Raw genomic sequence first — 230686 nt, 5'->3', positions numbered from 1 at the left:
AGTTTCGGCGCCTTCGGTCATCGATGTCAATTTTAGGGGAAAGAAGACAAGAGCTGGCATCAAGCTCTGGAAAGTAGGTGTTTCGGGCCTCAAATCAGAACTTTATGGAAGACTAAACCTTGAAAAACCTACTGAAAAACAGCTTGAAGTAAAAGGTTATCCAAAATCATGGATCGCATTCCCTCAAACCGATGAAGAGTATTTCAAACAACTCACAGCCGAAACTTGCATCATAGAAAAGCTCTCCTCTGGTCATGCAAAGTATAGGTGGAAGAAGACTTATGCTGAGAACCATACCTTGGACTGCTATATATATGCTATGGCTGCTTATTATGTTATTGGTGCTAACAAGTGGAAACCCGAAAAATGGGAAGAACTTGAAAACTACTACGCAGAAGCAAGTTCAGATAAAATCCTAACTTCCTAGCGTCGTTTAACCGGCTCAACGTTGAGCTGGTTGGATTCACCTTCAAAAATTACCACTTCCCTATAGCCTATATTCCAAGCTCATTGTCCAACGCTGCGCCAAAAACGGTGCGAAGCTTCGTCTTCACAGAGAAATTGATAGCTCCTATCCTCGCCTCATAGAAAATTGAGGCTTAATGGAGCAAGTTTTGAAAAATAGCAAGAGCATCGAAGTCGTAAACAAAGCAATTTCAGTGGATGGCCAAGACCTTTTTATCGACTTAGTGAAGATGGGAAAGGACGAAGGTTTACTAGTCAATCAGGCCGCAGATCTTTTTGGAGTTGATCAGTCCTCTATCTGGTTTCACCTTAAAAAGAGGGAGTTAGGTTACTTGGTATTACCAAGGAAGCTCCTAATAGAGCTTAAAAATCATGGTGTTGTGAATCGCTACACACCAAAGGCCTGTTTCCTACCTAAAGAAACTCTCCGCGCTTTGGTGAAACTCATCAACTCCAATGTGGCGTGGGATATCTTCAATAGCCTATGGGAAGTCACTGACAAAGCCTACGAATTCCACACAAAGTCCGACACGATATCAGAGATCGATGCCATGATGCGATCGCTGAGTATTTTGAAGGAGCAGCAACAGAAGATTGACCGATTAGAAACCGAAACTCCAAAGCTAATCGACCACAAGATCGAAACGGCGCTAGAGAATAAACAAGCATTCCCACCAGATTGCATGAGAATTAGCGAAATCCTCTCTAACTATTTTCCTGGTATTGCTGAGAAAAAGGTTGTCGCCTTTCTAAAGAACTCGTGTCATCCAAGGGGAAACCACATCCATATCGACGAAAACGGGATTAAGACCGTATCCCATCCATTTAAGGCTGAGGGCCTTCAGGAGCTATCAAAGGCCTTCTTTGAAGAGAGAAAGCTGATCAGAGAGACTGCTAAATGCCGGTTTTACTTCCACCCTATGGCGGGGAATATGCGGGAGTATATATAATCAGGGGATGACAGCAGAGGGGATCAAAATGAAGTCATGGAAGAAGCTCTTGGGTAAGAAGGTCACCATCGATCACAGGACCATGCTTGAGATCGCTCGGAAGATTGATCGGGGTTTGGTTCTTGATGATATTGATGACAAAGAAATAAATTCGAAGAAGAAGAGAGTTGATGAGACTGAGTCGATAGATTGACCGTACCCGTTCCCGTTCAATATGGGATGAGGACTACATTACAGAGGTTTTTAAAACCCTTCGTAAAAGCCTCAAGCACGCCGCTGCGGCGACAATACCTATTCACACGCTTAGATAGTCGTTGATGAATTTAACCACTAAACAAAATCAGACGGAAAACAAAATGAGCCAGCTAATTGAAATTGATTTCGCCAACCCAAAACCTATTGACCTTGACGATGATATAAACCTGAAAGATGTATTCAATGCGCTCGTAGCAAAGGGAGCAGTCTCGGATTCAGTCCGGTATTTCCATTGGTCTAATAAGAAGCTCGAATACTATACCGAGAATATTGATTATTTTACGCGTGTTTTAAAAAACACCCGTAAATATTCTCGGGGAGCCCATCCTGAAAACCACAGACATTGAGGGAAGCTGAGGTTCCTGTGGTATCAAGGAACTCCTCCTTGAAGAAAAAAAGAGCAGCGGAAGAGCTGCTCTTTCAAATACTCTTGTGACAAGAGTTTTTCCTACAATTTCTGAGTCGCAGAAATATAGAATTCTCGACCTTTTGAACTATGCAAACGATCTTCAATACCAAAATTTCTTCCATCGGTTTCATCTTTGGGTGGAATTGTATTCAACAAATTATTCACACCAAAAGCAACAGATCCATTAAAAAATGCGTTGTAAGCGTATTGCATGTCCCACATTGAAGAGCTACCAACCCGTCCGCTTTCAGCTACAGACTTGTCATATCCAGAAATCTGACGATTCGTTAGCCCAAGACCATGAACATCATAGCTATAGAAAAGTGTGTTCGACATTCTCCATCGCGGCCTTTTGTCGCCAGTAGTATTTTTCTCGATAAGCTCCTCAAAACCTTGTCCAGCGATTTGTTCTTGCTTATATGAAAGAACATAGGTGTAGTCCGTTGTAAGGTTGAGTTGTCCCCAGGTATACTTTTCAGACTTTGCTTTCAGGTTTAGGTCCAACCCACTTGTCTTCAATGCAGCAGTGTTAACGTAGGGGTTGAAGATACTTGTAACTCGACCAGTGGTCTCGTCTCTAGTAATCACAACACCGTCAGGTAAAGATCCATCTCCATCTCTAAATGCCTTGTCAACAAGTGCAGTCGCATCAGCCTGTTTGATCTGATTTTCGATTTCAATATTGTAATAATCAAACGCAAAGTTGAACTGGTTCGATGGTTCGAAAACGAAGCCAAAGCCGAAGTTTTGAGATGTTTCTTCTTCTAAATCTTCGTTGCCTTTGCTGACGATCTCAACTCCATAACCTTCGCACTCATCTTCTTCTCCTGTTTGGCAAAGAGCCAAATCTCTGTCAATTGTGCCAAATAGTTTACCCTCAGCTTTGTAAAGGTCTGTCAGATCTGGAGCTTTGAACCCTTGGCCAAAGGAAGTGCGAAGCAACAGTGAATCTATTGGGGAATACTTGATTGAAGCCATTGGATTGAATGCTGTTCCAAAGTCGCTATAATTATCAACTCGTCCAGCTAGAGTCACCTCCATACGATCTATCGTTGGAATGCTCAATTCTGCAAACAAAGCTGAACGATCTCTTGAGCCTGATGCATTGTTTCCACCTGTTCCGAATAGGTCACCATTCTTTAGATAAGGGTCTAGAAGGTCCTGAAATTTTTCTTTATGAAAACTTGCACCTATAGCAGCGTAAACATAGCCTGTAGGCAATTCAAATAGCTCTCCTGTTAAGGATAGCTCAGCCCCCTCGATGGTACTATAAGTGACGTCTTTAGTAGAGACCGAAAACCCTGAATCATCTTGAGCTTCGTTGCTGAAAACATCGTAGCTGCCATTTCTAATGGCTTCAGTCATAGCACTTTCAATATAAGCACCCTGATCCTGATCATTCCGTCTCCAAGTAGAGGTCTTCGAGATATTGAAGTCCCAATCCCAGGTTGCATCGAGCATGCTGCCTTTCAGACCAGCCGACAACCCAAGGTTATCTGTATTTGCTGTGTAAGCACGATTCTTGTCAAAAAGATAAGAGATAGTGAGGTCTTCGACATCACCACCCTCATTGACAACTAAACTTTCATCCAGTATTCCTTGATCAATTTTTTGCTGAGCGACATCAGCTCCAACCTTAATTCCAGCTGAAGAGCTTATGAAGTTGGGGCCCATTACAGCACGGGTATTTTTACGACTTGCTACAATCTGTCCATACACGCTTAAATCATCAGTCAGGCCATATTCAAAAAGTTGGAATAGAGACAACTTACTCGACTCCGACGTATAGTCACTGCCTTCGCCGCCACTAAAGTAGTCACCTGTACAACGATCGGGACGACCGTCTTGGGAGTTAATCTGTCCCTCTGGGCAATTCGTTGGAGCGTGGAGAGCTCCATCATTACCAACATAGTTAGCGGGCCTACCGATAGTCGTGGCGGGATCAGAGTCAAACCACTCACGGGAATCTTGTCGAACTCGCTCTGTTTTTTTATAGTTTATTGCTGTCAGTGTTTGGATTCTATTACCCACATAGCCGTAAGCTGCGTGTGCTTCTGTGGTTTCTCCGCCTTCTTCAGTGGTAAGGGTTTGTTTGACACCAACCTCACCACCATCACCATCAGACCTTGTGATTATATTGACAACACCTGCCATAGCATCCGAACCATAGACAGCAGAAGCTCCACCCTTCGCTATTTCAACTCTCTCAATTGCAGATAATGGAATAGTTGAAAGGTCAACGATTTGGTAGCGGCCATCCTTTGGCAAGCGTCTGCCGTTTATGAGCACGAGTGTTTTATCCGCACCCAAGCCACGAAGGTCAACTGACTGGAAGTCGGCATCTCCAAAACCTGCAGACAAATATTGAGCACCAAAGCTAGACGAGCTTAAGTTATTCAACAAACCATTGAGAGAAGTTGCACCAGACTTTGAGATTTCTTCCCGGTCAATTACCTTCACAGAAATGGGGCCTTCCGAATCAACCCTTTTTATCCTTGATCCAGTAACTGTGAACTTCTCTACTTTTTTCTGATCTGAGCTTTCTTGAGCTAAACCAACGACTGGTAATAGCCCGACGCAGATAAGAGTAGCCAGCGGGAGATAGGTAGGCTTGTGGAAGTGTATATTCATCTTAAACTCCTGAGTTTGTTTATTAAGGTTCTGTAGATGGGCAAGACCTCATTGATGAAGCCAATGACTTCTATAGATTGACTAGCCAGCCAAGCAATCTACACATAAATACCAATTAATGCAAATAGGTAATAATTGTTTTAAACATTATATTGTAACCACCTAGAAACTATGGATTTTTTGAGGTAATAAGTTCGCTGCCGAGCTGATTTTGAACTTTCCGTGAAACTGCGGCCTGTAAGGGAAGAAGCAATATGGGGCTTACACGCTTGGAGATATTGGCCAACTTTGCCCATCAGTTCAAGAGGGGAATCAAATTATTGTGAACTAGCTGAATACTTACCTGAATCTTTGTTAACGCTAAGGCAGATAGCTATACCCTAAACAATCGACACCCCGTTTTTATCGACAGTCTCCATTAGCAAGTCGAACCAGTTGTAAAAATCGAGACAGAAACAATCATAGTCACGGAATACCTTGCGTGTAAGCCCGAATCTACGGAAGAAGAGTGTGGTGACACCATTGAAGCAATCAACAAGATGCAGACCAAATATAACCAGCTACTACTCGACAAGGCCACTATCGAAAATAGGCTTGCCGAGTCTGATGCTAGTCTTCGGTCGGCAAAGTCTGAAGTGGAGCAGAAAAGAGCAGAACTTCGCGCTCTCGGGGAAAAGCTTAGCAATCCAGACGAGGCTAAGAACCAGCTTAAAACTGCTATCAACGAAAACGTTCGCGGTGAATTTCAAAACCTTCGAGCTATTGATCAAACGATTAAGGATGGCAACTTCTCTTTCAAGGTGACCGAGAAAGATGAGCAGATCAGAGATCTTCAAAAGCAGCTTGATGCAGCCTCAGCAGCGGAGGCTAAGGATGAAAAGCTAATATTCGATCTTGCAGGGAAGGTCATCGTGGCAAAAGAAGAGAAACAGACCCTTCAGATGCAACTTGCAGGTTTGCAAGCAGGTCGCTTTGCATCAATCAAAAAAGTCGAAGATGATTTAAGTAGACTTCTTGCCTTTGAAGTTTCATTTCCTGGCTTTCGAGTCGGTAACGAGATCGCCGCTGGTGATCGAACTGCCATTGAGAGTATTCTTCAAAATATTGATTTTCTTAATCCAAATCAATGACCATAAAGATAATAGCCTACGATTAATATTATAATAAAGGTCAAATCAATGAAACATACTGTTTTCTTTTTCATGATATTTGTCACCGGGTGCAAGCTGTTTGACTATAGCCCCAGTATTACCCGAGAGCCTCAGAAGATTCTCAACGAGCCCAATTCTGAGGAAGATCATCTAAGTGAAGATGTTGAAAAAATTGAATCCATTGATGCAAACATTGAAAAGCCAAGTGAAGAAGCTATTGAACAAGAACTTCAAACTGTTAGCAAGTTAATTGAAGAAGTAAAGGTGCCCTCCAAATCGCTAGACTGTAACCCAGTGACCCTTGAGTGCCTTGGTTACCCCGTGCAGTTCCAGCAGAAAATCGGCCCCACTTTCTTCTCTGACATGACAAACTACGGAACTCAAATCAATCAAAGTGAACAAAAATGTAACTTTGCGAGGCGAGCACTCATTTATTCCTTTCCTGATGGAATCGTCTACTCATCGGTTTCAGAGGATAAGTATAATGCCTACTCAAAAGACGTTGTATATCGATACGGATGTGAAATCCCAGGAACTAAGAATCCCTACGAAGAAGAATTAAAGCTGAGCTATGAAGGTGACAACAAAACAACTTTAGCTAGCTTAGGCTATAATGTCGCTCAAGGTTCCTATGCAAAACTGGAAAGCTTTGCAGACGACATGAAAAAGGCTAAAAAGATAACGCAAATCGAGCACGACTGTAACTGGGCGGTAAGACCCCTCATCTATATATTCCCAGATGCCGTTGTTTATACGCTTCCAAAATTGGATTCATTTAATGTTTTCGACAGGAACACAGTTCTTCGGAACGGTTGTAAGTTCTAATCCAGGAAGGCAATACTAATTCAGGAGTAAAGGTGCGTTCTTCGCAACTTTACTCAAAATCTTTTTTGAGATAGCACTGATTTTCGATGTGCAAGCCAGAGGTATAACTGCTCACGTGCGATAAGTGATATCGTAGTAGATTTTACTTCTGCAAGAGACTCCTTCGAAACCCTCTAACATGCAGCCTTTCTTGATAAAGCGCCCCATCACATGCTTGCAATCGATTGCACACCATGCCAGTCAATACTGACGTATATATTAGACTGAAAACGTGATCCCTCAAGCCATTGATGGAGACAGAGCTAGAACTACTATCCCAGATCAAGAGAAAATCCTTATGGAACTTCATATCAAGCTCAATTCAATGATGCTCCCACGGCTACTAATACCAGGAGGAGAAAGACTCTACCTCAATGCAGTTAAGACCAGCCAGAATAAAGCCCTTGGTTCAGCAAGAGCCATCAGTGCTGATATAGCAGAAGAAAGATATGGGCTCCCTAGAACTAGCTACCGAGGGGCGGGACCGACAAACCCCTATGCAAAACCAAGCATAAAATCAGTTATTTCGAAAAGCCCGGTCCGCGATATCTCAGGCATTCAGCAAGGCATATCTTCGAAGCTATTTGCAAATAAGAAGAGGATGTCGACGATCAGGTTCATGACGTCGCCTAGGACACCTATCAAACAAAAGGGGATTCCTCGGGCTGAACGAAAGCAGCGGGTAGTCGTTACTCTCAGTAAACGTCAGTTCATTTCGAAGAAGAAGTTTGTCCAGCGAGGAAGTAACCGAAGGCTGAGCGTCTTTAGATCTGTCGAAACCACTCGCAAATGGCTCATGCTCAGAAACACAGTTGCTCCCATAGCGTCCGTGATCAGAAAAGAAAAACCACAAGTCAGAATGAAGGAGGCTGCTGAAAGAGAATTTAGAAGTGAGTTTCAGAAACAGTTCGAGAAGAACTTAATGTAGACATGACCACTAGGAGAAAAGAAGTGTCTAAGGTTATCAATCTAAGCAATGATTTGGTTTATGTTCGTGATGAAGAGCCAATTACAACCTCCCTCAAAGTTGCGGAGGTGTTTGGAAAAAATCATTGTGATGTTATTCGAGCAATTAGAAAAAAGTCTCGCAACTATACGAAATCATTTACTGAACGCAATTTTGCGTTTAGTGAATACCTCGATGAGACAGGTAAATCCAACCCAATGTATGAGCTTACACGGAATGGGTTTGCCGTACTGGCGTTGGGATTCACCGGGAAGTTGGCTTCTGAGTTTCAAGAGAAGTTCATGGAAGAATTTGACCGGCGAGGCCGAATCATCAACGAGCTAAACTTCGCGCTCCCTAAATCTCGGCGAAAGAACAGGCACAAGTTTGGCTACTACCAAGTTGATGTCACGCCAGACGGGAAGACGGAAACGACTTGGGTAACAGGTGCCAAAACGATCGAAGAGATGAACGAACTGGAAAACCACTCCAGACTCCAGTCGAAAAGATTGAAGACGGCCTTAGGTCACTTTAAGGCTTTTCTCGAAAACCTCTCCGATCGAGAGCGGTATCAGGAAAAGTATATCGACATGATGGACGATCTTGGAGAACTCGTGGGTAAGTTCAAATTCGAACAAAAAGGACCGGCGATGTTCAGTCATCCATTTTTAATGATGAGCTAGAGCCTGCTTAGGTTGTCTCAAACTTTAGGCCTTGGAGCCCTTTCGGGCTCTGGGCGATTTACAGCGGTGTATCTAAGGAGAAAAGTGAAGAAAGTAAAATTTGGGGATGTTTGGAAACTAGGAGACCATCGGCTGATGTGTGGCGATAGCTCAGCGAAAGTGATGGTCGATAGATTCCTGGGTGATGTAGAGCCAAGACTTATGGTCACCGATCCCCCATACGGTGTGAAATACCAAGTCAGAGATAGAAAGCAGGCATCGAGTAAACTCAAAGACCATGAAGAACTTGAAGACATTAGAATTCGAAACGACCACAGAACCAACTGGTCGGCATCATTCGCGCACAGTCGGGCTCAGATTGCCTATGTGTGGTACCCCTCTACGGCCCCAGATGTTTCGATAGCTGCCCTCCGTGATGGGATGTTTGAGCCAAGACAGACGATTGTTTGGCTTAAGAACAGGGCTACTCTTTCAAGGTCAGCATATCATTGGAAGCACGAGAGCTGTTTGTACGGCGTTAGAGTTGGCTATACCGCAAACTGGAAAGGTGATCGCAAGCAGACAACGGTTTGGCAGGTGAAGGGAGTTGAGCCTAAAGATCGGATTCATCCTACACAGAAGCCTCTGGAACTCTATACAAAGCCGATCGTGTTTCACACTGGCCCGAAGGAAATCGTTTACGATCCATTTGCAGGATCTGGAGTCATTTTTTCAGCTTGTCAGGAAACGGGAAGGATCGGCTATGGGGTCGACCTAGAGCCTCACTACTGCCAAAGAATTATCGAGCGATTCGAACTTGAGTCTGGGGTCCAGGCTGAGTTTGAACGGAATATTTTTGAATCTAAGGAGAGTGTATGAAACAGGGAATCAATGAAACGAAGGATATCTTGGGGTTTATCACCGCTCTAGGAGTACTGATCGGGAAAGAAGTATCGGGGGATGGTTTGCAATTGACCGATCTCTTGAAACTCTTTGATGATCAGGACTTTCGGTCCAAGGTGTCAGACGCCTATCAGGGTGTGATGTTGGTGCCAGCGGAGCTAAGAGACCTTTCAGTTAGCGAAGGCTTTGATCTTAGCCTTGCTGCGATCGAGTCATTTAGGAAGGTCTTGGAGTCGTTTGAAATGGCCGATGTAGCATAGCCAAGGGTGCGAACAGATCTTTCTCTGAGAGCTTGCTTTCTGGTTGGGTCTGTTGCACCCTCAAATATGTTTACAAATGTTTACCATGTAAACGTATTGATTTTACTTAGATTACATGTTTACAAACTAGGAGCGACCGTGAGCAAACCAATGTCAATCAGGCCCGCAAATGAGAATAGCCAAGCACGCTTTAATGGCCTTGCTGGTGATAAAAAGGCTGGTGAGTTTCTAGAGGAACTCATGAACCACTTCGAGGCTACCACCGCCGGCGGAGTCGCTCAAGTTAGCGATGAGTTTACTCAGGTCCAGTCAGCAATGAATAGAATCCTTGAGATCTTCAGTGGAAGCAAGGCTAATTCGGAACTTGAACTGCAGAATCTTAGGTCTCATTTTGGCGAGCGTATCGAATCTCTAGAAGAAGAGAAAGCTAAAGCACTAGCTGCTGCACGGGAATCGTTGGAAAAGGAAAAAGAGGCAGAGCAGAAACTGCAAGCCGCCGAAGGCATGGCTACGGCTTACCAATCCATCAAAGAGCAACTTGACGAGAAGAAAGCTGAGAACGAAACGCTGAAAACTCAAAATGGTGATCTTACTGCCAAGCTTAAGGATTTGCCTAGCAAGGATGAAGAGATAAACGATTTAAGAATTACCGTTGCTCGGCTTGAAACTGAGAATGAACAGCTTAAGGAGCGATTGGAGGATTATCGAACGTTTCGCGGTGTAGGTAAGGTTGATGATGGGGAGATTGGGGTTAATTGAGAAAGCCTGCCCCAATCGGACAGGCTTTATATACTCTTGGCGTCTATTTCTTTTCTAGAATCAAAATCGTTTCATCGACCGTCATGATATCGCTGTTGAGTTTTTTAACTCTAAGTAACTTGTCAGTAAGCTGGCCAGATTCATCTTTTAACGGTAAATCAACTGTTTCTTGACCTGGTATAGATAGGCGTAGTTTCGTACGAAGATAATCATCTTCAGGGACATGAATTCGGCTTTCAACATGGCGACTAAAGCCACCGCCTCCAACCGTGTTGGCAGAGTAACCAGCAGTTGAAACCAGTAGTAGACCAAGTACAATTCTGTGAAACATGTCTAGTTCTCCTTGCCTTCGAAAAAATCACCCACAACTGAAACAGAAACACCTATTTGCTCGATAGACTTGTCTTCCTGACCAACTTCTAAAGCTTCGTTTAGAAGTTCAACGTATTCTTGCTGCTTTTGCTTTAGCAAAGCAAAGTATTTTTTAGGAATCGCACCATGAAAATGGTGATAGTACGACCCTTTATCAATATGGCTTGGATCAAAGTTATGAACACCGTTCACGATATTGTCTTTGATATCCTCAGGGTCGCTAAGCAGAACATTTCTGGCATACACCCTATCGTCGTGTCGCTCCAATAGATTTGCTTCATACAGAACTTCAACTCTTTCTAACCCTTTCTGGCCTATGTCATTGCTAAGATGGTCTAGGGTGTAGCCTTCGGACCTTGATGCCAAAGCTAAGATTTGCTGGTCGACTGGGGTATACCGAAATGAACTTTGAGTATCATAGCTTACGAATGGCTGAATGAAGCTGGAAAACTCTAACCTACACTTCCTTAAAATGCTGTAGATCTCTTTATTGTCCATAAAGACGCTGAGTATTGGTAGAATTGTAGTTTCCACGCTTGGGGAAGTCGTTTCTCTCTGCATGAGGCGACGAATAGTCGCGTAACTCACTCCACTGCGTCTCGCTAAGGTTCGCATATTTCTGCTACTATGACCATCGAGATATCTTTCGATACTATCGATGATTGGGCCCAAGTCCATAGTTCTAAACCCTCATCTTATCAAAACTCGAAGAAAAATCTGAAAATAGCTTTTGCATAACCAACTCGTCCGATCAAAATTCTAATAAAAATGAAAAGAAAGAGCATCTACATAGACTTTTTGTCTTAGTCCTCTTCTAAAACAAACCATTGAAAGAGGTCAAATTAACGCTACTGAGGGGCGTTAAAATCACAGGATCAGTCTTTAGTACTCATCGTGGATAATTTTTGCAAGGTCTATTGGTCGCGATAATGGGGGATCGCCTAGCTGCTGGTATATACTACAACTCTCAATCAAAATAAGTCATCATGAGTAACAATTCATCCTCAAAAGTGCTCACCTGAAACCGTTTAGGGCAATCTCTTATTAATCCGCTTGTAATAGCAATCGAGAATATCGTAACTGGAGGCATCGTGAATAGCTCATCGTGAGCAATCACTCAATTCAGGAGGTCGCAATTAAAAAACTTGCTCATCGGACGGCTTATACTAACAAGTCGAAATTGTTGTGGAGTAGTTCGATATACCGTGTTCATGCAAATGCATGAAATGTTTAGGTGTGCCGTTTGTAAATTTATACAAGAGTTACCGAAATGCTAAATAGAGGAAACTTTTACATTAAATTGGAGGATTAAGGTTTGAAAGCTCTCAATTCTATTTTTGGACTGGTTCTATTGAATTCATTGGCGCCCCAAATCGCCTTTAGCAACGATTGCTTTGACATATTTATGCCTGCTGAGTGTAGATCAACAAAAGGATGTGAATACGATACACAGAAGGATGAATGTGTCGAGAGAAAGGGTTGCTCAAAAGGATATTCGGAAAGAGACGGTGAATGTTATCCGGTCTCCTGTGGCAGACATTTGGGAAAAGAACGCGTATATTTGGATAGGTGGTCTACTGAAATTGGTGATAAATGCTACGAAGGCGAGACCACTATTCACTACACATGCGATGCTGAGGGAAAAGTAGTGGAACGACATCGCAAGAATTGGCTTCCCGAGAGATGTTTTGGTGACAGAGAACCACTTCCTAGATGAAAACACTTTATTCAGTTTGGAGCGATTCAGTAATGCTAATAAAACTTCTTCTTCTTCTTTTTGCTACGAATGCATTTGCTTTAGGTATTAAAGATAAATACGTTGATGAAACTAAGAATTCAAAGTGGGAATCCTCTTCAAAGAGTTTCAAAAGCTCAACGAAAAAATCGTACTTTGGAGCTAGATTTAAAGACAACTACATAGCTAGTTTTCCAACCCGCAGAGACGATGTATGGGGAAACTACGGGACCATTTCTAACAATCTTGTAAGCTATTTGAAAAATCAGTCGTTTTACTTTAGAGCAGAGGTTGACTTCTCTGCTAAATGCAAAGCATATCTTGTAAATGTGAAAGTCTATCAAGGGTCGGTCTACAGCCGACTTGCTGAGGTGATCCATGACCAGACTTTTACTCTGCGGAATCCAGGTAAATGGAAGACAATTACAAGTGATTCCATTTACTCGCGAGACCACAAAGTTTCTTACAGAGTTACTTTTGCTCCCAAGGGTTGCTCGTCCTCAAAGCCTGAGGATAGAGAATTTAAAATGACTTTCTTTGATATGTCCTCCAAAGTAGAGTCGTTAGGCTCCTCCGATGACGCTTTTGGTAGTATGAAAATGGCGAAGAAGGCTGAAGAAGTCGCGCTTTGTCTATCAACAAAGAAAGATGATGAGGGACTTATAGATGCTACCTGCCTATATCTAGATAATGGCAAGTTCTTTATCAAAGCCACTTCCAAAGAGAATTTATTTGATACTTTACCAGGAGGTATTAATCCCGTCATTCTATCTAGATTGAAATCCTATACAGAAGTTGGCAACCAGAAGGATTTATTCATAAAGGACCAAATTGTACTTATACCTTCTATAAAAGATGTAACAAAAATCGCAAAATTGATGGATGAGTATCCTCTTTGGTATTTGAGGGATTTAGAGAGATGTCTTGGATACTTTGATAGATGTGAGAGTAGAGGTGGGAAATTTACGGAGCTCCTGAGCTGGTGGGAATGGATGGTCAATGAAAGCCTATATGATACATGCTTGGAAGGAAAATATAGTTGCCTTAGAGAGGCAAAGGATCGACTGGAATCTCAAAAGAAGATGAAGTCTAAACTTAAGCAGTACAGCAACGGCTCTGGAGGTGGCTCTGGAGGTGGTGATCGCCCTGGTGGGGGCGGAGGTGGAACTGGAGGCGGAGTCGGTCCAGACCCTGAAATACGTTTTTGCACTACCACAGTGACGACGTGCTCAACAGTTGGGTCTTCAACCGTTTGTGAATCTAAACCTTGGGTAAGACCTTGTAAGTGACCGACATCAGACTTCTAATGTGCGAGGTGATTGAAGATCACCTCCATGTCAACTCAGGAGAAAGCGCTTTGAAAAGACTCTTTTTATTGGCATTAAGCTTCGTAGGGTTCTTACTCTTAGCCCATGAACATATGAAAAAACCAAGGGAAGACAGGCCCACTACAAATGTAGATGGTAACCCACAGATTTCTTCCGAATCGCCAAAAATTATCAAGCAAATACAGTCAATCGAAGAAACAGTAGCTGTTGAGCCAGAGCAATTGGCGGGAGTTAATGTGAAGCCTAGCCCCTTTAAAACTAAGGAAGATGCTATTGCAGCAATAAAAGGAAAACTCGATGAGTCCTTTGATGGAGATACTGACCTTACAGACGAGGTATTATCTATGCTTTTAGAAAATAACAGTTCAGAAATCACCGAAAGGATATCACGAAAAACTAGCACAAATGAATTCAATGCTCACAGACTATTGATGGATGCAATATTTAGCTTAATGCCCTTACCAAGCCCAGATGAATGGAAAAGCTGTATCTATAAGGAAATTCAAAAACTCAAAATTGATAACGAACAAAAGGATTGCATCTATAATGGAACTGATATCTACACAGAAGCAATAATTGAAAAGTTTGGCGGCCTTTCATATTACGCCGCTACTTCTGACTACAGTAGTGATCTTATAGATAAGCATATAGTTTCATGTGGTGGCATTGGTTTTTTAGAATATAGTAGAATATCTGATTGCCACCTACGGGACACCGAACAATAGACTGTAAAGAATTGTGCTGTGTTTAGTTCTACCAAGTTTGAAAAAAATTATAGCAAATAAAGGTAAAACCAATCATGAGCATTCAATTGCGCCCCTCATAGAGTTGGATAGGTTTTGCTGCCTGTCAAAATCAAAAGGGAACTCAAGGACCACTATCAGAGATGTCCTAGGACTGTAAATGTTGAGTATAGCCTCGCAATCGCATTAAAATTTGATCGATGCTTTGGCAGACAAGCGCATGTTATGAACTTTGCAAGGGCTCATGCAAATGTCGATAATGAGCAGGATACCATCAAATAGTACTTCGTAGGGCTGATACGCCCTTGGTGTTGAATTACTAGCCACCCCAATTTAATTCCCTCTCTGAAACGAGCTTTCATATAACAATCGAAGAATAATGAAACGACGCAGGATGGGTTGCATAAAGACCCTCTCGACGGAGGATCTCCCCTACAGCACCTCTTTTCCCATGAGTTTGTTCCAGTTCTGTAAGGATCTTCTTTTTGTACTCGGGGCTGAACTGCCTTCTTTTCGGCTTATCCTCCACCTGATGTGTGTCTCTACTTTTGGTAAGATTTTCTTGATTCTTTGTCATTTTGAGACCTTTCACTACCGCGCAAACATTATACTAATCTATCGGCAGATTTGTCTCATACTCCCCTGGCACATAGCGTAGTGGCCTTGCTGGTGATAAAAAGGCTGGAGAGTTTCTAGAGGAACTCATGAACCACTTTGAGGCTACCACCGCCGGCGGAGTCGCTCAAGTTAGCGATGAGTTTACTCAGGTCCAGTCAGCAATGAATAGAATCCTTGAGATCTTTAGTGGAAGCAAGGCCAATTCGGAACTTGAGCTGCAGAATCTTAGGTCTCATTTTGGCGAGCGTATCGAATCTCTAGAAGAAGAGAAAGCTAAAGCGCTGGCTGCTGCAAGGGAATCGTTGGAAAAGGAAAAAGAGGCAGAGCAGAAACTGCAAGCCGCCGAAGGCATGGCTACGGCTTACCAATCCATCAAAGGGCAACTTGACGAGAAGAAAGCTGAGAACGAAACGCTGAAAACTCAAAATGGTGATCTTACTGCCAAGCTTAAGGATTTGCCTAGCAAGGATGAAGAGATAAACGATTTAAGAATTACCGTTGCTCGGCTTGAAACTGAGAATGAGCAGCTTAAGGAGCGTTTGGAGGACTATCGAACGTTTCGCGGTGTGGGAAAGATTGATGGTGGGGAGATTGGGGTTAATTGAGAAACGATTAGCTCACGAGCCTTCCCATACTTCTAAGAGTGCAAGCCAACACCTTCACAAAGCAGGGTTCGCGTTACTTAGAGTCAAAAGTTTCGAACTACTTTAGAAGCTTTCTTCAGAACAGAATAAGAGTAGCGCTACATTGGCTTAATAAAAAACAGGAAGACCTTCCTGAATTTCATCAAAAGTCAAAACCGAATTCAACCCGTTTCTAGATACTTAGACGAGCATTTCGAAAATGGCCTGAATCTTGTCTCATAAAAGTAAATAACGAGGAAAGGTTAAAGCAATAAGAGTATTTTTTAATCTTGCGGAAGAAAAATCACTATGGTTAAAGAAGGTGATCATGATGGTTTTACTTTATGGAGCTCGGATTAATATGCGTAGAGACATTATTGCAATTGGATGTGTTGGATTAAGTGCAGCTTTTGCTCAGGAGCACGCTTCGGCCCAGGAAAGAATTGTCAGCCGAAGTGAAATTTTGGCAAACAATGATTTATCAAAAGTTGATAGCAAAAGATTCTATATAGACCCATCTGATGGTATTGAGGGCGACTGCTCCACTTTATTACAGTCTCTTAACCCCCTATGTGTGATTAAGAATTTGAATGTCGTCGCTTCAACTGGAAATGCTGAAGGAACACCTCCTGATTAACAGACAGAAGCTCGTTTGAAATTAGTTTTTTTTAGTTGATAGGTTTGCCATGAGATTGATCTTTATTGCCACCCTTGGATTCTTTGTGATGTCTTCTATTTCAGCTAAGACAGAACCCGAAAGTGAGCTGACATTTTTTAATACCCGCGCCAGTGATGGCAAAGGGTTGCAGATCAGCTTTGATCCAGCTCTTTCTGATGTTTCAACGAATCAAACAGTGTTGGTTCAGGTCATCGGAACTTTAGCAAGAGTCGACATGACAAGCAAACTAACTCCTTACATCGCAGAATCTTGGAAAATTTCCGAAGACGGAAGACAGTGGAAATTCAAGATCAGGGAAAACCTCAAGTGTGAAGATGGTACACCTATTACGGCACGAGGTTATGTGAAAGGTCTTAACTCAGTAGCAAAAATATATGCTCAGAAAAAGGATCAGCTAGTAGTTTTCAACAAACTCCAGGGCTGGCCAGGACTAAAGAACTTTCGAAATAAGCCTCATGACTTAGAAGGTGTCATAGCTTCAGAAGATGTGGTTACTTTCAATTTTGTTGAAAAACCTATCGGATTTTTTCCATATTTGGCTATGCCATACTTCGGGTACTATTGTCCTAAGAACTTTGATACGAACGGAAACTGGTTAGATCCACAAAAAGCTGTATCATCTGATGCTTACCGAATCGAGGCGTTCAAAGGAAATGTTGTCACTCTCAAAGCGCGAAAAGACTGGTTCAGCCGTAAAGTGGGGAGCGCAGATAGGGTAAAAGTCAAATACTCGAAGCTGTCGGATGCAATAGCTAGTAAGGCGAAATATAAAGCAATAATTTCACAAAAGGTAAAGGAAGACAAGAGACCTTCTGATCTAGTCATGATCGAGAGTTTCCCATCTATGTTATCAGCTATAAATATTACAATTGCTCGTGATAACGTATTCCAAATAAAATCTGTTCGGCACGCCTTTCGAGACTATCTAAGAATAAATATGGCAAAATTATATGTCAAAGGTTCACTTTTCGATAGAACTGATCAAGTGTTTCACGCGGCAAACCCCATATCAAGTCTACCTCGCCCCCCAAAGGTACCAAGCATTCCCAGCCGACTTAAAGAGAAAGAGGTCATTTGGCTTTATCCTTCTTCTAAGGGTAGTGAATGGAGAGAGTTTTTGAGACACTCTATTGTTAGAACCTTCGAAAACCTGGGATTGAAGTACAAGCTGGTAGACGACTATCACTTACCAGATTGGTCTGATCGAGCAAAAAGAGGAAAGTACTACGATATTAGGGTTACTTTTGTTGAAACCGGAGGCACTGCCCAGAACTGGGTTGCACATATGATGTGGTGTAGCAAGATGGGAGTGGGATTCCCTGACCCTTCCGGAAAAGTATGCGAATTAATCAAAGCGCGTGGAAAGAAGTACAACGATGAATTTGTAGATGCTCGTTACCTTGAAAAGCTTAAGGAATATGTCGACGAAGACGCCACGGTTGTTCCAATGGTCTACTCTAATCACCTCTTCTTTTTTACTAAAAATATCGATCTTGAGAAGTACAATGTGCTCAATGATCATATCTACTTCAAAGATTTGGTGTTAAAGTGATAAGCAATCAACTAATTGCAGAAATTATTCCAGATCTAATTCGAGTCGAGGAGTCACCTATCCTCAACGAAAAAGAAAATATAGGCTGGCACTCTAGCTGCATCTGTAGAGGTGGCGTCGTTGGCAATGGAACAGGGAGTAGCAGGTCCTTGGCTCGCTCAATTGCACTCGCTGAAGCAATCGAACGCTCGATTTTCTATAGGCTTTCATCTGAAAACCCAAAAAGATTTCTGTTTGATGAATATCCAACAACATGTGGCCTTGCTGTTGGTTATGACCGAGAAAAAACTAGGTCCCGTTCTATATCTGAGGCAGTTGAACGATGGGCGTGGAGTCAATGGATTGATAAACAGAAATTCGTTGAACCAGTGGACATCTCGGTAAAGTCTAAGACAGCTATATTTTTTACTAGTGAATTTGATGAGCTTAAATTTTATAGAAAGGTAATAAAAAGCAGCCTTTTTTCCGGAGGTGAGGCTGAGTGGATTGTGGCTTTGGGACTAAAGAATGGTGGAGTATATGCTGGATCAAATCTGGGTTATGGCGAGAACGTAGTAGACCACTCAATCGAAGAGGCTTGGAGGTGCGTAAGGTTCACCGAACAAAATCCTTTACTGCGTCGTACACACATCATTAATGAGCGAATTATTTTTTTTGCTAATAACGCTGATATTGCCTTTAAGCAAATCCCAGGCGTCCGTCGGCAAGGCAATTGGACTACACCAAAACTAATATTCGATGAAACTGTGTATGAGCACAACAATAGAGTTTTCTGTCACCGTGCTCTATGTGATGATTTTATTCCTTGGAATCAAGGCCCTGTCCACCGCTTTGTGTACTGAAAGCTATTGTTATCAAGCTGTAAAATCTAAGAAAAGTCAGAAAAAAGTAGAACAGCAAAATTCAATCGAAAATCTACTACTCATCAAATTATCGTATCGTAAAGGCGAATCGTATGAAGTCTCATGTTCTGACTCTTTTTGCTTCAATTTGTCTTTCAATGCTACTAGTTCAAGCTCTCTTTTTCTTCCTGCAGAAAAATGCTGCGATAGAGAAGTCAAGAATGATCGAAGCACTCTTGGAAGAAGAGACGTTATCACATAGAATGCGTGAAATTTCTAGTCGTTTGTATGACCTCCACACTCTAAACTTCATAGACTGCATTGAAATAACGAGAAGACAGCCTATCAAAACTAAGTTCCTTGATCTAAGATACAAAGGCCATTGCAATACTAAGCCTTTTCTTCTCCTAGACGGACTCCAACAGAATATAGTTAAAGTTGCCAACGATTCATCTAGTTGGGAAGTTAAATTTATCAGCAGAAATGGTAGGAGCTTTTATGTTGCTCTTTGGATTCTGCGCTTATCCTTGGTGCTCGCGGTAACAAGTTTCTATCTCTTCCACCGAAATCGAATCATCGCTCAACAAACTATTACTCGGCTCAAAGATGATCAAGAGTATAAACGTCAGTTAGCTATTGCCCAAACGACTCAGATGCTAGCCCATGACGTAAGAAAACCATTCACTCTAGTGTCAGCCCTCGTTGAGATGGTTACTCAAGCCAAAAACAGCGAGCAAATAACTAAAATTCTGGAACAAAGCATCCCCGATATCTCTTCCTCTCTTTCAAACGTCAACGGGATGATTCAAGATGTGATGGAGGTTGGTAAAACCGATACTTCATTGCTAACCGAATCAGAATCCATTCAAGAAATCACTAACGAGGTTCTTCTTGGCATCTTTAGATTCAATAGGCAGGCAAATATTAAAGTCTCCTCCAAGTTTAATCACACTAAGAAAGTTGAGATCAACCGTCAAAAAGTGTCTCGCGTCTTCTCAAATATCATTGGCAACGCGATAGAGCACATGAATGGTCAAGGACAGTTATGGTTCCACTCAGAAGAAAAGCAAGAGATGCTCGAAGTTTGCATCGGCAACTCAAATACTTACATACCCCCTGAAGATATCGACCAGCTGTTTGACGCATTCTTCACTAAAGACAAAAAAGGCGGTACAGGCCTCGGTCTGGCCATTGCCAAAAAAGTCATTGAAGCCCATGGCGGCAAGATTTGGTGCAAATCATCACAAGCTAAAGGAACAGAGTTTTTCTTTACCTTACCCCTCTCCGAGCAGATCGATCAATCTGATACAAAGCTATTAAGCTCTAGCCATGCCTACTTCGAAAAGGGTTCCATCCAAATCGATCTAGAGGAATCTGATAGCCATCCTCTTGAGGAGGCCAAGACTAGTGAGCAGGAGAAGGCTCTAGACCGGGCTCTTACGGAAAAGCTTGATTCCCCGCTGCACATTGCAATAATAGATGACGAAGCCTTATACAGAAGCCATCTTCAGTTCCACCTAGAGTCCAATAGTGCCCTTCATAGCAAGCTACGGATCAAAGAGTACTCCAGTGCGGAAGATTGCCTGGTGGACCAAGTAAGCGAAACCTTCGATGTCGTCATTGTCGACGTCGATCTCGGCAAAGGCAAAATGGACGGCTTTGAAGCCGTATCGGTAATCCGGCAAATGGCAAGCAATGCCAAGATATGCGTCCATTCCAACAGGGGTGTACTAGAATACCAGCCTCAAGCCCTTAAAGCCGGTGCTGATCTATTCTTACCAAAGCCTATGACCAGGCTTCACTTACTCAAGATACTAGCTTCCAGTGCTGCTCTTAGCGAAGAGCAGAATCAAGCCGACCGATTTTCTGGAAAGATTGTCTTGGTTGAAGACAGCGTAGTAATAGTGCAGTCTTGGAAGCTAAATTTTTCTGAAGGAGAAGATTTAGAAGTCTTCATGACTTTTGATGACTTCTTGGTGAAATCTGGGAAGCAAGGCTTTTTCGACGACGTTCAAGCAGTTGTAACTGACTATTATCTCAACGATTCCTTTACAGGTACAGATGTTGCTAATCGTTTAGATAGTTTAGGAGTTCAGGTGTCCTTATACCTGAGCACCAACAAAGACTCGGTGGAGGACAGCGAGAAAATTCTTTTCAAAGCACTTCTCCCCAAGAACCCAAAACAAGCAGTTACGAAACTGAGACACCATGAGCTAGGTGTCCAAGAGCAACAGGAAACACAGACCATGGGACTAGCCAAGTTCAAGGAGACACTTCGTCAGAAAAGCCTTTTAATTGTCGAAGATGAAGTTATTCAGCGAGAGATGTATTACGAAGAGGGGTGTAGTTTGATGAATTGTGACAGTGTAGAATCCTTCGAAGATGCCATCTCGCTCTTGAAGTCTAGGAAATATGACTACCTGCTGTCAGACGTCCACCTCACAAAATCCTACGACGACCCATCAGATGGGCTTAAAGTGATGGACTTTGCCAAAGAGATAAATCCTGATATGTCAGTTGTTGCGATGTCCACCGATGATTCGGTTCCGAGAATTGAGTCGATGGATCACTTTGTTTCGAAACCTCTTTTAGACTCTGATCAAATTGCGGCGGCGCTGCTCAAAGCTGATGAGGTGCGGGCATGAGCCGAGACAAGTGCATATCAGCCTATCGTCACCATCTTGCAAATTTGATCATCGAATATCAGATCATGATTGCGCGTAGCAAGCAGGACAAGATAACGGATAGCGAGTTCATTGAAAAAATCGAATTGATTGGCTCTAAGATTCAACAAGAAACTCAAAAACTAAAAGAGCACTTAGTAAGTTTAGGGTAAGGTAGTGATGAAACGAATTCTTATAGTAGAAGATGCCAAAGAACAGCTTCAATGGTTCCAAAGTTTAGTTGAATGAACATTCCAATATTACCTCTCATCGACTCTTGAAGATGCCAAGCTCTTACTCGATTCTGAAACCATAGATGTGCTGTTGACTGATATCCATCTAACACAGGATTCCACTCTCTCTAGCTTTGAAGGCTTTGAGATCATTCAGTATGCCAAGGAAAACCACCCTGAGGTCATCGTCATCGCGATGTCTGCAGATCCCAAGATCTCAACGTATCGCCGTGCCCACGAGCTAGGAGCGGATCATTGGCTAAAAAAGCCAGTCATTGAGCTTCAAGAGCTACAGATTGCAATCGACGCCGCGAAAAGCAACCAGTATCTCAAACGCCTCAAACGAAGCAACAGCTTGAAACCGGACGCCGACTATGATCACATCTGCGAGGATGGCCTTGTCATCAGTGACGAAGTCAGACGCTATGTTAGAGGAGTCGCTAAGTCGCGAACGATTCCTTGCGTGATCTATGGGGAAACTGGAACAGGTAAGGAAGAGGTAGCAAAGCTTATTCATAAAAGGCGAACAGAAGGTGAAGGCAGCCTACCGTTCATGGCTGTGAACTGCGCTAATCTCAATAGCAATATGGCAGCTTCAATATTATTCGGCCATCGAAAAGGTGCCTTTACTGGCGCTGAGAAAACCACTAATGGCATGATTGGCGAGGCTGATGGTGGCATTCTATTTCTTGATGAGATTCATAGGCTAAATGAAGAGTGTCAATCAAGGCTGCTACGAGTCTTAAACGATGGCACCTATCAACGACTCGGAGATACCAAAACCTTGCATTCGTCTTTTCAAGTGATTACTGCATCGAGCAAAGATCTTGATGATGCCGTTATCGACGGCGAATTTCTCATGGACTTAAGATCTCGCCTCACAGGTGTCGACATTCATCTGCTTCCCTTACGGGATCGCCCTGATGACTTTGATCCATTGATAAAGCTTTTCTTTGCCCGCGAGAATATCAAGGTTTCGGAGCCCGAAATAGACCGAATTATTAGTCGCTGCAAGAGCTACTACTGGCAAGGTAATATTCGGCAGCTATTTAATGTACTCAAGTCGTTTTCTACCATGTGTACCCTGAACGAAGATCCTCTGGAAGCAGATAAACTCCCCGAATACAAAACGATGCTAGCGCCGGGTCAAGATGCTCTGCGAGCTTCTAGGCAGGCTTGGCAACGCCCCATGAAAGAAAGCCTTGAAGAGCTTGAAAAGCAGATTTTGATGAAAGCGCTTGAATCATATAGATCTAAAACTGTAGCCTGCCAAATTCTTAAGATGAATCGCTCTACGTTTGATTCTAGAGTTTCGAAGTATGGCCTTCAGTAACAAGTAAGAACCTCCAAAATATCGGAGGTTCTTATGGAAGTTGTCCGCATTTCGCTAATGAAAATCCAACCTTGCTTTAAGAAACTCATATTTTTCTTCTGCAAATGTCTGGGCCTTGGCATCACCAGCCATTATACAAGCTAGTGCTTGATTCTTACTAAAGGCACCACTACTCATATCATCGTTATAGGTGGACAAACACTCTGCGAATCTGTAAGCACCATCACTTCGGAGAACTCCACCTGTTCGAACATCCAAAGGTCGCCAGACTAAACCTCCTGCTTGATCTCTTTCATGGGGAATATGTGCAGAAGCTAGTATTGCTAGCCTAATATCCGCGGAGCTTAATTTAGGGAAATCCTGAGCGATTCTGGATGCAATGCCAGCAACCCGCGGTGACGCAAAGGACGTTCCTTTAGAGCTAGTGGGATCGTGAGTTCCTTTAGCAGCTATATCAGCATAGTCTTTCCCATAAGCCGTATAGTTGGTTAGTCTTGGGTTGTCACCATCTGCACCGTTTGCTGCAGCTACAACAATCTTATTGGGGTGTGGAGCTGATTGAGGGCAGTTACCAGGGTTCTCCATCTGAAAGTTTCCAGCAGCCGTAACGAATAAAACTTTACCAATCTTACTAGCAAGTGGCCCTGTATTTAATGCGCAAGCTTGCTTACCAGTATAGGTTCCATAAGAGGCATTGATAACCTTGACTCTGAGGTCTTGAGCTGGGCCAGAAAATATTCCTAACTCTATCATAGAACTTAACTGGCTATGGTCATCATGGAAGCATTCACCACCAATCAAAAATTTCACATTCGGATTTTCTTCCACGATAAGGCTAGCAACTTTGCTGGCATGATCGTATGGCCGATGAAAATCAATGGGGACATCATTGCTAGGAGCATAACCACCAAACGCATTCGACCAATCTCCCTCGGTATTTCGTGACCAACCATACAATGAACCTGACAAATGCGAACCATTATAATTATCTATTCGATAAGGCCCTCCCACTATCAAGTCAGAGTACTGAAAGGAAAAGGGGTCCGCTAGCTCACATAATAGAAGTCCTGAGCCAGTATCTATTGAGTCGAGATCTAAAAAGGATTGACTCTTATCACGCATTTCCCAAGCTTGCTTAGCGGTGAATGTATGACTTACTAAATCCTTGAATGTACGATCGTAGGCACGAACGCTCAAACGAAGCTCGTTCTCGCCTTTCCAATTCAAACTGAAGTAGATATTTGGCAATCGACTTGGCGCTAAATAGGCTCCCCCTAAGGTTCTCCCTTTTCGGTCTAGCACCCAATGGGTTCTTCGCTTTACAGAGCCACGGCTGTATATTTTTTCTTCGATAAATATATAGTTACCCCGATAGACTGGCTTTGAAAATCCCTGGAAGCCACCTAAAACTCCCTTTCCATTGATAAATAACGCACTATCTATGCTTGTGGATGGATTCGAGTACTGCTCGATGGTGAAGTCACGCAATGCCGCCAAAGCGGGACTTATTTGACTAGGCTTCGTGAAAAGCGTCGATAGCTCTTGACTGCTATACTTTTCACTTCCCAATACCTTGTCGATCTGCCCTACTTCAGGTTCATAATACTCGATATATGACGTACCACCAAATCCAGACACTGGGTCCGGGCCTACAGTCAAAGGGTTTAATACTCGGGATAAAATATTTGAAGGATTACTATTCCAACGCTCGGGCACTCTTCCTACTCGGAGCACGAGCTCGCTATCGTACTCTGAACTCCATAGCTTAGCATTAAAGCCTCTATAGCCCTTACCGAAACGAGAGTTAGCCCAATTTGTGAGTTTATATGCTTCATCGTCACTGATCTCTGGATAAATGGAAAAATAGGTCCCACTAAAAACATCACTAGGATTTGATGCTATGTATAGAAAGTTATCGAGGCATGCACTAACTCCATCGATTCCGGACTCAGAGAAGGTATCAATAAAACTCGTTCCTTCAGTACAAGCTGCGAGGGGGTTATCAAAGGTAGCAGAAAAGCTCAGACACTTTTTTTGCTCTGCATCGAAGATTCCGTTATTGGAGCAGTTACACTCTTGCAAGGCACGGTCATAAGTTGCACCAGATTGCTGACAGACGCTTTGTAGTAATCCGATATCTACTAGGGATGGTCCGTAAAATCGCGACAGTTCTGGATGACACGCGTCAGAGTCATCTTCACAAGCAGCCCTCGGTTTTGAGCAGCCATCTTCACTCATACACTTTGAAATAGGATCGAGCTTAATCCCACAGTCAATAATACAATCTTCAACTTGTTCAGAATTCGAGTCTTTTTTATCGCAATGCGCTGTTATAGCACCCAACCCGATAAGCATCGCCCACTGGAATAATCTCATCCCACTCTCCTTGATAGACCACTATAATTGCTCTAAATAATGTCTAATAAGCTTCACATTTTGATAACTACCTCTCGCCATATGAGAGCGAATCATTTCTACACCAACTGGAGAAGATCTAGCAATCAAATGTAAAATTTCAACTTTCTCGCCCGCTAGCGACTGTTTGATGTGAGTAGGTTGCGAGCTAACAATATTGTCATAGAACAATAGATCAACTAAATCACTCAAAAGTTGCTTTCGAGCACTACCTTCAACCTCTCCAACTGCCTTTTCAAAGTAGTCGATCATCATCATACGGTGCTGCTCTGGTTCCTTATAGCTATCGTCTATTGGAAGATTTTTTTCGAATTCTTTCAAGTAACGCTTCCATGCACTACGATCAGTTAGTAAGCTTTTCAGCTCTGCTTGCTCACCTGTTCTCAGTAGCACCTTCTTTTCAGAAAGATCCTTGAACTTTTTGATAAACGGATCCTTTTTGAATATCTTCACTTCCAAAACTCTAGGGTGGTATGCTAGGAGGTATGCCTCTTCCTCAGGGCTTAGGTCAACTTTCGGATCAATCGAGTGAACTTCTGATTCCTCAGATTCCCCTTTTAGTGTCTTTTTCTCAATAGGTAGAGACTTCGAACTTTGTAGATCCAGTTCTGAATTGGTAGAATTCACCGCGGGGCTAGCTGTAGCTTCCGCCGGCTGAAGTGTGTCACTATTGTCTTGTTTAATGTATTGGAATACTGCTAGAACTAGAAATGAAAGTGCTACAACAGCAGTGAGTAGATGTCTATTTTTCATGAAAGATTCCAAGAACTCGTTTTCGATACAATCAAGTTTATAATTCAGAGAGATAAGTAGAAATCTCTTCACTACTCACTCTCAACTAAAAAATTCAGAATTTACTTCGATTAGTTTAGGTGTAGCCTATTCTTAAGGAAGTTATACTTTTTACGTGCATACGTTGAGTTTCCTGCATCACTTCTCTCTATGCAAGTTAGTATTTGAGCTTTGTCGAACGCGCCTTCTACATCTTCTTTATTCTCAAATAGGCACTCAGCGAATCTGTACGCACCATCACTTCGGAGAACTCCTCCCGTTCGAACGTCGAGGGGTTTCCAACTCTTCAAATCTCCCCAAAAGTTTTTGTCATGGGGAATATGTGCAGAAGCTAGTATTGCTAGCCTAATATCCGCGGAGCTTAATTTAGGGAAATCCTGAGCGATTCTGGATGCAATGCCAGCAACCCGCGGTGACGCAAAGGACGTTCCTTTAGAGCTAGTGGGATCGTGAGTTCCTTTAGCAGCTATATCAGCATAGTCTTTCCCATAAGCCGTATAGTTGGTTAGTCTTGGGTTGTCACCATCTGCACCGTTTGCTGCAGCTACAACAATCTTATTGGGGTGTGGAGCTGATTGAGGGCAGTTACCAGGGTTCTCCATCTGAAAGTTTCCAGCAGCCGTAACGAATAAAACTTTACCAATCTTACTAGCAAGTGGCCCTGTATTTAATGCGCAAGCTTGCTTACCAGTATAGGTTCCATAAGAGGCATTGATAACCTTGACTCTGAGGTCTTGAGCTGGGCCAGAAAATATTCCTAACTCTATCATAGAACTTAACTGGCTATGGTCATCATGGAAGCATTCACCACCAATCAAAAATTTCACATTCGGATTTTCTTCCACGATAAGGCTAGCAACTTTGCTGGCATGATCGTATGGCCGATGAAAATCAATGGGGACATCATTGCTAGGAGCATAACCACCAAACGCATTCGACCAATCTCCCTCGGTATTTCGTGACCAACCATACAATGAACCTGACAAATGCGAACCATTATAATTATCTATTCGATAAGGCCCTCCCACTATCAAGTCAGAGTACTGAAAGGAAAAGGGGTCCGCTAGCTCACATAATAGAAGTCCTGAGCCAGTATCTATTGAGTCGAGATCTAAAAAGGATTGACTCTTATCACGCATTTCCCAAGCTTGCTTAGCGGTGAATGTATGACTTACTAAATCCTTGAATGTACGATCGTAGGCACGAACGCTCAAACGAAGCTCGTTCTCGCCTTTCCAATTCAAACTGAAGTAGATATTTGGCAATCGACTTGGCGCTAAATAGGCTCCCCCTAAGGTTCTCCCTTTTCGGTCTAGCACCCAATGGGTTCTTCGCTTTACAGAGCCACGGCTGTATATTTTTTCTTCGATAAATATATAGTTACCCCGATAGACTGGCTTTGAAAATCCCTGGAAGCCACCTAAAACTCCCTTTCCATTGATAAATAACGCACTATCTATGCTTGTGGATGGATTCGAGTACTGCTCGATGGTGAAGTCACGCAATGCCGCCAAAGCGGGACTTATTTGACTAGGCTTCGTGAAAAGCGTCGATAGCTCTTGACTGCTATACTTTTCACTTCCCAATACCTTGTCGATCTGCCCTACTTCAGGTTCATAATACTCGATATATGACGTACCACCAAATCCAGACACTGGGTCCGGGCCTACAGTCAAAGGGTTTAATACTCGGGATAAAATATTTGAAGGATTACTATTCCAACGCTCGGGCACTCTTCCTACTCGGAGCACGAGCTCGCTATCGTACTCTGAACTCCATAGCTTAGCATTAAAGCCTCTATAGCTCTTACCGAAACGAGAGTTAGCCCAATTTGTGAGTTTATATGCTTCATCGTCACTGATCTCTGGATAAATGGAAAAATAGGTCCCACTAAAAACATCACTAGGATTTGATGCTATGTATAGAAAATTATCGAGGCATGCACTAACTCCATCGATTCCTGACTCGAAGAATGTATCAATAAAGCTCGTCCCTTCAGTACAAGCTGCGAGGGGGTTATCAAAGGTAGCAGAAAAACTCAGACACTTTTTTTGTTCCGCATCGAAAATTCCGTTATCGGAGCAGTTACACTCTTGCAAGGCACGGTCATAAGTTGCACCAGACTGTTGGCACGCGCTCTGCAATTTTCCAATCTGTACAGATGCTGGCCCCGACAGGTTTTTGCCATAAGCGCTAGCGAAAGAAATGGCAATTAAAAAGAGGGAGGTACACAAGCCTTTTAACATATTTTTCATCCCTTAAATGAGTACCCACCCAACTAAGGGTGGGAGTTCGAATACTACGGCAGAAGATTGGGGTCAATTTGTGTTCTTACTAATTCTCGATCAAGATAACTCTTGTAAGAAGATTGATAGCGGGCCGATCCATTTAAGAAACCCTGTGCCACTACTATGTTTCCAAGAAGTGATTCCTGTTTCGGTTCGTAGTTATACACCTGGCCATAAAACTCTTTAGAATCAATCGCTGTAATGCTGACTTTTAATCCATCTTCAGTTACTAATTGATCACCAATGTCAAAGGTTTTAGCTTCACGAATATATCCCTTACCATCAACTAAAGGATGATTGTCAGTCACTTCGATCTCGCCGCCGTCTTCAGTTACTAATGTCACAATATCGTGTAACGAGTCATCACCCGATATAACATATTTCCCTATATCCGAGAATTCAAGATCAACAGATTCTAAAGTTGAACCTAGTTTTACAGTAGCAATAGTAGGATAAAGAGAATCTAAGGCATCTTGAATTTCCATGTATCCGTTGTCGGTTAGTATTTGTTGGTATGGTGTATAACAACTAGCACGACATGAACCTATCCAAGTATTTGGTGCTGGGACTACATCAGGCATACCATGTGCCTCTGGCTTCCAGTAGCCGCCCACAACTTTTTTTGCTGCTGCATCCCACTTTCCAAATGTTGGATAGTAAGGGAGGGGATCGAGAGTAACCTTTGACTCTAGGGTATCCTCGTCGATCACGACCGTGTAGTACCACTTATTAAACGTTCTCAAAGGGATAATTTTTGAGTTCTTTGCCCATAGTAGTCGAACCCGCGCTGTGGCTGTGTTCAAACTATCATTTTCACATCTGAGATCGTAAATTGAATTTACAGCCGGTTTCTTGAACTGGGACGCCATCGATACTGTGCTTGACATCAATGCAGCACCAACAACTAAGGAAACATTTAAGTCTTTCAATTGCATATTAAACTCCTTGATTTAACAAACAACGAAGTAAAAGCAAGAGTCATACCAATCAACTGAATACATATATGATAGAGATCTACTTGATTCGCACTGTTTCTAGGACTGGTAGTTTCATAAAAATCATGAAAAATTTCCTGATTTTTGGGAAAATATTCTTATAGACTTTCCTTAAGCTCACTCGGATTTCATGCAAGAATTCTTCTGTTACAGCCCGAAGCATATATATGTCTTGCGAATGGCGTTATGAACTCTCAATCAGACATAGAATTGTGATATATGGCATGAGCTTTGCTTTCGTATTGTTGAATCTATTTGAGGTTGGAAATGCATAAAAATTTACTCTTATTGATCAGCACGATAATATTCTTCTCATGTAGTGACGACACTGCAGTATTGAAAATAGTTGGTGAATTGCCAATAGACTCATCCGACGTTGCATTTCGTTCCACGGTCCCTATCTACTATAAAGGGAAGTTCACTTGTACGGGAGTTGCCGTTGCTGACAATCTCATTCTCACAGCGGCTCACTGTTTACATGGAAGGCAAGATCTTTCTCGAATTACTGTAGGCATGAAATCGAACTATAGTATCAAGTCGATTGATGCTAACTACTTTAAGAACAATGAGAGCCCAGAAGGACTTTGGCCAATTGGAGATATTGGATGGATCAAGTTGGAAGAACCTCTTCCTGAAGCAATAACACCAATAAGAATAGCAAAACCAAGGTTGGATGACGATAAAGAAAAAGTTTCCGTACAGTTATACGGCTATGGATCTACTGGTTTTAGCAAGCGAGATGGCGAAGTCCTAAGGTACACCGAGAGTGAGATATCTAAAATTTATTGGGGTGGGCCATTTAAGGGCACCATCGTAGTAGATTCACCAATCGATAGTGGGCCATGTCGGGGAGACTCTGGTGGACCTTTGATTTATCAACAAAGCAATTCAAGGCAAGTCCTCCTTGGCTTGGTAAGCGGCGCGGATTCTTGGCTTACTCCTGATGTCTCAAAAGTCGAGGACCCATGCAAATCCGGTCAAGCGTCGTATACAATGGTGTATAACTATCTTGATTGGATTGAAGACAGTTCTGGGGTTGCACTCGACGAAGTCCTATTAGATGATAAATTGCCTACTCAAACCATAGTTGAACCTGATGACCAATTTTCGGATTGGTGTCATCATTCAGAAATTACGATAGAACAAGCGAGAACTGTCAAAGCAGTGATGGAGTCATTGGATGCAGAGTCTTGTATGGCGATCGAGGATGCTATCATTAGAAAGAATGGTCTACTCAACCTAGCAGAGTACTCTATTCAAGATATTACTCCCCTTCAAAATCTACGTGGAATTGTCGAATTAGACCTTTCAAACAACAGAATTGCACACATTCCTAATCTATCTGGAAGTGATATTAGATCACTAGAAATTGATAGTAATGGATTAACAGTTGTTAACTTCAATTTTCTACCAGAAAACATGAAGCGTCTAGACTTGTCCGATAATAATATTGAAACGATTAAGCCTAACGATAGTGATTCCGAGTTAGAGTGGCTTAATATGAGTGTAAATCGACTTCAGACCACCATTGGTCTAGCGCGTTTGAGTTCTCTATCAACTCTATCCCTCAGTCATAACTTCATCGATGATCTATCTGGAATTGAAGATCTCAGCCTTCTAAAGATACTCAACCTTAGCTCAAATCAGATTGAAGAGTATTCCAACTTAACCGATTTGAGGGAAATTCAAATCCTCAATATCTATAATAACCCCATTATTAACTTTTCCTGTCCATACCCTGAAGACGAAGAGGGTGATGTTTGTCATTATTAACGTGTTTGGAGAAATTTTCTATGTTAAGCCTAAGTAAACACCGCGGAACTATTTTAAAAGCATCCGCACTCGCCTCAATGCTAACGGCATGTAATGGCCAGCTTCCAGAACAAAGTAGAGCGAAGAATTCGATTCCTCCCACTGCTGGATCAGCACTTCTAGAAACGGGATACGATACTCATACAGAGGAGTTTAGGGGGTCATGCGTGGCCGCCAATGGTCCATTAAAGTATGCTGGTAGTCAACGTTCAGAAATTCGCTTTGATCGAAGTATGACACTTGATGAATTAAAGACCGCCTTGGAAGTACAAATCTCTGGAAAGCTAAAAATTCCGTCCTTTGATGTCTCTGGAGCCGCTAAATTTATCAGTGACGCTTCCTCCACTGATCTTTCAGATAGTATGATTTTCTCATATCAGGTGAAGGGAAAAAGCGTCATAATGCAGAGGGTACGCTTGTCCCAAGAAGGCCTAGCTGTGAAAGGTAGATCTGAGGCAGATGTTAGAAAGACTTGTGGTGACGAGTACGTTTCTGAAGTTCAATTAGGTGCTCAGCTTTTTGTACTAGTAAACTTCGAGTTTGCCAATCGCGAGGCGAAGAGTTCATTTGAAGCGCAAATCGATGTCAACTTGGTAGATCTATTCTCACTGAGTGGCGCGGCCAGTACGTCACTAGACAAGTTTAAAGACTCAATTTCGATCTCGATGAGTGCTCTACAGATCGGTGGAAACCCATCACGACTAGCGACTATTCTACAATCGAATGGCAGTAGTGGAATTCCGATAGTTAATTGTTCTATCACAAACAAGGAACAGTGCCTGGCAGCCATGCAGAAAATTGTAAAATATGCATCTGGTGAAGGTCGTGGGGATTTTATTGATCAGATTCAGAACCTTAGCTATAATCCTACTGACCCCAATGGCGCAGCTTTCATTGGCTACAAGTCCAAAAGCTACTATGAGAGTGCTCTTTATGACCTCTACCCTGTAGAAGGGGCTGTAATTCAAAGAGCTGTAGCAGACAATCGTGCTTCTCTCGTCACTATGTACGAGGACCAAGCAAAGGCGAATAAGCGAGCAAACGCACTTCTAAGGATGCGACTATCTCAACAAGAACGTAATGATATTCGGAATATTGCATCACTTACCAAGGCTAATCTTCGTGGTATTACAGATACAGCAAAAATTTGCTATGAAAAACCAGGTAACTGCGTAGGTGCATTTAATAAGCTAGTTGTTAAAGACTTTGATCAAAGAAAACTGCAGAAGAAATTCACTTTCTTCGACTATTGTGATCTTCCCAATCAAAGTAGCTCCGTGTCAGATACTATCGAGGCAATTCGGGTTGCCTATGATGCAAGAAATGCGAGCTGTGGTGACCTTGAGTCTGATCTTTTAAATAGCCTAGAGTTGGATCTAAGTGATAGTGATCCAGCAGTGCGATCCTTGAAACCTCTTCAGGGGCTTGAACATCTGCAATATCTAGATATCTCAAAGAACCAAGTACGTAACATTAGCCTTTTATCCCAATTTAAAAGTCTACGATTCTTGAATGCACGAGAAAACTCTATTAGCAATATCATACCTGTTTCAAATCTAAACAAGTTAACCTATTTAGATTTGGCCTACAATAGAGTGATTGACGCTGAACCGCTAAGGAACAACCGTACCCTCAAGACTCTCCTGATTCACGGCAATGACCTATTCAGCGAGAGCCCTCTTCTAGACTTACAAGGTGTTGACACACTTATCATTTCAGAAGAGAGAACCTGTGAAGAAGAAAGGAAGTACGCGTTATCTAAAGGCTGGGTATCTCAATCCGACTACGAGTTGTTTAAAACAATGGATTTCGCTCCTAATTACTACAATCCAGGGGACCGGAGTAGTGGCCTAGACGGGTGGCTTCTATGCCCAATCGTTTTTTCATCTTTCGATCCAGGTGCATAAGTAGAAGAGCTGTGCCCCCGTTGAGGGGGTATTTTTTTGGGGAGGATCTCTCGTGCCGAGATTAAGAATCAATTTGATACTATCTATACTTATTTTTCTAGGATTAGATGTTCGGGCATCTACCATACCCAATATTGCTAAGCAGCAGAAAATAGGGGCAGGTTTTGACATCAATAACCAATCGTTTAGAAGCCCCTGTCTTGAAGGTGATGTTGAGTACACTGGAACACAGTCATCTACCTTAAACCTAGACTACACGGTTGACGAGGAAACTGTCGAAAGTCAACTACGCTCGAGTATCAGTGGCAAGGTAAATCTATTTGTCGCCTCCGCCAAGGCCTCGCTAGAAATCTCAAAATTTCTCACGAAAAGTGACTACTCTCAAAACTTAATATACTCACATAGAATAGTTGGAAAGACTGCTTCAATAAGGAATATCAGATTAACCGGAGACGGCTTGAAAGCTTCTGAGTCTAATGATGAAAATTATAAGAGGCTTAAATGTGGTCAAGAATTCATAAATCAAATCAATCTTGGTGCTTCTCTGTACATAGCTGTACGTCTAAATTTCGAAAGTAAGGAGATGAAAGAGAGATGGAAAGCAAAGGTAAAATTTAAGGTTCTTGGGTTCAAAAAAACAAAATCATTCCGAGGATCATCTGGCTACGAAAACTCCTCAACTTCGGTTAGCTTTCATGCTGTGCAAATTGGTGGTGATCCATCTAGGCTTAACAAAGTTCTCGCATCGATCAACAGGACTAACTGTACTCTTAAAGAAATAGAGCAATGCCACGACGCTGTAGATAAGCTTCTTGATTATGCAACGTCAGAAGACGGATTTAGGTCTCAGTTAAATCAGCTCGAGTACAGCCATACAGATTACTATCCGGCTATTTCCTATGAAACTATTCCATATAATCAAACAGAGTTCAAAAACCTGAGTACTGCGGCTTTCAGTCCATTTAGTGTTCACGTTCGCAATGTGCAAGAAAATATTTCTAATGACTATTCTGATATGTCGGAACTTTACCAGCGTTCCGTTTACCTCTTGAACAGCAACCGATTACTACCTGAAGAACGATCCTTATTCAAGAAGATACGGAGTGACACCCGCGAAAATATAACTAGACTTCTCAGAGTTCGTGATACCTGCCTAAAGAAATCGGAACAAATTTGCCTTGCAGAAAACTTTAACCTTAATCTTATTACCATTGACCGTGATAAACTCTTCATTCCGGAAAGACTGCTCGATCGATGTGAACGAGCTGCCCTTGATGATCCTAGTGACAGTGATGCTATTATCATCAAACATATCTATGACAACTACCCTATCGATAGCTGTATCGAACTTGAAAGAAAGCGCGATTTGATAACTAGAGTCAAGATTGTAGATAGCAACTTAATTAGCATAAGTATCCTTAAGTTTCTTCCGAACATTGAAAGTCTTTCCTTGCAAAATAACATGATCGGTATCATTGGACCGATCAGGTATCTAACGCGTCTAAGATTCCTTAATATTTCAAGTAACTCTGTAAACGACCTAAACTCCCTTCGGTTTCGCACTAAATTAAAGCGACTCAATATATCTAGCAACTCAATAGATACTTTGCGGCCAATCAGGGATCTACCTCTCGATAGACTCTATACTTATGGAAATCCCATAACCGACTATTCGGTAATAGAGAGGAATAGAACTAGATACACCCATCTCATCCTTACGAGTGAACAAGCCTGTAATGATGAACTAAGACAGTCGGTTGCATTGGGTTTGATAAGTAACGGTGACCGTGACTTCTATGTAAGTATGGGCTTCGGTCCGACCTATGTGGACCCATCCGATAGAAGGCTAGGAATTGAGGGGTTCTTTTATTGTGACATTGCATCGACGACTTACAGATATATGTGGGATCTATGAAAAATTTAATTATTCTAATTTTAGCTTGTCAACCACCATTCCTAGCTTTTTCCAACGAGGCTCCTGGCGACGTCGGTGAGCTACTACTAGGTGTAGGGTTCGATTCTTTTACAGAAGAATATAAAAGTGAGTGTATCGTAGGAAACAACTCCTTCGATGGCTTTATCACTACGAAGGATTTCCTAAATCTTCCGATGAACAATTATGATCTTAAGGAACAGCTCAATCTACAAGACGAACATCCAAAGTTTGATCCATATGGAGTATATGAAAAACTTCTGAACCATGACTCAGAGTCAAACTTGAGCTTGGTTCTCAACTATGGTGTCATTGTTGAGAATATAAGGTCCTATCAACAATCTTCTCAACTGCTAGATATTGGATTTCGTGCCAACTCGCAAGGAAACTTTCGAAAGGTCTGTGGGGATATGTACATTGACGAGATTCAATGGGGTGGTCTAGTCGTTATGTCAGTGATGTTCTCTTTCCGGTCGCCGAGGTTTAAAAATATATTTTCTAAATCCGCTCTTTTAGATCTCGCTGGAATAGAAGACTTACCAGATAAAATCGAATTTGCTCTAACCGAGTTCGATGATGAAGTGGCAGTTAGCTTACAGACTCTACAAATTGGGGGTGATGTTCATAAGTTCACAACTAGTATCGGAAACAATAGGTTGGTTTGCTCCGGGAGAAATACTAATGAGTGCAGATCTTCCATTATAGCTTTCAGAGAATATATTTCAAAGAGTGGGGGCTTCAGAGATCAGTTCCCATTTGGAGGCGTTACTAAAATACCAGCCGAGCTAGTTCCCGTATCTTTTAAACTAAAATCTTATGAAGCTGAGACATTGAACATTTCCATCTCTAATGTTAGCGAAGTCGATAAAAGTGCTAAGAGCTTGTTGATCAATGAGAGAGATTCGAATAGAAATACGATTTCTCATCTTAGTAGCGTCAAGAAAGTTGTTAGATCTTTACAAGAGTTGAGAAGACTTAATTCATTAGTTGCAGATCTGAAATTCAACATGCAACTAGTAAATAATGCTATTACTAGGTGTAGGAATAAAATATCAACATGTCATAGAGAGTACAATCTATACCAAAATCAGAAAAAAGAAATTTTAGAGTCTCAAATGGCTCCTCGCCTTGACTTTCTTGATCACTGCCTCATTGGAGGCTACACTGAAGAAGATAGGCTCACGCTAGACGCTATATTTCATCGAATTGAATTAAATCAATGTTCCGATTTATATGACGATATCACTTCGAGATCGGTTTTGAATCTCAATGGTAAGAACATTTTGTCTATTTCTCCATTGAGAGGCCTCACTAATTTGATTGCACTCGATCTAAGTAAAAACAGGGTAAGTGACATCTCTGCAATATCAACTCTTTCCAACCTACGATTCCTAGATCTCAGTTTCAATAACGTTTCGGTAATTGAGCCTCTATTAGTTTTGAATCCATTCCAAGTACTAGCCATAAGAGATAATTTCCTTACAAACCCCGATATACTACTCTCGAGGGCAGATACTTTTATTAAGGATGACAAAGGGGCGTGCGAATTAGCTATTAAAGAATCAATTAGTAAAGGACTGGTTGATACCGAACTAGCTGAGTCCTTCGAAGAAATTGGTTTTGCACCTCTGTTTTCTAGCAACTCTCCTCTAGCTGTCAACGCTTGGCTAAAGTGCGAAATAGTAAATGGTGAAATCAGAGTATTAAAACTCTATGGCTTCTAAAGCGATATCTAGATAAAATTTAATGAATCAAGGAAAAATAATGAAATTAACTCTTATCACCTTTTTCACGGTTTCTTTTCTGGCCGGGTGCGGAAACTACCAAGCAGATAAATCCTCGACAAAGTTCGGTGTTTTTTCTAATGCTTCCGAGTACTCACTTCTTCCTATGATCGAGAAATCCGGGAAGATAGATTTTTGTGTAAGTTTTCAAGGGGAAGACCCAAGTCTCGAGCTTAAAGAAAAAGTTCGAATTGCAGCCGAAAACGCGGTTTTTCAGTGGAATGGTCAGCTTGTCGGAATGAGGAATCCCATCTGGCCGCATATTCAGATCGAATCAAAAGTAATCTTTAAGGTTGATGATTGTGATCAGTTCGAAAATAGATCAGTCGTTAAAATTAACCTCTGGAAAAGTGAAGAAGTATGGATTAGCACCTTTAGTGATACCAAGCGCAGTCACGCTAGACTTAGAGAAGGCACCATAAATCTACATCCCAGATACTGGACTGAAAATCAATTCAAATTAGAATACGTAGTGTTGCATGAATATGCTCACCTTCTTGGTATAGGAGATACTTATCATATAGCTGGTCGAAATACCCCCGATTATCAACCTGCATCTGCTATGAGAACTTCAGGAAACCCCATTACAAGCGATGATAGAGGAGCAATACGTGCCCTATGGAAATATCTGAGGACTGGCCAATTTAGTTGCGGTGATGAGTTCATAGCTGTTAATTCAAAATACAATCTATGGCAACAAAACTTCTGTTCTGAAAAGACATTCGTATGCGAGGAAAGTCGTAGGGCTCATCTTGATGCAGGTCATATCGATAAAGAAGAGTATGAGGAATTTAGAATGCTAAACTTTGCTCCACTGCTTGAAGCTCCAGGTGACCCCAATAGCACAATTAATGGATGGCTTCTGTGTGAAATAGTTGTCGATCAGCTCATATAGAACTCAATAGTTGATAAAGAACCTTCAACTCTCAGGTTTTCTTCAAGGAAAACCTGTTTGTAGGAAAAACTGAAAGTAGGGTCACCTTGTCCTAAGATCTGATTAGCCCCCTCCATAGTTGTACAGGGTAAACCAAGTATCTATCAGTAAGCTTTGCAAGTAGTTTGGACTGCCCGTTCAAGCTTGGTGATCTTTCAGCAAGCCAGCTCAACTTACTCCCTAGCAATATGATTCAAGCCTCAGTAACAAGCACGGAGACAGACATTGAATCCCAAACTTTCCCAACTTAAAGAAGCTTTCAAAGCATGGCGAGAAAGCCGGAAATAAGTCAGAGCAAGAACACCGGATCCTCAAGGTTTTGCTTCCCGACGGGAAAAATCGGGCATCCCAACCCCTGGCTCACTTTCATCATCACCAGGTAGCAGAAAGTTTTAGCATAAAACCTCCAAATTAAGTGGCATTTTCAATGGTTAATATTGTAGCTGCTGAGCTTGGGTCAGGGAAGGGCGCGGTAGTTAAATCGCGATTCAAGATCAATTAACCCCGTTTCCCTCCGATGCCCGTCACACCCCACGCGCCGTTTTCCGGCATGAGGCGTTACCCAGAGATTTCGCTCTTAAGGTTTATGTAACTGTTGCTCCTTGAATACGCTGCCTAGGTTTCACTTGGTAACCGGTAAAAAGTTTCCACCTACCATAGATTTCCTCTTGGCTCCACTTAGTCCAGGAGCGACCTCCACGTTTTACTGGCTGTTGACGCGATGCAAACTTTCTGACCATTAGATCCACCCGCCAGCGAACGAATGAGAGATCTTTACCAGAGTTGCCCCACCTGAAGTAGTTAACCCAGCCGCGGACGCGAGGGTTTACTATTTCTCGCACCACTTGATCTACTGGCATTTGCCGATTCCTTCTCATGGTCGCTTTGAGGCTTCTGAGAAACTCTGTTCTTTTCTCTCGCTTCGGACGGCTTAGGATTATTAAGTCTGTGCTTCTAGGGCCAGTCGAAATCAGTCTAAACTGATGCCCCAGGTAGTCAAAGTAATGTCCCTTATAGAGTTTCATTATCTTGCTCTTCTTGTGATTTATTTCTAAATCAATTTGTTCAAAAGCAGCGTCAAGCTTCTTTGCTATCTCGTTGGACAGACCTTTCTTGCCAAAGTTAACTTGGACAAGAAGATCATCGGCAAAGCGGACATAGTCTAGCCCATGATAGTTTCCATCGAAGTTTACTCGTTTTTCCCGCTCCAGCAGTTCGTCTATTTCTGTTAGAAATATATTTGAGAATACGGGCCCAAGAAGTGAACCCTGCGGTATTCCCTTTTTCCCCGCCGTCTTAAGGATCGACTTGCAAAGCTTCAAGATTTTGTTGTCACAGACTCTCTTAGCTATCTTGTTCAAGAGTAAGTGGTGTCTGACATTGTCGAAGAACCCCTTTATGTCAAGGTCCACTATGTGATAGTAGCCTCGACTAAGATTTCGACGCACTCTGTCAAGAGCCTGATGGGCTGACCTTTGCGGTCGATACCCGTAAGATCCATCTTTGAAATCCATCTCAAAGATGGGCTCGATTACTAGTTTCAAGGCACCCTGTACCACTCTATCTTTAATAGTAGCTAGCTTTAACGTACGAAACTCTCCCTTCTTGTCCTTCGGAATCTTTACAATTCTTACCGGAGATGGTTGGTACTTCATACTTTTTAGATCCGTTGACACTTCATCTAGGAATTTATCCACACCATACTTTTCGATGTCCGCAAAGGTTTTGCCATCGATTCCTGGAGCACCATTGTTTCTCTTGGACAGTCGATAAGCCTCTTTGAGGATATCCGTTTTCCAGGTGTGGCAATGAAGCCCCCAGAACCTATGCGTGGGATCGGCCTTCGCCTTAATCGCTATTCGTCTTCTCAATTCTTGCACACCATTGGAGGTTTTTATCATGGCCTCCGTGCCTCCTATATTAAACACGAAATATCTCTCAGTCTGGCCCCTTCGCTCCCCACTTGTTAGGTGGTTCACCACTACTATGGACCAGGCGGAATCCCTCTACTCTTCAGCTATGTTGCCATGGCTTACTTTCTCCAAGGTATTTCTTCTTGGGAATAGGAGGGCCTCCCCAGTTCCGACACAATCCTTCGATACATGCCACCGCCACCACCCCGTCAAGACCAAGATAAGGTATCAGCCAGACTTCCAACTCTTGGTACTGCCTTCGCCAGTTAACAAGTGGCTCGGCTCTTGGAATAGACTTTCGAGGCTAATATGCGTTCGTTACCTGCGGCCTGCATCTTTGCTCCCAGGGCAGATCCCTGGTTTGTCAAAGGGCTTAGTATACTATGTTTCCATTAGCACACTCCTTTCAGCTACGTTGATTTGGCTTTTACAACGATGGGACTCTCACCCACTGGATCGCGCCAGCTTCGCTGGGCGCTCTGTTAACGGTCACTGAAAAGCGGCAGTAAATGACTATGGCTGCCGCTTTTCAGTGACCTTTAACAAAGACGAAATGAACTATATTTTGGCTATAGAAGCTGGCCAGTACAAACATGGAAATGAGAGAGCCGCAGCATGGGTTCGATCTAAAAAAGGAACAGAATAGTTGATTCTAATCAGCCCTCAATCGATCGACACAGCTGACTCTGTGATGAATTGAAGCGCCAGCTATCACTAATTGGAGTATTTATGAGGCAAAGGTACCATTTTTCGTAACTCTGAACGCGGGCTGCTTGCATGGGATGTGTTGAAGTTAGTGGAAGAGGCAAAGACTTTACCTACCGAATCTATTCCTTTGACTCAAATCGAAGAGCTTGCTGAAGAATACTAGTTTGGACATACAAAACCAACTGTTAAGTTAGTAGCTGACCATGCTCAACTTATCAACCAAGCTGATCTTAGGGATCCAATTATCCTATGTAGCCAAGGAAGAGTTATGGATGGTATGCACCGAGTTGCTAGAGCTTACTTAGAGGGTTTAAAATCCATAAATGCTGTGCGATTTACGAAATATATTGAGCCTCATTTTGTAGGAGTGGAGCCACACGATCTACCGTATTAGAGGCACCAGTTTTTTGGGTCCTTCCACCCAATAGATCTTGAACGGGAGGGGGCCCTTCACTCTTTTCCTAGACGCCAACCCGCCATGGTCCACCAATTGAGGTCACTCAGAGTCCCTCATAACAGCACAATTCTATTGATATTTGATTCTAAGTTAAATTTATTACTTGCCAATCCATGACAAGAGTAGTTAAAAGCTTCTACCCGCCGAACCGTCATAGGGAAGACCATGGATAGCATCAGGGCATTTGCCAAAAAATACAGTCTTAGCAAACGAGAATCAGAGATTCTAAAACTATTGATCACTGGCACAGACGTGAGTGGTGAGTATATCTCTTCTGAGTTTGGAATCTCGCCCAACACAGCTCGGATTCACATCAAGAATATGAACATCAAGTTCGGAACACGCAGTAAGGGACAAATGCTTCAGAAATTCATACGTGAGATGGTCGTTGGATAGAATGATGCATTAGTGAGAAATCATAGTCTTTAAGCAAGGCACCCTAAGTTCTCCTTGCAGATTGATAATCGAGTGGATACCAGCAGACTTCTGTACATCGTACTTTAGAATACAAGTCCTGCCTCTTCGATCCAGGACAACATCTGCCTTTCGAAATACCAACCCTCTTGACTCTAAGTATTGCTCTTCTTTCATCGACCACTTCATTCCCTCATCGTCAAGAGATTCTACAAGTGGTGCCCGGCCGACTCCTAATATGGTCATGCTTGAATTAGCCCGATCAATATATAGCTGGGTAAGAGTATTTCCCTCTTCAGCAAGGTAAATTACTTCAGCATCCTTGCGTCGCTCCAGCTTGATATCAACAGTTTGCCAAACCGTTAATTCATTGACAGCAGTCGCACTAACCGCTGGCAAGTACATTTCAAGCTGGTTCTTGGAAGTAGCTCCATAACTGTTTTGAACAAAGCTAATGCCCAAGATTAGGCTCAATATCAAAAAGGAAGCAATATAGTCTCGTCGCCTAGTCATTGTATTTCCCACCTAGATTAAGAAATAAATCCGTCTTTTTTGGATTTAATCAAGACCACCTCGATGGGAGTTTATTGCGCCAATTGCGCTTATTTCCGGTTTGTTCAGGAAAAAGGCGCCTCCGGAAATAGAAAGGCCAGCTCCTATTCCACCAATCAAATTTGTAAGCATCTATAATTACGTACCTTTTACTCCCCCATAATTGGAATCGCTCGAAACCAAAGAATTGCAATCCATTCCTCACGCCCAACGCCCGGTCCCAATTAGGATGTTTCCTGCATGAAAGGAGACCGTATGGAGATCAACGTAGCGCAGCCTGAAGAAGTTTTAGGCATCACATTCAAACCCTCAGGAAACGACAGAGTTCCCTACCCCCTATTCGTAAGAGCGGAAGAGGTGATTACTACGGCATGAGGCAAGCTCTAAAGCTAGTGCACCACGAAAAATCATCCCAGATCAACCTTGAAACAGAACGAGCAAAGTTTGCAGCAGCCCAGACTTGGAACCTAAAACTAGCATACAAACAGCGAAAAGGGGAGCTTGTAAACGTAGTTCTTGATAAGTCAAAAATGGTGCGAAGCTTCGTCTTCACATGCTTTCAAGTTGTCCCTACTCTAGCACTGTCTGCCCAACCTTTACGGTGAAGCAGGTGTTCAAACACTTATGTGAGACTAATATGGTAGAGAATTGTCAAACCATTCTAAGCCAGTTGTTTATCCGGGCTACAAAAATCGATCATTTGAGAAACGAATTGTTTGGGTTTCATATTTCTCAACACCAATACTTTGGATCAGAATCTTTTTTCTCATTACCTAGCTTGCAAACAGAGAATATTTGAGGTTTATACTATGGAATCTGCTTTCAATGCGGACAAAAGGCTCTTTGACAATCTAGTATCTAAGGAAGAAATTGCGCTCGAACTAGGAGTAACAACTAAGACTATCTCCAACTGGATGTCAGCTGGAAAGATTCCTTCTATTAAGATTGGAAGGAAAAACTTCGCACTGCGTTCCGTGTTAAGAGTTTGGTTGGATAGTCAGAGAAAAAAGGCGAATAGAAAATGAGCGTAGAAACAAGATACAAACTTAAGATTCCAACCTATAAACGAAGGACGTTTAGTATTTCAAAATCTGAGGATAGAGGAAAGTCTTGGAAGGTAATTAAGACAGAAGAAGTTGAAAATCTTAATAGTAAGTACTTAGGTGGAGCTCTAAGTTTTAGTCAATGTGAATTGCAATTCAAGGAACTGCTTAAGAGCTTATATGAATCACGTGATCAAGAGTCAAAAAAGGTTTCAAGTAGGAATCAGAGTATCATGGAGGAATACTTTGCCATTAAGTATCTGAGGGATGTTAGAAAGCGCAGACTGGCGAAGCGAACTCCAGAAAGCTCGTATTACGACTTGAAGAGGGCTATCTTAGCTCTTGGAGAACTGGACCTGCGATTGGCTCCGATAGATCAGATTCAAGAGCGTATTGATAAATACTACGAGGGTTACCAGTCACAAACACCGCATGAGAAGACTGTGATGAGGCTGAATGCTCTTCTTAAATTTGTAGGGCGTGGGAATGATAGGTTAGAAAATTTTCGTGCTAACCACATCGAAGAGGTCAAAAACCTATCCAACGAAGAGTATGCAGCTGTTATCGAGCGCTTGCAAGGCTACGATAGAGTACTAGCTGAAATAGCATACTGCTCCGGCTTGAGGTTGGGGGAGATCTTTGGGCTTGAAAGATCCAATGTGAAAAAGCTGAACTTCGGATTTGCTTATCTTGTAAATAAGCAGATGTTGCGTGACGGCTCTATGACACTACCTAAGCGGGGTAAAGCACGAAGGGCATTTGTCTATGAACAATGCGGGGAATCGCTTAATGAGTGGCTTCAAGCTTCGAATGATGTTCGATTAAAACTAAGGAAGAGGAGCTTTAGCAAGTTTATTGCGAGTGCCTGTGAGTCGATAGGCTCCAATCACGTACTGAGTTTCAAGGATCTCAGACATTGTTACGCAATCAACCTGTTGAACGATGGGGCGACTTTGAGCCAGGTGGCAAGTAACCTCGGCAACTCAGAAAAAGTATGTCGAAAACACTATGTTGGCTATGTCATGACTAATGATGGAATTGATAATTTAGCTAGAACAATCAGTGAAAACTCTTTAACTACAAGTTTGTAGGCTAGGCCGGCTAAGATACTAAATTTACGAATAATAAATTAATATTAATAGAGTTGACTGCGATAGGTGTGAGTTAAGTGAAGTTGAAGGTAACCACTGGAACCATTCGATGGAACCACTACTTTTGTCGTATCTGCTTAATATATTGTAATCAATGGAGAAAGTGGCGAAGGCAGCAGGACTTGAACCTGCGACCGCCAGATTAGAAATCTGGTGCTCTATCCAGCTGAGCTATGCCTCCGTGGATACGCTTCCAAAGAACTTGGAAGGTGTAACTTAATACTCGCATCTGTAGGCTTTCGTCAAGGCTAAATTTTATTGAGCTTTTTCCAGTAGCTGAGAGTTGCGGGGTCTTGGCGAGCAAGCATGGTCCCCTTTGTCATAAGATCTTGCCCGCCAATTTTTTTCATGGCTTCCAGTATACGAAACTGCACCCAGAGGGGTTTTCTGTTCCGATGGTTCTCTGGGTTCAGGTACGCGGCGACGAGAAGGTCTGCTGCCTTTTTGTAGCCCGTCCCTTCGAAACGAGTTCCAATGGTGGTCGCTGCTTCCGCTCGCACCACCACCGCGGGATCTTGCAACGACCTTTCAAGGATTTCACCGCAGTAGAGCCTCTCGCTACGACCGCAAACCCTTACCCAAGCCAAGCGCCATTCCCACGCCCAATCGCCGAGGGTTTTGCCCCTATTTTTGTGATACTTCCAGAATGCCTCCCGATCTTCGATGGCTAGCTTCATAAATAGTTGCCATTCTGAAGGCTTAGGACTCTGATCTATGGGTAAAAGCTCTAGTTTATCGGCCTTGTCACGAGCCTGCAATCTTACTTCTGAAAGAGCTGCCACTAGTAAAAATAAGCAGCTACTCAGCAAAACTCGAAAATTCATGCAGAATACTCCCCTAATATTTGATGTGTTAACACCCAGTATTTATAAGCGAAAAAAAATAAAGTTTAAGAATCGCCTAAAGTATTGTGGCAAGATGGCCGATTTTACCTATGGGTTGTGGCAATTAATCAGCTAAGTAAATTCTTTCCGCTGACTTAGCCATATTTTGTTGACTTGAATAGCCGACGCGGAGCTTTTCGCAATGAGTGAACAGGTTTGGTACCTCTATCAAAACGGACAGCAGATCGGGCCTTTTGACACGCAGCAGGTGCATCAGCTTATGACTAATAAAATGATCTCCCAAGAGGGGTTCATTTTCAAGGTCGGCTGGAAAGACTGGAGGCCGTTAGAGGATGGCCTAGAAGAACTAGGAGTTGCCGCGGATAGTGGGGCAGAGGCTCCACCAGATCCAGAAGCTATGGAGCGGCGCCGTGCTAATTCTCCCCGGGCTAGCGTCAAAGGTCGGGTGGCTGTTCACAACAACGGTCAGCTCACAGTTGGATCGGGAGTAAATATTTCAGAAACAGGGATCTTTGTGGAAACCAGGGAAGAACTCTTTACAGTTGGAGAGCAGTTGAAGCTCTCGGTCAGATGCAACGGTCTCGATAAGGCATTCAATGCTGAGGCCGTGGTTGTTCGCTACAACAGTGATTCTCGCTACCCTGTGGGCTACGGTCTTCAGTTTGTCGAGATTCCAGACAAGGCTCGAGAAGATATACATCGATTAGTAGAGGAACTTAATCGGGCTGGTTAATGCGATGACTAAGGGCGCATGCCCTTGAAAGGGAGATATACATGGAAACAATGGGCGAAGTTACAAGCTCCTGGAAGACAGCAAAGAATCTTGATGAAGCCAAGAATCTGGTGGATATGGGGGTTCTTCTGTCGTGGAAAGATACAAGGCCTTTAAAAAAGGTCCTTGATAACGATGGCATGCAGGAGCTAGTGCGATACATCGCAGTACGCCTGGCGGAGCGAGTGGAATCTCGCCTTCCTGAAGAAATTCTTATCGAGAGCCTTCTTGTTCTTCTTGCCAATAGCCAGGAAGAGGTCGTGCTGAACGCGTTTTTGGAAGAACTCGTCCAGCAGCCGAATCCCATGGAAGCATGCGAGACCTTGGTTGAGTTAGCGATCACAGCCGAGATCTCAGATTCCGAGCACTACGAAGATATTTTTTCAATCGCAGTGGCGTTGATCTGCGAGCTTGGCAATCTGATTCAATCTATCCAGCAAGAGTACGCAGACGACGAGACCCTGAATACTAACAAGGTCCTTGATCATATCTCGACTTACCTTCTATCTGTGTCAAACAGCAATAATAATTGTATCCGATTAAGTCTAGTTCATTACTTCGGATCTTTGGAAAAGGGTAAATCACACAAGCCCGGTTTTAACCGGATCATGGGGCGTTTCGGGCACACTGTTCTGGAGCACCTTTTTACCTTGCTTTTCAACAAGAAAACGGAGGCCGTTGCCCTTCAGTTTCTACTCGAAAACACACCCTATATATTGGAAGCAGATAATCACTGCCAAAAGATTCTTCATGAGACATGGAAGTACTACATGCTGAAGAAGCCAGAGCGTTTTGCGCTATTCATCCAAACGCTTACGGGCCATCTGGTATCGCAGCCTCAGAACGAGCAGGTCCTGGCACGGCGAGTTTTTCTGCAACATCTCGGTGTTCTCTTGAAGATCGTCTCAGAAGTGAATCATAAAGATCTCGGTCGCGAGATTATGTGTGCCATTGGAGCGTTTGCTGAGGACCCTTTCCGAAACGAGCTGATCAAGATATTAAGCAATGACAAAGGTATTCGGGAGAACTTCCGGAACCTCGTTGGCAAGCTGCTTGATGCACAGAATGCGGAGCAGGTGATCGACGAGGCTGATGGCTTCCGCTCCTCGAAACGAGGGCGAAAGCCAAGCTTTGCCAAGGCAGACAAAACCAAACCTATCTATCAGGCCACGTTCCTTGGCCATCAAACAGTGGCTCGCGCCTCTTAAGGAGCGGTCGATGGCTTGATCTCGGCCCCTTGCTGGGTCGGGAAGTCGATTGTTGTATTTTTTCCTAAAACATCACGAATCGCCCACGCGCCTTTGTATTTGACGACGGCAACGGTGTTTTCTGTTGTAATTTGGGCGGCTTCTGCAGGCGCTTGGTCCGGATTGTTCCCCAGGTCTCGGTAAGTTAACACAAAAGTGATTTCAGTTTCTCTGGGAGTCCGGTCGCGGCGCTCAACCACGGAATAAGCTTCCAAATGATAACGTTTGTCGATGAAGGCCTTGCTGACGGTTTCGTCCGAAGCCTTTTCAATAGCTGCATGCAATGAGCCGGTTGTAAGATTGAGTAACTGGACCCTTTGCCCCAAATCAGTCATGTTCAAGGAGATATCAAGATAGGCTTGTACCACCTCTTCGGGAGTAAGGTCCTTGCGCCCCTTGCCGCACATGCTTGTACAACCCGCCAAAATTAGAAACGAGACGATCAGCTTAAGGTAAAGCTTTGCGGTAGTCATTGAGTATCCTCCGGATATGATTGATCCATGACATCGTCATGATGATGCGACGAGGGTTCTTTGCTTTCTTCTAACGCTTCGTTTTCAAGTATTTGTTGGTCTTGGAGCTTTTTCTCTTGATCTAAGATCTTCTGTTTTTGGCGTTTCTGATAAACTGTATCTTTCGGCAGGCGAGTTGGGACGTTGTCAGGCTTTGCAGCTGGTCGGTATCGATCGTAGTTATAGCCACGATCAGGGTTGACCCTATAGGGTTTGGGGTATCGTTGGCTCACAGCCTTATGTCGTCGTGGTCGTCCTACTTGAGGTAGAGGTGTCGAGCGAAGGCTACGTTGGTTCTTGAAGGCTGCGATCAAAGCCTTTAGAAACTCATTCATGGGAGCAGGTGCGACTTGGCTTAAGGTCGATCCCATTTCAGGCCTAAGAACGTCGAGGTCTCGCGTCACTGTATAGAGCTGATTGTCTACCAGAAGAACCGTAGGAGCTTTAATCGGCAAGCTTAGAGGGCGATGAGATACAGAAATACCTTGCTGATTCAGGAATCGCACCCGCGAAAGGTAGCGATTAGCTTTTCGTTTGCCGAGTAAGACATTTACATTCACCTTACGGTACTTGGCTAGGTATAGCGCTGAGGAAATATCTCCATCTGTTAGAAAGTCTGAAACCAAAATCACCCGTTTTTGGGCGGAGCCAATAAGGTTTAAGAGTCGAGCCCGTAGGCTCTTGAAGTCGCTAAAGCTCTCCTGCGCTGGGCCTGGGGTTTTTTGGGGCACCTGAGGGGCCCGAGGTGAGGAGGTGGCTGCCATCGAGTGTCGACTAGAAGCGCCTAGACTAAGCAATAGTAGACCGACGGCCGTGATGCTTTTGAAATACCCTGGTGGGCCCCCAGTTTTTGAGGCGAATGTCTCGGCAAGTGCCGTTTTAACCAATTTAAAAACTGGGGCAGTCACAAGCAAAAAGCTCCTATATCTTTTTACGAAGCTTGATGATGAATGCTCCAAAGCCGTCCATATCATCCTGGTTCCCAGCATAAACTGCCAAATAGTTCTGGCGGGTGACATACTTCTTAAAGTAGTCAGGAAGCCTGGATACAGGAGATATGATTTCGATCTTGTCGCCATACTCATCAACGATGCGGTTTAAATGATCCTCTGTTTCAGCTCGCTCGAATGAGCAGACTGAATAGATCAATTCTCCGCCAACTTTCAACCTCGTCAAACCGTGTTTGATCATAGCATATTGGGTGTCAATCACCCCGTCTAAATCATCCGGGCTCTTATGCCACTTACCTTCAGGGTGGCGTCGCAGCACACCAAGGCCAGTACAAGGAGCGTCTAGTAGGAGTTTATCGGCCTTCTTCCGGGCCTTCCACTCTAAAAAGTCGGTTTGCACCCATTCCAATTGATCATGACCCATGCGCTCCATGTTTTCCTGGGCTCGTCGTAGCTGCTCATCATCCTTTTCGATAGCAATAAGTGTGATCTTTTCGGCGCCTAGCTCATAGATGTGCGATAATTTGCCTCCAGGGCCAGCGCAAGCATCGACAACAGTTTCCCCTTCTTGAGGATCCACTAGAAAGCCGATCAACTGGGATGACTCATCTTGAACCGTATAATATCCCTGAGAAAATAAACTCGGAGCGGCAAACTTTGGAGCCTCTTTCAGACGCAAAGCACTTCTCAGGAAGCGCTTGTCTGAGTGGGTTTTCTCTTCTCTAAGAAGGCGCTCTTGGAATGTCCGTGTTTCCTCAAGGTCAATCTTGAGCGAGTTGATTCGGATACTCATGGGTGGTGGCTGATTGTTGGCGGCCAGCATCACCTCAAGCTTTTCGAACTTGAAATGCTTCATCCAGCGTTGGACCAACCACTTCGGGTGGGAAAACTGGAGAGCAAGATAATCAGCCGCCTGTGTTTTCTTATCAGGCTTTGCAAAGTACTCCGCACGTCGCGAAATTTGCCTGAGGATGCCATTTACAAAAGAGCAGGCACTGGCCTGACCTTTTTTCCGAATGTACTCAACGCTCTCGTTCACAGCCGCGCGGTCAGGAACCCGATCCATGTAGTAAATCTGATAGGTGCCGGCTACAAGCGCTGCGCGAATCTCGGGGCTGGCCTTGTTCAAGTCTCGTTTCGAAGTGTTTTGTAAAATCCAGAAGAGTTTGGCATTCCAGCGGAGGCTGCCGTATAAGATCTCTTTGATGAAATTACGATCTAATCGCTTTAGTTTCTTGTCGTGTATCTTGTAATATTCTCCAAGTACATCCTCGGGTTTCTTCTTCTTTTCCATGACCGCGACGAATGAGTCGTATGCGATCTCCCTTGCCAAAGATAGGCCCAACTGAGTCTCCTTAAATTGGGTAATATTAATGAAGGAATGTGCGGAGCGGTGGTTCGACTCCCAGCTTTGAAAGGCTTTCGAGTCTTGCAGTCAGCTTGTTGGTTTTCCTTCCTTAATGGAATGATTTTCTCATATTTTGCATGTCAATGCATCTAGCCTCCGGGAAAGCAATGGGAAACTGCCACCCAGTTATCGTAAGCCTTGCGTTATATCGAATAGAATAGAACGTCAAGCCGAGAATCTAAACAGCCGGCTCCTGGTCCTTGGGAGTTTCAGCGATGACTGGCTCAAGGCTAGCCTTGGTCTCTGTTTCTTTACGAAGTTGTTCCAGCTGTTTCACACTTCTGCGAAGGGAAATATATTTGCGCAAGGCATCGTAACCAAAAAAGAAAGCGGCAAAAATCGCCCCACTTAAGAAAGATACCAAAAATACAATGGCGCTGGCGATACTAAAGATGCCGATATATGGAATCTCAATGCGAATGCTAACTTGGTTAAAATAACAAAAAAGCCCTACATACCAAAGAGTCACTAGCATAAAGAGGAAAATGGGAAGTTTTCGAAAATATCCCATGGAAGTCTCCTAAATAGAAAAAGGGCCGGTTAAAATTCTAACCGGGCCCTTGATCTTAATGCTAGTACTAAGTCTTATTCGCCGTCTTTTTCTTCGGCAGCAGCTTTAGCTTTTGCGAATGCATCAGCTAGACCAGTCTTAGGCTCTGCAACTTGGTTGATGTAGTTGTTAAGCTCTTCACCTTCTAGCTGCTTGATTAGAGCTTTGCGAGAAAGTGAGAAGCGGCGCTCTTCGCTGTCAGTAGCAAGAACTACGAAGTCGATCTCGTCGCCTTCTTTAACTGCATCTTCAACGCGCTCGACGTTATCTTCAGAAAGCTCGCTGATGTGAATCATGCCTTCGATGCCTTCAGAGATTTCTACGAATGCGCCGAAGTCAGTAACTTTAGTTACGCGACCAGTTCCTTTGGTTCCAGCAGGCATATCAACAGCCGCTTTCGCCCAAGGATCTTCAGATAGTTGCTTGATACCAAGAGAGAATCTTTCGTTTTCGGCATCGATTTGAAGGATCTTAGCTTCTACTTCGTCACCCTTCTTGAACTTGTCAGCAGGGTGGTTGATGCGGTCTGTCCAGCTGATGTCAGAGATGTGGATCAGGCCGTCGATACCGTCTTCGATACCAACGAAGATACCAAAGTCTGTGATGTTGCGGATCTTACCAGCGATGATATCGCCTTCTTGGTACTTCTCTTTAACAACTTCCCAGGGGTTAGGCTCGATTTGCTTCATGCCAAGGCTGATACGACGGTTTTCGATGTCCATCGCAAGGATGACAACTTCAACTTCGTCGCCAACTTGAACAACTTTGGAAGGGTGCTTGATGCGCTTAGACCAAGACATTTCGCTGATGTGGATCAAGCCTTCAACGCCTTGCTCCATCTCAACGAATGCACCGTAATCGGTCAAGCTAACAACAGTACCTTTGGCGCGAGAGTCAACGTTGTAACGCTCTGCAACAGTCAACCATGGATCAGTTTGAAGCTGCTTGTAACCAAGGGAAACACGCTGGCGACCTTCGTCGTAGCTAAGAACCTTAACTTCGATTTCTTGACCAACTTCGAACATCTGTGATGGGTGGTTAATACGTCCCCAAGACATGTCTGTGATATGTAGAAGGCCGTCGATGCCACCGAGATCGATGAACGCACCGTAATCAGTGATATTTTTAACGATACCCTTAAGTTCCGCACCTTCTTTGAGGTTGGAAAGAGTTTCGCTGCGAAGCTTCTCGCGATCTTGCTCAAGGAGGACACGGCGACTTAGAACGATGTTGCCACGTTTCTTGTTGAACTTGATGATTTTGAAGCTCAGTTGAGTGCCGATTAGCTTGTCTAGGTTGCGAACAGGACGAAGATCAACCTGAGACCCAGGAAGGAAAGCCTTCACGCCGATATCAACGGATAGGCCACCTTTAACACGAGCAACAACGGTACCTTCAACGATCTCGTTGTTTTCGTAAGCGTCGGAGATACGATCCCAAGCGCGAAGCATTTCAGCACGCTCACGGCTAAGAACCATTTCACCATCGTTATCTTCAAAAGAATCAAGGTAAACTTCTACAGTATCGCCTTCTTTGACAGAAAGCTCGCCATCAGCTGCCTTGAACTCCCCTTTGGGGATTTCACCTTCAGATTTGTGACCGATATCAACGATGACTGTGTCTTCGGTGAAGCGAACAACTGTACCGTTTACAATTGATCCTTCTTTGATTGTATTGGTCGCTTCTTCTTGGTCTAGAAGGTTGGCAAACTCTTGGCTAAGGTCGGATTCGTTCTCGAAACCAGTGTCTTCGTCTTCCCACTGAATCGTACCGATACCGGCCAGTTTTGATTCTTGTAGTTCCATAAATTTAGTTAACTCCTAAAGTTGTCCGCCCATCGGACATATTAATACACTATAGAGCTAAGTTCGTTATCATGGGGGTCTATAAAAGTCAATGAAAGCAGGTTAAGATAGGATCCATTAACCACATAAAAAATGTTAATAGCTACAAGTTGAGGGTGAATATGTTCATAACAAGCTGTATTAATAGCAGATTTGTGGCAATACTAGCAATCGGTATTATGAGTCAAAAAGGTATATCGAATACCAAACAGGACAACTTCGAACAGGAGGTTATTTGCCCAGGAAAAGTTGCAGAGGCGCCTCAATGGTCGCGTTCTAAGACTTATCAAGGGGTGCCATATGGGTATGGGGAGGAGGCTCGTTACGAGTTGAAGTATGGCTCCGTTCGAGTCCACGTAGGTTACGGCTTCATGCGAGTTGGCAAGCCGCTGAAATACAAAATTCCCGTGGCGAAGAAGAATGGTCAGCTCGTTTATGAAAAGCGTTGGCATCGGGTCTTTAGCGTCGAAGCCTATACCGGGGATTGGTACAAGGCCATATTCCAGGCTCATGACAAGCTTCAGGCATTTTCCCGGCCTTGGGATGGTGGGATCAGCAAGTTCTATATTAGCGAGGATCATGACAAGCCATTCGAAGTTAGGAGCCGGCGGGAAAAGTGGCTCGAATTCGATCACGTCAATTGTAGTGTGAAAACTGTTGAGGAAGTGAAGCACAAGAACAAGCGTAAAGAGGGCAACTATGATGTTTTCCCAGGGGCTGTTGACGCGTTGGGGGCAGCCTACAAGCTTCGGTCTCTAGATTTTAAAGTCGGCGAGAAGCAGAAGTTTGTGGTTTACACTTCAGAAAAAAACTGGTGGCTTGAAGCCATGCCCCTTGCGGAAGAGAAGGTCCAGGTAAAGGCTGGGACATTTGATGCTGTGAAGGTCAACCTGATCACATCCGCAGGCCAGCAGTTCGAGCAGAAGGGCACTGTAACCATGTGGCTAGCGACGAATCATCCAAACAAGCCTCTAATCAAAATTGAGGGCGAGGCTAAGTTCGGTAGCTTTTACCTAGAGCTCGATCAATTCACACCCGGTAAAAACTAGGGACGCGTGCTCTGTGGCCTACTAGAGGCCACACTCTTGCAATGAGGCAATCGCATTTTTTTGCTCATCAGAAAGGTCTTTGGGAATCTCAACCTCGACGATTCCAAATAGGTCTCCATGCTGTTGGCCTGATTTGAATCCAAGCCCTTTAAGGCGGATCTTAGTGCCAGGTTTTACTCCGGCTGGGACTTTGATCTTCTTTTCACCCATGGGAGTTTCGATGGACTTGGAGCACCCTAGGAAGGCTTCTGAAACCTTCATTGGAATTGGAGTTTCGATATCAAGCCCGTCTCGGGTAAAGCGTGGGTGCGGTGAAACCTCAATAACTACGAACAGGTCGCCTGGCTGACCGCCAACTGGGGACGGAGCGCCGCGGCCGCTAACGCGGAGCTTTGCTCCGGTCTGGACCCCTTGTGGAATTCTGACGGTTAAATCTCGCCTCGTACCGTCACTCAAAGAGAATTGTACTCGACGTTCTGTGCCGTTGTAGGCGTCCATAAATCCAATTTTAACCGGGTATTCAACGTCCTGCCCTTTTTGGGGGCCTCGTTGGAACCCGCCGCGACCTTGGAATCCAGCGCCACCTGCTCCACCAAAGATGTTGCTGAAGAAGCTATTGCCCATTCCAAACTCTTCGAAAATCGATCCGAAGTCGGTACCTCGAAATATGTCTTCAGCTGAATACTGTTGGTGGAACTTTTGCTCGCCGAACATATCGTATTGCTGACGTTTTTGCTTATCTGAAAGCACGGCATAGGCTTCGTTAACTTGCTTGAACTTTTCTTCAGCCTGGGGGTTGCCTTGGTTTCGATCCGGGTGATACTGCATAGCCAACTTGCGGTATGCCTTTTTTATGTCGGCATCGGAAGCTGATTTTTCTACACCAAGGATATCGTAATAATTTGACACCGTTACACTCCTGATAAGGCGATCCATCTACTCCGAAATAAGATATGGCCTTTTAGAAGAAAGTCAAGGGACCAGGCTTATGATAGAATGAATAGGATAGGCTTCTAGAATTATTAGAAAGTTTTTGTCGCCAGTATGAATGGTCACACCATAAGATATCTTATTATCTTTAGTTTGCTAGCTGTCTTGGGTGGGTTTCTCGGCCGAGCCATGTATGTGACTGTAACAGTTCGGGGCCTGCGTGCCGAGGCGCGACTCATGCTTTCCTATCTCCACACGCTCCAAAAGGCTCAAAGAATGGAATCGGATCGCTATATGAGCTTTGATCAGTTTTATGGTGCTCCCCTTAAGGGTCAGGATAATTGCCAACAGCCGGAAGGGGCTGCACGTTTAGGGTTTCTTTTAAAGTGGTGTCACTCGGAATCAGCCAGTCCTTTGCGCTATGCCTATCGGGTCCGAGAAACCACGGATGGCTTCATTGGCGAAGCCCATGCGGGAAGTGCTTCGGATGGAGGGAGTTTTGTGTGTTTCGGCTTCCATGAAGAAGACATTTGGCAAATTGACAAAAAGCGATCCTTAAGTCATATCAATTCATGTCGTTCTAAGTTTTAAAAACTCCCCCTCTCAGCCTCGATACTAAACCCATAGGACTCGCCATCCGAACTCTCATTTTGAATAGTTGTCATCCGACTTTGGATAAATATGGGTATTAGGGACCACGTAAAAGACAAGCGATTGGTCAAAATCACTGGGATTTTGACTGGACTGCTATTGTCGGGTTTGGCTCTTATTCTTAGCCTAGGTTTACCACTTTTTCTTGAGCTTTCCTTGGTCTTGACTGTGCTCCTTGTCTTTCTCTACTACGTGATAACTGAAGTCGAGAGAAGTCTTGGAAAACGCTCAAAAGCGGAACTCTATCACCTCTTGAACGAACTCAACATCGGCGTCATAAACCTGAGCAAGTTAACGGTTAGTGAGTCGATTGCTGCAATCATTGATCGCATCTTGGATCGTAACCTCAAGGAAACGAGGTACCGCAATGCCCTATTTGATCGATTGGAACTGGGAATCGTGACCTTTGGCGAAAAACTGGTGGTAAAGCGAGCGAGTATGGCTAGCCTTGAAGCAATCTTTGGTAAAAACTCTGAGGGCAAGGGAGTCATCGATTTCCTTTTTGAAAAGACTGATTTGTCCAAAGAATCGATTCGATCTCTAGAGTTCCACTTTACCTCAGTTCTCGGAATGCCCGAGATGCAGTGGAAGCTGTCGATGCCGAACTTTCCAGAGGAACTTAGCTGCCGATTCAAACACCGCAAACGATTCATAAAGGCCTACTACATCCCAATTTATGAAGAAAAAGTAGTCAAAGAAATCTCAATCGTTCTACAAGATGTCACTGAACATCGCCGCTTTCAGAGCGAGGCCGTCCGCCGAGAGCAGGAAATTGAAAAGATTTTTGCCTTGCTCCAAGTTTCCGACAGCCTATTTGAACTATTCATGGATGAAACTCGTTCGCTATTCGAAGGTATCAAGGCAGACTTAAAGGCGATTCGCACCGCTGCTCCAGAGCAGATGAACGATATTGCGAATCGGATGTTTCGCTCTGTTCATACCATTAAAGCAAATTCCAAACTTTTTAAGCTCAATTCCATTCAGGATGTGGCCCACGAAGTGGAGCATTACCTTTCAGAGCTTCGCAGTGGCAAGATAGCCTATGAACCCAAGACCTTTATTGAGTTAACCCAAAAGGTGATGGCCATCAGCGAAGAAATCTATTCCTACGCTAGCCTAAGAAAGGAAATTTTAAGCTCAATCGATCGCAAACGCGATCAGAACCTGAAGTACAGGGTCCAGTGGATTCGATCTTTGGTCAATCAGTTTGCCTATATTTTAAGAGACCCGCAGTTTGAGCCTCGGCACTTGAGAACGATTCAAAAGGAATTCGGTCGTGCTCTAGCGACATTTGATCGCGTCTCGATGCGCGACTACATCAAAGGTTACAACGATATGATTCATGATATTGCTCGTCAGTTGGGCAAGAAAGTTCAAGATATTGAAACCCACCTAGAGTATCACTATTTCGAGCCCAACGTGATGGCTCGGATCAACGATATCCTAGTTCATTGCCTCCGAAATTCGGTAGATCATGGCATCGAGATGCCAGATGTACGAAAGTCTCTTGGTAAGCCTGAAAAGGGTTTGATCCGCTTGTCAGTCGAAGAATTGAATGGCACGGTAACCCTCCGACTCGAAGACGATGGCCATGGAATTGAAGTCGAACACGTCAAAGAGAAAGCAGTTGATCAAGGTATCATTACGATGCAAGAAGCTGAACATATCAGTGATCAAGAATCCCTATCCTTAATTTTTCATCCAGGTTTTTCGACAAGCAATGAGGTCTCGGAAGTTTCGGGACGGGGTCTTGGCATGGATGCAGTTCGAGACACCGTTAACAAGATCAATGGCCAAATCATAGTAGAATCCGTCGATGACCGAGGTACGGTGATTACCATCAACTTGCCATCAGAGTCTGAAGAACTGCTCACACCGTTTATGATCTACGATTTAAAGGGAACCGTAGAGGGAATCTTAAAAGAGTATCGTGCGGTGACCAGAGGTAAGTTGGACTTCGAGACTTCTGGCAGCGAAGACACGGTGATATTTGGCGACAAATGGAACATCTCTGAAAAAATCCGCTCCGTCGTCAATGAAATTGTAGCTCAAACAAGGCAGAAGTGTGACATTCGCATCCTCCTTGAAACCCACAAGGGCCGTCGCCGGGTCGACAGCTATTGGTTCTATCGAATCACTTTCCAGCTCCAAGGTGAGCAGTGCTTCGACAAGACCTTGCAGTTGAGTAAGCGCTTAAAAGAGATTCAAGAGTCCCTCAAGCGCAATGCGGGCTCCTTGATCCAGAGAAGCAGTCATATATTTGAAATGAATCTTCCGTCCAATATACCGGTGCCATTCTCTGATTTTGAGTTCCCAGTATTGCTGGTCTGTGACGAACCAGAAAAGTTGATTACTTCCATTAGTGCTTTCTTCAACGATGTAATGGGGGGGTGGGACTTCGATATTCTAACCTACCGCCCGGGGGAATCTCTACCAGCAAAACTCACTGGCCAGCCTTGTATCGTGGTGATGGATGATCACCATGGGGATGAGTACGCTGAAATGAGGTCAAGTCTTGATCGTGAACGAGATGGCGTACTTCTTCTGACGGATGAAGAGACTGATATAGAGATACTCGATGAGCTTCATATTATGCCTCAGAATATCATATTTGCTCCTCGCCAGTTCGAAATGCCGACACTGCATCGTGCCCTGGCCTCGATCATACTGAGACGATTCTTAAAAGATATGATTCGGGAAGGTCAGCACTTAAGCCAGAGAGACATACAAAAGGTGTCGGGATTCCCTCAGTAGCCATGCTTATTTCTTTGACTAACGCCAGACCTCCAGGTATGACTTACCCATCGGGAAAGTGGAGGTGTTATGGACCGACAGTTGGTAGGTAAACCAGTAATATTTTGGCTATTTATTGTAATCGCGATGACTTATAGCATGGTCTTGGTCGGGGGGCTGACTCGCTTGACAAATTCTGGCTTATCCATGGTGGATTGGAAGCCTATCATGGGAATCATCCCACCTCTCAGCGAAGAGTCGTGGATGGAGACGTTTAATGCCTACCGCCAGTTTCCAGAATATCAGAAGATCAACAAGGGCATGAGCCTCGATGACTTCAAGTCAATCTTCTACTGGGAATATGGTCACCGTGTTCTCGGTCGTATGATTGGGATCGTCTTCTTTGTGCCTTTCCTCTACTTTTTGATCCGTCGCAGGATTAAAGGCAGTCTTGTGACGAAGTTATTTATAGCCTTTGTCTTAGGTGGGCTGCAGGGTCTTCTCGGGTGGTACATGGTAAAAAGTGGTTTGGTTGACGAGCCCAGGGTAAGTCAGTATCGGCTTGCTGCCCATCTAGGCCTTGCTTTTATACTCTTGTCCTACTTGTATTGGATTCTTCTTGGACTCACGATGAAAGCTCGGATACGTATCAAAGAACCGTCATTTCGAGGCTTGTCGGTATTACTTCTTTTTATAGTATCCTTTCAGATTTTCTATGGGGCGCTTACAGCTGGTCTCGATGCAGGGCTGGTATACAACACCTTTCCTGATATGAACGGTCGCTTGTTTCCGGCCGGTGCTCTAAGCTTATTACCCACTTGGAAGAACCTTTTTGAAAACCCAGTGACGGTACAGTTTATTCATCGCTGTTTGGGCTGGTTAACCCTTGGTATTGTCTTCGGCATTGCTGGGTTGGGTTGGCTCCGTGGCGTTCAGGGGAACCAAAGGCTGATCCAGTGGGCGCTTCTCCTAGCCATCCTCTTTCAGTTCGGCTTAGGAGTCGCTACCTTGGTGATGCATGTTCCCGTTGCGATTGCATCTCTTCATCAGGCTGGTGCAGCTGTTGTCTTGATTCTAGCTGTGACCAACCTATTTATCGAATGGCGATCCATTAAAGATAGAGTCGGGGCTTCTTTCTAAGGACTTGAGTCGACGCTAGCCAACTTACACCCAAGCATAGACCTACAATCCAAATCAACGATGCGATTGGAGTCTCCCAGTTGGGGCTCCAAAGACCATCAAATACAAACTTTGTAATCAGCCAGCTAGCGAGCAGACCACTTATCATTCCGATTCCTCCTGCCCAGAAACTCAGAAGAAAGAATTCCTTAAGGACCATTCCTTGGATAGTACGAAACGGGGAACCTAGGATTTTCAATAGATTGATGTCCCAAAGCCTCTGCCGAGTTTGGTGATTGGCAATGGAGAAGGTCACAATCAAGCCTGCAAGAACGCTAAGCCAGGCCATAATCCGCAGCACTTGACTCATTTGACCGATGATCTCCCCAAGCTTTTTAACGAGCTTACTAACATCAATCATGGATATATTGGGGTATGCCTCAACGATTTGTCCTTGCAGCTCATTTTTTCGTTCCAGTGGCATGGGGGGCAGAGCTGCTAAAAAAGTTTTGGGAGCATCGTCGATCACTCCTGGCTGGAATTGAATGAAAAAGTTCGGTTGGAACGAATTCCATTTTACCTTGCGAAGATTCTTCACGACTCCTTCTATGGGAAGGCCTTGGATTTCGAAAGTCATCTTATCACCGATTTCTAGGCCGAGGCGCTCTGCATAGCGCATTTCGATGGATAGCTCTCCAGGCTTACCCTCATCGAAGTTATATGGGCCAGAAAAATCTTCACCTTCGATGATTGTTTCAGAATATGATAGTTCGGGTTTATAGCTTAGATTCACACCTCGATTGCGAAATCTCTGCTCACGCTGAGCCTCACGGGAAAACTTATCTTCCACTTCGCCCTTATCAAAAGGTTCGTCATTGATCTCTTTAAGCCTAGCTTGGATCATCGGGGACAAAAAATTGATTTCAATGCCAGCATCAGCAAGAAGCTGGCGCAGCCCTGGCTCTTGCTCTTCTTGTATGTCGAACACAAAGAGGCTTGGCAATTGTTCCCCTTCCGGTCGTTCAAGCTCTTTGAGCAGCGTATTTTCAAGCTGGGGGATCAAATTGGTTAGGAGGGCGCTCAGCGACAGGGCTAGAAAGCATGATAGGGCACTCACGCGCTGGCCATTCAGATAGCCGAGTGCCAGGCGGCTGGAGAGACTCTTGGGGTTCATCGCCGTGAAAAGTTTAAGAAGGGCAAAGCCTAGCACAGATATCAGGGCGGTTGATGCCACAAGTGATCCAAAAAATAGTGACCCCACTAAGAATGAGTTCGATTGCCAAACCGATAGCCCAAACGTGCCCCCAGCCGCGGGTAAGAATCCCAGAAGACGACCGCGAGAGATCCTAAGCTTGGGGTTGTAGAATTCTTGAAAGAGAGCTGATGGTTTGATGTTTCCGATCTCGATGAGAAGGGGTAGGCAAAGTAGCAGCGGAGTGAGAGTCCCGATCAGGATTGCGGATACCATTGTTTCGTAACCAATACTCAGCGCGATTTCTATAGGTGAGAAGGAACTGAGAATTTGGGTGACTTGGGGTAGCAGTAAAACGCTGATGAGAATGGACACCAGTGCAGATGCCAGACCAAGCATCAGGAGTTGAATCAGATAGATGCTTGTCGCTCTTGTACCTTGCATACCTAGGCTCAAGAGAATGGCAATATCCCTCTGTTTTGCAGATAGATAGCTGCGGAATAGATAAAATGTCCCTAGGCCAGAAAGGAAGAGGGCAACTAAAGAAACAAGCCCTAGATAGTCAGTCAAATAACGCAGCAAGCGACCATTGTCTTGCCCGGCTTTGAAATAACTCTGCACTCGAACACTATTGTCGAGAATGGCGAAAAGAGCCTTTTCTATGCCTTCGATGTCTGCACCTTCGGGCATCTTAATATGTAGGGTATGCCAGGCAGTGCTGCCTCTGATCAATAGTTCTGTGGCCTCTAGTTGATCTTGTCCCATATAGATCCGTGGGGCATAGGCAGCCCCAGCCCAGCTCATTCCTGAGTCATCCTTGATCACACCAGCAATGGTGAAGGATTGTTCTCCTAGTTTTATGGTGTCTCCTGGAGATACCTTAAACTGGAGTGTGATTTCCGGTGCTACCCAGATTTTGGCTTCGCGATTCAGCTCACTTGTGAGAGGGCTTTGGTGTTCGATTCGCTCACCTGATTCCAGCTCGATATAGCCATAGAATGGATGCATGGGGCTGATGGCTTTGAGTTCCACCAAGCTGGTGCGGCTAGAGGATGCTGCCATGGAATATAAGGTGGTCACAGGAGAAATCTGAGCACTGTCGCCAACAGTGTTGCGCACCATCGTTTGTTCGGCCTCAGTGAGAGGCCGGCGTGCTGCAACCGACAGGTCGGCAGTGAGAAGCCGTTTCGATGCATTTTGGAGCTGCTCTTGGAAGCTGTTTTTGAAGCCGTCTAACGTAACAAATCCTAGTAAGCCAACCATAAGGTTGATAAGAAATAGCAATGAGAATTTTTTATTATGAACCAGTTCGGTCCATGCGATACGAAAGGACATAGTCTACCTTTTGTGGAGTTGGCCTTGCTTGAGTTCCCAAATGTGATCGCAGCGCTTGGCCAGATCCTGGTTGTGTGTAACCAAAACCATGGTCATCTGTCGCTCGTTGACCGCATGAAATAAAAGGTCCATGATCACTTTACCCGTTTCTTGATCAAGGCTGCCGCTTGGCTCATCTGCAAGAAGAAGCTTGGGGTTGACCACGAAGGAGCGAGCAATCGCAACCCTCTGGTTTTCGCCGCCGCTCATCTGCTGGGGAAGGTGGTCTTCCCGATGGTCAAGCTTCACGAGCTTGAGGGCATCCCTTGCTTTTTCAACGGCATTGTCTTGGCCTAATATATCCAGCGGTAGACGCACATTGTCCAATGCCGTGAGGTGAGACATCAGATGAAATTGCTGAAACACAATGCCAATATTTGCGCCACGGAAGCGGGTGAGAGATTTCTCGTCCAGTTCGTTGATGTTCTGCTCATTGATCTTAACATCCCCAGAACTGGGAGTATCCAAGCCAGCGATCAATGAAAGCAAGGTTGATTTTCCGCTTCCTGACTGCCCAATGATGGCAACGGTTTGGCCTTGGACGACATCCAGATCCAGCCCCTTGAGAATTTCAATCTCATTTTGGCCTTGTTTGTAATTCTTTGTTACCTGCTTCAGGCTTAGAATGTTTTGTGGGGTCATAGTGTTTCGTTACCACCTTATAAATGTTTTCAGCGATGATCTTATAACCTTCAGCATTGGGGTGAATGCCATCGGGCTGATTTAATTTCTTTTGCCCCGCGACGTTTTCCAACATAAACGGCATCAAAGGGATATCATATTTCTTAGCCACAGTAGGGTAAATAGCTTCGAAGTTCGCCGGGAAGGTTTTGCCATAGTTGGGCGGCGCTTTCATGCCAAGTAGGACTAGCTTGATACCCTTTTCCTGGCATAGCTTCACGGCCTCCTCGATATTTTTTTGGGTTACCTTAGGGTCCAGCCCGCGTAAGCCATCATTGGCCCCGAGAGCATAGATGACGAGGTCGGGAGTGTAACGCTTCAAATGGAAGCGAAGGGTGGGCAGCCCAAAAGCTGATGTTGCACCCGCCGTGCCGCCGTTGATAATAGGGACCCCAAGCTTCTTTTCCAGTAGTTTCGGCCAGGTATGCTCTTCTTCAACTTCGTAGCCAAATGTGAGGGAATCTCCCAAAGCTAGAATCTTGCCTTTGCCGAAGGAGGTGATTGAAAGGGTGATGCTTAAAATTAGGGCCAGTGACCCGAAGAATCGCTGCATGAAATCGTCCTGTATGCTTTTGACATGCTATGGAGGAATCGCTATGATCCCTAAAATTTTCTGATAGGCGGACAAATTGATTGTAAAAAGAAGGCCTATGAGAAATCAATAAGGACGATACCAAGGGTTGGAGTTTTAAATGGATCACTTTATTTATAAAAATGGTGAAGCACACTGTGAAAACATACCATTAACAGAAATTGCGGAAGCTGTAGGAACGCCGGCTTACATCTATTCTCGCAACACTTTGAAGCGGCATGCCCGACGGATCATTGAAGCATTTTCAGCTTACCCAACCTTGGCCTGCTTTGCGGTTAAAGCCAATAGCAACCTGTCTTTCTTACGAGAGATTTTCGATGAGGGCTTCGGTGCCGACCTCGTCTCTCACGGCGAGTTGCAAAGAGCCTTGAAAGCGGGAGTGAAGCCTCATGAAATCGTGTTCTCAGGCGTTGGGAAAAAAGACTACGAGATTCGAGCTGGGATCGAAGCCGGCATTCTTTCCTTCAATGTAGAGTCAAGTTTCGAGCTGGAGTCAATCAACCGTATTGCCTTAGACATGGGTAAGATGGCGCCTGTATGTCTGCGAATCAACCCTAATATCGATGCTAAAACGAATCCCAAGATTGCTACGGGGCTGTTTTCAACCAAGTTCGGTATGAGTGAAGCTGAAGCAAAGACTTTGGTGACAGAAATTCAAGAGCTACCTGGGGTTCAGCTAGTTGGAATTGCATGTCACATTGGAAGTCAAATCACAGACCTGAAGCCTTTGGAAGAGGCTGCTGAGAAAATGTCCTCCATTGCCCTGGAGATGCTCGGCAACGGCCACCCCCTTGAGTTTATCGACATGGGAGGCGGACTCGGCATCCGGTACAAGGATGAGCCAGATCCTGATGTGGAGGGCTATGCTTCTGTTCTGATCAAACATGTTCAGAAAACTGGTTTAAAGCTAGTCATCGAGCCAGGGCGCTTGCTAGCGGGAAATACCGGCATTCTATTAAATAAAGTAATCGGCATCAAAAAGACGCCTCAAAAGAACTTCGCAATTGTCGACGGAGCCATGAACGATGTGATCAGGCCATCGCTCTATGACTCATTTCACGATATTGCCACTGTACACGAAGGCGTGGACAAGCCGGAAGTTCTGTACGATGTGGTGGGGCCGGTCTGCGAGACCGGAGATTTCTTTGGCAAGGATCGGACACTGCCTCAGCTTCACGCAGGGGATTTAGTCTTTCTAAAGTCATGTGGAGCGTACGCGGCTACGATGGCATCGAATTACAATAGCCGGCCACGTGCGCCTGAGGTATTGGTAGATGGTGACAAGTACTACATCATCAAGCCTAGAGAAACTCTCGAAGATTTGTGGAGAGGTGAAGAGGTGACTATTCCAGGAGGTGAATGATGGCAACCTTTAAGGCCTTGCGGGTTTATCGCGATGGCGAATCTGTCAAAAATCGGATTGAATTTATGGAATTGGACGATCTCGACGAAGGCGAGGTCGTCATCCGATCGGCATATTCAAGTGTGAATTATAAAGATGCGTTAGGTGCTACAGGGGCAGGACGGATCTTGAAACGTTTTCCCATGGTGGCTGGAATTGATGTCTCTGGAACGGTGGTGAGCTCCAAGAGTGATCGTTTTCAAGAGGGGCAGAAGGTTCTTGTGACAGGCTGTGGCCTTGGGGAGAATCATGATGGTGGCTACAGTGAAATGGTTCGCGTGCCAGCTCCTTGGGTTGTTCCCATACCCGATGGTTTAACCCCACGGGAAGCTATGATTCTAGGCACCGCGGGCTTTACAGCAGGGCTGTGTGTGCATCGACTCGAACAGAATGGATTGAAGCCTGATAAGGGGCCTGTGGTTGTCACCGGAGCCTCTGGGGGCGTTGGTTCACTGGCAGTAAGCATGTTAGTGACCCGTGGCTACGAAGTGATCGCTGTTTCAGGAAAAAAAGAGCAGCATGATCGATTGAAGGAGCTGGGAGCTGAGCAAGTTCTCACTGTCGAAGAACTTGAGTTGGGTAAAAACCCTCTTGAAACTGCCCGTTTTGGAGGAGCTATCGACAACGTTGGTGGCGCCGTATTGGAAGGCCTGATCCGTCATACCAATCTGTGGGGAAGTATTGCTAGTGTGGGGCTGGCCATGGATTTTAAGTTCTCGAATACAGTTATGCCTTTTATTCTGCGGGGTGTTTCACTACTTGGAATTAGCTCAACCAATTGTCCCTACGATCTGCGTTGCGAGGTGTGGAAGTCTTTAAGTGGGGACCTAAAGCCGAAGGCCCTAGAAAGCTTCGTGGCTAAGGAGACAAATCTTGAGGGTCTCAACAAAGTCTTTAACGATATGCTTGAGCGAAAAACTGTGAGTCGAACCTTGGTAAAACTTAGCTAAAAATCGGTGGCTCACATGAAGTTGAGCCACCTAAGCACCTTACGAGTCTTGTAAACTCTTCGAAACAATCTCATAAACATCTTTCGAAAGACCTTCGGCAGCCTTGATGCGCTCTAGTTGAGCCACCATCTTTCCCTGTCGGCCTTTATCAAACCGACGCCACTGGCTCAGCGAGTTTGCTAGCATGGCTGCGATATGGGAGTTGGTCTTATCGATCTTGAGCACGTAATCAGCGATAAGTTGATAACCTTCGCCGTTGCTGTGGTGAAAGCCTTTTGGGTTGGCTCGCGCAAATTGACGAAGCACGGCGTAAACTCTGTTGGGGTTGAGTAGATCGAAGTCTTTATGCTCTAAAAGGTCTTTCACATGAGCCAAAACATGGTCATGGTAAGAGCTTGATTGAAGGGCAAACCATTTGTCGATCACTAGCTGGTCGTGAGACCATTTATCGTAGAAGCTTTTGAAGGCGTCCTGTCGCCTCGGATCGTTTACATGTGATAACTCATTTAGAGCGGTGATTGTGTCTGTCATGTTATTTGATTTGGCAAAAAGACTAGTAGCTAGCGCGACCGAATCTTCTTTGCCAGTAGCTAGTAGCAACGATAGGCAGACTGACTTTAGCTCCCGGTTGCCAATCCCCTCAGCATCCAGTTGGTAGCTATCCTGCTTGTGAGACTGGTGGTATGCATCCCATAGCTCCTGGTAGCATGAATGGCCAATACTTTCTTGCAGCCAAGATCGAGTTTCAAAAATAGCTTCTATATTGGCTTCTTGTTCGAGGCTTACTAGATAATCGATGGATGGAAAGCTTAGGGCACGGGCTTTGATTCTGGGATCGAGTGTCTTGCTAGCGAGCAAGCTCTTGTAAGCAGTGAGAACCTCATCAGGCAACTCATAGCTCGGAGACTGCTGTCTCTTCTTCATCAAAGACATCGCCAGGTTTTGGGCTGCCTCGTAGCGATTGAAGTCATCATTATCCCAAGTCATCAAAAAAATGAGCTGTTCGTCGGAATACTGATAATCTAAATGTATCGGGGCGGAGAACGATCGGGCCAGGGAAGGGATGGGTTCTTCTGCAAATCCTTCAAAGACAAATTCTTGCTCACCCTGATCGAAGATTAATACATGCTCAGTTTTGGTGTCTCCCTGGTAAAGAAAAGGCACGGCCTTGCCGTCTTTGGCAAAAAAAGACGTTGTGATGGGTATCACCTGGGCATGCTTATCAGACTGTCCTGGAGTCATCGGCAAGCGTTGCTGTAGTTTAAGTATAACTTTGTTATCCTGATGTGATAACTCTGCATTGACTCTAGGGGTTCCAGCTTGATGGTACCAGTGGGTGAACTGTTTGAGGCTAGCGCCTGAAGAATCTTCCATGGCCTTAACGAAATCTTCGATGGTGGCAGCTTCTCCATCATGGCGATTGAAGTAGGTGTCGATGCCCTTGTGAAACGCATCTTTGCCTAAAATAGTATGGATCATGCGGATGACTTCTGCACCTTTGTTGTAAACGGTAGACGTGTAGAAGTTGTTGATCTCAATGTATGAATCTGGTCGCACAGGGTGAGCCATGGGGCCACTGTCCTCGACAAACTGTGAGTTTCTTAGAACTTTGACATCGGAGATTCGTTTCACTCCCCGAGAGTTCATATCGGCCGAAAACTCTTGGTCTCGAAATACCGTTAGGCCTTCTTTAAGGCTGAGCTGAAACCAGTCGCGGCAAGTGACCCGATTACCAGACCAGTTGTGGAAATACTCATGACCAACGACGGATTGAATGCCTTCAAAATCGCTGTCAGTGGCAGTTTCTGGGTTGGCCAGAATATATTTTGAATTAAATATATTGAGCCCCTTGTTTTCCATAGCTCCCATATTAAAGTCGCTGACAGCAACGATCATAAAAATATCAAGATCGTACTCCAAGCCGTAGGTATCTTCATCCCACTTCATAGAGTCTTTAACGGCTTGCATGGCAAAGTCGCATTTATCGAGATTTTCTTTCTCAACGAAAATCTGTAGTTTGATCTTGCGGCTTGATTTGGTGGTGAACTCATCTTCGACACAGCCAAGATCACCAGCTACCAATGCAAAGAGGTAGGAGGGCTTAGGAAATGGATCGTGCCAAACCATCTGATGCCTGTTATTTGGCAGGTCCTTGGAATCGACAGGATTGCCGTTTGATAGGAGGATTGGATACTTCGATTTGTCGGCGATGATGGTTGTGCGGTATTCGCTCATCACATCGGGTCGATCTAAGAAGTAGGTGATACGCCTAAAGCCTTCAGGCTCGCATTGGGTGCAGAACTTGCCATTTGACTTATACAAGCCTTCTAATGCTGTGTTCTTTTGGGGGTAAATCTTGGTTGTGATCGTTAGGGCGAAGGTGTCAGGCAGGTCTTTCAGGCTAAGGTGCTCAGGGGAATAGTCCATCGCATCGAGATTTAAGTCCTCGTGGTCCAGATGAACCGAGACCAGCTCTAGGGATAACCCAGCCAGTGTAAGTGTCCGGTCATGACCAGGATTGTGCTGATAATGCACCTTACTGGTGACGAGACTGTGATCTTCGTTTAAATCAAATGTCAGTTCTGTTTTCTTCGCCCAAAAGTTGGGTTGCTGGTAATCTTTTAGCTTGATGACTTGGGGTTCGCGGCTCATGTGATATCCTTTTGTTCCGATCTTGGTCCTTGGATATATAGCGAAAAATTGGCTATGAAACCAGTCTCCTTATCATGGCTAGGATTGATATGACATTGTGATTGTGTATAGATAGCGTAGGGGAGGTTTAGCCTTGTTAAAACTTATTGGAGTCTTCGCAGCCTGGAGTCTGATCTTGCTGCCGCAGGCTATGGGTCTTGATGTCCTAAAGCCTGTCAAAACTGATAGTCCTAAGGAAACCATGAAAACGTTCATGGCGGCCATGAACGAATATCATGAGGGTGTCAAAAAGAGAGATGAAAATCGAGAGAAGAGCCTTGATAGAGCGGTAAGGACACTAAGTCTAGGGCACATTTCCCCTTTGATGAGGGCAGATGCTGGCCGGAAGGCCGCTATTTATCTGAAGGAAGTCATTGATCGCGTCATTGTGATAGATTATGAAAAAATTCCTCCTGGGAAACTAGCGCCAGAGATGAATGGCAACTTCTGGCGGCTTAAAAATACTGAGATAGTGATTCGGATGGAAAATTCCGGGGCTCGTGAAGGAGAGTTCCTGTTCAGCGCAGATACAGTGGATCGAGCGAAAGACTTCTACCTCCTAGTGAAAGACTACCCTTATTTAGAAGGAACCGGACAGGGGGCAGGGTTTCGGGAAACCGCCGTGGAGCGCTATATTCCGAAGGCGCTCAAAGGCGAAATGTTTGGAGTTCCTAGTTGGCAGCTGATAGGGATATTTGTTTCTCTGATCCTAGGTTTTTTAGTAAAGATTATTGCAGAAGGTGCCTTGTCCCTTGGAAAGCGGCTGGCCACGAGTTCTCACTCTGACTGGGATGATAAGATGCTCCATGCAGTAGAGGGACCAGCAGGCTACTGTGCGGCCTCCGGCTTTTGGTTCATGTCCCTCTATATCTTGCGGCTAGAAGGAGCGCTTCTCCATGGCCTATCCCTCTTCGTTCAGTTTGTTTTTAGTGTTTCTGTGATATGGATATTCTATCGTTTGGCAGATGTTTGGAGTGAATATGTAGCCGTGGTAGCTAAGAAAACCGATCTAATTTTTGATGATCAATTAGTGCCTCTGTTGAACCGAGCCCTGCGCGCTTTTATTCTAATATTTGGCGGCTTGATCGCGATTCAGAATTTAGGGGTGAATGTGATGTCGGTGATTGCAGGCCTCGGCTTGGGAGGTCTGGCATTTGCCCTAGCTGCGAAAGACACGGCAGCAAACTTATTTGGGTCGCTGATGATCTTATGGGATCGCCCGTTTCGTATCGGAGATTGGATTATTTTTGGTGGCGTCGAGGGCACGGTCGAAGACGTGGGTTTTCGATCAACCCGTGTGAGAACATTTTACAACTCTTTGGTCACGATCCCTAATGCAGTGGTTGCTAATGGTCACATCGATAATATGGGGCAGCGTAAGTTCCGCCGGGTGAAGGCTGTTCTAGGTATCACCTACGATACCCCTCCTGAAAAAATTGAAGCTTTTCTGGAGGGTATTAAAAACATCATTCGAGCCAACCCAACTACTAAAAAAGATAACTTTCATGTGGTTTTCAATAATTATGGCTCTTCGTCCCTTGATATTTTGCTCTACTTTTTCTTAAGCGTGCCCGATTGGGCAACAGAGCTGGTGCAGCGGCAGAACATTTTTATTGAGGTGAAGCGTTTGGCTGCAGATTTGAACATCGATTTTGCATTTCCTACGCAGTCCCTTCATGTTGAAAGCTTCCCTGAAAAGAACGGCTTGGATCGTCACAAAGATTCTTGGAACGACGAGTCACTGGCCTTGGTTGCCAAGGAGTTTAGCGAGGGCGGAGCCCGCGCTAAACCAAGTGGATTAGGCTTGTTTCGCCCGCCGTCGGAAAGCCCCTAGTGCAAAGGGAGCGATCATAAGAGAGAGGGTTGCCATCAGTGTCGCCCCTGGGGATTGACGAAGGGCGCTAATGTATTTTACTGGGGCCCACAATGCTGCTCTTGTGAATGTTTTGTAATCATCGTTGATTGCGATGCGGCTCGCCAGTGCCGGGCTATACTCGTAGTATAGGGAAACCAGAGTGCGGCCTATGGCAATACTTTCTAGGATGTTGTCCCGAAACCATCGCAGGTCATTTAAGTTTTGATGCATAGGGTGGCCGTAAGCGGCGGTTGCAATAAAGCATGTTGGGTTTTGTTGCTTCGGGTCTCCTGCACCGGAAAGCTGGGCGTAGGTAAAGCTCAACGTGGGGTAAGCAATCACGCAAGAGGCTTCGAAGGGCTGGCCGTCACTGCTTTGCTGTAGCAAGCCATCAGGCAAGTATTGAGCGATCATTGCATAGGCTTGATTGGTGGCTTCAGGGTCAACAAGGTCCGAACCGCTGAAAGATAGAGCTTCTCCACTGACTGTGGATTTAACTTTGACTGTTGGAAAAACTTCGCTCGTGATGCGGTCATCGTTGATATAGCCAAGCTCAGAGCATGAAAAGGTACAGCTATCGGTCTGGGTGTTATCGGTAGCGAGGCTTACTGATAGAATACAGCCGTCAAGGTCCACCTCGGAGTAAGTTACAGGATCACTACCGGCAACAGCCCGATAGGTTGTGGCGATATTAAGCTCTTGGTCACCGTCAGTGACTGGAACTAATATTCCCCGCACGCCAGAGGGTCTTCCGGTTGTGCCATCTTGAAAGGTAACGCTGTCGCTACCTGTCCAGAACATCAGAACCCCGCGATTGGTGGATCTGGATGTAAGACTTGCGGGGCTTTGGTTTACTGGAGTGGATTGGCTGGTTGTGACATCTAGCTTGTCGGTAATATCTTGGTAGTCTAGCTCAAACTGCGTGGATAGGGAAAACGAACGGGTTTCCCCTTCAGCAAGGTCACTCTCGTCAATTTGAATCTTAAGGCCAAAGGTTATGTCTGATGTGTCGTCTTCGTTATCTACGATTTCAAAGGCTGAGTCGATAAACGTCATAAAGTAGGTTGTGGATAGCTTACTGATATCTGTCGGGTCAAGTGAGCCTTTGCCGCTATAGGTAATCATATTGTCGCAAAGTTGCTCGGAATCAGTTTCACCAGTATTTTGTTCGATGCAGACATCCAATCGCTGAACCATGAGATTAACGATGCCATCGTTCGTCGGGGAGCCACCGAAGTCTGCATCAGGAATATCATTGATCGATACCGTTAGCTCAATATAGGACGAGTCGTTGCGCGGCAGACGAGCGATCGTGATGTCTTCGTTAAAATCGATGTCGGCCCAGGCATTGCCACTGAGGAGCAGGGCGCTAACAATAAGGAGCTTGAAGGCGGTGCTGTGCATAGGTTCACTTTCCTAAAAATCTTAAATCGGTCTCGTTGTTTAGAATAGAACAGATTAAAGGAAAATGAAATTCTTGGTCTGTAATCAAAATGACTTATTAAGAGCTACTTGGGCAGCTGGCTACGGGGCTCCAGCTTCGACAAATTGAACTCAAGTCCATCGTAAGCAAGGTAGATATTTGGCCCTTCTGGTTGATTGAGCTTTGTCCAAGTATCCTGGTAGGCTGGGATCTGTTTCTGCAAATGGACCATGGCTTGCTGAGCCATGCGAAACTCTTTTTCCTCAGGGGACCGAGGGTCATGATGGGTTAAGATCAAGTTTCGAATACCCTCTCGCAGGGCGAGGTCCACACCAATGGGTGGCGAACAATGACCCCAGTCGAACCGGCTGGCTAATTCGTCCATCTCGTACTGGGCATCAAAGACAAGAAGATCGAGATTGGTATAATACACATGGTCCTTACCCAAATCTTTGGGGGTCAGGCGCTTGTATTCCCCGTCCACACCGATGGCTAAGGAGTAGCCCTCAGCATCAAATCGGTAGCCGAACGAGCCACCGGGGTGGTCGAGGGCAAAAGCAGAGATGGTCAGAGAATCAAATTGAAGCTTCTGGTACATCTTGATCTGCTTGAAAACGATGTCTGCGCCAAGCTCCTCCCACTTCACGGGAAAGTTGATGCCATTGAACTGGCATTTGATGTATTCCGGCGCATGCGGGTGGACGTGATAGATTGTCAGCTTGTTTCCAGGAATATAGATGGGCACGAAAAATGGTAGGCCCATGATGTGGTCCCAGTGAAGGTGGGTCTGGAAGATCGTAAACTCAGTCCGGCCTTGAGCCATCACTTCAGACGCCGCCTCGGCAAAGCCGGTGCCCATATCGACGAAAAAGCGATGATTTTTATAGATAATCTCGTTGCATGTTGTGTTGCCACCAAAAACCAATGGATCACCAAGATCGCCATCGCGAATGGCGTTCCTAAAGTCGCTGATAGAGGAAAGGCCAGCTTTCTCAGCCTTGCGAGCGTAGTGATCGACCAGGTTGACAAAATACTGGTTATTGATGGCCCTTGGCAGCGAGCCTCTGGTTCCCCACATTTTGAGCTTCACAGCAACCCTCTCACTTTATAAGTGTCTGTACTCTATATTCTATCAGGCCGGTCTAATTAACGCTACATGTCGCTACTTTGACGTATTTATCTCGACTGGCTACCAATAATTATTGGTAATTACAGAGGCTTGTACGATTCTTGACATGCTGCTGGCTTAGAAGAGTCAAAGAATTGGCATCTTTTTTCATTTTCGAGTAGAACTGGCCTATGATCTTTGGTATAGCATTCGACCTTAGGTTAAGTTTCACAGGTGCCATCCTTGTACACAACTCGTCGCTCCTGTGCAGAATATAGAAAATTAAACATAATTTGGGGGAGTAATGGCACTGACATTACGACTACAACGTCACGGTAGTACTCACAGACCTTTTTATCACATTGTTGCAACTGACTCTCGTCGCCCTCGCGATGGCCGCTTCATCGAGAAGCTTGGGTACTACGATCCAAATCACAAGCCATCAATCATGGAAGTAAAAGCTGATCGTGTTCAGTACTGGTACTCCCATGGCGCTGTTGTGACTGACGCTGTTAAGACTATCCTCAAAAGAAAAGAAGTCAAGCTTGACCGCAAAGCGGGTAAGTAAGACGAACGTGACAGACCAATGGATCAAAATAGGCATCGTAGGCAAGGCTCATGGCCTCTACGGAGCCTTTTTTCTTTCTGGGCGAGACTCCGAGTTGGATGACTCCGTGTCTGACTTGCGTGTTGGGGAAAAGCCTGGTCAGGGTAAGTCTCTTCGAATCAAATCCCGCAAAAGTCATAATGGTCGTACTATCATTCAGACTCAGGAAATATCTGGTCGTGATCAGCTCGATGAGATCAAAGGGAAGATAGTCTGGTGCCCCAGGGATCAAATTGCTGTCGATGAGCAGGAGTACCTTTGGGATGATCTGATTGGTAAGTCAGTGATTGATGCCAATGATCAGCCGATGGGTGTGATTGAGCGGATGAACAACTACGGAGCCAGTGACATCGTTGAGCTGCTCGATGGCAGAGGGCGACTGTCAATTCCTTTTGTTCCTTCGTACTTCGATATGAATTTCGATGCTGATAGTAACGAGCTTCGCCTTGTTGTCTCAGCTGATGTCTTTGATGAGTCTTGGGAAGAAGCATGAAACGCTTCAGTTTCATCACCATCCATCCTCAATTTATTGAATCCTATCTCAGTTTTGGGGTGTTTAAGTCTGCTCAGGATCGAGGCTTGGTATCTGTTGATATCATAAATCTTCGTGATTTTGCGGTTGACCGTCATGGGTCTGTCGATGACCGTGCCTACGGCGGAGGCGACGGGATGATCATGCGTCCTGAGCCCTTAGCCCAGGCAGTGAATCACATTAGGACCCCGCAAAGCTTTGTGATCTTTCCGAGTCCCCATGGGCAGTCGTGGTCTCATCAAAATGCCTCACAATTAACAAGCAGCCAGGACAAGCAGCACCTTATCTTTATTTGCGGCCGCTTTGGTGGCATCGATCAACGTTTCATCGATCGCTATGTGGATTTACAAGTCAGCATGGGCGACTTTGTCGTGTCTGGTGGTGAGCTGCCGAGTCTTTTGATGAGTGACTCTATCCTAAGGCTGGTGCCCGGTGTGCTGGGTAACCAAGATAGCTCCGAACTGGATTCTTTCAGCCCAGGATTGTCTGGGCTGCTAGAGCACCCTCAGTATACAAGGCCACTTGTTTTTGAAGGCTGCGAGGTTCCGGCTGTGTTACGGAGTGGCAACCATAAAGCCATCGAGCAATGGAAGCATCAGCAGTCCAAGGCTGTCACCGAGCAATATCGCCCTGACTTGCTCAGCAAGTCTGAGCCCGATCCAAACGCTTGATGATTAAGTGCTCATTGTCTAGGCGCTTCTTATTCTTCACAAGAATTGAACGAATCACTGCTGGTAGTGGCGTATCCTCGATACTAGTGCGTAGGCCACGCTGGGGGGTTTCCATCTCTGCCCAAATAGGCTCCTTCATCTGCCGGAGGTACTCTTGGCGTTTGACCTGCCTAGGGAATACGGCACCAACACGGGCAAGCCTCTGTCGCGCTGGGGTATCTAGTTCTGCCAGGAGGAGGTCGATGGATTCGGACTGCTGCAAGTAGACGCAGCGGATATGGTGCCACCAGAGCTTCTGTTTGAGTGTAAAGGGAATATCCTTGGTTTCTTCAAATTGAAACCATGATAGCGGCGCAGTTTTTAGGAACAGGTGAAAGGCAAGTCCCTTGGGGGTTTTGGGGCTTTTTAGCAGACTGACATTGGTTTCTTTTTGCAGGTAGATCTCAAGATTGTTTTCAAATCGCTTGTCATCCATGCGGCTCTGTAGATCGGATGTTTTTGGCGCCTGCCATAGGGGGTTGGGTAAGTCGTCAAGCTCAGCATAGCGGTCGAAGAGGCCAAGAACTCGAAATCCACAGCCTTGCACAGCGGAAAACCAATCTCTGATATCGATGCGAGCCTCGCGGGCATGGAAGAAGGTGTCAACGAAACGAGCGGGATGGCTGAAGGTTTTTGTTCCCATATCGTGAAACTTGCTTCCCAAGTTGGGGACCCAGAAGCTTACACTTTTTAAAAACTCCTGAGCTGCCTTGACATGGGGTTGCAGTCCGGGGTCAAAGCCAAGAAGCAGGAGGGCGCGCTTGACGTGATAAATCCAGGACCGAGCTACTAAATTGTAGACCATCAGCCGCACCGTGCCACCAGGCTTCAATGACTGGTGGATGAGTTCCAGACTCTTCGTTGGGTTTGCGAGGTGATGTAAAACTCCATAGCAATCCACATGATCGTACTCTTCACAGTGATGTAGCAGAAATGTATCAATATCAGCGTTAAAAAAGTGAACTGGTTTCGTTTCCCAGATCAAGCGGGTTCGCGCTCGCCGGATGCTCTTGCTTGAAATGTCCACCGCATCGATATTGTTTTTACTAGGCTCAATTTTGCGAATGATATAGGGCTGGGTTTCACCGCAGCCTGCCAGTAGTATACGAGGGTATCGAGAATGTTCGAGAGCGGGAGACTTCGCGAGACAAGCAGTAAAACCCGCGGTTCCCTGATAGGCTTCTTGCCAACGAAGCTTCACCCAAAGCGGATATGCGGGGTAAGGATACGCTTCGTACATATCCTTAACGTCGGCATGAATCCGTTCTATGGTGTCTTCCATGGGGCCTCTAGGGTGTTACCTTCGTCATATATTGTGAGCCTTGTGGAGTTGTCACCATGATCGTAGCAGGCTTATTCGGACTGCGAGAAGAGTTCATTCTCATAGGGCCCGTGAGACTTGGTAGCTTACGAGCTTTGCGTAAGAATGATTCTAGAGGTGACGTCCGATTTGATTTTACCCTCTTGTAGGCATATACGGCTAGATTAAAAGCTTCGTACCCTGCAAATGCTGCGATGCTAGGACTTTTCTTGAACTTTTTCTCAAAGGATCGAACAAATCTCTGTAAAGCCGGGTGTGGGTCCTGAACCGAATATGGAGTATAGTAATAATGACCTGATAATTCAGGGCCAAATGCTTCTTTAATGCCGTAGGTATCCCAGCCGTCTCCTCCAATGAAGATCTTCTCCATGCCTTTCTGTCTGAATTGTTTCATGAGGGAACTGGCGTCGAAGTAAAACCCTGGTATGAAAACCACATCGTGATCAATCTGGCTAGCCTTGTTGCTGGCATTTTGGAACCCTTGATTGTTGGGTTTATAAGACAGGGTTTGGGCTTCTGTACCGCCAATTTTTTTGAAGCGGCTGACAAAGCTGCTAGCTAGCGCCTGAGAGTAGGGGTTTTCTTGCTCTTCTAAGATGAGGGCTTTATCTTTTTTTAAAACCGTCTTGGCAAACTTGCCGAGGGCTGATCCCTGCTGTGATTCCGTCAAAGAAATACTGAAGACGTTTTTGCCCTTGGCCATGAGATCTGTATCTGTGCCAATCGGTAGTATGAGAAGTCGATTCTTGCGAGAGGCAACTTCGGCGATAGAGTGATTGATTGTATTGGAGATCGACCCAATGAGGATGTGAACTCGATGGCGATCGATGAGGCGTTGAGTTGCAGTCATCGCTGTCGAGCCCTTTCCGCCATCATCTTCTTGAATGATCTGAATACTCGGTGCAAGGCCCTTGTTCTTTGACTCAGAAATCTTGTCAAAGGCGACTTGAATTCCGTTCATGAGTTCGTCCCCGATGGGGCTCATCGGCCCGGATTTTGGGCGGACAACTCCAATTTTCAACTTGGCATTCACTGCCAGTGTGTTCGTGGGTGAGGTGATCAGCGCTAAGGTCAAGAGCGCGAGACATCTGTGGACCATACAATCTCCTAGAGTAGGCATTGGTAACCTTCCTGACATGCATAGGTAATACAACGATACACCGAAAAGTTGGATTTTTCACCTGCTAGTGCCATAATCCTCCCCTTAAACTAAGGAGACTCACAATGGAGCAAAAAGAGCCCTGGCAAGAGCGCTGGAGGTCGGGTCGAACAGGCTGGGACCACGGAGATGCCCATCCGGCATTGTTTGAGATCATGGCTATTGCAAGCCGGGAAGGAGGGCTTAGTAAAGCCGCTCGTGTGGTGGTGCCCGGTTGTGGGCGAGGGCACGAAGCAGCAGCTCTAGCAGAATCTGGTTATACAGTGACAGCTCTCGACTTTGTTGATGAAGCGATTCAGCAAGCCTTAAGTCTTTACGAACATGTTCCAGGGCTAACTTTCAAGGCCCAAGATTTCTTTCTGGAGGAGCCGGATCAGTATGATGCCCTTGTGGATCGCGCTATGCTTTGTGCTTTGCAGCCGGATCACCGCCACGAATATGTGGCAAAAGTTTCGGAGATATTAAAGCCTGAGGGCCTCTTCTTAGGCATACTTTTCGCGGAACAAGATCCACCACGAGATGAAGGGCCGCCGTTCATGCTTAACGAAGCCCAGATCGAAGCATTGTTTGGGTCAGGCTTTGATTTGGTGTCTTGGGAATCGCAGCCAAACCGTGCTACACCTAGCATTATCACGAGGGAGTGGCTGTGTGTATGGCGTAAGAAATCATAAAGGAATAAGTATAAATGACATATAAGCCGGATGCGGTCAAGTCTTTGGCTGATGCAATTATGAGGCACAAACGTCTCTACTACCAAGGCAAACCAGAAATCAGTGACGCTGACTACGACCGGCTAGAGGACCAGCTGAGACAACTGGCGCCAGAGCATCCGGCATTGGAATACGTTGGCTCAGACGCTCCAGGTGTGAATCGCAAGGTCGCTCACGAAACTCCTATGCTTTCCCTTCAAAAGACTTATGTTCTTGATGACCTCATCTCGTGGAAGGGAGACCACGATATTGTAGGGACTTGGAAGGTCGATGGCAATAGCCTCAGCCTTGTATACAAAAAGGGCCAATTGGTTCTGGCAAAAACCCGAGGCAATGGTCGCCTTGGAGAAGATGTCACCAGCAAAGCGCAATGGGTTAGCGATCTCGTGCCTCGTTTGCAACAACCATTAGACTGTGAGATCCGTGGCGAGCTTTACTGCACTGAGCATCACTTCGCTGAGTTAGTTGATGAGATGCTTGATCTTGGGCTCGAACGCCCGAGCAATCCACGCAATATCGTTGCGGGCCTACTAGGTCGTCGCAGTCACTTGAACCTGGCACGTTACTTTAATTTCTTGGCTTTCGAAGTCCTTAGCGACGACAGTGCGCTTCACTTCAAAGATGAAATAGAAAAGTTTGCCTGGCTCACAGCCGAAGGCTTTCCTATCCCGGAGCCGAAGTTGATCCACAAAGAGTCTGAGCTATCGGCGTATTTGGACCAAGTCAAGTCCGTGATGGAAGCAGGGGAAATAGGGTTGGATGGGGCTGTGTTTTCATTCAACAATCGCGACCTGCACTATGAGCTTGGCAATACTTCTCATCACCCTCGATACAAAATGTCCTATAAATGGCAGGGTCAGACCGCTGTCTCAGTTATCAAAGACATCACCTGGGCGACGTCTCGCTTAGGAGTCATCACCCCAGTCGCAGTGATTGAACCCGTTACGCTCAGTGGTGCTAAGATCACCAACATCACGCTTCATAATGCCGAGCATGTGATGGCTTACAACTTGAAGAAGGGCGATGAGATCGAGATTGTGAGATCAGGAGAGGTGATTCCAAAGTTTTTAGAGGTCAAAAAAGCCGCTCCTGGGCGCTATAGTTGGCCAGCTGCCTGTGGTGATTGCAATGAAACCCTTGAGTTTGACGGTGTTCGTTTGCGGTGTCTTAACGAAGCGGGCTGCCCAGCTCAACAAACAGGTTTTATTCTCAATTGGATTCGCTGTGCTGAAATCGATGATCTCAGCGAGAAACGTTTGGCTGCAATGCAGGACTTGGGATTGGTATCGCAGGTTGATGATCTCTATCACCTCAGCGTTGAAGACTTTCTGAAGCTGCCTCTCACGAAGGAAAAGATGGCTCAGAAGCTTTGGAAAAACGTGCAGAAAAGTAAAACTCTGCCTCTGGCACGCTTTCTTAATGGGCTGGGGATTCAGGGTACAGGCCTCACTTCATGGGAAAAGATTCTTGAAGACTTGCCAAGCTTGGACAAGGTTCGACAAGCCTCAGAAGATCAGATCAAGGCTATCGACGGATTTGCAGAAAAAACGGCTCAACAGATTGTTGCTGGCCTATCAGCTAAATCAAATATTATAGACGCTTTGCTCGCAGCAGGGTTGAAACCTAAAGCGCCGTCGCGAAGCACTTCTGCTGATGGCATCTTCGGTGGGCAGACGTTTGTTATTACGGGAACCCTATCGAAGCCGCGAGCTGAAATTGAGGGGTTGATTAAACAAGCTGGAGGCAAAACCAGTTCATCGGTTTCCAAAAAAACAACAGCAGTGATCACCAATGATCCAGACTCAGGCTCTTCGAAAATGAAGAAGGCACAGACCTTGGGAATTCCGGTGTGGAGTGAAGATAACCTTTTAGAGAAGCTTGAAGCATAGGAGTCCAAGTGGTTGTTGTTGGTTTTCAGGGGATACCAGGGGCCTACAGTGAAATGGCGGCCAATAAGGTTTTTGCCGAGCAATCGTATACCCTTCGGGGCTTTCCCAGTTTCGACAAGATTTTTCGAGCCGTGGAGACTAAGAAGCTAGATTATGGGGTGATTCCCATTGAAAACTCCCTAGCTGGCAGTATCCATGAGAACTATGACCACCTGCTCAATCACAAGGTGTGGATTAGTGGTGAGTACTATCTTCGGGTTAAACATAGCCTTTTGGCCAGCCCTGGAGCCAAGATGAGAACGATAAAAAAGGTGTACTCTCATCCCCAGGCTTTAGGTCAGTGTGCTGGGTTTCTTAAAGCCAAGGGTTTTGAGCCAGTGCCATACTTTGATACGGCTGGTTCCGCTCGCTTGGTGGCGGAGCAAAGTGATCCCACCATCGCGGCGATTGCTGGAGCCCACGCTGCGGAAGACTATGAACTATCAGTGCTACGCAATTCGATAGAAGATGATAAGAAAAACTACACTCGCTTCTTCGTTGTTCAGGCAAAACCTCCACGAACGAAGCCCAAGGCTAAGACTAAAAGCTCGATAGTCTTTTCTCTTAAGAATGTGCCAGGCGGGCTTCATAAAAGCCTTAGTGTATTTGCGATTCGGGACATCGATCTGATGAAAATTGAGTCCCGTCCATTGAAGGGAAGCCCCTGGAAATATCTTTTCTACTTGGATTTTGCTGGCTCTATTCACGATGAGGTGATCGATCGTGCTCTGGGCCATCTGTCAGAAATTACAACAATGATCAAGGTGCTAGGGTCCTACTCAGCAGCGCCGCTTCAATAAAAGGAGAATGTCATGATGAAAAGCTGGCTGGTAAGTCTCGCCCTGTTGACTCAACTCGGCTGCACAACGACACAATCTAAATCCTCGAAGGAAAGTACCTATCACATGGAAAAAGTCTGGTACCAAGGAGGCATGGATAATGCCTTGAAGTTATCTAAAGCCCAAAATAAGCCTCTATTTGTCTACTGGGGAGCGGTATGGTGTCCACCGTGCAATGAGATCAAGGATCAAGTTTTCTCGCGATCTAGATTTGGCGAATTGATGGGCCAGTTTATTCCTGTCTATTTAGATGGAGATTCTGAAGAGGCTCAAATTTGGGCTGATCGCTTGCAAGCCTACGGTTATCCGACCATTCTCGTTCTGAGTCCTGAAGGTAAAGAAATGCTACGCCTTAGTGGAGGGGTTAATCTAGAAGAGTTTGAGCTGGCTTTGGCTGGGGCCCAAAACCGCTCCCTAGATGAGCTGGTGGAGAAAGCTCGATCTGGCAAGCTTGATCGTGAAGGTTGGCAGGCTATCAGTTTCATATCATGGGGGCAGTTGCCGGAAGATCAATACCCTGCGAAGACGATTTGGGCGATCCAAAGGGACCTTCTCGATAGCATGCCTCGGGGGCTACAGCGAGAAAGAGCGGTCTTGATTGCCGACTTCCTTGGCCTTTCAAGCCGACTAGCCCAAGAAGAAAGCCCTGTTGAAGGGCTGGATGATGTTAGGCGAGAGGCGCCTCAGCTTCTTGATGGGGTTTTTAGTTCTGAGCAAACCGTGCTAGCAACCCGTGGTTTTATCAATAGCTCAGGGGTTGACGTTCTCTCCTGGGCTTTTAGTTCTGAAAGCAGTGCCTACGACTCCTGGAAAAAACGGTGGCTTTGGGCTGCACAAGTGATTCGAAGTTCCAAGAGAGTTTCAGTGGATACAAGGCTTTGGGCCATCTATCCACTGATTCAATTTCATAAGGACGAACAACCGAAAAAAGCAGCTCCAGAAGCCTTAAAAGCACAAGTTGTAGCAGCGGCCCAACAAGCTGACCTAGAGGCTACTAGTAGCTATGAAAGGCATTCTGTTATTTCTGGAGCAGCATACTTGATGAGACTTGTGGAGGCCTATGACCAAGCTGAAAGGCTGTTGAAGAAGGAGCTAGCTCAAACCGATACCCCTTGGTACTATCAATCATCGCTCTCGTCGCTAGCAGCTGCACAAGACAAGGATCAGGAGGCTCTATACTGGTCTGCTGAAGCTAGGAAGTCTGCTCAGGGGCGTGCGAGCCGATTGCAGTGGATCACCAGCGATCTTCTTCTAACGGCCAAAGTCGAGAGCCAAGATCAAAGAGAGCGTCTACTGTTCTTAGCCAAAGAGTTTTATCAGCTAGCCACTGATTTAAAGGATGGCTTTGCTGGCCGAAATCAGTTTCGAGCTGCTAGAGTGGGTAAGAGTTTACAAGCTTGGAAGAATGACAAGGGTTTCCAATCTCTATTCAAGGGATATCAAAGTCGTTGTCAAAATTTGTCAGGTGTAGCTCAAGATAATTGTATCAAGCATTTTGAGGAACTCATATGAGCCGAGACTATCGAGATCAGTTAAGAGCACTGGCCAAAGGCAACCCACCTGCCGAGGATGCTGGGATTTTCGGTGCAAGCTTAAGTCCTAAACATGCGCAGATCGTGATCATTCCAGTGCCTTTCGAAGCAACAACATCCTATGGTGGGGGAACTTCAAAGGCACCCAAGCAGATAGAAGGTGTTAGCCACCAGCTAGACCTATACGATCGTTTCTACGAAAACCCCTTTTTAGCAGGGATTGCATACTTAGACGAAGGGCAGGAGTTCGTCGCAATCAATCGCGAGGCCAAAGACATCGCCCAGAAAGTAATTCACGACTGGGAAAGTGGCGTGATGCCTAAGCAAGACGACCTGGATCGCGTCAACAACATGAGTGCTTCAGTCAATGGCTTGGTTTATAGGAAGGCTAGCCAATTACTCGAAAATGATCAGGTGCCTGTGGTTTTAGGTGGCGACCACAGCGTTCCCCTTGGTTTGATAAAGGCTTTGGGAGAGCATCACGGCGACTTTGGAGTCTTACACATTGATGCCCATCATGATCTCCGCGTGGCCTACGAAGGCTTCCAGTACTCTCACGCTTCGATAATGTACAATGTCTTAGAAGAAGTGCCGCAGGTTAGTAAAATAAAATCCATTGGGATTCGTGATTTCTCTCTCGATGAGAAGACCATGGCAAGCCAGTCATCACGTGTAGATACTCTCTACGATAGCGATTTGCAGGAGCAACGTTTCAAAGGGGCCAGTTTCCACCATATTATTGATGAGTTTCTCAAAGACCTTCCATCGCGAGTCTATGTTTCATTTGATATTGATGGCCTTGACCCATCCTGCTGTCCTCACACAGGAACTCCAGTACCAGGCGGGCTTAGCTTTGCAGAGGCCTCCTATATTCTGGAGCTGCTAGTGGAGTCAAAGCGTGAGGTCATTGGTTTTGATCTCAGTGAGGTTTCCCCTGGAGAAGACGAGTGGGATGCTAATGTTGGGTCGCGGATACTCTATAAACTCTGCGGCGCGGTGGCGAAAAGCCTTCGTTTGAAACCACTTGTTGATATCGATTGAAATTGGAAATCAAGGCAAGATCTAGTGATTTGATATGACGGCAATAAGGTAGGTAGTATGCTTCGATTCGTTCTTTGTGCAATCTTAGGGGCTCAGTTACTCGGATGTCAGACTTCGATCCCAGCAAAGAAAATACAGATATGCCGTTTATATTGTAACGAGAGAGGTGGTATCTACCGAATTCTGATCGATCAGATCAATGGTGTTGCCTGCCACTGCAAGAATGCTGATTTACTATGGCTAGAACTTGATAGTCGTGGACCGTTCCAGGAAAGGCTGGAAATCGACGATGGCAATATCAACACCCGTGAGGACAGCGAGCTATGAAGTTTTTGGTTATTGGTGGGGCTGGATATATTGGTTCTCATTTCATTTATGAAGCGATCGAGCAAGGCTATCAGTGTATAGCGCTGGATAACCTATCGGAAGGGCATCGGCAGGCGCTCCACCCAGATTGTGACTTCGTCGAGGGCGACCTACTCGATCTTCAGCTCTTAAAGAAAGTTATCGTGGATGTAAATCCAGATGCTGTTTTTCATTTCGCTGCCTACGCTTTAGTAGGAGAGTCGGTAAGCGATCCTAGCAAATACTATCGCAATAACGTCGAGGGTGTCAGAACCCTGCTGGAAGCCATGCGAGAGCAGTGTCCCCAAACACCCCTAGTTTTCTCGTCCACATGTGCGGTCTTCGGAGTGCCTGAATCATTGCCTATGAAGGAAAATGACCCCAAAAAGCCGATCTCGCCCTATGGGCGTTCAAAGCTTATGGCTGAGTATTTAATCGAAGACTATGCAAATGCCTATGGGATCAAGGGGATGGCTCTCCGCTACTTTAATGCCTGCGGTGCTCACGAGTCGGCTCGTATTGGGGAAGCACATCGCTGCGAGACGCATTTGATTCCCAATGTGATCAAGTCCACCTTAGGTGGAAAGCCGTTGGTTATTTTTGGAGATGTGTTCGATACACCAGATGGAACCTGCGTGCGGGATTACATCCATGTTAAAGACTTGGCTATTGCTCATATCAAAGCTGCAGAGATTTTGATCAAGAAGCCTAAAGGATTCTATGATGTCTATCAGTTAGGGACAGGGCAGGGCTATTCCAATCTTGAGATTGTCAAGACTATCGAAAAGGTCGTTGGCCGACCCGTTGAGTTTAGCTATGGGGATCCCCGTCCGGGAGATCCTCCGGCTCTGTATACTGCGGTTGAAAAGGCTAGAGAAGGCCTGGGCTTTGAAGCCCAATATTCTAGCCTCGACTATATCATCCGAACAGCCATAGCATGGCATGAGGCCCACCCGGATGGATTCTAAAGGTCTATTTTTTGGCCACAGACCAATCAATCTTGCCTTTGTGAGTCTGGGGGAAGCACTTAGTCTTGTCCTTTTTGCAGACAAAGGCTCGCATCTTGTAATTAAAAGAGCCAGATTGTGACTGAGCCTTGGTTTTCAGGGTAAAGCCAGGCAGGTCCTTATCGTACTCCTTAGTGACGAACTTTCCGTTCTTGGTTTCCAATGAAAGGTCTTTAGCCTCGGTTATCGTGACTGACCACGGGGCTTGGTGGGTTAGCTCCAGACCATCATTGGCTTTGATTTTGAATTTGATGGTAAGGTCCTGGCCTTGGTTTTCGACGCTGGTTTCTAGGCTAGAGTGCTTAGCACCAAATGCCATCAACCAAGGTAGCATGCAAGTAATCAAAAGTAGTTTTTTCATGAGTGTCGACCCCTTCGTAAACGACGCTGTTTAACGATATTCTTCCGCCTCACTGAGACTACGGATTTTAGATTTTCTAACTTAGCCACAACAACTTCCAGGTGCTCAAGGTTCTTAACCCCAAGCTCGAACTCTAAGACCCCTGTAAGGTCAGACGAGACCTTAGCCTCAGCTTTATGAACGTTAGCATTACAGGCAGAAAGTACACTAGTTACTTCGGCGAGCACGCCGGGTTTATCTTGGGTGCGAAGTGATATGTAGCACTTATGATATGACTTGTTTCCTTCTGTCTTCTCGCCCCATTCCACCTGAATCTTCCGCGCTGGATCTAAGTCCAAGGCGCGGGGACAAGCACTGCGGTGAACGGTTACACCTCGCCCTCGGGTGATAAATCCGATGATCGGTTCCCCAGGGAGTGGCTGACAGCAACGTCCTAGAGTTACAAGGACATCGTCATAACCTGAAACCAGAATCGGGCTCTTATTTGACGATCGCTTTTGTGATTGGGGTGCTCTGGTTTCAATATTGTCGCGATGAAGCTGCTCTTCAATATTCTCTTTCGGTTCCGGCGGAGGAAAAGCTTTGGCAATCAGCTGATTGGCATTCAGCCGACCATAACCAACACCGATCAAGATATCATCAAAATTGCTTTCCCGAGCTGCTTTGACGAGCTTATCTGTATCACCAGATTTTTCCAAGTCTTCAATAGAAAGCCCTGCTTTGTCCAGTGTCTGAGAGAGTAGATCCCGACCAATCTTACGACTTCGTTCCCGCTGCTCACTCCTTAAAAAGGAGCGAATCTTATTGCGAGCCTTGGATGTCGCGATAAAGTTGAGCCAGTCTTTGCTCGGCTTCTGGTGAGGTGATGTGAGAACTTCGACAATATCACCAGAATTAAGCCGTTTTTTAATGGGAGCCATGCGGCCATTGATTTTTACACCGATGCATTTCAAACCCACATCTGAGTGGACAGAGAAGGCGAAATCTAGGGCTGTAGCATTTTTGGGCAAAGAGAAGACATCCCCTTTCGGAGTGAAAACGAAAATCTCCTCGTCGAATAGGTCGACTTTTACGGCTTCTAAAAACTCGTCTGGATCTTTTAATTCGCTTTGCCACTGCACAATTTGACGAAGCCAGGAAAACTTTTCCATGTCTGTACTGCCAACTTGCTTGTTGTCCTTGTCTTTGTATGCCCAGTGGGCAGCGACACCAAACTCACAAGTTTCATGCATTTCACGGGTACGAATCTGGATTTCTGCCGGTTCGCCGTTGGGGCGAATGACTGTGGTGTGAAGACTCTGGTACATGTTGGCTTTAGGCATGGCAATGTAGTCTTTAAATCGACCTGGCATTGGCTTCCACATGGCATGAACTACGCCTAAGGCTTCGTAGCAGTCCTTAATAGAATCTACAATGATGCGAAATGCGAAGAGGTCGTGGATATCTTCGAAGTCGAGGCGACGGTCGACCATTTTCTTATAAATGGAAAAAAAGTGCTTCGGTCGGCCATAGACTTGAATCTCTTTGAAACCATATTTTCTTAACTCTGTTTCAAGGATCTCGATGACTTCGGCAATGTATTTTTCGCGAACAGATTTTTTTGCAGCGATCTTGCTACGAATGGTTTGATAGGTCTCGTAGCGGAGATGGCGTAAACAAAGATCCTCTAGCTCGCTCTTGATGCCGTAAATACCGAGGCGATTTGCAAGCGGCGCATAGATATCCAGTGTTTCTTGAGATATCCGTCGTCGCTTGTTTTCCTGAAGAGAGCCAATGGTCCTCATATTGTGAAGACGATCGCAAAGTTTTACCATGATAACCCGAAGGTCCTTTGCCATAGCAAGAATCATCTTTCTAAAGTTCTCAGCAAGCTTCTCTTGCTTGGAGCGGAACTTGATCTTGCTAATTTTGGTGAGACCATCAACCAAGTGGGCGACTTCGGTGCCAAAGGCTTCCTCAATGTCTTCAATGGTAGCACTGGTGTCTTCAACGGTATCGTGAAGAATTGCAGCGACAACGGATGCTGTATCTAGCTTGAGAGTGGTAACGATGTTCGCAACTGCGAGAGGATGGGTGATATATGGCTCTCCCGACCGCCTCGTCTGATCTGAATGGCACTTGGCGGCAAACTCGTAGGCCTTGTGTACGGAAGATCGATCTTGCCCGGGTAGATAGGTATCTAGGGAGTCGAGCAGAGCTTCGAATTCTTGCTCGGGTGTGACCGGTACGGTTTTGCTCTCTACTTTGCTTTGACTAACCTCGGTCATAAATCCTTGTTCCTAGATGTAAGCTAACCTAAATCGGCTCTGAGTCTCTTAATCCAATCGGCATTTTCGAATTCGTCGTTTAATTTTTTGCATAATTCTTTGCCATTTTCTACGTGTTTATCGTCAGTAACGCCTAAAACGATGATCTTGCGCAATTCCTCATAGGCGATATCGATCTGTTGATTGACGATGAAGTGCTGGTAGTGCTCGGCTTTGCTGATTTCCTTATAGGCATTTTGTAAACGAATCCAGCGGGTTTCCAAGTTATCGGAACCCCGAGACTCCAACCGCTGCCATAAACTTTCCAAAGAGGGGGGCAGGATGAAGATGCTGACAGCATCTGGCAAAAGGTGTCGAGCAGTTTCCCAACCCTGGACATCGATTTCTAAAATAGGTTTACGACCGGCACTAACTATCCTATCTAACTCAGCTTTTGTGGTTCCGTAAAGGTTTCCGTGAACCTCAGCCCACTCCACAAATTCATCTCTTTGGCTCATTTCTTCAAATCGGTCGCGATCGATGAAGTGGTAGTGGTTGCCATTTACTTCTCCAGGGCGCGGCCTGCGGGTCGTGTGGCTCACAGACATCTCGACGTCTGGATGGTTGGCAATCAGTTTGCGATTGAGAGTGGTCTTGCCTGCCCCTGAAGGAGCGGAAACGACAAAGATCGACATTAGTAACTCCTCGATACTATTCGATGTTTTGAATTTGCTGCCGCAGCCGCTCGATTGCCTGCTTCATGCCTAGAGTATGCTTGGCTATTTCTAATTGGCTAACTTTATTCGAAATTGTGTTCACTTCACGGTGCATTTCCTGGCAAAGAAAATCGAGCTTTCGGCCAACGTCGTCATGTGAGTCTAAAGTCTTCGCAAACTCAACTTCGTGGGCACTGAGCCGTGTGATCTCTTCGGCAATGTCCGCCTTGTCTGCCATGACTGCCACCTCAGCAAGGAGTCGATCTTCAGGCATGGCATCTTGCACCCGTGTACCTACATCACCGAGCTTTTCGAGAAACCCTTCGACCTTTTTCTTGTAGTTGTCGAAAAGGTGCTCGCGAATGGTGTCGGTATGCTGAGCAACCGCTTCTCGATTAGACGTCACTTGCTTCACAAGCTCCGTCAAGGATGGTTTTAATGCGGCTCCTTCACTTTCCCGAGCTGCGATCACCTTGGCTAAAGCTGCGCGCAGAGACTCCAACATTGCTGGCTTGTGCAAGGCGATCAAGTCATCGGCGTTCTCTCTCGCATAGGACTCAAGAGCACCATCAAGCCTTAGAATTTCGTAAACACTAAGTTCTTTAGGGTAGCCTTGGGCAATCTCTTGCACCCTACTACCAAGGGACTCGTAGTGATGCACGGCATCTTCATTCAGCTTGGGAAGCCTTGCAGCGCTATTGACTGGAGTGAGGTCAAATGAGATATCGACTTTACCGCGCTTTAAGGAGTTTTTAACCTCGCTGATGATAATGCTTTCCAGCGCGCTGAGTGATCTAGGAAGGCGCACATTGATATCGATGAATCGGGAGTTAAGTGTTTTAACTTCGCAACGATACTGGAATTCTGGGGTATCGTGCTCTCCTGAACCAAATGCCGTCATACTCTTTAGTGGCATGCTTGTGCTCCTTTTTGGCAAGCTATTGCCGTGAAAATATAAGGTGTGGTAATAACAGTTTTTTGCCTAGTATCAAACCGTCTTTTTGGGATAGCATAAAAGCTATCTTGGCTTGATTTTACGGGGATCATCATAAAAGGAAACCTGAAGTGATTGGCTTGACTCTGGTGTTTCATGTGTTTTCTGCCATTTGCATCCTGGCGTTAGTCTACTGGATAATCAAACTTCAGGGGAGCTTGAACTTCAGTCGTGCTCTCTTGCAGGGTGTCTCCCTTGTAAAGCATTCCAAGGTGACGGTTGATTGGCCGGCAAAGTTCTTTGAGAAGTTCTGTCTCGCCCTTGCTGTTCCTTTTGACTGGGATCGTAAGAAAGCAGCCCCTTGTCGAATCAAGTCTCAGCCTTGGGTGAAGCTTCACTTAGATTATAACATTTTATCTGTCCAGCTTAAAAATAAGTCGGAACTCGGGATAAAAGTTGCCAAGAGTGTGGTAGACAAGGAAACTGTCCTAACGGACTTGACCGAGTCACTGGCAAAGTCTTGTCAAATTCACCTCGATGATAACATGGCTGAGCAAGAGGCCCAGGGAGATTCATGATTGGTAGGAGCAATGGGAGAAGGGAAACGATTATGGTGAAGTTGCTTGTCGGCGCAATTTTGTTCTTGGCGGTATCTTGCGTCACTGTGGAAGAGGAAAATCAGCCTCCTGAGATCACAGCAGAAACTTCGGTGGCAGAGATGTTTCAGGCCGCCATCGACTTTGGGGGTTCCACCTTAAAAGATGTCAAACGTGTGACAAGTGAAACCAATCGTTGGCCTGCCATGGCGAAAGAGGCGCGGCTGTATCTTAGGAGTAGTTTAAGGCAAGGTGATCGCGGGAAAATTATCCGAGCGGCTCATATTTACCAGGCGAGTGTGCCAACCTTGGAGCCAGCGATACTTAAGTTATTTACCAGACACCCGTCTCCTGAAATTGCGGTCATTGGGTGGCAGTTAGCAACTGTCAGACCATCGCCAACGGTTAAGTCATTTGTTGAGGATGAGGTCTCTTATTTCGTCATTCGCAATTGGGAACAGCGGATTCTCTATCCTGAGTTGGCGACAGCCGTGCGAGAAAACGAGGTTCACAGTGTTTTTAGTGTTTTGCAGCTGGGTCTTCTTACCAAAGGCAACGATGAGTTTGCTAAAGCTATGGTCGCCCTGAACCCAGATGATTCGTCGGTTCCTTTTATGGATTATCTAGGCCTGGCAACGATCGAAGATCTTCGCCAGATCAATCAATCTACCGTCGATGTCTACACCTGTTTAGTGATTCTACGTCACTTCATGACGAACCCTTTGCCATTAGGTCACCCAAATCTGGGGCAACTTTTCAGCTTTGCAGTCTCGCGCAATCCCGCTCTTTCGGATATGGCCCGTGGCGTGATCGAGCAGCAGATGCCAACATTCAAAGAGCAAATGGTCTACTCGTTGGCTGCTCTTCCATTGGAGGTGCAGATTGCTTTTGTAGAAGGAGCGCGTCGTAACCCAAGCTCTAATTTTAGAATGCTCTTGGGCCAGCTCAAGTTGGTGACCCGCTACCATCAAGTTGTCGAGGAAATCGAGTCGATCAAAACTTTCTAAACCATTGATCCAATCGTGTTAAGGTTTCAGCATGCAGGGGTAGAACGAAGTGATTGCATGCTGGAATGAGACTTAGCTCCATTGTTTCATAATTGAGCTTCTGCCAATCGTCCTTCCGTGCAATAGGGTCATCCTCCCCAATCAGATTCAAATAGGGAATATTTAGACGAGCTAAGTTACCAGGTAGGTCTAGATCTTGAGTAGCTTCCTGAACCACTTCGATATAGCTAAATTGATGGTTTGATCCTGGTCTTGCCCCTAGACGGATCGGGAAGCGCTTGCGATTGAAAGGACCTAAGGCCGGAATAATAGCACTTCCCCATAGACGGGCTTGAGCCCAAAAATCTGGGTATCTGAGCGACATAGCTTCACGAATGATGGTCTGATGGTTGACTTCGATATGAAGAGGAACCGCAAGCAGTACGAGAGACACAATATCACTCCGATTGGTAGCTTCGATACTGGCTAGCATCCCACCTAGGCTGTTGCCCATCAGGTGAACGTTTTGAATTTTAAAATTGCTTTTACAAAAATCGATGGCATCAGCACATGCAGAATGCAGCTCACCGGGGTCCAAAATCGTTTTAGAATGCTGACCGTGGCCATCCAAGTCTACTGTGAATATATTGTAGCCATTCTTCAGAAGCTTTTTAAAAATCGAATACATGCCATATAGATGGTCGTTGCCTGTGCCATGAAAATAAACAACAGTTTGCATCTGGGGAACTAAAGGGCGAAGCCTTCGCCAGAAGGTTTCGCCTTTAGCAGCAGGCCTTTTATAAAATCCAGATTGGACTTCGTAGCCACAACTAAAAAGATGATCTATAAATTTCTGGTGGATATCCATCAATATACTTCCGCCAATTAGTCTATCTTGTTGACGAGCTATCGTTTCCTAGATAGCCTTGTATAAAGTCTCATATGCGAATCATATAGAGTAAAGGTAACAATTTAAATGTCACTTCCCATTTGCAGTGCGCTCGAAGACTTTTTGGTTCGGTATGGCTGGGACTATGTTAAGAAATCTGAGCAAAAACTTATCACTGGTTGGCAGGGTGAGCACCGATCTTATCCGCTCTTGATCGAGATCTCAGATACATGGGTGAGCTTTAAGATTCAGCCTCTACTGAAGCTAAATATCGATTGGGATACGTGGCCTGAGATCGCCTCACACATGCTTGAGATGAATGATGCCACAAGCATGGCAAAACTGTCTGTCGATAGCGATGGACAAATTGTCCTTGGCTTAGATATTTTCTCAAATGGCCTCAGCTATGAGAGCTTTTCTGATGTGATTGGGGTAATCGGCTATTATGCAGAGAGCATTTACGATGATTTACTTTCGATTCTTGATCATGTGGGTTATAGATATTGTGAATCTCTTAATATTTTAACTTAACTTGCGAATCTTGTGAGCTGCTTTTAGCCTGGGCTGCGTCCCAAAACACTCATAATCTCCAAGATCTGCCCGATAAGTTAGGGTCGGAACCTGGCATATCGAGGAACCTTTGACTGTACTTCAGCAAAAAAAAATCGGAAAGTATGAGATAGATTACGAAGTTGGAGCTGGTGGGCTTGGTAAGGTTTATAAAGGTATCGATGAGGAAACCGGCCAGGCTGTAGCTATCAAAGTTCTGCATGAAAAGTACCAGATGAACAAGCGGTTTCTCGGTATCTTTCACCGGGAACTGCTCATCGTCTCGCGCCTCAAACATAAGCATATCGTTGGCTATATCGATGCAAATTATAAGCCGCCCAATTGCTACATCGTGTCCGAGTTCATTGATGGGTGGTCCCTTTATCGTTTGATCAAGCACTTCAAGCGGCTGCCGCCATTGGTTGCCCTATCCGTGACCATCGATATTCTGCAAGGAATCGACTATCTTCATTTGCATGATACAATTCACTCAGATCTTTCATCGCCAAATGTCTTGATTTCAAGGCAGGGAAAAGTTCTGCTCACAGATTTCGGATTGGCGTGCAGTGGTGAAGTGGAAAACTATAAGAATTATATGGTGGGAACACCAGGCTATTACTCTCCTGAGCATATTACAGACTCATCCATTCTCCCACAATCAGATATTTACTGTGTTGGTCTGCTTCTCTATGAGATGGTTACCGGCGAAAAGGCGGTGAAAGCATCCAAAGACCGCGAGGAAATTTTATATAGTATGAAACATATAGATTTCAAAAAGATTAAGTGCTCTGAAAGGCGTTTGCAGTCGGCAATTCGTCGGATTTGCAAGCGTGCGCTACGTTATCGGGGTGGTTTGCGCACAAAGAATGCTGAGAAAATGATATTCGAAGTTTACAAAATCTTGAAGCGCTACGATATTCGCTACTCAAGGCATGCTATTCATCAAATGCTTTCAGCCAGTGGGTTATCCTTGGCCCTACCGGAGAAGTATCAGCAGGATATTAACCGTGGTTATATTGAAGTCTCATCGGAAGACCCTATGTGAGCGCTAAGGCGTGTTTGGTTTGTACTCAGCCAAAGTCCAGCGGTGAACTGCCTTTTCACAAGATAGATCCAAGTATCTTGAATCATCGGCGCTAAAAATTTGGAACTCTCCGTCAACGCAGTCTCGCAACTCCCACAGCATCTTAGCTGAAAAACCAGGAATAGCGGGTGGGATGCGGTTGCTAGTAATCAAGAAGATTTGATCTGACTCAAGCGCTGTTTGGTAGCTGGTTTTCATCATCTCTGGACGTCGGATCATTTCTGAGAGTCGCGTGATCCCAGGCCATTGCGTCACAGCTTGGCTAGGGTTGTAGAACGAAATGAGAGAGGTGTTTTGATAGGTGTCGGCGAATAAGGGGCCAGGAACCTGCTTCAGATACGATGCAAGGTCCTCATAACCGTGGGTTTCATACAGGATTCGATCCTTATGGGCTTTACTTTTATTCAAGGGGTAGTGAGCATGGATGGTGAGTAATGCGATGAGAATAAGGTTCCCAAGACCCGTTATGTAAAGCGCGGGACGTAGCTTCAGTGATCCAGCTAACAGAACCGAGGCGCCTAACACATACACTGCAGGCCAATTAGCTTCAATGTTTTGAAATGGAGAAAGAATCCCGAACACTCCCAAAGGAACTGTCACTGATGCAATCAGAAGGGATCTGACATGTGGGTCTAGTGAATTTTTTTGACGTTTTCTCCAAAGCCCGATAGCTAATGGAAAGATCATCAAGCCCCAGAGTCCCAACTGCCCTCCAATATAATTTCCCACTCGTTGGCTTGCCTTCTCAATCTTTGACTTTGGAGGTTTCGGCTCCTTCTTTTTCTCTGGCCTTTTAAAAGTGCGAGCAAGGGTTTCTTCCGGGGAGCCTACCTTAGCATCAAGGGCTCTAGGAAGCTTATTCCCCATATTTGTGTCCACGTGATACTCGCTCTTCAAACCTCGACCAAACTGAAACCGGAAACTCACCCAATCATGCTGGTAGTTCCAAGTCAGGTGAGGCAGAAACGTGATGAGGCAGGCTAGTCCACCAAGATAAGGCCAAGGGGAAAGCAGGCCTCGTGGTTTCCTCATGAGGGCATAGAGAAAGACAAGACCCATGATCGCCATGGTGTATTTACTGGTAAGTCCCAAACCTGTCATCACACCTGCTGTAAGCCAGCGTCGCGGATCGATCTTGATCGCAACAGCAGCTTCATGCAAAGCCAACAGCCAAAAGAAGGCTAAAGGAAGATCTGGTGTTTGAATGAACCCAAGTATGAGGCCTCCAAGGTTCAGCTGAGAGAGTAACAAGGCTAAGTAGATCGAGGAACGATCTTTCAGTCCTGCGAGGCGTGCTAGTGAGATCATGACTGTAAACATTAAGCTTGCCAGTAAAAAGCCACCTAATCTAGCTGCCCAGGGAGTGCCTGGAATGATATTGCTCAAGCTCGCTAGCCAAGCAATGAATGGTGGGTGATCAAAGTAGCCAAAGTCTGGAAACTTAGCCCAGTAGAAGTAGTAGGCTTCATCCTGAGTGACTGGGAAAACTGCTATTTGTAGAAGCCGAAAGCCAATTGTTAGTAGGCAGAGGGCTCCAATGGAACGAATGGAGATAGCTCTTACAAGTAATGACATATGCGTTGAACCAATTGAGTTTGACGGTTTAAACTAGTTTGAGTTTTGATCGCATGATCAAGGGCCTGGGCAGTGCCTACAAAAATGGCAAACTTGCGAGCCCGCGTCAGCGCTGTATAGATAAGGTTTCTTTGCAGCATCACAAAGTGCTGCATGGCCAACGGGATGATGACAACCGGAAACTCACTGCCTTGAGACTTATGGATTGTAATAGCATAGGCCAACTTTAGATCGTAAGCATCTTCCTTGCTGTAGCTAACTCTACGATCACCAAAGCTCACGATAATTTTCCCACCATCGACACCGGCATGCTGCACGAAGCCAATGTCGCCATTAAAAACATTCAGCTCATAGTTGTTGCTAACTTGAATCACTTTATCGCCAGGGCGAAATACGGTGCTATCGACCTTCTTCTCCTGGTCTTCATGATCATCAGCAGGATTTAATAAGGCTTGCAGCTCTTGATTGAGAGTTTTGGTTCCCAGATCGCCGCGATTCATAGGGGTGAGAACTTGGATATCGCGGATGCTATCATAGTGACCTTTATCGGGTAGAATATGTCCCACAAGGTCACAGATAATCGACTTGATCTCATCGACGCTACTAACCTCGATCATACGGCAGTCGGCTCCATCTTGATCTGGAAATTGTGGAAACTGACCGTCGTTGATCTGGTGGGCGATGCTGACAATATGAGAGCTTGCGGCTTGGCGAAAGATCTCAGTGAGGCGCGTGAATGGAACTTTCTGTGAATCTATCAGATCTCGTAAAACGTTTCCGGGGCCTACTGATGGCAGCTGATCCACATCACCAATGAAGATAATTTGAGCTTGGTGGCTGATCGCTTGAACCAGTGCATTGGCAAGACGAATATCGAGCATCGAAGCTTCATCCACAACAATAGCGCTGGCGTTAAGTGGGTTGGATTCGTCTCGGCTGAAGCCATTGTCCTGCGGGGTCCACTCAAGCAAACGATGGACAGTTTTCGCTCCTTGGCCGGTGACTTCAGATAGTCGCTGGGCAGCTCGTCCAGTCGGTGCAGCAAGTGCGACCGACCGCTTCATAGCACTTAGCAGTCTGATGATGGCATTGGCTGTTGTTGTTTTACCAACACCTGGGCCTCCGGTTAAAACAAACACCCGATGGCTAACAGCAGCTTTTACAGCTTCCAGCTGGTGGTGGGATAAAGGCATAGCGAGTCGTTCGCTATACTTGTTTAGCCAAGACTCGACCCGTTGCTCATCAATGTGAAACGGTTGATCGAGGAGTTCCGTAATTTTCTTGGCCATAGTATCTTCGGCCACCAGAAGCTCTTGGAGATAATGAATGTCTCCACCGTCTCGTGTTTCGGTGATTAAGCTGCCTTTAAGATTTAGCTCGTGAAGAGCTTGTAATATCAGTTCATGAAGCTGGTCGTGATCTAAGCTTAGCAACTGGATTAGTTTTTCGAGCATTTGTGGGGTGCTTAGGAAGCAGTGACCATGGTCTTCTGCTTGAGAAAGGCTGTAGAGTATTGCTGCTTTGATTCGTTTACCAGAAACAGGATCAAAGTCGATACTTTGAGCGATCTTATCGGCAGTTAGAAAGCCAATTCCCCCAATTTCCGTGCTGAGCCTGTAGGGGTCTTCCTTAACGATCTCAATGGTTTTGCCGCGATAGGCTTTGATAATACGATGAGTTAGCGAAGGAGATAAGTGGTGTGAAAAAAGGAATAGCTCAGCGTCTCGATACTCCCGGCTATCACGCCAGGCCTGTTCGATAGTTTTGGCCTTCTTGGGGCCTATAGAATCGACTTCGGCCATTCGCGAAGGGTCGCGATTGAGTATTTCTAGGGTCTCTTCTTTGAAATGCTCAACGATTCGTTTGGCTGTAATCTTGCCAATTCCCTTGATGAGACCTGATGACAGGTAGCGGATGATCCCTTCCTGAGTCGTTGGGTGGATTGGCCTCCCGAGCTCAACTTTGAATTGTCGGCCATGGCTTTTGTGCTCAACCCACTGACCTTTAAGGGAAAAGTACTCTCCAACCTTGATATAGCTGAATAGGCCCGTAGCGGTAAACGTCAGCCCACGATCAGACTTAACCTTAATGACAGACCAGCCGTTTTCGTCATTGCGGTAGGTGATCGTTTCTATTTCACCTTTAATTTCAGTGAGTTCTATTTGCTGCTCCAACGCTACCTTCTTCTCAGTGCGGGATGGAATAAATCCATGCGATTTGTCAGGTGCTCTTGTTTTAGTCCAGATTCCCTAAACTATCAAGATTGCCGAGCTTCTATGAGGCCTAAAGATTTGACTAAAGGTCATAGTTTTTTCCATTAACTGCCTGGCCAAATCTCCGATAAGTAATGAGAAGGTCGAGGAATAAATAGTTTTTTTGTCTATTCATTCAAAGCCTTATCGCGAGCCCTTTCATTATTTGTTCGGAGGCATCCTATGCAGTTCCAGTTTTCCTTTAAACACATGGACACATCTCAGGCACTTCAAGACTACGCTGAAGAGAAGCTGCGTACCAAGATCGAGAAATTTGTGACAAAGGCCATCGAGGTTCAAGTGACATTTTCTGTCGATCGCCATTTGCAACATGCAAATTGCGTCTTGGTAAGCGGTGATGGCTTCTCTCTTAATGTCGAACATGCCTGTGAAGACATGTATGGCTCTGTCGATCGCATGATCGATAAGCTGGGTGCTCAATTGAAGCGAAAGAAAGACAAATTGAAGAGCCACAAGAATAAAGGCACGGTGCGAACCATGCCTGAAGTGGATTACTCAGCTCAAGCGGAAGAAGCCTATTCTATCGATGCGGCTGAGATTGTGAAATTTGAAGAAGCTCGGCGGCGAAGACCGGCTTAGCTTTCATCTTATATTTCAAAATTTGAGGAGCGCTATTAGCGCTCCTTTTTTTCATTCCAATTTCTCATAACCTTGAGCATCGAAGTGGTCGTTGAAGCACTTTTCAACTTCAACTTTCGTGTAGTAGAGTTCGTTGCAAAACTTACATTTATACTTAGCCCCGTCTCGAATCCAATTCTTTGGAAACTCGGATTTATGGCGCTTGATGATTGTTGGTTCTTTTACAGCCGGTTCTTCAGGGATCTCAGGTTCTGGCTCAGGTGGTGGTGGAGCCTGGGGAGTGGGAGCAGGAGCTGCTTGAAGAGTCTCTTCTTGCGGTACCATCTTCACGAGTCGGAACTTGCGCCTTGGCTTCACTGATATAGGCAAGTCGGAAGCGAGCTGTTCTTGAACATGGCGTTTTTCTCGACCATCGGTGCAGCGTCGTGCACACTCCAAGCCGGCATCTTCGGTTTTGTAGAGGCGAAAGCAGTACTGGCACCGAAACAGGCGGCCATGAACGAAGTCACGAACAACGATCAGAGGGTACTGTTCCTTGAGTGCATACCAGCAGTGGTTGAGGCAGTTATTGGCATCGACCCGGTTATGATATTCCGTACGGCAAATTCCGCAAAGGAAGTAGTGTCCGTGGCGGAAGATTTTTCGAAAAATAGGGGTTTTAAAATGCTTAATTAGAATATTTTCAGACATCGTGAACGCTCCTTCGATAAATATCGGGAGGTAGCTCCTAAAAACTTAAATATCACGAATCATGGTTAATAATTTTAGATGCTTAGACGCCAATGAGCGCAGTGATGGCCAGAAACCAGGTGTGGCCTTTAAGGTCACCATTGTCATTGAAGGTGCTCTCTCCTTGGTCATACTGGAGCTTATACTTGGTTTGTATAGGAAACAGGGCTCCAAAATGAACAAAAACCCCCTCGATGCGGGTGACCAGAAGTTCGGGAGAGTTTCCCTCGGGGCGGGCGGGCTTAAGCCAGGAAACGAATATAGCTGGTGCTATGGAAAAGTCATTGATACGCATGACCCAGTTGTTGACCGGCTCGTCATCTTCCGATGTTCTGACCCTTTGGCTAACTGACCTTCCAATCATATCACCGTAACCAAGATTCAAGATCAAGCCGTAGTCAAGAGTCCCTGATTGGAGTGTGGGTTCACCGCTCAGGCCATAACCAATGTATCCAGAAGCACCTGTTCCTGTGAAGTCCACAACGATGTTCTGCCTTTCTGGTGACTCGTAAGGGCCAGTAAGAACATCGAGACTCAGCCCGGCAATCCACCGATGATAGACATAGGTGCGCCCGAGTTGGATCGCAGCGGCTGTACCAAGAAAGTTATTTTCCTGAGGTGAACGAAGAATATGATTCTTAAAGGTAAGGCCAATACTCCAAGCAGAGTGTCGGTATTCTAAGGGGGCATCGGTATTGCCCCAAGCGCGACTACTAAACAACAGACCTAGCGTGACAAGCCAGGAGACTAGGCTAGTTTTTGACTTCAAGTTCAACTGGTTTCCGCTTTCGTTTGACGAGACGTATGATCACGATCGACATCTCAAACATCAAATAGGTAGGTAAGCCCATGGCGATCTGAGAAATGGGATCAGGAGGTGTGAGAAGGGCTCCCAAAATCATCACTCCAACGAGGACAAACTTGCGATTCTCAGCTAGCATATCGGCATCGACCAGGTCAAGTAGGGCTAGTAAAACTAGAATTACAGGGGTTTCAAATACCAATCCGAAGCCGAATATCAGAAGCATGAGCACCGAGACATAGTCGGCAACGGTGATGATGGGAGTTCCCACTTCCATACCCATTTGGATCAAGAACTCCATCGCAAGGGGCATAATGACAAAAAAGCAGAATGCAACTCCGCTAAAAAACAGACTTACGGATGAGAAGAGAAAAGGAATTGCATACTTTTTCTCATGCTCGTATAGGGCAGGCTCCAAAAACTTCCAAAATTGGTATAGCCAGAAGGGGCAGGCTCCAACGACAGCTGCTAAAAAAGATATCTTAATATTGGCGATAAGAACATCCATGGGGCCAGTAAAATGAAGGGCATTTGACCCTTCAGGTAAGGCCGCCACGAGTGGCCCTTTAAGAAATTCGAAGATGTAGTTTGCGAAGGAAAAGGCGATCCCGAATATAATCACTACAGCAATGAGCGAACGAAAGATCCGTCCGCGAAGTTCGTCTAGGTGCTCCATGAGCCCCATGACTTTCAGATTCTTCTCGTTCCTCTCGTTCATTTCAATGAGCCTCTAACCAGTTAGTGCCATAACCAATTGCTACTTTTAGGGGAACACCGATATCCATGGCTGTTTCCATGGACTTTTTAATGATTGTTTGCAGTGCCTCAAGTTCGCTACGTGGGCACTCAAATACCAGTTCATCATGAACTTGCATCAACATCTTAGCACTGAGTTGGGAATCATCCAGCTTCTTTTGTATTTTCACCATCGCAATTTTAATGAGATCAGCGGCGGTGCCCTGCACTGGTGAATTGATGGCTATATTTTGGGCATTTGCCAAGCCAAGGCGATCGCTACTATTGATTTCGGGTAAGGGGCGTCGACGGCCAGTCAAGGTTTCAGTGTACTCATGCTCCTTGGCAAAGCTTATAGATTTATCGATGTAGCCTTTAATGTGTGGATATCTAGCAAAGTACTTCTCGATAAAGGTTTTGGCTTCTTTCGTGGAAACACCGGTCTCACGGGCTAGGCGCTGGGGGCCCATCCCATAAATGATGCCAAAATTGATGGCTTTAGCTTGGCTTCGCTGCTCGTGACTGACGTCCTCTGGATCGACACCGAAAATACTTGCCGCAGTGGCTGTGTGGATATCAGCGTCATCGACAAAGGCCTGCTTTAAGTTCTCATCCTTGGACAAGCTAGCTAGAACTCTTAGCTCGATTTGGGAGTAATCTGCGGAAACCATCACCCAGTCCTCCTCAGGAGACCGAAACGCTTCCCTAACTCGGCGACCAAGTGGGGTTCGGATGGGGATGTTCTGTAGGTTTGGTTCTGAAGAACTAAGACGCCCTGTCGCTGTGCCTGTTTGGTGAAACGAAGCGTGGAGGCGATCACTTTGAGCACTTATCATTTTCGGCAGGCTATCAATATAAGTCGATTTAAGCTTGCTGACCACGCGAAATTCCAGCAAGGCTTTTGGCAGTGGGTGAGCAGATAGCTTTTCCAATACACTTACGTCTGTGGAGTAACCTGACTTTGTTTTCTTAATGCGTTTGATGCCTAACTCTTCGTGAATGGCAAGCTTTTCAAACAAGATGGCTTGGAGTTGCTTTGGGGATTGAATGTTAAATTCTTCACCCGCAAGTTCATAAATTTGCTTCTTGAGTTCTTCGCTTCGGGTCTCCAACTCCTCCGATTGCTCCGCAAGGCTCTGGCGATCGACGTATACTCCAGCCTGCTCCATTTTTGCAATAACAGGAATCAGAGGCATTTCGATATCTGAAAAAATAGTTTCCAGTGAGCTGCCTTTGATCTTGGGAAGGAGGTGCTGATAGAGCTGAAGACAAAGGTCAGCATCCTCACAGGCGTAGCGACTTAAGTCTGCAATGGGCACGTCAACCATGGTTCCTGTTTTGCCAAGCAAGTCCGTGGTTGGAATCTTTTTGTAATTCAGGTATCGCGCACAACAAGCGTCAAGACTGTGGCTTCTCTCAGTAGCATGAAGGATGTGAGAGGCTATCATGGTATCAGCAAACGGCCCCGAAAGTGTGAGGCCCGTGTTGTGGAGCATCTGCCAATCGAACTTTATATTGTGACCAACTTTGGTCACTTTCGGATTGCTTAATACCGATTGCAGCTCTTGCTTTAAATGAGCGAGATCTGCTTTTTGATCCTGATTAAGAGGTATATAAAAAGCCTGCTCCGCTTGCCACGAAATGCTGATTCCGATGGGAGTATCAGAGCTGATATCTAAGCCCGTGGTCTCGGTATCCACACAGAAAACATCTTGTTGCTTGAGCTTGTTGAGGAATTCTTGAACTGTTTCTGGTTCATTGATGAGCTGATAGTCTACCGAATCGCGATCCTGATCTTGGACGAAAGGCAAATCTTTTTCTTGCGCAGAGCTAGCAGCTTCGCGCCGATCTTGAACACGCTTTGTCAGGGTTCTCAGCTCAAGCTCTTGGGTCAATTCGAGAAGAGCATCGCTTCGCAACGCGTTATCAGGAAGGCAGCAGAGATCGTCCAAGGTATAGGGAAGTTCAGCATCTATTTTGATTGTGACTAATTCCTGAGAAAGGAATGCGCTGTCTCGTGATGACTCTAATCCATTTTTCTGGCGCTTATTTGTGATGTCATCGAGGTTTTCATAGATGCCTTCTAAGGAATCATATTTTTGAATCAGCTTTGCAGCCCCCTTTTCACCGATGCCGGCAACCCCGGGAACATTATCGGCACTGTCGCCCATGAGAGCAAGCATATCGATGATCTGATCGGGACGAACACCGTATTTGTCGATGACTGCTGCTTCGTTATAAAGTACAAACTCTCCACCTTTTTTAGGAGCGTAGAGATAGGTGGCATCATCGACTAGCTGCATAAAGTCCTTATCCCCCGACACAATATACGACTCAAGTCCATCCTGCTTCACTTGCCTCACAAGAGAGCCGATCAAATCGTCAGCCTCAAGACCAGGCTCTTTTAGCAGCTTGCAGCCAAGTGCTTCAAAGGCTTTGAATAGGTGAGGTAACTGGATGGCTAAGTCTTCCGGCATGTCCGAGCGATTGGCTTTGTAGGCTTCGAAGCGTTCGTGACGAAATGTTTTTTCGCGGCTGTCAGTAGCGATCACCAAGTAGTCTGGTCGCTCTTTTTCGATTAGGTTCATCAAAAACATAAGACTGCCGTATACGGCCTGCGTGGGGAGCCCCGAGGAAGTGGTTAAAGGTCTCTGAAAAGCATGATAGCTTCTAAAGGCAAGTGCCATGGCGTCGACTACGAATAGGCGTCTTTTTGTCATGTTGGCTCCAGGATTCCACTGTTGGGTCACGAACAAAGTTTAAGGGAATAGGTTTACTTTATTTCAGAACCTAAGGGTAGACCAGATTCGTTGTAGCAAGATAAAGGATTGTTTCTATGGCCAAAACATACTGGTTGATGAAGACAGAGCCAGACGTATTTTCATTTGATGATCTGGTTAACTTAAAAAATAGCACCGATCACTGGGATGGGATTCGCAACTATCAGGCGCGCAATTTTATGAGGGATCAATTCAAAAAAGGTCAGCAAGTTTTTATCTATCACAGCAATACAAAAGTGCCTGGTATTGTTGGCATTGCAGAAGTGGTGCGGGAAGCCTACCCAGACCACACTGCACTTGATCCCAAGAGCAAGTATTTCGATCCCAAATCGGCGGATAAGGGCGAGTCTCGGTGGGTGATGGTTGACGTCAAAGCTACTCACCGCTTTCGAAACTTGGTGTCTCTAGCTGACATGCGGGAGATGCCTGAGTTAGATGGCATGGCCTTGCTGAAGCCGGGTCAAAGGCTATCTATCCAGCCGGTAGAAGCTCCTCATTGGAGCTTGATTAAAAAAATAGGAAAGCCAGAAAAGCTGTCCTAGGTGGATATAATACAGCCTCCATCAACTTCAGAAGCCCATCACAAGGCCAAAAGTTACCGTTTGATAGCTGGTCTTTAGTTCTGCTGGGAGGTTAAAGTCTCCGGGTGAAGAAGCGCGGGAATTTAGGCTTAAGCCACTGTCCACCGCTGATGTTTCATCATAGCGAAAGGCGCCCGGAAGCCCAAAGGCTAGCTGCTGTATGGTAAAGCCTACCTGAAGGCGAACACTTTGTGTCAGAGGTGTGCTTGCAGCCAGGCCTATCACATAGCCGCTCCCTTCAAGTCCCCTAAGCCTTGCAATTTGTGTTGTATTTGGTAAAGAACGGTTGACGTCGAGATCGCCTTGAGCTGCCAAAGCGCCAAGCGTTCCTGTAACACTAAGCTCTGGCAACCACTGGTAATCGACACGAAGGCCCAAGCCCAAACTAAGATGTTCCAGTCTGGTAAGAGATTTTTGAGCTCCATCGTTTCCGTATATTGAGATCAGATCGGACTGAATGCTAAGATAGGGAGCGAGATGAATTCGATCTTGGCTGAACACTGAGTAGTGGATAGCTCCACCCATTGAAGAGGTGCGATCTATTGAATCCAGGTTGCTGGTGCCCAAGCCGAGGCCTGACTGAAGTTCGATGCCAATAGCTCCGAACACGGGTGTCATCCAAAAGAGGGCTAAGATTGCAAAAATTCTCATGTTTCGCTCACGGTTTAGATGTTGAAGGTGGACTATAGCAATATGGCTTACTCTTTTCAAGGTTTTTTGAACTTAGGCAAGCCTCTCTGTTAGAGTGATAAACTGTTGATATCACGGTTTTTATTAAAAAATAATTTACATTCTAAATGGGAATTCTTAAGGATTTGGGCTGGAGAACCTCAATTTTGATCACTAGGGAAACTTGAATGCCCTAGGGGGCCCTGTTTCTTAAACCACAAGTCTGATTCTTGGAGAAAGATCGTTGTATTGGAAAGTGTACCACGTAGATACGGGTAAAATTGTCAAAGCAGGCTTTGAAAGTGAAGATGATGCCAAGGATTGGCTCGAGGCACGAGAGGATGATTTTGAAGACATCTATGAAATCGAAGAGATGGATCAAGATGAAGAAGATGAGTGGCTTGAAGCCCAGGAAAAAGAAGACTACGATGACGACGAGGAAGATGAGATAGAGCCGAAGGAAAGCGTTGGATTTGGCGACGACTATTACGATGGTGCCGATCTTGCTGACGATGAAGAGATGAGCACCGTTTTTGAGGATGACGACCTGTAAGTGTCCCTCTTAGCTTCCGGGTAAATAGCTACAATTGCACCCAATATTTACGTTTCCTAAAGAATTCAGCATGAATAGCCGATAAGTAGTAAGGATTTCTCTGCACTGCTTATGAGGCTGCTGATGTTTATGCGCGTGACGATTGCTATTTTTAGTTCTTCTTTACTTTTTTCCTGCGTAAGTTCTGGTACTTACGATGAGTTAATGAAGAAGCACGAACAAGCAGTAGCTGAGCTGAGCGAAACGAAGATCTTGCTTCTCAAGTCGAATAATTTGCGCCGCTTGGAATCGCAGCGCACAGACGATTTAGAGAACAAACTTGGCAATGCCGAAAGCCGCGAAACTCGCTACCAGCGGGAACTTTTAGATTTAAAACGTCAAAAAGCTGGCCTGGAAAACTCCCTCTATGCAGCTCATGAACTGATCGAGCGTGCCGAACGGGTGAATGAAGATCGCGATCGTGTTTTACGGTCCTACCTGAACCGCCTCCGCCGCCTGGTTGATGGCGGCGAGCTAGATATCTCCATTGCAGACGGTCGCCTAAAAGTCCGCATGCCAAGTGATGTGCTCTTTCCTTCTGGCTCCGCAACTCTTTCATCTGCTGGTCGCGCTAGTATCCTTCAGGTAGCTCAGGTGCTTGCTAACGGACCGAGCAATCACTTTCAGATTGAAGGCCATACCGATACTGATCCAATTGCCCGAGGCCCCTTTAAAACTAACTGGCACCTAGGCTATGGTCGAGCTATGTCGGTGCTTAATATCTTTCTCAAGGCTGGTGTTCCCGAATCGTCGATCAGCGCGGCTTCGTTTGGTGAGCATAGGCCGAGAGCTGATAATGATACTCCACAAGGGAAGCAGCAGAATCGACGAATTGAAATTGTAATGGTTCCTGATCTTTCTGTGATTGCTGAAGGGGTTGATGGGCTAAGCTATCGTGAGCGGTGATGAACTTCGGTGACCTATACGTATCGTATTTCATGAAAATTTTGCTTCAGTAAAAAGCAATGCTCTCAAGTCTTGTTTCCTTAAAAAAATTGCTACGTACTGAGCCTTGACGTTTTTGGCAACTCAGAAACCGAATCGTCTCGATATCTGAGCTGCTACATCTTAATCTTCAGATGAGACGATTTTGATTCTTTCATCGAGAGAAACGATCTCATTTGCGTCCGTTTTCTTCACTTCAAGGTCTCTGTGATGAAGTACCAGTGTTTCTCGTACAGACAAACGTAGATCGATTCGTTTGTACTCTAGAGAGTTAACTTGAATCTTCTCAATTGAGCGTCCGAACCCTCCTTGCTCATTTCCTGCATAGAGCTTGGCCGCTGCAATAAATGCAATGAAAGAAATTAGCCTTTTCATGATGAAACTCCGTTCGTTGAGTTAATTGAGTATAGTAGTTCTTCGCTCTTCTGTTTATCTAGACCGGTGGAATAGAGTTCTGCGTCCTTTGCGCCTACCTGAGCTTTCATCCATTATTATTAAGGAGAGCATAACCTTCCGTACTGCGTTACGCTCAAAAAATACTCGTCGCTGTACTGATTGTACTATCTCCTCGTATTTTTTAACCAAGCCTTGTCCGGAAGGTTATGCTCCCCTTAATACAATAGGAAGAAGTACCATTGAGGATAACTTCTCGTCCGCCAAGATTCAAAGATTCCCTTTGCAATATTCTTGAGGAACTGGTTTATAAACCGAGATCCTTCTTACTACTGTTTTTTGAGAAGCCTTTTAGAACGTGTCAATTTATTCGTAGGAATTAGAAATGAAGCTTGTCGTTAGTTTGAGTGCCGTATTGATTCTGTCAGCTTGTGGTGACGTAGGTACAAATGGAGACCCTGAGTTAAATCCCTCTGTAGGGGAATTCCAGAATAAGTGGGAGACTGAGATACAAGCCAGTTCGTCTAATGGCAATACATCACTCGTTGGATTCACTCCCAAAGGAGCTATCTCAGATCACAAGGCAGCCATAAAAGTTTCGATTCTCGATGCTAAAGACCTTAAGAGTCGACAAATTGATGTTTTGTGGAGCACTGAGGCAAATACGGATAGCGAAAGCTACCGCTCTTTGGTTGACGCTCTTGCTGACGATGTCTTTGCTAAGAAGAAGATATTAGGGGCTGGATGCCAGGAAGAAAATTGCGCCTATGTCATAGCGCTTGTTGACAAATCGGGCGACTCTCTACAGCTCCTAGATGAGACTGTTAGGGAGTTAAACGGTGGTGCTTGGCTCGGTCCTTTGAGTACGGTTGATCAGGTAAGGTTTTTCCTAATGGGCGAAGGCTATAGCCCCATAAACGTAGATGGGTCGTGGGGTATCTACGTAGCAAAAAATGGTGATGATTTCATTGCATACTATGGGAAGAGTCTGCCTGAAAGCAAACAGAGATGGACTCATAGCCGCATTTCAAGGGACGGTAAGATTGAGGCGTTGAAGATGCTTACAATCACTATCCCTGAGAAGAAATAGAACCATGCCGGGGTTGTTGCATTTTGCAAGCCCCGTCTATGATCTTTGCCGAGCCACAAAAACATTACTCCTCAACACTTCTGATTAGATACTTTCGATCATTGCACTTTGTGTGTATCTCAAGACTAGGAATATCAACCTTTTCGATTGTATGTTTGTTGTTCTTGATAGTGATGACAGGTGAATCACCGGTTAACTCATCTCGGATCAGTTGCCTTAGCATCGATTTTTCTACGAAAATGTTCGACCTGGCATTCCCACCACTGCCTTGAACACCGGCAACTAGCTGCGCTGAAGTTATTAATAGGGAAAAAATCATCACCTTACACATCATCACATCGCTCCCAATCCAACGTGTTTGAGAAAAGTCCACCAAACAAATTGTAATTGCCTTTTCTGGACTCGTCTCGCATAAAAGAGTCTATCTTTTCTTGTAGTGATCGAAACTCAGCGGCCAGTTCTTCAACTGTCTCTTTTGTAAATGTTTTCGGTGGTGGGCTATTTCGCCGTTATTGTCCGAGAGCACTTCAGCCTCAAGCATTGTAAGAACTGATGGCACGCACGGTTTTTTCAAGTGCATTAAGGCAAAATGAAAGTTCCTCGTCCGTAATTGTCAGCGCGGGAAGGAAGTACATCGTATTTCCTAATGGACGCAAAAAGAGGCCAAACTTTCGGGCTTCTTCTGGTACCCGAGCCGCGATAGGATTAAAGTAGTCCCCCAAGCCAGAGCCAGGGATTTCCCATGCAAGGATAGAGCCCATAGCTCGGGCTTGAGCAAGGCCAAGTTCTGCTTCGTGCTGTTTAATCCAGCTTTTGAATCGGCTTTCTATTTCCGCAGAGCGCTTGATTAAGTCCTCTCGTTCGTAAATATCGAGAGTCGCATTGGCTGCGGCACAGCAGATGGCGTTAGCGGTATAGGTGTGTCCGTGATAGAGTGCCTTGCGTTTGTCATCGCTATAGAACTGCTCAAAGATACGATCTGTGGTCATGGTAACGGCAAGGGGTAGGTTGCCGCCGGTGAGGCCTTTTGCTAGGCAAATGATATCAGGTTCTACCCCTGCCTTTTGATAGGCAAACCAGGCGCCGCAGCGGCCTAGGCCGGTGAAAACTTCATCGAAAATTACAGGAACCTGATGGTCTTTAGCAATGGCAACCAATGATCTCAGCCAGGTTAGATCATGCATGTTCATTCCAGAGGCACCTTGAACCATTGGTTCCAATACAACGGCAGCTAATTCATGACCACAGCTTGAAAACAAGGCCTTTAGCTTCTGGATTTCTGTCTCTCGGGCAGCGGCTCCCTCAGGGCAAATAGCGGAGGGATGGGCTGTTACGGGTTTGATTTTGAGGCTTTCAAATTGAAAGGGAGAAAACGGGCCGTGGAAACCTTCAGTGCCACCAACTGACATTGCACCGAAGGTATCACCGTGGTAAGCCCCCTCTAGGGAAAGGAACTTGGTTCGTCCTTTGTCGCCGCGATTGAATGCCATTTGAGCTGCTATTTTTAGCCCAACCTCTACAGCACACGAGCCGTTATCCGTAAAAAATACCCTAGGAAACTGATGCTCAGTGAGCTGCGATAGCCTTTGCGATAGCTTGACAGCACCCTCATGTGTCGCGCCAGCAAAGATAATGTGATCGATGGTTTGTTGTTGTTTAAAAATGGCTTCTGCAATTTCGGGACGGCCATGGCCTATGGTATTCGACCACCAAGATGAAGTGCCATCGATAAGCTTTTCTCCCGTGCTGACATGCAGCCAGGGACCCTCGGCTCGCTTGATTTCCAGCGGTGTGGCAGCACCCTTGTGCTGAGTATAGGGATGCCAGCAGTGTTTCTGGTCTAGTGCGAGAAGAGAGCTGGGTGAGCTTACTGCGCTTGCTGTTAGGTCGCACCAAAGCCTTTGGCATGCTTCGGTATAGCTGCTGCTGTGGGTATCTTCAATGGAATCTAGGTGTAGGAAACGGTGTTCTGGAAACATGCGGCTAAGGCTTCGCTCATTGGCCTCGTGTTTTTTACCGCTAAGGATCACAGCAGCAACAGGAACGTTATGAAGATCGAGAGTTCTTAGAGTGAGTGCCGTGTGGTTTAAGGTTCCTAGGCCAGTTCTCGCGACGACAATGCAGGGTATCCCCGCCTTCTTAAGAAACGATAGCCAGGTCTCGTTATCCTCATTTAAGGGGACCAGAAGCCCGCCCGCCCCTTCAATGAGAGTGTTTTCTTGAATCTGCTGTAGCTCCTCAAGCAGTTGCTCCAGGCGGGGTGCTGGCCTTAGCTCTAAACTTGCCGCTTGGTCTGGAGAAGCAGGTTCCTTGTATACGAATGATGTAGGGCGAGCTTTGAGGTCGGGAATTTGCTTTTTGATGCTCGCGAGGTCGCTGTCGGGGTGCCCTGTTTGTACTGGCTTCCAGTAGGACAAATCAAACTCTTGCCTAAGAGCACCAATGAGCAAGGATTGCGATACAAAAGTCTTGCCTACATCAGTATCTGTGCCTGTAACGAACAATTTATAGCTCATGGTAAAGCCTTTCTAAACTATAGATCAGTTGATCAATTTCACTCTGAGACAGCCCTGCATGGAGCGATAACCTCAATCTAGATGTACCAGCAGGAACGGTGGGTGGTCTCACAGCCTTGCAGAAGATGCCTTGCTCTTTGAGCTTAGATTCGAATGCCAGAGCTTGGCTTTCATCTCCAATGACCAAGGGGAGAATGTGAGAGCCACTGGTAGAGACCTTATAACCAATTTTGTGGAGCCGAGTTCTGACATCAGTTGTGATGTGTTTGAGCCAAGCTCTTTCAGCGGCCATGGTAGCAACCATATCGAGCGTCTGTAAGAGTCCAGCAGCCAGCCACGGCGATGGTGCTGTGGTGTAGATGAATCCTCGGGCTGTATTGATTAAGTATTCGATGAGCCATTCAGGGCCTGATACGAAAGCTCCCGAGGCGCCCAGCCCCTTGCCACATGGGTTTATGCTGATCACTTCGTTTGGGTCAACGTCAGCGTCTCCCAGGCAACCTTCTCCCTGAGGGCCATAAACCCCAAGCCCGTGAGCCTCGTCGACAATCAGGATGCCTTGGTATCGATCGCAGAGTTGCTTGAGTTTTTCTAAGGGAGCAAAATCCCCATCCATACTGAAAACCGATTCCGTCATCACCAAATTCAACTTGGCTTGAGATTTGGCAAGACCAACCTCCAAAGCGTCCATATCGTTATGGGGAAATAGAGTCTTTCGCTCTGGGCTGACCCGGGCGAGCCTTATGCCATCCATGATGCTAGCGTGGTTCAGTTCGTCGCAAAAAACCGCGACTGCTGGATTGATAAGTGCCCGACAGATCGCCTCATTTGCCGTATAGCCCGACGGGAAATACAAGCTTGCAGCAACCCCTTTCAGTTTTGAAAAGTCTGCTTCAAGTGCATTGAAAACGGGGTGATTGCCACCAAGCAAGCGACTCCCACCGCTTCCCATAGGAAGCGACGCTATTGCCTCTCTGGTCTTTGCCTGCAAATCGTTCCGTTGCCTTAGGCCTAGATAATCATTATGTGTGAGGTCAATACTGTTTTGAGGTGGAGTCTTCGGCAGTTCGCGACGACGCCCTTGGCGATCAATCCGTGCCATCTGCTTAGCAACGATCTGCTGGAGCGCAGCCCAACCGGGCTGTCGCGAGCGGGTTTTAGTGGAGGGCAACTCCGTTGTCACAGTCATAGTTTGATTCCTCTTCAGCGACAGCTGTCGGCTTTGGTCGCATGCCCAAGCGCTGGAGAAGACTTTGATCGCGATCATCGCCTGGGTTTGGAGTTGTCAGTAATTTATCACCAGAGAAAATCGAGCTCGCTCCAGCGACAAAGCATAGTGCCTGAGCTTCGTCGCTCATCTGAGTGCGGCCAGCGGAGAGGCGGACCCGGCTCTCAGGCATGATGATGCATGCGGTGGCGATGGTTCGAACCATCTCAAAGGTATCGATATCGCCCTCTTCTGCAAGTGGTGTGCCCTCGACTTTTACAAGGAGGTTCACTGGCACCGATTCTGGATGAGGGTTTAGCGACGAAAGCTGATGAAGAAGACCGATCCGATCATCGACAGTTTCTCCCATTCCGACGATTCCTCCGCAGCAAACTGTCATTCCTGCCTTGCGGACATTGTCAAGGGTGTTGAGACGATCCTGGTAGGTGCGGGTTGATATGATATCACCGTAAAACTCAGGAGAGGTATCCAGGTTGTGGTTGTATGCATACACCCCAGCCTCGGCGAGTTGATCAGCCTGCTCTTCGTCGAGCATTCCTAGGGTTGTACAAACTTCGAGACCCATGGAGCGAACTTCTTTTACAGCTTCTAAAACCCTTTCAAATTGGGGGCCTTTCTTAGGTGGGCTGCGCCAAGCAGCGCCCATACAGAAGCGGCTGGAGCCGCTGTCTTTCGCTCGTTGAGCTGCCCCTCGAATTTGCTCCACATCAAGCAGCCCATGAGCATCGACACCGGTTTGGTAGTGGGCGCTCTGGGGACAATAGGCACAGTTTTCCTTGCATCCCCCTGTCTTAATCGAGAGAAGAGTGCTAATCTGCACCTCGTCTGGCCTGAAGTGCTTCTGGTGCACTGTTTGCGCGAGGTGGATGAGCTGAGGAAATGGCAGCTGGTATATGGCACGGATCTCCTCACGGCTAAAGTCATAGCGGGGAAGTCCTTTGGATAGTTCTTGAGTATCAAGCATAATGGCTCCTCTTGATCGATTTGGTATTATGCTAAACTTAGGCCCATTTCATAGTACAAATTGTATGACTTGGCGAGCCTAAATGGGGAGTCAGCAAGACTGGAATTTTCGCGGTCAATATGATGTGTTCGAAAATGTACTATAATAGAGATAAACCGAAAGTTGACGGAGAGCAATTAATGCAATGGTTTCATAATCCTACTAAAATTATGCTGCGAGTTTTGATGGTGTTCAGCCTGGTTTTTTCTGGTGCAACTCACACCTTGGCCCAGGCCGATGACAAAACTATGACAAGCGAAGCCCAAGAGACCACTCCCGTGGTGGAGGCAAGCGAGGCCATAGATCTAGGGGGAACCTCGATTTTCGAGCAGGCTTGGCGCGGTGGAATTGTCGTTTTCTCGGTCCTGATGATTCTGATCGTATTCTCAATGTTCAGCTGGGCTATTTTCTTAACTAAGTGGATATCTCTGAGGCGGATTCAGAGTACCAGCGAGGCCTTCATCAAAAGTTTTTGGGATAGCCGCTCTTTGAACGAACTCAATAGCCGTTTAACTGACTACCCCAACAGCCCTGCGAAGGAAGTCTTCAAAACAGGGTATGCGGAACTTGTGCGAGGGAGCCAGCTTCGGGAGCAAACCTCCTCTTTACAATTAGCGGTGCATGCTGCGGTGGAAAATATGGGGCGGTCTTTGACCAAGGCCAAGCGTATGGAGCGAAAGAAGTTAGAAGCCTACTTACCCTTCCTCGCGATCATCGCTTCCTCCAGCCCATTTATCGGGCTATTTGGAACGGTCTGGGGAATCATGGGTGCCTTTGAAGGCATAGCTAAATCTGGTAATGCCAGCCTCGCCGCGGTGGCGCCAGGAATTTCGGAGGCCTTGATTGCGACGGCGTTCGGATTGGCTGCTGCGATTCCTGCGGTGATTGGTTACAACACAGCCAATGCCAAAATCCGTAGCGTCTCATCGAGCCTTGATGGCTTTTCGATGGACTTCTTGAATATAGTCGAACGCTACTTGGTGGCAGAGAAGAAGACGAACGCTTCTCCCAATCTCTAAGGAGGCCACATGGATTTTAAAATGGATAGCGGTGGTGATGAAGTTGATGAGGCCATGGCAGATATCAACATCGTGCCCCTCGTGGATGTGATGCTTGTGCTATTGATTATTTTTATGGTAACGGCACCTTTGTCTATTGGTGGAATCAAGGTCAGTCTACCCACTAGTAAGGCCCGCAGTTCGTCGATTTCCGAGGATCGTGTGGTGCTGTCCATCAATCAGAAAGGGCAGTATTACATCGAAAAGATGGAAGTCACAGCCGATGCATTATCATCTCGCTTGGCTGCCATATACGAGCACCGGCAGAAGAAGGAACTCTATATTCGTGCCGATAAGAGGGTCGTTTATGGCAAAGTCGTCGATGCGATGAGCTCTGCAAAAGTTGCAGGCGTTGGAAAGATCAGTATGTTAACGGAACCACCCAAGGGGCGCTAGTTGCTTATGTCCACACAGGATATGATTCGGCCTAGCAAGATCCTGGGCAACCAAGATCAGATGCTCAAGTTATTTTTAGGCTTATCGGTGGCCGCACATGTTTTGGTGTTTCTTTTGGGGCATTTTAATGTTTTGTCGCCAGAGCGACCAATCCCAGAATGGGCCATTGAAACAGAGCTTGTGGCAGACTTTGATCTTGGAGCATCCAATAAAACAGTTCTCCCAAATGCGAAAAAGTCAGAGAAGGTTGCTGTTCCATCCAACTTGCTCCCTCAGATTACGAAAAACTTCACGGTTAAAGAAAAAACCAAGCGTGAGGAGGGGCTTGCCGAGGGCCCAGTCGATGAGACGGTTGATCTTGGTAAAAATGCCAGTGAGGACACGGATAAAAATAGTCCAGAGCTAGAAGAACCTGATCGGCAGGCGGCAACCCGACTTCGCAAAGCGGAGGCGCTGAAACGGATTGCCATGGAGCGTCTTAGGCAGCAGCAGAAAGAAAAATCGAAAGAGTTTAAAGCTCACGAGGCGGATCTGATGCCTAAACTGAAGCAAAATCTGAGTAACGATGTGGGGCTCAATAGCACTATGGGTACTGGTCTTCTAGAAGGAGCGGAAGCCCAACGATATCTTGGCTATCTAACCAGGGCGGTGCGTAGAAACTGGGCCTTGCCAAAAACCTATGAACTTAGTAGCTCAAATGTAAAGGCGGCGCTCCACATTGTGATCAACGCTCGCGGCGAGTTGGTGACTGCTAAAGTAGCCGAAAGCTCGGGCGATGATGTATTTGACCAATACTGCACGGAGGCGATTCAGAAATCAGCCCCGTTCAAGGCTCCGCCCCAAAAGTTAGCGGGAAATACCTTTCAGTTCAATTGCAATCCTTGAGGTAGGGCTATGATGCTCAGACTAATGTTTTCGATGCTAATCATGATCGCAGGCTCCGTGGCTCACGGCTCACAACCATTGATTGTCAATATCGACAATCCCTCGTTTCGCAAGGTGCTTGTAGCAACACCTGCCATCACCAACAATCAGGCTACTGGTGCACTGGCAGAAACCTTTCAATCAAAGACTCATACCAAGCTTGCGGAGCTACTTACCTTCTCTGGGTTCTTCAATGTGGTGGCGTCTCAAGCCTACGAAGATTACATGGGTAAGATGATTGGTGAACGCCAATCGAAAGACGGAAAGGCTTGGCTCACCGACATGATCAAGTTATCTGGTCCTGAAACAGTGCAGTGGCGAACCCTAGGGGTCGAGTCTTTGACCTTGGGCTCCATGGAGTCTAAAGAAGGAAAGCTAACCGTTACTTTGAAAACTTTCGATGTCACACGGAACAAGCAGCTTGTTGCTAAAGAGTTTACCGACGTGAAAGACTTCACAACAACTGTTAGACGCTACGCAGACTTCGTTTTGGAGGCTTACACAGGCAAGCCAGGCATCTTCTCCAGCAAGCTTACCTTTGTGGGGCGCCGCGAAAAAGGTAGTGCTAAGCAGATCTTTATCTCTGACTATGACGGCAGTAACCTTAAACAGATTACAACTGGGGAAGAACCACACCTGTCTCCTGCTTGGAGCCCGGATGGTCGCTATATTGCCTACACTTCATTTGAAGGTGGAAATCCTCATATCTACATTTACGATACTCAGGATGGCAGCAAGCGGCGCTTGACTCAAACCCGTGGCCTTAACAGCGGCGCTAATTGGTCGCCAGATGGCACATACATTGCCTACACCGCTTCCAATGGTGGAGATACAGATATTTATGTCTTGCCCAGCAAGGGTGGCAAACGCAAGCTGCTTATCAAAGGCTCTGGGCTAGATGTCGATCCAAAGTACTCCCCTGATGGCAAGTACATTGCCTTTGTTTCGGGTCGCTATGGTAATCCTCATATTTTCGTGGGAACTCTTGCTAATGGCAGTGAATCGCGAGTGGTTCGCGATAAGAGACTAACCTATGCTGGCTGGTATAATTCAACCCCCGCATGGTCTCCAGAATCTGATAAAATCATCTTTGGTGGCTACGATAAGGATATCGACCGATATGATATCTTCATCATGAATCCCGACGGTTCCCAGCTGGAGCGTCTAACACTGAAGACCGGTGATAATGAGAGTCCTAGTTGGTCGCCCAATGGTCAGATGATTGCCTTTCAGAGCAATCGTATTGGGCAAAGCAATTCTAAGGGAGAGCCGGGGTTGTTTATTATGAATCGTGATGGCAGCGGGCAGAAGCGCTTGGAGATTCCTCTTTTTGAAGTCCAAACGCCTCATTGGTCAGGCCCAAGGCAGGATTTAGTCCAGTGATGCTAGGTTTTTTCTAGTAGCGCAGCACCCCAAGTCAAGCCGCTACCAACGACAGTTACGATAATACGATCACCGGTTTTAAAGCGATTCCAGTTCATGGATAGTACAGCCGGTGCTCCTGCTGCACCTTGGTTTCCATACTCATCGACATTAAAAATGTGCTTATCTGGATCGAAGCCAAGCCTTTCCGTTGCGGACGTAATCATGCGTAAGTTTGCCTGATGTCCAGCGAAGTAATGGATATCATCAGGCCCTAGCTGATTGCGATCCATGATTGCTCGTGTCGCTTCGATTGTGCGGGTGATAGCAAACTTTTGAACAGCGCGGCCGTTCTGGGAGAAATAGCCATCATCAGGAATTTGCACAAGTTCATAGCCTTCAGGGTCGCTAGCGATGAAGGTGTCTACGACCTTGAGGCTGCCAGGTTTCGGTTCATGGGATAGATACGAGCACGCAGAGCCATCGCCAAAAAGAACACAAGAATTTTTATCCCGAAAGTCGATTCTCAGAGAGTATCGCTCGGGGTTAAAAATTGCGATTTTTTGATTCAACCCACTGTGAACAAGGCCTCGGGCCAGGTGCATATTAACGACAAATGAGCTGCACGCTGAGTTTGCATCGAAACTTGCTGACGGAAAGCCCAAACGTTGGGAGATAGTGCAGGCGTTGGCAGGGATAGCATAGTCAGGAACCGAAGTTCCACAGATTACTAGATCAGGGTCTGCAAAGCTGTGCTTGGTATTTTCCTGAAGGTTTTTCCAAGCGAGTTCGGCAATATCAGCGATGGACTGAACGCGCCCTTGCGCACGAAGCTCCGTTAAGGTGGTTCGCTGCTCTTTCATCGCAATGAGATCTGAAACCGTAAGAACACTTCTGCGGGATCGGATTCCTGTTCGGTCTTCCACCCACTGAGCATCTGAACCGATATCGAGTTCATCAAAGAAATCATTGTTTAAAACAGTATTGGGATGGTAGTGACCCATCCCATGAATAAAGGCCTGAGGACGACTCATAAGGTTAACTCCTCAGTTTGTGAACATGCCACCGTTAACGTGAATGGTACTGCCAGTGACATAAGACGAGGCATCAGAGGCTAAGAAATGAACAGTCTTTGCCACTTCATTCCCTGTCCCTAGGCGCTTGAGAGGCACTTTCTTAAGGATGGCTTCTTTGACTTCTTCAGGTAAGGCATTGGTCATATCGGTTTCAATGAAACCTGGAGCAACACAGTTTGCACGGATTCCAAAGCCTGCTAAATCGCTCGCAATGCTTTTGGTGAAGGAGGTGATTGCTCCCTTAGTTGCTGCGTACATGCTCTGTCCTCCATTGCCAGTGTGGCCAACTACGGAGGTGAGATTGATAATCGAACCCTTTTTCTGCTTGATCATCACTTTAGATACGAGCTTAGAGAGGTTGAACACAGACTTGACGTTAACGTCCAATAGACGTTCAAAATCAGCAGGCTTAGCAAAGGTCAGAACCTGATCGATGCTCATTCCTGCGTTGTTGACTAGTACATCAATCCGACCAAATTCTTCTTTTACAGATTTAATGAGAGCTTTGCACTGCTCTTCCTCTGCAACATCGGCCTGAAATATCTTTGACCCTGGAATAGATTCAGCTACTTGTCGAGCCAAGTCTTCGTTACCTCGGTAGTGGATCGCCACTTTGTAGCCCTGGCGGCCCAGTTCCTCGGCACAAGCCCGACCAATTCCTCGTGATGCCCCTGTGACTAAAGCCACTAGATCTGTCATACCTCACCTCCCTTTAGTCAATCCCACCAGGGCAATACTCCCTGGCAATACTTCGAAAAGCCCAATTCTTTTGGACGTATAAAGCACCAAGCTGAGAATTGGTCTATCGATGGGATATCACGATTTTCTGGGGGGGAGCAAGCTGAAGGCCTATCCTCCAGCGTTCTTTTACATGGGCTTTACATGGTATCACTGGCGTCTAAGCGCCGGTCTGGTAGCTGGCAAGCTCGGTGCTCCCAGCAATAATTTTTTGAACGCGAATCATATTCTCGACAATCTTTGCAGTGTCTTCCCAGATCCCAGCGAGGTCGTTGCTGGCATCTGGGTGGAATCCTTCATGGGCGGCGCGGTTCCGAAAGTCCTGGAAAACATGGAGGGACTTACAAAAATCGAAAAGCTCCTCGTCGGTCATGCTAGGCAAGGGAAAGAGGTTGTTCAAACCGTATCGGCATTCTTTTCTAGAAAAGCAGATGAAGAATAGGGCGAAGGCTTTCAATCCATCTAAGGTGAAGCGACGCCCTGGTCTGAATTGGCATATGGCACGAAGCATCTTTCTGAGCTTGAAACGACTAAAGAATGGAATCGTGTTAATGATCGGCAAGCTCTCGATGTAATGTTCAAACTCATCCATGGCTCTAGGGATAGGGCGCGCGTAGCCTATAACATCCAATTTTCTTTGCAGTATCCCCTGACGGATAAGGTTGCCTGTAGAGTCCTCGAATTTTTCACGGAAACTCAGCTCAAGCGCTTTGTACTGCATATCGATGGCCGGACTCAGATCGATGGTTTTCAAGTTACCCGAAGTCTCCACTTGTAGATGGAAGAACTGGGCGGTTCGCAGGGCTCGTTTAGCTTCTCCAGAAAGAAGGCCATAGTCCTTAAGCTTAGTTTGCAGATGATGATCAAGTTTCTCTGTAGTTGGCAAGTCAGCTGAACTTGTGCTGCTTTCGTCGGTTTTTGGTTCCTCAGGCTCCTCAATAAGTAGGAGTGAGGAGATTGCTTCCCGTAGCTCCCACACTGGGTTGTCACCGGTTCCGTCGTATTTCAGATCGTTGATAGCACTTCGTAGCTCTGATTGTAGCAACGCTAGGTCAGCCTCCTGCAGAACTTGTGTGATCTCCATCTGAAGGTGAAAGCTAACATTGGGCCTGGTGAGAAAGGCGACCAACTCTTGAATCGAGCGATTGGTATTGATTCCAGAAAGGGCATGAATAATCGCCCGAAGTACATCCTCTTCCTGACTGCGAATGTAATCGAGAAGCTTAAGAGCCGCATTGTCGATGCCTTTGAAACGGCTTAAAGTGTCGATGAAGCAGATTTGATACAAGGACGGTGACTGTCGGGCTAGCTGGGATAAATGATCAAGTTTATCAACTTTCGGGTCCTGCCAAGCTGCAATCAGTTCTGCCCAGTATTCATTTTCCTTGGGGATTTTCTTTGGCTTAAGGTTTCGGTAAGCAAGATTAAAGAATGCTTGGCGGGGCACAGCATCGCGATCATCTTCCGTTTTTTCTGTATAAGCGTCGTATACCTCTGTAAACAGCACATTGTGAGCATTTTTAAGCGTCTGTGCTTGCTCATCTAAGATACGGTCAAAGGTACTGGTGCCTTTTGAAGATGTGTTAAGGCCTGTTGAAAATCGCTGGGGCAGACTTCCAATGAAATCTGCAGGGTTCTCCGCTTTGGTCACAAACTCCCGAATACAATCAAGCAGCTCGTCCCTTTGGCTGACGTGAATGAGGTTGCCAATAATTCGAATGGCTGCAAGAAATTGGTCGCTGGTCTTGCAGGCTTTTAATGACTTTAGGAGATTATCGCTCGGGATCCCGGAAAATATCTCCCAAGACTGCTCACCCAAGGTTTTTAGGCGACCACCAGCAAGTTCAGCAAAGATCCAACATAGGGCGTCGACCTCAATCTGGTGACGCTCCCAGATCATAGGCCAGTACTTCAAAAGCTGAGCTTCACTGGCTTTAGTAGACTTTTTTTGGCTGATCTCATGAAGGCAGTTCAAGCGCTTACCACTTTCAATTTCATCACAAACGGAGCCATGAAATTGAGTCCAAATTCCTGAAATACTATGCTCGTGTTGTAGCTTTTTGGTCGCATTGAAGTCATAGCGGTAAAGATAAGCAAGATAGTAAGGGATAGTTCGCTCTGGGGGAGCGTTCACACCATAGACTTTTTTCAATGAATTCAAGGCAATCTTTTTAAATCGCTCCGACTCAACGTTCCATTGTAAAGACCGATAAAACATGAGTGAAAGAAAGGCGGGAGACATCTCTTCAAGCCCCTCCCAACCGATAAAGTTCTCCACCACCTTAGCCCCTGCGCCGTACCAAGCTAGGTCTAAGAGGGTGTAGCTCACCCGTTGGGAAAGATGGGGGTCGTGACTGAGAGGAATCGAACGGTGCCAGAGAATACCGTCGGAGCGGATGGCCCATTCCCACAGGCCGCAGCTCGCAATATTTTGGTTCCAGTTGCTGACGTTGCGAGTGAGAAAATCTTCAAATGCAAGGTTATTCTTGCTGGACGTGCTGCGAATGATAGCTGTCTTCTCGGCGTCACCTAGTCTGAGGCACATGAGATCGTTAGCTAGCGATATGGGTAACCATAGGTCCTCTTCCCGCATCATCTCTAATTTTTTGATTCTGGCGCGGCTACTAGGTTGATTTATGTACTCTTGTAACATTTTATTTGTCATTTCGAGTTCCATTGGGAAGAAGAGGGTCGATCATACACGATATAGTTTATCATATCTGGAAAGGACTCATGCAGATCTTAGGCTTTCATACTGTGATTCTTTTGTTAGCAGGTGTTGTAAGCTATTCAACTGCCAGGGCTAAACCCTTATCCTTTACAAAGATTCAACACTCTCAGGTCACTGTGACCAAAGACGTTGTCGGTCTTTGGCGGTCAAAAGGTGAAATCCTTGCGACTCCTTATTTCGACAACTTTATGATCAAGTCTCAGTATAATCCAAACCCTGGGCCGCAAGGGTACGCCTTTGGTAATCGAGACAGTGACACCGCTGGTGCTGAACGAATACTCTTTCCAAAGTCTGTCGTTCGCGGCTACTGGCATTGGTTGGCACCGTTTCGTGATCGCTTTATCATGATTGAAGCACGAAAGAAGAGGGTCGCCATGGTCTCAGTGAAGGATGGCCGGGTTACTGAGTATTCTGATATCATTCTCGACCTCTTTAAACCAGCCTCTGATAGCCGTGGTGAACCTACTGGTCAGGAGACAGCAGCAGCCAGAAAAGAATTCTTAAAAAGGCTGGTCGATTGGGGAGGTGACGAGCCTATGATCTCCGGTTTGGCTCCCCTACCTGCGTCTTGGCATCGAAGGCAAGGGTACGATTCATATCTTATAGCGACTAGACTACCAGGTTTCTCTCTTCTGAAAATGGACTGTAATCGCAAGGATGGCTTGGTTTGCATGATCACGCGGAATTGCTTTGTGGAAGGTCTTAAAACTGAATTGAAAAAACAACTATCTGGGCTAGCGATTAGTCAACATCGCAAGCTCTTGCTCATGGCTGATCGAAAAAATCATCGCATTCTAGGGTTTCGATGGGATAACTGCCATCATATCCCTTTGCAGGGAGAGATGAAAGTTCCGCAAAAACTTCAACTTGTAAGAGGGATTCATATCGATGAATCGGATCATCTCTGGCTTTCAACACAAGGGCCTGACAACTATCGCAACGCCTCTGTCTACAAGTGGAAAGCCGAAGATTGGAGCATCAAAAATTAGTACCCACATTGATTTGTAATTGTCCGCCACGAATCGACTTGTAGGAACTGTTACCACGCTTTACCTGGCACTCGCCCTCCATTGGACATCGATCAACAGGAAAGCCGTAGGATACATTAATGGAACCCAAAGGGGTCAAGTAGTTCGCAGCCAGGCCGTAGGAGATGTAGTTGCGCTTCCAAATCAAACTAGGGTCTTTTAGCAAGTTGTAGAATTCGTAGCGATTGTTGTCATATAGGTTTGGCTCGACCAAACTGGTGTCACCGCTCAACTCATTTTTAAATAAGGCTTCTTCTTTTTTGGTGAGAAAGGTATTGGAGCTGTCGACAAATGCAGTCATACCAAAGGAGTTTGAAAGCTGGAGTCGCAGTTCAAGAGCCATAGCAAATGCCTGGGTACCCCCGGCACGAAGCTGTTCCGTGGTTACATCGTCACCATCGATCGTCGTGTACTCCACCACTGGCCCTAGGTCGCCAAGCTTGAATCCGCGATTGCTTTCAGCGCCTCCAGACTTGATACGTTCTGATGTTGGCAAAATATCAAAGCTAGTTTCAGATCGAATGACATTAGTGAAAGACTCAAAGCTCACTCGACTTGCAAAGACCAAGCTTTTCGCTAATTGAAGATACTTGCTGGTGCTTAGGGCCCAATGAAAATACTTGGTGTCGCCACCCAAAATAAAGTCAGCCCAGCTTGTTTCAGCATTAATCACCCCTCCTCGGGTGGGCCAGCCAAGATCGTTGCGGGTGTCCCAGATAGTTCTTACCCCAGCTTCACGAATTTGAATCTCATCGGTTTTAAAAGCGACACTGACGGATTCCTCAGCCTTCTCCTGGGTCGTTTTATAAAGGGTAAAAAGCTCTGAGCGAAGCTTGTCTGAACTAATCCAATATTTATGGGCCAAGGTTGCTTGGATAGATTTCGTTAATTCCCACTGCTGATCAGTAGCTTCAGCACCTTGGCTAAACGTTAAGATTCCATTTACGGGAAGGTCTAGTAGGTAAGGCTCAATATACCCCAAACCAAGATTATAGCCGAGTAGATTGCGGTTGCCTATTGAACTCTGGCTTATCTCTTGGCTATAAGATCCGTTAAAAAAGACTTGGCGTGCAGTGCCTTCAATGTTGTTGTAAGAGGAGTCCATGGAGAATCTTCCGCCATCTTCGTAGCTCCATCCAGGACCAAAGCTTACCTGCCCTGGTTTAGCCTCGCGCACCGTTACGGTGTAAGGAATAATCAGTCGCTCTTCTGAAAAATCAGATGAGTCCGTGGCTGAAATGCTAATAGAGCTAAAAAGGCCTAAATCAATTAGAGCTTGTCGTGAATCATCAATGTCTTGAGGAGAATACCAATCGCCCTCTTGGAACAATAGTTCTCGGGTTACGACATAATCCTTTGTCTTGATAAGGCCTTTGATGGTAATCTCACCAATTTTGACCCGAGGCCCTTCTTCAATACTTAGCGACACTTTAGTTTGTATGTCCCTGAAGCGTCGATTTTGAATTAAGTCGATCTTGATCTTGGCATACAGGTATCCTACGTCGCGATATAGTTTTTGTAAGTCCTGTTGTAGCGTTACAATCGATCGCCAAGTTAAAGGCTGTTGAGGCTTTACATCAAAATATTCCTTTATTTTCTCTTCCGTAAAAGCGCGATTGCCGCGAATACTTAAGCTTTCGAAAACCCGACGCTTGCCTTCGGTGATAACGAAAGATAACTTAGCATCAGCCGTGCTTGGATTCTTTTTGATCTTCGGATAGTAGACCTTTACATTCCAAAAACCTCTCTCTGAATAGGTGTTGCTAAGGGAGTCGATCGCCTGGCGAATATTCGGTTCAGTCAGCAGCGGGGGGTTGCCAAAGCTTGGGAACAGTCCCATGGCTTCAAGAGCCTCATTTTTTTGCAATGCTGTCAGCCCTTCGATTTGCACCTCGGTGATTTTGTATTCTGGTCCCGGCTCCACATTGAAGGTGTAAAGTACCTCATCCGCTTTTGGTCGACTGGTTTCTGGTTCTTTGACTTTAACATCTTGATATCCAGAGTCTTGGAACTTGCGGTAGATCTCAGTGCGCATGGTGTTGGGATCTGTGATCGTTTCGTCTAAAGTATGCAAGTTATCACCGAGGATCAACCGTATAAGTGGTGGATTGGCGAGAGGGCTGCGAACCTTGCCCTTAATCTTTTTGCCAATCGTACCGGCTATATAGATTAAAGCAGAATTGCTCGGCGGATCAAATCTGATCTCAGGGGGTAGAATTTTGTATTGATTGTAGCCTTCTAAGGTGAGTGATTCTTTAAAATCACGAATTGCGCCATCTATTTTACTGCTATCGCATATATCACCAATCTCAAGTGGAAAGTCGACACCTCCTGGAATTTTAAAGCCAAGTTGAATATCACGAATGAGGCAAGGAAAATCTTCGTCGACACTGACGATCAGCTTGGTTTCTTGGTCATTCGCTGGAAACGAAGTGATGTTCACCTTGGCCTTTAAAAAGCCAAGGCCATGGAGGTAAGCGAGAATATCCCGCTCAATACGCTTTCGAACCTCGACGGAGTCCACCTGATTCTTGTAGACATGCATCAGCGACTGAATTTTTTTCTTAAATTCTCTTGTCGTCGTATGAATCGATAAGCGATGGATCTCATAAGCGCGTTTGACACGAATCGTTATTTGAGAGCCGCTTTGATAAGCCTCGACGAGTTCAAAGGAACCTTGGCGACTGATTTCGTTCATGAGGTTGTTGAGGTCGATATTATTCTCGATCTTTGGCCATAAGTGCTGCAGTTCCTGGAGTTTATCGCTAGGTAGATCTCCTTGCGGCTCGATACGCCACGAACTTGCAGCACCCGCAAGAGGTACTATAAAGTTGAAAAAAATAGCCAGGCCCAGGAGAAAACGCATAATCACTCAAAGTTAAACTTAAATTTTAAATCCACCGCAGTATCTGCTGGAAGATTACTAGTGGTACTGCCGGTATCTTCGTTGCGAGAATCCACACTTCCCGATACCGTAATTCGTTGATGCAAAGCATATTGAAACGAAGCCTTCATATTCTCAGCATAATCAAGCTGTAGGATCAAACTCAATTCATCCGTGATCCGAATAGGAAGGTTTAACCGAGCAACGGGCTGGGGCTGATCGATATCAGGGAGATAGGTGTCGATGTAGATCTGGCGGATATACTGTTGGCCGGTTAAGTCAAAGATCTTTTCAAGAGGTCCTTCGGCATAGCCAACAAACAAGGAAAGCGCTTCGTTCTCTAGGAAGTTCGATGGCGTATTGCTGTCTGTTGAGGGTAACCGACCAGTGGTCATAAGCAAAATGATGTCGATCTTGCTAAATGCTGTACCATCGGGTTTAGTGGGGGGATCGACGGTGAGGGAAACTTTCGGTTCAGATACCTTACCACTTACGACAACCTGAACAATGTAATTGGTACCTTCAGCCAGAATTTCTGCCTCCCCGATAATGTCTAGCCGCGGATCGGGTGGATATGTGGGGACTTCAAAGGAAACGATACCCCGCCGAATGGAAAAATCGCGACGATACTTGAACGCCCCTTTTGTGGTTTCAATTTGACCTAGGATAATCGGTTTCAATTCATTGCCGCGAACAGTGAGGTCTGTAGAAAGCCTAACATCCATATTTTTATTTTTAATGGCAATCTTATCGGAGCTATTGATCGCGAGATCGAAGTCGAACAAGGGTTCATCTTGGGCGCTAGGTGCTGTGAAGCGGCTTTGCTGGATACTGGAGACGATTTGCTTTCTAAGATCAAAATCAGTTTGGGAAGAGGCCTCTTCGATGGTGACATTGCCTGTGACGCGAAAAGGTTTCTCTTTGCCAGTCATCGTAAGGTCGCCGCTGAGAGTCGCATCTGCTGATTTAAACACTGGAATATAGAAGCGATGAAGCTCAGCGTTGCTGAAATTGATAAACATTTGGGAGTCTTCGGGCCGATCAGATGCAAGGTCCCATCGCCCCTTTACCTTAATAGAGCCGCGATTTCCCTTACTTCCCTCGATTTGCTTGATGATGATGGCATCGCTAGTGAGGGTCGCATCTATAGTGATGTTGGTAAATGAAGGAGCGAAGTCGATCATCCCTATGCTAATCGGTTTCCAAACTTTTCGTTTAAATGGATCGAGCTTTTGATCGCGAAAATTGATATTGATGTCAGGTTGATCTAATGAACCGCGAATATAGCCTTCGAAAAGCACGCGACCTTCAGCAGTTTCAATGAATGGTGCTAGCTTGCGAATGATGCCGAGGTCTATGGAGCCTTGAGTGGTGATATTGAGCTTTTCTGGAGGGTTGTTGTTATTAAGTCCTAGCTCGATGTTAAATTCACTACCAGCAAGAGATAGAGTCTTCTTGTTACGGAACTGCCAGTGCTTCTCCCTAAGTTCGAGTTCTATAGGCTGCTCAGATTTTAATTCAATCTTCTGTAGCTCATTGTTGGCCTTCTGAACGAACTGAGACTCAATTTTATTAATGTTTAGGCTGCCAGTGGAATTCCACCAATTTTCTAGTTCGCCAGCCATGGTCCATTCTGCGGAGACGTAGGCATAGTTCCGAGGGTCCTTGGAAAAGAACGGGCTCAAAGCGGCTCTTGCATCGAACTGATCGAGAAATACATACCATTGATAGGGCATACCTGGTTTCAGGAAGTCAAAAGACAGTCGCCCCACAAACGAGTTTCCAGCATGCTTGAGAATCGGTATCTCGATTTTGGAGCCATTGGCAAAGCCAGAAAATTGAATGGGTGCAATGGGGCTGCCGAAAGCGACAAGCCGATCGAGAGTTCCACTAAAGCTACCTTCTAGGTGGCGAAAGGTGCCTTCTAACTTGGTGTCGAAACGCAGGTCAGCACCAACTTTTGCTGGCCGAAGCATATCACCAATTATGGGGAGCGATCCAAGGTGGTTAAGCTTGTCATATTCTGTGTGTGGGGCAAAGGTTTCACTTCCCGTATTCTGTGACCGGGCAGATAATTGGATGCGATTATCGTGATTGAGGCCTAATGACGACCAGTCATCAGAATCTGTTTTTGGAGGCCCTAGTCTTTTTTCCTCATAGTCGATAGCCAACTCAAGCAAATCGAGCCGAGCGTAAATATCTTTAGCACGCACAGATTTCGATGTAGCGGTCACGCGACCTTGTAGCAAAGAAAAAAATTTCGAACCATCTTTGATCCCATGGCTTAGCGAGGCATCAATATCACCTTTCCAAAGAATAGGGCGGTCGATGGGGATCTCAATGCGCCCTTCGAGCTTCTTAATACCAAAGGACACTCGTTGGTCGGGAAACATGGTTTTGATGCCAGCCTCGATGAACTTAGGCGAAATGTTTTTCGCGCTGACATCACCGCTAATGACGAATTCTTCCATCGCCAACTGGCCCTTCGTCATCATGAATTCGCCTCTTGTGAGTTCCTCAATGCGGAAGCGATCGATCATGAGTCGGTTGCTAGGCACGAGGTAGCGAGAGGAAAGCTCGATCCTCTTGCCGGGGAACCCAAAAACGGCTCCATTCTCGCCGTTTATATTAAGAGTGATTTGCAACTTGTCATAGGAACCATGAATGCGGCTATCGAGCACATAGGAACCAGCGATTGGATTCTGGATGAAATGCTGTAGCAAGTCTCCTTCGATACTGGGGGAATCTACCTTGAGATCCATGCCTTGTTCAGTTTCAAAGAAAACGTCGCCACCAATGAATAGGTTCGGTCCAGGCTCAGCGGGCTCCGCTTGAGCTTTCGGTTCGACGGGAGTGAGGGCGATCCCAAGAGCTTCGTCTTCGCTTTTCTCCTCGTCGACGTCACTAGTTTTACTGTCATCGCCTGATACCTCAGCGCGCTCAGAAGCTTTGGAAGTGTCATCCGTTGATGGTAATTGGCAAACGCCTGGTGTTCGAGGGATTCGAACCCTTTGGGAGTTGATCTGAAACACGACTTTAAGGTCACATGAAGGCTTGGCGAACGGTGTCTGTGATGGAATCGTTGGCAAGGTCAGGTCTGCAAACCGAGCATCGCCCGCGACCCTCATTTGGAAAGGTTCGCCAGTGCCGGTAATGTGGAGGTCATCGCTGCTGACCTTAGCTTCCAAAGCTTGGTAGTCCTCCACTTGTAGCATTTTCATCAGAGTGGTGAAAGACATCTCATTGGGGACTATATGAAAGTTGAAAGCCGTGCCTTTGGCGAAGGATAGTCGCCCCTTGCCTGTGGCAAGAGCTTTGCGGATACCGCGGTCTTTCCGCACTTCAAGATCGTCAAAGTAAATAGCATCTTCATCAATCGAAATCCGAGCGTCTGATTGTAGCAGCTTAAATCCTTGCAGTTGGGCATCGTGGGAGCGTACAACGGCACCTAAAGTCCAGTTTGTTTCATCTTCACTAAAAGGAACATCTGCGGTAAATCGGATGGCACCGCTTAATTTACCCTCGGTGCGTTCGGTTTCCAGGTAGTCCCCAAGGATACTGATATCGCCTCGCTTGAGATCAAGGGTGGAGTCGATACTGACACCATTTAAGTCGAAGTTGAAGAGGCGCCGACCACGAAATAGATCGACTTTTCGCCGGGTCAGGTCAAGGTTTGCCTGAACCTGGCCCTCGATATCCAATCGTTTTGATTTCACGTTGAAGGCTTGGGATCGGATTTTATTTTTTCGATTGCTGATGGCAAGTTCAATCCGAGTATCCTTAAGAACGTGGAGCCCGTCCGAATAGAAGTTAAGCCTATTGACGGCGACTTCTGTGTCCCAATCGTCCCAATCATTAAAATCTAGGTGAAAGGTGAAGCCATCCAGTCGAGCGGCGATCTTTGGCGCCGATCCTGGTTTGTCACCTGGGAGCTGAAACTCAAGTATGGCATCGGTTAAGGAAAAGCGATCGATAGGCAATTCGAAATCTGGAGGCCAATCGATTCCTTTGGGTTTCTCGGCTGGAGATGAAAGACCAGTGTCTTTCTTTGGAACTGGGATCGGTAGGGAGCGACCATTGTTGGGGTCACCTTGGGTTGTGCCTGTGTCTTCTACCTCGGCAGTCTTGAAAATACCTTCCGGCAAGGGGTAGCTTGCCCGTAGCTCACTCAGCTGCACAAGGCCCAGCCGAGGTTTCCCCAGGAGTAGCGATAGAATCGATACCCTCACCTGGGTTCGGGATGTGGAAAGCACCTCCCGGCCTTCCTGATCTTTGACGCTCACACCATAAAGATCAAAACCTGGAGGTACAAATTGCAAGCTGATGGCTTTGAACTCAAGTTTGGCAGTGGTATGAGCTTCGACTTTCTCGTTGATAAATGTGCCGAGCACGCGGTGAAAGTATGGGTTGTCAACCGCGGTGTTGAGTAAGACCGCAGAGATCCCAAGTACCAGGATAGCGATTAATATGGCGCGAATACTATGGTGCACAGTGAAATCTTTGCTATTTTTTATCGGCCTTGTAGAACAGGCTGCTAATCTCTACCGATTTGCTAGGTTTGCTCTCCTTTTTGACCCGTCGACTGGCCTTGTTAGGGGCCTCCGGCGGTCTCTTAGGTGGCTCGGACCGACTAGGACTCTGTCTTGCTGGCCTATACTGGCTTTCTTGATGGCTTGGCAAGAACTGCGATGCCTGATCTACGATTCTGGAATTTATAGTTTTTTCTGATTTTAAGAAAGCCTCAATCAAGGAATTTTCTAATAGAGCATTGATGCGCGAGTAAACACCTTGGCTGATTTGATGAATCATTTCAATAGTATCAGGCAGAATCGTATTGGCTGGAATACGATTCATTTGCAGCCGGTAGCTGATATAGCCAACCAGTTCTTCAAGACTAAGGTTTTCGAGATGAACGGACAATGAGAGCCGATTGTGAAATTCCTGAGTTTGGCCCACCACATCCATCATTTGTGGATTGCCTAACAAAACAAAGTTGATTCCGAAAGGGACGAGGCTTTGCATAGAGATGAGGCTATGAATTTCTTGCATGGAAGAAGGAGATTTGAGCTTGTGAGCCTCGTCGATAATCACTGTCAAAACTCGGCTATCCAGGTTCGACTCTTCGATGGCTTGGGCAAGGTGTTCAAGGCTTTGCAAGCGATCTGTACCCTGAATCCCAAGGAAGCGACAAAGTTTAGGAAGTAGCCAGCCAGCGTCGAACTCCTCCTGATAGAGAGAGACGAGCAGGACTTCGTGAGTATCTGGGCTAAGGCTCTTATAGAGCCATCGAGCCATCGTTGATTTGCAGTGGCCTGGTGATGTAGTTAGGGTCATGAGGCTCGGTGCTTGCTCAGAGAAAAGAAGCATGCGATCCATTTTGCTCATCCAAGAATCGGGCATAAACAAACGATCGTACGCAAGGCTGGTTTGGAATGCTGGAGAGTCGAGACCCCAATACTCCAGATAAGCTTGCATTTTATTCTTGATGCCCACCTAGGCGCTTTCTCCTGTTTTACGGGTCCAGGCTTGCTTGAATTGATCGAGCAGAATAATTTGATGATCGATGCTATTCATAAAGTCTTCCACATGACCTTCAGCATAGAGGCAACGGCTGAGAAAAACCTTAGCAGTTTTAGGCATATAGTTGGCTTTCATAAGCTCTTTGAGAAGCGGAATGCATTGGTCCACTTCATTGAGCATCAGCTTAGCTTGGATTTGCTCTGGGATTACAAGATTGGGATTTCCGTGGTTTTTCTTGGCAGCCTCGATCACCTTCAGGGCGGTGTCTGGCATCGCCATATGGAGATAAAAATCGATGGTTGAAAGGATGATTCCTAAGTTTCTGGGGAACTCGCGGATGGCGTTAAGCAAAACCTTTTCTACGACCTTTGCATCATTCAAACGCCGAATACCATGGGCGATAGCAGGGGCGAGCAAAGGCATTAGTTCGCTGGTTCCGACCATAGTTGTCAGGGCTTTCATCGCTTCCGTACTCTGCTTTTTGACCAGCAGCTTTCGAACATCCCAGATGCGAGCGAGGTTACCTGTGGACCAGCGCCGTAGCATGAACTCCAAGGACTCAATAAATCGGGCTGGATGAATCGGAGCATCTATCACTTCTGGCATGCCAATTTCTTTAAAGAGAGCCTTATCGGGCTGGTCGTCAGAGGCAGCAACCATTGTGGGTGTCAGTAAGGCGGTTGGGTTGGAAAGTTGACCGCGGAGAACTAGGCTCGCCGGCAGATCGTGGCTGTCTTCGATGAGTAAAACCGAAGCCTCGCCGTCTTCCAAGGCGCTAAAACCTTCCCGAATGTTATCTGTCATGTGGCTAAACTTCCACCCACGGCGCAAAAGGCGATCGACGATCTCGCCGGTCACAGAATCTTTCTGAGCCGAAATAAGAACCAAATTGGGGATTTCCCAAGCCCCAAAAATACCCCGTTTAGAAGACATAGGGTGATTCCTCGTGCGAAGAAGGCCAAAAGGTGGTCGATAGGGTATACCTAATTCCATTGTAGCACGAGAGGGGTGCCTCAGGACATGGTTGACACCGAAAGAAGCTCCCTATAAAAGGGGGCAACGTTGGAATCAGCCTAAACTTTGAGGGAAAAATCATGAAAGTTCTGCTAGTTGGGTCTGGGGCGCGCGAGCATGCTCTGGCATGGAAACTAAGCCAGTCAAAGGTTGTTACAGAGCTTCTGTTCTGGCCTGGATCGGCAGCGATCAACCGCCTCGGTAAGGCGTTTCAAGCGGAGGATGAAACTTGGCAAGGCTTGGCCAAAGCAGCCGCTAGCGAGAAGATTGATTTTGTGGTGGTAGGTCCCGAACAACCCCTGGCGGAGGGATTTGCCGACCTATGCCGCCAAGAAAAAATTCCAGTATTTGGTCCTCAGCAGCGGGCTGCAGCTCTTGAATCTTCGAAAGAGTTTGCGAAAGAAACCATGAAGGCGGCAGGGATTCCAACAGCTGGTTATCAGGTCGTAGGGGATTTCGATGAATGTGAGGCAGTGGCTCTCAACATGCTAGCGAGAACCGGAGGAGCCGTTATCAAAGCCAGTGGCTTGGCGGCTGGTAAGGGAGTCTTTGTCTGCCAGAGCGAGGACGATGTGCGAAATGGAATTCATCGCTTAAAAACCTCGATGGCTCAGGCGGCAGAACGCATTGTAGTTGAAGAAGTTCTCAAAGGTCGCGAATGCTCATTCTTCTGTTTTGTTGGTGAGCAAGGAGCCAACCCTTTAGGCTTTGCTGTAGATTTCAAGCGTTTGAAAGATGGTGACGAGGGCCCCAACACAGGTGGGATGGGGTGTTATACACCTGTTCCATGGCTACCGGAAGATGCTAGCGAGCAAGTGATGAGCAAGGTTGTACAACCCCTTATTGCGGAGCTTAAGCAGCAAGATGTTGAATACTCAGGTTGTCTTTATGTAGGGCTGATGTGGGGCGAAGCAGGCCCTTCTGTGGTTGAGTTCAACGTTAGGCTGGGAGACCCGGAGGCTCAGGCTCTTGCCATTCATGATAGCCGAGATTGGGGGCAGATGATTGCCTCTCAACTGGGGCTCTTAGAACGCTATGAGCCGCAAATGGAGCAGGTGGCGAGGCAAACAGTCGCGATCGTCATGGCCAGTGAAGGATATCCCTACGAGAAGCCGAAACAGGAAGTGCAAGCCTTACCGTCGGACTTGTTTTCCCACAAAGGCATAGACCAAGCTGTTTTCGGAGCCTCGGTGCAGGCTGATGGTGAAGTCTTGAAACCTGGTGCAGGCCGGGTGCTAACCGTGGTACAAGCTGGATCGACTTTTAAAAAAGCTCGGTCTCAAGCCTATCATGAGGTGCGAACTTTAGCTGAACAATGGCCATATGCTCAATTCCGTAACGACATCGCGTTGCGAGTTGCAGACGATTCATGAGGTGATTGATGACAAGTGTACTTGTGCTCGTTGGCAGTAAGAGTCATTTAGAGACGTTAGAAGACGGCCTTGAAATATTTAAAGATCTTGGTGTGGCCTTCAGTGTGCGGATAGCCTCGGCCCAAGGTCAATTCGAGCGGCTTAAGGATATTGCAGAAAACCACGAGCAAAAGGGTGGAAGTGCTATTATCTGTGTTTCAGAAAATGTCGCCTCGCTAGGAACTGTTGCTTCTGCTCACACAAACTTGCCTGTGATTGCCGTTTCGAATTTGAGTGACCAAAGTCAGGTCGTCCTGGGGCTTGGGTCGCCTGTCGTAACCACAGGCTGTTCCGGACAAAACGGTTTTTGCCAAGCCGCCCTATTTACTGCTCAAGTTGTTGGGCTTCGTGATCCAGAACTACTGGTGAAAATAAAGCAATATCGTCAAAGCCAAGAGGCTCGTATCGAGGAATCAGACGATCTGCACCGAATCGATTTTAAGGGTTGAATAAGAATGCCACATCAAGTTGAGCATATGTTAAGTCATTGGAAGGCTGGCGATATTTGTCTGCACCCAACAGACACTCTGCCGGGTTTGAGTTTTGATCCAGATAATGCCGAGGCCTGGGAGCGCTTGGCCTCCCTGAAAGGTCGCGATGAACGTAAAACCTGTATCTGCCTATTGCCATCACTAGCAGCAGCGAAGCAGTTTTGGAAACCTTTACCCAGTGTTTGGGATCGAGCGCTGGAAAAGCTTTGGCCAGCGTCTCTGAGTGTCATTTGGCAAGCGGCAGACAATTGCCCCGTAAGTCTTGTTAGGGATGATGGTAGCGTCGCGTTTCGGGTGCCCTTGCTTGATGAGAGCAATCGTTGGATGTACGAAGTGATGGCCCAAGTTGATAAACCATTCCCCACAACCAGCGTCAACCAGTCTGGCAAAGCTTCGGCCAATGATTGGCAAGATGCGCGCATGTTTCTGGAGGGGGGCGCTGGGGTCTATATACCTTCGTCTTTTGCCGTCCCGGGTGGGCAGGCGAGCACCGTCATCCGAATCAAGGGCGATGGCGACTTTGATATTCTTCGCCCAGGCCCATGTGAGCAGCAGCATATTGAGGAGGCCCTTCATGGCTCAACTCGTTAAGTATGATGGTCAAATCATCCTGGGAAGTTCGTCACCTCGTCGTCAGCAAATGCTTGCCGATTTAGGAGTCTCTTTCACGGTTGTGAAGCCAGAGACGGAAGAGCGAATAAAGTCAGGTGAGTTACCCAGAGATTATGTTCTAAGAAATGCCCGTGAGAAGGCTGAATGGGTGTTCGAAAAAAAACAGTCTGACGGTGATATTCTCGTCATCAGTGCCGATACTATAGTTGTTTCTAACGGTCAGGTGATGGAAAAACCGAAATCTGAATCAGATGCAGAAGCGATGCTCATGAAGCTTTCAGGCAGCCGCCATGAGGTGATTTCAAGCTTTTGTATGATCAAAAGTGACAAAGGCGGTGTGAAGCAAACGACTCATGCTGAAACCACTTTCGTAAAATTTGTGGATTTGAGTGCCGAAGACTGTCGCTATTATATCAGCACAGGAGAACCTATGGATAAGGCCGGCTCCTATGGAATTCAGGGAATTGGTGGCTTTATGGTGAAGAGTATCGAAGGTTCCTATTCCAATGTTGTCGGGCTACCCTTGGCTGAATTCCTAGTCAGTCTACGCTCCTTGGTGTCAGCGTGAGTGCGGATCTTGTAAGCCAGGTGCAACAGCGGTTTGGCCTCTATCTTCATATTCCGTTTTGCCGATCCATTTGTCATTACTGCGACTTTGCCAAAACTGCGAACTTTACACAGGACCATGTAACAGCTTACATGGATCTTCTAGAACGACAACTGGACTGGTTTCTAAACTCTGAGCAGGGAGCGAGACAGAAGTTCACCTCCATATTTTTAGGTGGTGGAACCCCTGGAATGCTTAGCCGCGAGTACGAAGGTATTTTTCGTAAGCTTAAAAATCACATTGCCCCGGATTGCGAGATTTCCATTGAAACGAATCCCGAAGATATTCAGCCCGATATCTTAGCCCAGTGGCACGATTTGGGAATTAATCGAATCAGCATGGGGGTGCAAACATTTCAAGAGCGAGGACTTGAGGTCTTAACTCGGAACCATGGGAGCATTAAGGCTCAACGGGCGATCGAAGAGGTTCTCAAGGTATTTTCGAACTTAAACATCGATTTAATCTATGGCTGGCCGGATCAGAGCGTCCAGCAATGGCGTCAGGACTTGGAGCAGGCTGCTGTTCTGGGAGTTCCCCATCTCTCCCTGTATAACCTTACCTATGAGGCAGGAACCCCTCTGAACCGCAAAAAAGATCGAGGAATGTTACAGGATGTTGCGGATGAGCACTTGGAGAGTTTGTATCAAACCGCTATGATGACATTGTCAGGACCCTGGATTCACGATGAAGTCTCGAACTGGAGTCTTCCCGGATTTTCCTGCAAACACAATTGGCTCTACTGGCAAGATTCTCACTATCTAGGCCTAGGCTGTGGCGCCCATGGTTACCTTCCAGTCGGAGAGGTCGGCCTCCGTTACGCGTTCCCTAAGCAGCTACGAACTTACCTTCGAGCAGGAGAAGGATTCGTTGATGCGGATATCACAAGCCTAGAAGAATTTCTCATAAGTCATGGAGCGTCGATTGACGAGGGGCGTACTCTGTCAGATTGGTTGCTGGAACTCATAGGTTGCAGCCTGCGAAGCCGGAAGGGGGTTCCCGTCAATGAAATCGAGAAACTACTAAAATGTAAGTTTGAGCCTGGAAAAATACTGCAAACTGGGATAGACATGGGCCTAGTAAAGCTCGAAAAGGGGCAGCTATATCTAGAACCCTCGGAATGGTTTCGTGAGACTAGCTGGGCAACTGAGCTTGTTATGGCGTTTGAGTCGTAAGACTCCCTACATAAGTCCTCTAGACTTGCCGATAGAATCGTTACAGCTTGCGGATAAGGAGTGATTATGGAAAAAATCGAAAAATTACATGAGATCAGAAAGCAGACTGGCGCTGCCGTCACGACTGGCTTGGAGGACGAAATCCTTGCTGCCTTTTTGGACAAGGACCCGAGTCTTGGCATCGCCATTGATGAGGCTTACCAAGCCTTCCAAGAGCTGGCGCGTGAACACAAAGACATGCTAACCATGGATGAAACCAAGCTTGTTGAAGAGCTTCAGGCTGGCTATCTTAATTTCTATGCAGCAAACGCGGTGAACCCTTATGTGTCTCTCAGTGCCAAGGGACCGTGGCTGGTAACGAGTCATGGAGCCGTGCTTCATGACTCTGGCGGCTATGGCATGCTGGGCTTTGGGCACAGTCCCGATAAAGTTCTCGATGCAATGAACGGTCGCCAGGTCATGGCTAACGTAATGACCGCGCATTTTAGCCAAAAGTTTCTCGTGGATCGCTTGAAGAAAGAAGTTGGTCACACCCGTAGCAGCGGTATGCCTTTTAAAAAGTTTGTTTGTCTAAACAGCGGCAGCGAATCGGTAACCGTTGCGGCTCGAATCTCAGATCTCAATGCTCGCGTGGTGACCGACCCAGGTGGTCGCTATGAAGGCCGGACGATCAACATGCTGGCGATGAAAGGTGGCTTTCACGGCCGAACTGATCGGCCAGCCCAAGCATCGGATTCTAGTTTGAAATCTTACCAGAAGCTGGCGTCCTTTCGCGATCGCAAGAACTTGATCACTGTGGAACCGAACAACGTTGACGAATTGCGACAGGCTTTTGCACAAGCGGAGAAGGATAACGTCTTCATCGAGATGGTTCTCCTTGAGCCAGTGATGGGGGAAGGCAATCCTGGAGTAGGCGTGACCCGAGAGTTTTATGACGAAGTTCGCAAACTCACGAAAGAGCACGGCTGTATGATGCTGGTGGATTCGATTCAGGCTGGTCTTCGGGCTCATGGCTGCCTCAGCATCACCGATTACCCAGGCTTTCAGGACTGCGAAGCGCCTGATCTGGAAACTTATTCCAAGGCTGTGAATGCGGGCCAGTATCCTTTGTCCATCCTAGCCTTAAATGATACGGCTGCAGGGATCTTCCAGCGAGGGATCTATGGAAACACGATGACCACGAACCCTCGTGCCCTTGACGTTGCCTGCGCGGTGCTCGATTCGATTACTCCTGAACTCAGAAAAAACATAGTTGAACGGGGTAAAGAATTTATTGATAAGTTCAAAGGGCTACAAAAGGAATTCCCTGATATTGTCACGGGAGTTTCTGGTACTGGGCTGCTCTGTGCCTTGCATCTGAAGAAAGACGGTTTCGTTGTTGTTGGTGACGACTGCGTTGAGGCTTATATGCGTAAGATCGGAATTGGGGTGATCCACGGTGGCGAAAACGCCCTGCGCTTTACTCCTCACTTCAACATCACCAGTGCTGAAGTTGATCTCATTATCGATAAGATTCGCGAAACTTTGAAACGTGGGCCAGTTTACAAGTAAACCCAACTCAATTAGATTTCTTTAGCCAGCACCCAATTGGGGCTGGCTTTTTTTCATGGTACACAAGGAGTCGAGCATGAAAGCTGCACTATTGGATCGTGGTACCTTAAGTCAGAATATTGAGCTCGATGAGCTACGTGATGCAGAGCTAGAACTGAGTGTCTATGAGTTGGTGGCGCCTGAAGATATTGTTGAGGTGTGCAAAGACTGTGCGGTGATCATCACCAATAAGGTGGTATTGAACCGAAAAACATTGTCTCAATTGCCGCGACTCAAACTCATTTGCCTTCTTGCCACTGGAGCGAACAATATCGATCTTGCGGCTGCGCAGGAGTATGGCATCACGGTTTGCAATGCCCGAGACTATTGCACCTCTTCGGTGGCTCAGCATACCTTTGCCCTGATTCTCAATTTCTCGCGAAGTCTACATCGCTATCATAGCAGCGTTCAAAATGGAGATTGGCAAAAATGCCGCTTTTTCTCTTATTCGGATTACCCCATTAGCCAGCTTGATGGTCAGAGTCTGCTAATTTTTGGTCAGGGAGTGCTAGGCTTAGCAACGGGTCGTATTGCAGAGGCATTTGGGATGAATGTCTACTATGTGAACAGCAAAACACCCCAAGCCGAATGGCAGTCTAAACTCGCTAGCGCTCATTGGGTAAGCTTGCACTGCCCATCCAATGATCAAACAAGACACATGGTGAACCGAGATTTTTTAACGCGCATGAATACCGATGCCTATCTCATCAACACGGCTCGGGGAGACTTGGTGGTGCCTGATGATCTGATTGAGGCCTTAGACAACGGGTGGATCGCAGGTGCTGCTTTGGATGTTTTGCCTATTGAACCCCCGCCTAGCGACTCTCTCCTTTTACAGAAGGCCTATGACAACCTTATCATCACCCCTCATATCGCCTGGGCGAGTCGAGAGGCACAACGCCAGGTGATTCGAGAGACGCTACTGAATATAGAAGCATTTCGATGTGCTGAGCCACGGAATGGGCTCATCGATACCTAAGCTACTTTATGAGGGTTTGTCTGAGTCGCTCTTAAGCAGGGTATAAAGTGCTACTGCGGTTTTCTCCTGGAGGCCTTTAACTTCTTGGAGTTGTTCCAGGCTAGCGCGACGGATACCATCTACATCTCCAAACTGTTGTATCAGACGCTTGCGCAAGACGGGGCCAACACCTGGCACTTCATCGAGAATGCTTGCATGACTCGACTTCTGTCGCTTCTGTCGATGAAAGGTAATAGCAAAGCGATGGGCTTCATCACGAATCCTGGTCATCAGGCGGTGGGCGGGGCTGCCCTCTTGAAGCTCGATGGGATACTCTTGTCCGGCTATAAAGATCCGCTCTTTGCTGGCACTGGGTTTGTAGTCCTTGTCGCTGATTCCGTAGCGATCTGTGCGACTCTTGGCCAGTGCCACGATGGGAAGGGAGAGGCCTGCAAATGATTGAGCAGCTTCCAAGGCGGCATTGAGCTGACCTTTGCCACCATCGATGACGAGCAGGTCGGGTAGATCGTCTTCGCGTACACCTCGTTCGAGACGGCGTTCCACGACTTCGCGGATACTGGCAAAGTCATCGTTCTTGTTACTCACTGTCTTGATGTTGTAGCGTCGATAGAGGTCTTTGGCTGGCTTACCATCAACAAAGCAAACATCCGAAGCGACAATAGCTGAGCCTTGCATATTGGAGATGTCGATACACTCCATGCGCCGGGGCATGCGATCCAGTTGAAGAGTTGACTGCAAGATCTCTAGTTCAGCTTTTTGCTTTAGCTGGAGGTTTTGGTTTTGATCAAAGTAAAATCTGGCATTGCGGCTAGCAAGCTCTAGCAAGTCCTTGGCATCACCACGGCCGTGGCTAACAAACTTGGCAGTCGTCTCCTGATCGACGCACAGGGCCTCGACAAGGTCGATGGGATTTTCTAGCTTCAAAGGCAGAATCAGGTGATCGGGTACCGTTCGATTGTGATAGTACTGAAGGAGAAATGATTCCAATGTCTCTTCGGGGCCATCAATAGAAGCTCCTACTGAATAGCTATCGCTTGCGATCACCACAAAGTTCCTCACCATCGTCACATTGAAGGTCATAGTGCCGGCGCTCTCGTAGCTACCGATTGCGTCTGCGTCTTCATAGTCTTTCACCACAACAGCTTGGTGCTGGCCTATACTCTCCAAAAGTGTGATCTGATCTCGATACCTTGCTGCCTGTTCAAACTTTTCATCTTGAGCAGCGGTAAACATCTTTTTGCGAATCTCTGCCTTGACGTCCCGGTTCTTGCCGTCAAGAAGATCGAGGGCCTGCCTCACCATAGCCACGTACTCGTCGCGACTGACATCCAGAACGCACGGCCCCAAGCACATTTTCATGTGATAATAGTTACAAGGGCGCTTAGCATTCTTGAACTCGTAGGGGCTACAGCGAATCAGGGGGAAAACCCGGAAAACAGTTTTCAACATGCCGTTCAAAACGCCAGCGTTCCCGAATGGGCCAACATACTTAGCACCATCATCCTTTCGCTTTCGAACCTTCTGAATTCTCGGCCAGGGGTCGTTGAAATCAACCCGAACAAAGGGGTATTCCTTATCGTCTCGCAAAAGGATGTTGTAGTAGGGTTGATGGTGACGGATCATGCTGCGTTCGAGGAGCAGGGCTTCGACTTCGGTTTTTGTGATCATGAGGTCGAAGTCTTTGATCTCGTCAACCAATGCTCTGGTTTTGATATGTTGGTCGCGACTTTGAAAGTATGAGCTAACCCGGCTTTTGAGGTTCTTTGCCTTGCCGACGTAGATGATCTTTCCCTTGCAGTTCTTCATGAAATAGACGCCGGGAGACTTAGGTAAGTGCTCGATCTTCTCTCTTAAGCTCATCTAGTTCAGGTCTCCGTGCACCAGCAGTCGATCCTTGAGGGCGGCAATGGTATCACGTAGCTCAGCAGCCTTTTCAAACTCCAGGTCGGCAGCAGCTTTCTTCATTTCCTTGGTCTTCTTGTTGATCAGAGTTTCCAAGGCCTTGACGCTGTGGATATTATGCTCTTTGACCAGGGTATCAGCACTGGCCTTCGGTTTGTCTCCTTCGTCGCTGGAAAGGCCGTAAATCTCCCTGAGCCCTGGACGCATGGCTTTTTGAATGGTTTCGGGCACGATTCCATGCTCAGTATTGTAGCTCATTTGAATTTCACGGCGCCGCTGGGTTTCATCGATACATTGCTGCATGGACTTTGTTATATTATCTGCATAGAAGATAACCCGGCCTTCCGCATTTCGGGCGGCACGTCCGACAGTTTGGATCAGGGATGAGCGAGATCGCAAGAAGCCTTCCTTATCAGCGTCCATGATTGCAACTAGCTTGACCTCGGGTAGATCGAGACCCTCCCGCAAGAGGTTAATTCCAATCAACACGTCGATGGTACCGCGCCTTAGGTCCTGCAAGATCTCTGAGCGTTCGAGGCTATCGATATCGCTGTGAAGGTACTTGACCTTCACCCCCAAATCTAAGTAGTAAGAGCTTAGGTCTTCGGCCATGCGTTTGGTCAAAGTCGTGATGAGAATCCGGCCGTCGGATTCAATGGTGCGACGGATCTCGCTATGCAAGTCGTCGACTTGATTTTTAGCTGGTTTGATTGTGATTTCAGGATCGATCAAGCCAGTTGGACGAATAATCTGTTCCACAAACTTGTTCTGAGTTTGCTCAAGTTCGTAGTTCCCCGGAGTCGCCGAAACATGAATGATGAGTGGGGCTCGTTCCAAAAACTCATCAAACTTCAGAGGACGGTTATCGAGTGCTGCTGGGAGGCGGAACCCGAAGTCTACAAGATTCTCCTTGCGGGCTCGATCACCGCGGTACATGGCTCCAATCTGTGGGACTGTAACATGACTTTCATCGATGATCGTTAGAAACTTCTCAGGGAAGTAGTCAAGTAAGGTTGGAGGGGGGTGCCCAGGAGGGGAGCCGGTGAGGTAGCGCGAGTAGTTTTCGATACCGGGGCAATAGCCAAGTTCTTCTAAAAGCTCTACGTCATTCATGGTGCGCTGTTCTAGCCTTTGGTACTCGACCAGTTTGTCTTGGGCTCGCAGCTCTCGGAGTCGAACCCCTAGATCGTGGAGGATCTCCTTTACCATCGACTGCATGTCACTTCGTTCGGTGACATAGTGGCTATTAGGATAGATAGAAAGGGCGTCGACCTTCTTCACTAATTTAGAGGTAAGGACATCGACAATGGTAATGGACTCCACGTCATCGCCAAAAAACTCTACGCGAATAGCGTGATCTTTCTGATGGGATGGCAGGATGTCCACAACATCGCCACGGACTCTAAATGTACCCCGCTGAAGAGCCATATCGTTTCGTGAGTATTGGATCTCAATCAAGCGCTTTAAAAAGTCGTTGCGAGGGATCTCATCACCAACGGCAACTTTGATACATAGTTTGGCATAGGACGCGGGAGAGCCCATACCATAGATGCACGACACACTAGCGACAATGATGGAGTCGGGTCGTTCAAACAGGGCTTGTGTAGCGGAGTGACGCATCTTATCGATGTCATCATTGATCGAAGCGTCCTTAGCTATATAAGTATCCGAGCCCGGAATATAGGCCTCGGGCTGATAGTAATCATAGTAACTAATAAAGAAGCCAACGGCATTTTCTGGAAATAGCTCCTTGAGTTCAGTAAAAAGCTGAGCTGCTAAGGTTTTATTAGGTGCAATCACGAGTGTGGGCAATTTAGTGCGAGCGATGATGTTGGCCATGGTAAAGGTTTTACCAGAACCTGTGACGCCCATCAGAACCTGATGTTTCTTGCCTTCTTGGACACCAGCGGTCAGCGTATCGATGGCGACTGGCTGATCGCCCATCGGTTGGAAGTCTGCTTTGAGCTGAAATGTTTCCCCGTTCATAAACCGTCCCCCTTCAACAGGTTATCCTGGCCTCATTTGTTGCATATTCCAACGAATCTAGCTACGGCGCTTTTCTTTATAATGTGGACGGTTCGCCAGAAATTATTTTACAATGACGACGCCAAACAAACCAAGGGATGGTGTCGAAATTAGCAGGTAAATGTGGGGTAGTTTCACCTAGCTAAGACTTTGGTTTATCACCTATAAAAGGTTGGCGCCTTTTTTTATTTATGATAACAAGAGGGCCACTGAGATATTCGCCATCCTTTCGTTCGCCGGCGTAATGGAATAGTTCTCAACAAATTTTCCTTTTGAAGGAGGCTGTCATTGGCTTGTTTTAGCACCCGTGTTTCGCATGCGGCGAAACGCCTTTCCGTTTTGGCAATTCTATTATTCCAGATGGGTTGCCAACCTGGTTATCACTTCTGGACGAATTGGTGGACGCCAGGTGATACTGTAGATAATGTCGGTTACCACCCCGAACAACCGATCGACTTCCCTCACGATCTACACGCTGGCGAGAAGCAAATTCCTTGTCAGTACTGCCACTCCGCGGCAAGGCGTTCGTCATGGGCAGGGATTCCATCCATGAATGTCTGTATGGGGTGTCATAACTACGTTGCTACAGACAAAGAGCCAATCAAATATCTCACCGATAAATACCAGAAGAAAGAGCCTATCGTTTGGACCAAGGTTCACGATATGCCAGACTTTGTTCGCTTCGCTCATAAACCTCACGTTCTTAGTGATAAGCTAGCCAAAAACTACGAGAAAGAGTTTGCTGAAAACGATGGTGAAGCCTGCTTCCTCTGCCACGGAAACGTCAAGGAAATGGGAACCGTTTCTCAAGCAAAGTCGTTGCAGATGGGCTGGTGCATCGATTGTCACGTTACGAATGAAGCCCCTGTTAGCTGCGAGACTTGTCACTACTAATAACGTTAATAAAGACCGAGCAACAAAGCTCTGATCGATTACAAGGGAGTATTTACCGATATGAGGAGTAACGATCGCGATCTCCGCCATCTGGAAGAGCAAAAAGAAGCCTTCTTGCATGGTGACCAGCCCTTTGAGGCTCCCGCCAAGGAACTCGTGCCTGGGCCTTACTACTCTAATATAGAAGAAGTTGTGCCGGAGCTTGGGGAAGGAAGCGACGGTCAGGAAGCCGACCAGAAGAAACTTGCGGTAGACCGTAGGGACTTCATGCGGCTCTTTAGTGCAGGCGCTGTGATGGCGTCGACGGCTGCCTGTGTGCGCCGCCCTGTTGAGAAGTCCATTCCTCACGTTGATCAGCCTATCGACCAGATCTTAGGCGTACCAACATACTATGCGACGACAGTCGATGGTGCTGGAGTTGTTGTTAAAACCAGAGAAGGACGACCAGTCTTTATTGAAGGTAATCGCAGCCACCCTCTCAGCCAAGGTGCTGCATCATCTCTTGCAATGTCTGAGCTTCAAGCGCTCTATCACCCAGATCGGCGCAAGGCTCCTGTGATTCGTTACGGAACCAATCGGGAAAGTGAATCTAGCTGGGATGATGTTTACTCTCGTCTCGCTGCTAAGCTTAAAGATGCTCAGAAGGTGGGTATTCTTCTTAAGTCGACCACTGGGCACTCTCTAGATTTCTACAAAGACTTCTTGAAGGCGATTGGTCAGTCTGAAGATAATCTTTATCTCTACGATTCAAACTCACTCCGAAACAACATGGCGGCTGCATATAAGCTGGCGTTTGGCGAAGAAGGCTATCCTCGAACCGACCTCAAGCGATCAGAGTTAATCGTTGGTGTGGGTTCCGACTTCATGGATCTCGGGGCTTCCTCGATCTATGAAACCAAGAGCTGGTCTGACGGCCACTCGTATCGTTTCGGTCAGAAGGGGCGTTTTGTCCAGTTTGAGTCTCGCCTTACAATGACTGGCGGAGCTGCCGAAGAGCGTTATCCAATCGCTCCGGGTAATGAACTAGGGGTGACACTTGCCTTGGTCAAGGCTCTCCTCAATAATAGTGCATCAAAAGGTAGTGCAGCTGACAAGGCGAATATCCAAACGGTTCTCGATGCTCATAGCGACCTTATTCAAGGCGCTGAATCAAGCGTCTCAGCAGGCGTATTCACAGACTTAGCGAAGGACCTCCTTACAAGCAAGTCCGTAGTTCTTGTAGGGGAGTCATCTGCAAGTACTAAGAACGGAACTCTAGTCCAGCTGGCAGGAATCTTTGCCAACGTCTTGATCGGCTCGTACGAGAACAAGACCTTGGTTTATAACGAATACTGGATGACTGCCAAGGGTGGCGATGACACCAAGCGCTTCCTTGATGATGCGAAATCATTCGACGCCTTGTTTGTGATCAATGTGAACCCAGCCTTCACTCTCCCTGAAAGCACGGGTATTCGCGAAACTCTCAAGAACATTGGCACTGTGGTTTCCATTCAGTCCATGCCTTGTGAGACGGACGCCTACGCTGAGTTTATTCTCAACGGCCACAATATTCTAGAAACTTGGGGCGATGAGCACTTGGTTCATGGCTTCTGGTCGATGGTTCAGCCAACAGTAAGTCCGTTTACCAACAGCCAGCAAGCTGAGGATATATTGCTATGGGTTGCGGCTCATCTCGACAAGCCAATGGGTGTTGCGGACTACCGCAATTATCTCCGCAAGAAGTGGATGAGAATCCATAAAGAGCATAATGTCACTCATGATTTTGATACCTTCTTCAATGCAGTCTTGAGAAAAGGTCTATACGGCAAGAAAATTAGCCGAACCATACCTTCGCTCAACGATGTTTCATCTGCTTTTGCTAATGCGGTCCCAGCGTCTTCAGGGCTAAAACTGGTCGCTCACCTTGATCATAGATTGATCGATGGCGTGGGAGCGGATCGTCCCGTTCTCCAAGAAGCTGGTGACGCCTTGACAACTGTGACTTGGGACACCTGGGTTGCTATTAGTCCTGACAAAGCACGAGAGCTTGGCTTTAAGTACAATGATCTTGTAACGGTTAAGGGTCCCGCTGGTAGCTTTGAAGCAGCTGTGTACCCGATGCCTGGTCTCCACAACGATGTGGTCGCTGTACCTCGTGGTAATGGCCATGCGGATGGTGTGAGTCGGGTTTCTACAGGAATCGGAGTCGATCCTTTACAAGCTTTGGCCGCAGAATTTGATGTTGTAACAGGTGAGCCGGTGACGTCTGGTCAGGCGGTGGAGCTAGTTGCCACAGGTCGCAAGTATCGCTTGGCTGCCATGCAGAAGCACAACGACATCGCCAACCGTACCGATATTCTAAAGGAAGTAGGCCTCGACGAGTTGACGACCAAGGAGAAAGACAAGGTCTTCCAAAAGCTGGATGATGTACCTGATCTTTTCCCTGAGTTGAAAGCTCACCCCGATTATCGATGGGGAATGTCGATCGACCTTGATAAGTGTAACGGCTGTGGTGCTTGTACAGTCGCTTGTGACCTTGAGAACAACATTCCTCAAGTAGGTCGTGAGCAGATTCTTCTTGGTCGTGAAATGCACTGGATGCGCATTGACCGCTACTTTAAGGGAGCTGTCGAAAATCCAGAGGTCTCGTTCCAACCAGTTGCTTGTCAACACTGTAACCATGCTCCTTGTGAAGCTGTTTGCCCAGTATATGCAACAGTCCACGATGAAGAGGGGATGAACAACCAAACCTATAACCGCTGCGTGGGAACTCGCTACTGTGCGAACGCTTGTCCCTACAAAGTCCGTCGATTCAACTGGTTTACCCATAAGTGGAATGTAATGGGTGATCGACCAGTAGATCGTAACCCTCGTGCTCTGAACCCTGATGTGACTGTTCGGACTCGTGGTGTGATGGAAAAATGTACATACTGTGTTCAAAGAATCCGCGATGCGAAGCACTATGCTTCTGAGCAGAAGCGAAAAGTCGTTGATGGCGAAATCCGAACTGCTTGTGAAGTGGCATGTGCTAGCAATGCCATCGTATTTGGTAACTTGAAGGACAACAACAGCCGGGTCGCGAGGCTCCGCCGGAACTACCGCGCCTTCCTAATGCTGGGCGGTGATCCGATGCACGGCCACTATGGTATCAAAACGTTGCCAAACACAAGTTACTTAGCGAAGGTTGTACGGGATCCGTCTTCAGCACATGCTAAGACAGAACATAGTGAAGGTGACCACGGTTAACAGAGGGTTGGCTGGGTAAAAAGGGAACGGTCGAACTCCGGTTCGACTACAATCAATTAGCGGAGCATTCTGAATGAGTGATGAAGTTAAATGGACTAAAACAATCTCAGATGTAAATGATGGGATTCTGGCTAACTTAGAAAAGCCGCATCCTACGTATTACGTAGCATGGTTCATGGCGATCCTTTTCGTCGGGATCGGCGTTGCTTGCTGGGCATACCAGGTAACTTATGGTATGGGTGCAGCGGGCCTCAATAGCCCAGTCTACTGGGGTGTTTATATTACAGACTTTGTTTTCTGGGTTGGTATCGGTCACGCCGGTACTCTTATTTCGGCGATTCTCTTCCTGTTCCGTGCGAAGTGGCGAAATACCGTTGCCCGAGGAGCGGAAGCGATGACGGTGTTCGCGGTTATCACCGCGGGTTTATTTCCATTGATTCACGTTGGCCGCCTTTGGTTTGCCGCCTACTGGATGGCGCCGCTACCAAATACCAACAACCTTTGGGTAAACTTTAGGTCGCCTTTGATGTGGGACGTTTTCGCGATCTCCACCTACCTTACAGTTTCACTTCTTTTCTGGTACATGGGCCTTGTTCCTGACTTGGCGTCGATTCGTGATCGGGTTAAAGGTTTCAAACGACTGGTTTACGGTATCATGTCTTTCGGCTGGCGAGGAACTGCAAGACAGTGGCACCACTATGAAGCTGGTTACGGTTTCCTAGCGGCCCTTGCGACACCACTAGTGCTTTCCGTACACAGTATCGTATCCTGGGACTTTGCAATGTCAATTCAGCCCGGCTGGCATACAACGATCTTCCCACCTTACTTCGTCGCTGGTGCGATTCTCTCTGGCTGTGCCATGGTTTACACCTTGCTCGTGCCGATTCGAAAGATGTTCCGCTTTGAGGGCTTCATCAAGGAAGAGCACCTTGAGTCTTGTATCAAACTAACTCTCTTGACCTCGACTCTTGTATTCTACGCTTACGCAATCGAATTCTTGGTTGCTTGGTACTCGGGTAACCCATACGAATGGGCGATATTCGTGAAACGTGCTGTCGGTCCATATGCGTTCTACTTCTGGGTCATGGTTTTCTGTAACTGCATCTTCCCACTGATCTGGTGGTCGAAGAAAATGCGAAACAATATCGCTGTGTCTATGTTTGTAGCGATACTTGTCAACGTTGGTATGTGGTTCGAGCGATACAACATTATCGTTTCCTCCCTTGTAGAAGATTTCATTCCAGGCTCCTGGGGTCACTACGAACCATCCTGGATCGAGATCGGTATTACCTTCGGGAGTTTTGGCTGGTTCTTTTTCTGGTTCCTGATTTTCTGCAAGTTCTTTCCCATCGTTTCGATGTCTGAGCTTAAGTTGATTATGCCTAAACCACTTAGTCCCAAGAAAAACCCATAGGAGCATAGAGAATGAAAAGTAGACCAGGTGGCATTCTCGCCGTATTTCAATATCTAGACTGCGTTTGTGAGGCGATGGAAAAAGCCCGCAAACGAGGGGATTTCGACGGACACGAGGTATTCAGCCCAACGTCATATCACGAAATCGAAGAGGCCGGAGGCTTCGGCTCCAGCCCTGTTAAATGGTTCACACTTACAGGGGCTATGACCGGTACGATTCTAGGATTCAGTCTCTGCTTAGGCTTTGCCTGGGACTGGCCTCTAGTGGTCGGTGGTAAAACACCGGGTATTCACTCCTTGCCTGCCTATGTGGTGATCGGCTTCGAAATGACGATTCTACTTGGTGGTATCGCCACGATCATCGGAATGCTTGTCATGGGGCGCATTCCTAACCCGAAGCAAAGGATCTTAGATCCTCGCTTTACAGATGATCGCTTTGGGATCTTCGTTCCCAATGCATCCCTTGATGGTGAGCAGGCCAAGCTCCTAAAAGCTTGTGGTGCTGAAGAAATTCGCGAAATCGCAGAAGGCTAAGGAAGGACGGGTCCATGAAATTAAAGATTTTTAGTGCTTTCGTGATCCTAGGCAGTCTGGTGCTGTCTGGATGCAAAGAAGGTCGCAACGTCACCAAGTTGCAATACATGCCAGATATGGCTGATAATCCTACGGTCAAAACTCAGGAAAGCTATTTGAATCCTCCCGAGCATTCGGTAGCTACCAGTGCCATTCTCTATCCGGCTACGATGGAGACTGCTGAAGCTGAGTTGGAGATGCCTCCAGCCTTGGCTCATCCAGCAAAGCTTGAAATGAATTTGGCTCAGGGCAAGAAGCTTTACAATACTTACTGCACTGTTTGTCATGGTGCTGATGGTAGGGGTAAAGGCACTCTGGGTGCTTCTTATCCGATCGGGGTGCCTGATATCTCTCGTAGCGACCTTGCAGCGCGAAAAGATGGTTTCTTTTTCGTGAAGATTTCGAAGGGTGGCGCGATGATGCCTTCCTACGGACATGCAACATCGCCTCATGAGCGCTGGCAGATCATTTCTTATCTTAGAACACTTCAAGGAAAATAGGGGACTTCGATGAACGTCAATGATGTTTATGAACAGCGGAATTCATTTTTTCTAGAAGCCCCCGCCGCTCTGAAGGGCGGTATTTACGCAGCCATTGGCATTGGTCTATTAACATTAGGCTATGGCTTCTACGCAGATGGCTCACGGACTTGGGGTGCTTTCTTATTCAACCTTTTCTTCTTCTTCTGCCTGGGCTTGGGCGGTATGGCCTTCGCTGCAATGCAGGACGTGATTGGCGCTCATTGGGGCCGTCCGATCCGAAGAATCCAAGAGGGCTTTGGCGCGTTTGTTCCTGTTGCGATTGCACTCTTCGTTATCTACCTCATCGCTGTCGCTACTGGTATTGGTGGGGCTGATAAAGTCTATCGCTGGATTGAAGACCCCTCGATTTTGAGCCACTTCCACGGCAAGGATAAGTACCTCGTTCCTGGCTGGTTTTTCCTCAGGGTTGGAGTTGTCCTAGCTTCGATCCTCGTACTTAGTCTCTGGCAACTAAGGCTAAGTCTAAAGCGTGACCAGCTTGCGATGGCAGGGCAAAAGGCTGAGGCTGAGGCTTATGGCCAGGAAGTTAAGGAGAAGCTAAAGTTCTGGAGTGCTCCCATCTTGGTAGTATATGGAACAGGATTCACTTTTATGGGTATGGATCTTGTCATGTCCTTGTCTCCACTATGGTTCTCAACATTGTGGGGTGGTTGGCAGTTTGCGATCATGATGCAAACTCTCATGGCATCCTTGCTTCTTGTTATGTTCATGATCAAGGGCACAAATGTTGGTAAGGTGATCCAGCGGCAACAGTTTCACGACGTTGGTAAGTTGATGCACGGATTCACGATCTTTTTTGCTTACCTAACCTACGCTCACGTTCTTACCTATTGGTACGGCAACGTTCCTGAGGAAACAGAGTACTTCATTCATCGTCTTCACCAACCGTGGTTTGGGCTTGTGATTGCTGTTCCCATTCTTGGTTTCCTTGTGCCTCTTTACACCTTGATCTTTAAGGCAGCTAAGTGGACCGCTTGGGTCACTGGACCAATTGCTTGCTTGATTCTTCTAGCTCAATGGTTCTCATATCTACTTATGATTCAGCCAGAGATAGTGAAGGACAATAGCACTTGGGTACCTGGTCTTGAGATTGGCGTATTTTTTGGGATGTTCGGCCTATTTGCATTGACATTCACAATGTTCGCCAAGAGAAACCCCATGGTTCCCATCGCCGACCCATTGCTCAAGAATGCTCTGGACTCTGGTCATCACTAATTGATGCGATTCAAGGCCCCTCAGGGGCCTTTTTTTGTGCGTGGCCTTTAGAAGTAAGGGCTTTGTAGCCACCAATAAATGCATATGACCACTAGGGTATTGCAGATCCACCTCATCTATCACACCTCCGACAAAGCATAACTTTCCTATCGGCAGAAAATTCCTAGTGTTAATCGCCAGTGGATTGAGCCTGAGCATTTTTCTGGTGTTGGCCTGAGGGATTGTAAGAGCTTAGCTTTCTGAAAAAGCGAGCTATTCATGTGGTTACAGTGGGAAACCCTTGCCTAAGGGAAGAGAGTCATAATGGAATTAGAACGACGGAACAAGGAGTCCTCTATGGCTAGTCCATTTGAAAATGTTACACGTGTAGCAATTAAAGAAATCATCACTGGTAAGGCAAACGAGTCCAAGTTTGGCTTTGTCATGACCCATGATGATCTTCACGAAATTTGCGATGACCTATTCAATCTATTATTGACCAGTCGCAACCTTAAAGCAGCTGGAGACCGCTTCATAAGCAGCGGTGCTTTATTTGGTGGTTCGAAAAAGGAGACGTTGCAAAGCTAGGCAACCGACTTCAAAGGCATGATCTCGTTAATCAGAACTTCTGCTTGAGCAGGAGACAGACCGAATTTTTCGTATGATGCTTCAAGAAGGGCTTCATTCATTTGCGTGGGCTGCAACAAAACCCAGTGGCTTAACTGGTTAGCGAAAGTCACCAAGTCGTTAACCGTGAAGTGCGATGCGATCATGCTTTGCGGCTTTTTGTGGTGAGCAGCAATTGAATCGATCACATATTCAGGCAAGCCCCAGAACATCGCGCCAATTTCCCCCAAAATACAGTGATCAAAGGCGTTATGCCTCTCTTCTGCCTGGGACCAAGAGCCTAATATTTTGACGTTGCTGATATCTTGGCTGATTTGATCAGCTAAGTCTGGGTTGGTGATGGCTTGGACGACCTTCCCCACATTGGCGAGTGTCCCAGCGATATATGCCTCATCTGGAAGGGTGTCTGGAGAGAAGCGCTTCGCTAGGAATTCGGCAATACGACCACATAAGAATGAGGCTTCCCAGAAATCTTCAGATTTGAAGTGTTCACTCTTGAATTCAAAGGTATTGAGTGCCGCGACTAGGACCATATCTTTCAGGGCATTAAGCCCGACATAGCTGATAGCGTGCTCAAGGGACTCGATCTGTGATCCACTAACACCACATTGATTATTTGCAATTCGAAGGATATTCGAAGCAAGAATTGGGGCTTTCTTGGCAACGTCAGCTAGCTGGCGAGAGGTCGTCGATTCCTTTTGAATAAGCTCTTGGAGCTGCATCACATAGTGGGGAATATGGGGAAGCTCTTTTATCGATGGCAGCTGATTGAAGACAGATCGGGCCTCGCCACTCAAGGCATTTTCAGGGGAATACCAGTCGTACTTTCCCTTAATAATCATATTCGTCGATTGGCAACCGCAATTAAACCACAGATTGCCACGATCGCAGATTCTCCACCGAGAAGTTTCCTTGAGAAAGTCCTCGGGGGTGTTGAACTTCCGTCCACATGTATTACAAACTTTTAGCGGCTCTGACACGATGATTGCCCTCTATTGTCTGCTGACTATAGTGGCATCGGAAGAAGACCCTAGGGCTGGAATGCTTGGCTCAAAATTCCTTATAACTTACTAAAAATAATAAATAAATATTTGAGACTGGGGACAGTGATTGATGAATACTGGGACTCGGGGTATAGATGACAGGTCAAACATTGGGAATTCGAGGCTTTCATGAATCTTATCCAACAAAAATTACCACTACGAAAAGAAACATCTATAGGCTGGATTGACGCATCACTTGCCGACTTTGATAGCTTCCTGATTGATCATGCTGCTTGTGAGCGCAAGGCTTCCGCTTTGGCGATGTCCTTCGTCGTAAAGTATGCTGATAAGCCGGCTTTGGTGGAGCCAATGATTTGCCTTGCCAAAGAAGAATTAGCTCACTTTCATGAAGTTTACCGTATTATCCACAAGCGTGGTGGGAAATTAGGGGCTGATGAGAAGGACCCTTACGTACAAAAACTGATGAAGTCCATCCGCAACGGGAGAGACGAGCATTTTTTAGATAGGCTTTTGGTATCAGGCGTGATCGAGGCTCGTGGCTGTGAGCGCTTTTATCTCATGGGTGAGCACGTTCCTGATCCTGAGATGGCCGAGTTCTATCGCCGCCTAGCTCGTGAGGAAGCGGGCCATTATACGATCTTTGTGAAGATCGCAAAACAATACTTCGATGACGATATTGTTGAAACAAGGCTTGATCAATGGTGGGATCTGGAAGCCGAAGCGATGTTGTCTGTGCCTTTTCGAGCCGCCGTACACTAAAGGAGACGTTTATGCAGAAACTCTACAACAAGCACCTCAGCATCTTGCAAGGTAAGACCGAGGACATCCTAGACGAGCTAAACCTACCGGGGCTGGTAATTGATTCTGGCAATGCTCACGCTTATTTTGAGGATGATCAATTCGCTCCTTTTAGGCCGAATCATCACTTTGCTCACTGGTGTCCTTTGGATTCAGAACATAATGTTATTGTGATTCGGCCAGGACAAAAGCCTGCACTCCTTGCCTATATCCCAGAAGACTTCTGGCATGAGCATAAACCAGTTAGTGGTTTTTTCTGGTCTGATCAATTTGAAATTTCCGAATTCGGTGATGTTCAGGAGATCTGGCAAACTCTGTCGGAATCTTACAGCGGATTCGCGTATCACGGCCCCCAGGCGGAAAAAGCAGCGAACGCTGACCTTCAAGTAAACGTTGAAGGCTTACTGCCAAGGCTTGATTGGAATCGTTCCTTCAAAACTGACTATGAAGTTTTTTGTTTAGAGGAAGCGACGAAGCTGGCAGTCAAAGGTCATCTTGCAGCAAAAAGCGCCTTTGACATTGGTGAAAGTGAGCTTGGCATTCACCACGCATACCAAGTCTCAAGCCGAACCAGAGATCATGATTTGCCTTACGAAGCGATTGTATGCTTGAACGAAAAATCAGCATTTTTGCACTACCACGACAAACGTGATGATATTCGCGATGGGGATGTATTGCTGATCGATGCTGGCTGTCAATTCAATGGCTATGCTTCGGACATAACAAGGACCCACGTTTCAGAGAATGCGCATCCAGTATTCAAAGAACTTCTCAAAGATATGGAAGCCATGCAGGTGTCTCTCACCAAAATGCCGAAGGTGGGAATGACTATGGCTGACCTCCATTGGGAGTCCCACATAGGGCTGGCTAAGATATTGATCGATCATGAAATCCTATTGGACATCGAAGCCGAAGAGGCTGTGACCCAAGGCTTGACAGGGGACTTTTACCCCCATGGGATTGGACATATGCTTGGCTTGCTAGTTCACGACGTGGCGGGTCGTCAAGTCAATCCAGAGGGTGAGGAGGGAGAACCCGATCCTCGTTTTCCGAAGTTACGGTCTCTGAGACGCTTCGAGGTAGGCCACTACTTTACAATCGAGCCAGGGCTATATTTCATTGATATGCTTCTCAAGAAGCGCAAAGGAACTGACTTCGAAGAGCACTTCAACTGGGATCTGATAGAGGAACTCAAACCTTTCGGTGGGATTCGAATCGAGGACAACATCTTGATCACGAAGAAAGGTCCGCGCAATATTACTCGCGAGTTCTTAGCAATTTAGGCTGAGTCGAACTCCAGTTTCGGCAACTATGGATGGCATTGGCCATCCTTTTTTTTTATGATGACCTAAATCTTGAAGGGTCATTATGAGTTATTTTGTTCGATGGATCTTAGTAACGGCGGTGTTTTGGGGGCTGCGAGTTTCTTATTTTACCCAAGAGTTCTCCTTGCTAGGTTGGGACTCCGACCATGGTGTCATGGGTTTGATGGCGGATCGCTGGTTGGAGGATGGTGTATTTCCTATTTTCTATTGGGGGCAAGAATACTTAGGGCCAATGAGTTCTTGGTGGGCCGCTATCGTTCAATGGTGGATGAATCAGCTTGAAGTCGTACAAATGGTTCCAGGATCATCCGACGCTTATTCTTTGTCTCCTCTTGCTCTTTCCATTGGCGCTGCGATCACGGTCTATTTGGGTGTAGTCATTTGGGAGCTAGCTATACATCGACTTTGGGGACCTCTGACGAGCTTGACTATGGCATCTCTGCTCTCCCTAGGCGGGGCGATGCTTTGGCCTATGAGTCTCCGACCTCTGGGCCATGAAGGTTTGGTTCCTCTTACTGGGTTATTAATATTAACAGCGTCTCATTGCTATCGCGACCCTAGTGCTCATTTGCAGTTCTTCTTTGGTATGGCCCTTGGATGGGTGGCGTGGATTCATCATGGAGGGATGCTATTAGCAGCGCCGCTGGCTCTACTCATTTGGAATCGCCACTATCAAATCAACAAAGTGTTGCCCCGATTACCAAGGCTTTTGCTACTCCCCGATATTAGGTCCAGGACCTTGCGGTGGACCTTGTTGGCGATTGCCGTGCTGCTCATTGCTCGATTGCTCCTTGGTCTCGCAATTGATCTATGGATCGGACCATTTGACACTTACATCTTCGGCTACAAATTGCGCGTTCACCATGGTCTCAAACTAGCTGTTGAAACGGCCAAGATTCTGGTGCTGTTCTATGCTGTGATTTTTCTGATCGGTCACGGAAGCCTTAGGAGTTTTCTGAGCGATCATAAAAAGCCGATAGGTTTCTTAGGAGCTGGCTTTCTATTCGCCTATAGCCCGGTTCTGTTAGGTAAAATATTTTCTTGGTATCCTAGCGCCTATACGTTTTCTCCAAAGCTAGCTCCTGTATCGGCTTGGCTAGACCATCTGACTATGAGTTGGAGTTACCTGTTTGATCTTCTGAGTGTCAATGACAGTGAAACTTGGCAGCTGGTCCTGATAGCAGCGCTTTTCTTAATCTCACACTTTTTGGTAATTTCGAAAATCGCGATACAGCCCTCAAGGCTAAAGGTATTTTCCGCCATCTATTTAGCAATGGGGTTGAATTTTCTAATGATATTCATTCTAGGCCAATTTCACAATCGATACGGTTTAGTACTATTTATTGGAATTCTCGCTCACCTCGCCGTGTGGCCTCAGATCGTATTCAAAGCCAACAAAACGAAAGTTTTTGCTACGATTGCAACCTTAATTTTGGTAGGCACAACTCTTTCCTATCAGGTTCAAGAGAGTATTGGCAGATTGAAAGGGGTTGCTTTCCCCCATGATGAGCTAGCCTTGCTTAATAGTGCCACTTGTGAGGTTTACCATGCGAACTACTGGGAGGTTTATCGGCTTGACTTCCTATCGAATCAGAGTCTTCGACTGGTTCCATGGCAAAGCCAAGATCGAAGCTCTACCCGGAGTAAGTTTTTTCATGAAAATTACAGCCTTTTTTGTTGGTTTGTGCAAGGTAGGGTACTAAAGAACGATCCGAAAGCCCTTTAGTGGTTCCACAAGTCATTTCTTACTCTAAATCTTACCGTTCGCTAATATTCCAATAATATATGGACTATTTGGTAAAAATAGACAAAACCCAAATTGCTGAAGTCTTACCAGGAGGGAATTCTAGAATTAAGTCGAACCTGTAAGCATCAGTAAAAACGTCATAAATTACCTCTCTGAAAATTTCGTTAATATTCGCAGGGCTAGGAATCGAAGCCTTGGTTAGTGAGAATGATCAATTGATGAAATTTAGAGGAACTCATCATGAAACTTCTACCCACACCTATATTATTTGTACTCCTATCTTACGTGACGGCTTGTGGTCAGGCGCCGGTTCAGGAAACCAGCTTTAGCAGACCAGCACAGCAGAACGCAGAGGCTCTTGTTGCTCAAGTAACAGGTGAGTTTGATGAAGACGGTCAACTGATCATTCCCAACAGTCTGAGTAGCTCATGGAATGGTGCTGCACTTCTCGGAAACAGTCGGTATCAAGTGATCGCTCAAGATTAGATTAGGGGGACCAAAATGAACAAGATTATAGCAGTTTCTTTATTTATGTTTGGCTGTGGCCGCCCGTTGAAGCAAGTGAATTCAGATGAGCTTCACACCATTGTTGCCCGAGGCCCTGTAGCTAGCCGAGAAGCAAGTCAGCTCGAAACAAGCCTTCAACTGGCAAGTGCTAACACTAAAATTTACCAAATGTATCGATTCGCAGATAGCGATGTGGTTCATAAGATACTATTTGATACCAGCATGGTTGAGGTGGAAACTGGCAACCCAGAGCTAGTTTGTCAGGAACAAATTCGACAGCACCAAGAGTTGCTTACTCCATTCACTCTTGCCAACCTAGAGCTTGCTAAAACCCAGCAGATCGGTAAGGATCTAGTTCAAGTTAGCCTTCAGCGTCTTGAGAACCAGGAAAAGGTTCGTAACGCTTTTGTAGAGTGTTTGTTCAGTCGCTCGGAAGACGGCCTCAAATTACAAAAAATTACAAACAATAGTTTTTTTCACGCACCCCTAGAAACAGGAGAATCTCTCGATGCTACCGATATTCGATTCATCCTTGGTGAAGGTGGTGGCCTACTCGGCGAAATCAAGAAGTCTTGGTTAGCACGACCTGAAGCTGTATACCAAACTAGCGAGTTTGAGTATCAAAAAGGTCGTGAGATGTTCAAACTGACAATTGCTAATGCTACTGGGGAGATTCTTGAAGGCTCCACCAAAAACCTAGCATTTCGACAAACTCTAACGGGCTCCGTTTATCACCGCTCCTACCTAGAGGAAAATCACTTTCAGCAGTCTTTGCCTCTTACGCCGATCCTAACGAGTCAAGGAACGGTTGTAAGTTCTAAGGATGGTTTCTTCCAAAGCTCAGGCTCAGTCCAAGGGGTAAAGCTAGAGAGTGAGCGGGTCGTTGTTTACGGAGCAGATGAAGCGCAACCGATGGTTGTTGATCACGTGGATCATGGCGACTATGGTGTGGCCGTTTCAGATCCAGATAGCAATCATGCGGGGTTAAACAGCTTTGCATCCATCCATCGCATCAACAAGTTTGCAAGGCAATACCTTTCGCCGCAGGACGTTCCGTTTCTTGATAAAGCAATCGATGTGCGCGTGAATCAGTCGGGTGAGTGCAATGCTTTCTACACGACTGGCCGGGCTGTGATATCTTTGTTTCGCGCCGGTGGTGGATGTGCGAACGTGGCTACAGTTAACGACGTGATCTACCATGAGTGGGGTCACGCTCTTGATGATCATACAGGGCGAGTTCAGGGCGTTACTGACGGTGCTTTTTCAGAGGGAATCGGCGACATTGTTTCAGCTTTCTTCAATCAAGACCCAACGATTGGTGTGGGCTTCGTACAAGACGAGAACTACGGTATTCGCAGAATTGATAAGGTGAAAGTTTACCCTCGTGACACCGGCGAAGTGCATCGCGAAGGAGGTATCATCGCAGGCGCATTCTGGAGGCTGAACGAAAGCTTGCAAGAGCGTTATGGCAAGGACAAAGGTCAAGACCTAGCAGCCAGCTATTTCTTTAAGCACCTGCTCTTCACTGATAGTTACCTAGAGTCGTATGATTCTCTTTTGATCCTAGATGATGATGACAACAATCCTGCAACGAGGAGCCCTAACTTTTGCTTGATCACAGAAGTATTCGCAGCTCATGGCCTCGCAACATCTGTAAACTGTGAAGACGATGCACCGCAAACCTTTGAAGCAGATACCAGCCTAACACTGGCGCTCTACGACATCGGCCCAGAGCAAGTCGGCGCCGTTGGCTCAGGCCATGGAATTGACGAGTTCTACCTTTGTATGGGTTCTCAAAAGACCTGCTTGCAAGATGACAGAATTCATTTGAAATTACCTTTGCTGTCACGTAATGACGAAAGAACTTTCTTTGCCTACAAAGGGGCGTTGCCACTTCAGGGTGTTGACGTTGTCACTTTGATTAGCAAGGATATGAACGGTCAAGTGACAGGAAGTAGGCTAGTCAAAATATTCACAAAGTAATAAATATACTTGCCTTAGACTGAAAAACATGGGAACCATAATAATGTATGGTTTTCAAATTCTTTTGAAAGGCTATAATACGCAGCCCTTTTTTGGGTTATCCTAGATTGAATGTGTAGTCAAAAGGAGATTGGATATGTCGGAAGTGGATATCGAGTTGGAAACTAATGAAGACAATGGTGCTGAGGAGAAAGCTTCCGCTAAGGGTCGTAAGGGAGCGTCCAACAAGCCTACAATGAAGAAGATTAGGCTCAACCTTCAAGAGCCAGATGACGGACCTTTGAATACCTTGCAAAACAAGCTTAAAGATCGAGGTCTCAAAAACTACGATCTGTCGGAGACAGTCAGCGAAGCTCTTGCTACAATTCCAAAAGAGTGGTGGGATGAGAAGCTGGAGGAGCTAACCCCCCTAGAGTGGAAGGTCCAAGCGGCCTTAGATAATCCCGAAATGAGGGAAAAGCTGGTGTCATTGCTTGAAGGCCAAGAGTGATCGATCAATTACTGCAAGAGCCAATTCAAATTGCCCCCTGGATTTTATTGTCCCTTGGGGGCTTTGTCGGAGCCCTTAGCGGGCTCTTAGGTGTTGGTGGCGGAGTGCTGATGACGCCCGCCCTGCACATTCTTGGTTTGCCCATGCCGCTTGCTGTGGGCACCACTCTTACCCAGATGGTCGCATCAAGTATTTCTGGAACTATCAAGCATCATTCCCAAGCAAATGTCTCATGGCCACTCGTGCTTGCCTTTGGGCTTCCAGGGGTTCTTGGAGTTCTGGGGGGCAAAGAACTCATGGTGTTTGTGGCGCATAAACCACAGCTCATGGCAAAGCTTGGGCTTATCTATGCTGGATTTCTGGTTCTGATGGCTGGATTGATGGCTAAGAGAGAACTAGCTCCCAAGGGGTCGAGTGGGCGACGCTCAATTTGGAAAGTTGGGCCTCGCTGGAGCCAAGGACAGGGTCTCTACGAGATCTATTATCTACCTTGTATCTTTTTTGGTGTTCTGATCGGTGTGGTGTCAGGGTTAACAGGGTTGGGCGGTGGATTCTTCTACATGCCAATTATGTCACAGCTGATGGATATGCCTCTAAAGGTTTCCGTAGGCTCAAGCCTTGGGATCGTCGTGATTTCAAGTATCGTTGGCGCAACTAGCTATGGCTTCGCCGGAATGTCCGATTTGAACATGGCCGCAATGATAGCAGTAGGTTCTATTGTGGGAAGTGTTCTGGGTGCTACCGCAACCCAATTTGTTCAGGGGCGGCGACTCAAGCTCATGTTCGCGACTCTAGTCTTGATGGCAGCAATTTCTATGGTATTTAAATCCTATGGGCATATGAACCTATCTCTGGGGATTCTATTTATTTCGGGATTCAGTCTGGTTCTTGTTGCTATGACAACAGCAATCCAAAACTACCTCTCCATGGCAAACAAGTAGTTTCTGCCTACTCCAAGGCCTTTAAATTCACGATACACTGAATGTGTCATGATAAAGACGACTGGTCGATCGATGGAGAGGACATGCTAGATAAACTCGAAGGACCGTGGAAATATGTAGGCCTAGCCGTGAGCTTTCCCCTGCTCTTTCAAGAGCCGTTCCTAAGCTTTGCATGGGGGGCGCAAGATCCTCTCTGGCTTCTGTCAATCAAGCGAGGTCTGATCCTATTGCCTGTGCTAGCGATTGTTGCAAGCTGCTGGCTTACCATAGCCTGTGCTTTGACCCTAGTCTTCCGTTCCGAACGAAGAGAATTCGCCCAAGCTCTTTTCATTACATGGTGGGATCTAGGACGCTCGATATTCTCTTACTGGGGCGGTATTGTAAAATTTTTCCTCAACTTCTTTGGGTGGCTCTACGGTTTCCTTAAGCTTGTGATTATCGGGCTGATCATGATCCTTAAGGATCTACTGTTTCTTCCCATTCGAGTTTTTGCGGAAGTGTCGCAAGGATCGTTTAAAGCAGGGATTCCGTGGCCGGCAATCTTTTTAATGCTGGTCTGGACAGTGATTGAAGCCCTGATTTTTACCTTCGTCATGACACCTCTCGTAGTCGATATTCTCGATGGCTTTACAGAAGGGGATTTCGAGGGCGGTATCGGTCTACAGATTGTTCTCTACACCATGTTCTCATTGTTTGTTTTGGGCTCCTACGCCGTGATTCATACTCTCGGACAGGCGGTTGAACGCCGAGATATTCCAAAAGTAGTCATGTATGTGATTGTTGAAGTTATCGTCGCAGTGGTTGAAACAGTTCTGTTTTATCGTGAGTTTGTGGATGCTTTGATCCCTTGGTTTGCACAGTATGCTGGAGATGACTTTGATCTAGGCTTGATAGGAACACTTTCAATAGCATTCTTCATCTGGCTTGGCTTCCGTTGTATGACTTGGTTCTTATTCGGTTCAACAGCGATTCCTACCCTACTAGCTGTGATTCAACGAACGGGTGTTGAAGGGTATGAAGGAACTAAGACAATGCGAGGAGCTGCCAAGGCAGATGCTAAGGAAATCTTTGCTTATGTTAACGAAGTGATAGAGAAATTTAAAACCGATATGGATTGGGTTGAACACAAAGGTAACTACATTTTTAGTTCCTTTATCATCCCTCCATTGCAGATCATCGCAGGTACTGTAAACTTCTGTACCCTTTTAATATCAAGCTCACATTTATTCGAACTCCCATTTCGCTCTTATACCGATATATTGGACGCCAAGGAACTGATATCGTCTGCAAGACAGAGTGTGAAAAAGTAGGAAAGGCTGAATCGATGCTTAAGTTAATTCTGACGGTGATACTATCTATCTCGCTAAGCTCCCACGCATTCGGGGACGATGAGTTATGTGATCACACCAAGGCAAGTAGTAAAAATACTGGGAAATTGGTGATGTTTATTGGGGTCGATATCAGTGGCTCCTTTAAACGTCTGAAAGACAATGCCCTCCGATTCATCTCTCGATATATGTACGCTCATCTCCATGGGTGTGGAGACATAAAAAAGATTCGATCCTTATTTGTTGGTTCTATTGGTGGTGCTAAACCGAATGAGCCGAAGACTTTTTATCCTATTGAGTCCTTCAAGTACAAGAGTATCGATGGGATTGAGAAAGAACTGCGGAAGATATTTAGTAAAACTAGCAACCAGTACACAGACTACAACGCTTTCTTTGCTCAGGTCGCTACTTTTATGAAGAATAAAAAGCTTGTGATGAAGCCCACAGATATTATTCTGCTCAGCGATGGGATACCCGATGCACCGAAGGTCAAGGGTAAGGCCGACTATCGTAGTCTGAAGCTTAAGCCCTTAGAGAATCTATCTCGCAAGATCACCGTGCGGGTCTTATACACGTCAGCCGTCACTGGATCTCAGTGGCAAAGCAGTGTCCCTCGCAATCGTGTGAGGGTTTGGACCCAAGATGCGAATGTGATGAAGATGTGGGAAGCACCAGATATCTTTCTGAAAGGCAAACCCTTCGCTAAGCAAGACCGGTTTTTTAACTGGCTTCGCCAAAATGTCGATTGGTCGGTTCGTAAGAAAACAGTCAAGTAGGCGCTCGAGTTCTGTCGTCTCCCACGAAATAACATATTCCCTAGCAGCGGTCTGTGATAGAGTATGGTGCTAATTGCGGCCAAATGGCGTGATGTGGACAATTGACGACTTGAAGAGGCGCTAAGGATGACTGATGACAAAAAGCCTGCGGTAAACTTCATCCGCAACATCATCAACGAAGATTTGAAAAATGGTAAAAATGGCGGTCGGGTGGTGACACGATTCCCCCCAGAGCCCAACGGCTATCTTCACATTGGGCATGCGAAGTCCATTTGTTTTAACTTTAGCCTCGCTCAAGAATATCCCGGTGGAAAATGCTATCTACGCTTTGACGACACGAATCCAGAAAAAGAAAGTGTCGAGTTCATGGAGTCTATCAAACGGGATGTGGCTTGGCTTGGCTTTGATTGGGAAGATCGCCTGACTCATGCATCAGACTATTTTGATAGGCTGTACGAGCTTGCCGAGGGCTTGATTCAACGTGATAAGGCCTATGTTTGTAGCTTGAATGCTGAGCAGGCTCGTGAGTACCGAGGTACCTTAAAAGAGCCAGGTAAGGACAGCCCTGATCGCAATCGACCCGTGGAAGAGAGCTTGGATCTTTTTAGGAGAATGAAGGCTGGAGAGTTTGCAGATGGCACCTATACCCTTCGTGCCAAGATTGATATGAGTTCGGGTAACATCAATATGCGCGATCCGGTTTTGTATCGCATACGTAAAGTTCATCATCATCGCACCGGTGATAAGTGGAATATTTATCCCATGTATGACTACACTCACCCGCTTTCCGATGCTTTTGAGGCAGTGACTCATTCGATCTGTACCCTCGAGTTCCAAGACCATAGGCCGCTTTATGATTGGATCATCGAGCAGTGTGAAACTGAATTCGTGCCTCACCAGTACGAGTTTTCTCGATTGAATGTGAACTACACGATAACCTCCAAGCGGAAGCTGAAGTACTTGGTTGATCAAGGTCTGGTCAGTGGCTGGGACGACCCCAGAATGCCAACCATTTCAGGTATGAGGCGTCGCGGATTAACTCCAGCTTCACTTCGCAAATTCAGTGAGCGAACAGGGATCTCTAAGAAAGAAACCATTATCGATGTGGGTATTTTAGAAGAAGAAGTCAGAAATGATCTCAACGAAACTGCTAAGCGAGCCTTTGCGGTTCTAGACCCAATTAAGGTTACAATCAGTAATTATCCAGAAGGCAAAGAAGAGGTGATTGAAATCCCTAATCATCCGCAAAAGCCAGACTGGGGAACGAGAGAGATTCTATTCGAGAAAACACTCTATATTGATCGCTCCGATTTCTTGGAAGATGCACCACCAAAATTCTTCCGTCTGAGTCCTGGCAAGGAAGTTAGGCTCCGCTATGGTTATGTGATTCGATGTGATGAAGTGATAAAAGATGATGCAGGTGTCGTTCGGGAGCTGGTTTGTACTTACGATCCGGATACCTTAGGCGGCAAGAAGCCTGCTGATGGGCGCAAAGTTAAAGGAATCATTCACTGGCTTTCAGAGTCTGGTTCGAAGCCTGCTCTCGTTCGGATCTACGATCGTCTGTTCAATGTGGAAAACCCAGGAGTGGTAGAGTCAGTAGAAGACGCTCTCAATCCTGAGTCGCTATTGACGATGGTTGATAGCCGGATTGAAAATAGTCTTACTCAGGTAGCACCTGGCGACACCTTTCAATTCGAGCGCCTTGGTTACTTCTGTGCAGACCAGATCGAGTTTAGCGCCGAGAAGCCTGTATTCAATCGAACCGTAACGCTCAAAGATACCTGGCAGTCTAAGAATTAATTGTTTAGGGGAGTTTCTAGCTCCCCTAACTTGCCTTCATTCGTGTAGGAGGCAAACAGAACCCATACCTTCAAGTGGCTTCCTTTCTGGCTTGTTATTTGCCTACAAGATCTGGTCTAGAGTTTAGAATTTATAAAGTTAGACTATTGAAACCTACAGTTTCGTACTTCATTCTGAGGTCGTATGATCTAAATCTAGTAATATTACTATATATGGGGTCGTTTACAGAAAAACTGGCATATTCATGTCGATTCATATTTTGCAGGAAAATAGGCATAAATAATCAAAATACCCATGTTAAATGAATGCTACCAAATGGTATCGGAAGCCCTTGAGTTTTTGCTGGGAAACAGTAATTTCAATAAAATTTACAGTTATTTAAAAGATATATTCCTCGAATCTGAGTTCTAATGCGTGCCTGCATAAAATGGCTGGATACCCGCGATTTGAAGGGATTTTGTGAGTTTTACAATGATGCTAGGTCAAAATGGGACTTGAAAGACCTATATTCACGTTGGTATACTCCAGGCCTCAGTTGTAATGTAACAATTTTTTGGCGACTAGAATTGAGTGACCGGGGAGGCCTCGTGACAATTCAGGAGTGGAAAAAGCTCAGCCCAAATCCAACCAACCGGTTGGGCCCTTGGCTTGTCAGCTTGCACGATGAGAGTCCACCAGGGACGGCAAAACCATGTGATGTAGAAGACGTGCTGGAGTCAAATCCAATTCAACCGCGATCTTCTCGAACTGTCGAGTGGTACTCTGTCTCCTATCTTAAGCTCCTTTCCCGAAGTCTCATGGGAACAACAAATGACTTTAGCCCTTTTAAAGACACCCCTCAAAAAGGTCTGAAGCTCCTACGAACAAGAGATGTCAAACCCCGTACTATTCTTGAACGGCGCGCATATATGCAATTGCGCAGGCATTCAAGTTACGGCTTTAGAAAGACTTTGAATAAACATTTCTAGTGATTTTTCTGGTTGGAATCCCAACTAGTCTCAATCGAGTTATCGTCTAGTCGCGAAAACGATTGCTGCATCTGATCGTCCACTTAAGATCGAGGTGAACTATGAACAAGCAGGAGCGTATGCATTTCTTCCGTGACCCCAGGGAGGTCCAAAGAGATGCCTGTGGTGTTGGTTTTGTCGCCAACATGAAAGGAATTCCAAGCCACAAGATCGTCAAAGATGGTTTGACCATTTTAAATCGTTTAGACCATCGGGGTGGCCGTGCTAGTGATAATCTCACGGGCGATGGAGCTGGAATTATGGTTGGAATTCCACATAGCTTCATCTCAAAGTTGGCTTTGGAGCAGTCTTGGTCAGCCCTAGAGCCTGGTAAATATGCGGTTGGGGTCCTATTCTCGCCTAAGGATCAAGAGCTCGATGAGTGGACGACTAATTTAGTGGAGTCGGTGGTAAGGGAAGAGGGGCAAGAGCTTGTAGGTTGGCGTGATGTGCCTGTAAACTCGGCAGTTCTCGGACCCATTGCGAAAGAAAGTGAGCCACGAATCAGACATTTCTTTATTAGAAAGGGTGTTTGTGAAGCTAAAAGCTTCCCCTGGAAGCTATATGTGATGCGGAAGGTCATCGAAGAACGAGCACGATCCAAGCTCGGCATCACTCAAAAGGATGTCTACATCTGTAGCCTGTCTACCAGCACTATGATTTACAAAGGTTTGCTACTCTCTCATCTAATTTCTGAGTACTACCTTGACTTGAAAAACGAGGACTTCAAAACTCCTTTTTCCTTGGTGCACCAAAGATTCAGTACCAATACGATGCCCTCATGGCCCTTGGCCCAGCCGTTCAGGTTTATTGGTCATAACGGAGAGATCAATACTCTTCGCGGCAACATCAATTGGATGCGTGCACGACAAAGCCAATTGAAGTGTGAGATTAAGGGTGCAGATCTTGAAAAGATCGGTAGCGTATGTACCCCGGGAGCCAGCGATTCCGCTATTCTGGATAACACAATCGAGTTCTTGCTCCATTCAGGTCGGTCTATGGAGAAGGTCCTATCTATGGTTGTGCCGGAGCCATGGGAAAACCGTATGGATATGCCACAGGAATTGAAGGATTATTACGAGTACCAATCCTGTTTGATGGAGCCATGGGATGGACCAGCTTTCATTGGCTTTGCCGATGGGCACCGGGTAGGGGCCGTACTCGACCGTAATGGCCTGCGGCCTGGGCGGTACTGGATTACCCGTGATGATCACGTGATCATGGGTTCAGAGGCTGGATTGCTTGATGTTGCACCTGAGGAGATCGTGAGCAAGGGGAGGCTTAGCCCAGGCAAGATGTTTATGGTCGATATGGAAAACGGAGAGGTGAAGTCAAATGAAGCATTGAAATCGAGCCTTGCTTCAGACAACCCCTATGGCCATTGGCTGAGTAACCATCGTGTGAAACTTTCTGAGCTGCCAATACCCGTTGAAGAGCCAGAGTTGCTCCCCAACGACGAGGAGATGCATCGGAAGCAGCATCTGTTTTCCTATACACGAGAAGATTTGAGGGTCATTCTTGCCCCTATGGCGATGGAAGGCAAGGAACCTACAGGGTCTATGGGCAACGATGCGCCTCTGGCAATTCTATCGCGCAAGAGACCGTTGCTGTTTAACTACTTCAAGCAGCTATTTGCACAGGTCACGAATCCTGCTATCGATGCCATTCGTGAAGAATTGGTTACCTCCTTGGCAACGAGCCTAGGGCCTGAAGGCAACCTACTCGATGAAAGTCACTTGCAATGTAAGATGATTCGGATGAAGCAGCCGATTCTTTCCAATTTAGATTTAAAGCGGATAAAAGTTCTTCGAGCCGGGCCCCTAAAAACAACGACTCTATCTATATGTTACGATCCTCTTCAAGCGAACTTGCGTCAAGCTCTTCAAGTTCTACGTAGGGAAGTCGAACGTGCTATTGAGGAAGGTCATACCATCGTCATCTTGAGTGATCGTGAAGCGACGCTAACTCAAGTGGCGATACCGAGCCTCTTGGCAGTTTCGGCGGTTCACCACGAACTCATCAACCAAGGCTTAAGAACTCGCTGTAGCCTTATTCTTGAGAGTGCAGAACCACGGGAAGTTCATCACTTCTGTACCCTACTTGGTTATGGTGTGGCAGCGATCAACCCATACCTCGCTCTTGATATCATTCGAAAGCGGAATCCTATCGATGGCTATGGTGCAGATCTCAATGTTGCTACCCTGCAATCTAACTATATTCGTGCCATTGGCAAGGGTATCCTCAAGGTTATGTCAAAAATTGGGATCTCCACATTGCAGTCCTATCGGGGGGCACAGATATTTGAAGCCGTGGGTCTCTCCCAGCAACTTGTGGATGACTATTTTACCTGGACTCCGACCCGAATAGAAGGCTTGGTCCTTGAAGATATCGAGCGAGACTTGCTGAGTCGTTATCGTGAAGTGCGGGCTCTCGCCGGTAAGAAACCTCATCTCGATGTTGGTGGCGACTATCACTGGCGCCGAAATGGTGAAAAACATCTTCACTCTCCCGACATGATAGCTAGCCTCCAGCATGCCACACAAATTAACGGCCGCGAAGAGTTCGCTAAGTTCTGCGAGACGGTGGATGATCAATCCAAGGTTCAGCTCACGCTTCGAGGCTTGATGCGATATAAACCTGCTAGCAAACCCATTGCTCTCGAAGAGGTTGAATCAGTTCCAGATATCCTAAGGCGTTTTTCCACGGGAGCGATGTCTTTTGGATCGATATCCAAAGAGGCTCATGAAACGATCGCTGTTGCCATGAATCGAATGGGCGGTCGATCGAACTCTGGGGAAGGTGGAGAAGACGCAGAACGATTTACTCCGGATCCTAATGGTGACTTGAGGCGAAGTGCGATCAAGCAGGTGGCAAGTGGTCGCTTTGGAGTGACCAGCCATTATCTTGTGAATGCAGATGAGTTACAGATAAAAATTGCTCAAGGGGCGAAGCCCGGCGAAGGAGGGCAACTTCCTGGACATAAGGTAGATCAATCTATTGCTAAGGTGCGGCATAGTACTCCGGGGGTTACATTGATTTCTCCACCCCCGCATCATGATATCTACTCCATTGAAGATTTGGCTCAACTGATCCACGATCTCAAGAATGCCAACGATCAAGCTCGAGTATCTGTAAAGCTTGTATCCGCTGTCGGGGTTGGGACCATTGCAGCTGGAGTTGCAAAAGCGAAGTCTGATGTGATCCTAATTTCTGGTTATGAAGGAGGTACTGGGGCTAGTCCCATTACATCGATAAAACATACCGGCCTTCCATGGGAGTTGGGCTTGGCGGATACCCATCGAACCCTTCTTGAAAATGGTCTAAGAGATCGCATTGTCTTGCAAACCGATGGTCAGTTGCGAACGCCACGGGATCTCGCGATAGCTACGATGTTGGGGGCTGAAGAGTGGAGTATCGGATCGGGGGCGTTAGTGGCTCTTGGCTGCATTATGATGCGTAAGTGTCATCTCAATACTTGCCCAGTTGGTATTGCTACTCAGGACCCCGAGTTGAGAAAGAAGTTTCATGGTAAACCAGAACATCTGATTAATTACTTTGTACTCCTTGCCGAGGGGCTTCGTGAGATCATGGCTTCACTAGGTATCCGAAAGGTTACAGACCTTGTCGGGCGAAGTGATCTCTTAAGTTTAAACGACGAGATCGAGCATCCCCTCTTAAGTCGCATCAGTCTTGATCAGATTTTAGGCGCACCAGAAAAACCAGTTGGCAAACCATATCAAGCAACCCTCCAAGACCATGAGCTTGAACAAAGTTTGGATCGAAAGATACTTTTACCTGCTCTAAAAAGGGCGATCGAGTCCAAGGAGCCAGCAAAACTTCACGTTCCGATTCGAAATACCAATCGAACAGTTGGTACCATTGTCTCTAGTGAAATCTCGCGGCGTCACGGTGCGAAGGGCTTGCCTCGGCACTTGATCCGCCTTCACTTCAAAGGCTCAGCCGGACAAAGCTTTATGGCTTTTGGAGCCAAGGGGGTCTTTGCTAAGGTTGAGGGCGAGGTCAATGACTACTGTGGTAAAGGACTTAGTGGAGCCGATATTGTTGTTGTGCCTCCCAGCCAATCCAGCCCCGAGATAGAGTCTCAGATTATTTGTGGTAACACAACACTATACGGAGCTACGAGTGGTCGCATGAACGTGTTGGGGCGAGCAGGAGAGCGCTTTGCAGTTCGAAATAGTGGTGCCATTGCTGTGGTAGAAGGGGCGGGCGATCACTGCTGTGAATATATGACTGGTGGTCGGGTTGTGGTGCTTGGTTCCACAGGCCGTAATTTTGGTGCAGGTATGAGCGGTGGAATCGCCTACGTCTACGATCAAACAGGAGAGTTCTCCGCAAGGGTCAATCCTGAGATGGTTTCATTGGAGCAAGTTAGTAGCAAAGAGGATCGTACGGAGTTATATCATTTGATCAAAAGTCATTTAGATGCAACCGGCAGTCGTAAGGCGCGCCGCATTCTTGATGACTGGGATAATGAATTAAGTAAGTTTGTTAGAGTTATCCCAGGAGCCACCGGTGGCAAAACCAGCTTTCTGCCGGAAACAGTCGAACTAGATATTTCAGCCTCAGGCTACGATGATCATTTAGGAACAAACAAATTGGAGCAAGGAGGTTTTCATGGGTGAATTAAATGGATTTCGAAGCTACTCACGAGAAGTTCCCAGAAAACAACCTGTTGAAAATAGAGTTCAACACTTTAAAGAATTTGTCGAGCCGTTGAGTGATGAGTCCCTTCGCGAGCAAGGGGCGCGATGTATGGATTGTGGGGTTCCCTTTTGTCATCAAGGCTGTCCTTTAGGTAATCTTATCCCAGAGTGGAATGATCTAAGCTCTGCTGGTCACTGGCAAGAAGCTCTAGAAGTTTTGCATAGTACAAACAACTTTCCTGAGTTTACAGGGCGGGTTTGCCCAGCTCCCTGCGAGACATCTTGCGTTCTTGGCATCAATGAAGATCCAGTATCGATCGAGGCGATAGAGATGGCGCTGGCTGATCGTGGCTTCGCTGAAGGTTGGGTTCAGCCACAGCCTCCTGCAATTCGTACAGGAAAGTCTGTAGCTGTGGTGGGAAGTGGCCCTGCGGGCCTGGCGGCAGCTCAACAACTCAACAGAAAAGGTCATCATGTAACGGTTTTCGAGCGAGACGATCGGCCTGGGGGCTTGCTGACCTATGGTATTCCGGACTTCAAGCTCGAGAAGGCTAAGGTCTTCCGTCGTGTGAAGCAGATCCAAGACGAAGGTGTTAGCATCCGCTGCGGGGTTCACATTGGTCGCGATATGAGTCTTGAGCAGCTTAAAAAGGATTTCGATGCAGTTCTCTTAAGCTGTGGTGCGACTAAAAAGCGAGATTTGCCAATTGATGGTCGAGAGTTACAAGGCATCTATTTTGCTGATACTATATTGCGGCAATCAACGCGCCGCGTGCTAGGTGATGTGATCCATGAAAACGAAGTGACGGCTAAAGGTAAGCACGTTGTTGTTATTGGAGGAGGTGATACGGGATCTGACTGTGTCGGGACTTCCAACCGTCAAGGGGCCAAGTCTATCACCCAATTTGAAATTATGGAGATGCCTCCGAGCCTTGGAAAGTACCCAAGAGCATTGGAGAGAGACCCGCGATCTCCTTGGCCTAACTGGCCTTATATGCTGCGAACATCCACGTCTCACGAGGAGGGGGTGGATCGTCACTGGTGTCTGCAAACCAAGCGCTTTGTGGGGAATGACCAGGGTCAGGTTACTGGCTTGGTCACCGAACAGGTGCGATGGATGGGGCAAGGGGCAGATAGGCGACTGGAGTTGGTGCCAGGGTCGGAAAAAGAATGGCCTTGTGATTTAGCACTTCTCGCCATTGGCTTTACTGGCCCAGAAACTGAGGGCCTTGTGCAGGATGCTCATCTCAAGCTAGGCAAGAGCGGTAATATTGAGGCGAACGATTTAGATTACCTGACTTCAGTACCTGGAGTTTTTACTGCTGGTGATATGAGGCGAGGCCAGTCGCTTGTTGTTTGGGCTATTCAAGAAGGGCGTCAAGCGGCGGAGTCGATTCATCGCTATCTATCACCGTAAGAAGAAAGCATAGAGCCAGAAGGCTCTATGCTTTGTAGGTGTATTAGCCTAGGGCTTGGACTAAGTTCAGTGCAGTTTGTGGGAATGTGTTGGCTTGGCTGAGAACAGCTGTACCGGCCTGCTGGAGAATCTTCTCGGATGTAAACCTTGCGGTTTCGTGCGCGAAATCTGTATCCTCGATTCGGCTTCGAGCGGCTGTTAAGTTCTCGACCTGGACTCCCAAGTTGTTAATGGTAGAACCGAGTCTGTTCTGGATCGAACCTAGGTAGGCGCGATGTTCAGATACTTTGATGATCGCATCATCGAGTTTCATGATACTGTTCTGAGCGATCTCCTTGCCATTGACTCGGGTACCGTCTTCGGCCTCTCCGATATTAAGACTACCCTCTCCATCGGTAAAGGCGTTCACCCGACCCAGATCAATTTTGATGATGTTGACCTGGTTTCGTTGGGACACGTCGTCTACTTCCTGGTAGTAGTCCTTACTGACCTGGATTTCGAGAGGGAACGTACCATCAGCATTGGCCAATTCCTCGGGGATGTCCTTCTCACCAACCAGTAGTCGCGTGCCGTTGAATTCAACCGAGCTTGCAATTCGGTCGATTTCTTCCTTCAGAGCGATAAACTCTTGGTCGAGAAAGCCTCTTTCCGTTTGGCCGACAGTGTCACTTGCCGCTTGAACAGCTAGCTCTCGCAATCGCGTGAGCATGGCTGTGGTTTCCATAAGGCCACCCTCAGCAGTTTGGACGAGAGATATACCATCATTGGCATTTCGTTTCGCCTGCAGCAAAGATCGAACATCGGCATGTAAGTTTGATGCAATGGCTAAGCCAGCGGCATCATCTGCTGCCTTGTTGATGCGCTTACCTGATGCCAACTTTCCAGCAGAATCGGTCACTGCTAGAGTCGATCTCTCCAAGCGCCGTTGAGAGTTAATCGATGCTACGTTGGTCCTAATTCTTAAACCCATCCATGACCTCCTGTCTTAGGCTTTTACACACTGGGTAACGACTTCATAAGCCTATTCGCCAATTGTCTGACGCCATTAACAAAGTCGACCCGAAAATCTGATAGACCTTTGATTTTATTAATCTAAAAAATTGAAAAAAACTCAGAGAACCTTACCCTAGGAAAAATTTGCCTATCTAACTTATGGGAATTAATAGATTTTTGTGAGAGTCGGGGAGTAAGGTTTCGTTTTGGGGTTTAGATTCTTAGCAGACAAGCCAAGCCATAGCTTAGCCCATAGAGTGAAGATGTTTTCTTGCGGTTGTCAAAGCTCATGATTCCATATTGAATGCCAGCGTTTACGCCAAGACTTAGGCCTTCGGTGATGTTGATGTGATACTCCCCACCAATGGCAAGTTTGAAGCCAGATTTGAGCTGACTATCGACAATTGCGGTAGCGCCATCGGCAGTAGTATCATACTGGGTTCGTATTCTACCATCGATCATAGTATCTAGGATAACAGTTCCCTTGGTGTAACCGAACTTGGGAATTTTCTTCAAAACAGCAATCTCAGTGCTGAGGGAATTAATATGTAGGTTGGTCTTCGCTCGACCTTTGGTAAGGTCAGGTCCTGGTTTGCCAAGCTCCATATTACTCAATCCAATTCCTACATGAAACAACTGTTGCCTGCGGCTAAATAACAAAGCTAGTACCGAGCGAAATTCCCGAACCGAACCATCGAAAAATGAACCGGAAGCTGGAGCATTGTCACTATAAAGCCCTGACTGTGGTGTTTCTGGTAAACTGTCTGGGTCACCAAGATCCAGGTTCAGAGAGCCATTGTTATAAACCAAAAAAACATGAAAATTTTCTGCAAAAGTTAGTGTCCCTCGGGGAGGTGGGGTCTCCTGTGAAGGGCTTCGGGTACCTTCAGATTGCAAGGTGCTGCCCTTAGCTTGGGAACCGGCAAGCAGTAAAATCAAGAACAGAATAGGCCCGGAGTACACAATTTACCTCTTAGGGTATCCGAAGGGTCGCCAACGGTGGAGTTGATTGATACGATTAAGATTTCGGTGATTGGCAGGCAAACTTTAGAAAAATGAAAGGCAGCCTGAGCCAGGCTGCCTTCCAGGAGTGAGGTAGTCTTATTACTTGTTGAACTGCTCTTCTTCAGTAGAGCCAGCAAGTGCCGCAGTTGAAGCTTCGCCACCGGTGATCGTCATGAGAACGTTATCGAAGTAGCCAGTACCAACTTCACGTTGATGCTTGACAGCTGTATAGCCATCGCTCTCCCGCTTAAATTCTCGTGATTGAAGATCTACAAAAGCTGTCATGCCAGTGGTTTTATATGCCTTAGCAAGATCGAACATGTGGTAATTGATGGAATGCCATCCAGCTAAGGTGATAAATTGAAATTTGTAACCAAATTCTGCCAAGTCGGTTTGAAACTTAGCGATCGACGTCTTATCTAGCTTGGCTTCCCAATTGAAAGACGGCGAGCAGTTATAAGCCAACATCTTATTAGGATATTTTTCTTTGATAGCTGCTGCAAATTCTTTAGCTTCACCGATGTCAGGAACTGATGTTTCAAACCAGATAAGATCTGCATATGGAGCGTAACTCAAGCCACGAGCGATAGCAGAATCTAGCCCAGGCTTAACTTTGAAATAGCCTTCCGGAGTTCGTTCGCCAGTGAGGAACGGTGCATCCACAGGATCGATATCGGAGGTCATGAGAGTCGCTGCCAAGGAGTCCGTTCGGGCGATGATGTAGCTGGGTACGTTGCATACATCAGCAGCCAAGCGAGCTCCGGTCAAAGTCCTAATAAATTGAGAGGTAGGCACAAGAACTTTACCCCCAAGGTGACCACACTTTTTCTCAGACGCAAGTTGATCTTCGAAATGAACCGCAGCGGCTCCAGCTTCGATCATGCCCTTCATAAGTTCGAACGCATGAAGAGGGCCGCCAAATCCAGCCTCGGCATCTGCAACGATTGGCGCATACCAATAGATATCTTCCTTGCCTTCTACACGATTGAGTAAGTCGGCTCGCATCAAGGCGTTGTTCAAACGTTTGACAAGCTGTGGAACGCTATTGCTTGGGTACAATGATTGATCGGGGTACGTTTGTCCAGATTGATTGGCGTCTGCAGCAACCTGCCAGCCACTCATGTAGATGGCCTGCAGCCCCGCCTTAACCATCTGAACAGCCTGAGATCCCGTTAGTGCTCCTAGCGAATTCACATAGGCTTCTTCTTTAAGTAACTTCGTGAATCGATTTGACCCAGCATTTGCCAGTGAATGATCCACTGGAATGGAAGGCATGAGCTTTACCACTTCATCAGCGGTGTAATTGCGCGTGATGCCATCCCACCGTGGATTTTCATCCCAGTCCTTGTGAATCTTTTCAATCATCTCTTGCTTGTTCATCGTGCCCTCCAAAAAATAGCCCTATTAAAGCAAACGATAAGCCGGAAGAGTGAGGAAGTCAGTGAACTCGGGGCTTAGCACCAAGCCATCAAGGATTTCGATAACCTCTTGGTGTCGGCCTTCATAAACGCCGCCCAGGGCCTCTAGTTCTTGCTGTCTTAGTTCGCTATATAACTCCGGGGTCACCACTCGTCCATCGTCCAGCTCAGCCTTTAAGTGGACCCATTGCCAAAGTTGAGCTCGCGAGATTTCTGCGGTTGCTGCATCTTCCATGAGGTGATGCAATGCCACAGCTCCGAGTCCGTTTAGCCAATGGTTCATATATTGAATCGCGATACGAATATTGCTTCGAACGCCATCTTCAGTGATACGAAAGTTATCGAGAGAAAAGTTGCAAAGATCTTGCGGACGGATGTGAACGTCTTCACGGAGGACGTGCTTTTGATGAGCGTGATCCCCGAATGCCTCCGTGAAGACTCCGTTAGCTACTGGCACGAGATCTGGATGGGCAACCCAAGTGCCGTCGCAGCCAGAACTAGCTTCCTGCTGTTTATCTGCTGTAACCTTAGAAATTGCAATTTCATTTATTTTTTCATCTTTGCGACTTGGAATAAATGCGGCCATTCCACCTATGGCATGAGCATTTCGCTTGTGGCAAGTCTTTATCAAAAGCTCCGTATAAGCCTTCATAAATGGGGCATGCATCGTCACAAGGCTACGATCTGGTAGCAAAGCTGAACGATGAGATTTAAATTTCTTAATTACACTAAAAATGTAGTCCCAGCGTCCGGCATTTAAGCCTGAAGCGTGATCCTTAAGCTCAAAGAGGATTTCGTTCATCTCAAAAGCTGCTAGGATGTTTTCAATCAGGCAGGTAGCACGAATAGTACCTTTTGGAATTCCTAGTTCCTCTTGGGCAAAGATAAAAACGTCGTTCCATAAGCGGGCTTCAAGATGACTTTCCATCTTGGGCAAGTAGAAATATGGTGCTGTATTACGAGCCAGTCTTTCCTTGGCGTTGTGAAAGAAATATAGCCCAAAGTCGAAGAGGCTCGCTGACATTTCGATGTCATCGACGAGGAGATTTTTTTCTGTGAGGTGCCAGCCGCGAGGCCGAACAAGCAATGTCGCAATTTCACTGTCTGGTTTTAGCTTATAGGTTTTACCATTGCTGGGGTTTGTAAATGAAAGTTGATGGCGAACGGCAGCCTTAAGGTTAAGCTGGCCATCGAGCATGTTCTCCCAGGTAGGAGACGAAGCATCCTCTAAGTCGGCCATGAAAACCTTTGCTCCAGAGTTCAGAGCATTAATGATCATTTTCGCATCTGTGGGGCCAGTGATTTCAACTCGGCGATCTTGAAGATCGTGAGGAGTTGCTGCCACTTGCCAATCCCTTTCGCGAATCTCTTGCGTATCCGATAGAAAAGTTGGAAGTTCTCCTTGGTCGAGCTGCTCTTGGCGTTTTATCCGCTTTTCAAGAAGGGATAGGCGTTGGGAGTTAAACTTTCGTTGGAGTTTGACCAGAAATTCGACTGCAGGCTTAGTGAGGACATGATCAATGTGTTTCGATTCAGTTGCAGCCTGTAGCTTTAATCCAGAGATGTTGTACATGATTAAATTCCTCATTTTAAGCACAGTTCTCCGTTTCCCTTCTGGTCAAGGAGAGACAAAATTCTGGAAACCATTCACAATGGAATTGTTTTAAGGTGCAGATACCAACTTGTTCAAGCGATGACTCAAGTGTTCGCCTCCCTTTGATAACTGCAAGTATCTATCGTGGTCATGGATCTATAGACTAGTTCTGATCTGCTTTGAAGTCTAGATGCTACAATATAGGGTGTCAACAACCTTCAGATGACACGATAAAATAAGATATTTTTGTAGTTTAATAACGAGAAATTCTTTCGTGGAAAGCGTTATACTCAATCTGTGCTTTTATATCTCGTAATCTTTCATTGCAGAAAACGATTCACTTTTAAATCATGGATCGAAATCCATAGGTCGCTCTATAAAATCTTGGCAAATCTCTGCGACAATCATTAAAAATCTACCTCTTGGTAAGAAGTGTTCAACTTAGGTACTCAATAGAAGCTCGAAGTCTGCCGATCCAGGTAGGAATAAATGGCATGCTGGTAAAATTCAGAGTCGTTTTTAGAGCCAATTCCGAGTAGTGTAGAAGTGTTGAACATTGATGGAGGAATCAACGATTCAAGAAGTGGTATCAAGTCAATCAGAGCCCGCCGGAGCCATTCTAGTTGGAATTCTGCTGAGTGGTGAATCTTTTGAAAAATTGAAAGAAGATCTCGACGAGTTAGAGTCGCTGCTCGACACTTTAGGTGTTCGCGTCCATGGTCGTATTGTGCAAAAAAGGCATAGGCTGACGGCCAAGACGCTATTGGGGACTGGTAAAGTCGACGAAATAAAAGAACTAGCCGAGTCTTACAACGCTGATTGGGTGGTTTTCGATCGAGCCTTGTCCCCTCCACAAGTGAGAAACCTTGAAGAGATGACGTGTAAAAGTGTCATGGATAGAACTGGGGTGATTCTTGAGATCTTTTCGAAGCACGCCCGTACGAATCAAGCCAAGACCCAAGTTGAAATTGCAAGGTTGGAATATTTGCTGCCTCGTTTGACCGGAGCGTGGACTCACTTTCAAAGGCAGGCAGGTGGTGGTGTGCGATCTCGTGGTATGGGTGAGAAGCAGATCGAAATCGACCGTCGTCGTGCCCGTGAGCGGATTGCTAAGCTGCAAAAACAGCTCGATCAAATTCGCAAGGAAAAGCAAACCCAACGCAAAGCCCGCTCTCAAGAGCTTAAAGTGGCGATTGTGGGGTATACGAATTCAGGCAAGACGACTTTAATGAAGTCGCTTACCCGAGCTACTGTGGCTGGCAAAAACGAGTTGTTCGCAACCCTCGATACCAATATCAAGGCTATCGATCCCAGAACAAGACCGAAGATTTTATTATCCGACACCGTAGGGTTCATTCGTAATCTTCCTCATAGCCTTGTGGAATCCTTTAAATCCACTCTCGACGAGGTTCGAGAAGCGGATCTATTGCTACATGTGGTTGATGTTAGTTACCACTCCTACGAAGATCACATTCGTATCACCAGACAGGTCCTTGAAGAAATTGGTGCTGGCGACGTTCCCCAGCTCATGGTTTTTAATAAGTCTGATCTTTTAGATGATCCAATCTTACCAAGGGTTCTGAAGGCTGCTTACCCAGGAAGCCAGACACTTTCGGCAAACTCTCCTGAGGAAGTGAATCAGCTTCGCGATCACATCTACGGGTTTTTTCGCAAGAACCTTGTGAGTTATTCAGTCGCAATAGATATTTCAGAGCAGACTGCTCTATCGAAGGTTTATAACAATTGTCTCATCCTAAAGACGGATTATGATGAAACCGGAAAAATGGTTTTTTATGTGCAGTCGACCCGCGCGACGATGGCAAAACTTAGAAAGTATATTGTTGAGCTAGAAGACGATGAGTCTTCAGAAGAAAAGAGCATGGAGCCAGACTATGTCACTGATTAAGTTAGACGAGAAGTTCTTAGGAACAGAGCTTCGCGAAAAAGTTGATGCCAAGATGAGTGTTGCTGTCGAAAAACTTCACAGCATTCAAGAGAAATCTTGTGTCGGATCTGAGTATACCGGATGGTGGGATTATCCCCAGATCTACGGGTTTAATCTGGTTAAAGATGTGCAGGCCTATATTAATTCTCTCGATGTGGCCTATGATCTCGTTCTTGTGATTGGAATCGGTGGATCGTACCTGGGCACGAGAGCTGTATCATCTGCCATGCAGCACAGTTACCAAGGATTGGTGAACAGTGATAAGCCTTTGATCAGTTTTTTAGGGCATCATCTTTCAGAAACAGCGATGATTGAAGTTCTTGATCTTCTAGACGAGCGACAGCCTATTGTTAACGTCATCAGTAAATCAGGAACAACTACGGAACCTTCAGTGGCCTTCCGAGTGGTTCGTAAGTATATGGAAGACCGTTTTGGAAAGGATGAGGCTTCCAAGCGGATTATCGCAACCACAGATAAGGATAAAGGGGCTCTCCGACAGGTGTCTCAAGATTTGGGATATAAAAGTTTTGTGGTTCCAGACGACATTGGTGGTCGCTATTCAGTTCTCTCTCCTGTTGGTATCGTACCCCTTGCACTCGCGAAAATCGATGTGGAAGCTTTGATGGAGGGTGCCCATCAGGTTTTCAATGAACTCAAGAGTGGTGATCTCAATAACCATCCAGTGCTACGCTACGCCGCGGCTCGGAACGTGGCTTATGAGTCGGATAAAAGAATCGAAATTCTATCTTACATCAACCCAAAATTATTTTACGTTGTTGAATGGTGGAAGCAGTTGTTTGGCGAGTCCGAAGGCAAGGATGGTAAGGGGCTTTTCCCTGCAGGCCTAGCCTATACAACCGATCTTCACTCTTTAGGGCAGTATGTTCAAGAAGGGGTTCGTAATCTTTTCGAAACCTTCATTCACTTCGATGATGCCAGCACATCCCATAGGGGAGCTGTGGAGCAGCAATTGAAGGTTCCCGTAAGTGAATCCAACGTCGATCAGATTGGTTATCTAGAAGGTAAGCGCATCAACGATATCAATTACGGGGCGATGGTAGCCACCAAAATAGCTCACTTTGATGGTCAGGTTCCTTGTGTAGAAATTCAAGCGCCATCACTAAGTGAAAAAACGATCGGTGCATTGTTTGCCTTTTTTGAAACGGCATGTGCGGTGAGCTGCTTGATGCTTGATGTCAATCCCTTCGATCAGCCTGGAGTCGAGGCCTATAAGAAGAATCTATTCGGTCTGATGGGGAAGCCTGGGTTTGAGGATTTGGGGCAAGAGTTGAAAACTAGGCTCTAGTTGCTTTGTATGTTTCGTTCTTCTCATGCTGCAGACAGTCTCCGGCATGGGAACACCTACCTTAAATGGCTGGTCAACTGGATGGATAAATTTCCAATCAGTCGATTCTAAAGTCTAATATCTGGGCTCTTTTTTGAATCTGCCCTCTAGCAAAGAATACTCTGTTTCAGCCACATCGCTCAATACAGCTTTTTCGACACATGGAACTTTAATTTAAGGCGTTTAGGAAAAGTCGCTAGTGATTTGAAATTACCTGTTCGTTTTATTGAGGTATTGCAAGAATTAAATGCTTGGTTGAGCACTCACTTAGAATATAGTCGCAGTTAGATTGGGGCCTCAATAGGTAAGTTATCGGGGAAAGAATATAGCGGAGCTATGGATTGCTATGTTCAGTTGTGGTGGATAGGCGGCATCGATCAACTAGACCCTAAATAAAACCCAGCACTCTGAATCATTCGGGCTGTTAAGCCCCAAATCGAGTGGCTCTCATAGCGGTAGATGTAGCTGTGACGATTGATACCAAACATCTTAAAGTTCAGGTCGGTTACTTCGCTTTGAAGAAAGTGGTGGATCGGAGCATGAATGATACTACCGACCTCCATCTCACAAGGAATCAGTTCCCGAGGGTCGATTTCGGCGAGCCCAACGATAGGGATGACAGCCTTACCTTTAAGAGAAGTCACAGCGGGTAGGCTACCCATCACCTGAACGACTTCCGGAGGCAGACCGATTTCTTCATGAGCCTCGCGGAGTGCTGTGTCCACTGGAGTATTGTCTTCGTCTTCTCTATGTCCGCCAGGAAAGCCTATTTGTCCTCGATGGCTGCGGACCTTCGTGCTTCGCTTTGTGAGAATTAATTTTAAGGATTTCTTATCCGAAAGGTCGCGTACAATCAGGCACAGAACCGCAGATTGCCGATCACCTTTGTATTGAGACCAGGCTGGAGGAAGTGCGAGTAGGTTTTGAACATGTAAGGAGTCCATTAGGAGGACCCCTTCACCGCTATCACGACTCATAGTTCCAGATTACCAAGAAGCTAGCTATTAGAGAAGTACTAGTTCTTGATGAGCTGAAGGCGAGGTCGCTTAGGGTTTTGGTTTTTTTGACCTTGAGTCGTAAGTCTCATCACTGCAGCTTCTAGCTGAGCCATGAATTGTTGGTTCTCTTCGATCGCTTGGTCAACAGTTTCTTTGCCAAATTGCTTACGAGCATCGTCAACAATCTTGTCGGCAAAAGCGACTTGTTGAAGAACCGAATAGCGGACCTTGGTCTCTAGGGCCAGGACGTCGACGCCTTCTTTCTCTAGGGCTTCAGCAATCTGCTCACCTTTACAAAGCTTCCAAAATATATCGCCAAGACGGCGGTAACGCCAAGGGGTAGGGTGATCTTTTCGCCATTGAACTTCATAAAGTTCTCGGGCCTGGCGGTCAGGTATACGCCAATAAAGACGATGATCAATGCAGCCAAATTCTAAAAACTTACTCAGTTTTTCCATAATAACTCTCCAGAAACAGCAACAACATAAGGGCAACAGCAGCAACAGCTAGTGGTTGAGGTGCAAAAGCCGTGACGTCGCTCCAATGCAATAAAAACAGTATCTTATGTGATAAAATGACAAAGTTTTTGACGCTCTTTTAGGCGTGTGTCCAGAATCTAAACAGCTGGTCCAGAGCAGTCCCTTTGGCATTTTCTCAACCCTTCTCCTTGCTGTGTCGAGGAGCCTGAGTGAAATACTCAATCTTAGATTGAGATCATGTTGATCTGCTACCATAATGGGTCTGCTGGCCCGATGAGAACTGTGTAAAAGGAAATCTACATGAGGACAATCACAAAAATCTGTTCACTCCTATTTTGCTCCTCAATGGCTATGGGGCAAGAGTCAAGTCCTCAGAAACCCAAAGGTGGTGAACCTGGGTGGGCCCCACCGAAAAAGCTTAGTTTTACCCCTGAGCAGATAAAAGCCGAGTGTCGCAAGTACCGCAATCGCTTCATTGGCTATTACGGTAAGGTCTATAAAATAGAAGATTGTAAAAGGCGAGAGCTGGATAGCTCTCAAGTGAAATCACTCATGAAGCGGCGGGTCGATGTTCGTGAGGTGGAAAGTGAAACTGTGGCCATGATTCCACCTGGGGAGCCTTTCGAGGCGGCGGAATCCAATCGCTCCTGCACGCAGCTCAATGGTCGCTACCTACTTTCAGTGGGCGGTGATATGTATTTTGTGGAGGCTTGCAAGAAGAGGCTTTTTCCTGACTGGGAAACTTATGTGGATCACTCAAAGAAACGTCGCTCGAAAAAAGTGTATGAACTAAGTGAGCAGGAGTTTGCGAAACTCCAGTCTGGAGCAGAGATCCCTTCAGTTTTGGACCGCGAATTTCGCGAGCAGGAGGTCTTGGAAGCGGAGTCTGATGTGATTCCTCTACAAGAGGCTTGCGCTGGGATCAATGGCCAGTATGTTTCCTACTACTCGAAAGTTTATAAAATTGAGCGTTGCCGCAAGCGTGAGGTTTCTGATCCTTCCAAGCTTCTTAGGAAGCGCAAAGTGAAGCTGCGAGAGCTGAGTTCTGAGCAGTGGATTTCTTTGCCGGAAGGTGAGTCGATCTAAAAAAAGAAAGCCCGGAAGGCATAAGCCCCGGGCTACCTCAATCGTTTGAATAGAACAGTTCTTAGAATCTTTGTGTTAAGCTAGCATAAAACGTACGGCCATAAATGGAGCTGCCGTATAGGAAAGACCTAGAGCTTTCAGCGCCACTTGTATTCTGAGCCCTATGCTTTCCGCCAATTTCGTTTAGAACGTTGTTAATTCCAAATGTTACGTCACCGTTGTAGTTATGCTTCCACGAAATCGAAGTATCGTATTGGGTAAACTGATCATATTGGTCGTTGTACTCACCATCCTGAGCACCTTCAACAACTTCTGGATCTGGCTTTATCTTTGAAACAGTTTTCGCGAGGAGGCTCCAAGCTAGTTGGTCGTATTCAAGTGTTAAAGTATTGTTCCACTTCCATAGAGGGAAGCTATAGCTCGCATTGTCGCCAAAATATCGCCCTTTTAGATCTACTTTGGTTCCATTGGCCTTAGTTTCGTTGACAACCATGTTCTGGGTGTATTCCGTGTTTAATGAAAGGCCTAAGTCACCGAATCGATCGAAATAGCCACCTTTAAGTTGCATAAGTTCAAGATTTCTCTCACCGAGGTTTTCTGTTGAAAGAACGGCTCTTGCGACCTTACGCTCTGTACCTTCACCTTCGAAAAGTACGCTGTTCGGGCCTGTATCTTTATTGTCATTGGCATCATCAATGACATCTTGTAAAGCCCTTGTGTTGAAAAGATTTTTGATGTTGTAGGAAATATAGTCCGCTCTTGCAAAAAACTTACTACTAGGCTCCAAGATCAAGCCTATGTTGTAACTTTTCCCTTCTTCTGGTTTTAAGTCTTTATTGCCGGCATTGCTGTAGTAAACTTGGTACTCTTGTCCAGATGTACAGTTATCGGGGTTAGCTTCACAGTAATTTGTGTCTTTGATATACGTGTAGCCTCCTCCGCCTTCCTGGTGAATGTCTGATAATTCTGGGGCTCGGTAGCTTGTTCCATAAGACGCTACAACATTTAGAAATGAGGTAGCTTGTATCTTGGTGCCGAAGCCATACGTGAATGCAGAATCGAAGTCAGAGAAGCTATCGAAGCGCAATGAAGCATCAAGCTCAATTCCTTGATAAACAGGTGCAATCGCTTCGGCGAAAATTGAACCAGCTTGGCGTTGGCCTTCACCACTGACTGAGGCAGATCCAGTATAGACAGGCTGCTTATATGAGGTAAAATTCTCAACATCGAGTGCGTCAGGAGTTTGCTTGTATTTCTCCATTCTTCGATTAAATCCAGCAGCAACTGCTAAAGGACCGCCGGGCAATTCAAAAGGCGTCTCGCCAGAAATCGTTGCGTGAAAGTTTGCAGTGGTTAGAGACTCTTTAGTTACCAAGTCACTAACTGTATTGTTTAGCAAAGCTGAGTTTCTGTTCGGATCAATTGGAGTATATTCTGGGTTGAAATCGGATGGGTGAAAAAGGTTCTCGTATTCGTTCTTATTAATGACGTTATTGAAGTTACGTCGGTTTGTTGACTTGTAGCTGGATATGCCTGTCTCTAGGGTCCAGAAATCACCGATGTCGGTTTCAATACTCGCGTTTCCACCATATGTCTTGTCGATGTTTTCATTAGTTCTTAGTGGGGCAGCCGGATCTACAACATAAACCTCAGCGCCATTTCCATCCAAGCCATCAATATATTCACTTGCAGCTGTGTTTCTAAGAATTTGGCGTCGACCTGTCTGGTAGTTATATCCTGAAAAATAGTTTCCGTAGTTACTGTCTGTATTCTTATAATCGTAAATCAAAAAACTGCGGAAAAGAGTAGTTGGAGTAATCTCCCATGCGATATTATTAGTTGCAGACCATCCCCACTGCTCTGGGAATAACTCCGAGTCATCGCGCTCTTTCAATGCACCTTGGCAAAATGTGCCTAGACTAGGTCTAACAGCGAGGGGCTTCGCATTGCCTTCGGGGCAGTTGGCGCTGGCTTGCCATAACTCTCCCTCAATCGGGTTTCCACTCTCATCAACTTTTCGATATGAATACGTTCCTTCTGGATGGAAGTATCGGCTGTAGGCATAGTCACCATTGCCATACGAGAGATCGCGATCGCGGCTAAGTACTTTGGATTGTTTGTTGTAGTTCAAGGTTGTGAACATGTTCACATTACCAAAACTGGTTCCGTTTGTTAGGGATAACGTAGATTCATCTCCGCCTTTTTCTTCAGGCTTTGATTGGTATAGCTTTACAGAGCTGCCTTCAACATCCTTCCTCGTGATGATATTTACAACCCCTGCCACAGCATCCGAGCCGTAAATGGAGGATTTAGCTCCAGCGATGATTTCGACCCTTTCAATGATCGAAACAGGTATGTTTTCTAGGTTTGTACCCCCGGTATATTGAACTTTAGGGAGGCGGTTGCCATCAAGCAATACAAGCGTTCTACCTGGTCCTAGGCCATAAAGGTTGGCTGTCTGAGACCCTGAGCGGATATAGCCGCTAGATCCTGAAAAGCTTCCTGATGTAGAGAATGTTCGGCCTCTTAGTAGGTCGCCTACACTGGTAATACCCTCTTTTTCAAGATCGTCTCTACTAATTGTTATTTTAGGGTTGGAGGATTCCACGGAAGTTCTTTTGATGCGGGAGCCTGTGACTTTGACTCTTTCAACTTTCTCACCGTCTTGGGCTAATGCACTGGGAACTGGGATTGCCAGTGCCGTAAGCAAAACCGAAAGGCTGTATAATTTGCTACTGTTTGTCATGTATACGCTCCTCTTGTCTATACAGGTCATAATGTAGGTATTACCACTCATTGGCCGCCCAATCAAATTAAAAAACTGCATTGTGTTTTTATAGTTATCTTAAGAAGTAATAAATTGACTGAGATTTTCCATAGAAATTTTTAAGATCAGAGACTTACTGCTTGAGACTAATCATTAGTAGTTATTATGGAGTATGTAAAATGGACGCTGTTAGGGCAGCTGCAATATCAGCAGTGCAAACTGACCATGATTGGTAGATCTATATTGTGATTTTTTCCATGAGGTACTTCCCGATGAAGTTTTACAGCAGGCTTTCAGGTACTGGCGTTTTGTTCAATCCTAGTTTCATGTGGTCAAGATGTCCAGGAGCAGAGTAAGCTCAAGTATCAAGTCCTTCATAACTTACCCAGATGGGCTCATCGATACTTCAGATACTATCGATGTATGTTGGTTGGGAGGAGATCAAGCAGCTAGGGCTCGGGTTAAAGGACAAATCGATCGTGCTTTGACTGAATGGTTGAAACATATTGGACATGAAGATCCGATATACACACAAAAAAGCTGTACAAGATCGATCAAGGATTTTTCAGTAGAGTTGCGTCCAGGTTCAGGGCGAGCCTTTGTCAGAAATTTCGATTCAGTTGTTCTTTATAGTAACTCCACATACAGAACAGTTCTCCATGAGATCGGTCATGTACTTGGATTGGCGGACACATATATCGAGGATGTTTGGACATGTAAGGAGGGACAACCAGATTCGATTATGTGCAATCAATCTACACTAACCCAAGACGATATTGATGGTATTAAGAAGCTAAATGCAGATGAGAAACGAATGAACCCCTCACCAAATGGTTGTCAAGTAGGAGTTATTTGTGACAAGTAGCCTTCACTCCAATACATGCACTTAGGCCTAAATGCACTACCCCCGTTGCCGCGGGGATCTTTCCTAAATCCGCCGCCCACCCTGCAAAATATCCTTCAAGCGACTATTCATAAACGTCTTAGATACCCAAAAAATCTCAGACAGCTGGCTAACAATATCCTTCTGAATATCGATATTATTCATCTCTTGCTTAATCAGGTAGGCTGGCGTCAACAGCTTTGCAGCAAAAAGGTTGTACTGAACTTCGGAAATTTCCCTACCATGATCTCCAAAATCATTGGTAACGGTAATGCCTTCTTTGTCGAAGAAGAACTGACCCATGGCCTTTGCGATGCTAAAGCGGATGAATGGTCGCATCTTTACATCCATGGGGTATTCAATCACGGTTTGATCCCCGAGGTTGGTGAGGCGAATCTTAGCTAGTTCTGTTTCTTCTTCAGTGGCTTCAAAGGGTTTCATCGTGAGACTTGGAAAGTGGGAGACGATCTCAGGAAGGTAAAGGGGGGCTTCCTTAAATTGGATGGTCTCGTGAATCCTTGTTATGACCTGATCTATGCGATCTTCATCGATGGTAAACTGGTTTTTGAATTCCTGCTCTTTTTCGCGGGTCCAGGTGTTAGCGTGCTTGCGATAAAATTCTTTTTTTGCGGTATCGAATAACTTGGGGTCTATTTCAAAGTGTCCATAGCCGCTGTACTCTTGAAATGCTTCCCAATCCGCCATCTCACCTGAGGCAACATCAACCACTAGTTTTTCATCGACACCAAGGTGCTTGGCTATCGACTTCATGGCTTGGATAGAGCGGATATTCTTCTTCCCCTTCTTCCAGTGGCTGCAGTCAGCAGGGTCAAACCCAAGAATCTGACCCACGTCCTGGTCTATAACCCGTATTCCACCAAATTTTTGGTCTAGCACTTTGCGACAAAACTGAAAAAGACTAGCCGAATGGGGATACTTGATAGATGTTTCTCTTTTCATGAGCGAGACACGCCTCCCTATACAGGTGCAAACACCAGATAGTAACAATTCGTAACCCCACTATGCCAAAATCTGGTGGCGTCACGTGCTAACTGCTATTTACTCAATCTTCCCTTTTCCTCCTTTTAACACCATATTATGGGTCGGTCAATCTAGGTGTTGAAATATTTCCAACTGCTGTTTTCACATCTGTGGATTTCTAGTTGGTGAATCTCTATTCGCAACTTAAGGCCGACTTCGCTGGCACGGTAATGTCTCGACGGTAAAAATCTGCCTACTGTATTCCGCTTGGCTGGGTTTTAAAATGATAGGTGGCACACTAAACTTTGTGAGGTTGCTATGTCCCCGCTATTGGCGATCGCAGGCATCAGCTTGAGTCTTTACTTTGTTTTCACCAACCCATCATCTGGCTTCCAAGGGTATTTTGATAAGCCTTCTATGATTCTTTTGGGAATCATGCCACCCAGTATTATGCTTCTTTCTCACTCCTTAAAAGACTTCTATGTAGGTTTTGTAACCCTATTTAAGGCTCTATTTACGACCAGTCGCAAAGAGACTGAAGTCATCAATGTTCTGACACGATCGTCTCAAATGGTGCGATCTGAAGGAATCGGGTCTCTGGTGAAAGTTCGCAATCAGGTCGGTTATGATCTACTACGTGACGGACTTTCTCTGATTGTCAACGACTTCACACAGGAAGAAATTCGACATAATTTACAGAATAAAATTAATTCCAAGCAGATGCGTATGAGCCTCGCATCGAATCTTTTTGAGAATATGTCAAAGGTCAGCCCCGGTGTCGGCATGATTGGTACCATCCTGGGCCTGATCGCGATGATGATTAATCTTAAAGACCCTAGTCAGATCGGTGGTGGCATGGCACTGGCAATGATCACCACCCTCTATGGTTTGCTGCTCGGTACAGTGGTTTATGCTCCTTGCTCCGAAAAGATCTCACTGGAGGCTGAAAAGAGCTTGGAGATCGACCTGATGGTGCTCGAAGGTGTGACGAGCCTTAAAGCTAAGAAATCTAGCGTTCACATGAAAGACATTATGAGTACCTACTCCAACCGCAACCAGCCACAAGGCCAAAAGAAAGCTAGGAGTCGCTGATCCTTGGGAGAATTAGAAGGCATTAAAAAAGCGAAAACTAAGAAAAGCGAAGCTCTTTGGATGATGACCTTTGCTGATCTTAGCTTTATCCTTATGTGCTTTTTTGCCTTACTTATTTCCTTCTCTAAACCCAACAAACAAAAGTTCGATAATGTTGTAAATGGGATGGTGCAGACCCCGAAGTACCAAACCAAAAAAGAGGATGGATTAAAAGAGCTGGCACAGAAAATTAAGAAAGAGATTAAAAAGCGAAAGCTAGAAAAGTCCGCTCAGGTAAAGCTTGATGCAGATGGATTGGCCATCGAGCTTAAAGATCGTTTAGTTTTCCGTCCGGGATCAGCAAAGCCATCTCGTAGCCTCCAGCGGGAGGCGTCTAAGGTCATGAAAATTATCTCGAAGTCGCCCGAAAAGTATAAGATCACCATTGAAGGTCACACAGATGACACACCGTTGATAGGCCATCGAAAATACGCTTCAAACTGGGATTTGAGTGCCGCGCGAGGGATCTCTTTGCTCAATCATTTCGCGGGTAAAGGTGTGCAAAGGTCACGAATGCGGGTGGTTGCCTATGCTGATACCAAGCCCAAGGTGGCAATCAGCGGCCGAAAGGGCGAGGCGCTGCGCCGGGCCAGGGCTAGCAACCGCCGGGTTGTGATCCGCATCGATTAGAGACAGTAGAAAAGCAAACTTAAAGTGATTTTAGTAGCATAAGTCCCGTACACCAACCCATCCATTCCCTAATATCATTATTGACCCACCTTGACAGGCTCGAAATCGGATTTATGCTCAAACTTGTGGGTAAGTGTCGACGGAACTGCTGTTTCGACGATATAGTAAAGAGCGAGCGTTTGTTAAGCAATGAGAGTTTCAGCTGTAATTAAGAGGTTGGTGGAATATGACGGACAAACAGATCGTCCCAAGATCCCATGACGAAACTGAAAATGATACAGGAGTCGTGGTCAAAGAAGTCGTTAGAGCAAAGAAACCACCCCTGTATAGTGTGATTTTATTAAATGACGACTACACTCCGATGGAGTTTGTTGTCAGCATCTTGGAAAGACACTTTAACAAGGATCATGCAGCGGCAACAGACATTATGCTGAAGGTCCATAACGAAGGGCGAGCAATTTGTGGTATTTACACATACGAGATCGCCGAAACCAAGGTCACTTTAGTGACCGAAGAAGCAAGACAAAGCGGACATCCATTGCAGTGTGTCCTGGAAAGGGCCTAGGAGGTACAAGTGCTTAGCCAAGACCTTGAAGTCAGTTTGAATTTGGCCGTTAGTGAGGCGACGAGGCGTGGACACCAATTTATTACGGTAGAACACATCCTATACGCTTTATTACACAATGCTACAGCCAGGGAAGCGATTGAAGCCTGTGGTGGTAGCATTGAGCGGGTTCGTGACGATTTAGAAAAATTTTTCGAAGAGCATATTGATGGTAATGCTCTTAAACAAGGCCAGCTGCCACAGCCCACGATTGGTTTTCAACGGGTGATCCAAAGAGCAGCGCAGCATGTTCAATCTAGCGGCAAGGAAAAGATTCAGGGATCCAACGTTCTGGTTGCGATCTTTTCTGAAAAAGACTCTTTTGCCGTATTCTACCTGGAGAAGGAAAAGATCACCCGCTTGGACGTGATCCAGTACATCTCTCACGGCATCACGAAAGAGGGCGGTGAGGAGTCTACGTATCTCCCAGGGAGTAGCGAAGGGGAAGACGATCCATCAGCAGACGGCGAAGCTCCCGGTCGCGGTTCAGCCCTGGAGAAGTATGCGGTAGATCTATGCGAGAAGGCTCGTGAAGGTAAGATCGATCCTTTGATTGGTCGTGACGAAGAGCTTGAGCGAATCATGCAGATCCTTTGCAGGCGCCGGAAGAATAACCCACTTTGCGTGGGTGATGCTGGTGTTGGTAAAACGGCACTAGCAGAGGGCCTTGCGGTTCGTATCGTCAACGACGAAGTACCGGATGCACTCAAGGGTACACAAGTTTTCGCTCTCGACATGGGGTCCCTTGTTGCCGGGTCTAAGTTTAGGGGTGACTTCGAACAACGTTTAAAAAATGTTGTTCGTGAACTACAGAAATATGACAAGCATTTGCTCTTCATCGATGAGATCCACACGATCATTGGTGCTGGTGCTGTTGGGGGAGGAGCACTGGATGCCTCTAACATTCTAAAGCCAGCCTTAGCATCCGGTGAATTGAGGTGCATGGGTTCGACGACGTTTAAGGAGTTCCGAAGTCATTTTGAGGGCGATCACGCTCTTACAAGGCGTTTTCAAAAACTCGATATCAACGAACCGACGCGAATGGATGCTATCAAGATTTTGCAAGGGCTGAAGAGTCGCTACGAAGACTTCCACCATGTGAAGTACTCCTCTGGTGCGATCAAGGCCGCTGTTGATCTCTCGGCTCGCTATATTACCGATCGCAAGTTGCCGGATAAGGCCATCGATGTGATTGACGAGGTCGCTGCTTCTGTGGCCCTTAAGAAAACTGATGCCAACCGCGACAAGCGCAAAACCATCTCTGTGGACATGGTTCAAAATATTGTTTCGAAAATGGCAAGAATTCCTGTCCAGAAGGTCACTCAGTCTGACCGTGACTCTCTGAAAAACTTAGGCGACAAACTTAAGTCGAAAGTCTTTGGCCAAGATGATGCGATTGACTCATTGGCAACGGCCATCAAGATGTCTCGCTCTGGGTTAGGCGAAGAGAATCAGCCTATCGGTAGCTTTCTCTTTAGCGGCCCAACAGGGGTTGGTAAGACAGAGGTGGCCAAGCAGCTAGCCAATGTGATGGGGATTGAGTTGATTCGTTTTGACATGAGTGAGTACATGGAACGGCATTCCGTGTCTCGCTTGATCGGTGCACCTCCGGGCTACGTTGGTTTCGATCAGGGTGGCCTATTGACCGAGGCTGTAAACAAAACGCCTCATGCGGTCTTGCTCTTGGATGAGATTGAAAAGGCTCACCCCGAGATGCAGAATATTTTGCTGCAAGTGATGGATCATGGCACTTTGACTGATAATAACGGTCGTAAATCCGACTTCCGCAACGTAATCATCATCATGACTACCAATGCGGGGGCCAAGGAGCTGACATCCCAGTCCATTGGATTCGATCAGGGAACCAAGGCAAAGCTGGATGGTAAGCAGGTGTCTAAAGCGGTGAAAGACAGCTTTTCACCAGAATTCCGCAATCGTTTGAACGGCATTATCACCTTCGGGCCGCTACCGTTCGAAGTTGTCAAGATGGTCGCTCGCAAGTTTATCGGCGAGATCAACTTGAAGCTAGCCGAAAAGAAAGTGAGCCTGGAGTTTGATGAAGAGGCCGTGGAATGGATCGCAAGGAATGGCTATGAAGAGGCTTACGGTGCCAGACCAATCAAGCGTCTGGTGCAGGAGGAAGTGAAGAAACCTCTGGCTGATGAGTTGCTATTCGGCAGCCTTGAAAAAGGTGGCCTTGTGAAAGTCACCATTGAAGACAAGAAGCTAAGATTCAACTTTCCGAAAAAGTCATAAGACTCGCTGCCTCCTATCCGGGAGGCAGCTCTATGCCCTTCAAACAACCACTCTTGGTACATTGACTGCCGTTCAACAGTAGAGAAATCTGATCAATCGAGGTAAAACACCCTATTGCCGTAGGGCTATAGCGTCTATGTGACTTAAGGATGTGACTATGACTAAAAAAAACATACTTTCTGGAATCCAACCCACTGCTAATCTGACACTTGGAAATTATCTCGGGGCCATCAAGAACTGGGTCAAGTTGCAGAATGAGTACACCTGCTTTTTTATGGTTGTTGACCAACATGCTATCACTGTTCGTCAGGAACCAGAAAAACTCCGTGAAAACACATGGTTTGCTATTGCCACCTACATCGCTTCTGGTATCGATCCCGAAAAAAGTTTTCTGTTTGCGCAATCCCACGTTGGCCAACACACTCAGCTGGCCTGGGTTTTGAATTGCTATGGCTATATGGGTGAGCTCAACCGGATGACTCAGTTTAAGGACAAGTCCACCCGGGCGGGAGCAAACATTCCAGTCGGCCTCTACACGTATCCGTTGCTTATGGCAGCAGATATTCTGCTTTATGACACTCATTTGGTGCCCGTGGGGCAAGACCAAAAGCAGCACGTGGAATTAACCCGTGATCTTGGGCAAAGAATGAATGGACTCTATGGGGATGATACCTTTGTGGTGCCGGAAGTCTACATTCCCAAAGCGGGGGCAAAGATTATGGATTTACAAAACCCGACATCTAAAATGTCGAAGAGTGCCGAATCTGAGGCGGGGACCATCTTCTTGGCAGACTCCGCCAAGCAGGTTGAGAAAAAGTTAAAACGGGCCATGACTGATTCAGGCTCGGAAATTACCTATGATCGGGACGGGAAGCCGGGAATCTGCAACTTGCTTGATATCCAGTCAGCGATAACTGGCAAGAGTACCGAGGAGCTGGTGCAGTCCTACGAAGGTAAAATGTATGGCCACCTTAAAGTCGATACGGCTGAAATCGTCAATGCTGAGCTTGACCCGATCAGGGCACGCACCCAAGAGCTTCTTTCGGATCGCACTGAACTAGAGCGCATTCTTCGCAATGGTGCTGAAAAGGCTCGCGAGCGAGCTGAGCAGACAATCAAACGAGTTTACGAGCGGGTTGGCTTCGTAATGCCGTAGAAAGCAGGTTATGGAGATTCGAGAGTTCGCCGAGGCTATTCTTTTTGGAACAAGTCTCAAAGATAAACTACTTCGCCCAGAAGTTTTAACTGATGATCAGCCTTGGAACTCCATCGATCGCCCGCAATTCCCAGGCCGACCCCTGATACTGATGCCGGGTTTGAAAACCCGGCGCCCGTTTCCTAAAGATCACCAGCTTGACCAGGGCGAAAACCGAGCGGCCATCCTTCACTTTTTCGCCAATCATGAGCTGCTTGCCATGGAACTCATGGCCTTAGCCTTATTAAAATTTCCAGACGCTCCCAAGGCCTTTCGGCGGGGCATTGCCGAGACCATTTTCGAAGAGCAAGACCATATGATCCTTTACCAGAAGCGAATGGAGTCTTTGGGTATGGAGCTCGGCGAGATTGCTGTGAACGACTTCTTTTGGAACTCGCTCAAAGACATGGCTTCGCCCATGGATTATGTTACAGGCATGAGTATGACTTTTGAGCAAGCTAATTTGGATTATAGTCGCCACTATATTAGGCTCATGAATAGAATTGGCGATCATGAGACCTCTACCTTGCTTGACAAGGTTTATCAGGACGAGATTGGACATGTGAAATATGGAGTCACGTGGTTTGATCGTTGGCGATCCCATGAACGGAGCCAGTGGTCGTCTCACCGTCTTGCTATGTTTGGCAGGCAACCCCTAACGATCGCGCGGGCCAAAGGCATCGGCTTCGATCGTGATGGTAGGCTACGGGCAGGTTTTAGCGGAGAGTATGTAGACGCAATGGAAGTTTTTGAAAACCCTAAAGGGCGATGTCCTAAGCTTTATTGGTACAACGCAGACTGTGAGCTGGAAAATGCCCATGGTAAACCAGGGTATTCGCCGAGTGCTGGGGTGAAGCGTTTGATGGCAGACTTTGAGCTTTTGCCAATGTTCGTAGCAAGCAACGGCGACGCTTTGCTTTGTCAGAATCCACCGAGCTTGTCTTATCAGCGCTACCTAAAAGATCGGATTGGCAAGCTCGTAGAGTTTATTCCTTGGCAGGGAAGTAAGGCAGAGCTAAGGGACCTTTGCGCTTATCGAAGTTTCTCGGCTTTGCAGCCTTGGGGTTGGACTCCCCGAGCTAAGGAATTGGAAGCTGCTATCGAAGCGAAGTCGTTTCGCTTTCAAAAAGGCCCTGAGTTTAACATGTCTATTAAGAGCTTATTTGAAAAGACTCACTGCCCTGATCTGCGCCACGGCTTACGCCAGAATCCAGACTGGGATTCTCTTATGGGTCCTCAGGTATGCGATGGAAAGATTGCCTTTGATAGCCAAAGTGTCTGGAATATGATTCAAGGGCTTCACGACTCAGGGCTTCATGGGGTAGTTAAGTCGCCTTTCGGCTTTTCCGGGGCTGGTCAGTGTCGCATATTTCTTAGAGAGTCTGGCAGTGACTCCCAAAGAGGTTGGATTGCCAAGCAGCTCAGTTTGCATGGCAAAGTCATTGTCGAGCCATGGCTTGATCGAGTGCTAGATGGGTCGTTAATTTGGAACCATAGTGATTCTGATGTTCAGGCCACGTTTTTCCTCACTGATGATAAGGGGCGGTACCGAGGCCATAAGCTCGGCCCCTTAGCGCAGAAGATCGCGCCTAGTCTTCGTCCCTATGTTTTGGGGCACGATCACACCGGGCAAGCCCGTCTTGATCAGATCTTAAAAGCTGGGAAAAAGCTCCAGACTTATGTTCGAGAGAAAGGTTACAAGGGACCAGCAGGAGTCGATTTTTTTGTGTTTCGTTGGCCTCATGATGGGCAACTGTATTGTAAAATACTCGGTGAAATCAATGGCCGGATGACCATGGCTCATGTTGCAACTGCCCTAGAAAAAAATCTCCGTTTGCAACGCCCTCACCTTTGGCTCACGATAACCCTATCAGAGGTCAAGCAAGCGGGCTATGACTCGGTGAAGACACTGGCAAATGAGATTAAGGAACAAGTTGCCAGTGAACAAGATATTTTGTTTACGAATGACCCTGAAACAGCTCTTGGTGCAGTTTCATTTTTACTTGGGGATCAGAACGTGCTTAGACTATTGGACAAAAAATTCAACCTGCATCTGAGGGGTGATTGATGGCGAGTTTAAATTGGGAATCGGTGGGAGAGGGTTTTCCAGATTCTCATCAAAATGATGAATTACTACTGGTAATCACACGTGAGCAAAGCGAGCAGGAAAACTGGATCATTTCCCTAGAGCAAGAAGCGATCCCCAGCCTTTCCAGAGAGATCGAATACCTTAAGACCTTTGTTGGCTTTTCCAAAAGTCAGCACAAACCCTTTGTCGTTGTTCGTTGGACAGCCTTCGACACGCCAAGCTTAGAAAAGCGATGGTTGCTTGGGCAGTTGGTAAAAAAGTTAAAAACTCAATTTGAGTCGATTCAGAAACTAGCAATCTACTTAGCAGGGGATGAGATTGAACCGTGGCAGCTAGCGATGGCCGAGGATACCTTTTTCTCCTACTGTGATCATAGTTATAACGAACTTAAGCTCTCGTCCGTGCGCGCCATGGTGAAAAATCTTGGTGACTTAAGGCAGTGCGATGCCTTTGCTCAGCCACGGCTTCAATACCAGAAAGGCTATCGTCAATGGATCAACGAAGAGCCGGATGTGATGACATCTTTGGAAATCGGTCGACGTTTGCAATCCTTTGCAAAAAGTCATCAGTGTGACTTCCAAGAGTTCGATCGGGAGCGCCTCAAAGAACTTGGAATGAATCTACTGCTCGCGGTGGGGCAAGCCAGTGAGCTTTCTCCTTCACGACTTTATATGGTTGGCTCGAATATCAAGCCAGGCGACCGGCCGTTGATGCTTGTTGGTAAGGGGATAACGTTTGATACCGGAGGCATCAACGTGAAGCCTTATGAAGGCTTTGTCAATGCTATGAAAAACGACATGGGTGGGGCCGCACTCATGAGCAACTTGTTTATGGCTCTGGTGAAAGCTGGCTACGATAAGCCATTAGCATTGGTGATTCCCGCCTGTGAGAATCTGGTGGCGGAACGCTCTATGAAGCCGGGGGCGATTTATAAAAGTTATAAAGGGCACAGCGTTGTTGTAGACCACACCGATGCAGAAGGTCGTTTGATCCTAGCTGATGCCTTGGCGTATGGCGAGGAGCAGCTCAAACCTTGTCTGACCTTGACTGCAGCGACCCTCACAACAGCTGCACTGCGGCAGTTTAGTGGCTACTTTACGCCGGTTCACTTTGCCAATCATCAGTTCGAGTTGAGTCTTCGCGAGCAGGCTCACAGATTTGGCGAAAACTTCACCTTTTGGGATTCTTTTTTGCCGTTCAAGTGGGCAAATAAAGGCAAGGTCTCCGATCTCACCAATATGGGGCGTCTACCCGCCAGCGCCAATATCGGTGGTGGTTCCAACATTGCCGGACACTTTTTGAAAGAGTTCGTGGATGGGCCCATGATCCATTTTGATATTTTTGCCTCTACTTGGAACTGGAGCAGCGATTATCCTGGATCAACGTTTGGTGCTACGGGAGCATCATTCAACAGTATTTTTGAAGCCATAATGGCTGATAGCGGAGATCTTTGGGGTTATCGCAAGCCTTAGATAGAAGCGCTACCAAGATATAGTTGCAAATATTTGCATTTGCTAATAGTCTCCTACGGTGTGCCATAGGAGACTATTATGAAAGATATGATGGGCATGGGCTTATCGCTAGCCTGCCTGCTCCACTGCCTAGGAGCCCCCTTCCTACTTCCGTTGATTCCATCCCTTGGGCCTTGGTTTGATCAAGAGTCCGTGCATGTTGCATTGCTAGTGATTGTGAGTCTTTATTCGGTTCGATTTCTGATGCCTTACGGCTCTGTCATGATTAAGCTTATGTCCCTTCTTGGTTTGGCTTTGTTGGGTCTTGCGTATCAATTCCACGGAGCTTGGTATGAAACCCTCCTCAATTGTCTGGGTAGCCTTGCCCTGCTTGGGGCTCATTATTCCAATATGATGGCAGCTAAAAACTCTGAAAAAGATTACGGCCGGTGGGCCTAGAATGAAAAGGTAAATAAACCATGCTAGATAGTGAGAAAGCTCTGGCCACAGACAAATTGTCAGATGTGGCAGCCGATTCTTCCAGCCCCTGGTCCATAGGGATTGATCAATCGGGAATGACCAAAATTGCGGTTCCGATCAACCTCGATCTCAATGAATTGGGTCATCAAACCCAATTCGCTGAAGCTGCTGTTAGCGTGAATATGATTAATCCCCAGTCCAAAGGCATCCACATGTCTCGCCTCTACCTGCGTCTCACCCAGAGAATGGAGAGTGAGCCTTTCAGCATGAATCTGGTGGAACAACTCTTGGAGGATTTCCTAGCATCACACCAAGACATAAGCGACAGTGCTTACCTAAGACTGGCTTTTAAGCTTCCGATAAAGCGCCCAGCGCTTATCTCGACTCATAGTGGCTGGCGTCTATATCCCGTTGTGATCGAATCTAAAAAAGACGGTCAAGGTTTTCATCATCAAGTGAGTCTAGAGCTGCAATATTCGAGCACCTGCCCATGCTCTGCGAGCCTCTCTAGGCAATTGATTCAAGATAAATTTCGCCAAGACTTTGGGGGCGAGAATACAGTATCGGCGGGTGAAATGCTTGCTTGGTTGGGTAAAGAAAGCTCCATCTGTGGAGTCCCCCATAGCCAACGCTCAACGGCTAAGGTATCGTTCTCACTCGATAATATCTATGGGCTTGATTTAGTTCATCTGGTCCGTCACTTGGAAGATAAGTTACAAACACCTGTACAGACAGCGGTTAAGAGAGAAGATGAGCAAGAGTTTGCAAGGCTAAATGCTGCAAATCTGATGTTTGTAGAGGACGCGGTTCGTAACATCTATAAGGCGATGCAATCGGTATCTTATGCAAGGAGGGTTACCGTGGAAACGATCCATCATGAAAGCCTCCATGCTCATGATGCTCGGGCGATGATCCAGAAGTCTGTGCACTAAATCGAAGGGGCTTGTAGATGCCCCCCGATCATATTGCTTAGTACTCTGGGTCAACGTCGCTGTCTGTAGGATCGTTGTAGTCATCGCTGTCTCCCGGGTCGACTGGGTCTACGGAATCATCGCTGTCGTCAGAGCCTTGGTTGGGGTCAGGTGTATCCATCATATCAGTTCCGCCTAGGCTATCGCTATCAATTGAGTCCATTTCGATGGCTTCTGCCTCTAGTGCATCTGCCTCTCCTACGGCTTCTTTGGGATAATCTGAGTTGGCTGTTTTGCAGCTAAATCCACTCATGAGTAATCCAAGTGTAAGTAGGGACGCATTGATTGCTTGTTGCTTCATGATCTACCTTTCGTTCTTGGGACAAAGGGAGTCACGTGACTCCCAAGTTGTCGCTAGTTTGCTTTCTTTTTCTTCTTTGCTTTGGGCTTGCTGGCCTTCTTCTTTGCAGTTGCAGGCTTCGCTTCGATTACTTCGTTTTTCTTTTTTGATGCTGCTTTAGACATTGTTCTATCTCCTTAAGAAATGTCCAAACTCCTGACCTAGGGAAAAGCATAATGTGTGCCATTAGATTTGGGCGGGTCGAGGCGCTTTTGGGGCTTTGAACAGGGCTAGCAATGTAGAAAATTGCTACAGCGGGGAATCGTATTGCTACATCCTACCTAATTTTACGATGCTTTTTCGAGGCTCACACCCTTACTTTGGGCAAGATTGGCAAATGCATCCTTGTCCACTGCTTTCATCCACGCGTCCTGAGCACTCACCTTGCCTTCCAAGACAAGTTTGAGTAGGGCTTCGTTGAGGAGTATGTTCCCCTTCGACTTTTGGGTCTGCATATGATTCTGCATCATATGAGTATTACCTTCGCGTATAAGTGAGCTGACAGCTCGATCGACAATCAATATCTCCTGGGCCGCACAGCGACCACCCCCGATTTTCTTGACGAGGGTTTGGGCAACCACACCCTTTAGGGATTCAGCGAGCATCACACGGATCTGTTCCTGTTGGTCTGCGGGGAACTGATCAACCAGTCGATCCACTGTCGATATCGCTGTATTAGTATGAAGGGTACCAAAGACTAGGTGGCCCGTCTCGGCGGTTTCGATGGCAATGGCAACGGTTTCTAAATCCCTCATCTCGCCAATGAGAATAATATCGGGATCTTCCCGTAGGGCAGCACGAAGGGCTCTTGAAAAGCTTTCCGTATGTTTGTGAACCTCTCGTTGGTTAACCAGGCACTGCTTCTGCTTATGGACAAACTCTACGGGATCTTCGATGGTTAGGATGTGCTCTTTTCGGGTCTCGTTAATGAGATCAATCATGGCTGCCAGGGTCGTCGATTTACCACTTCCAGTGGGTCCGGTTACCACAACCAGACCTTTGGATAGGTAGCATAGCTTTCGAATCGACTCAGGAAGACCCAATTGATCGGCGGTGAGAACGGTATCTGGTATTTGGCGAAGAACCGCTCCAACACCTTGTAAGTCTCTAAAGATATTAACCCTAAAGCGAGCTAATCCTGGCACGGCATAAGCAAAATCCGTGTCGCTAATGGCTGCAAACTCCCGGCGATTTTTAGGAGGCATGATCGGCAGGAGAAGGCTTTCCATAGTCGCAGTATCGATCGGATCTTGATTGATTCTCAGAATCTCGCCGTCCACCCGGAAGCATATGGGTTCATTCTGAGTCAGGTGCATGTCGCTGGCATTTTGTGAAACCATGACTCTTAAGATTTCATCGATTGGGTTTCGTTGGTTCGGGTCGATCATTTCGTCAGGTAACGTTGCACCGAAGTGGATGGTGGCACTAGACTCTTCGGTGTTTGGCTCATGGGCAGAGGGCATCGACGATAGCCTTGCTGACTCAGGGCTCGGTTCCGGCTGGTAAGTTTGGGCAACCGTGGGAAGAGGTGATTCCTCTGGAGGAACCATAGTGGTTTGGCCTAAGCCTGCCATGGGTGGCGGCTGCTCGCTGAATACGGTTTTCCGCGGTGATGCTGATGTGTTGGTGTGGGTATGGTCAGGCAGATCGGAGACCGCGTCTTGGCTAAAACCTAGGGAAGCTAGGTCGCTTTGAGCGGTGTTTTGGTCCTCCGATTCGTCATCTGGGGCTGAGGATAAGGCCACCCCTTGGAAGGGGTTATCCCGATGCTGAGTGGTAGCGGATGATTCGAAGGACTCTTCAGGGCTTGGGTCCGAAGCCATTTCATGACTCAAGCTAGGGATAGAATGTTCGGCAGAGATTTCATTTTGAGAGTCTTCACCAGTGCTAGGCTCTTCATCGTGGATGGATGAGATGGAAAACATACCGCTAACATCCACGCCTTCGGATAGCGAGGGAGGCTCAGGGGTCTCTTGTGGTTCTTCGGTGAGCTGATTCCAGGTTTGTACGTAGAGCTGATTGCCTTGGGGGGGAATAAACACATACAGGACCGGCTGCTCTCCTGTGCAACCAATCAGCTTGAGCTCACCGAAGTTGACAATCGAGAGCTCCCCCTTAGTGGGCTCCCCCGGTTGACTTGATGAGTCTGGAATCAATGACCGTACAATTTCGTCAACCACGGAGTCTTCCAAAACCCCAAGCTCGGGTAGGGGCTTCTCGTTGGCGAATTGAATGAGGACAGGGGGCTGATTGGCATCAAAGCGAATCCCCTCAACTTCCTCCGTAATGGCAACTTTTAGGGCTTTTTTGAAATTTTCCATAAAGTCCGTCTTGTGGGCATTGCATAAAACATTTAGTGTCGAAGTCTTTTCGGTATTTCATTCCAACACCTTAGGGAATGATAGAATTGAGGTAGGGAATCAAGAGAGGGTGAATTTGTATGAGTCAGATTGCAAAAAGTTTTCGATCGGTGCCGAAAACTGGTGTCATCTACGTGATGTCACGGGCCGAAGAACTGGGCTTTTCTTACCAAGATCCAGATTGGGTCAATCTCGGCCAGGGGGCCCCCGAGACAGGTGATATCGGTGCGGCGATTCCTCGTTTGGAATCGATCATGGTCAATATTGAGAATAGCGAATATAGTCCTGTGGCGGGCAATCGCGAGCTTCGTACCCAAGTGGCTAAGCTTTATAACGAGCGGTATCGCAAAGGCTGCTCATCCCAGTATACCTATCGCAACGTGGCAATTTCTGCTGGTGGCCGTGCTGGTCTCACCCGCATTGCGGCAGCCCTTGGGAACGTGAATTTGGGTCATTTTTTGCCGGACTACACCGCCTACGAGGAGCTATTTGAAGCCTTTAAAGCGTTTGTTCCGATTCCCATTGTGGTTCACGCCAAAGATGGATTCAAGCTGGCGCCAGAGCTACTAGAAATGGAGGTGGTTGCCCGTGGGCTAGGGGCGATTCTACTATCGAATCCCTGCAATCCAACGGGCGAAGTGATTCTGGGGGATGACCTTAGAGACTTTGTTGATATTGCTAGACGAACATCCAGTTTCCAAATCTACGATGAGTTCTACTCCCACTATATATACGACAGCCAGCATCCCTACGTAAGCGCTGCTCGCTATGTGGATGATGTTAATCGGGACCCTGTGGTCATTGTCGATGGACTTACCAAGAATTGGCGTTACCCAGGGCTAAGGCTCTCATGGACCATTGGACCTGAAGACCTGATTGATCGCGTGAGTTCTGCAGGCTCCTTTCTCGATGGGGGGGCGGCTCATCCGATTCAGCAGGCAGCCATTTCACTTCTTGATCCAGAGGTTGCGAATGGTCAGGCGGCAGCCATTCAAAAACATTTCTCTGAAAAGCGTCGCTTCATGATGAGTGAGCTTAAAGATATGGGCTTTGTGATGCCTAGCTCCTGCAACGGTAGTTTCTATTGTTTTGCTTCCCTGGAGAATCTTAAAGGGTTTACTGACGGTATGGACCTCTTTGAGCAGTTGCTGAAGGAGAAGGTGATCTGTGTTCCAGGGGAGTTTTTTGATGTGAACCCTGGGCGGCGACGGCGTCATATTCCCTCGCGTCTTAAAGGCTATGTGCGGTTTAGTTATGGTCCTGAGATGGCGGCATTAGAGAAGGGTTTGGGGCGTCTGAAGGATCTATTAAGTCAACGCTAGCCGTCCCTCAAGCCCATGGTGTTTAAGGTATAGATTGCCATTGTTTTGTAATCGAGCCCTGCCTTGTTTGCTGGTATAGTGTCGCCTCACGTACTGAAGAAGCATTTACAAAGGAGTTAACGTGATGACGAGAACTTATAGTAGGCGAGGCTTTTTTAAGGCGACATCCTATATGGCAGCAGTGCCTTTTGCCGGGCTAGTGGCTGGTAATGTTGTCATGGCGGTCACTGGAGAGGGTTGAGGCTTGGTTCGCAAACTGATCAAAATAAAAGAAGTTCACTGAATCAATTTCAAAAGCATCAATCGTAGCAAGCTCTATGACATTGGTAGTCTGGTGATAACTCGACTGAAAGGGTAAAAAATGAGACTCACTGCCATGGGCCTGATACTCCTTCTTCTCTGCTCTGTAGCACATGGAGAGCTAGTTCCAAAGATTCGCTTGGAAATCGACTTTGGAACCCTGGAAACAGATGTTCAAACTTTCTGGTACCCTTGGCAGGGATCTAGCCGCACTCTTAAAAAAGACTCTAGGGTTTTTGAAGATGCCTTTAACTATAATCCACTCAATGTCACGCTAAGCAGCTCATGCGGCCTCAACTATGTGGCACGTAATGGCAACTTGGATGTTTTCTACCATTCACTTACCCAGGATATCCTTTGTGCTTGCACGAAGCTTGGTATCGAGCTAGACGGCCTCCCTCCGGGCGACTACGACGTAGGCTTTGCTTTCTTTGATGAGCGAGGACAATTAGACCATAGACTCAATATCTATCAGCTCACAGGCAGCCAACGAAAGAAGGTACAAGAAGTTAATACCGCGATTACAGTCCCAATTGGTCCTCTGAAGCTTGAAAAGATTCCCTTCAAAATTGAAAGTGAAGGCGAGCTGTATCGCCTAGAGATTATTTCGCAGGGTCCACCAATCATCGTCAATGGCATGGTCGTGACACTCTACGAGGAAGTGGGGGCAAGCAACCCTGATGATCCCGGTCCCGATCCCGATCCCGATCCCGATCCCGATCCCGATCCCGATCCCGATCCCGATCCCGATCCCGATCCCGATCCCGATCCAGAACCTGGTCCTGAAAAAAAGCCGATCGAGATACCTACCAGTGAACTGGCAAAAGCCTTTATGATAGATGGACAGCGGCAGGAATACCTTTGTCTTGGAGACTATATTGGATTTCTCTTTTTGGGAGCGTATCGACCTTCGTCTGGAGAGTGTGTTTTTTCCGATGGTGTGGGTAACTTAAAAACAACAGGTTCCAATGTGAGTCTTCTACAGGATAACAATAATTTTAAATTTACCTTTGATCGAAGTAAGGCCATTGATATTGAACGCACAATTTCTCGCACCTTATGTTTCATTGATATCGACAGCCAGCGCTACGCTGGCATCCTTAGTATCCGCGATGGTTCTTGTTTAGCTGTGGATGGCTCGACAAACCGAACAGTGAGGGGAGATAACCCTTACTATCTATCGTTTTGATTTCTAGGTCAGGGCTGGAGTCGGCTTAAAATGGAGCCTGCTTTTTTGCCTCTAGGAGCCGCAGCTCTGGGGTATTTAAGCTCCACCACTGGCTTTTCCCATCGAACATATCCAGGCTCAATCCCCTAGAAAAGTTGATACTGGCTGGAATGCACTGCTGTGTGCTAACTATAAAGCAACCATTCTTCCGCCGTTGTTGAAGACCTTTCGTAAAAGGTACGTAAGCCCAAACATCTCCTTCAAAGGCCTTTGCAGCAGAGCTAGCGGCCCAATGACTGTATACCCCAGGTCCTGGGTGGCCCGTCTCGACCTTGGTATCTGTAAAGCTACCAGAAAACTCTAGTCTCTTATTTGATGTTTGGTTGATAAACGCAAGCTTGAAACTGTGGAGTTGGTCTTGGCGATCCGTTTTTCTAAGCGTAATTTTGTAGCAGCTTTGAGGCTGAAGGTGAAGGGTATCCCGTAGTACCTTAGGAATGGATTGACTTGAAATAGACCAGACATCGCATTCTCTAAAAGGAAGAATATGTTCTTTGATACCTAGGCTTGATGATAAGATCCGTTCTTCGTTCATACGAAGATCAAAGGGCCAAGCTTCTGACTCAATTCTGCCAAAGTAAGGGCCATCAAAGTAATCTGATCGCAATCGGGCATCGATGTGATTCCCCATAACGAATACGGAGTCATGCTTTAGGCCAAATACATGACCTAGTTCGTGAAGGAGTAGATGATGAACTTTCTCAGCTTGAGTGCTAAAGCTATCGATCCAGATATAGCCGGGATTCCAGCGTGTCTCATGATTGTAGCTTCGGCGTATGGCCAGCCCTAGCCCATCTTCAGATTGGAGATACCGGTAGCTATCGATTAGCTGGTTGGAGACTCCAAAGAGAAACACTAAATCTGTGGTTTCTTGGCAAGCTTCTTGTTCGAATTTAAGTGTCATAGCTGGTGCATTGAGGCTGATGAGTCGATCGATCTGCGCCTGACCCAAATGGTAGCGATTCAAAAACCCTAGCCACTGATCGATGGATTTGCGTACCATAACTCTTAGCCTTAGTCTTGAGATGGGGTATTGGGGAGCCCGTTCGATGCAGTAGCGAACAGTCCGATCACTGCCCAAAAACCAAATGTTATCTTGAGCTAAGGACCCGCCGCCGTTACCCGACCAACCGCCCCCTTCCTGCTCAGCCAAGCGGTTTAAATCGTATCTATGGATTTGCCTCCGGTCAATCTTGGCATCGATAGCGTCACCAAGAGTTAGGGAGTTTGCGATTGTCGCGGTTTCAAAAGTTAAGATTAATAAAGTAGTGAGAATGCTCAATAACCTCATGTCTGCCTCCTTCGGTTCAGTCTTGACTTTAGGCTGACCGTGGGCCATTGAATACTAAAAAATAAATATATATGAGCCTTAAAATTGACGATTAGTAAATGAATACCATCCTAGAACATGATTGCTACCGAGATGTCATCTTGGCTTTCGTCAAGGAAACTCACTGTACCCAGAGACAGATAGCCCAGGAATCCGGTATTCACACCAGCTATTTTTCGCGGGTGATGAAGTTAGGAGCGGATTTCTCCAATGAGCAACTCTATGCTATCGGAAAGGTGCTTGGGCTTTATAATTGGCGGCTGGATTATTTCTTGCTGCTTGGAGATTTGTCTCGAAGTGGTCTCCACAGTCACAAGACATATATTAAAAATAAGATCGATGAATGTCGACGGATGCACTCCAAGGTGATTGACAAGCTTCAGGGTGTCTGCGCACCACTTTCTGAAGAAAATATCGCCACCTACTACAGTTCGACTCTCACAGCACGTGTTCACATGTTGCTTACAATTCCTAAGTTCCGTTTTCATGTGATGATGCTGCAAAAGAAACTGAGAATTTCTGAAAAGCTACTAGGCCAGGAGCTTAAGAAACTTGAGCAATTGAAAATTATTTCACGGGAAGGCGGTGAGATTAAGGTTCTCAAGAGATCCATTCACTTAGAAGAAAGTCATCCAGCATCGATCGATAATCATAGGAATTGGCGAATTGAAACCCTTCATAAGCTGAGTCATGGTGAGGCGAGTCATGCAGATTTCCACCTCTCGGCAACCTTTAGTGGCAATGAAAAAACTAAGATTCAAATCAAAGAAATTCTGAAGCAAGCCATCGTTGAATCGCAAAAAAAGGTGCGAGATAGTCAGGATCTAGATGATGTGTTTCATATTGGGATTGACTTATATTAGATAGAGAGGGCTCGCAAGCGAGCCTCAGAGTTTAGTCTGTGCCGTTACCTTGGATTACAAGAATATTGCCTTCAACATCATAGAAAGCAACAGCGCAAGGAGCTGTAAAGTGGATGAAAAGGTCAAGAAGACCTTTACCTTCAATGCGAACCAATTTAACTAGGGAATCATCGCGACGAGTGATCGATGTGAATTTTCCGGCAAGCCTCATGGAAGTTGCAACGCTGATATGGTTCGTTTCAGGACGATTTGGATTTGTGTATGCGCCTTTTGTGTAGAAAACACACTCACTGAGTGCATTCTTCTGTTGGCTATAGCTGCTGACTTCGCTTACAGTGCGGCCTTCAACTAGCTTTTTAAATGCAGCCTTGTCCATTACTTCAGCATCTAAGAAGTTGTTGTCGCGGGCATAATCGTTGCCAGTCGCGCGGTAAACTCCATCCATGTCATCGGCAAGAGTGTAGAGCGCCTCCACAGAACTAAATGCGATGCTGGAAAGCAAAAACTGAGCAAAAAGGATGGCAGTGATTTTCATGAAAATCTCCTAGTTTGGACAACATGATGGTTGTTCGTTGAGTATTTTTGGGGTTTTAAAAATAGACCTGAATTTTTCGGCCGAAGGGCTATATAACAAAAACTTGGAGGAAGATGCCATCCTAAAATAGAATTTTTTTAGGTTTTCAGTCGAGCTATCGATAAGTGTCTAATTTACAGGTTAATATTTCATAAATCCAGATCGATAGTGTGATGTCTTCCCTGTGCTGGCTTCTCAGACTAGTGCTTAGTCACATTGGATTCTCGGCTAGGCGTCGAGGAATGAATGAGGAGATAGTACTCCCGTACAGCGACGATTGAGAGACGAAGACAACAACGCAGAGAACCCAATGTGACTAAGCACTAGTTCATATGTTGAATTATAACAGTCTCTTCATGGTGACGAAGTCTTTCCAATAAAGCTGGTAGGTCAGCTACCGGCTCCGACCAAAAGTCCGAGGCACTTAAGGCATCCTTTAAACTTAACTCCCCAAACCTTTTATCTCGCCAGAGATGTATAAACTTCAAAGTTCGGAAGGCATCGAACCAATGATGAAATTGCTTCCAAGCCCCATCCAAAGTTCGGGCACGGGTTTTCGCCGCTTTGATGGCAGACTCGGTTTCTGTGATATTCAAAAGCTCGGAATCACTTTCAAGAGATAAATCGCCGCTCCACTGCAAGCCGTCTTTGAAAGATTGTCCTTCAAATATGGCAGCTTTCACGGCATTCAAATAGCATCGCAATGCTATAAAGCTCGCCGGGTGATAAACCATATAGGGCTGTCCATCCTGGAGCATGGTTTCGATTTTTTGTGTGCCCTGCCCTGTGCCGAACGGCACCCGATGGGAGCGCCTATCTTGAAGAATAACGGGTTGGCCCCTGGCTTGATAGACCTCTCCAACTTTTGCCAGTTTATTGAGTAGGTAGAAATCTTCTCCGGCCTGACGTTTGGGGAACCCATGAACAGCTGCATAGGATGGTGCATGAATTGAGATCGTGCTACCGATCGTAGGAAAGGCCCAAGGAGAGCCAGCTGAGCGTAAACCAAGGACGTAGTATCTTAGCCATGATTCGTAATGCATGGCTGCTTGCCAGTGGGTGGTTTGCTCCTGGCTACTACTTGGCACGTGACGGTAGCGATGAAGAACAGTCGAGGCTTTTTCAGGAATCTGATTTTGAAGCTGACTTAGGTAGTCTACCGGTAGCCTGGCGTCACTATCAGTGTTATGTATCCATGGACTTTTCAAGACTGACTGCTGGAAAAGTGCGAGTCCGATATCAGCTCCAATCTTACGAGCTAAACCCACTCCCTTCTTCGGGGGAAAACAATGGTCTCCAGTGCGATCTAAGACTAGCAGGCTGTAGCTTGGTCCTTCCCCAAGGTAAGCCCTCGGGGAGGTTTTCAAAGGCTCAAGTGTATATCGGTTTTGTAGGTATGCAAGGGTCTGCTGGTTGCTTTGTTTCAGAGTTTGATCTGTATCTGGCCCTTCATTGATCAGTAAGAATACAAGCAAGTGGCCGCTTTTTTCCATAGCGTCAAGACTGTCGAGGGTGCCAGGAAGTAGCTCATGCTCACCGCAGCAAGGTATTGCAATATAGTGATCCCACTGCCTATTCTTTAGGATTTGAGCCAGTTCGACTGCCTCTGGCTCGCCCTGATTTTTAAGGTACTTAGTATTCATTTCAGACCCTCCGAGGAGGGTCATAACATAATAGCCGCTTAATCGGTATACACTTTGGCTATATTCTGTCGCTATAGCTCGTAATCCACGCCCTTTTGGGTGTCTGGCTACTTGCCAAGAACTTTGAGAGCAAGGTCAGCGCGTCCGAATGGAGCTGATACCTGGATGCCTTGAACGCTATCGCCAAGTTCCTCGACCATGGTATGAGCGATCTCAACTCCCACTTTTTTAGCGTCCTCGGGTGACTGAGGCTCAGCCATCCGCTTCATGATTTCATCGGGAATCACCACACCAGGAACCTCGTTGTTCATAAACTGAGCGTTACGGAAGCTAAGCAGAGGCCAAATCCCAGCGATGATCGGGATCTTGATATTCTCTTTTTCAATATGATCGATAAACTTATAGAGCGCTCTCAGATCGAAAACCGGTTGGGTGATGGCCCACTCGGCACCGGCTTCCACCTTGTATTTGAAACGCTTCATTTCATAGTCGAAGTCTCGGTGCACAGGATTAACACCAACGCCAATAGTTAATGCTGTTGGTTCTCCAATCGGGCGACCACCTAAGTCAAGGCCACCATTCAGTCTATGAACCATATTGGTGAGGCCAATGGCATCAATATCAAAGACGCCGGTGGCATCGGGATAGTTGCCAAGCTTGGGAGGATCACCAGTGACAAGAAGCATATTACGCAAACCAATGGCATGGGCACCCATCATATCAGATTGCATGCCTAGAAGGTTACGATCCCGGCAGGTGTAGTGAAGAACTGTTTCAATTCCAACCTTCTGCTCAATCATCACCGACGTGAGAATAGCACTCATACGGGCGCTAGCACGAGGGCCGTCCGGGATGTTGATGGCATCGACGCCAGCGTCTTTTAGCTGTTTGGAACGCTCTAGGATTTTATCTGGCAAGACGCTCGATGGTGGCAGTAACTCGACGCTGGATACCATCTGACCATTGGCGATTTTTTGGGCCCACTTGGATTTTTTCTCTAGAGGAACCCGTTCACAGCCTTCGGCACAGATATCCCCAGAGCTAGTGTGTTCGATGCTTGAAAACTCTGGTGACAGATCTCCTTCTGAGTGTCGCATCGCCTTCTGGTGGCGGAAGGCCTGAGCCATGCTTTTGATATGCTGAGGTGATGTTCCACAGCACCCACCAACAAATTGGACACCAGCCTCAAGAAAGTGCTTGGTGAACTCAGCCATATATTCCGGGGTGCACATGTAGATTGTGCGGCCGTCTACCTGTTTGGGAAGGCCTGCATTAGGCTGCACTACAATAGGGCAGCGTGTTGTATTTTGAATCTTCTTAACAGCGGACATGATTGGTTGAGGGCCCACAGAGCAATTAAAGCCCAAGGCATCCACGCCCCATTCTGTAATCTTCTTTATGGCCCACTCCGCCGGAGTACCCACCGGCATTTGACCTTCTGGGTTAATGGTGATCATGGCAATCACAGGCATCTTCGGGTTTAACTCTCGCGAGGCGAGGATTGCCTGCTGTAATTCTGAGATATCACCGAAAGTTTCCAAACTAATCACATCAACGCCACCATCGACCAGCCCTTTGATCTGCTCTTTGAAGGAGTTCTTTGCCTCTTCGAAAGATGTTGGACCCCAGGGCTCAATTCGCACACCTAACGGCCCTACTGAGCCAGCTACATATCCATCAGGGCCTATGGCCTCGCGGGCTATACTCGCAGCCTTCTTGTTGATTTCATAGGTTTTGTCGTGAAGGTTGTGAGTCCGTAGTTTAAAGGAGTTAGCTCCCCAACTATTGGTCGATAAAACCTGAGCCCCGGCTTTCACATAGTCTTCGTGAAGCTCTCGGATAAGGTTTGGATTGCTGAGGTTAGCTTCTTCAAAGCAGCGGTTGATAAACAGACCGCGATTATATAGTTCAGTACCGGTAGCACCATCGAATAGTAAGGCTATTTTCTGACTAAGGACTTCTGTAAAAGAGAGTCGAGCGCTCATAAATTTCAATTCCCAGAGATTCAAACTAAACTGTGTTCATTGACAGTCCAGTCTAGAGGAATCGCAAACAATTAGGAAGGTAAAATCATCTAGCTAGATTCTACAGGTTTTTGATTGCCACTTTACCGTCGGATCGGTCGGAATGGTTGTAAAGCTGTTGGATCAACTCGTAGGGTATGGCTAAAGCCTTTTCCTTTTGTATCAATGGAAATAGGACGAGCAAAGAGCGGCGAAAGTTACGATGCTTGACGAGCAATCCAGAGTAGAGAGTACCCATGTTTATCTCAGTCAGTATGGGATGGTTGTTTTGATGAAGGCGCTCGAATAGTTCCATGGTAGATGTCCAAGTGTCCGTTTTCAGGCTCATCACAACTTCGTTCGTAATGTGGCAGCGAATTGACACAACTTCAACGCACTTAGGAATAGTCGGTAATACTAAAGGGCTTACCCAAGATAGGTTCAGTGAATTGTCCTTTTGCAGGGACTTCGTTAATCTTTGAAATTCAGTTGGTTTCGGTTTTAGGCCCCAAAGAGTCTTAGCAGCACCCTTATACGACTTGTTCAAAATCTGCGACTGAGCCTCCAAGATTTCTCCTAAGAGGGCATAGTGGCCAAAGCCCTTGGCAATGCTGGCTGAGGAGGCAAATAGCGATATGCTCAGTAGTAAGCAGAAGGTTGAGTACTTCAAGTTCAAGATAATGTGTCCTTTCTCAAGGCGAGAATCAAACAGGGGCTTAGAGCTAGGAGCCAGAATCCTGGCATTGGGGCAGAAGCGCTAATGGAGCCGCAGCGACTTGGATCACTCGAAGGTTTGGGTGGATTCTGAGCAATCGCATCAACTTCTTTCTTAACCTCATCTACATCACCCTCCAGAAACATTGCAACATAGGGACTTGCAGTGGCGACGTTTACAACCATTTCACCACGATCACCGCCATAGCCAATCTTAATGCCACCCCAGTTTACCCCGAGCAGATGACCTGTCGTACGATTGATCAGTGCCGAGCCACTACTGCCCTTGAGTTGGTCGCAGCTATGTTTAATACCAAATCCAAGGCTTAGGTCTAGAGCCCATTCTTCCGGTGGAAATGGGCCTAGGGTGTGGCAGTCGCGAGAGGTAATCTGGGCGAAAGGAAGTGGAATTTGTGTGTCCAAATCCATATGAACCTTACTTTTTAGCTCTGGATCACTCTCGTCTATCTTCGGGTAGTGGATGATTACAGCACCTTCGCGACTTTCTAACTGACTGGGATCAGCAAGGGTTAGTGGTGAAAATCGTTGATCAGGAGTTTGGTCCAGCTCGAAGGTGGCTAGGTCGAGGATAGAGTCGCTGCGAAAAGACCCTAGGCGACATCGTCGTACCTCTTTATTTTCGATATCAGCTTTTAGAAAGCCAAGAAATACCTTTGCTCCCTTGCAATGATTTTCAACTAGACCGGTTGAAGCTTGGGTTTTCTCTTCAATGTCCTGAGTGAAGCAGTGATGATTGGTAATCACACGGGGAGCACTTTGAGGGGTTTCCCCTTCTATGAGAGAACCAGAACAGAATTTGAGTTGACCGTTGTCCATGGGGACAGTGATGAGAGCAGAGCTGTGTGATAAGCCTTCAAAGGGCAGACTCTCTGCCATAGGTTCGAAAGTGGTGATATCGTTGGTTCCGATGATATACGCAGTTGTACTTATCTTAACGGGTTTCTTGCAGCTAACTAAGGCAAGGACAAGGCTCAGAAGGTAAGGATACTTCATAGCGACCCAGGTGTGGTGGTTGGGTTAATGATAAAATTATATCACTGAATGAGATCATCGGAAAGCGGCCTAGGAAGGCCACTGATTGCCTAGGATTAGAGATCCAGGTCATCCTCCAAACCAGAGTCATTGGCTGGCATGATGGAGTCACTCTGGCCGCCAGATTGAATTCCAGAAGGACTGATATCTTCCTGCTCAGCAGTTCCAGAAGCTTCTTCGTCCTCGTCCTGGAAGACAATAGCGGAGTCCTTGGCGTCTTCATCATGATCAAGATTGATCTCTCTCAGTTTCTTTTCAGAGTATATTTGAGCTTCGAGACGTCGCATCAAAAAGTTAGCTCGACGCTTGATATCCAGGTCATTGGTAGATTTATCATCCACCACATCAGCCAAAATTTTGACGGCTTTTTCCTTCTTTTGAAAACCATAGTTCTCGATAATAGCTATGTAGTACTTCGCCTGCAGATTATCGGGGTCACGATCTAAGATGGTTTCGAAGGCTTCTTTTGATTCTTCGTAGTCCTTGATTCGGCTGGAGGCTACACCGAAGCCAAGCAAGGCAGCGGTGCAGTTACCACATCGATTCTGGACAATTTTGAACACGTCACGGGCAGCGGCACCATTACCCATTTCAAGGTGAAGGTGACCGAGATTTAAGCCGCTTGCCACTTCGCGGTTATTGCCTTCGAAGGCTTCCTCAAACTTAACCATGGCCCGGCGAAAATCCGCGAAGGTAGCTCCTGGTTGGTTTAAAATAGCGAGTCCCTGGATGTTGGCGGTTTCTAGTTGCCCAGGATGATACTTTTCAATGAGTCGGCTGTAGTAGGCCGAAAGGCTAAAGTTTTGCTTCATTGCCAATCCAATAGATAGCACCTGAAGAGCAACCATATCCTTCGGGTGGTTTTCTAGGTAAGCTCTCGCATCGTTGATGGCAACATCCCACTCGCGGGTCCCTAGAGACGAATAAAGCTTCATCTGATCACTGTTGCTGGTCTTTCGAATATTGATCCACTGATCGCGATTCAGTTCGCTCAAGATATCCTGGCCGCTGGTTTGATGAACATGTATATCAGCGGAACCTTGCTCAGTTTCTTGATCACCTGAGCTTGTGACACAGCTAGTTAAGAAGCTAATAGAAAAAATAGCGAAAGCAAACGCTTTGATTACCATGATGAGTCTCCTACATCTGCTCCGAAGTCGTCAGAAGCTTTTTCCATCACAGGAGACCACTGCACAAAGCCGTTTCCTGCTGTACTATTTGTCTGGTCAAATTCAAGTTGTTCGTCGTTTGTCCATTGAACTTCCCGAGACCAATCAGGGGTTGTTTGGCCTTCCTCGGTAATTCCAAGGGCCTGGGCATCAGCTTCACGGGATACTTTGTCAAGGTAAGCGATAATGCCAAGCTTTCGTTCCTCAAACTTGCTGACGATGCTTTCATCGAGCGTCTGTGGAATCGAAATATCTTCAATGGCTGTTAAGGTATTCTTAGTTGTTTCAGAGAGAATCATCATTGCAGGTGCGCAGAAGCTGGATTCTCCGATTTCACAAACTGCGTCGAACTTTTTCTTCACATCAGAGAATAAAGCATATTGCTTGTCCAAGACCTTCTGAGGATCTGTTAAACCTAGGTTGAAGAACTCTGCCTTTGTTCGCTTGCTATCCGCTTGTGCGAGGATCAAGCGAGCCTGTGCTAATGCCTCACGTACAGACCGCTGGTTGAGAGAAAGTCGATTGATCTTGCTTTCCAGTCGTCGAACTTCTTTTAAGTTATTTCCTCTGGCAGCGATCTTAGTCTCAAATGAGTAGACTGTGGCCATGGCATCGTGATCATGAGATCCCATTTTCTTGACTTGTCGCGCTCCCCATTTAGCATGGCGAACTTCACCATGGCGAGCTTCAATGTCCATAACGGCTAAGGCTGCCCTCAAGCGCTCCTCAGGTGGAACTCGATTATCCTTGCTCTGATCCTGGTAGATGCGAGCCGCATAGCCGTAGATTTCGCGACCAATATAAAGATCAGCTAGAATGCGACGCACCTCTAGAGTCTTCCGGTTGTGAGGATATTTGTTGACGAATCGTTGGTAGAAAAAGATTGTCTGTTCTTCATAAGCCATTGGTATCGACCACTCGCCACCAAACAAGAGAGCTTGTTGCTCCATGCTATTATTAGGGTAAGTATTCACCAAAGTCATCAATGTTTCGATAGACTCAGGGTGATTTGCATTATTATGGTAGGCTTGTGCTAGCACGAAGAAGCCTTCTGCTCGACGGCGATCTTTCACATAAATATCGGTGAATTCTTTGAGCTTAGCAATGGCATTTTGCCAATCGTTCTTTGCAAAAAGCTCCTTACCGCCGAAGAATAGAGCGTCAGCAAGCAGGATGTAGGCACTATAAGTCTTGCCCTTAAATTTAGGTGTAATACGGAGTTCCATGGCAAGGCGTGAAAGATCTTCCAAAGACTGCCACTGTTTTGCACCTTTGTACGCCAGCGCCATAAAACCGGTAGCAAGCTGGGGATGTCGACCTTTTGGATTGGTTTTGATTTTTGCCAGCCAGTCACTGAAGGCTTCCGGACCACGATTGAGGTTGATTTTAAGAAGACCAATATGAGCTAGGTCGGCCCAAGCTTGGGTGCTTTGGTATTTTAGTTCCATCATAGCCAGGAGCGTTGTCCGGTTCTGTGGACGAGCCTTGTTTATGCCATTCCAAGGTGCAGCGGCCGGCCAGTGAGCAAGAGTTCTCTGGGATGCAATGGCTAGATTTAGGAAATTAAAGGATTGCTTACCTGAAGCCTTATCTTTCAGTGCCATATAGATTTTCACAGCCTTTTGATGCTGGCCAGCCCTGGCATAGATCTTTGCGATCTTTGATTCGATTGTGATTTTTTCACCATCGGAAGCAAATTTCTGGAGATATCGGTAGGCCGCAGCGATGGCAGCGTTACGAACATTGGCAGTGGTCTTGGTACGAAGTCCTTTGGCAAGCTCGCGATTGATCAGCTGAGCGTGCTTCGCGCGAATGGTTCGGTAATTCTTTGAGCTTTCTTGCTTGCTATACTTTGTTTGGTACTGAGCAAGGATCTTCTGCATTGCTATGCCTGTCTTGTGGTGGCTATAGCGCTTCTCATAGAGATTAATAATTCTCATGTCGATTTTTTCAACATATGGGCTACCAGCTAACTTGTTTGAAAGCACACTATACTTAGAAATCGCTTTTCTATAGTCTTTCGACTTCATATCACTGATGGCAATTCGCTCGATCATGCCGTAACTTTCAGGTAAATCCGAGAAGTGGCTGATTTTAAATGGGTATGATGCCCAAGATGCGTTTCGTCCCTCAGCACTGCGCCAGACGCCAAGAGTATAAGAAAAAACGGCGCTTTTTTCTTTGCGGCCTAAGTTTCGCGAGCGATAAGCAGCGGCTGCTAAGTACTTTCGGTATGAAGAATCTGTCTTACGGACCCGTCTGCCCCGAAGGTTTAGTCCGGCCAGCTTCTTAGCAATGACCAGTCGTCCTGAAATACCACCACGCACAGGCATTGAGCCGATCACACTCCGGATGAGTTTGATACCCTTATCAGGGTTCTTGTACTCAGCCATATACATACCTTCTAGGAAGGTCACGCGACGCTTGAGGTAGCCATTCAAATGGTTTTGAACTTTCTTAAGGGAGCGTACCGATGATCCTTTAGCACTGCTTGTGAGGTACCTATTCGTGTAGAGATGATAGAAAGCTCGTGCTCTTTGGGTATTGCTCTTGGTAAACCGAGCTAGTTCAACAGCATAGTAGTTTGCATTTTTTTGGACATTTGTAATCTTTGAGTCGATAGGGCTGTAGTTAGCTGTGACTGTTGTTCTGCCTTCTTTTACATCAATCAGAAAGTAGGATAAATTTTGATACTTTAGATAAAGGCTTTCCAGCAGCTCTAGGCGTCTCAGGCCCCTCGCAGTAGGAAGTTCTTGTCTTTGAAGATTGATATCTTGCATGATGTGCTCGAAGCCAAGGTCGTCGCGCACCAAGTTTTTAACCAGCATGGGGTCTCGTAGAGATTCATCCAGCATGGGGACGTAGCGACTTGAATAGTTCAGAGGAACTATCGGTCGCTGGGCTAGCACCATTTCGCTAGCGAACAAGCTAAAGAGTAAAAAGACTAATCGTTGCATTGTAACGGGCTCCACTTCTACAAATTTCCGCTCGACTTCGGGATCAACAGACTTGGGTCTGGTACCTTAAACAAAATGCAAGGCGGAGGCCATTCGTACCAAAACGTAAGATCCTAAGATTGTTGCAGATTAGAACTCTTTTTGGCTATCGGGCTGTACGGGACATAGTGAGCTGTCAGGTTTTTCTACAGATTTTTGAATCGTGGCGTGTAGCATATAATAGTAATAATAACAGGAATTTATTGTTGTTTCTAAATCTCAGCGATCTTGCTGGAAACGTTGCTGAAACTTGAGTAGCTGCTCGGAGTAAACTCGGCCTTGTTCGGTCACAGGGGGGCGGGCGTAGAAGACGAATGCGTAGAATGCTAAAAGGATGAGAATAGCAATGGCTAAGACTCTCAAATCCCGGCCATACTTCTTAAAGCCATCGACAAACTTTTGATATCCAGATCGGGTGTCTTTGGGTTTTGGCCGGTAGAGAATGGGAACATCATCTTCCTTGAGACTAACTTCCTCGGGAACATCTGTTGGTGGAGAAATAATGATATCGCTGTCTTCAGCTTGAGGCGCCGGGGTGCGCTGCTCTTCGAATTTAAGGGGGGCTACCTTGAGATTTTCAACCTGACGTTTCATGTGCTCCCCAAAGAGCCTCACAACATGTTCAGCGAGTGCTACTCGATCCTGGTTAAGCAAGTCTGATAGATAGCCATGCACTCGGTAAGGGAAGTTTCTAATGTCTGGGTCGTCATGGTGAAACGCTGCTGTGACTTTAGCATAGATCGCTCGCGATAAAACTTTTCGTAGTAATGGTGACTCAATTCCTAAGATCCCATAGTTGCTTATTTCATAGGGAACAGCTAGCTCGACTGATTCTGGGTGAATCTTTACCAAACGAGCGGATAAATTGATTTCAGCAAAGGATAGAGCATGATCTTTTCGAATGTAGAATGTTGTGGCAGTTTCAGAGTCGTGATTTAGTTTCTCTAACTTGCGGTGCACGATCGCCGAGAAATTTTGGGTAAAGCGAGTCATATAGATGAATTCCTGTTGCCTTTGCTCTTCCCAGTAACTGTAGTAGGTTTGATCGATATTTCGTCCTACGATATAGATTGGAGCATCGTCCCGAATATGCTTCATCATAGTGTTGAAAAGCTCTTTGTTGGCTCCTTTGGTCAACTTTTCCTCGATGAATACGATATCTGGATTCAAAAATCGAGGTTCTTCAGCCATGCTGTTTTTATGGAGCGCGACGTTTATATCAATTTGAGGTGACTTGAGTCGGGAAATCAGCTGATTGCGAATGTCGTAAGTACTGATCGCAACATAAGCTTTATGAGGTACTTTGGTTTTTTGATAAAATAGACCCTCAAGAAGGTCTTTTCGTTTCGTCTTGAGGGCCTCAGGCAAACTCCAATGGCAAATGTAGGCGTCAGAGAAACGATAGCGTAGGTTGGTGCGCTGGTGTTCTACCACCGTAAGGGTTAGCCACTTGGTGCCTAAGTACTCCGCTAGACCGCCCATGAGTTTAAACTTTGAGCCGGGGTCAATTTTCATGCGAGTTTCTAAACGTATATGGTCTGCACCGATCCAAACCATGCGAGCAGGGATATTCACAGCACAAATATTTCTGAGAGTCATCTGAGGAACTGGTTGAGCAAAGGTCGCACCCGTACCGGAACTGGCAAAATCAAATCGTTGGAGCCAAGCTTTATCTTGCAAATCTAAAGGGAGAATATCACGAAAGCCAAGTTGGACTGCTTTGTGGACGAGATCGTTGTCTGATCGTGATAAGGAAACAATAAATCGGGTACCTGCTAGCTCTGGTTGGTCGAGTATATGCTGAAAGCCAGAATATAGGTCGTTGTCATTGAACTCATCCCCAATGATCACGACGCTCGTCCGCCTATGATTGTATTGCTCGAACAGGGAGTCGAAGTCATGAAGGATAATGGGAACAATATGATTATTTTTTAGAAGCTTGATCTTTGCTTCATGTTGTTCGTTCATATGCCTGGCTTCGATGAGCCAGTAGATTCTTTTTGCCTTCATGACGACCCTTCAGCGGTTCTGTCAATTCGATCGGAAAATCATCGCGAGGCTTGATAGGCATCTTAGGCAGTAATTACCTGCTAGGCTTCCGGCGAGACAGATATAATAGAACCTGGGATGCGTGTTTATACACTTTGGATGAGGTTATCCAATGGATCTATCGAGCCTCTTGGGGCCCATTGTCGCACTCGGCATGATTATCGCTGGCATGGTTGCTAAGCATGCGACTGACCTCATTCCACAAATTGCAATCAACCCACCATCTGTGTTTATTGTAATTGGTGGCACCTTTGGGGCGTTATTGGTCGCTTATCCCTTACCCGACTTTATCAATGCCTTCAAAGCTATCGGCACCTGGCTCAAAAATCCTGAAGCGGACCGGGATGCTATTTTAGAGCAAATCCTTGACCTAGCTCAGGTGGCTCGAAAAGAGTCCATTCTAGCCCTGGAGAAAAAGCGCGATGGTATTACGTTTGATCCTTTAAAAAACGCGGTGAAGATGGCGGTGGATGGTACGGACCCTCATGTTTTGACTGAGACCCTAGAAACCCAAGCTCACTTTGCCATGGAAGAGGGTGAAGTTTTTGTCAAGTTCTGGGAAGATTTTGGTGCCTTGGCTCCAACGGTTGGTATTTTGGGTGCTGTTATTGGTTTGATGAAGGTTATGAATGTTCTCGATCAACCAGAGCTTATCGGGCCTGGTATATCTGTGGCATTCGTTGCGACTCTATACGGAGTAGGATTCGCCAATATTTGGGGCATTCCCGTTGGCAAGAAGCTTAAACGAAAGCTAATTCTCCAAAACTATGCCTATGAAATGGTGATTATCGGCATTGAGGGTATTCTTTCGGGCTTAAATCCAAAAGTGATAGAAGAAAAACTAAGAATCTTCACGTCGAAGGCTGGTGGTGAAGATGGCTAGCCGAGGTTTGAGTGGCTAAGAAGCAAAAGTGCCCTGAATTTGAAAACCATGAACGTTGGTTAGTATCATTTGCTGATATGATGACCCTGCTGTTTGCGGTTTTTGTGGTACTTTATGCATTGAAAGAAGAGGGTGCCAAGGACAGCCAGGTAGAGCAAGCAGCGGCATCGATTCAGGAAGCATTTAATGAAGTCATGGAAGAAATTCCTGAAAATCGTCGGGTTGGGCCTACGGACACAGGATTCGGTATTTTTGAGAATATGAAAGGGGATCGGGAAGAGCCCCACGAAGACAATAAATTTCCCGGTAGCTCAGACTATTCCCAAATTATTGGCCGTGAAATGAAAAAGGTCTCTGAATTGATCGATTTGAGGCTTTATGGGAATCAACGATTTAGAGAGCTTCAAGCAAAAGGCCAAGCAAGAATCATTTCGATTCATCGTGATCGTGATGGCTTTCGAGTCCGTCTTTTAGCATCTCATTTCTTTAACCCAGGCTCCTACAAAATCAAGAATAAGAAAGTGTTGGACGAGCTAGAGGAAGTGGCACGCGTGATGCAGGAACTCAATCGACCCATCACCATTGAAGGCCATACAGACAACGTTCCCTTTAACGGAGAGGGATCGAACTGGGATCTGTCTGCTCTTCGGGCATCCAACGTTTTAAAATTCTTCATTCGCAAAACCACCTTTGACCCGACTAAACTATCTGCAGCAGGCTATGCAGATACCCGCCCTGTGGCTAGCAACGCCACTGCGGAAAGCCGAGGCTTGAACCGACGCATTGAAATCAAGGTACATTATGAGTAGATGGTGCTTGTTAATTTTTGCATTGATCTTAGTCGGTTGTGATTGGTACCACAAAGACAAGTGTGAGTGGTATTTGGTCCCGGAGCCCGACGATGCAAGTAAGGTTGAGCCTGGTTGGGTCGCTCTTTGTGCACGAAATTACGTTATCAACAAGCAGCGTTGCCTTCTGAAAGCAAAACTACCGTTTGCTAAAGCTGTTTACGGTAAGCCTTTTAGATATAATACCCTGGAAGTCAAGCCTGGAACCTACCCTAAAGAAGTCTTAAGCATAAAAACCTGCAACGATGACTGAGCAGGTCATCGCACCTAGCTGCGATGGTAGAGCAGCTGTGGGGGCCTTGCATTGTTTCGATACTTTGCTCTGAAGGAGCGAATCTGTTCCTTCGACATTTCGATCGGGTTGTTAAGCACATTCCAATTGACCCCCTCGGTACAGGGAGGATGGGTGAGTGAGCCAAAGTAGTGAAATGACTTTAAGCTTTTTGGCAGAAAGTTGATTACATCAATCTTTTCATCCGTAGGGGCGATTGGCTGATGGCGTGACTTGGGCAGGTATTGAAACACCTTGTCCAGTTCGCTATTGTGCTTGCCCTCAGTGACTAGCACCCCGATAAAGGCTTTCTTACCCTGTTTATTCTCATGTCTGAGTTGAATCTCCATAGGGAATGAGCGTCGCTCGTATTGATGCTCAGAGGGGCTATGAAAGCTGATTGCCTTTAGTTCATAAGGTCTTTTGGCGATATAGGTTTGAATTCCGTGTTTAACTTGCACCTTGATCCCATGGCCATCATCGACAATTTCGTAGTCCATCGGTCGGTTAAAGATTCGAATATGATCGTATAGATCCCACGCGCTAGGGATATTCACGGGACTCTGCTCTTTCCCACGATTGCATACCCTATAATCAGAGCTAAGTCTGGCCCATTGATGGGGGCCACGGTTCCCACGATAATCCCATCGGGCTGCCTTTTTAGAAGGCCTAGGAGAAGGATTAAGTTTCTTTGGTTTAGTAGGTAGCTTTTCCACATGACGATCGTTAGCCATCTTCGGTATCGGTCTCTCAGATATCTGTTCATGGTTGCGATTTTGAAGTGCCTGATCGTGCTGGGAGTGTTCATTGGCGACAGGCAGAAACTTCTCTGGTTCAGGCGAGTCATGGCTCATTGAGCTGTCTATCGTATCTGTTAGGTGCTTCGGCTCACTCGCAGCGGGATCATTATCGCTGGCATGGTCATCACTGGCATGAATGGTGTCGTCCATATCATCTGCTCGAATCGTGCCCTCTTCAAATTCTTGGATCGGTGGTTTTTTTGCGGCAAGCTCCATTGGTTTGAAATCTGTGTCAGGCATCTGGATCTTGATAACTGTGGTGACAATCAAGGCCAGGCTTACTAAGACAGCTAAGCCGTTACTAGGGTTTTTGCCTGAGTCTTGTGCCCAGGCAAGCATGAGCAAAACTCCAATTCCGCCAACTGACGCCAACGGTATCAAACCGATCCAAAAGTGAGATATGGGAATAAAAGATGAGACAGCCTGAGCAATCATGTAGGCCCAAATAGAAAACACAAATATATAAGATACGAAAGATTTAAGGCCACTTGCGATGCGCTTCCAAAAGAAGCAAAGGAATAGTCCTTGGATCAGCAAGCAGGCCATCGTAAAGAGGCCGAGACGATTGGGATTGGCAAGAAGAGCGTCACGAATTCCAAATGCTGTGAATAGGGGCAACGCCACAATGAGAGCTGTGACGATGCTTGAGGGCGTTCCTTGATGTTGCGTCGTGGCGACCCGTCTGGGGCTTTTTTTCTTCTGAACCATGGTCATACCTCCTGTACGGGAGGACCATCGGTAAGCGCTGGCAGATATTGATGAAAAAGTTGCTTCCTGGGAAGCAACTTCTTTAGTTTTAGATAGTTATATGGTCGGGGCTGAGGCTGATCTGCAGCTGCTCACCTTTGAGAGTCTCGGCGACTCTAAGGTAGACCTGAGCAAGAGATACCAAGACATCAGCAGGAACTTCCGGAACAGAGCCTTCCCCGCTAAATCCCTTACTTATCAGAAAGCGTCGGACATTTTCCTTATCGAGCATTTCAGGGGCCTCTCCAGCTTTAACCCGAGCTTCGTAACTAGCTTTGACCCAAAGGCGACTTGAGTCTGGGGTATGGATTTCATCGATCACTATAATCTTGCCGTTTTTATCCCGGCCGAACTCATACTTGGTGTCGACCAGAATCCAGCCTTTTTCCCCATAAACCTCCTGACCTCGGGCGAACAGTTTGAAGGCAAGCTCTGATATTTGCTGCCACTCATCAGCAGTGCAAACCCCTTGTGCTACCAGCTCTTCTGGTGAGGCATCTTCATCATGTTCGAAGGCTGCGGCCTTGGTCGTAGGAGTTATGATTGGCTCAGGGAGTTGTTGGTAGTCTTGCAAGCCATCAGGAAGTGTACACCCACAAAACTCACGGATACCTTTTTGATAGGCACGCTGCATACTACCTGCCATATAGCCGCGTACAATCACCTCTGCTTTGACTGGCTCGCAAGCTTTTACCTTTAACACTCGCTCATTGATGACAGCTTCCAAATGAGTTGGGGCGATGTCCGCTACGTTTTGAAGCCAGAAGCGGGAAATTTCAGAAAGGATGGCACCCTTAAAAGGCACCATGCCGATGTACTTGTCGAAGGCAGTCAGGCGATCGGTATGAAAGATGTAAAGAGTCTCATCCTTCTTTAGTAATTCTCTAACCTTACCCTGGTATGCTTCGAAGCCCTCAGCCACATACTGCGCCTTTTGAGAATCGCTCATTCCATAGTAAGCAAATTGGCGTATTGCCTCAGGGCCGTTTGAACTCGATGAGATCTCGTTCAAAGCCTGGTTTAGAGCCTTCATCTTTACCTCCGGGGATTAGGTTTTCGACAGTCCGTATCTTGTGCGGTTAATCGATACCAGAAGTCCCAGAGCAACGCAAACGGTTAGAAGGAGGGAGCTACCATAGGAGAAAAATGGTAAAGGCAAGCCCACAACGGGGAATACGCCGAGTACCATTGCGACATTGATCACAAATTCCCAGAAGATGAATGAGGCAACACCAACGGCGAGCATTCCGGAAAATGTGTCTTTGGTGTTTTTTGCAATGTCCAAGGCGGTGAACGTGAGAAAGCCAAACAGGGCGAAAACCACTGCTCCACCCCAAAAACCATGCTCTTCGGCGAAGACCGAGAAGGCAAAGTCGGTGTGGCGTTCGGGGAGGAATTTTAGGTGGGCTTGGGTGCCTTGCATGAAGCCCTTGCCAAACAGGTTGCCGCTACCAACTGCAATCAAGGATTGAATGGAGTTATAACCTGTGTTTTGTGGATCAAGGTTAGGATTCAGGAGGTTTAAGATCCTAAGTTTCTGGTAGGGTCGCAAAAGCAGATGCCAGCCTAAAAGGGCAACCAATGGTGACGAGATCAGAACGATGGCAATACTGCGAAGGTCGATCCGAACAAATGCCATTTGTGATACGGCAATTAGAAGGCAGATACCGGCAGTCCCGAAGTCAGGCTGTAAGAATATCATCGCAAAGATCAAGCCGACAATGGCTAGAATCGGGCTAAGGTCTCTGATGCGATAGGGTAGATCGCTCTTATGGGTTGCAAAGAATCGAGCCACCACAATTGCTGTGCCCAGTTTGGCAAATTCTGATGGCTGAAAGCCAATCGGCCCCAAGGAAATCCAACGCTGGGCACCTCCTGCAATCCGCCCGAGAGCAAGGACTACTAGAAGCATGAGGCAAATTGTACCTACAATCCAGTAGGCATAGGAATTCACTTTTTTAATAGGAACCAGCCAGCCACAGATAAAAAATGCTCCTACCGTAACTGCCATATTGCGAAGCTGGGCCCAGAAGTAATGATTGCCACCACTGGCGCTGTATAAGTTGATCAAACCAATAGACAACAAAGCTAAGAAAACCAGCACCAGGAAGCTCACTTGATGACCGGATGATTTTTTGAGGCTATCCTCTCCCAAACGGAATACTTTGCTATTGCTTGGCATGGTCGGCCTCATTTTGTTTTTTTAGGGCGATTTTTCGAGCTTTGCGGATGTCTTTTAACTCCCAGTAGCGCTGGATGATCTTACCAGCGATGGGGGCAGCAGCGCGGCCACCACCACCAATCTTGTCATTTTGAGATACAACAGCGACAGCGATTTCAGCGTTCTCAACAGGGGAAAATGCAGTGAAAATTGCGTGTTCCTTCCACTTGCGACTCACGTCATCCTGGTTCCGGTTCTTCTTAAGTCCGACCACCTGAGCCGACCCGGTTTTACCCGCAACCGTCTGCCCGGGGACAGCAGCTTTTTTCCCAGTCCCTTTGGGATCGGTAACCACATAGCCCAAGATTTTTCGCATGGTGGCAAAGGTTTTGGGACTGACGATATCCACGGTTTTAATTTTTTCGGGGCGCTTTTCAAGCACGGTTTCACCGATGTGATTCGTCACACTACGTACCAGAAACGGTCGCCAAACATCTCCCGAGTTAGCAAGGGCCGCATAGAGGTTTGCCATCTGCATCGGTGTCATGAGGTTGTAGCCTTGGCCAATGGAGATGTTTGGAGTGTCGCCCTTTGTCCAGGGAAAACGATGAACTAACTGCTTCCAAGCGGAGGTGGGGATAAGCCCAGGGCGCTCCGTATTGAGGTTGACGCCGAGTCGTTCACCTAGGCCAAAAGCTTTAGCATAACGAGCAATCTGGTCGACCCCGAGTTCCACACCAACATGATAAAAGAAGACATCGCAGGAATTGACCAAGGCCTTGCGAAGGTTAACGAGGCCATGACCACCCCGGTTGTGGCAATGGAAAGTGCGATCCCCTAAGGTAAAGAATCCTGGGCAGTGATAGGTCGTACTTGTGTTGATGACCTTCTCTTCCAGAGCGGCAGCGGCAACCACAGGCTTGTAGATACTCCCTGGAGGGAATTCGCCTCCTGTTGTTTTATCGAGGAATGGCTTAAAGGGGTTGCTTGTGAGCCTCCGCCAGTCTTCTTGAGACAGCCCTGTTTGCATCATCTCGGGGTCAAACCCTGGCTCGCTCACTTGGGCTAAGATTTCACCCGTTCGCGGATCGAGAACCACCACGGCTCCGAACTTACCATTAAATGCCTCTTTCACTGATTTTTGAAGCTCTTTGTCGATTGTAAGGATCAAATCAGACCCAGGGGTCGCCGATACTTTAGGAAATTGCCACTCTTGATCGGAGTTTTGGGTCTGGCGACCATAGGCATCCACCTGTATGAGGCGATAACCGCGTTTACCCCGAAGATAGGACTCCCATTCGGATTCTAAACCTTGCTTGCCGACAAGGTCTCCTGGTAGGTAGGGGTTATCGCCCAGCTTATCATTGAGGCTTTCCAAAGTTTCTTGATCGATCTCTCGCAGATAGCCCACCATGTGAGGAGGAATCTCTGGAGTATAGTCCCGCCTGGGGGCGACGCGGACCTCGATCCCGGGTAGGAATACTTTGTTAGCTTCAATCGTGGAGACCTCGTGTTGAGACAGGTTGCGTTTGAGGCTGATCGGCAAGAACTTAGGTCGACCACGACCCGATCGCAGGCGTTTTTCAAAGCTACTAACGGGCACGTGCAAAAGACGAGATAAGACCTTAAACGTAGTGTCCTTATCCTGAACATACTGAGGAATATAGACCAGATCATAGAATGGCCGGTTGCCGATCAGAACTTCCCCATGACGATCGTAAATAATGCCACGACGGGCCGGGATCTCGATACGTCGCACTCGATTGCGCTCAGAAACGCTCTGATAATAGTCGCCTTTATAGATCTGCAAAAACCAGAGCCTGAACAAAAGCGAGCCAGCAATCGTAACAACAATAAGACTCGCCCATATAAAGCGGTTTTCAACAAGGATGCTTTCTTGATTAAAAATACGTTTCATTGCGGTACCGGCTCTTCAGCATCAAACCTTAGCCACTCTTGGCAGATAAACATTCCAAAAGCAACAGCAGTGACAATTTTAACAATCTGCTGGATTGTGAAAACCAAGGTCATGCTCTCCATACCTCGGCTCATAAATACAACAAAAACTTCGAATAGATGGACCCACACAGCAGCCAGCAGATAGGTGACAAACCAAGGAATACGATGGCGCCAAGAAAGGGCTAGGCGCACTTGTATGATGAGGTTCACCGTGATCCAATAGATGACTAAATACATTCCCGCGGGCACCGTAGAGCGCATCTCCAGTATCAGAGCAGCGATAAAAGCTAGGGCCGTTGCAGGGAGGGCGTTTTGGCGGATAGCGGTGATCACGATCCATGGTGTCATCAGATCTATGGTGATCCCCAGCACCGACAGCGCGGGTACTATGGTATTTTGGATAAAGCCAATCGCTACGAGATAAAAGACGTCGCGATAGAAGTAACCCGAATTGGGTCGTGGCCGCAATTCTTGGAGAAAGCGTTTGAATTGCACTATAGTTGGGTTGGGGCGCAACCCTTCGACATTAGCCTTCTCCATTGCCAGTTTGCCTCTTAAACCAATCCTTACCAGCACTCTCGATAATTTTCTGGATTTCTGGATCGTGAGTTTCAAGCACGATAACCTCCTCCACTCGCTCGAAATCAACCCAAGGCTCGACCTTGATCGACTGCGAGATATGATCGGATTCGTAGCTAATTTTTACCACTCGGCCAACAGGTAGGCCTTTGGGAAAGCCGCCGACAATTCCTGATGTAATCACCGTGTCGCCGATCCGAATCTCAGCTCGCCTGTTGAGCGTCAGTATAGCATGGCTGCCATAGCCTTGGAGGACCCCTCGAACCCGGGTCCTTTGGAGTAGGATATCGATATTAAAGTTAGAGTCCGATAAAAGGTGAACGTCGGAGAATTTCTGGCCCGTGCGAATGATGCGTCCGACTACCCCATCAGCGGTCACAATAGGCATGCCTACCCGTGCACCATCCCACTCCCCTTTGTTGATCCTTAAGGATCGAAATGCAGAGTCTTTGGAGCTGCCGATAACCTCGGCAACTAGGTGTCGCTGATCGTAGTGCTGAACGAAACCCAATAGCTTTCGGAGCCTGGATATTTCTTGAACCTTTTCATCGTAATCTAGAATCTTGGTTTTAAGGCCGTTGATTTCACTACGAAGATCAGTGTTTTCCTTAGCAGTTTCACTAAGGGCAATATAGTGTCGCCAGGTGGATGATACAAAGCCTGTTGTGGTGTTCCAGGCGTATTCAAATGGGTAGGCGACCTCTTGGAGAAGCATTCCAAGGCTGCTTGTCGTGCTCCAAGGCTGCATGCTTGATGCGAAAAAAACGAAAGGCGAAAGGAGTGATGAAATCAAAACCAATCGCCAAAATATACGGGTGCGAGGAGTTATCATGTTCCGACCAATCTAGAGCCAAGCGAAATTGATATATTTGTTAGAGACGGATTCCCATCGTACAGACAGTGCTTCCTTTCGAAGGAGCACTGATCCGCAGCCAGCGGCTTGTGCCTCATCCAAACATCGATCCGATTAGTTGACTCGGGCACTAGGTTAACGTCACATCGCTGAGGATATCGATCTGGTCGAGAGCTTTACCGCTACCGAGAACAACCGCTGTCAAAGGGTCTTCTGCGATCATGATGGGGAGCCCTGTTTCTTCGCGAAGGAGGATATCAAGGTTCTTGATCAACGCTCCTCCACCTGCGAGGACGATACCTTTGTCTACGATGTCAGCAGCAAGTTCAGGAGGTGTTTTCTCTAGAGCGATGCGCACTGTCTCGACAATTGTGTTCACAGGTTCTGCAATAGCTTCTCTGATTTCTTCGGAGGCTACTTCGATCGTCTTGGGTATACCAGCCACCAAATCGCGACCTTTCACGTGCATGGTCTGGATCTCTTCATCAGGATAGGCCGTGCCGATGGCGATTTTGATTTGCTCGGCGGTTCTTTCGCCGATCAGAAGATTATATTTTCGCTTCAAATAGTTGACGATGGCTTCATCCATCTTATCGCCGCCAACTCTAACGGACTTGGAATAGACAATACCAGCCAATGAGATGACAGCGACTTCCGTCGTGCCTCCACCGATGTCGACGATCATATTGCCACTGGGTTCCGAAATCGGAAGGCCAGCACCAATTGCCGCAGCCATAGGTTCTTCGATCAGATGAACTTCACGAGCACCGGCAGACTCAGCAGATTCTTTGACAGCGCGCTTCTCGACTTCGGTGATGCCGTAAGGGACACAGATTATGATTCGTGGCTTCACCATAGTGCGACGATTATGGGCTCGCTCGATAAAATATCGAAGCATCGCTTCAGTGATTTCGAAGTCGGCAATCACACCGTCCTTCATGGGGCGAACAGCTACGATCGAACCAGGGGTCCGGCCTAACATGTCCTTTGCTTCCTTACCAACTGCCAATATTTTCTTTCCGCCGCGGACGTCTCGTTGAACAGCTACCACAGACGGCTCGTTTGTCACAATTCCTTTGCCCTTGACATAAACAAGAGTGTTGGCTGTTCCAAGGTCTATAGCGAGATCGTTCGAAAACATACCAGCCAACCAGTCGAATATCATTCTGTGTCTCCTGTCGTAATTGCACTAGCCAGTGTTTATATTAAACCACGAACCCTTGTCGCGTCCAAACAAAGAGTTGTATTTTTTTCCTCTTAAGACAAGGAAAATGGATTCCTTCCGCATAGGCCATTCCCCCGTTCCTAACGAGAGACAAGACTAGGAAAACCTAGTTGACATACCTATCGTAATAAGTGAGCCTAAGGGCTTATATTATAGTGGGAATTTGTGCTACACATAAATGCTTTGCAAATCGGCTTCCAATGAGAAGCTCCTTGCGGAGACGGTTCTTGGGTGATTATCATCACGAACTGCTAGGCTTTACCCTGTCAATCAAGTTAGTTTGTGACCTGGGACAAGACTGGAACCATCGTAAAACATTAATGTATTGAGCAAAGGTATAGAAAGGAACTGGAATGTTTAGCTGGAAGGGTAAGGATATAAGCGACCTAGATTCGGGGAAACTAAAACGCAATATTCCTGCATACGTCATCCTTGCTTTGGCAGTGGGCGCTATGACGTTCTTTGGAGTTTGCGAGCCTAGTGGCAACCGTTTGATCGGACCCTCGGGAGTGGCTGCAAGCGTAGACGGGATGGATGTTTCAGCCCTGGAGTTCCGCCGTGCTCATATCAATCGCACACAACAGGCGCAGCAGCAATTTAAAGATAACTTTGACCCAGTCAAATTGGGTATTTCACAGGCAGTCGTGAATGGCTTGGTTGACCAGCTTGTGTACTACAAAGAAGCGGTTCGCAATGGCCTTTATGCATCAGATGACGAAGTTGCCAATGTGATTATTGAGGGGCAGTACTTCCAGAACGAGCAAGGCAAGTTCGATCCAGAGCTTTTCCAACGCTACCTTCGTTCCCAACGACACACCGAAGCTAGTTTCACAGAAGAGATTCGCCGCAGCTTGGTGAACAGTAAACTACGATCTTTTGTAACTGATACCTATCGGGTTTCTCGGGAAGCTGCGAAGCTTGATAAGCTTCTCACCGATACCAAGATCAACGTCGAGTTTGTCCAGGTCAATCCTAGCAATGTTAACGTCAACGTCAGTGACGAAGATATTGATGCTTTTCTAGCTGATGGTGGCGAAGAAAAAGTTCGAAAATACTTCGACCAGAATCCTAGAGAGTTTAATAAAGAAGCTCAAGTGAAAGCACGCCACGTACTGATTGCTTTCCAAGGTGCAAGCCGGGCGACTGGAGATGCAGCCAAGCGTTCGAAAGAAGATGCGAAAGCCTTGGCAGAAAAAGTTCTTAAGGAAGCAAAATCTGGCGACTTCGTAGCCGTGGTCAAGAAGTATACAGACGAAGCCAGTGGTAAAACCAAAGGTGGCGATCTAGGTTACTTCAAGAAAGGTGACATGGTGCCGGAATTCTCGGAAGCTGCCTTTGCTATGAATAAGGGCGAGATCAGCAATATTGTGGAAAGTAAGTTTGGTTTTCACATCATCAAAGTGGAAGATACGAAGCCAGCAGTGAATACGAGCTTCGACGATGCAAAACGAAGTATTGCCAGCAAGCTTGTCAGCAAGGATAAGCGCCCTGAACTAGCGAAGGCTCAAGCGGAGAAGGCTCTCGAAGCTGCTAAGTCGGGTAATGAGGCTGTATTCAAAGAGCTTGGCCTTGAATGGAAAACAACCGGTGAGTTCGCATTGAATGCTCGCTTTCTGCCAGGTGGCCTCGGTTCAGATCCTAAGCTTAAGGAAGCCGCTTTGAGCCTAGAGAAGGCTGGTGATGTTGCTGATTCAGTTGTTGAGGCTAGTGGCTCCCATTACATCCTGCGTCTCAAGTCCCGTGAAGGGGCTGAAGTTGAGAAAATGAGCAGCGACGAGCTTGAGCAGTTGGCTGATAGCAGTCGTTTTCTCGAAGCCTTCTGGATGTACAACAAGTTGACGCAAGATGTGAAGAAAACCTACGAGGATGCGAATCGTATCTATCGTAACGAAGAGTATATGCAGTACGATGCGATCTTAAGATCACAATCGGGCTCTTAGTCGACCAAGAAGCCGCGATCAGCCCTCTTATTAGTGGCTGACGCGGTTCCCTGCGGTATACTATAGCCAAAAACGGGATTGAAAAATGCATCTGTATCATTGGCAAGAGTCTGCTACCACTGGTAGGCTCTAAGATTCAGCTGAATTTTTCAGGTCCGTTGGAAAAATGAGGTGAACTGTGACGGTACTAGTCATTCGCAAGCCCACCAACCTTGAGCAGCATGGTGATGTGGTCCAGAGCCAAGCTGAGAGTGGTGGTTTGGGCAATGCTCAGATCAAGATTTTGCGTGAGTCTCATGACGAGCACTATGAGTGCCTGGACCGAGTTCGGCAAAAACTGCAGGAACTTGCGATTCCCATGATGGAGATCCAACGAGGCGATATGCGTCCCGATGGAAACTTTAGGGCAATCATCAGTGTGGGAGGCGATGGGACGCTCTTGTCCGCGAGTCATGCTGTAGAAACAGATACCCCGGTGATTGGTATTCGGTCATCCAAGTCAAGCGTTGGCTACTTGTGTGCCGGTGGCCTGGAAGAGGTGGATAGCATTCTAGATGCCTTCCATCAGGGGACTTTGACTTTTCAATCACGTCATAGAATCTATGCCCGAGTCTTCAAAGCTGAAGATCGCTCCGAGATCACCACTTTCCCTGTACTTAATGACTTCCTTTATACGAATTCAAACCCAGCTTCAACAACTCGCTACAAACTTACGTTTAAGGATAAAATCGAGATCCAAAAGTCCAGTGGTCTTTGGGTCGCAACGGCTACTGGAAGCACCGCGGCTATCAGTGCTGCTGGGGGAGAAACTCTAGATCCTATAGATGATCGCTTGCAATTTGTTGTGCGCGAGCTTTACCTCTTCGACAATCAGAAAAACGAAGTTGCCAAAGGCTACTTTGATGGAGAGGGGGATCTTGAAATCGAAAACCACTGTGCGAGCGGTATTCTGGCCCTTGACGGAGAGCGAGGTGTCATTCGCTTGAAGTATGGTGACCGTTTGCAGTTTGAACGTGGGCCTGTCATTCGTATAGCGGTTGCTCCGAAGTAGAGGCCACGACTCACCAAGGACTTGATGTTTAGTTCTGGTCGAAGTGAATTATTGGATCGAGACTTCTTGAAGATCAAGTAGTGTAGAACTAGCAATAATTTTCAGCCAGCGTACGGTCGCGGGGCTAGTCAATGACAAACTCATATATCGTGTCGCACTAGTAGTGGCGATAAGTTCACTAAAGTCAGCGGATTCGTTGCCGCTGCTTGCACCTTGGATAGCAATCGTCTGAGACGAGCTGCTGCTGAACATCAGGTTATGCAAGTTGATACTTTCAATGGTTGTTTCAGAGCCAAGATCAATTGTCAGTGTATTTGTGTCAAATGCTTCGAAGTACCAAGGGTCGTCGAACTCGCCGTTGCTTAGTGATGTAATAGTGAAGTCGATACTTGGTGAGCTGGCATAGGCATTCGCGGCCAAGTTCGGTGTAGGTGTGGCGATTGTAAATTCTTGGCTAGGCGTGAGGCAGGACTTCTTCAGCTGTGATTCGTTATCTCCATCAATTTGATAGAATGCTTCGATGGCAAAGCGCACCGAATAGTCGGCAAAGATTGACTTTGGTAGTGAGATAGTAGTCTCCGTACCCTCGACGCTTGACACCCAAATCGGAGAATTGTCATCGGGATTCGCGAACTTGATTTGGTAGGATTCCACTGTAAAGCTTGGAGCGAGCCAGCTGATGTCGATAGTGCTAGCGCCTTCGCTTAGGGTTAGAGGCTCCAGTTTACAAAGGATCAGTTCATCTAAGGCGCTGACTTGCTCCTTGATAACAAATGTAAAACGACCGTAGGGGTCACTAGACTCATCGCCATCGTTGATCAGTGTAATATTGATGGCTCCAGAGGAATCCCGAACAAAGCTACCAGCTGTGACTTCGAAGTTGAACTGACCGACATCGTTGGTTCGAATCTCGTCGAGAAAATAGCCAGGGCTCGTTTTATCGCGGTCGTTATCACCCCAGCTGTAAAATGGGAACGGCCAGAAGGCGACTCTTTGAAAGAATTTTAGTAGGAAGTCGGCAACGCTAGTATACAATGGATCGTAATAGCCGTAGGTGTTCAAGTTTTGAAGGTGGATATAGGTTCTGGCAGCAGGGCTGCCATCATCGTTGAGATAGGTTCCAGAAATCTCGACAATATCTGAGGGATCAAATTGTGGTGATTCAGATTCACTGGTGCTTTCACATGAGCCTATCAAACATATGCAGAAAAGAGTGAGCCATCTCATTGATTCAAAATCTCTCGCTTGTTGAAGGTAAGAATTGCTCTCGGTTTGAAATTTGAATTCGATGTGTAGGTCGTTAGTACTTGCTGGTTGTTTAAAGAACTTTCTTCAATCACAAGGGCGAAGCCATGAATCACAGTACCAGTTTCGATCGTTGTTAGAGTCTGATCGGTAACGTTGAACGATAGTTTTTTGACATTTCCTTGAGATGCTTCAATATCTGGGGTCGCATCGTCTAAATCTAAAAAATCACCACCAGCTGCGAGCCAATCATAGCCATCTGCCAGGCTAAAGCGAGAATACCAATTGGCGAAGGGTGTCCATTCTTGAGCCAAAAACTTCAGGCGGATATTTGCTGGATTGATTGCAATATCTTCCGCGTAGATCTCGATCTCTAAGTTTGCAATAGAGCTAATGATGACATCTTCCTCGTATAGATTTAGAAAGCTTGGAAAGCGTAAGAGGAACCTACTTTCTAGACTATCAATACCAATCGTCGCAACATCATCGTTATAGTCGTAGACTTCACTACCCTCGGTAATTGTGAGATCAATGAGGTCCGTTTCTTCGGCGATGACATCGTCAGCCTTGTCTTCTTCGGCCTTGCAGGCATGGAAGCAAAGCCCAAAGCATATTAGGCTAAAGAGTCGCGAGTAAAGCAAGGCTGCCTCCCTGGAATAGTTCGAGATCAGCCACTGAACCAAACACCCTAGCGTAAACTTGCTCATCAATTTCTTGGTTGGCTTGATGGATACCGACAGCTAGGCTTAGATTGGGATTGAGTCTGACTTTGAGTTTACCATACCAAAAAAATGTGCTGCCCGTTCGATCAATTGCTTCAAAGTCAATATATTCGTAGCGACCCTCTACCGCTGAGACGTAGTCGAGCCCAGCCGCAAAACTAAGCATCCCACTGGTTTCTGCATCGATGCTATATTTCTCGATAGCTTTGCGGTTATAACGTATTTCGAAGGAGTCAATATCGGCTTTGCTAGCTGTTTGCGGAATGAGTGTCAAATAGGAAAGCTCGATGGTAACCGGGTTGCTATTTGATCGAACAAATGCTCCTAGAGCAGCGTGCTGGGTTGTGAAGCCAAGGCCATCAATCTCCAAAAGGCCTAATCCAGATCGGATGCCAAGAATGGCACCAAAATCGATATTTTCGACCAGTAGAGACAGCCCTTTGTAGAGTGCTTGCACGTATCCCACCTTGGATTGGTTGAGGCTGGTTGCTGAGATTTGTAGATCAAATTTCCCAGGCTCATGGAGGTGAATTCCGAAGACAGTGGAATAGCTGTTGACACGAGTAGCTTGAAAGGGTTCTGAAAGGAAAATTGCAGTAGGGCCACCATGAACTTGAGAAAAGGTTGGTTGGCATAATGTGATTATTATGAAGCTAATAACAAGTTTCATCGTCGCGTCCGCTCCTAAAAACCTAGACAAACCTGGGTCCATCTAAAATTAAAGGTAATTCGCTCTCCGTTAATGTCGATTTCTCGCGTGTAACTGGAGTCCTGGAAGGGCGGTCACAATCCAAGGGACTGCTAACTCTTCCGATGGCGGCAAGTCTATTAAGCAAGATTGCTT

The 230686-nt window shown here is 46.4% G+C and carries 189 protein-coding genes, 1 tRNA gene and 1 pseudogene (1 of these 191 cut by a window edge); 110 read left to right on the top strand and 81 right to left on the bottom strand.

The features are described from left to right. The 4 genes from B9N89_RS32290 to B9N89_RS15010 all read left to right on the top strand — a co-directional run. Nucleotides 1-427, top strand: partial view of a terminase gpA endonuclease subunit gene (locus tag B9N89_RS32290; protein WP_327355242.1) — the 3' end only. The gene continues 581 nt to the left of window position 1, outside the view; 427 of the gene's 1008 nt are visible here — the last part of the coding sequence; its start codon lies off the left edge, out of view; its stop codon occupies nt 425-427. Between the two features lie 187 nt (nt 428-614). Continuing rightward, complete coding sequence (locus tag B9N89_RS15015; RefSeq protein WP_132325945.1) at nt 615-1415, top strand: hypothetical protein; 801 nt, start codon at nt 615-617, stop codon at nt 1413-1415. Between the two features lie 28 nt (nt 1416-1443). Then, nucleotides 1444-1608 carry a hypothetical protein gene (locus B9N89_RS31370; protein ID WP_159455390.1) on the top strand — a complete coding sequence of 55 codons (165 nt, stop codon included), beginning with the start codon at nt 1444-1446 and terminating at the stop codon, nt 1606-1608. A 163-nt stretch (nt 1609-1771) separates the two neighbouring features. Continuing rightward, nucleotides 1772-2017, top strand: a complete 246-nt coding sequence (locus B9N89_RS15010; protein WP_132325947.1) for a hypothetical protein — start codon at nt 1772-1774, stop codon at nt 2015-2017. Nucleotides 2018-2118: 101 nt separating this feature from the next. Here B9N89_RS15010 and B9N89_RS15005 read toward each other — a convergent pair whose 3' ends face one another. After that, complete coding sequence (locus B9N89_RS15005; protein WP_132325949.1) at nt 2119-4710, bottom strand: TonB-dependent receptor plug domain-containing protein; 2592 nt, start codon at nt 4708-4710, stop codon at nt 2119-2121. A gap of 539 nt (nt 4711-5249) precedes the next feature. On the opposite strand from B9N89_RS15005, the gene B9N89_RS15000 reads away from it, so the two are divergent. From B9N89_RS15000 to B9N89_RS14970, 7 genes are all read left to right on the top strand, one after another. Continuing rightward, the gene (locus B9N89_RS15000) at nt 5250-5840 is read left to right on the top strand and encodes a hypothetical protein (RefSeq protein ID WP_132325952.1); all 591 of its coding nucleotides are present in this window, start codon (nt 5250-5252) and stop codon (nt 5838-5840) included. Nucleotides 5841-5888: 48 nt separating this feature from the next. Further along, on the top strand, nt 5889-6686 hold the full coding sequence (locus B9N89_RS14995; RefSeq protein ID WP_132325954.1) for a hypothetical protein: 798 nt from the start codon (nt 5889-5891) through the stop codon (nt 6684-6686). Nucleotides 6687-7023: 337 nt separating this feature from the next. Next, complete coding sequence (locus B9N89_RS14990) at nt 7024-7653, top strand: hypothetical protein (RefSeq protein WP_132325956.1); 630 nt, start codon at nt 7024-7026, stop codon at nt 7651-7653. A gap of 23 nt (nt 7654-7676) precedes the next feature. Next, the gene (locus tag B9N89_RS14985; RefSeq protein ID WP_159455389.1) at nt 7677-8354 is read left to right on the top strand and encodes a Rha family transcriptional regulator; all 678 of its coding nucleotides are present in this window, start codon (nt 7677-7679) and stop codon (nt 8352-8354) included. 84 nt (nt 8355-8438) lie between these two features. Beyond that, nucleotides 8439-9212, top strand: coding sequence for a DNA-methyltransferase (locus B9N89_RS14980; protein ID WP_132325960.1), 774 nt, complete (start codon nt 8439-8441; stop codon nt 9210-9212). Next, nucleotides 9209-9496 (top strand): hypothetical protein, encoded by a 288-nt coding sequence (locus B9N89_RS14975; RefSeq protein WP_132325962.1) that lies wholly within the window; start codon nt 9209-9211, stop codon nt 9494-9496. Before B9N89_RS14980 ends, B9N89_RS14975 begins: the two co-directional genes overlap by 4 nt. Before the next feature lie 138 nt (nt 9497-9634). Then, nucleotides 9635-10255 (top strand): hypothetical protein, encoded by a 621-nt coding sequence (locus B9N89_RS14970; protein ID WP_132325964.1) that lies wholly within the window; start codon nt 9635-9637, stop codon nt 10253-10255. 43 nt (nt 10256-10298) lie between these two features. Here the strand turns inward: B9N89_RS14970 and B9N89_RS14965 are convergent, their stop codons facing one another. Both B9N89_RS14965 and B9N89_RS14960 read right to left on the bottom strand, forming a co-directional pair. Continuing rightward, complete coding sequence (locus B9N89_RS14965; protein ID WP_132325966.1) at nt 10299-10586, bottom strand: hypothetical protein; 288 nt, start codon at nt 10584-10586, stop codon at nt 10299-10301. A gap of 2 nt (nt 10587-10588) precedes the next feature. Then, the gene (locus tag B9N89_RS14960) at nt 10589-11305 is read right to left on the bottom strand and encodes a hypothetical protein (protein WP_132325968.1); all 717 of its coding nucleotides are present in this window, start codon (nt 11303-11305) and stop codon (nt 10589-10591) included. A gap of 1035 nt (nt 11306-12340) precedes the next feature. On the opposite strand from B9N89_RS14960, the gene B9N89_RS31720 reads away from it, so the two are divergent. The 10 genes and pseudogenes from B9N89_RS31720 to B9N89_RS32285 all read left to right on the top strand — a co-directional run bounded on the left by B9N89_RS31720 (nt 12341) and on the right by B9N89_RS32285 (nt 22976). Then, the gene (locus B9N89_RS31720) at nt 12341-13651 is read left to right on the top strand and encodes a hypothetical protein (RefSeq protein ID WP_200820725.1); all 1311 of its coding nucleotides are present in this window, start codon (nt 12341-12343) and stop codon (nt 13649-13651) included. Between the two features lie 68 nt (nt 13652-13719). After that, nucleotides 13720-14415, top strand: coding sequence for a hypothetical protein (locus B9N89_RS14950; RefSeq protein WP_132325970.1), 696 nt, complete (start codon nt 13720-13722; stop codon nt 14413-14415). Between the two features lie 722 nt (nt 14416-15137). Continuing rightward, nucleotides 15138-15656, top strand: coding sequence for a hypothetical protein (locus B9N89_RS14940; protein WP_132325972.1), 519 nt, complete (start codon nt 15138-15140; stop codon nt 15654-15656). Between the two features lie 346 nt (nt 15657-16002). Next, entirely contained in the window at nt 16003-16311 is a 309-nt protein-coding gene (locus B9N89_RS14935) for a hypothetical protein (protein ID WP_132325974.1), read from the top strand. Between the two features lie 49 nt (nt 16312-16360). Further along, nucleotides 16361-17905, top strand: coding sequence for an ABC transporter substrate-binding protein (locus B9N89_RS14930; RefSeq protein WP_132325976.1), 1545 nt, complete (start codon nt 16361-16363; stop codon nt 17903-17905). Beyond that, on the top strand, nt 17902-18747 hold the full coding sequence (locus B9N89_RS14925) for a hypothetical protein (RefSeq protein ID WP_132325978.1): 846 nt from the start codon (nt 17902-17904) through the stop codon (nt 18745-18747). Before B9N89_RS14930 ends, B9N89_RS14925 begins: the two co-directional genes overlap by 4 nt. Nucleotides 18748-18968: 221 nt before the next feature. After that, nucleotides 18969-21392, top strand: coding sequence for a hybrid sensor histidine kinase/response regulator (locus B9N89_RS14920; RefSeq protein WP_159455388.1), 2424 nt, complete (start codon nt 18969-18971; stop codon nt 21390-21392). Further along, nucleotides 21389-21583: a hypothetical protein gene (locus B9N89_RS14915; RefSeq protein ID WP_132325982.1), complete on the top strand. Its 195-nt coding sequence runs from the start codon at nt 21389-21391 to the stop codon at nt 21581-21583. Before B9N89_RS14920 ends, B9N89_RS14915 begins: the two co-directional genes overlap by 4 nt. A gap of 115 nt (nt 21584-21698) precedes the next feature. Next, a pseudogene (locus B9N89_RS32180) lies at nt 21699-22760 on the top strand (sigma-54-dependent transcriptional regulator); the annotation flags it as partial. A gap of 15 nt (nt 22761-22775) precedes the next feature. Further along, nucleotides 22776-22976 (top strand): helix-turn-helix domain-containing protein, encoded by a 201-nt coding sequence (locus B9N89_RS32285; RefSeq protein WP_459550695.1) that lies wholly within the window; start codon nt 22776-22778, stop codon nt 22974-22976. 54 nt (nt 22977-23030) lie between these two features. Here the strand turns inward: B9N89_RS32285 and B9N89_RS14905 are convergent, their stop codons facing one another. From B9N89_RS14905 to B9N89_RS14890, 4 genes are all read right to left on the bottom strand, one after another. Then, nucleotides 23031-25352, bottom strand: a complete 2322-nt coding sequence (locus tag B9N89_RS14905) for a S8 family serine peptidase (RefSeq protein WP_143478191.1) — start codon at nt 25350-25352, stop codon at nt 23031-23033. A gap of 21 nt (nt 25353-25373) precedes the next feature. Next, nucleotides 25374-26144 (bottom strand): hypothetical protein, encoded by a 771-nt coding sequence (locus tag B9N89_RS14900; protein WP_132326502.1) that lies wholly within the window; start codon nt 26142-26144, stop codon nt 25374-25376. Nucleotides 26145-26254: 110 nt separating this feature from the next. Continuing rightward, complete coding sequence (locus B9N89_RS14895) at nt 26255-28438, bottom strand: S8 family serine peptidase (RefSeq protein ID WP_143478190.1); 2184 nt, start codon at nt 28436-28438, stop codon at nt 26255-26257. A 44-nt stretch (nt 28439-28482) separates the two neighbouring features. Next, nucleotides 28483-29406, bottom strand: coding sequence for a Hint domain-containing protein (locus B9N89_RS14890; protein ID WP_132320961.1), 924 nt, complete (start codon nt 29404-29406; stop codon nt 28483-28485). 327 nt (nt 29407-29733) lie between these two features. Here B9N89_RS14890 and B9N89_RS14885 point away from each other — a divergent pair, with 327 nt between their 5' ends. The 5 genes from B9N89_RS14885 to B9N89_RS14865 all read left to right on the top strand — a co-directional run bounded on the left by B9N89_RS14885 (nt 29734) and on the right by B9N89_RS14865 (nt 37797). Beyond that, a complete protein-coding gene (locus tag B9N89_RS14885) occupies nt 29734-31239 on the top strand; it encodes a trypsin-like serine protease (RefSeq protein WP_132320959.1) in 1506 nt (501 codons plus the stop codon). A gap of 20 nt (nt 31240-31259) precedes the next feature. Next, a complete protein-coding gene (locus tag B9N89_RS14880; protein ID WP_132320957.1) occupies nt 31260-33185 on the top strand; it encodes a leucine-rich repeat domain-containing protein in 1926 nt (641 codons plus the stop codon). 52 nt (nt 33186-33237) lie between these two features. Continuing rightward, complete coding sequence (locus B9N89_RS14875; RefSeq protein WP_132320955.1) at nt 33238-35100, top strand: leucine-rich repeat domain-containing protein; 1863 nt, start codon at nt 33238-33240, stop codon at nt 35098-35100. 194 nt (nt 35101-35294) lie between these two features. After that, nucleotides 35295-36842 (top strand): leucine-rich repeat domain-containing protein, encoded by a 1548-nt coding sequence (locus B9N89_RS14870; RefSeq protein WP_159455385.1) that lies wholly within the window; start codon nt 35295-35297, stop codon nt 36840-36842. 22 nt (nt 36843-36864) lie between these two features. Further along, a complete protein-coding gene (locus tag B9N89_RS14865; RefSeq protein ID WP_132320951.1) occupies nt 36865-37797 on the top strand; it encodes a M10 family metallopeptidase domain-containing protein in 933 nt (310 codons plus the stop codon). A 623-nt stretch (nt 37798-38420) separates the two neighbouring features. On the opposite strand, the gene ltrA is transcribed toward B9N89_RS14865, so the two are convergent. Continuing rightward, nucleotides 38421-39737 (bottom strand): group II intron reverse transcriptase/maturase, encoded by a 1317-nt coding sequence (ltrA, locus tag B9N89_RS14860; protein ID WP_132320949.1) that lies wholly within the window; start codon nt 39735-39737, stop codon nt 38421-38423. Nucleotides 39738-41079: 1342 nt separating this feature from the next. Here ltrA and B9N89_RS14850 point away from each other — a divergent pair. Further along, on the top strand, nt 41080-41310 hold the full coding sequence (locus B9N89_RS14850; protein ID WP_132320947.1) for a helix-turn-helix transcriptional regulator: 231 nt from the start codon (nt 41080-41082) through the stop codon (nt 41308-41310). 9 nt (nt 41311-41319) lie between these two features. Here B9N89_RS14850 and B9N89_RS14845 read toward each other — a convergent pair whose 3' ends face one another. Continuing rightward, complete coding sequence (locus B9N89_RS14845) at nt 41320-41841, bottom strand: hypothetical protein (protein ID WP_132320945.1); 522 nt, start codon at nt 41839-41841, stop codon at nt 41320-41322. 410 nt (nt 41842-42251) lie between these two features. Here B9N89_RS14845 and B9N89_RS14840 point away from each other — a divergent pair, with 410 nt between their 5' ends. The 3 genes from B9N89_RS14840 (at nt 42252) to B9N89_RS14830 (ending at nt 44014) form a co-directional block, all read left to right on the top strand. After that, nucleotides 42252-42485, top strand: a complete 234-nt coding sequence (locus B9N89_RS14840; protein ID WP_132320943.1) for a hypothetical protein — start codon at nt 42252-42254, stop codon at nt 42483-42485. Between the two features lie 204 nt (nt 42486-42689). Next, entirely contained in the window at nt 42690-42905 is a 216-nt protein-coding gene (locus B9N89_RS32435) for a helix-turn-helix transcriptional regulator (protein WP_132320941.1), read from the top strand. Further along, a complete protein-coding gene (locus B9N89_RS14830; protein ID WP_132320939.1) occupies nt 42902-44014 on the top strand; it encodes a site-specific integrase in 1113 nt (370 codons plus the stop codon). Before B9N89_RS32435 ends, B9N89_RS14830 begins: the two co-directional genes overlap by 4 nt. A 164-nt stretch (nt 44015-44178) precedes the next feature. Here B9N89_RS14830 and B9N89_RS14825 read toward each other — a convergent pair. Next, nucleotides 44179-44255: transfer RNA gene (locus tag B9N89_RS14825), tRNA-Arg, on the bottom strand. 67 nt (nt 44256-44322) lie between these two features. After that, nucleotides 44323-44898 (bottom strand): hypothetical protein, encoded by a 576-nt coding sequence (locus B9N89_RS14820; protein ID WP_132320937.1) that lies wholly within the window; start codon nt 44896-44898, stop codon nt 44323-44325. A 202-nt stretch (nt 44899-45100) separates the two neighbouring features. On the opposite strand from B9N89_RS14820, the gene B9N89_RS14815 reads away from it, so the two are divergent. Continuing rightward, the gene (locus B9N89_RS14815) at nt 45101-45652 is read left to right on the top strand and encodes a PilZ domain-containing protein (RefSeq protein ID WP_132320935.1); all 552 of its coding nucleotides are present in this window, start codon (nt 45101-45103) and stop codon (nt 45650-45652) included. A 41-nt stretch (nt 45653-45693) separates the two neighbouring features. After that, nucleotides 45694-46899 (top strand): hypothetical protein, encoded by a 1206-nt coding sequence (locus B9N89_RS14810; RefSeq protein WP_132320933.1) that lies wholly within the window; start codon nt 45694-45696, stop codon nt 46897-46899. Here B9N89_RS14810 and B9N89_RS14805 read toward each other — a convergent pair. The 5 genes from B9N89_RS14805 to B9N89_RS14785 all read right to left on the bottom strand — a co-directional run bounded on the left by B9N89_RS14805 (nt 46896) and on the right by B9N89_RS14785 (nt 52163). Then, nucleotides 46896-47411 (bottom strand): hypothetical protein, encoded by a 516-nt coding sequence (locus B9N89_RS14805; protein ID WP_132320931.1) that lies wholly within the window; start codon nt 47409-47411, stop codon nt 46896-46898. The genes B9N89_RS14810 and B9N89_RS14805 overlap by 4 nt on opposite strands. Continuing rightward, nucleotides 47408-48358 carry a phospholipase D-like domain-containing protein gene (locus B9N89_RS14800; protein ID WP_132320929.1) on the bottom strand — a complete coding sequence of 317 codons (951 nt, stop codon included), beginning with the start codon at nt 48356-48358 and terminating at the stop codon, nt 47408-47410. The genes B9N89_RS14805 and B9N89_RS14800 overlap by 4 nt, the downstream gene beginning before the upstream one ends. 13 nt (nt 48359-48371) lie before the next feature. Further along, the gene (gene rsmB / locus B9N89_RS14795) at nt 48372-49745 is read right to left on the bottom strand and encodes a 16S rRNA (cytosine(967)-C(5))-methyltransferase RsmB (RefSeq protein WP_132320927.1); all 1374 of its coding nucleotides are present in this window, start codon (nt 49743-49745) and stop codon (nt 48372-48374) included. A 241-nt stretch (nt 49746-49986) separates the two neighbouring features. Then, on the bottom strand, nt 49987-50319 hold the full coding sequence (locus B9N89_RS14790) for a LapA family protein (RefSeq protein WP_132320925.1): 333 nt from the start codon (nt 50317-50319) through the stop codon (nt 49987-49989). Nucleotides 50320-50393: 74 nt separating this feature from the next. Next, nucleotides 50394-52163 (bottom strand): 30S ribosomal protein S1, encoded by a 1770-nt coding sequence (locus tag B9N89_RS14785; protein WP_132320923.1) that lies wholly within the window; start codon nt 52161-52163, stop codon nt 50394-50396. Between the two features lie 218 nt (nt 52164-52381). On the opposite strand from B9N89_RS14785, the gene B9N89_RS14780 reads away from it, so the two are divergent. Then, nucleotides 52382-53251: a DUF3108 domain-containing protein gene (locus B9N89_RS14780; RefSeq protein ID WP_234996113.1), complete on the top strand. Its 870-nt coding sequence runs from the start codon at nt 52382-52384 to the stop codon at nt 53249-53251. A gap of 21 nt (nt 53252-53272) precedes the next feature. Here B9N89_RS14780 and B9N89_RS14775 read toward each other — a convergent pair whose 3' ends face one another. After that, the gene (locus B9N89_RS14775) at nt 53273-54160 is read right to left on the bottom strand and encodes a DnaJ C-terminal domain-containing protein (RefSeq protein ID WP_200820724.1); all 888 of its coding nucleotides are present in this window, start codon (nt 54158-54160) and stop codon (nt 53273-53275) included. A 135-nt stretch (nt 54161-54295) separates the two neighbouring features. Here B9N89_RS14775 and B9N89_RS14770 point away from each other — a divergent pair, with 135 nt between their 5' ends. The 3 genes from B9N89_RS14770 (at nt 54296) to B9N89_RS14760 (ending at nt 58705) form a co-directional block, all read left to right on the top strand. After that, on the top strand, nt 54296-54772 hold the full coding sequence (locus B9N89_RS14770; RefSeq protein ID WP_132320916.1) for a hypothetical protein: 477 nt from the start codon (nt 54296-54298) through the stop codon (nt 54770-54772). 90 nt (nt 54773-54862) lie between these two features. After that, complete coding sequence (locus tag B9N89_RS14765) at nt 54863-57586, top strand: ATP-binding protein (RefSeq protein WP_132320914.1); 2724 nt, start codon at nt 54863-54865, stop codon at nt 57584-57586. A gap of 69 nt (nt 57587-57655) precedes the next feature. Further along, nucleotides 57656-58705 (top strand): COX15/CtaA family protein, encoded by a 1050-nt coding sequence (locus B9N89_RS14760; protein ID WP_132320912.1) that lies wholly within the window; start codon nt 57656-57658, stop codon nt 58703-58705. Here the strand turns inward: B9N89_RS14760 and B9N89_RS14755 are convergent. Genes B9N89_RS14755 through B9N89_RS14745 form a run of 3 tightly spaced genes read right to left on the bottom strand, consistent with a single transcriptional unit; the run spans nt 58677 to nt 62484 of the window. Beyond that, nucleotides 58677-61211, bottom strand: coding sequence for an ABC transporter permease (locus B9N89_RS14755; protein ID WP_132320910.1), 2535 nt, complete (start codon nt 61209-61211; stop codon nt 58677-58679). The two genes, B9N89_RS14760 and B9N89_RS14755, sit on opposite strands and share 29 nt — an antisense overlap. 3 nt (nt 61212-61214) lie before the next feature. Beyond that, on the bottom strand, nt 61215-61892 hold the full coding sequence (locus B9N89_RS14750; protein WP_132320908.1) for an ABC transporter ATP-binding protein: 678 nt from the start codon (nt 61890-61892) through the stop codon (nt 61215-61217). Continuing rightward, nucleotides 61828-62484 (bottom strand): arylesterase, encoded by a 657-nt coding sequence (locus tag B9N89_RS14745; protein ID WP_132320906.1) that lies wholly within the window; start codon nt 62482-62484, stop codon nt 61828-61830. The genes B9N89_RS14750 and B9N89_RS14745 overlap by 65 nt, the downstream gene beginning before the upstream one ends. 139 nt (nt 62485-62623) lie before the next feature. Here B9N89_RS14745 and lysA point away from each other — a divergent pair, with 139 nt between their 5' ends. Together lysA and B9N89_RS14735 are read left to right on the top strand one after the other, a co-directional pair. After that, complete coding sequence (gene lysA / locus B9N89_RS14740; RefSeq protein ID WP_132320904.1) at nt 62624-63886, top strand: diaminopimelate decarboxylase; 1263 nt, start codon at nt 62624-62626, stop codon at nt 63884-63886. Beyond that, entirely contained in the window at nt 63886-64875 is a 990-nt protein-coding gene (locus tag B9N89_RS14735; RefSeq protein WP_132320902.1) for a YhdH/YhfP family quinone oxidoreductase, read from the top strand. Before lysA ends, B9N89_RS14735 begins: the two co-directional genes overlap by 1 nt. A gap of 39 nt (nt 64876-64914) precedes the next feature. Here B9N89_RS14735 and pepN read toward each other — a convergent pair whose 3' ends face one another. After that, entirely contained in the window at nt 64915-67527 is a 2613-nt protein-coding gene (gene pepN / locus B9N89_RS14730; RefSeq protein ID WP_132320900.1) for an aminopeptidase N, read from the bottom strand. A 133-nt stretch (nt 67528-67660) separates the two neighbouring features. Here pepN and B9N89_RS14725 point away from each other — a divergent pair, with 133 nt between their 5' ends. After that, nucleotides 67661-69400, top strand: a complete 1740-nt coding sequence (locus tag B9N89_RS14725; protein WP_132320898.1) for a mechanosensitive ion channel family protein — start codon at nt 67661-67663, stop codon at nt 69398-69400. Here the strand turns inward: B9N89_RS14725 and B9N89_RS14720 are convergent. Together B9N89_RS14720 and B9N89_RS14715 are read right to left on the bottom strand one after the other, a co-directional pair. Then, nucleotides 69365-70825 (bottom strand): CFI-box-CTERM domain-containing protein, encoded by a 1461-nt coding sequence (locus B9N89_RS14720; RefSeq protein WP_132320896.1) that lies wholly within the window; start codon nt 70823-70825, stop codon nt 69365-69367. The two genes, B9N89_RS14725 and B9N89_RS14720, sit on opposite strands and share 36 nt — an antisense overlap. A 104-nt stretch (nt 70826-70929) precedes the next feature. After that, nucleotides 70930-71934: an MBL fold metallo-hydrolase gene (locus tag B9N89_RS14715; protein ID WP_132320894.1), complete on the bottom strand. Its 1005-nt coding sequence runs from the start codon at nt 71932-71934 to the stop codon at nt 70930-70932. A gap of 322 nt (nt 71935-72256) precedes the next feature. On the opposite strand from B9N89_RS14715, the gene rpsP reads away from it, so the two are divergent. From rpsP to trmD, 3 genes are read left to right on the top strand one after another with little or no spacing between them, the layout of a single operon-like run. After that, nucleotides 72257-72520 (top strand): 30S ribosomal protein S16, encoded by a 264-nt coding sequence (gene rpsP, locus B9N89_RS14710; RefSeq protein WP_132320892.1) that lies wholly within the window; start codon nt 72257-72259, stop codon nt 72518-72520. Beyond that, nucleotides 72498-73052, top strand: a complete 555-nt coding sequence (locus B9N89_RS14705; protein ID WP_159455383.1) for a ribosome maturation factor RimM — start codon at nt 72498-72500, stop codon at nt 73050-73052. Before rpsP ends, B9N89_RS14705 begins: the two co-directional genes overlap by 23 nt. After that, complete coding sequence (gene trmD / locus B9N89_RS14700; RefSeq protein ID WP_132320888.1) at nt 73049-73762, top strand: tRNA (guanosine(37)-N1)-methyltransferase TrmD; 714 nt, start codon at nt 73049-73051, stop codon at nt 73760-73762. Before B9N89_RS14705 ends, trmD begins: the two co-directional genes overlap by 4 nt. On the opposite strand, the gene B9N89_RS14695 is transcribed toward trmD, so the two are convergent. Then, a complete protein-coding gene (locus tag B9N89_RS14695; RefSeq protein ID WP_132320886.1) occupies nt 73731-75083 on the bottom strand; it encodes a class I SAM-dependent methyltransferase in 1353 nt (450 codons plus the stop codon). The two genes, trmD and B9N89_RS14695, sit on opposite strands and share 32 nt — an antisense overlap. Before the next feature lie 7 nt (nt 75084-75090). Next, on the bottom strand, nt 75091-76221 hold the full coding sequence (locus tag B9N89_RS14690) for an ABC transporter substrate-binding protein (protein WP_159455382.1): 1131 nt from the start codon (nt 76219-76221) through the stop codon (nt 75091-75093). 125 nt (nt 76222-76346) lie between these two features. Here B9N89_RS14690 and B9N89_RS14685 point away from each other — a divergent pair, with 125 nt between their 5' ends. Genes B9N89_RS14685 through galE form a run of 7 tightly spaced genes read left to right on the top strand, consistent with a single transcriptional unit; the run spans nt 76347 to nt 83644 of the window. Further along, complete coding sequence (locus B9N89_RS14685; protein WP_132320882.1) at nt 76347-76952, top strand: methyltransferase domain-containing protein; 606 nt, start codon at nt 76347-76349, stop codon at nt 76950-76952. 14 nt (nt 76953-76966) lie between these two features. Then, nucleotides 76967-78880, top strand: coding sequence for an NAD-dependent DNA ligase LigA (ligA, locus tag B9N89_RS14680; protein ID WP_132320880.1), 1914 nt, complete (start codon nt 76967-76969; stop codon nt 78878-78880). 8 nt (nt 78881-78888) lie between these two features. Further along, nucleotides 78889-79719 carry a prephenate dehydratase gene (gene pheA / locus B9N89_RS14675; protein ID WP_200820723.1) on the top strand — a complete coding sequence of 277 codons (831 nt, stop codon included), beginning with the start codon at nt 78889-78891 and terminating at the stop codon, nt 79717-79719. 12 nt (nt 79720-79731) lie between these two features. Continuing rightward, on the top strand, nt 79732-81270 hold the full coding sequence (locus tag B9N89_RS14670; RefSeq protein WP_132320878.1) for a thioredoxin family protein: 1539 nt from the start codon (nt 79732-79734) through the stop codon (nt 81268-81270). Then, nucleotides 81267-82331 carry an agmatinase family protein gene (locus tag B9N89_RS14665; RefSeq protein ID WP_132320876.1) on the top strand — a complete coding sequence of 355 codons (1065 nt, stop codon included), beginning with the start codon at nt 81267-81269 and terminating at the stop codon, nt 82329-82331. The genes B9N89_RS14670 and B9N89_RS14665 overlap by 4 nt, the downstream gene beginning before the upstream one ends. Nucleotides 82332-82388: 57 nt before the next feature. Then, nucleotides 82389-82658 (top strand): hypothetical protein, encoded by a 270-nt coding sequence (locus B9N89_RS14660; protein WP_132320874.1) that lies wholly within the window; start codon nt 82389-82391, stop codon nt 82656-82658. Continuing rightward, entirely contained in the window at nt 82655-83644 is a 990-nt protein-coding gene (gene galE / locus B9N89_RS14655; protein ID WP_132320872.1) for a UDP-glucose 4-epimerase GalE, read from the top strand. The genes B9N89_RS14660 and galE overlap by 4 nt, the downstream gene beginning before the upstream one ends. A gap of 4 nt (nt 83645-83648) precedes the next feature. Here the strand turns inward: galE and B9N89_RS14650 are convergent, their stop codons facing one another. Genes B9N89_RS14650 through B9N89_RS14635 form a run of 4 tightly spaced genes read right to left on the bottom strand, consistent with a single transcriptional unit; the run spans nt 83649 to nt 87922 of the window. Further along, nucleotides 83649-84044, bottom strand: a complete 396-nt coding sequence (locus B9N89_RS14650) for a hypothetical protein (RefSeq protein WP_132320870.1) — start codon at nt 84042-84044, stop codon at nt 83649-83651. Next, nucleotides 84041-86311 carry a RelA/SpoT family protein gene (locus B9N89_RS14645; RefSeq protein WP_132320868.1) on the bottom strand — a complete coding sequence of 757 codons (2271 nt, stop codon included), beginning with the start codon at nt 86309-86311 and terminating at the stop codon, nt 84041-84043. Before B9N89_RS14645 ends, B9N89_RS14650 begins: the two co-directional genes overlap by 4 nt. A gap of 23 nt (nt 86312-86334) precedes the next feature. Next, a complete protein-coding gene (gmk, locus tag B9N89_RS14640; protein WP_132320866.1) occupies nt 86335-86985 on the bottom strand; it encodes a guanylate kinase in 651 nt (216 codons plus the stop codon). Between the two features lie 16 nt (nt 86986-87001). Next, nucleotides 87002-87922, bottom strand: a complete 921-nt coding sequence (locus B9N89_RS14635; protein WP_132320864.1) for a YicC/YloC family endoribonuclease — start codon at nt 87920-87922, stop codon at nt 87002-87004. A gap of 149 nt (nt 87923-88071) precedes the next feature. Here B9N89_RS14635 and B9N89_RS14630 point away from each other — a divergent pair, with 149 nt between their 5' ends. Then, nucleotides 88072-88518 (top strand): hypothetical protein, encoded by a 447-nt coding sequence (locus B9N89_RS14630; RefSeq protein ID WP_132320862.1) that lies wholly within the window; start codon nt 88072-88074, stop codon nt 88516-88518. A gap of 32 nt (nt 88519-88550) precedes the next feature. Further along, entirely contained in the window at nt 88551-89543 is a 993-nt protein-coding gene (locus B9N89_RS14625; protein ID WP_132320860.1) for a hypothetical protein, read from the top strand. On the opposite strand, the gene B9N89_RS14620 is transcribed toward B9N89_RS14625, so the two are convergent. Further along, a complete protein-coding gene (locus tag B9N89_RS14620) occupies nt 89530-90390 on the bottom strand; it encodes an alpha/beta hydrolase (protein WP_132320858.1) in 861 nt (286 codons plus the stop codon). The two genes, B9N89_RS14625 and B9N89_RS14620, sit on opposite strands and share 14 nt — an antisense overlap. Nucleotides 90391-90498: 108 nt before the next feature. On the opposite strand from B9N89_RS14620, the gene B9N89_RS14615 reads away from it, so the two are divergent. Together B9N89_RS14615 and B9N89_RS14610 are read left to right on the top strand one after the other, a co-directional pair. Further along, the gene (locus B9N89_RS14615) at nt 90499-90942 is read left to right on the top strand and encodes a YbjN domain-containing protein (protein WP_132320856.1); all 444 of its coding nucleotides are present in this window, start codon (nt 90499-90501) and stop codon (nt 90940-90942) included. Nucleotides 90943-91051: 109 nt separating this feature from the next. Beyond that, nucleotides 91052-92005, top strand: a complete 954-nt coding sequence (locus B9N89_RS14610) for a serine/threonine protein kinase (protein ID WP_159455381.1) — start codon at nt 91052-91054, stop codon at nt 92003-92005. Between the two features lie 3 nt (nt 92006-92008). Here B9N89_RS14610 and B9N89_RS14605 read toward each other — a convergent pair whose 3' ends face one another. Together B9N89_RS14605 and recD2 are read right to left on the bottom strand one after the other, a co-directional pair. Further along, entirely contained in the window at nt 92009-93619 is a 1611-nt protein-coding gene (locus B9N89_RS14605; protein ID WP_132320852.1) for a glycosyltransferase family 39 protein, read from the bottom strand. Next, nucleotides 93604-95793 (bottom strand): SF1B family DNA helicase RecD2, encoded by a 2190-nt coding sequence (gene recD2 / locus B9N89_RS14600; RefSeq protein WP_159455380.1) that lies wholly within the window; start codon nt 95791-95793, stop codon nt 93604-93606. The genes B9N89_RS14605 and recD2 overlap by 16 nt, the downstream gene beginning before the upstream one ends. Before the next feature lie 261 nt (nt 95794-96054). On the opposite strand from recD2, the gene hpf reads away from it, so the two are divergent. Next, nucleotides 96055-96471 (top strand): ribosome hibernation-promoting factor, HPF/YfiA family, encoded by a 417-nt coding sequence (gene hpf, locus B9N89_RS14595; RefSeq protein ID WP_132320848.1) that lies wholly within the window; start codon nt 96055-96057, stop codon nt 96469-96471. Between the two features lie 51 nt (nt 96472-96522). Here the strand turns inward: hpf and B9N89_RS14590 are convergent, their stop codons facing one another. From B9N89_RS14590 to polA, 4 genes are all read right to left on the bottom strand, one after another. After that, nucleotides 96523-97161 carry a hypothetical protein gene (locus tag B9N89_RS14590; RefSeq protein ID WP_132320846.1) on the bottom strand — a complete coding sequence of 213 codons (639 nt, stop codon included), beginning with the start codon at nt 97159-97161 and terminating at the stop codon, nt 96523-96525. Between the two features lie 82 nt (nt 97162-97243). Continuing rightward, a complete protein-coding gene (locus B9N89_RS14585; RefSeq protein WP_143478187.1) occupies nt 97244-97969 on the bottom strand; it encodes a hypothetical protein in 726 nt (241 codons plus the stop codon). Then, nucleotides 97953-98720 carry a twin-arginine translocase subunit TatC gene (gene tatC / locus B9N89_RS14580; protein ID WP_132320842.1) on the bottom strand — a complete coding sequence of 256 codons (768 nt, stop codon included), beginning with the start codon at nt 98718-98720 and terminating at the stop codon, nt 97953-97955. Before tatC ends, B9N89_RS14585 begins: the two co-directional genes overlap by 17 nt. Nucleotide 98721: 1 nt before the next feature. After that, nucleotides 98722-101457, bottom strand: a complete 2736-nt coding sequence (gene polA, locus B9N89_RS14575; protein WP_132320840.1) for a DNA polymerase I — start codon at nt 101455-101457, stop codon at nt 98722-98724. A 116-nt stretch (nt 101458-101573) separates the two neighbouring features. On the opposite strand from polA, the gene B9N89_RS14570 reads away from it, so the two are divergent. Further along, a complete protein-coding gene (locus B9N89_RS14570) occupies nt 101574-102059 on the top strand; it encodes an EVE domain-containing protein (protein WP_132320838.1) in 486 nt (161 codons plus the stop codon). Nucleotides 102060-102086: 27 nt separating this feature from the next. On the opposite strand, the gene B9N89_RS14565 is transcribed toward B9N89_RS14570, so the two are convergent. Further along, entirely contained in the window at nt 102087-102749 is a 663-nt protein-coding gene (locus B9N89_RS14565; protein WP_132320836.1) for a hypothetical protein, read from the bottom strand. Between the two features lie 262 nt (nt 102750-103011). Here B9N89_RS14565 and B9N89_RS14560 point away from each other — a divergent pair, with 262 nt between their 5' ends. Beyond that, nucleotides 103012-103320 carry a hypothetical protein gene (locus B9N89_RS14560; protein ID WP_132320834.1) on the top strand — a complete coding sequence of 103 codons (309 nt, stop codon included), beginning with the start codon at nt 103012-103014 and terminating at the stop codon, nt 103318-103320. Between the two features lie 123 nt (nt 103321-103443). Further along, nucleotides 103444-104265: an OmpA/MotB family protein gene (locus tag B9N89_RS14555; protein WP_159455379.1), complete on the top strand. Its 822-nt coding sequence runs from the start codon at nt 103444-103446 to the stop codon at nt 104263-104265. Between the two features lie 162 nt (nt 104266-104427). Here B9N89_RS14555 and B9N89_RS14550 read toward each other — a convergent pair whose 3' ends face one another. Beyond that, the gene (locus B9N89_RS14550; RefSeq protein WP_132320830.1) at nt 104428-104679 is read right to left on the bottom strand and encodes a hypothetical protein; all 252 of its coding nucleotides are present in this window, start codon (nt 104677-104679) and stop codon (nt 104428-104430) included. A 403-nt stretch (nt 104680-105082) separates the two neighbouring features. Here B9N89_RS14550 and B9N89_RS14545 point away from each other — a divergent pair, with 403 nt between their 5' ends. Next, nucleotides 105083-105787 carry a hypothetical protein gene (locus tag B9N89_RS14545; RefSeq protein WP_132320828.1) on the top strand — a complete coding sequence of 235 codons (705 nt, stop codon included), beginning with the start codon at nt 105083-105085 and terminating at the stop codon, nt 105785-105787. A gap of 64 nt (nt 105788-105851) precedes the next feature. On the opposite strand, the gene B9N89_RS14540 is transcribed toward B9N89_RS14545, so the two are convergent. From B9N89_RS14540 to bioB, 4 genes are all read right to left on the bottom strand, one after another. After that, nucleotides 105852-106121, bottom strand: coding sequence for a hypothetical protein (locus B9N89_RS14540; RefSeq protein WP_132320826.1), 270 nt, complete (start codon nt 106119-106121; stop codon nt 105852-105854). 199 nt (nt 106122-106320) lie between these two features. After that, the gene (gene bioA, locus B9N89_RS14535; protein WP_132320824.1) at nt 106321-108303 is read right to left on the bottom strand and encodes an adenosylmethionine--8-amino-7-oxononanoate transaminase; all 1983 of its coding nucleotides are present in this window, start codon (nt 108301-108303) and stop codon (nt 106321-106323) included. Next, nucleotides 108293-109492 carry an aminotransferase class I/II-fold pyridoxal phosphate-dependent enzyme gene (locus B9N89_RS14530; protein ID WP_159455378.1) on the bottom strand — a complete coding sequence of 400 codons (1200 nt, stop codon included), beginning with the start codon at nt 109490-109492 and terminating at the stop codon, nt 108293-108295. The genes bioA and B9N89_RS14530 overlap by 11 nt, the downstream gene beginning before the upstream one ends. After that, nucleotides 109461-110495: a biotin synthase BioB gene (gene bioB / locus B9N89_RS14525; protein WP_132320820.1), complete on the bottom strand. Its 1035-nt coding sequence runs from the start codon at nt 110493-110495 to the stop codon at nt 109461-109463. The genes B9N89_RS14530 and bioB overlap by 32 nt, the downstream gene beginning before the upstream one ends. Nucleotides 110496-110674: 179 nt before the next feature. Between bioB and B9N89_RS14520 the strand changes: the two genes are divergently transcribed. Genes B9N89_RS14520 through B9N89_RS14505 form a run of 4 tightly spaced genes read left to right on the top strand, consistent with a single transcriptional unit; the run spans nt 110675 to nt 114295 of the window. Continuing rightward, nucleotides 110675-111553: a MotA/TolQ/ExbB proton channel family protein gene (locus tag B9N89_RS14520; protein WP_159455377.1), complete on the top strand. Its 879-nt coding sequence runs from the start codon at nt 110675-110677 to the stop codon at nt 111551-111553. A gap of 9 nt (nt 111554-111562) precedes the next feature. Further along, on the top strand, nt 111563-111988 hold the full coding sequence (locus tag B9N89_RS14515; protein ID WP_132320816.1) for an ExbD/TolR family protein: 426 nt from the start codon (nt 111563-111565) through the stop codon (nt 111986-111988). Nucleotides 111989-111994: 6 nt separating this feature from the next. Then, complete coding sequence (locus B9N89_RS14510; RefSeq protein WP_159455376.1) at nt 111995-112873, top strand: TonB C-terminal domain-containing protein; 879 nt, start codon at nt 111995-111997, stop codon at nt 112871-112873. Between the two features lie 9 nt (nt 112874-112882). Then, nucleotides 112883-114295, top strand: coding sequence for a DPP IV N-terminal domain-containing protein (locus B9N89_RS14505; RefSeq protein ID WP_132320812.1), 1413 nt, complete (start codon nt 112883-112885; stop codon nt 114293-114295). A 2-nt stretch (nt 114296-114297) separates the two neighbouring features. Here the strand turns inward: B9N89_RS14505 and B9N89_RS14500 are convergent, their stop codons facing one another. The 3 genes from B9N89_RS14500 to B9N89_RS14490 all read right to left on the bottom strand — a co-directional run bounded on the left by B9N89_RS14500 (nt 114298) and on the right by B9N89_RS14490 (nt 118753). Further along, nucleotides 114298-115308 (bottom strand): 3-oxoacyl-ACP synthase III family protein, encoded by a 1011-nt coding sequence (locus B9N89_RS14500; protein WP_132320810.1) that lies wholly within the window; start codon nt 115306-115308, stop codon nt 114298-114300. 12 nt (nt 115309-115320) lie between these two features. Further along, on the bottom strand, nt 115321-116049 hold the full coding sequence (locus B9N89_RS14495) for a beta-ketoacyl-ACP reductase (protein WP_132320808.1): 729 nt from the start codon (nt 116047-116049) through the stop codon (nt 115321-115323). A gap of 199 nt (nt 116050-116248) precedes the next feature. Next, entirely contained in the window at nt 116249-118753 is a 2505-nt protein-coding gene (locus B9N89_RS14490) for a HEAT repeat domain-containing protein (RefSeq protein WP_132320806.1), read from the bottom strand. A 68-nt stretch (nt 118754-118821) separates the two neighbouring features. Here B9N89_RS14490 and B9N89_RS14485 point away from each other — a divergent pair, with 68 nt between their 5' ends. Then, a complete protein-coding gene (locus B9N89_RS14485) occupies nt 118822-119808 on the top strand; it encodes a hypothetical protein (protein WP_132320804.1) in 987 nt (328 codons plus the stop codon). Here the strand turns inward: B9N89_RS14485 and B9N89_RS14480 are convergent. From B9N89_RS14480 to B9N89_RS14465, 4 genes are read right to left on the bottom strand one after another with little or no spacing between them, the layout of a single operon-like run. Continuing rightward, nucleotides 119798-122713, bottom strand: coding sequence for a BamA/OMP85 family outer membrane protein (locus B9N89_RS14480; protein ID WP_132320802.1), 2916 nt, complete (start codon nt 122711-122713; stop codon nt 119798-119800). The genes B9N89_RS14485 and B9N89_RS14480 overlap by 11 nt on opposite strands. Before the next feature lie 2 nt (nt 122714-122715). Continuing rightward, nucleotides 122716-127221 (bottom strand): translocation/assembly module TamB domain-containing protein, encoded by a 4506-nt coding sequence (locus B9N89_RS14475; RefSeq protein WP_132320800.1) that lies wholly within the window; start codon nt 127219-127221, stop codon nt 122716-122718. Nucleotides 127222-127234: 13 nt separating this feature from the next. Further along, nucleotides 127235-128224, bottom strand: coding sequence for an ExeA family protein (locus tag B9N89_RS14470; protein WP_132320798.1), 990 nt, complete (start codon nt 128222-128224; stop codon nt 127235-127237). Then, the gene (locus tag B9N89_RS14465) at nt 128225-129184 is read right to left on the bottom strand and encodes a hypothetical protein (protein ID WP_132320796.1); all 960 of its coding nucleotides are present in this window, start codon (nt 129182-129184) and stop codon (nt 128225-128227) included. 161 nt (nt 129185-129345) lie between these two features. Between B9N89_RS14465 and purD the strand changes: the two genes are divergently transcribed. The 7 genes from purD (at nt 129346) to B9N89_RS14430 (ending at nt 136128) form a co-directional block, all read left to right on the top strand. Then, nucleotides 129346-130638 (top strand): phosphoribosylamine--glycine ligase, encoded by a 1293-nt coding sequence (gene purD / locus B9N89_RS14460; RefSeq protein ID WP_132320794.1) that lies wholly within the window; start codon nt 129346-129348, stop codon nt 130636-130638. An 8-nt stretch (nt 130639-130646) separates the two neighbouring features. Beyond that, complete coding sequence (locus B9N89_RS14455; RefSeq protein WP_132320792.1) at nt 130647-131126, top strand: AIR carboxylase family protein; 480 nt, start codon at nt 130647-130649, stop codon at nt 131124-131126. A gap of 6 nt (nt 131127-131132) precedes the next feature. Further along, nucleotides 131133-131759 (top strand): L-threonylcarbamoyladenylate synthase, encoded by a 627-nt coding sequence (locus tag B9N89_RS14450; RefSeq protein ID WP_132320790.1) that lies wholly within the window; start codon nt 131133-131135, stop codon nt 131757-131759. Further along, nucleotides 131743-132348: a Maf family protein gene (locus tag B9N89_RS14445; protein ID WP_132320788.1), complete on the top strand. Its 606-nt coding sequence runs from the start codon at nt 131743-131745 to the stop codon at nt 132346-132348. Before B9N89_RS14450 ends, B9N89_RS14445 begins: the two co-directional genes overlap by 17 nt. Continuing rightward, nucleotides 132345-133559, top strand: a complete 1215-nt coding sequence (hemW, locus tag B9N89_RS14440; protein ID WP_159455374.1) for a radical SAM family heme chaperone HemW — start codon at nt 132345-132347, stop codon at nt 133557-133559. Before B9N89_RS14445 ends, hemW begins: the two co-directional genes overlap by 4 nt. Nucleotides 133560-133625: 66 nt before the next feature. After that, nucleotides 133626-135110 carry an aminotransferase class III-fold pyridoxal phosphate-dependent enzyme gene (locus B9N89_RS14435; protein ID WP_132320784.1) on the top strand — a complete coding sequence of 495 codons (1485 nt, stop codon included), beginning with the start codon at nt 133626-133628 and terminating at the stop codon, nt 135108-135110. Between the two features lie 76 nt (nt 135111-135186). Then, nucleotides 135187-136128: an NAD(P)-dependent oxidoreductase gene (locus B9N89_RS14430; RefSeq protein WP_159455373.1), complete on the top strand. Its 942-nt coding sequence runs from the start codon at nt 135187-135189 to the stop codon at nt 136126-136128. Between the two features lie 6 nt (nt 136129-136134). Here B9N89_RS14430 and uvrC read toward each other — a convergent pair whose 3' ends face one another. Beyond that, on the bottom strand, nt 136135-137988 hold the full coding sequence (gene uvrC / locus B9N89_RS14425; RefSeq protein ID WP_132320780.1) for an excinuclease ABC subunit UvrC: 1854 nt from the start codon (nt 137986-137988) through the stop codon (nt 136135-136137). Then, the gene (gene uvrB / locus B9N89_RS14420) at nt 137989-140016 is read right to left on the bottom strand and encodes an excinuclease ABC subunit UvrB (protein ID WP_132320778.1); all 2028 of its coding nucleotides are present in this window, start codon (nt 140014-140016) and stop codon (nt 137989-137991) included. It abuts the gene before it with no gap. Between the two features lie 327 nt (nt 140017-140343). Here uvrB and B9N89_RS14415 point away from each other — a divergent pair, with 327 nt between their 5' ends. The 7 genes from B9N89_RS14415 (at nt 140344) to B9N89_RS14385 (ending at nt 148484) form a co-directional block, all read left to right on the top strand. Continuing rightward, nucleotides 140344-140949, top strand: a complete 606-nt coding sequence (locus B9N89_RS14415; protein WP_132320776.1) for a cytochrome c3 family protein — start codon at nt 140344-140346, stop codon at nt 140947-140949. Between the two features lie 60 nt (nt 140950-141009). Further along, nucleotides 141010-144174: a 4Fe-4S dicluster domain-containing protein gene (locus tag B9N89_RS14410; protein ID WP_132320774.1), complete on the top strand. Its 3165-nt coding sequence runs from the start codon at nt 141010-141012 to the stop codon at nt 144172-144174. 73 nt (nt 144175-144247) lie between these two features. Next, nucleotides 144248-145588, top strand: coding sequence for an NrfD/PsrC family molybdoenzyme membrane anchor subunit (gene nrfD, locus B9N89_RS14405; RefSeq protein WP_132320772.1), 1341 nt, complete (start codon nt 144248-144250; stop codon nt 145586-145588). An 11-nt stretch (nt 145589-145599) separates the two neighbouring features. Then, nucleotides 145600-146121: a DUF3341 domain-containing protein gene (locus tag B9N89_RS14400; RefSeq protein ID WP_132320770.1), complete on the top strand. Its 522-nt coding sequence runs from the start codon at nt 145600-145602 to the stop codon at nt 146119-146121. Nucleotides 146122-146135: 14 nt separating this feature from the next. Beyond that, a complete protein-coding gene (locus B9N89_RS14395) occupies nt 146136-146660 on the top strand; it encodes a c-type cytochrome (protein ID WP_132320768.1) in 525 nt (174 codons plus the stop codon). 9 nt (nt 146661-146669) lie between these two features. After that, the gene (locus tag B9N89_RS14390) at nt 146670-147917 is read left to right on the top strand and encodes a hypothetical protein (RefSeq protein ID WP_132320766.1); all 1248 of its coding nucleotides are present in this window, start codon (nt 146670-146672) and stop codon (nt 147915-147917) included. 336 nt (nt 147918-148253) lie between these two features. Beyond that, a complete protein-coding gene (locus B9N89_RS14385; RefSeq protein ID WP_132320764.1) occupies nt 148254-148484 on the top strand; it encodes a hypothetical protein in 231 nt (76 codons plus the stop codon). Here B9N89_RS14385 and B9N89_RS14380 read toward each other — a convergent pair. Further along, complete coding sequence (locus B9N89_RS14380; protein WP_132320762.1) at nt 148481-149503, bottom strand: HDOD domain-containing protein; 1023 nt, start codon at nt 149501-149503, stop codon at nt 148481-148483. The genes B9N89_RS14385 and B9N89_RS14380 overlap by 4 nt on opposite strands. A gap of 192 nt (nt 149504-149695) precedes the next feature. On the opposite strand from B9N89_RS14380, the gene B9N89_RS14375 reads away from it, so the two are divergent. The 12 genes from B9N89_RS14375 (at nt 149696) to B9N89_RS14320 (ending at nt 168313) form a co-directional block, all read left to right on the top strand. Next, nucleotides 149696-150286, top strand: a complete 591-nt coding sequence (locus B9N89_RS14375) for a tRNA-(ms[2]io[6]A)-hydroxylase (protein WP_132320760.1) — start codon at nt 149696-149698, stop codon at nt 150284-150286. A gap of 11 nt (nt 150287-150297) precedes the next feature. Next, on the top strand, nt 150298-151608 hold the full coding sequence (gene pepQ / locus B9N89_RS14370) for a Xaa-Pro dipeptidase (protein ID WP_159455372.1): 1311 nt from the start codon (nt 150298-150300) through the stop codon (nt 151606-151608). Nucleotides 151609-151693: 85 nt separating this feature from the next. Further along, on the top strand, nt 151694-153376 hold the full coding sequence (locus B9N89_RS14365; RefSeq protein ID WP_132320756.1) for a hypothetical protein: 1683 nt from the start codon (nt 151694-151696) through the stop codon (nt 153374-153376). Between the two features lie 261 nt (nt 153377-153637). Beyond that, nucleotides 153638-153883, top strand: coding sequence for a hypothetical protein (locus B9N89_RS14360; protein ID WP_132320754.1), 246 nt, complete (start codon nt 153638-153640; stop codon nt 153881-153883). Nucleotides 153884-153898: 15 nt separating this feature from the next. Further along, entirely contained in the window at nt 153899-155887 is a 1989-nt protein-coding gene (locus tag B9N89_RS14355) for a gluzincin family metallopeptidase (protein WP_132320752.1), read from the top strand. A gap of 136 nt (nt 155888-156023) precedes the next feature. Further along, on the top strand, nt 156024-156377 hold the full coding sequence (locus B9N89_RS14350) for a hypothetical protein (protein ID WP_132320750.1): 354 nt from the start codon (nt 156024-156026) through the stop codon (nt 156375-156377). After that, on the top strand, nt 156374-157318 hold the full coding sequence (locus tag B9N89_RS14345) for a sulfite exporter TauE/SafE family protein (RefSeq protein ID WP_132320748.1): 945 nt from the start codon (nt 156374-156376) through the stop codon (nt 157316-157318). The genes B9N89_RS14350 and B9N89_RS14345 overlap by 4 nt, the downstream gene beginning before the upstream one ends. Nucleotides 157319-157401: 83 nt before the next feature. Then, nucleotides 157402-158628: a hypothetical protein gene (locus B9N89_RS14340; protein ID WP_132320746.1), complete on the top strand. Its 1227-nt coding sequence runs from the start codon at nt 157402-157404 to the stop codon at nt 158626-158628. A gap of 14 nt (nt 158629-158642) precedes the next feature. After that, entirely contained in the window at nt 158643-159422 is a 780-nt protein-coding gene (locus B9N89_RS14335; RefSeq protein ID WP_132320744.1) for a hypothetical protein, read from the top strand. A 126-nt stretch (nt 159423-159548) separates the two neighbouring features. Next, nucleotides 159549-161225: a glutamine--tRNA ligase/YqeY domain fusion protein gene (locus tag B9N89_RS14330; RefSeq protein WP_132320742.1), complete on the top strand. Its 1677-nt coding sequence runs from the start codon at nt 159549-159551 to the stop codon at nt 161223-161225. 1069 nt (nt 161226-162294) lie between these two features. After that, nucleotides 162295-166875: a glutamate synthase large subunit gene (gltB, locus tag B9N89_RS14325; protein ID WP_132320740.1), complete on the top strand. Its 4581-nt coding sequence runs from the start codon at nt 162295-162297 to the stop codon at nt 166873-166875. Continuing rightward, entirely contained in the window at nt 166868-168313 is a 1446-nt protein-coding gene (locus B9N89_RS14320; protein ID WP_132320738.1) for a glutamate synthase subunit beta, read from the top strand. The genes gltB and B9N89_RS14320 overlap by 8 nt, the downstream gene beginning before the upstream one ends. A 43-nt stretch (nt 168314-168356) precedes the next feature. On the opposite strand, the gene B9N89_RS14315 is transcribed toward B9N89_RS14320, so the two are convergent. From B9N89_RS14315 to aceB, 4 genes are all read right to left on the bottom strand, one after another. Then, nucleotides 168357-169283, bottom strand: a complete 927-nt coding sequence (locus tag B9N89_RS14315) for a flagellin N-terminal helical domain-containing protein (protein WP_132320736.1) — start codon at nt 169281-169283, stop codon at nt 168357-168359. A 236-nt stretch (nt 169284-169519) separates the two neighbouring features. After that, nucleotides 169520-170269: a hypothetical protein gene (locus B9N89_RS14310; RefSeq protein ID WP_132320734.1), complete on the bottom strand. Its 750-nt coding sequence runs from the start codon at nt 170267-170269 to the stop codon at nt 169520-169522. Between the two features lie 141 nt (nt 170270-170410). Continuing rightward, nucleotides 170411-171691 (bottom strand): isocitrate lyase, encoded by a 1281-nt coding sequence (gene aceA / locus B9N89_RS14305; RefSeq protein ID WP_132320732.1) that lies wholly within the window; start codon nt 171689-171691, stop codon nt 170411-170413. Nucleotides 171692-171715: 24 nt separating this feature from the next. Next, nucleotides 171716-173302, bottom strand: coding sequence for a malate synthase A (gene aceB, locus B9N89_RS14300; RefSeq protein ID WP_132320730.1), 1587 nt, complete (start codon nt 173300-173302; stop codon nt 171716-171718). 580 nt (nt 173303-173882) lie between these two features. Between aceB and hflX the strand changes: the two genes are divergently transcribed. Beyond that, a complete protein-coding gene (gene hflX / locus B9N89_RS14295; protein WP_132320728.1) occupies nt 173883-175229 on the top strand; it encodes a GTPase HflX in 1347 nt (448 codons plus the stop codon). After that, entirely contained in the window at nt 175216-176574 is a 1359-nt protein-coding gene (locus B9N89_RS14290; protein ID WP_159455371.1) for a glucose-6-phosphate isomerase, read from the top strand. The genes hflX and B9N89_RS14290 overlap by 14 nt, the downstream gene beginning before the upstream one ends. Nucleotides 176575-176990: 416 nt before the next feature. Here the strand turns inward: B9N89_RS14290 and B9N89_RS14285 are convergent, their stop codons facing one another. Further along, complete coding sequence (locus B9N89_RS14285) at nt 176991-177590, bottom strand: NUDIX hydrolase (RefSeq protein ID WP_132320724.1); 600 nt, start codon at nt 177588-177590, stop codon at nt 176991-176993. A 38-nt stretch (nt 177591-177628) separates the two neighbouring features. Then, the gene (locus B9N89_RS14280; protein WP_132320722.1) at nt 177629-178069 is read right to left on the bottom strand and encodes a hypothetical protein; all 441 of its coding nucleotides are present in this window, start codon (nt 178067-178069) and stop codon (nt 177629-177631) included. A 321-nt stretch (nt 178070-178390) separates the two neighbouring features. Here B9N89_RS14280 and B9N89_RS14275 point away from each other — a divergent pair, with 321 nt between their 5' ends. Beyond that, nucleotides 178391-179176, top strand: coding sequence for a hypothetical protein (locus B9N89_RS14275; protein ID WP_132320720.1), 786 nt, complete (start codon nt 178391-178393; stop codon nt 179174-179176). A 61-nt stretch (nt 179177-179237) separates the two neighbouring features. Here B9N89_RS14275 and B9N89_RS14270 read toward each other — a convergent pair whose 3' ends face one another. Then, a complete protein-coding gene (locus tag B9N89_RS14270) occupies nt 179238-181922 on the bottom strand; it encodes a TonB-dependent receptor domain-containing protein (RefSeq protein WP_159455369.1) in 2685 nt (894 codons plus the stop codon). A gap of 358 nt (nt 181923-182280) precedes the next feature. Here B9N89_RS14270 and B9N89_RS14265 point away from each other — a divergent pair, with 358 nt between their 5' ends. Further along, on the top strand, nt 182281-182808 hold the full coding sequence (locus B9N89_RS14265; RefSeq protein WP_132320716.1) for a zinc metalloprotease: 528 nt from the start codon (nt 182281-182283) through the stop codon (nt 182806-182808). Nucleotides 182809-182871: 63 nt separating this feature from the next. Here B9N89_RS14265 and B9N89_RS14260 read toward each other — a convergent pair whose 3' ends face one another. Continuing rightward, nucleotides 182872-183786 (bottom strand): ImmA/IrrE family metallo-endopeptidase, encoded by a 915-nt coding sequence (locus tag B9N89_RS14260; protein ID WP_132320714.1) that lies wholly within the window; start codon nt 183784-183786, stop codon nt 182872-182874. A gap of 339 nt (nt 183787-184125) precedes the next feature. Here B9N89_RS14260 and B9N89_RS14255 point away from each other — a divergent pair, with 339 nt between their 5' ends. The 9 genes from B9N89_RS14255 (at nt 184126) to folE2 (ending at nt 194575) form a co-directional block, all read left to right on the top strand. Next, nucleotides 184126-184899, top strand: a complete 774-nt coding sequence (locus B9N89_RS14255; protein WP_132320712.1) for a motility protein A — start codon at nt 184126-184128, stop codon at nt 184897-184899. Nucleotides 184900-184902: 3 nt separating this feature from the next. Further along, nucleotides 184903-185568 (top strand): OmpA/MotB family protein, encoded by a 666-nt coding sequence (locus B9N89_RS14250; RefSeq protein ID WP_132320710.1) that lies wholly within the window; start codon nt 184903-184905, stop codon nt 185566-185568. A gap of 226 nt (nt 185569-185794) precedes the next feature. Next, nucleotides 185795-186133: an ATP-dependent Clp protease adapter ClpS gene (gene clpS, locus B9N89_RS14245; RefSeq protein WP_132320708.1), complete on the top strand. Its 339-nt coding sequence runs from the start codon at nt 185795-185797 to the stop codon at nt 186131-186133. Nucleotides 186134-186142: 9 nt separating this feature from the next. Then, nucleotides 186143-188428 (top strand): ATP-dependent Clp protease ATP-binding subunit ClpA, encoded by a 2286-nt coding sequence (gene clpA / locus B9N89_RS14240; protein WP_132320706.1) that lies wholly within the window; start codon nt 186143-186145, stop codon nt 188426-188428. 157 nt (nt 188429-188585) lie between these two features. Continuing rightward, entirely contained in the window at nt 188586-189584 is a 999-nt protein-coding gene (trpS, locus tag B9N89_RS14235) for a tryptophan--tRNA ligase (protein ID WP_132320704.1), read from the top strand. A 10-nt stretch (nt 189585-189594) separates the two neighbouring features. Next, on the top strand, nt 189595-191691 hold the full coding sequence (locus B9N89_RS14230; protein WP_132320702.1) for a DUF455 family protein: 2097 nt from the start codon (nt 189595-189597) through the stop codon (nt 191689-191691). Next, on the top strand, nt 191691-193184 hold the full coding sequence (locus B9N89_RS14225; RefSeq protein ID WP_132320700.1) for a M17 family metallopeptidase: 1494 nt from the start codon (nt 191691-191693) through the stop codon (nt 193182-193184). Before B9N89_RS14230 ends, B9N89_RS14225 begins: the two co-directional genes overlap by 1 nt. A gap of 78 nt (nt 193185-193262) precedes the next feature. Beyond that, nucleotides 193263-193622 carry a MerC domain-containing protein gene (locus B9N89_RS14220; RefSeq protein ID WP_132320698.1) on the top strand — a complete coding sequence of 120 codons (360 nt, stop codon included), beginning with the start codon at nt 193263-193265 and terminating at the stop codon, nt 193620-193622. A 20-nt stretch (nt 193623-193642) separates the two neighbouring features. Beyond that, nucleotides 193643-194575, top strand: a complete 933-nt coding sequence (gene folE2, locus B9N89_RS14215) for a GTP cyclohydrolase FolE2 (protein WP_132320696.1) — start codon at nt 193643-193645, stop codon at nt 194573-194575. Nucleotides 194576-194612: 37 nt separating this feature from the next. Here the strand turns inward: folE2 and B9N89_RS14210 are convergent, their stop codons facing one another. Both B9N89_RS14210 and B9N89_RS32280 read right to left on the bottom strand, forming a co-directional pair. Continuing rightward, nucleotides 194613-194915, bottom strand: a complete 303-nt coding sequence (locus B9N89_RS14210) for a hypothetical protein (protein ID WP_132320694.1) — start codon at nt 194913-194915, stop codon at nt 194613-194615. A 326-nt stretch (nt 194916-195241) separates the two neighbouring features. Further along, complete coding sequence (locus B9N89_RS32280; RefSeq protein WP_279433275.1) at nt 195242-197275, bottom strand: type IV pilus twitching motility protein PilT; 2034 nt, start codon at nt 197273-197275, stop codon at nt 195242-195244. Between the two features lie 119 nt (nt 197276-197394). On the opposite strand from B9N89_RS32280, the gene B9N89_RS14200 reads away from it, so the two are divergent. Together B9N89_RS14200 and B9N89_RS31715 are read left to right on the top strand one after the other, a co-directional pair. Beyond that, nucleotides 197395-198636, top strand: coding sequence for a pyridoxal phosphate-dependent aminotransferase (locus B9N89_RS14200; RefSeq protein WP_132320692.1), 1242 nt, complete (start codon nt 197395-197397; stop codon nt 198634-198636). Between the two features lie 361 nt (nt 198637-198997). After that, complete coding sequence (locus tag B9N89_RS31715; RefSeq protein WP_200820721.1) at nt 198998-200125, top strand: hypothetical protein; 1128 nt, start codon at nt 198998-199000, stop codon at nt 200123-200125. Nucleotides 200126-200150: 25 nt separating this feature from the next. Here B9N89_RS31715 and B9N89_RS14190 read toward each other — a convergent pair whose 3' ends face one another. Continuing rightward, complete coding sequence (locus tag B9N89_RS14190) at nt 200151-201455, bottom strand: hypothetical protein (RefSeq protein WP_132320690.1); 1305 nt, start codon at nt 201453-201455, stop codon at nt 200151-200153. A gap of 98 nt (nt 201456-201553) precedes the next feature. On the opposite strand from B9N89_RS14190, the gene B9N89_RS14185 reads away from it, so the two are divergent. Next, nucleotides 201554-202357 carry a DUF4423 domain-containing protein gene (locus tag B9N89_RS14185; protein WP_132320688.1) on the top strand — a complete coding sequence of 268 codons (804 nt, stop codon included), beginning with the start codon at nt 201554-201556 and terminating at the stop codon, nt 202355-202357. A gap of 31 nt (nt 202358-202388) precedes the next feature. On the opposite strand, the gene B9N89_RS14180 is transcribed toward B9N89_RS14185, so the two are convergent. The 8 genes from B9N89_RS14180 to B9N89_RS14145 form a co-directional block, all read right to left on the bottom strand. Continuing rightward, nucleotides 202389-202892, bottom strand: a complete 504-nt coding sequence (locus B9N89_RS14180; RefSeq protein ID WP_132320686.1) for a hypothetical protein — start codon at nt 202890-202892, stop codon at nt 202389-202391. Nucleotides 202893-203254: 362 nt separating this feature from the next. Further along, on the bottom strand, nt 203255-204574 hold the full coding sequence (locus B9N89_RS14175; RefSeq protein ID WP_132320683.1) for a hypothetical protein: 1320 nt from the start codon (nt 204572-204574) through the stop codon (nt 203255-203257). 107 nt (nt 204575-204681) lie between these two features. Next, nucleotides 204682-206559 (bottom strand): bifunctional homocysteine S-methyltransferase/methylenetetrahydrofolate reductase, encoded by a 1878-nt coding sequence (locus tag B9N89_RS14170; RefSeq protein WP_132320681.1) that lies wholly within the window; start codon nt 206557-206559, stop codon nt 204682-204684. 100 nt (nt 206560-206659) lie between these two features. After that, nucleotides 206660-207253, bottom strand: a complete 594-nt coding sequence (locus B9N89_RS14165; protein ID WP_132320679.1) for a hypothetical protein — start codon at nt 207251-207253, stop codon at nt 206660-206662. Then, the gene (locus B9N89_RS14160; protein ID WP_132320677.1) at nt 207250-208305 is read right to left on the bottom strand and encodes a trypsin-like peptidase domain-containing protein; all 1056 of its coding nucleotides are present in this window, start codon (nt 208303-208305) and stop codon (nt 207250-207252) included. The genes B9N89_RS14165 and B9N89_RS14160 overlap by 4 nt, the downstream gene beginning before the upstream one ends. Nucleotides 208306-208400: 95 nt before the next feature. Further along, complete coding sequence (locus B9N89_RS14155) at nt 208401-209474, bottom strand: tetratricopeptide repeat protein (RefSeq protein ID WP_132320675.1); 1074 nt, start codon at nt 209472-209474, stop codon at nt 208401-208403. Continuing rightward, nucleotides 209468-212470 (bottom strand): tetratricopeptide repeat protein, encoded by a 3003-nt coding sequence (locus B9N89_RS14150; RefSeq protein WP_132320673.1) that lies wholly within the window; start codon nt 212468-212470, stop codon nt 209468-209470. The genes B9N89_RS14155 and B9N89_RS14150 overlap by 7 nt, the downstream gene beginning before the upstream one ends. A 258-nt stretch (nt 212471-212728) precedes the next feature. Next, nucleotides 212729-214519, bottom strand: coding sequence for a hypothetical protein (locus B9N89_RS14145; RefSeq protein WP_132320671.1), 1791 nt, complete (start codon nt 214517-214519; stop codon nt 212729-212731). A gap of 151 nt (nt 214520-214670) precedes the next feature. On the opposite strand from B9N89_RS14145, the gene B9N89_RS14140 reads away from it, so the two are divergent. Genes B9N89_RS14140 through B9N89_RS14130 form a run of 3 tightly spaced genes read left to right on the top strand, consistent with a single transcriptional unit; the run spans nt 214671 to nt 216542 of the window. Beyond that, nucleotides 214671-215441, top strand: a complete 771-nt coding sequence (locus B9N89_RS14140) for a motility protein A (RefSeq protein ID WP_132320669.1) — start codon at nt 214671-214673, stop codon at nt 215439-215441. Nucleotides 215442-215452: 11 nt separating this feature from the next. Continuing rightward, complete coding sequence (locus B9N89_RS14135; protein ID WP_132320667.1) at nt 215453-216250, top strand: OmpA/MotB family protein; 798 nt, start codon at nt 215453-215455, stop codon at nt 216248-216250. Nucleotides 216251-216257: 7 nt separating this feature from the next. Further along, nucleotides 216258-216542 (top strand): hypothetical protein, encoded by a 285-nt coding sequence (locus tag B9N89_RS14130; protein ID WP_132320665.1) that lies wholly within the window; start codon nt 216258-216260, stop codon nt 216540-216542. Nucleotides 216543-216556: 14 nt separating this feature from the next. Here the strand turns inward: B9N89_RS14130 and B9N89_RS14125 are convergent, their stop codons facing one another. The 7 genes from B9N89_RS14125 to B9N89_RS14095 all read right to left on the bottom strand — a co-directional run bounded on the left by B9N89_RS14125 (nt 216557) and on the right by B9N89_RS14095 (nt 224824). Next, on the bottom strand, nt 216557-218068 hold the full coding sequence (locus tag B9N89_RS14125; RefSeq protein WP_159455368.1) for a carbonic anhydrase: 1512 nt from the start codon (nt 218066-218068) through the stop codon (nt 216557-216559). 88 nt (nt 218069-218156) lie between these two features. Further along, on the bottom strand, nt 218157-219140 hold the full coding sequence (locus tag B9N89_RS14120) for a phosphoribosylaminoimidazolesuccinocarboxamide synthase (protein ID WP_132320661.1): 984 nt from the start codon (nt 219138-219140) through the stop codon (nt 218157-218159). A gap of 15 nt (nt 219141-219155) precedes the next feature. Next, nucleotides 219156-220289: a rod shape-determining protein RodA gene (rodA, locus tag B9N89_RS14115; protein WP_159455367.1), complete on the bottom strand. Its 1134-nt coding sequence runs from the start codon at nt 220287-220289 to the stop codon at nt 219156-219158. Beyond that, nucleotides 220276-222186, bottom strand: coding sequence for a penicillin-binding protein 2 (mrdA, locus tag B9N89_RS14110; protein WP_132320657.1), 1911 nt, complete (start codon nt 222184-222186; stop codon nt 220276-220278). The genes rodA and mrdA overlap by 14 nt, the downstream gene beginning before the upstream one ends. Further along, nucleotides 222183-222767 (bottom strand): hypothetical protein, encoded by a 585-nt coding sequence (locus tag B9N89_RS14105; RefSeq protein ID WP_132320655.1) that lies wholly within the window; start codon nt 222765-222767, stop codon nt 222183-222185. The genes mrdA and B9N89_RS14105 overlap by 4 nt, the downstream gene beginning before the upstream one ends. Next, nucleotides 222754-223554: a rod shape-determining protein MreC gene (gene mreC, locus B9N89_RS14100; protein ID WP_159455366.1), complete on the bottom strand. Its 801-nt coding sequence runs from the start codon at nt 223552-223554 to the stop codon at nt 222754-222756. Before mreC ends, B9N89_RS14105 begins: the two co-directional genes overlap by 14 nt. Before the next feature lie 235 nt (nt 223555-223789). Continuing rightward, the gene (locus B9N89_RS14095; protein WP_132320651.1) at nt 223790-224824 is read right to left on the bottom strand and encodes a rod shape-determining protein; all 1035 of its coding nucleotides are present in this window, start codon (nt 224822-224824) and stop codon (nt 223790-223792) included. 413 nt (nt 224825-225237) lie between these two features. Between B9N89_RS14095 and B9N89_RS14090 the strand changes: the two genes are divergently transcribed. Then, nucleotides 225238-226824, top strand: a complete 1587-nt coding sequence (locus B9N89_RS14090; RefSeq protein WP_132320649.1) for a peptidylprolyl isomerase — start codon at nt 225238-225240, stop codon at nt 226822-226824. 178 nt (nt 226825-227002) lie between these two features. Beyond that, nucleotides 227003-227875, top strand: a complete 873-nt coding sequence (locus B9N89_RS14085) for an NAD(+)/NADH kinase (RefSeq protein WP_132320647.1) — start codon at nt 227003-227005, stop codon at nt 227873-227875. A gap of 48 nt (nt 227876-227923) precedes the next feature. Here B9N89_RS14085 and B9N89_RS14080 read toward each other — a convergent pair whose 3' ends face one another. From B9N89_RS14080 to B9N89_RS14070, 3 genes are read right to left on the bottom strand one after another with little or no spacing between them, the layout of a single operon-like run. Next, complete coding sequence (locus B9N89_RS14080; RefSeq protein ID WP_132320645.1) at nt 227924-229102, bottom strand: hypothetical protein; 1179 nt, start codon at nt 229100-229102, stop codon at nt 227924-227926. After that, complete coding sequence (locus tag B9N89_RS14075; RefSeq protein WP_132320643.1) at nt 229099-229761, bottom strand: hypothetical protein; 663 nt, start codon at nt 229759-229761, stop codon at nt 229099-229101. The genes B9N89_RS14080 and B9N89_RS14075 overlap by 4 nt, the downstream gene beginning before the upstream one ends. Continuing rightward, nucleotides 229739-230512: a hypothetical protein gene (locus B9N89_RS14070; RefSeq protein WP_132320641.1), complete on the bottom strand. Its 774-nt coding sequence runs from the start codon at nt 230510-230512 to the stop codon at nt 229739-229741. Before B9N89_RS14070 ends, B9N89_RS14075 begins: the two co-directional genes overlap by 23 nt. Between the last annotated feature and the right edge of the window lie 174 nt (nt 230513-230686).

The sequence above is a fragment of the Pseudobacteriovorax antillogorgiicola genome, assembly GCF_900177345.1.
Lineage (GTDB): Bacteria > Bdellovibrionota_B > Oligoflexia > Oligoflexales > Oligoflexaceae > Pseudobacteriovorax > Pseudobacteriovorax antillogorgiicola.
The sequence above is the reverse complement of the archived record's forward strand: the minus strand, read 5'-3'. Positions and strand labels throughout refer to the sequence as shown.

Excerpts from the sequence above, each read along its gene's own strand:
- uvrB (WP_132320778.1), bottom strand. The coding sequence starts at position 140,016 with ATGAACGGGGAAACATTTCAGCTCAAAGCAGACTTCCAACCGATGGGC.
- B9N89_RS14620 (WP_132320858.1), bottom strand. The coding sequence starts at position 90,390 with ATGGATATCCACCAGAAATTTATAGATCATCTTTTTAGTTGTGGCTAC.
- B9N89_RS14155 (WP_132320675.1), bottom strand. The coding sequence starts at position 209,474 with ATGGTAATCAAAGCGTTTGCTTTCGCTATTTTTTCTATTAGCTTCTTA.
- B9N89_RS14225 (WP_132320700.1), top strand. The coding sequence starts at position 191,691 with ATGGCGAGTTTAAATTGGGAATCGGTGGGAGAGGGTTTTCCAGATTCT.
- B9N89_RS14450 (WP_132320790.1), top strand. The coding sequence starts at position 131,133 with ATGCCACATCAAGTTGAGCATATGTTAAGTCATTGGAAGGCTGGCGAT.
- B9N89_RS14120 (WP_132320661.1), bottom strand. The coding sequence starts at position 219,140 with ATGAAGGCTCTAAACCAGGCTTTGAACGAGATCTCATCGAGTTCAAAC.
- hflX (WP_132320728.1), top strand. The coding sequence starts at position 173,883 with ATGGAGGAATCAACGATTCAAGAAGTGGTATCAAGTCAATCAGAGCCC.
- B9N89_RS15005 (WP_132325949.1), bottom strand. The coding sequence starts at position 4,710 with ATGAATATACACTTCCACAAGCCTACCTATCTCCCGCTGGCTACTCTT.
- aceB (WP_132320730.1), bottom strand. The coding sequence starts at position 173,302 with ATGTACAACATCTCTGGATTAAAGCTACAGGCTGCAACTGAATCGAAA.
- B9N89_RS14605 (WP_132320852.1), bottom strand. The coding sequence starts at position 93,619 with ATGTCATTACTTGTAAGAGCTATCTCCATTCGTTCCATTGGAGCCCTC.
- B9N89_RS14070 (WP_132320641.1), bottom strand. The coding sequence starts at position 230,512 with ATGAAACTTGTTATTAGCTTCATAATAATCACATTATGCCAACCAACC.
- B9N89_RS14720 (WP_132320896.1), bottom strand. The coding sequence starts at position 70,825 with ATGCACAGCACCGCCTTCAAGCTCCTTATTGTTAGCGCCCTGCTCCTC.
- rpsP (WP_132320892.1), top strand. The coding sequence starts at position 72,257 with ATGGCACTGACATTACGACTACAACGTCACGGTAGTACTCACAGACCT.
- B9N89_RS14870 (WP_159455385.1), top strand. The coding sequence starts at position 35,295 with ATGAACAATTATGATCTTAAGGAACAGCTCAATCTACAAGACGAACAT.
- B9N89_RS14565 (WP_132320836.1), bottom strand. The coding sequence starts at position 102,749 with ATGAGAATTTTTGCAATCTTAGCCCTCTTTTGGATGACACCCGTGTTC.
- B9N89_RS14510 (WP_159455376.1), top strand. The coding sequence starts at position 111,995 with ATGTCCACACAGGATATGATTCGGCCTAGCAAGATCCTGGGCAACCAA.
- B9N89_RS14915 (WP_132325982.1), top strand. The coding sequence starts at position 21,389 with ATGAGCCGAGACAAGTGCATATCAGCCTATCGTCACCATCTTGCAAAT.
- B9N89_RS14685 (WP_132320882.1), top strand. The coding sequence starts at position 76,347 with ATGGAGCAAAAAGAGCCCTGGCAAGAGCGCTGGAGGTCGGGTCGAACA.
- B9N89_RS14660 (WP_132320874.1), top strand. The coding sequence starts at position 82,389 with ATGCTTCGATTCGTTCTTTGTGCAATCTTAGGGGCTCAGTTACTCGGA.
- B9N89_RS14095 (WP_132320651.1), bottom strand. The coding sequence starts at position 224,824 with ATGATATTCGACTGGTTGGCTGGTATGTTTTCGAACGATCTCGCTATA.
- trpS (WP_132320704.1), top strand. The coding sequence starts at position 188,586 with ATGACTAAAAAAAACATACTTTCTGGAATCCAACCCACTGCTAATCTG.
- B9N89_RS14780 (WP_234996113.1), top strand. The coding sequence starts at position 52,382 with ATGAGTCAAAAAGGTATATCGAATACCAAACAGGACAACTTCGAACAG.
- B9N89_RS14090 (WP_132320649.1), top strand. The coding sequence starts at position 225,238 with ATGTTTAGCTGGAAGGGTAAGGATATAAGCGACCTAGATTCGGGGAAA.
- B9N89_RS14280 (WP_132320722.1), bottom strand. The coding sequence starts at position 178,069 with ATGGAAAAACTGAGTAAGTTTTTAGAATTTGGCTGCATTGATCATCGT.
- B9N89_RS14170 (WP_132320681.1), bottom strand. The coding sequence starts at position 206,559 with ATGAGCGCTCGACTCTCTTTTACAGAAGTCCTTAGTCAGAAAATAGCC.
- B9N89_RS14785 (WP_132320923.1), bottom strand. The coding sequence starts at position 52,163 with ATGGAACTACAAGAATCAAAACTGGCCGGTATCGGTACGATTCAGTGG.
- B9N89_RS14530 (WP_159455378.1), bottom strand. The coding sequence starts at position 109,492 with ATGACTGTGACAACGGAGTTGCCCTCCACTAAAACCCGCTCGCGACAG.
- B9N89_RS14830 (WP_132320939.1), top strand. The coding sequence starts at position 42,902 with ATGAGCGTAGAAACAAGATACAAACTTAAGATTCCAACCTATAAACGA.
- B9N89_RS14995 (WP_132325954.1), top strand. The coding sequence starts at position 5,889 with ATGAAACATACTGTTTTCTTTTTCATGATATTTGTCACCGGGTGCAAG.
- B9N89_RS14265 (WP_132320716.1), top strand. The coding sequence starts at position 182,281 with ATGTCCAGGAGCAGAGTAAGCTCAAGTATCAAGTCCTTCATAACTTAC.
- B9N89_RS14080 (WP_132320645.1), bottom strand. The coding sequence starts at position 229,102 with ATGAGATGGCTCACTCTTTTCTGCATATGTTTGATAGGCTCATGTGAA.
- B9N89_RS14385 (WP_132320764.1), top strand. The coding sequence starts at position 148,254 with ATGGCTAGTCCATTTGAAAATGTTACACGTGTAGCAATTAAAGAAATC.
- B9N89_RS14920 (WP_159455388.1), top strand. The coding sequence starts at position 18,969 with ATGATCGAAGCACTCTTGGAAGAAGAGACGTTATCACATAGAATGCGT.
- B9N89_RS14340 (WP_132320746.1), top strand. The coding sequence starts at position 157,402 with ATGCTAGATAAACTCGAAGGACCGTGGAAATATGTAGGCCTAGCCGTG.
- B9N89_RS31720 (WP_200820725.1), top strand. The coding sequence starts at position 12,341 with ATGAAAACACTTTATTCAGTTTGGAGCGATTCAGTAATGCTAATAAAA.
- B9N89_RS32435 (WP_132320941.1), top strand. The coding sequence starts at position 42,690 with ATGGAATCTGCTTTCAATGCGGACAAAAGGCTCTTTGACAATCTAGTA.
- B9N89_RS14490 (WP_132320806.1), bottom strand. The coding sequence starts at position 118,753 with ATGACAAATAAAATGTTACAAGAGTACATAAATCAACCTAGTAGCCGC.
- B9N89_RS14615 (WP_132320856.1), top strand. The coding sequence starts at position 90,499 with ATGTCACTTCCCATTTGCAGTGCGCTCGAAGACTTTTTGGTTCGGTAT.
- B9N89_RS14465 (WP_132320796.1), bottom strand. The coding sequence starts at position 129,184 with ATGTCTTCTAAACGGGGTATTTTTGGGGCTTGGGAAATCCCCAATTTG.
- B9N89_RS14275 (WP_132320720.1), top strand. The coding sequence starts at position 178,391 with ATGAGGACAATCACAAAAATCTGTTCACTCCTATTTTGCTCCTCAATG.
- B9N89_RS14160 (WP_132320677.1), bottom strand. The coding sequence starts at position 208,305 with ATGAAGTATCCTTACCTTCTGAGCCTTGTCCTTGCCTTAGTTAGCTGC.
- mreC (WP_159455366.1), bottom strand. The coding sequence starts at position 223,554 with ATGCAGCCTTGGAGCACGACAAGCAGCCTTGGAATGCTTCTCCAAGAG.
- B9N89_RS14745 (WP_132320906.1), bottom strand. The coding sequence starts at position 62,484 with ATGCAGCGATTCTTCGGGTCACTGGCCCTAATTTTAAGCATCACCCTT.
- B9N89_RS14350 (WP_132320750.1), top strand. The coding sequence starts at position 156,024 with ATGTCGGAAGTGGATATCGAGTTGGAAACTAATGAAGACAATGGTGCT.
- hpf (WP_132320848.1), top strand. The coding sequence starts at position 96,055 with ATGCAGTTCCAGTTTTCCTTTAAACACATGGACACATCTCAGGCACTT.
- B9N89_RS14690 (WP_159455382.1), bottom strand. The coding sequence starts at position 76,221 with ATGGTCCACAGATGTCTCGCGCTCTTGACCTTAGCGCTGATCACCTCA.
- B9N89_RS14695 (WP_132320886.1), bottom strand. The coding sequence starts at position 75,083 with ATGGAAGACACCATAGAACGGATTCATGCCGACGTTAAGGATATGTAC.
- B9N89_RS14230 (WP_132320702.1), top strand. The coding sequence starts at position 189,595 with ATGGAGATTCGAGAGTTCGCCGAGGCTATTCTTTTTGGAACAAGTCTC.
- B9N89_RS14190 (WP_132320690.1), bottom strand. The coding sequence starts at position 201,455 with ATGAGGTTATTGAGCATTCTCACTACTTTATTAATCTTAACTTTTGAA.
- B9N89_RS14820 (WP_132320937.1), bottom strand. The coding sequence starts at position 44,898 with ATGAATTTTCGAGTTTTGCTGAGTAGCTGCTTATTTTTACTAGTGGCA.
- mrdA (WP_132320657.1), bottom strand. The coding sequence starts at position 222,186 with ATGAAACGTATTTTTAATCAAGAAAGCATCCTTGTTGAAAACCGCTTT.
- B9N89_RS14485 (WP_132320804.1), top strand. The coding sequence starts at position 118,822 with ATGCAGATCTTAGGCTTTCATACTGTGATTCTTTTGTTAGCAGGTGTT.
- B9N89_RS14270 (WP_159455369.1), bottom strand. The coding sequence starts at position 181,922 with ATGACAAACAGTAGCAAATTATACAGCCTTTCGGTTTTGCTTACGGCA.
- B9N89_RS14335 (WP_132320744.1), top strand. The coding sequence starts at position 158,643 with ATGCTTAAGTTAATTCTGACGGTGATACTATCTATCTCGCTAAGCTCC.
- B9N89_RS14355 (WP_132320752.1), top strand. The coding sequence starts at position 153,899 with ATGAACAAGATTATAGCAGTTTCTTTATTTATGTTTGGCTGTGGCCGC.
- B9N89_RS14965 (WP_132325966.1), bottom strand. The coding sequence starts at position 10,586 with ATGTTTCACAGAATTGTACTTGGTCTACTACTGGTTTCAACTGCTGGT.
- uvrC (WP_132320780.1), bottom strand. The coding sequence starts at position 137,988 with ATGAGCTTAAGAGAGAAGATCGAGCACTTACCTAAGTCTCCCGGCGTC.
- B9N89_RS14330 (WP_132320742.1), top strand. The coding sequence starts at position 159,549 with ATGACTGATGACAAAAAGCCTGCGGTAAACTTCATCCGCAACATCATC.
- B9N89_RS14505 (WP_132320812.1), top strand. The coding sequence starts at position 112,883 with ATGATGCTCAGACTAATGTTTTCGATGCTAATCATGATCGCAGGCTCC.
- B9N89_RS14670 (WP_132320878.1), top strand. The coding sequence starts at position 79,732 with ATGATGAAAAGCTGGCTGGTAAGTCTCGCCCTGTTGACTCAACTCGGC.
- B9N89_RS14750 (WP_132320908.1), bottom strand. The coding sequence starts at position 61,892 with ATGACCCCACAAAACATTCTAAGCCTGAAGCAGGTAACAAAGAATTAC.
- gmk (WP_132320866.1), bottom strand. The coding sequence starts at position 86,985 with ATGTCGATCTTTGTCGTTTCCGCTCCTTCAGGGGCAGGCAAGACCACT.
- B9N89_RS14555 (WP_159455379.1), top strand. The coding sequence starts at position 103,444 with ATGTTTATGCGCGTGACGATTGCTATTTTTAGTTCTTCTTTACTTTTT.
- ltrA (WP_132320949.1), bottom strand. The coding sequence starts at position 39,737 with ATGATAAAAACCTCCAATGGTGTGCAAGAATTGAGAAGACGAATAGCG.
- B9N89_RS14360 (WP_132320754.1), top strand. The coding sequence starts at position 153,638 with ATGAAACTTCTACCCACACCTATATTATTTGTACTCCTATCTTACGTG.
- B9N89_RS14255 (WP_132320712.1), top strand. The coding sequence starts at position 184,126 with ATGTCCCCGCTATTGGCGATCGCAGGCATCAGCTTGAGTCTTTACTTT.
- B9N89_RS14805 (WP_132320931.1), bottom strand. The coding sequence starts at position 47,411 with ATGACTACCGCAAAGCTTTACCTTAAGCTGATCGTCTCGTTTCTAATT.
- B9N89_RS14850 (WP_132320947.1), top strand. The coding sequence starts at position 41,080 with ATGGATAGCATCAGGGCATTTGCCAAAAAATACAGTCTTAGCAAACGA.
- B9N89_RS14185 (WP_132320688.1), top strand. The coding sequence starts at position 201,554 with ATGAATACCATCCTAGAACATGATTGCTACCGAGATGTCATCTTGGCT.
- B9N89_RS14960 (WP_132325968.1), bottom strand. The coding sequence starts at position 11,305 with ATGGACTTGGGCCCAATCATCGATAGTATCGAAAGATATCTCGATGGT.
- B9N89_RS14315 (WP_132320736.1), bottom strand. The coding sequence starts at position 169,283 with ATGGGTTTAAGAATTAGGACCAACGTAGCATCGATTAACTCTCAACGG.
- B9N89_RS14175 (WP_132320683.1), bottom strand. The coding sequence starts at position 204,574 with ATGAATACTAAGTACCTTAAAAATCAGGGCGAGCCAGAGGCAGTCGAA.
- B9N89_RS14455 (WP_132320792.1), top strand. The coding sequence starts at position 130,647 with ATGACAAGTGTACTTGTGCTCGTTGGCAGTAAGAGTCATTTAGAGACG.
- B9N89_RS14810 (WP_132320933.1), top strand. The coding sequence starts at position 45,694 with ATGGAAACAATGGGCGAAGTTACAAGCTCCTGGAAGACAGCAAAGAAT.
- B9N89_RS14650 (WP_132320870.1), bottom strand. The coding sequence starts at position 84,044 with ATGAAAAAACTACTTTTGATTACTTGCATGCTACCTTGGTTGATGGCA.
- B9N89_RS32285 (WP_459550695.1), top strand. The coding sequence starts at position 22,776 with ATGCTAGCGCCGGGTCAAGATGCTCTGCGAGCTTCTAGGCAGGCTTGG.
- B9N89_RS14840 (WP_132320943.1), top strand. The coding sequence starts at position 42,252 with ATGAGGCAAGCTCTAAAGCTAGTGCACCACGAAAAATCATCCCAGATC.
- B9N89_RS14105 (WP_132320655.1), bottom strand. The coding sequence starts at position 222,767 with ATGGAGAAGGCTAATGTCGAAGGGTTGCGCCCCAACCCAACTATAGTG.
- B9N89_RS14290 (WP_159455371.1), top strand. The coding sequence starts at position 175,216 with ATGTCACTGATTAAGTTAGACGAGAAGTTCTTAGGAACAGAGCTTCGC.
- B9N89_RS31370 (WP_159455390.1), top strand. The coding sequence starts at position 1,444 with ATGAAGTCATGGAAGAAGCTCTTGGGTAAGAAGGTCACCATCGATCAC.
- B9N89_RS14545 (WP_132320828.1), top strand. The coding sequence starts at position 105,083 with ATGAAGCTTGTCGTTAGTTTGAGTGCCGTATTGATTCTGTCAGCTTGT.
- B9N89_RS14550 (WP_132320830.1), bottom strand. The coding sequence starts at position 104,679 with ATGAAAAGGCTAATTTCTTTCATTGCATTTATTGCAGCGGCCAAGCTC.
- B9N89_RS15000 (WP_132325952.1), top strand. The coding sequence starts at position 5,250 with ATGCAGACCAAATATAACCAGCTACTACTCGACAAGGCCACTATCGAA.
- rodA (WP_159455367.1), bottom strand. The coding sequence starts at position 220,289 with ATGCCAAGCAATAGCAAAGTATTCCGTTTGGGAGAGGATAGCCTCAAA.
- B9N89_RS14765 (WP_132320914.1), top strand. The coding sequence starts at position 54,863 with ATGGGTATTAGGGACCACGTAAAAGACAAGCGATTGGTCAAAATCACT.
- B9N89_RS14755 (WP_132320910.1), bottom strand. The coding sequence starts at position 61,211 with ATGTCCTTTCGTATCGCATGGACCGAACTGGTTCATAATAAAAAATTC.
- B9N89_RS14900 (WP_132326502.1), bottom strand. The coding sequence starts at position 26,144 with ATGAAAAATAGACATCTACTCACTGCTGTTGTAGCACTTTCATTTCTA.
- B9N89_RS31715 (WP_200820721.1), top strand. The coding sequence starts at position 198,998 with ATGAGACTCACTGCCATGGGCCTGATACTCCTTCTTCTCTGCTCTGTA.
- B9N89_RS14735 (WP_132320902.1), top strand. The coding sequence starts at position 63,886 with ATGGCAACCTTTAAGGCCTTGCGGGTTTATCGCGATGGCGAATCTGTC.
- polA (WP_132320840.1), bottom strand. The coding sequence starts at position 101,457 with ATGACAAAAAGACGCCTATTCGTAGTCGACGCCATGGCACTTGCCTTT.
- B9N89_RS14395 (WP_132320768.1), top strand. The coding sequence starts at position 146,136 with ATGAAATTAAAGATTTTTAGTGCTTTCGTGATCCTAGGCAGTCTGGTG.
- aceA (WP_132320732.1), bottom strand. The coding sequence starts at position 171,691 with ATGAACAAGCAAGAGATGATTGAAAAGATTCACAAGGACTGGGATGAA.
- B9N89_RS14140 (WP_132320669.1), top strand. The coding sequence starts at position 214,671 with ATGGATCTATCGAGCCTCTTGGGGCCCATTGTCGCACTCGGCATGATT.
- B9N89_RS14990 (WP_132325956.1), top strand. The coding sequence starts at position 7,024 with ATGGAACTTCATATCAAGCTCAATTCAATGATGCTCCCACGGCTACTA.
- B9N89_RS32280 (WP_279433275.1), bottom strand. The coding sequence starts at position 197,275 with ATGGAAAATTTCAAAAAAGCCCTAAAAGTTGCCATTACGGAGGAAGTT.
- B9N89_RS14905 (WP_143478191.1), bottom strand. The coding sequence starts at position 25,352 with ATGAGATTATTCCAGTGGGCGATGCTTATCGGGTTGGGTGCTATAACA.
- B9N89_RS14760 (WP_132320912.1), top strand. The coding sequence starts at position 57,656 with ATGGACCGACAGTTGGTAGGTAAACCAGTAATATTTTGGCTATTTATT.
- tatC (WP_132320842.1), bottom strand. The coding sequence starts at position 98,720 with ATGAACGAGAGGAACGAGAAGAATCTGAAAGTCATGGGGCTCATGGAG.
- B9N89_RS14895 (WP_143478190.1), bottom strand. The coding sequence starts at position 28,438 with ATGAAAAATATGTTAAAAGGCTTGTGTACCTCCCTCTTTTTAATTGCC.
- B9N89_RS14790 (WP_132320925.1), bottom strand. The coding sequence starts at position 50,319 with ATGGGATATTTTCGAAAACTTCCCATTTTCCTCTTTATGCTAGTGACT.
- B9N89_RS14845 (WP_132320945.1), bottom strand. The coding sequence starts at position 41,841 with ATGACTAGGCGACGAGACTATATTGCTTCCTTTTTGATATTGAGCCTA.
- B9N89_RS14430 (WP_159455373.1), top strand. The coding sequence starts at position 135,187 with ATGAAAGCTGCACTATTGGATCGTGGTACCTTAAGTCAGAATATTGAG.
- pepQ (WP_159455372.1), top strand. The coding sequence starts at position 150,298 with ATGCAGAAACTCTACAACAAGCACCTCAGCATCTTGCAAGGTAAGACC.
- B9N89_RS14770 (WP_132320916.1), top strand. The coding sequence starts at position 54,296 with ATGAATGGTCACACCATAAGATATCTTATTATCTTTAGTTTGCTAGCT.
- purD (WP_132320794.1), top strand. The coding sequence starts at position 129,346 with ATGAAAGTTCTGCTAGTTGGGTCTGGGGCGCGCGAGCATGCTCTGGCA.
- B9N89_RS14445 (WP_132320788.1), top strand. The coding sequence starts at position 131,743 with ATGGCTCAACTCGTTAAGTATGATGGTCAAATCATCCTGGGAAGTTCG.
- B9N89_RS14515 (WP_132320816.1), top strand. The coding sequence starts at position 111,563 with ATGGATTTTAAAATGGATAGCGGTGGTGATGAAGTTGATGAGGCCATG.
- B9N89_RS14480 (WP_132320802.1), bottom strand. The coding sequence starts at position 122,713 with ATGCGTTTTCTCCTGGGCCTGGCTATTTTTTTCAACTTTATAGTACCT.
- B9N89_RS14590 (WP_132320846.1), bottom strand. The coding sequence starts at position 97,161 with ATGTCTGAAAATATTCTAATTAAGCATTTTAAAACCCCTATTTTTCGA.
- B9N89_RS14410 (WP_132320774.1), top strand. The coding sequence starts at position 141,010 with ATGAGGAGTAACGATCGCGATCTCCGCCATCTGGAAGAGCAAAAAGAA.
- B9N89_RS14220 (WP_132320698.1), top strand. The coding sequence starts at position 193,263 with ATGAAAGATATGATGGGCATGGGCTTATCGCTAGCCTGCCTGCTCCAC.
- B9N89_RS14495 (WP_132320808.1), bottom strand. The coding sequence starts at position 116,049 with ATGACAGATCTAGTGGCTTTAGTCACAGGGGCATCACGAGGAATTGGT.
- B9N89_RS14865 (WP_132320951.1), top strand. The coding sequence starts at position 36,865 with ATGAATCAAGGAAAAATAATGAAATTAACTCTTATCACCTTTTTCACG.
- B9N89_RS14180 (WP_132320686.1), bottom strand. The coding sequence starts at position 202,892 with ATGAAAATCACTGCCATCCTTTTTGCTCAGTTTTTGCTTTCCAGCATC.
- B9N89_RS14940 (WP_132325972.1), top strand. The coding sequence starts at position 15,138 with ATGAACCACTTTGAGGCTACCACCGCCGGCGGAGTCGCTCAAGTTAGC.
- B9N89_RS14210 (WP_132320694.1), bottom strand. The coding sequence starts at position 194,915 with ATGAAGCAACAAGCAATCAATGCGTCCCTACTTACACTTGGATTACTC.
- B9N89_RS14285 (WP_132320724.1), bottom strand. The coding sequence starts at position 177,590 with ATGAGTCGTGATAGCGGTGAAGGGGTCCTCCTAATGGACTCCTTACAT.
- folE2 (WP_132320696.1), top strand. The coding sequence starts at position 193,643 with ATGCTAGATAGTGAGAAAGCTCTGGCCACAGACAAATTGTCAGATGTG.
- B9N89_RS14885 (WP_132320959.1), top strand. The coding sequence starts at position 29,734 with ATGCATAAAAATTTACTCTTATTGATCAGCACGATAATATTCTTCTCA.
- B9N89_RS14570 (WP_132320838.1), top strand. The coding sequence starts at position 101,574 with ATGGCCAAAACATACTGGTTGATGAAGACAGAGCCAGACGTATTTTCA.
- B9N89_RS14890 (WP_132320961.1), bottom strand. The coding sequence starts at position 29,406 with ATGCAATTGAAAGACTTAAATGTTTCCTTAGTTGTTGGTGCTGCATTG.
- B9N89_RS15010 (WP_132325947.1), top strand. The coding sequence starts at position 1,772 with ATGAGCCAGCTAATTGAAATTGATTTCGCCAACCCAAAACCTATTGAC.
- gltB (WP_132320740.1), top strand. The coding sequence starts at position 162,295 with ATGAACAAGCAGGAGCGTATGCATTTCTTCCGTGACCCCAGGGAGGTC.
- B9N89_RS14150 (WP_132320673.1), bottom strand. The coding sequence starts at position 212,470 with ATGCAACGATTAGTCTTTTTACTCTTTAGCTTGTTCGCTAGCGAAATG.
- clpS (WP_132320708.1), top strand. The coding sequence starts at position 185,795 with ATGACGGACAAACAGATCGTCCCAAGATCCCATGACGAAACTGAAAAT.
- B9N89_RS14880 (WP_132320957.1), top strand. The coding sequence starts at position 31,260 with ATGTTAAGCCTAAGTAAACACCGCGGAACTATTTTAAAAGCATCCGCA.
- B9N89_RS14320 (WP_132320738.1), top strand. The coding sequence starts at position 166,868 with ATGGGTGAATTAAATGGATTTCGAAGCTACTCACGAGAAGTTCCCAGA.
- bioA (WP_132320824.1), bottom strand. The coding sequence starts at position 108,303 with ATGAGCTATAAATTGTTCGTTACAGGCACAGATACTGATGTAGGCAAG.
- B9N89_RS14400 (WP_132320770.1), top strand. The coding sequence starts at position 145,600 with ATGAAAAGTAGACCAGGTGGCATTCTCGCCGTATTTCAATATCTAGAC.
- B9N89_RS14645 (WP_132320868.1), bottom strand. The coding sequence starts at position 86,311 with ATGACCGAGGTTAGTCAAAGCAAAGTAGAGAGCAAAACCGTACCGGTC.
- B9N89_RS14975 (WP_132325962.1), top strand. The coding sequence starts at position 9,209 with ATGAAACAGGGAATCAATGAAACGAAGGATATCTTGGGGTTTATCACC.
- B9N89_RS14365 (WP_132320756.1), top strand. The coding sequence starts at position 151,694 with ATGAGTTATTTTGTTCGATGGATCTTAGTAACGGCGGTGTTTTGGGGG.
- B9N89_RS14665 (WP_132320876.1), top strand. The coding sequence starts at position 81,267 with ATGAGCCGAGACTATCGAGATCAGTTAAGAGCACTGGCCAAAGGCAAC.
- B9N89_RS14815 (WP_132320935.1), top strand. The coding sequence starts at position 45,101 with ATGAGTGAACAGGTTTGGTACCTCTATCAAAACGGACAGCAGATCGGG.
- B9N89_RS14540 (WP_132320826.1), bottom strand. The coding sequence starts at position 106,121 with ATGATGTGTAAGGTGATGATTTTTTCCCTATTAATAACTTCAGCGCAG.
- B9N89_RS14635 (WP_132320864.1), bottom strand. The coding sequence starts at position 87,922 with ATGCCACTAAAGAGTATGACGGCATTTGGTTCAGGAGAGCACGATACC.
- galE (WP_132320872.1), top strand. The coding sequence starts at position 82,655 with ATGAAGTTTTTGGTTATTGGTGGGGCTGGATATATTGGTTCTCATTTC.
- B9N89_RS14520 (WP_159455377.1), top strand. The coding sequence starts at position 110,675 with ATGCAATGGTTTCATAATCCTACTAAAATTATGCTGCGAGTTTTGATG.
- B9N89_RS14200 (WP_132320692.1), top strand. The coding sequence starts at position 197,395 with ATGAGTCAGATTGCAAAAAGTTTTCGATCGGTGCCGAAAACTGGTGTC.
- B9N89_RS14930 (WP_132325976.1), top strand. The coding sequence starts at position 16,361 with ATGAGATTGATCTTTATTGCCACCCTTGGATTCTTTGTGATGTCTTCT.
- nrfD (WP_132320772.1), top strand. The coding sequence starts at position 144,248 with ATGAGTGATGAAGTTAAATGGACTAAAACAATCTCAGATGTAAATGAT.
- pepN (WP_132320900.1), bottom strand. The coding sequence starts at position 67,527 with ATGAGCCGCGAACCCCAAGTCATCAAGCTAAAAGATTACCAGCAACCC.
- B9N89_RS14375 (WP_132320760.1), top strand. The coding sequence starts at position 149,696 with ATGAATCTTATCCAACAAAAATTACCACTACGAAAAGAAACATCTATA.
- B9N89_RS14435 (WP_132320784.1), top strand. The coding sequence starts at position 133,626 with ATGGAAAAAATCGAAAAATTACATGAGATCAGAAAGCAGACTGGCGCT.
- B9N89_RS14125 (WP_159455368.1), bottom strand. The coding sequence starts at position 218,068 with ATGGTTCAGAAGAAAAAAAGCCCCAGACGGGTCGCCACGACGCAACAT.
- B9N89_RS14145 (WP_132320671.1), bottom strand. The coding sequence starts at position 214,519 with ATGAAGGCAAAAAGAATCTACTGGCTCATCGAAGCCAGGCATATGAAC.
- B9N89_RS14500 (WP_132320810.1), bottom strand. The coding sequence starts at position 115,308 with ATGAGTCGTCCTCAGGCCTTTATTCATGGGATGGGTCACTACCATCCC.
- B9N89_RS14935 (WP_132325974.1), top strand. The coding sequence starts at position 16,003 with ATGATGGTTTTACTTTATGGAGCTCGGATTAATATGCGTAGAGACATT.
- trmD (WP_132320888.1), top strand. The coding sequence starts at position 73,049 with ATGAAACGCTTCAGTTTCATCACCATCCATCCTCAATTTATTGAATCC.
- B9N89_RS14390 (WP_132320766.1), top strand. The coding sequence starts at position 146,670 with ATGAACGTCAATGATGTTTATGAACAGCGGAATTCATTTTTTCTAGAA.
- bioB (WP_132320820.1), bottom strand. The coding sequence starts at position 110,495 with ATGCTTGATACTCAAGAACTATCCAAAGGACTTCCCCGCTATGACTTT.
- lysA (WP_132320904.1), top strand. The coding sequence starts at position 62,624 with ATGGATCACTTTATTTATAAAAATGGTGAAGCACACTGTGAAAACATA.
- ligA (WP_132320880.1), top strand. The coding sequence starts at position 76,967 with ATGACATATAAGCCGGATGCGGTCAAGTCTTTGGCTGATGCAATTATG.
- B9N89_RS14625 (WP_132320860.1), top strand. The coding sequence starts at position 88,551 with ATGGTGAAGTTGCTTGTCGGCGCAATTTTGTTCTTGGCGGTATCTTGC.
- B9N89_RS14260 (WP_132320714.1), bottom strand. The coding sequence starts at position 183,786 with ATGAAAAGAGAAACATCTATCAAGTATCCCCATTCGGCTAGTCTTTTT.